We start from the raw sequence: 230686 nt of genomic DNA, 5'->3' as shown, positions 1-230686 counted from the left end.
GACGGTCTGTACGGCACCATCAAACACCTCAAAGCCTGCATGGACGCCGGTATCGATCCCATCGTCGGTGTGGACCTGGCTGTATTCGATGACGACGGCGACCACCGCACCCAGGTCGCGGGCCGCGTCGTCGTCCTCGCCCACGGAAACAACAACGGCGCCGGCTACCGGGCGCTCTGCCGCCTCATTTCCGACGCCCACGCACGCACCTCAGGCAAGGCCGGGGGAGCGATCCCCGCCGCAGTCACCCGTGGCGAACTGGCCTCAAGGACACTTGACCCCCACACCCTCAAACCCGTGCTGACAGTCATGATCGGACCGGACTCAGATGTGGGTCAGGCCATGGGAGGCAGAAAATACCTCCGGCCAAGAACACTCTTCAAACAATGGATCGACGCAATGCCGCCCGGCACCATCGTCACCGAAGTAGTCACCCACCTCAGCGCCCCTGGAGAACCGCTCAGCACCGCACACGCCGTGCGCATGCTCAAGCTCGCACTCGAATACAACATCCCAGCCGTCCTCAGCAACGCCGTGCGCTACTGTGCCCAGGACGGCGCAGCCACCGCGGACGTCCTGGACTCAGCCCGCACCCTCAAATCCCTCCCCGAACTCTCGGCAGCGCCCATGCTCCAACCAACAGGCCAAGGCTGGCTGAAAAACGCACACCACATGCACCAACTCGGCAAAGAAATCATGGCCGCGGCAGGGCAAGGAAAAGCGGACCTCCACAAACTGCTCGCCAACACCGAAGCGCTCGCTGACAAATGCCGCATCAACCCCATTCTGGACATGGGGTGGAAGAAACCCGTGGTTCCCGAAGCCTCCATCATCGGCATCGACTGCGACCCCATGGTGGAACTCACCCAGCGCTGCCAGTCCGGTATTACCAGAAGGTTCCCGGGCATCGCCGGACAAGCAGAAAAGCAGCTGCGCTCGCGGTTGGAGCATGAACTCGGCATCATCGCCCGGCTGGGTTTTGCCCCCTACTTCCTCACCGTTGCCGAGGTATCCAGGATGATCCTTGATATGGGCGTCAGGGTTGCTGCTAGGGGATCCGGTGCGTCCAGCCTGGTGAACTACCTGATCGATATCAGCCAGGTGGACCCGATCCGTCACGACCTCATCTTTGAACGATTCCTGTCAGGCCGCCGGTCCACCCTGCCCGACATTGATTTAGATGTTGAAAGCGCAGAAAGGCACAACGTCTATCGAAAGATTTTTGACCGCTTCGGAGCCGAGCGCGTCACCCTCATGAGCATGCAGAACGGATACAGGGCAAGGGGAGCTGTCCGGGACGCAGGCCTGGCGCTGGGAATGGATGATGGCGAGATCGGTGAAATTGCCAAACAGTTGTGGAGATTTTCAGCCCGCAAATTCCGTGAAGCACTGGTTGAGAAACCGGAACTACGCTCCTTTGCAGGCCGGGTTGAGCAAGGAGGCCTGGAAGAAAACCAGCAACTGGATCTCTTGGTGGACCTTACCGAAAGGTTGGACCGCTTGCCACGGCATATCTCCATGCATCCGTGTGGAGTGATTTTGGGAGATGCGACCCTCCTGGACCGCACCCCTGTGCAGCCCAGCGGATTGGGATTGCCCATGAGCCAGTTCGACAAACACGATATGGATCCCATGGGAATGCTCAAGCTCGATGTCCTGGGCGTGCGAATGCAAAGTGCCATGGCTTTTGCTGTCCGGGAAGTCATTCGCCTTCATCCCTCCAAAGCTGAAGTAGTGGCCGCCGGACGTCATCCTGTGGAACCTGGAGGAACAGGTCCGGACTATATTGCCGACGATGGCAGGATCGATCTCAATGCTGTCCCCTTCGACGACGAACCCACCTATGAGTTGATCCGCAGCACCCACACGCTGGGTTGTTTCCAGATTGAGTCCCCGGGACAGCGGGAGCTCATTGGAAAGATGGCACCCCGGGAATTCAACGACCTCATCATCGATATATCGCTCTTCAGGCCCGGGCCCATGAAATCAGATATGGTGCGGCCCTTCCTTGAGCACAGGCACGGGTTTGCTCCGGAGATCTATCCTCATCCGGACCTGAAGCCGGTTTTGCAGGAAACCCATGGGGTCACCGTGTTTCATGAGCAGATCCTGAAGACGTTTGATGTCATGACCGGATGCGGACTGGCAAGGGCGGATGAATTCCGCAGGGCTCTGGGAGATGAAGTACATGAGCCTGGAGTGGAGAGCTACTTCCGCCGGGAAGCCATCAGGAATTACCCGCCCGAGGTGGTAGACAAGGTCTGGGGAACCCTGAAGGCCTTCGGCAGTTTTGGCTTTTGCAAAGCACACGGTGCTGCCTTTGCCGTGCCCACCTACCAGTCGGCTTGGCTCAAGACCCATCATCCCGAGGCCTTCCTTGCAGGGTTGTGGGAACACGATCCCGGGATGTATCCCAAGCGACTCCTGGTAGCCGAAGCACGCAGGCTGGGTATCCCCATCCTCCCCTTGGACATCAACCGCAGCCATGCAGAATACCGTGTGGAGAAGATCCAGCAAGGTCCCCATCAAGGCAAACTTGGCATCCGCCTGAGCCTAACGGGAATTTATGGGCTGTCAGGGGCTGAGCTGAAAAGGATTGTGTCAGGCCAGCCCTACGATTCCCTGGCAGACCTGCGGGCCCGTGCGAGGGTGAGCAAGCCCAACATCAAGAGGCTTGCCCAACTTGGCGCATTTGATGCCCTCCATCAAGACTCCGGTGGAAAAGCCAACCGGGCAGACCTTGTGCAACACCTGCAGGCACTCCAAAGCAGTCCCACCAAAAAAGCCATCGACGTTATTGAGGGGCAGTTGTCCTTTGCCTTGGGTGATGTTGAGCTAAGGAACCTGGCACCTGAACTTCCTGAACCCTCCATGGTGGACAACGTCAGGGCAGAGCTTGACTTGATGGCCGTCGATGTCAGCGAGCACCTCATGGACAGCCACCGGCCCTTGTTGGACAAGCTGGGTGTCACTACCGCGGATCAGCTCCTCGGTCTCCGCAATGGCACAGAAGTGTTGGTGGCAGGGGTAAGGATCGCAACCCAGACCCCGCCAATGCGCGGCGGTAGGCGCGTGGTCTTCATCAGCATCGATGACGGCACTGGCTGCGTGGATTCTGTCTTCTTCCATGAGGCCCAGGAAGAATCCGGGCCCCTGCTGTTTGGGACACGGTTGCTGCTGATCCGTGGAACCACCAGGCGGACAGGTCCCAAAGGCATCAGCCTCAGCGCCACCAAAGCCTGGGACCTGAGCCGGCCTGAAACATTGCCCTTTACCGAGCTCCTGCCTGCCGGGGGCGATCCACCGGATGAATACACCCATCGAGGTGCTCTTCATGGCATCTCCAGGAACCTTGCCATCACTGGTTTGGGAAGCTGATGGACGGCTGCTTCAGGCGTCGGCGCGCTGCTTTGGCCGCCCCCGCGGAAGCAGATACGATTGACGGTGGCTGGCTGTGGTCCCCGTACGCCACAAGCTATGAAGCCTTAACCATGAATAGGAGACACCCGTGTCAGATGCCCAACAGATCACCCTCATCGTCGATGGCGAAGAGACCAAGGTGACGGAAGGGACGACCGGCGCGGAACTCTTCTTCGAGCGCCGCGACGTCGTTGTAGCCCGTGTCAATGGCGTTTTGAAGGACCTTGACCAGGTCCTCACTGAAGGCGCAGACGTCGAAGGCGTCACCATCGATTCCCCTGATGGACTCAACGTCCTCCGCCACTCCACCGCCCACGTTATGGCACAGGCAGTGCAGCAGTTGCGCCCCGACGCCAAGCTCGGCATCGGCCCGTACATCACTGACGGCTTCTACTTCGACTTCGACGTCGCTGAGCCGTTCACCCCGGAGGACCTGCGGACCCTGGAAAAGATGATGCAGAAGATCATCAACCAGAACCAGAAGTTCGTCCGCCGCGTGGTCACTGAAGAAGAAGCCCGCCAAGCGATGGCCAACGAGCCCTACAAACTGGAGCTGTTGGGCAAGAAGAACGACGCAACCGACGCCGCGGAAGGCGTCAACGTTGAGGTCGGCGCCGGCGACATCACCATTTACGACAATGTGGACCGTAAGAGTGGCGAGAGCATCTGGTGCGACCTTTGCCGCGGTCCCCACCTGCAGAACACCAAAATCATCTCCAATGCCTTCGCTCTGACGCGTTCTTCGGCGGCCTACTGGCTGGGCAACCAGAACAACCAGCAGCTCCAGCGCATCTACGGAACCGCCTGGCCCACCAAGGAAGCCCTCAAGGCCTACCAGGAGCGGATTGCCGAAGCCGAACGGCGCGACCACCGCAAGCTTGGCGTGGAACTTGACCTCTTCTCCTTCCCGGACGAGCTGGGATCCGGCCTTCCGGTGTTCCACCCCAAGGGCGGCATCATCCGCAAGGCCATGGAGGACTACTCCCGCCAGCGCCACGTGGATGCCGGCTACGAGTTCGTCTACACACCGCACATCACCAAGGGTCACCTTTACGAGGTCTCCGGACACCTTGACTGGTACAAGGACGGTATGTTCCCGGCCATGCAGGTGGACGCCGAATTCAACGAAGACGGCACCGTGCGCAAGCCGGCCCAGGATTACTACCTGAAGCCGATGAACTGCCCCATGCACAACCTGATCTTCCGCTCCCGCGGCCGGTCCTACCGCGAACTTCCGCTGCGCCTGTTCGAATTTGGATCGGTGTACCGCTACGAAAAGTCCGGCGTTGTGCACGGCCTGACGCGCGTCCGTGGCATGACACAGGACGATGCCCACATCTACTGCACCCGCGAGCAGATGAAGGACGAGCTCACAACTACGCTGAACTTTGTCCTGGGCCTCCTCAAGGACTACGGCCTGGATGACTTCTATTTGGAGCTATCCACCAAGAACGAAGAAAAGTTCGTTGGTGACGACGCTGCCTGGGAGGAAGCCACCCGCACGTTGTCCGAGGTTGCCGCTGCCTCAGGTTTGGAACTGGTGCCGGATCCGGGTGGAGCTGCCTTCTACGGTCCCAAGATCTCCGTCCAGGCGAAGGATGCCCTCGGCAGGACCTGGCAGATGTCCACCATCCAGCTGGACTTCAACCTGCCCGAGCGTTTCGAGCTCGAGTACCAGGCTGCGGACGGAACCCGCCAGCGGCCCGTCATGATCCACCGCGCACTGTTCGGATCCGTGGAACGCTTCATGGGCGTCCTCACCGAGCACTACGCCGGCGCTTTCCCGGCCTGGCTCGCTCCCGTCCAGGTGGTGGGCATTCCGGTGGCCGAGGCATTCAACGACTACATGTTCGACGTCGTGGGCCAGCTCAAGGCTGCCGGCATCCGGGCCGAAGTGGACATTTCCTCGGACCGCTTCCCCAAGAAGATCCGCACGGCCAGCAAGGACAAGATTCCCTTCGTCCTGATTGCCGGAGGTGAGGATGCCGAGGCGGGCGCAGTTTCATTCCGCTTCCGTGACGGCAGCCAGGACAACGGCGTGCCCGTGGCCGAGGCGGTCCGCAGGATTGTGGACGCCGTCAAGAACCGCGAGAGCTGACGGAACGGACGCAGAGACGGTGCAGGAGAACACAGGCGCGGCAGCTGGGATTCCGGACGACGCCGACGTAACCGATGATTTCGGACTGGCGGGCGTGCCGGACGCATTTCAGCGCCTGTGGACTCCGCACCGCATGGCCTACATCAAGGGCGGGCAGGATCAATTCAAGAACAAGGACGACTGCCCGTTCTGTGTGGGACCCGCGCGCTCGGACGAGGAATCCCTGATCGTGTACCGGGGGAGGACCTGCTATGTGGTCCTCAACCTTTTCCCGTACAACCCGGGGCACCTGTTGATTTGTCCCTACCGCCACGTGCCCGATTACACGGACATCACTGTGGAAGAGACTGCCGAATTCGCCGAACTCACACAGACCGCCATGAGGGTCTTGAGGAAAGTATCCAACCCCAGCGGCTTCAACCTGGGCATGAACCAGGGCGTTACCGGTGGCGCAGGAATCGCCGCGCATCTTCACCAGCACGTAGTCCCACGCTGGGGCGGGGATGGCAACTTCTTCCCGATCATCGCCCAGACCAAGGCCATCACGCAGACATTGGACGAAGTCCGCAAGCTCGTGGCCGAAGCCTGGCCGGGGGGAGTCGAATGCTGAATAGGCATGCGCGCGGCTTTTTCACATCACTTTTCACACCCCTTGCCCGTTGGCTCCTCAAGATCGGGGTTTCCCCTGACGCAGTGACCATGGCAGGTACGGCGGGCGTGATCCTGGGCGGCTTGGTGCTGTATCCGCTCGGCCACCTGTGGTGGGGCTCTGTAGTGGTGGCGTTCTTCGCCTTCTCCGACGTCGTTGATGGCATCATGGCGCGGCTCCAAGGCAGGAGTGGCGGCTGGGGCAATTTCCTGGATTCCACCCTGGACCGTCTGGCTGATGGCGCGATCTTTGCCGGCATCACCATCTGGTTCTTCACCCATGGCGAGGATCCCGCGATCGGAACTGCCGCCGTCGTCTGCCTTGTCCTTGGCATGGTTGTCTCCTATGCCAGGGCAAAGGCGGAGTCCTTGGGATATCAGGCCAGCGTTGGCATCGCTGAGCGGGCCGAGCGTTTGGCGTCCGTTCTGCTCATCACCGGCCTGACCGGATTGGGGCTTCCGCCCGTGGTGCTGTTCGGGACCTTGATCCTGCTGGCGCTGGCCAGCGTTGTCACCATCATCCAGCGGATGTCCACCGTGCACCGGCAGGCCATGGCCGAGGCCGACGGTACTGCTGCGGGCTAGCGGCTAACAAGCCGCCTGTCCGCAGGGAACTGGCATACGACCAAACTCGTCCCCCGCGGGTTGTGCACCTGTCCTACCACGGCGTCCTTTGTTGCCCGTCGGAGCGGTAATGAATGTACTCCCACCATGGAACGTGCGACTACTATTACTAGTACTTGGTCACCTTGACCTGAAAACCCGGTGTGCTCTGATTGCGGTCGTGTGGCTGCGCGTGCCTCCGGCAAATAGGTCGTTTATCTACCCATAGGGGTTTTTGTGTCTACACCAGATGTAAGCAACGAAGCCGGTTCGTCCGCGAACAGCGTCACGGGCAGCAGCCGCGTTAAGCGGGGCATGGCTGAGATGCTCAAGGGCGGCGTCATCATGGACGTCGTTAACGTCGAGCAGGCCCGCATCGCCGAGGATGCCGGTGCCGTCGCCGTCATGGCGCTCGAACGTGTCCCGGCCGATATCCGCGCCCAGGGCGGCGTGTCCCGCATGTCCGATCCCGACATGATCGATGCCATCATCGCCGCCGTGTCCATCCCGGTCATGGCCAAGGCCCGCATCGGCCACTTCGTCGAAGCCCAGGTCCTGCAGTCCCTCGGTGTTGACTACATCGACGAGTCCGAGGTCCTGACCCCGGCGGACTACATCAACCACATCGACAAGTGGAACTTCACCGTCCCCTTCGTCTGTGGTGCCACCAACCTCGGTGAGGCATTGCGCCGCATCAACGAGGGCGCGGCGATGATCCGTTCCAAGGGCGAAGCCGGTACCGGTGATGTTTCCAACGCCACCGGGCACATGCGCAAGATCCGTTCCGAGATCGCCAAGCTCGCCGCCCTTCCCGAGGACGAGCTGTACGTTGCGGCCAAGGAATTGCAGGCCCCGTACGAGCTGGTCAAGGAAGTTGCCGCCACCGGCAAGCTGCCCGTGGTGCTGTTCACCGCTGGTGGCATCGCTACCCCGGCTGATGCTGCGATGATGATGCAGCTCGGCGCCGACGGTGTGTTCGTTGGTTCCGGTATCTTCAAGTCGGGCAACCCGGCAGAGCGCGCCGCCGCCGTCGTAAAGGCCACCACGTTCCACGACGATCCGGATGTCATCGCCAAGGTCTCCCGCGGCCTGGGCGAAGCCATGGTGGGCATCAACGTCGACGACATTCCCCAGCCCCACCGCCTCGCAGAACGCGGCTGGTAAGAGTTAACCGTACGGCGGCGGCCGGTCACCTTCCGAGGTGACCGGCCGCCGTCGTTTCTATTCCAGTCCCCGTCGTTTCAGGAGGGGTTCCAGTTCTGCGTCGCGGCCCCGGAACGCCCGGAAGGACTCCAGGGGATCACGGCTGTTGCCCCGCGAGAGGAGTTCGGATCGGAAATGGGCGCCGTTGGCCCGTGTCAGGCCGCCGTTCTCCTTGAACCATTCCACAGTGTCCGCATCCAGTACTTCGCTCCAAATGTAGGAGTAGTAGCCGGCTGCGTAGCCCGCGCCGGCAAAGATGTGCTGGAAGTAGCCGGTCCGGTACCGCGGTGGAATCAGCGGATGGGCAACGCCGGCCCCGGCAAGGGCCTTGGCTTCGAACGCAATGACGTCCTCTGGAACGTCCGCCTCAGCCAGCACGTGCCAGGCCAGGTCCAACAGGGCAGCTGCAAGGTACTCGGTGGTGGCGAATCCTTCGCCCCACAGCAGTGAGTCATTGAGTTTGTCCACGGTGGCCTGGGGGAGGGGTTCCCCGGTGGAGTAATGACGGGCGTAGTTGGCCAGGACTTCGGGCCACATGATCCACATTTCGTTGACCTGCGACGGGTACTCCACAAAGTCCCGGGGAACGGATGTGCCGGAGAAGCGCGGGTAAGTGACCTCGGAAAACAGCCCGTGCAGTGCATGGCCGAACTCATGGAATACGGTGCGGACCTCGTCGAGGGTCAACAACGTGGGCTCGCCGGGAGCAGGTTTGGTGATGTTGAGGTTGTTGATCACCACCGGCTTTGTTCCCAGCAGGCTGGACTGTTCCACCAGGGAATTCATCCACGCGCCACCACGCTTTGAAGCACGGGTGTAGTAGTCGCCCAGGAACAGTCCGATTCCGTGCCCGTCCTCGTCACGCACTTCCCAGATGCGCACGTCCGGGTGGTAGCCATTAAGGTCGGACCGCTCGCGGAAGGTGATGCCGTACAACTGGGTGGCAGCATGGAAGACGCCGTCTGAGAGGACACTTTCCAAACTGAAATAGGGGCGCAGCGCTTGCTCGTCAACTTCGAACTTCTCCTTACGGACCCTGGCGGAGTAGTAGGCCCAGTCCCATGGCTCCAGGTCATGCCCGGCGGAAGCGGCCAAGGCCTCGGCCTCGGATTGCGCGTTCCGGACCGCGGCAGGGGCCAGCCGGCCAAGCATGGCCTCCACATCGCCGAAATGTGGTGCGGTCTGTTGGTCCACTACAAGCTCGGCATAATTCGTGAAACCCAGAAGGCGTGCCTTCTCCGCGCGCAGCCGGACAGTAGCAGACACGAGGTCCCGGACGTCCATGTCCCCACCGCTGATGCCGCGTGCCAGGGATGCTTCATACAAACGACGCCGGATGGCCCGGTTCTCCAGCGACGCGATAGCGGGCTGGTTGCTGGGCTGGATGAGTGTCAGCAGGTACTTGCCGTCGTGCCCTGCCGCTTTTGCTGCCTCGCTGGCCCCCGTGACGTCTTCGGCCGGCAGCCCGGCCAGGTCTCCGGCGTCGTCGAGCAGGAGCGCAGCGGACTTCATGCCGTCCTTGACCCGCTGGCCGAATTCGGTTCCCAACCGCGAGAGTTCTGCGTTGACATCCCGCAGGCGTTGTTGTCCAGGGGCATCAAGCTGGATCCCGGACTGCCGGAACTCCTTCAGGTATTCTTCGACCAACCGGGAGGATTCCGGGTCGAGATCGGAGACGTCGATAGCGGCGAACCGTTCATACAGGGCACGGTTCATGTACACGGCGTCCTGGTGCGCTGAGAACTTGGGTGACAACCCGGTCTCCAGGGCCTTGATGTCATCGGAGGCATCGGCCGAAACCACAGTGAAAAACGCTGCAGCAGCCCTGTCCAGAAGGAGCCCGGAGCGTTCCATGGCCACGGCCGTATTCTGGAAGGTTGCCGGTTCGGGGTTGTCCGTGATGGCTTGGATGTCCTGCAGGTGGCTGGCCAAACCGGCATCGACAGCTTCGGCGTAGTGCCCAGGGGTGAGGCTGGCGAACGCCGGAAGTCCATACGGCAGGGGGCTGGGGCTCAGGAGGGGATTGGTCATGAAGTGACTCTTTCACGTAAGAATCGTGTCCTCAAGAGCGGCACGCCCGGGCGTGCAGCTCATCCGCCGTAGGATGAAAACCATGGGGAACATCACATCTGCGGCAGAACGGATCCGTCGTTCACGGGCCATGCTCGTGACAATCACCGCGTTGGCTGCATTGTCACTGGGCGCCTGTGGCGTCATTGCCGAGACTGATAACCAGGACCGCAGCGCGGCGGCCTCTGCTCCCGCGTCGGAGTCCCCAAAGCCAACCCGCACTCCGGCGCCTAACCCCACTCCCGGCAAAGGCCCAGCGTGCCCCGCACTTCGTTGCACCTCCATCACCGTGACCGGCGACATGCTGGTCCACACCCAGTTATGGCAACAGGCAAGGGCCGACGCCGCGGCGGCCGGCCTTCCCGGGTACACATTCGTGCCCCTCCTTGAAGGACAGCGGCGCTATATCCGCAACAGCGACCTCGCCATCTGTCATCAGGAAACACCGGTGGCGACGCCCGAAGGGCCCTTCTCGGCCTATCCGTCCTTCAACGTCCCGCCGCAGATCATCACCGCCTCCAAGGAGGTTGGCTACCAGGCCTGCACCACGGCCAGCAACCACACCATTGACCGAGGGACCGACGGGCTTCTGCGGACACTCGATGCCCTGGACGCAGCCGGACTCAAGCACACAGGCTCCTACCGGACCGAAGCGGAGTCCAAGGAAATCCTGATGCTCCAAACGGAGGCTGCCAAGGTGGCAGTCATCATCGGTACCTACGGCCACAACGGCCAGATCCCCGAGTACCCGTGGCTGGTGGACGAGCTTGATCCCGCAGCCATGATCGCCAAGGCAACGCAAGCCAAGGCGTTGGGAGCGGACATCGTCCTGGGAGTAATGCACGCAGGCGACGAATATGCCAGCGAAGCCAATGCCCAGCAGCAGGACGTTGCGCACGCGTTGGTGGACAGCGGGCAGTTCACCATGATCTACGGGCACCACACACACTCTGTGCTGCCGATCGAAAACTACAAGGGCACGTGGATTGTGTACGGACTGGGCAACGGTGTCACCGAGCTGTCGCCCTGGTACGTACTCAATAACGAAGGGCTGCTGGTGAGGGCCCAGTTCAGCCAGAACGCCGCGGGTGCGTGGACCGCTTCGGACCTTGCATGGGCACCGTCGGTGATTGTCCGCGATCCCTACCGATGGTGCTCAGTGGCCAGCGACGCTCCACAAGGAGTCTGCGCATCACCGGCAGCCGACGCTGCCACTTACCAACGAACCAAAGAAGTGGTTGAGTCCATGGGCGCCGCGACGGCAGGCGCGCATGAACTGCTGATCACCAAGGAGAAGTAGCGCCTACCGCGGCCGGCGGGCGGCGTGTTCGCGCGCGAGGCGGGCGTAGTCGTCGTCGGGCTTGCCCGGTATGAAGGTGCCGTACTTGCGCTCGGCCGCCGTTCGGATGAGGAAGTCGGCTATCGCGGGGTTCTTCGGCAGCAATGAGCCATGCAGGTAACTGGCCACCACATTGTTGTAGCGCGCACCTTCGTGCCCGTCCTTGCTGTTGTTACCGGCACCTTTGGTGACGGTCCCAAGAGGTTCGACGCCGGGACCCAAGGTGGTCTGTCCGCTGTGGTTTTCGTAGCCCAGAATGTCGCCGAACTCGGTGGACTTCATGATCACGTTTCCAATAAGCCGCTCATCCGTGCCGTGGGTTTCGACGTCGAGGATGCCGATTCCGGGAATGATCGGTCCAGCGCTGGTTTTGAAGAACTTGCCGAAAAGCTGGTAGAGGCCGCAGATCACCAGCATGGGGGCACCGCCATCAGCCAGTTCCCGGAGGTGCTCCGCCCGTGCCTGCAGGTCGTCCTGGATGACAAGCTGTCCGCTGTCCTGTCCGCCTCCACCGACCACAATGTCAATGTCCTCGGGAAATTCGTCACCCACGTTGTACTCCAGCAGCTCCGGTGTGTAGCCGTGCCACTTGATGCGCTGCTGGAGGACCAGGGCGTTGCCCCAGTCGCCATAAATGTTCATCTCGCGGGGGTAGAGCTGGAGGACGCGGAGGGTCCCCTTCCCGGGCTGTGGCGATTCGGGCTGTGTCTGCGGCGTTGGCTGTACTTCCGAGGTCATGAGACCACCTCAACTATGGTGATTTTGGCGAGTTCGCGACGGATCGCGAGCATGGAGGTGTACGTGCAGAAAATTCGTTTGGGTTTGCCGCGGGAGCCGTTGATGAAGGTGCGCAGAGCGGCGGTGACGTCCGGTTCCACCACGCCGAAGGGCACTTCGTCGTACTGCAGCCGCAGCGCCATGTCGTAGGCGCGGACGCCCGTGAGGACTTCCACGCCATCCTCGCGCAATGACTCGAACTCCACGTCCCAAAGCCAGGACATGTCCCTGCCGTCCGCGTAGTTGTCATTGATGGCAATCATGGTGGCGTACCCACCGGCAGGGAAGGACTTGAGCCCGAGCCGGAATCCACTGGGGTTTTTCACCAGGACAAGTTCCAGGGGTTGACCATCCACGGTGAGGCTTTCGCCGCGGCCAAAGGCGGGAGCTACTTCACCCAGGGCTTTGACAAGTTTGGGAGTGTCCACGGGGCCGGTGCCGAGGACCGCGCGCGCCAGCGACAAGGCGGCAGCAGCGTTGAAGATGTTGTAGACCCCACGCAACTTCATCGCGGTACTGACGGTTTCGCCGTCGAACTCGAAATCGGCGTCCTGCGCGCCCACCCGGCGGAGCACGACGTCGGCGTCCGGCAGTTCTACCGGCTCGCCTTCCGCAGCGGCCACCGGAGTTCCCGACGGCGACGGGCCGGAGCCGGTGGTTCGCATTTCGTCGTCGTTCGGGAAAGTGCTGCGCAGCGATTCATCGAGGCCGAAGTACCGAACGGCGGGGTGGTGAAGTGCATCAACGTCGTGAAGGACCTTCGCGATCCGGGCCACGCGGGGATCTTCACGGTTCAGGATCACAGTATCCGTGGTTCTGGAGGCGATGTGCTCCAGTAAGCGGGCAGTCTTATCGATTTCGCCAAAGCGGTCCAATTGGTCACGCAGGACATTGAGCAGGAGGCTGAACCGGGGCTCAACCTTGTTGACGAAATGCACGGCATGCGCTTCGTCGAGTTCCAGGATGGCGATGTCGGCATCGAGCCGTCCGCGCCAGTCAACTTCGCCGAGGAGGGAGGCGGCCACGCCACGGGTGAAGTTGCTGCCGGAACGGTTGGTGAAGACCTTCAGGCCTTGGCTTTCGAGGAGTTCCACCACCATCTTGGTGGTGGTGGTCTTGCCGTTGGTGCCACTGACCACGGCCACGCCGTGGGGGAGTGAGGCCAGCGTTCGCTGCATGAAGCCGGGGTCGATTTTCTCAACCACCAGGCCGGGAAAAGCTGATCCTCCGCCCCGAAGCCGGGACAGTGTGCGGACCAGCTTGCCGAGGGGGACGCTGAAGGAAAGCATGCTCTGTAATATATCCCAGTCATGGCATGGAACCCGGACTGACGGGACTCCCCGGTGGTCGCAGAAGACGCCGCGGCAGGCGCAGCGCACTATGATGGATCAATGACCAACCCCCTTTCCGACGCTTCATCGCGCGTGGGTTCAGGACTCAGGATCGGCGTTCTGGCACTCCAGGGCGACTTCCGCGAGCACATCCACGCTGTGGAGGCCGCTGGAGCCGCCGGCGTGGGCATCCGCCGTCCGTCCGAGCTGGACGATGTTGACGGCCTGATCATCCCCGGCGGCGAATCCACCACCATCGACAAACTGTCACGGATTTTCGAACTGCGCGATCCGATTCAAAAGCGCATCGCAGACGGGCTTCCCGTGTACGGCTCCTGCGCCGGAATGATCCTGCTGGCCGATGAGATCGCCGATCCCGCCAAGGACCTTAACGGAAATCCCCAGCAGACTTTCGGCGGCCTGGACATCACTGTGCGCCGGAACGCTTTTGGGCGCCAGCGTGAATCCTTCGAAACGGATCTCGATTTCAAGGGCCTGGACTTCAGCGCCGGGGAGTCCGGCGTGGATCCCGTTCACGCTGTCTTCATCCGCGGTCCCTGGGTGGAACGGGTAGGTCCGGACGTCGAAATCCTGGCGCAGGTTGATCCCGACCACGCCAGCCACACAGCTGCTTTGCACGGAGTGGCTAGAATTGTTGCAGTGCGCTCCGGCCACCTGCTGGCCACCTCTTTCCATCCGGAAGTGACTGGGGAGAAGCGCGTGCATGAACTCTTTATTCGAATGATCAGAGGAGAAGCGTAAAGCATGTCAGGCCACTCCAAATGGGCGACCACCAAGCATAAGAAAGCCATTATTGATGGCAGGCGTGCAAAGTCGTTCGCAAAACTGATCAAGAACATTGAAGTTGCTGCCCGAATGGGAGGTCCGGACCTCGCCGGCAACCCCGGCCTGGAATTGGCGGTCACCAAGGCAAAGAAGACCTCGGTACCCAACGACAACATTGACCGCGCCATTAAGCGTGGTGCCGGCCTCACTGGTGAGGTAGTCGACTACACGGAAATCATGTACGAAGCACGCGGTCCGCAGGGCTCTGCTCTGCTGATCGAATGTCTGACGGACAACAAGAACCGGGCAGCTTCGGAAGTCCGCCTTGCCATTTCGCGCAACGGCGGCACCATTGCCGACCCCGGTTCGGTCAGTTACCTCTTTGCCCGCAAGGGTGTTGTGGTCCTGCCGAAGAACGGCCTCAGCGAAGACGACATCCTGATGGCTGTCCTGGAAGCTGGCGCTGAGGAAGTGAAGGACAGCGGCGAGAACTGGGAAATCCACTCCGAGCCCTCGGACCTCCAGGCCATCCGCGACGCCCTTAAAGACGCCGGCATCGACTACGAAACTGATGAGGCCGAATTCGTTCCGTCCATGCAGGTGGAACTCGATGTCGATGGTGCCAGGAAGTTCATGAAGCTCGTCGATGCACTGGAAGACCTGGACGACGTCCAGAACGTCTACAGCAATGCGGACTTCAGCGAGGAAGTGCAGGCTGCCCTCGACGCCGACTAGGCGGGGCAGCTACCAATGTTGATTTCAACCAGGAAGGCCCGGACTTGACTCTTCGCGTATTGGGAGTCGATCCGGGCCTTACCCGTTGCGGCATCGGCGTAGTCGATATTGAGCGGAACCGAAGGGCTACCATGGTGGCCGTCGGAGTGGTGGGGACCTCCGCCGACCAGACCCTGGACAAGCGCCTGCTGGTGATTGCCGAAGCGATCGATGAATGGCTGGACCGGCACGAGCCGGACGTCGTCGCCGTCGAACGCGTTTTCTCCCAGCTGAACGTCAGTACGGTAATGGGTGTCGCCCAGGCGTCAGGCGTGGTGATCGCTGCGGCCGCCCGCCGTGGTATCCCGGTGGCCCTGCACACTCCCTCTGAGGTCAAAGCGGCAGTGACCGGCAGTGGCACGGCCAACAAAGATGCTGTCACCAAACTCGTGACCAAGATCCTGCGCCTGGACGCTCCACCCAAGCCGGCGGATGCTGCAGACGCCCTTGCCCTCGCCCTGACCCACGCATGGCGGGCAGGCAACGGTATGGGCGCAGCGGGTGGATCCTCCAGTGCCGGTTCGCTGACTCCGGCGCAGAAGGCCTGGGCCGACGCGGAAGCCAAAGCGCGCCGCGCACGGTGATTCCCCGCCGTCCTTGCTAGGGTATTCGTAGATATGTTCGGATAGTCCGCTTGGGCCGCAATCATTCAGGAGCCGGGTCTTGATCAGTTTTCTCCGTGGAACCGTAGCCCACGTGGGTTTGTCCACCGCCGTCATTGACCTCAACGGGGCGGGTATGAGCGTCTTTGCCACCCCCCAAACCCTGAGCCACCTCAAAGTTGGAACCGAAGCCAAGCTCTTCACGTCCATGATCGTCCGTGAGGATTCCCTCACGTTGTTCGGTTTCGCGGATGATGACGAACGTGAAGTCTTCGACGTCTTGCTCAGCGTCAGCGGAGTGGGGCCGAGGCTGGCACTGGCCGTCCTGGCCGTGCACGAGCCTGAAGCAATCCGTGTGGCAGCGCACACCGGTGATGGCAAGGCGTTCACCAAGGTCCCCGGAATCGGGCCCAAGGTGGCCGGCCGGATCGTCCTGGAACTCGCGGGCAAACTGGTTCCGCATGGCACCGGCTCCGCAACCACTGCTGCCCAGACTGCCACCAACGCCGAGTGGAAGCCCCAGGTAGTCGCTGCCATGACCAGCCTGGGATGGTCCGAGAAGGACGCTACGGGCAGCATCGACAAAGCCATGGCCGACTCTCCGGAACTGGTGGAGGCCGGTAACGTGGCCCAGATCCTCCGCGCCACACTGCGGTGGCTGGGCCAGGACGGCGCACGCGCCGGCAACCGCGTAGGCAGCCGTGGCTGAGCAGTCACTGGTCAACGGGGGAGAGGAACCGGAAGAGCGGGTCATCGAGGCCGCACTCCGTCCTAAGAACCTGCATGATTTTGTCGGCCAGCATCGCGTCCGTAAGCAACTGGCCCTCGTCCTCGAGGCCTCAAAGATGCGCGGACGCAGTGCCGACCACGTCTTGATGTCCGGCCCACCGGGCCTGGGCAAGACAACTCTGGCCATGATCATTGCGGCAGAAATGAACGCGCCCCTGCGTATCAGCAGTGGTCCTGCCATCCAGCATGCCGGAGACCTCGCCGCCATCCTCTCCTCCCTGTCCGAGGGAGAGGTCCTGTTCCTGGATGAAATCCACCGGATGTCCAGGCCGGCAGAGGAAATGCTCTATATGGCCATGGAAGACTTCCGGGTGGACATTGTGGTGGGCAAGGGAGCCGGCGCTACGGCCATTCCCCTGGAGTTGCCCCCGTTTACGCTGGTAGGAGCCACCACCCGTGCCGGCCTCCTGCCTGGACCGTTGCGTGATCGCTTCGGTTTCACAGGTCACCTCGAGTTTTACTCGGTTGCTGAACTGGAGCTTGTCCTTCGCCGATCTGCAGGCCTGCTGGACCTGAAAGTGAACTCGGCCGGGTTTACGGAGATCGCCGGCCGGTCGCGTGGTACTCCACGAATCGCCAACCGTCTCCTTCGCCGGGTCCGTGACTGGGCCCTGGTTCACGGCATTGACCAGATTGACGCCCGGTCTGCTTCAGCGGCCTTGGACATGTATGAAGTGGATGCCCGGGGACTGGACCGGCTGGACCGCTCCGTGCTGGAAGCCCTCATTACCAAGTTCAATGGCGGCCCTGTGGGATTGTCCACCCTGGCGATTGCCGTTGGCGAGGAGCCGGAAACGGTGGAGACCGTAGCCGAGCCGTTTTTGGTGCGTGAAGGACTGCTGGGTCGCACGCCGCGCGGCCGTATCGCCATGGCTTCAGCGTGGACGCACCTCGGTTATGCCGTGCCGGCCGGAGTCTTCGGCCAGGAAGCACTGGCACTCTTCGGCGAGGATGAAAACCACGCCGAAAGCGTAGATACCGTCGGTTAACACGCCGTGTTCAGCTTTTCCCTCTAGACTGGTATGACGCTCGGCACGTTCGAGTCCTTGATCCATGCAGCCGCCCCGCGGATCTGCCAGGGACGTTGCCGTGAACCAAAACGTAAGTACAGAACGGAACTTCCCTGTGGATCCAATGACCATATTGCTGTTCGTCATGCTTGGACTCTTTGTCTTCATGATGTTCCGCCGCAACAAGAAGACCCAGCAGCAGCAGGCTGAAATGCAGTCCAAGTTCGCTCCGGGCGTCGACGTCATGACCAGCTTCGGTCTCTTTGGCCGCATCGTCTCCATCGACGAAGCCGAGAACAAGGTTGTCATCGAACTTTCCCCGGGTAACGAGGCCACGGTTCACCGCCAGGCCGTCACCAAGGTAGTCGAAGCGCCCGCTGAGGAAGCCCCGGTTGTACCGGACGACGCTTCTTCCCTGACTACCGCAGATGCTGAAGCTCCTGCCGCAGTTGAGACGCCCGAAGAAACCATTGCGCGCCTCAACAAAGAGGACAAGAAGGACAACTAGGATCGTCAGGCGCGGCACCCCCGCGCAAGGCAACTTCTACGGCAGCTGAGAGCCGCCGGCAGACGCTCACAAGCGTTGGCCGGCGGCTGTCCGGCGATAACAGGAAGATCGATAATGGCACGGACCGGCCCCAAAAATTCAGCCCGCAGGGTGCTGACCTGGCTTGGAGCAATATTCGTTGTACTCACAGCTGTCCTCGGTGGCGGAGTTTTGACTGGGAATGCCAGCTGGGCACCCAAGCTTGCCTTGGACCTCGAGGGCGGTACCCAGATGATCCTGGCGCCCAGGGTTGACGGATCCAGCGAGATCAACGAAGAGCAGCTCAACCAGGCAGTTGCCATCATCCGTCAGCGGGTTGATGGCTCGGGTGTTGCTGAAGCAGAGATCAGCACCCAGTCCGGCCGCAATGTTGTGGTCAGCCTCCCGGGTACACCGTCCAAGGAAACCCGCGACTTGATCCAGGCTTCGGCCGACATGAACTTCCGGCCTGTCATCACCTACGGCGATCCCGCGGCCGTCCCGGTGGAATCACGCACACCGGATGACCAGCTGAACAAGCCGACGGCGGAGCCGGCCAATGCGAGTGATGTCAATTGGATCACCCCCGAAGTCCAGAAGGAATTTGAAGCACTTGACTGCGTCAATCCTTCGACGGAAAGGCGTGAACGCTCCGATCCGGCCAAGCCCCTTGTCACCTGCGAAGCTGCCACAGCCAAGACTCCGGCCCTCAAGTACATCCTTGGACCGGTAGAAGTCCGGGGCCAGGACATCAGCGATTCCACTTTCTCCCAGGTGCAGGGCGCCCAGGGTTCGGTCACCAACTCCTGGGGTGTGAACATCGTCTTCAACGGGGATGCCACCGAGAAGTTCAAGGCCGTCACCGAGCGGCTCAACCAGTACTATGTGGCGGCCCAGGCGCAGGGAACTGAAGATCCCAAATCCCAGTTCGCCATTGTCCTGGACGACAAAGTCATTTCCGCACCGCGTTCCCTGGCAGTGATCACCGACGGACGCCCGCAGATCACGGGTGACTTCACGCAGGCTACTGCCAAAGCGCTGTCCGATCAGCTCCGTTACGGTGCCCTGCCCATCAGCTTCGAGATCCAGTCACAGGAACAGATTTCGGCCACCCTGGGTGGGGACCAGCTCCGGCTCGGGTTGTTGGCCGGCATGATCGGCTTGCTGCTGGTGGTGGTCTATTCCCTCTTCCAATACCGGGCCCTGGGCCTTGTCACCATCGCTTCCTTGGTGGTGGCCGGCGTCTTGACCTATCTGGCCATCGCGATCCTCGGCTGGACCGAGAACTATCGACTCTCCCTCGCCGGCGTGGCTGGCTTGATCGTGGCCATCGGCCAGACCGCTGACTCGTTCATCGTCTACTTCGAGCGTATCCGCGATGAACTGCGCGAAGGCCGCGGACTGGTATCCGCCGTCGAAAACGGCTGGAAGCGGGCCAAGCGAACTGTCCTTGCCTCCAAGGCGGTCAACCTCCTTGCTGCCTTGGTGCTTTACTTCGTGGCTGTCGGCAACGTGCGCGGCTTCGCCTTCACTTTGGGCCTGACAGCCCTCGCCGACCTCTTGGTCGTGTTCATGTTTACCCACCCCATGCTGCAGGTTCTGGCGCGCACCAAGTTCTTCGGGGAAGGCCACCGATTCTCGGGCCTTTCCCCGGACCGTCTTGGGGCAGTTCCCTTGTACCGTGGCGCGGGCCGGCTCCGTACACCTGACGAGAAGCCCCCGGCTGTCCGTGCGCGGAACACCGGCGCAGTGGCTGAAGCTGAACGTCGCATGACCATCGCCGAACGGCGCCTTGCCGAGAAGGGCCAGTTGACTGGTTCCTCCAAGGCAACCAAGGAGGAGAAGTAATGACTACGAGCTTCGCAACCTTCGGCCATGAGCTGTACACGGGCAAGCGCTCGTACAACTTCGTCAATTCGAAGAAGATCTGGTTCATCATTGCGGCCGTCGCGGTGGCCCTGTCCATCCTCATTCCGGTGGCCAAGGGCGGTTTCAACCTTGGCATCGAGTTCCGGGGCGGCTCGGAGTTCACCGTCTCCAACGTGAGCACCACGGACGCCAGCCTTGGCGAAAAAGCTGTGCACGACGTCGTACCCGGCGCCATCCCGCGCGTGGCAAACGTCGCGGGCAACACCATGCGGATCCAAACGGACCAGCTCACTGATGATGAGACCAACCGCATCAAGGACGGCCTTACCAGCGCCTATGGCGTTACCGAGAATGAAGTGACGTCCAACTTTGTGGGTCCCACCTGGGGTCAGGATGTCACGCGACAGGCGCTCATCGGCCTGGTGGTGTTCGTTGGTTTGGCGGCTGTCCTGATGGCGCTGTACTTCAGAACCTGGAAGATGTCGTTGTCGGCCCTCGTGGGCATGCTTGTCACAATGTTCACCACAGCGGGTGTCTACGCCTTGAGCGACTTCGAGGTGACGCCGTCGGCCATCATCGGCTTCTTGACGGTCCTGAGCTACTCGCTCTATGACACCGTCGTGGTCTTCGACAAGATCCGCGAGAACACGGCCGATATCTCGACTTCCACCCGCCGTACATTCGCCGAAGAGGTCAACCTGGCCGTCAACCAAACCCTGGTCCGCTCCATCAACACCATGATGGTGGCCGTGCTCCCGGTGGCAGCGATCCTCTTCATCGGCGCCGGTCTCTTGGGTGCGGGCACGCTGCGTGACCTCTCGCTGGCGTTGTTCGTCGGTATCCTCATCGGTACGGCAGCCACCATCTTCATCGCGGCGCCCCTGTACGCCTGGTTGCGCCAAGGTGAACCGGAACTCGTAAAGCAGGCCAAGAAGGTAGCCCACCGCCGGGCCGAGGTCACCGTCTAGGCCCTGGCAACTCCTCTGTTTGACCAAGGAGCCGGTCCCCGCAGTTACGCGGGGACCGGCTCTTTGACTTGCCCGTCCCGTGCGTCATGTGCTGCCCATTTGCAGAAGCATTCACTGACGGGAATAGACTTAGAGAATTATTCGGTTGTGAGGGGTACTTCTGTGGAAGAACGTGCGACGTCGGCACCACCGGCGGGCGGGGAAGACGGCCACAATGCTGTGGCGGTTCCAGCAACAAGCATGGCTGGACGGACTGCGGGAGCTGTGCCGGTGGATACCCCAGGCGCGCGTCCAACCTTCCCGGGCCGTCGGGAGCGTACACGTTCCCGTTTGGCCCGTCTGACCGGTCGTGGCGTGGCTCCGTATTCTCCGATCCTCGAACCTTTGCTGCGGACAGTGCGGGCCAACAACCCCAAAGAGGACTTTGACCTGATCCAGCGGGCCTTCGCCGTTGCGGAGCGAAGCCACCAGGGCCAGAAACGCAAGAGTGGTGATCCCTACATCACCCATCCGGTTGCCGTGGCCACCATCCTGGCTGAACTCGGAATGACAGGAACCACCCTGGCAGCGGCGTTGCTTCACGACACCGTGGAGGACACGCCCTACACACTCGCTGACCTGACGAGGGATTTTGGTCCCGAGGTTGCCATGCTGGTGGACGGCGTGACCAAGCTGGACAAGGTCAGCTTTGGCGAAGCCGCGCAATCAGAGACCGTCCGCAAGATGGTTGTGGCCATGGCCAAGGACATCCGGGTCCTGATGATCAAGTTGGCCGACCGCCTGCACAACGCCCGTACGTGGCGCTTTGTCTCCGCTGAGTCTTCCTCCCGCAAGGCTCGTGAAACGCTGGAGATCTTTGCCCCCCTGGCTCACCGACTGGGCATGAACACCATCAAGTGGGAGCTCGAAGACCTGTCCTTCGCTGCCCTGTATCCCAAGGTGTACGAGGAAATCGTGCGCATGGTGGGGGACCGCACGCCGGAGCGCGAGAAGAGCCTCAGTGTCATCCGCAACCAGATAGCTGATGATCTGCGCACGGCCCGGATCAAGGCGACCATCACCGGGCGTCCCAAGCACTACTACTCCATTTACCAGAAGATGATCGTCCGGGATAAGGACTTCGACGACATCAACGACCTCATGGGCGTGCGCGTCCTGGTGGACTCGGTCCGGGACTGTTACGCAGCTCTGGGTACCCTGCATTCGCGATGGAATCCCCTTCCGGGGCGGTTCAAGGACTACATCGCCATGCCCAAGTTCAACATGTACCAGTCGCTGCACACCACGGTGATCGGCCCGGGCGGCAAGCCCGTGGAGATTCAAATCCGAACCCATGAGATGCATCGCCGGGCCGAGTACGGTGTGGCAGCACACTGGAAATACAAGGACCAGCCAAACCGCACGGCGCAGGGCCCCGGCAGCCCCCGCGATGGGGACATGGGCTGGTTGCGGTCGTTGGTGGACTGGCAGCAGGAAACGTCGGACCCCGGCGAGTTCCTGGACTCGCTGCGTTATGAGATTAATGCACGCGAAGTTTTCGTCTTCACCCCCAAGGGTGAGGTCATGGCCTTGCCCGCGGGATCGACTCCCGTCGATTTTGCCTACGCCGTCCACACGGAGGTCGGCCACAGGACCATCGGGGCCCGCGTCAACGGCAAGCTGGTCCCGCTCAACAGTGAGCTGAACCATGGCGACTGGGTGGAGATCTTCACGTCCAAGGCCGAAGGGGCCGGTCCCAGCCAGGACTGGCAACATTTCGTCAAGTCGGCACGTGCACGCAACAAGATCCGCCAGTGGTTCACCAAGGAACGCCGCGAAGAAGCAATCGATCGCGGCAAGGACATGCTGACGCGGGCCATGCGGAAGCAGAACCTGCCCTTGCAGCGCCTTATGACGCACGACGCCTTGTCTGCGGTGGCCGAGGACTTCCACTACGTAGATATCTCCGGGCTCTACGCAGGGGTGGGCGATGGACATACCTCCGCCCAATCCGTGATGGAAAAACTCGTCGAGCACTTGGGCGGCCACGAGACTCCGGATGAAGACCTCGACGAAGTCAGCATTCCGACGCAGGTTGCCAAGTCCAAATTCTCGGACTCCGGAGTCATCGTCCGCGGTGTGGGAGACGTCTGGGTCAAACTGGCCCGTTGTTGCACACCCGTTCCGCCGGACCCCATCCTGGGATTCGTCACCCGTGGCTCGGGCGTCTCCGTCCACCGGACCGATTGCACCAACGTTTCGGGGCTCAGGGACCAACCGGACAGAATCGTGGAAGTGGAATGGGCTCCCACGCAGTCGAGTGTGTTCCTGGTGGAAATCCAGGTGGAGGCGTTGGACCGTAAATCCCTGTTGTCCGACGTGACGAGGATTCTGTCCGAAAATCACGTGAACATCCTCGCTGCCTCGGTCCACACCTCGAGCGACAGGGTTGCCATCTCGAAGTTCGCTTTCGAAATGGGCGACCCCAAGTACCTGCACCACGTCCTGAATGCCGTACGCCGCATTGATGGCGTCTTTGATGTCTACCGCACCACGGGTAACAGGCGGCGCAGCTAGCCGGAAGCAAGGTGTGCAAGGGTGGCCAGCGCACGCCGCTTGTGGGGAACGCGCGGTGTTGCCTCCACGGCCAGCGTGAGGAGTCTCAACCGGATTCCCAGGTCGTCCTTGGCCAGGAGACGCCTCAGGGCAGGCAGGGCGCGGTCACTTTCCACGTGCAAGGCGATGTCAGCTGCGGTGCGGAGCGGGCTGCTCACCAGCATCCCGCCCAGACTCACTACGTCCATTTGACCAAGCCGGACCTCGTGGAGGCTGCAGGCGGTGCTTCCGCGCAGACTTGAAATGCGGTGCTTCGCATCAACCAGGAGCGACAGGCGCTCCGGAGGGTTCGCGCAGCCGTAGATCCACGCGGCCGTGAGGCGGCCGGCAACTACTTTGGTCCGGATCCGTTCCGGAACTGTGAGGGCTGCTGCGCGGGCCCGGAGGCGATGGGTGACAGCGGTGCCCGGCGAGGCGTAACTCTTCCCGTAGAGCGGCAGCAGGATGCCGTCGAAGGCCATGCCCTGGAGTTCGTTCCACGTAAAGATCCGATGGGGGGAGTACAGCTCTGGGATGGCCGGCTCCGATAGGTGCGGGGCGGCGGCAGCGGGGTCCATCCACTGATCATTCCGCGCCGCCGCCCAAGCAGTACAGGCTCCGTTCCGGTTATGTGGATAACCGGAACGGAGCCTGCGGTAGTGCCTTGCCAGAAGCGCTAGGCGAGATCGCTTGCAGAGCGCTGAATCTGGTCCAGCCACGCCTGGCGGGCCTCCAAGGCCTCGCGGGCAGTCTTGATGCGGAGCTGGTCGCCTGCCTTTTCAGCCTTCTCGAGGTCATCCTTAAGGCCGGCGATGGCAGCTTCGAGTTGCGAGAGGGCGCTGTTGGTGCGCGCCTTGGTCTCCGGGTTGCTCCGGCGCCACTTCTCTTCTTCGGCTTCCTTGACGGCGTCTTCAACCTTGCGGAGTCCGGCCTCGATGCGACCCATGTCCCCTCGCGGAACCTTGCCGGCATCTTCCCAGCGGTCCCTGATGGACTGGAGGGCCTTCTTGGCTGCGTTTAGGTCCTTGATGGGAAGCAGGGCCTGCGCTTCAGCTACCAGCTGCTCCTTGACCACCAGGTTGGCGGTGTACTCCTGGTCGATCTGGTCGTTGGCTGCCTGGCGGTTGCTGAAGAAGACATCCTGGGCGGCGCGGAAGCGGCCCCACAGTGCGTCGTCATCCTTGCGGCTCGCCCGGGGGGTGGCTTTCCACTGGTCCATCAGCCTGCGGTATTCACCGGCGGCAAATCCCCAATCGGTGGAAGAGGAGAGGGCCTCGGCCTCGGCAATCAGCGCTTCCTTGGCGGACTTCGCTGCTGAATTGTTGCTGTCAAGTTGTGAGAAGTAGGCGCGGCGGTGACGGTCAAAGACTGTGCGGGCCGAACGGAACCGCTTCCACAATGCGTCCTCATTGCTGCGGCCCAGGCGTACGCCGCTCTTCTGCGCCGCCTTCCAGGTTTCAAACAACTCGTTCATGCGGGCGCTGGAGGTCTTCCATTGAATCTGGGCAGGATCCTGTCCGGCAATGGATTCGGCTTCGGACACTATTGCTTCACGTGCAGCGAGTTCGCCGGCCCGCACAGCCTCGTGTGCTGCCTTCTCCGACTTTTCCAGCTCCACGATCTGGGTGGAAAGGGCGTCCAGGCGTGCTTCCGCAGACCGGATATCGCCCACCATGGTGCGCTCTGCAAGTTGTTCGCGGAGATGAGTGACGGTCTTTTGCATGTCCGTGGCCGGGGCCTTGGACTCAACACGGTGTTCCAGCAGGACCACTTGGGCAATAATGTCGTCGAACTTCCGGGCGAAGTAACCCAGGGCTTCGTCGGGACTGACCCCCGGGTACTGGCCGACGGCGATCTCGTCACCATCCAGCGTCAGGAACACGTGGCCATCGCCTTCGGCGCGGCCCCACTTGGCTGCCTCGGCGAGCGACGCGGCGGACACGGCCGGGGCAGCGGGAACGACGGCGGCGGGAGCCTTGGGGCGGGCCGCAAGCGCTGCAGGTGTTGGGGCAGCGGACGGGGCAGGTCGCGGTGCGGCCGGCTCACTTGCGGCTGATTCGGCCTCGGGCGTCGCTGCAGGTTCCGGTTTGTCCCCGGCTGCTGCTTCGGCCCCGGCTGCTGCCTCATCAACAGGCGCTGGTTCTTGTGCAGCTGCCGGCGCGACGGAGGTTTCCACATGGTCGGGGCTGGTCGCCTCGACTGCTTCTTCTTCGTTGGCCACTACTGCTGTTTCGTCGGATTTCTGACTGTCTGTCACCGCTAAAAGTCTTTCGCTTGGAGGGACTGCTCAGGTAATGCACCCCGGGCCGGGGCCTGGAGCTGGTTACTTCAGAGAAAACGAGTCTATCGTGACAGGTGCCACAGGGGCGCCGTCACTGGTGCTTTCGCCGGTTTTCAGGCCTGCGGCGGCGATGTTGGTAACTACGTCCAGCCCGCTGGTTACCTTGCCCACTACGGTGTATCCACCGGCCGTGTCAGCAGGAATGGTGGTGTCCTTGTAGACGATGAAGAACTGGTGCCCGTTGCCATAGGCGTTGTTCCCGCTGCGGGCCACGGCTATCGTCCCCGCAGGGTACTTGTTGTCTGCGGGCGTGTTTTCCAGCGGACCCCATCGGTAGTTGGGGTCGTCCGCGCCGTCTTCGGACGGGGCGCCGCACTGCAGCAGCCCGAAGGTTTCCGAGGTCGTCAGGCGGTGGCAGAACTTCCCGTTGTAGTAGCTGGAGTCGCTGAGTGACTTGAACACTGCCGCGGCCTGGGGTGCAGCCGTTCCGTCCAGTTCAACGCCGACCACTCCGCTGTTCAACGCGAGCTCGCCGGTGAACGTTTTTCCAGCGGCTGTGTCCGGGCTGGGAATGTCCGAACTGTTAGACGCAGACGGCGAAGCGGACGGAGAGCTGAGCCCGGCTTCTGCTGCGGCGAACTCCGCTTCGGTGGGGTTGGAGCTGAAGACCGTCAGTTGCAGCACGACGGCCAGAACCACCGCTGCGGCGCCTGCGCCAACGGCGATGGTGTTGTCGCGTTTGCGCCGCTTGCCCTGTTCCTGCCGCAGGGCACGCTTGGCTTCCATCTGCCTGATGCGCCGTTTCGCTTCGCGGTCATCCCGCGACCTTGTTGCCAAGAGTCCTCCTGATTGTGTCCACTTCCGGGGCCGCCGACAGGAACCCGGGCATGCTGCATTAGATGTGCACGCGCGGAAAGCATAAACTGGCTGCCGCACATAGTTTATGCATGACCGGCTGGACGCCCGCCCTGTAAACGCCGTACGGGCGTTTTAAAGCTGTGGGTCCCATACCAGCGTCAGCTTTCTTCGAGGAGACATTTCCACCATGGCACGTACCGCCTCCCTGTCCGGATTCCCCGAGTGGCTTCCCCAGGAGCGGTTGGTGGAGCTCCACGTGCTGGATACGCTCCGCAAGACGTTCGAGTTGCATGGGTTTTCGTCCATCGAGACCAGGGCAGTGGAAACTGTGGGGCAGCTGCTCCGCAAAGGCGAGATCGACAAAGAGGTTTACGGGCTGAGCCGGCTCCAGGATGACGAGGGTGAGGCTGCGAAGTCAGATAAAGCGGATCCCAACGCCTTGGCCCTGCACTTCGACCTGACTGTTCCCTTCGCCCGTTACGTGGTGGAGAACGCCGGCTACCTGGCGTTCCCCTTCCGCCGCTACCAGATCCAGAAGGTGTGGCGTGGCGAGCGGCCGCAGGAAGGCCGCGCCCGTGAGTTCACCCAGGCGGACATCGATGTGGTGGGCGACGGCGAGCTTCCGTTCCGCTACGACGTCGAGATAGCCCTGGTCATTGCCGAGGCGCTGAGCGCGTTGCCGATTCCGGACTTCCGGCTCCGGATCAACAACCGGAAGCTGGCCGAGGGTTTCTATCGCGGGATCGGCCTGGCGGACACTGCCGGGGTCCTGCGCAGCATCGACAAACTGGAAAAGATCGGCGCTGCGAGGGTGGCAGAGCTGTTGAAGAGCGAGCTTGGTGCCACGGACGAGCAAGCCGGACTGGCCTTGGAACTGGCTCGTATCCGCACTGAGGACACCTCCTTCGTCCAGCAGGTCCGCGCCCTGGGCGTCACCGATGAGCTCCTTGAGGAAGGGCTCAACGAGCTGGAGCAGGTCATCCAGGCGGCCGTACAGCGTGCCCCGGGAAAGGTGGTTGCCGATTTGAGCATCGCCCGCGGCTTGGATTACTACACCGGAACTGTCGTCGAAACCGTGCTGGTGGGCCATGAGCAGCTCGGTTCCATTTGCTCCGGTGGCCGCTATGACGCCCTGGCCAGCAAGGGCAACCGCAAGTTCCCCGGCGTCGGCCTTTCCATCGGTGTGACGCGCCTCGTATCGCGCATCCTTAGCCAGGAACTGGCGACGGCATCGCGCTCGGTCCCCACAGCGGTCCTGGTTGCCTTGAATACGGACGACAGCTGGTCTTCCGCGCAGGATATCGCGGCACAACTGCGGGGGAGGGGCATCGCGACCGAAGTTGCTGCAAAAGCCGAGAAGTTCGGCAAACAGATCAAGTTCGCCGACCGGCGCGGTATCCCGTTTGTGTGGTTTACCGACGACGACGGCAAACACCAGGTCAAGGACATCCGCACCGGTGAGCAGGTTGACGCCGACCCCGCAGAATGGACGCCGGCGGAAGAGGACTTGCACGTCCGCGTCACCACCGCCTGATACCGGCATCGCTTGTTCCGCCGTTTGGCGGGAGCCGCGGCCGGGGCGGGTAAACTCGGACGGGACCGCCATTGCAGCGGTCCCTATAAATTTCATGCTGAAAGGAATGCTGTGCTGCGCACACATGACCTCGGATCACTTCGCTCCGAGCACATTGGACAAACCGTTACCCTGGCCGGCTGGGTGGGCCGCCGCCGTGATCACGGTGGCGTTGCATTCGTTGACCTGCGTGACGCGTCCGGTGTCGCCCAGGTGGTAGTCCGTGAGGAAGAGGTCTTCCATGGCCTGCGGAACGAGTACGTCCTGCAGGTGACGGGTACCGTCAACAAGCGTCCCGAAGGCAACGAAAACCCGGCTCTGGCGACGGGTGACATCGAGGTGATCGCTGACAAGGTGGTCATCCTCAACACCTCTGAGCCACTTCCGTTCCAGATCGACGAACACGTTGAAGTTGGCGAGGAAGCACGCCTTAAGCACCGTTACCTGGACCTTCGTCGTCCCGGCCCCGCCCGCAACATGCGTCTGCGTTCGGAGGCCAACCGTGTGGCCCGCGAACTGCTGCACCAGCGTGGCTACGTCGAAATTGAGACACCCACGCTGACGCGTTCGACGCCGGAAGGCGCCCGCGACTTCGTTGTCCCGGCACGCCTGGCGCCGGGTTCCTGGTACGCCCTGCCGCAGTCGCCGCAGCTTTTCAAGCAGCTGCTCCAGGTGGGTGGCTTTGAGAAGTACTACCAGATTGCCCGTTGCTACCGCGACGAGGATTTCCGTGCGGACCGCCAGCCGGAGTTCACCCAGCTCGACATCGAAGCCAGTTTCGTGGACCAGGACGATGTCATTGAGCTGGGCGAGGCAATCGTCAAGGCTCTGTGGCAGCTCATCGACGTCGAGATCCCCACCCCGATCCGCCGCATGACGTACCTGGATGCCATGGCCAAGTACGGCTCGGACAAGCCGGACCTGCGCTTCGGTGTGGAGCTGACTGAGCTTACGGAGTTCTTCAAGGACACCAACTTCGGCGTGTTCAAGGCACCGTACGTCGGCGCAGTGGTCATGCCCGGCGGAGCTTCGCAGCCCCGCCGTACGCTGGACGGCTGGCAGGAATTCGCCAAGCAGCGCGGACACAAGGGCCTCGCCTACGTGCTCTTCAAGGAGGACGGCGAGCTCGCCGGCCCCGTTGCCAAGAACCTCACGGAAGAAGAGCGTGCCGGACTGGCCGACGCCGTGGGCGCCAAGCCTGGTGACTGCATTTTCTTCGCCGCCGGTGAGAAGTCAGCGGCACGCGCCCTGCTCGGTGCTGCCCGCGTGGAAATTGGTCACCGTACCGGCCTGATCGACCCCAACGACTGGGCGTTTGTCTGGATCGTGGACGCTCCCATGTTCGAGCCCGCCGCCGCAGCTGTCGCTTCCGGTGACGTAGCTGTGGGTGGAGGGCAGTGGACGGCTGTGCACCACGCGTTCACCTCGCCCAAGCCGGAATTCCTGGACACCTTCGACCAGGACCCGGAATCCGCACTGTCGTATGCCTATGACATCGTTTGCAACGGCAACGAGATCGGTGGCGGTTCCATCCGTATCCACCAGCGCGAAGTGCAGGAACGGGTCTTCCAGCTCATGGGGCTTGACAAGGAAGACGCCGAAACCAAGTTCGGCTTCCTGCTGGAGGGCTTCAAGTACGGTGCACCTCCGCACGGCGGAATGGCCCTCGGCTGGGACCGCGTTGTTGCTTTGCTCGCCGGTGTGGAATCCATCCGCGATGTTATTGCGTTCCCGAAGTCGGGCAACGGCTACGACCCCCTGACTGCCGCTCCTGCACCGATCACTCCGCAGCAGCGCAAGGAGGCAGGCGTCGACTTCAAGCCGGAAGCCAAGCCTGCAGCCAAGCCGGAAACCACCACCGTCTAAACGGTCACCCAAAGGCTCTCCACTCCGGTGGAGGGCCTTTGGCGTTTCTCCCCAAGACTCCCTCAACGAAAGGTGCTGCCGGATGCTGGAGCAAACCGTGCTGGAAACGCTCATGGATAAGGCCTGGCCGGCCCTTGAGCGTGAAGACCTTGTTGGCGAAGGCACGGTGAAGTGGGTGCTTCGTGCTTCAAACGGGGTGACGCAACGGGCCAATTCTGTGTGGCCGGCCAACCCGGCAGACAGTGCAAAAAGTGCAGGCAGTGCAGAAAGTCATGCAGTGGCCACCGGCCTGGAGTCTGCCGCTGACCTTGAGCGATCCGTCACCGCCGCATCGGAGTGGTACCGGCGCCGCCGTCTGCCATTGATTTTCCAAGTGTTCGATGACTCCCGCAGTGCTGCCCTCAATGATCTCCTGGACCGCCGCCGCTTCACCCGGCAGTCCGAAACGAAGATCATGCTCCGCGGCCTGGACTCATTGCCGTCCTGCCAACCGACGGTGGAGATGCTCGAACTGCCTTCTGAGGAATGGCTCAGTCTCTGGTGGTCCGTCGATGGCCGCGGGGGTGAGGCCGAATTATCGGTCGCTCACAGGATCCTCACCGGCTGCCCGGCGCTGTACGCAACGGTGAGGGACGACGACGGCGTCCCCGCCGCCGTCGGGCGCCTCGCCCTGGTTGATGGCTGGGGTGGTATCTACGGTATGGCGACGTCTGCCAGGCACCGCCGGCGCGGATACGCCGCCCAGGTGCTGGCCGCGTTGCTGCATGCCGGTGCTGGGCGGGATCTCAAGGGGGTCTGGCTTTTGGTCACGGCCGCCAACCACGGGGCACAGGCGCTGTACACGCAGGCTGGATTCGTGGACCACGGCAGCTACCTGTACCGGCAGGCTCCACTGAAACGTGCCCTCAGCGGCTGCTAACCCGCCGCCCCCGGATCAGTCACAGTAATCCGGATCGAGCAGGCGTCTGCTGCCGCTTTCTGCAGGGCCGCGGATTTGATCTCCTGAATGTCCAGGAATGCCAGCCGTGTGCGGCCTGTGAAGGCCTTGAGGGCGGGCTGCGCAAGAACCTGATCCACCAAGGCCCTGTCTCCGCCGGGCACGATGTACTCCATCAGGTGCTCCGTGAAGATCCTGGCCGCATGTTCCGCCGTGGACCTGGCATCGATGAATCGGTTCCCGCTCTTGGAAGCGATGATGGTGGTGCCGCTGGCCGAGGCCACAGCGTAACCGCCGCGCCGGACCAGCACCAGGCCCAGCCCGCGTTCCTGGGCGGCCAATGAGGCGAGGCGGTGGAGTTCGCTGCTTCCCCGGCCGGGGCGTCCGTCGGATGGCCATGGCGCCTTTAGCAGCGCGGTGGCTCCGTCGGCTGCGCGCAGGAGGAGGCCGCCGTCGTAGAGGTCTTCCACCACGGGACCGTGGCCGGCCGCGAACCGTTCCACCCAGCCCGGCAACCTGGTGGCGGACACCAAAGCGGTCCGGATGGCCTGGTGGCGATGGGCAGATGCTCGGCGGTCCATGGTGGATGTCTCCTTTGCTGGAACTATGAGTAGCCTATCCATGTGGAAGATCTCTTTGGTGCCGGTGCTGACAACGACGACGGGTCGGAGGAACCGGCGGCCTCGCCGTATTCGCCCGGGGGGCCTTCCGACGCGCACTGGATGGCGTCCCAGCGCAGTCCCCTCGCAGTGCGGATGCGCCCCCGTACCTTGGACGACGTCGTGGGGCAGCAGCACCTGTTGGGCCATGGTTCGCCTCTCCGGCAGCTGGCAGCCGGGGCCGAAGCTGCCGGTCCTGCCGGACCGAGCTCCGTGATCCTTTGGGGGCCTCCGGGGACGGGAAAAACCACGCTGGCCCATGTGATCGCGCGGGGTCCCGGAAGGAAGTTCGTGGAATTGTCTGCGATCACCGCAGGCGTCAAGGATGTCCGGCGCGTCATGGATGAGGCCTTGACGGCCCGCGACCTCTATAAGAAAACCACCGTCCTCTTCCTGGACGAGATCCATCGCTTTAACAAGGCCCAGCAGGACGCCCTGCTGCCGGGTGTCGAGAACCGCTGGGTGGTGCTCGTCGCCGCCACCACGGAAAACCCGTCATTCTCGGTGGTGTCGCCCCTGTTGTCGAGGTCCCTGTTGCTGACGCTGAAGCCGCTCACCGATGACGACATTGGGGGACTGCTGCAACGTGCCGTCGCCGATGCGCGCGGCCTTGCCGGACGTGTGGAGCTCAGCCCGGAGGCGCTGGACCATCTGGTGCGCCTCTCCGGCGGCGATGCCCGCAGGGCGTTGACCGCGCTGGAAGCCGCTGCCGGGGTCGCGTTCGGTGACAGCACCGCCGTCGGGCCCGAACCGGACGGTACCGATGCCGTGCCGGGGGAGGACGGCGACGCTGGACCAATCAACGACGACGGCGAGCCGGGGCTCGCCGGCGACGGCACCCCTGACGCTCCGGTGCTGGTGGAACTGCGCCATACCGAGCGTGCCTTGGACGCCGCGGCGGTTCGCTATGACCGTGCCGGGGACCAGCATTACGACGTCGCCAGTGCTTTCATCAAATCCATCCGTGGCTCGGATGTCGACGCCGCGCTGCATTACCTGGCCCGCATGCTTGAAGCGGGCGAAGATCCACGGTTCGTTGCACGACGCATCGTGATTTCCGCCGCTGAAGACATTGGAATGGCCGATCCCACAGCGCTGCAAACAGCAGTGGCGGCGGCCCAGGCGGTGCAGTTGATCGGCATGCCGGAGGGGCGGATCGTCCTCGCCGAAGCTGTGGTCCATTTGGCTACCGCGCCGAAATCCAATGCCGCGTATATGGGCTTGAACAAAGCGGTGGCTGATGTCCGGGCAGGGTTTGGCGGTGGCATCCCCATGCATTTGCGGGATGCGCATTACCCCGGGGCAAAACAATTGGGGCATGGCAAGAGCTACAAGTACGCGCATGACGAACCGCACGGTGTGGCAACCCAGCAGTACCCGCCCGACGATTTGGTAGGGAAGGACTACTACCAGCCCACCAATAACGGAGCCGAACGGGATATTGCCGGCAGGTTGGAACGGCTCCGCAAGATAGTGCGTGGGGAGTAGGCAAGGGCGCCCATTCCCCTCGAAGGCCCACAGGCGTCAACCACGTTGTGCATGGTACGATTGTTCCTTGTCTGGCATGGCCCGACGCACAATCCCACTGAAGATTCCTTCAACAGTGCTGTGCGCCCGGGCTAGTAGCAAGAGGCAGCGGTTGGCCGATGCTCTCCCTGATGGAGGCCAGTAACACTGACACACCGCAGTAATTGGAAGGACACAAGTGGCTAACAACACTCGTGCTCGCCGTACCGCACGCCTTTCGCGTGCACTCGGCATCGCTCTGACCCCCAAGGCCGCCAAGTACATGGAGCGCCGCCCGTACGGCCCCGGTGAGCATGGCCGTGCCCGCAAGAAGCAGGACTCCGACTACGCCGTACGTCTGCGCGAAAAGCAGCGTCTGCGCGCCCAGTACGGCATCCGCGAAGCCCAGATGACCCGTGCCTTCGAAGAAGCACGCCGCACCAAGGGCCTGACCGGTGAAAACCTGGTTGAGCTGCTCGAAATGCGTCTGGACGCCCTTGTGCTCCGTGCAGGCTTCGCCCGCACCATCGCACAGGCCCGCCAGCTGGTTGTGCACCGCCACATCATGGTTGACGGCATCCGCGTGGACCGCCCGTCCTTCCGCGTTGGCGAAGGCCAGCTCATCCACGTTCACAGCCGCTCCGAGGTCATGCCCCCGTTCCAGGTGGCAGCTGCAGGCGCACATGTTCTGAACAACGTGCCGCCGTACCTGGACGTCAAGATCGAGGCCCTGCAGGCACGCCTGGTTCGTCGCCCCAAGCGCTCTGAGGTCCCCGTGATCTGCGAAGAGCAGCTCGTCGTCGAATTCTACGCTCGCTAAATTCAAGCAGCGTATACAAAGAAGCCCGTGGCACATGCCGCGGGCTTCTTTGTATGTAAGGTACCGGTCCAAAGTGGGTAAGGTACTTGGGAGGCCTTGTCCAAAGCCGTTCAGCGGCTGGTGCAGGGCAATGCAACAACCCTAGGAGAAGAGTTCTATGTCTGGTGGCGACATCGCCGGCCTCATCGCAGCAGGAGTCTTCGCGCTCCTTGTGTTGTTGTTGGCTGTGCCAATCTTGAAGCTGGGTGGCGTTTTTGACGAGGTCCGCACCTCCATCCGGTCCATCAGCGACGGTGCAACCCCCTTGATGGATGAAGTGACCGCTACGGTTACCACCACCAACCAGCAGCTGAAGAAGGTTGACGGGATCGCCTCGAACGTCTCCGATGCCTCGGCCAACATCTCCGCGTTGTCCTCTCTGGTGGCGGCCACGGTGGGTTCTCCCTTGATCAAGGTGGCTGCCTTCAGCTATGGCGTACGTTCCGCCTTCGCCGGCCGCCGTGCACCTTCCTCCGGCCGCCGCAGCCGCTGACCTGCGCAGCAGCTGCCCTATACAGTCGCTGAATAAGAGGGAGAAAGAAACCCATGAAAAGAATTGTGTGGATGGGCATCGGCGTCGCCATCGGCGTCATTGCCTTCCGGAAGATCACTGAGGCCCAGGCGAACATCGGTCCTGAGGGCTTGAACCGTGCCGTGGGCCGGATGGCTGACGGCTTGTTCGATTTCGCCGACGCGGTCCGGACGGGCATGCACCAGCGGGAAGAGGACCTTCGGGCGGCGTTGGGGATTGACGACGCCGGAGCAGGCCGACGCTAGCGGAGCGGTTCGCTCCCACGCCCGCAACAGGGCAGAATGGAAAACTGCGGAACGGCACCAGCCGGTACCGCGCACATGACGTGCAGTGAATTGAGAAGGGTAAGTAATCAGCTAATGAAGTCGCAGGAGATCACCAAACGCTGGGTGGACTTTTTTGTCAGCAAGGGCCACACCGCCGTTCCCTCCGCGTCGCTCGTTTCCAGCGACCCGTCCCTTCTCTTCACCGTCGCCGGAATGGTGCCGTTCATTCCGTACCTGACTGCGCGCGAAGAACCCCCGTACAGCCGTGCCACGAGCGTCCAGAAATGCATCCGCACCGGAGACATCGAGGAAGTTGGGAAAACGGCCCGCCACGGGACGTTCTTCCAGATGTGCGGCAACTTCTCCTTTGGCGACTACTTCAAGGAAGACGCCATCAAGTTCGCGTTCGAGCTGCTCACCACCAGCGTTGACGACGGCGGCTACGGACTTCCCGCCGAGCGCCTCTGGGTGACTGTCTACGAAGAAGACGACGAAGCCAAGGAACTCTGGCTCAAGAACACCGGCATCCCGGCCGAGCGCATCCAGCGTATGGGCAAAGCCGACAACTACTGGTCCACCGGCCAGCCGGGTCCTGCCGGTCCCTGCTCGGAGATCTACTACGATCGCGGCCCCGCCTACGGCATCGAAGGCGGCCCGTTGGCCGATGAGACCCGGTACATCGAGATCTGGAACCTCGTGTTCATGCAGTACCAGATCGAGAATGTCCGTTCCAAGGTGGACTTCGACATCGTGGGAGAGCTCCCGCAGAAGAACATTGACACCGGCCTGGGCATGGAACGTCTCGCGATGATCCTCCAGGGCGTCGAGAACATGTACGAAACCGACCAGGTCCGCCCGGTCATCGACAAGGCTGCAGAACTGTCCGGCCGGGAGTACACCTCGGCCGAGTCTCCGGAGGACCCGCACCATACGGACGACGTCCGTATGCGCGTCGTCGGAGACCACATTCGTTCTGCCCTCATGCTGATTGCTGATGGTGTTTCGCCGTCCAACGAAGGCCGCGGCTATGTGCTGCGCCGCCTCATTCGACGCGCAGTCCGCGCCATGCGGCTGCTCGGCGTCGAAAAGGCCTGCCTGCCGGACCTTCTTCCCGCCTCCCGTGACGCCATGAAGGGCGTCTACCCCGTGGTGGAGACGGATTTCGCCCGGATCAGCCGCATTGCCTACGCCGAAGAAAAGGCGTTCCTGCGCACCATTGCTTCGGGCACGGCCCGCCTCGAGGATGCCGTGGCGGAATCGAAGGCCGCCGGTGTTCCGCTCTCCGGCGCCGACGCCTTTGCCCTGCACGACACCTATGGGTTCCCGATCGACCTGACACTGGAAATGGCGGAAGAGGCCGGCCTCAAGGTGGACGAAGCAGGATTCCGCTCGCTTATGCTCGAGCAGCGCCAGCGTGCACAGGCTGATGCCAAGGGTAAGAAGGGTGGCCACGCGGACCTCAGCGCCTACCAGGATCTCCTGGGCAAGGGCGAGACCGTCTTCACGGGCTATGACGAACTTGAGGGCGAATCCACGGTCCGCGGCATCGTCAGCGGTGGCCGTGCTGTAGGGCATGCCTCCACCGGCGACGAAATTGAGCTGGTCCTCAACGAAACCCCGTTCTATGCCGAAGCGGGCGGCCAGTCCGCTGACACCGGCCTCATCACCGGCGATGGCTTCGTGGTGGAGGTCCTGGACGTTCAGCGGCCCATCAAGGGCCTGAGCGTGCACAAGGCTATTGTCCGTGAAGGCGAGATTGCCTCAGATGCGTTGGTGCGCGCCGCCGTCGACCGTGAACGTCGCCACGCAGCCGAGCAGGCCCACACCGGCACGCACATTGTGCACGCCGCCCTGCATCAAATCCTGGGCCCGGAAGCTACCCAGCGTGGCTCCTACAACAAAGCCGGCTACCTGCGTTTCGACTTCGCCTGGGGTGAGGGTCTGAGCACAGCCACGCGGTCCGAGATCGAAGAAGTATCCAACATCGCCATCCGGAACAATTACCGGGTAGACACCAAGGTGATGGGGCTCGCTGAAGCCAAGGCGCTGGGTGCCATGGCACTGTTCGGCGAAAACTATGGCAGCGAAGTGCGCGTCGTGGAGATCGACGGCGCCTGGTCCCGCGAGCTGTGTGGTGGAACGCACGTGTCGAACACCTCGCTCATCGGCAGCCTTTCGCTGCTGGGAGAGCAGTCCGTTGGCTCCGGAAACCGCCGTGTTGAAGCCTTCGTTGGCCTGGACGCATTCCGTCATCTGGCCGCCGAGCGGGCCTTGGTGACTGAGCTCACAGAACTCCTGAAGGTTCCCTCCGGGCAACTCGCCGACCGCATTTCCAGCACGCTGAGCAAGCTGAAGGCAACGGAGAAGGAACTCGACCGCCTTCGCAAGGAGCAGCTGGCCGCGGCTGCCGCAAACCTGGTGGGCACTGCAAAGGACGCTGCGGGTGTGCGCGTAGTAGCCCACGACGCCGGTCAGGTCGGCGGTGCCGACGATCTCCGGAATCTCGCCTTGGACCTCCGCAGCCGCCTCGGCTCGGAGGCTGCCACGGTGGCTGTGGCAGGCGTCAGCAATGACCGCCCGGTGATCCTCATCGCCACCAATGAGGCCGCCCGCGAAGCAGGCGTCAAGGCCGGCGCGCTGGTTCGCCTTGCTGCCGGCATCCTTGGCGGTGGCGGTGGCGGTAAAGACGACGTCGCCCAAGGCGGCGGCGCCGACGCTGGGAAGGTCCCTGAGGCCCTCACAGCGGTGGTGGATGCGATAGCCAAGCGCTGACGGTGGCTGCAAGTACTCACGGTGACGTCTACCCCCGGGGCATCAAGCTGGGGGTAGACGTCGGCACCGTCCGTGTAGGCGTCGCCATCTGCGATCCCGACGGAATTCTGGCCACACCCTTCAAGACTGTTTTACGCGACGCCAAGAAGAACTCCGACGTCCGCTTCGTGGTCAAGCACGCCGCTGAACTGCCTGCGGTGCAGATCTTTGTGGGCCTTCCCCGCACCATGAAGGGTGAGGAACGTGCCTCGGCAGACATGGCCACCGCGTACGCCGAACTCCTCGCCAACGAACTGATGCGGGTTGGTTTGGACATCCCCGTGAGCCTTGTGGACGAGCGGCTTTCGACCGTCACGGCACACCGCAACCTGCATCAAGCTGGCATGAGCAGCAGGAACCACCGTAAAGTGGTTGATCAGGTTGCCGCTGCTGGAATACTGCAGCACGCAATTGACATGCAAAAAGCCAGAGGAACGGACGTTGGCCGCCGAGTGCAGGCACCGGCGCAATCCGATAAGCCCAGCAGTGCCCCAACGCTGCGGGCTGCCTCCGGCCGTGAACCCGATTCTTCTACGAGGGGACTGCAACTGTGAGCCCGGTCAACAACGACCCCTCCAGCGGTACCGCCGGCGGCGGTATGCCGCTGACCCGCAAAGAGCTGCGGGCGCGGGAACGATTCCTCGCCACGCAGAACCATAACGTCGTACCCGTTCCCGAAGCGACCCCCGGGGAAGCCGCTGCTGCGTCCGCGGACCGTGAGCCTGAATTGCCCAGTCCTGTTCCCGCGGTGCCCCCGGCTCCGGTTGCGCCACCTGTGCCGGCTGCTCCACCCGTTCCCGTGTCAAAGCCTGCTGCTCCTCCCGTTCCCGCCGCGCAACCAGTGTCTACAGCGCCGAGTCCTGCCGACGAGCCCACCCCGGCGTCCACTGACGAATCGCCGTCCGTTGAGACTCCGGAGGAAGCGCGCCCGGCTGAACCGGATCATGGCGGGAATCACCTGGAGGGCGCTGAAGCCCACGAGGTGGAAGGACATCACCACCCCGGGCATGAGGACTCCGACCCTACGCACGACGTCGCCGGGCATGGGCCCCACAGCGATTTTCATGATGAGCACCACGCGGATGGGGTTCACCACGATGAACACCACCCGGACGATCTTTACCACGATGAGCACCTCGTCGATGGTCTTCACCACGATGAACACCACCACGACCTCATCGCGCCTGTAGAGCAGACGGCTTCCTCCAAGGCAGCGGTCAAGAAGGCCCGCCGCCGTCGTCGCGTCCTTGCCCTGCTGATCACGCTGGGTGTCTTCGTTGCCGCAATAGCCATCGGGGCCCAGTTCCTGAAGCCCTTGCTGGGCATGGACAAGGTCACCGACTATCCGGGCCCAGGTACGGGCTCGGTCAACATCACTGTGCCCGAAGGCTCCGGACCGAAGGCGGTGGCCGTAGAACTCGTCGAGAACAAAGTGGTGGCCGACGCCGATGCCTTCGTCAAGGAATTCCTTAACGACGGCGGCGAATTGTCCCCGGGCGAGTTCACCTTCCGGACCGAGATGAAGAATTCCGACGCCGTGGATGTCCTGGTCAACAAGGACGCATCCAAGGTGATGTACTTCGCCCTCAGTGCGGGCCTTCGCATCAATGAGTCGCTGGAAGCCATTTCCAAGGGCTCGGGTATCTCCATGCAGGAACTCAACGCGCTCAACCAGGCCCCGGCACAGTTCGGCATTCCGTCCAAGGCCAAGAACCTCGAAGGCTTCCTGGCCCCGGGGGAGTACCGCTTTCCGCTCGGCACGCCGGCCAAGGACATCATCCAAAAGTTGGCCACTACCACGCTGGATGAGCTCAAGTCCCAGGGAATCACGGAACCGGGCAAGCAGTACGACACCGTGACCATCGCCAGTATTGTGCAGGCAGAAGGCGGTCAAGCGGACTATGGAAACGTGGCCGGCGCCATCTACAACAGGCTCAAGCCAAACAATGTGGAAACCAGCGGCCTGATCCAGTCTGACGCCACGGTGACCTACGGACTCGGCAAGAAATCCTTCCATCTCACGGAGGAAGAAAAGGCCGATAAGTCCAATACGTACAACACGTACGCCAATGTTGGGTTGCCGGCTGGACCCATCGGCTCACCGGGCAAGACTGCCATTGATGCTGCGGCCAAACCCACCCAGAACGACTACATGTACTGGGTCACCATCAACCTGGACAGCAAAGAAACCAAGTTCTCCAAGACGCTGGCTGAGCACAACGTCTACGTTGAGCAGTACAACGCGTGGTGCCAGGCCAATCCGGGACGGTGTGTGTGAGTCGTCGTGCCGCAGTCCTGGGGCATCCGATCTCGCATTCGAAGTCACCGGCCCTGCATACTGCTGCCTACGCCAAACTGGGCGTTGACATTGAATACTCCGCAATCGATGTCACCGTGGACGGCCTTCCAGCATTCATGGGCTCACTCTTCGGCGATGACTCCTGGTGCGGGCTCTCAGTGACCATGCCGTTGAAGTCGGCCATGGTCAAGGAGGTTGACGAGGTCCGCGGCGCGGGCGCCCAGTTGGGAGTCATCAACTCCGTGGTCTTTGAACACGACGGCGGAGCGGTGCGACGCGTTGGATACAACACCGATGTCGCCGGGATCGTTGAGGCGGTCCGGTATGCCGGGGTTGCTTCCACGCCCCACGCGGCCATCCTGGGTGGCGGCGGTACCTCCGCTGCGGCCGTTGCGGCTGTCAAGGAACTTGGTGGCAGCCACGTGGATGTCTTCGTCCGTGATGCAGGGCGTGCCGGTGAGGCGGAAGCCGCTGCAGCCGCCGTCGGAATTTCCCTCCGTGTCAGACCGTTGACTGAAGCAGCCACCGCTGTGGCGGGCACCGACCTGGTGATCTCCACATTCCCGCCGCGTGCCGCCGATTCCTTGGCGGATGAGTTGGCGGCGTTGCCGGGAACAGGGGCCGGTGTGCTTTTGGACGTTGCCTACGATCCCTGGCCCAGCCGCCTTGCTGAGGTGTGGCATGGTCACGGAGGCGCCGTAGTCCCGGGCCTTGAGATGCTGATGTACCAGGCGGCCGAGCAGATCAGGCGCTTCAGCGGCTGTGACGTGGATGCCGCCGTCATAGATGTGATGTGCGACTCAGTCGGGCTTCCCCGGCGAGTGTTCTAGAAGCCTTACATGGCAGGATTGGTTATATGTTGCGTTGGTTGACTGCCGGTGAATCCCATGGTCCGGCCCTGATCGGAATTGTTGAAGGCGTGCCCGCCGGTGTTGAACTCACCAGCGCGCAGATCCGTGATGCCCTGGCGCGTCGCCGCCTGGGCTATGGACGTGGTGCCCGCATGAAGTTCGAGCAAGACGAGGTCACCATCATGGGTGGCGTTCGTCATGGCCTGACGCAGGGCGGCCCCGTAGCCATCCAGGTGGGCAACACCGAGTGGCCCAAGTGGGAGCAGATCATGTCTGCTGACCCCGTAGATCCCGGAATCCTTGCCGATCAAGCCCGCAACGCACCCCTGACGCGGCCGCGCCCAGGGCATGCAGATTTCACGGGCATGCAGAAATACGGCTTCGACGAAGCCCGTCCCGTGCTTGAACGCGCCAGCGCCAGGGAAACCGCCACCCGCGTGGCCCTTGGCACCGTTGCCGCGCAGTTCCTTAAGCAGCTGGGCGTGGAATTGGTGAGCCACACTGTTTCCATCGCCAGCGTGACTGTTCCCGAGGGCCGCCCCTTGCCGCTGCCCCAGGATGTCCTGGCGCTCGACGCGGACCCCCTGCGCTGCTTTGACCGTCAGACCTCCGACGCCATGGTCGCTGAAGTGGACGCCGCCCATAAGGAAGGCGAAACCCTTGGCGGTGTTGTTGAGGTCCTGGCATACGGACTTCCGCCGGGACTGGGCAGCTACGTGCACTGGGACCGCCGCCTTGACTCCCGCCTGGCTGCTGCGCTGATGGGCATCCAGGCCATCAAGGGAGTGGAGGTCGGAGACGGGTTCCTTACTGCTGCGCGCCGTGGTTCCGCTGCCCACGATGAAATCGTGAAGGATGCTGACGGGAAAATTGTTCGGCAGACCAACCGCGCCGGCGGTATTGAGGGCGGCATGAGCATTGGCGAGGTATTGCGCGTGCGTGCAGCCATGAAGCCGATTGCTACCGTTCCCCGTGCCCTGCGCACCATCGATGTCAGCACAGGTGAACCCGCCAAGGCCCATCACCAGCGTTCAGACGTCTGTGCAGTGCCCGCGGCCGGTGTAGTCGCCGAAGCAATGGTTGCACTGGTCCTGGCCGAGGCCGTCGCCGAGAAGTTCGGCGGCGACTCCGTAGCCGAAACCCGCCGCAACCTGCAAAGCTACCTCGGCAACATACCGGCCACCCTGGACTCGGTCGGCCGGTAGTGGTTCGCCCGATCCTGGACGGCTGCACCGGCCGTCCCGTTGTCCTGGTGGGCCCTATGGCTGTTGGCAAGTCGGCCATTGGCCAGCAGTTGGCCCAGCAGTTGGGGCTCCCGTTCGTGGATACCGACGCTGTGGTGGTCGCTGCCCACGGCAGTATCGCGGATATTTTCGCGGGGCGCGGAGAGCACGCCTTCCGTGAAATTGAAGCCCGGGCAGTGGCGAAGTCCATCGAGAATGCCAGGGTTCAGCCCGCCATTATTTCCCTGGGCGGGGGAGCGGTCCTGGACTCCGGAACCCAGCAACTGCTGGAAGAATGCACGGTGGTCTACCTCGAATGTGACGCGGAGACCGTTGCCGATCGCATCGCGCGCAACACTGGCAGGCCATTGCTGAAGGGTGATGCGATGACGCGGTGGGAAGCATTGTTCGCTACGAGGCGTCCTGTCTATGAGCGTCTCGCGGACATCGTCATGGACGTCCGTTCAGGATCCGTGGCGGAAATCGGCCTCCAGTTGGAGGAGCGGCTGCGCCAGTATGCAGCCTTGAAAGAGGAAGTTGAAAAGTGAGTAACGAAGCAACTGTCATCAAGGTGACTGGCCAGTCCGCCAATGAAAACTACGATGTCGTAGTGGGGCGCGGTCTTTTGGGGACCCTTCCTGAAAAGCTGGGGGAGCGTGTCCGGCGTGTCCTGGTCATTCATCCCCGGGCCCTCCGCCTGACGGGGGACACGGTTCGCGACGAGCTGGAAACAGCCGGCTTCACCGCGCTGACTGCCGAAATCCCTGATGCGGAAGAAGGCAAGCACATTCAGGTTGCTGCTTTCTGCTGGCAGGTGCTGGGCCAAAACGACTTCACCCGCTCTGACGCCATCGTGGCGGTCGGAGGTGGCGCCGTGACGGACCTGGCCGGGTTCGTGGCAGCCACATGGCTTCGTGGTGTCAAGGTCATCCACATGCCCACCAGCCTTCTGGGCATGGTGGATGCTTCAGTGGGCGGAAAGACCGGCATCAACACGGCCGAGGGCAAGAACCTCGTGGGATCGTTCCACCCGCCGGCTGCCGTCCTGGCAGACCTCGACACGCTTCAGACGCTGCCCAAGAACGAGCTCATCTCCGGCATGGCCGAGGTCATCAAGTGTGGGTTCATTGCTGATCCCGCCATCCTGGACCTGATTGAGAAGAACACCGACGCAGTGATGGACCCGTCCTCGGACGTTGTCCGGGAACTCATCGAGCGGGCCATTACGGTTAAGGCAGATGTCGTGTCACAGGACCTCAAGGAATCCGGCCTCCGCGAAATCCTGAACTATGGCCACACGCTGGGACACGCCATTGAACTCGTGGAGCGCTACTCCTGGCGCCACGGTGCTGCTGTCTCAGTGGGCATGATGTTCGCCGCCGAGTTGTCGCGCAGCGTGGGGCGGTTGTCGGATGCCGATGCAGATCGTCACCGCACCATCCTGGAAAGCCTCGGACTGCCCATCACTTACCGGCGTGACCGCTGGCAGGGTTTGCTGGATGGCATGCGCAGGGACAAGAAGTCGCGGGGCGACCTTCTGCGGTTCGTTGTCCTTGACGGCGTTGCCAAGCCTGGCATCCTGGACGTTCCCGATACCTCCCTCCTGTTTGCGGCCTACCAGGAAATCGCATCATGAGTGTCGCCGTGCGGGAAGGCGTCAGCGACTGGCCAACAGCCGGCTTCCCGGGCGTCCGTACCAATCCCGATACCCTCCTGCCCGTGATAGTCAACGAGGAAGTCATGGAGACGGCACTTGCCGCCTCTGATGATCCCGCTGACCGCATCATGGCATTGCTGTTGGAAAATCAGCCCAACGAGGCAGCCGAACTGTTGGCCGAAGCCCGCTACAAGGATCCCGAGTCGTTCCGACTGAGGATCTTCGAGGCGGAAGTCCACCGTGCCACCAACCGGCTGGACCGCGCCATACAGTTGTTCCGCCACCTCTTGCACGACGTCCAGGGCAGCTCGAAGGAAGCGATCGTCCACCAGTACCTGGGGCGGGCATACTTCGTCAGCGGGAACGCCCTGGCTGCATCCGAGGAGTTCGCCAAAGCCTTGGACCTGCGCGTCGCCATGGCTGCTGATGCCGCGCTGATCTATTCCTCCGCCGTTGCCCTTCAAAGGGCCCGGAATGTGCTGGAACTGGCTTCCTGACGCACGCGGAAACACGCCCCGCAAGCCCCCGGCGTATTTGCCGGTAGAATGGTTCTTGGATTTTTGATAAATACGCGCTGGCGGGCCGATTGGTACGCCTGCTTGGCATAGATAGCTGGCAGCTAGAACCAGTGCGATAACCAGAGGATACGAGTGGCAACCACAAACGACATCAAGAACGGGACCGTACTGAAGCTCGAGGGCCAGCTCTGGAACATTATCGAGTTCCAGCACGTCAAGCCTGGCAAGGGTGGCGCCTTTGTCCGCACCAAGATGCGCAACGTCATGTCCGGCAAGGTGGTCGACAAGACCTTCAACGCCGGTCTGAAGATCGAAACCGCCACGGTTGACCGCCGTGATTACCAGTACCTGTACCAGGATGGCGAAGACTTCGTTTTCATGGATACCCAGGACTACGACCAGATCACCGTCTCCGGTGCAACGGTTGGCGACGCCACCAACTTCATGCTTGAAAACCAGATGGTCAACATTGCCATCCATGAGGGCACCCCGCTGTACATTGAACTGCCCCCGAGCGTTGTCCTCGAAATCACCTACACGGAGCCGGGCCTCCAGGGTGACCGCTCTTCGGCAGGCACCAAGCCGGCCACCGTTGAAACCGGCTACGAGATCCAGGTGCCGCTGTTCGTCGAGCAGGGCACCAAAGTCAAGGTCGACACCCGCGATGGCAGCTACTTGGGCCGGGTCAACGACTAGTGAGCGCACGCGGTAAAGCCCGTAGCAGGGCTCTTGAAGTACTTTTCGAGGCGGAGCAGCGCTCCGTCCCGGCATTCGACGCCATGACGGCGCGCCGGGAGAAGACTGACCTGGTCATCAACCCTTACACGGTGGAAATCGTCGAGGGTGTTGTTTCCATGCAGGCAACCATCGATGAGTTCCTGGAAACGTATGCCCAGGGCTGGACGCTGGAACGGATGCCGTCCGTGGACCGTATCATTCTGCGGATCGGCGCGTGGGAACTTCTCTACAATGACGAGGTTCCGGATGGTGTAGCTGTCAGCGAAGCCGTGGCCCTTGCCAAAACGATGTCCACGGACGAGTCCCCGGCGTTCATCAATGGACTCCTCGGCCGGCTCCAGAAGCTGAAGCCATCACTTCTCGCTTAAGTACACGCCTGGCCTGAATTCAAAGGACCCGCTTCACAGGAAACTGTGGGAGCGGGTCCTTTTCCCGTTATTGGAGAACTGCTGCCCGCAGACCGGGGATGTTGCGGAGATGCTCCAACTCGTCTTGCTGGTGAACGTGGACGTCCCGCCCGCTGAGTATCCGCTGCCTGGTGAACGCCAAAGCAGTGGCTCCCTTGATGAAGGACTTCATCTGGTTTCCACGGCCGCGCGTGGATGCCCAGCGCACCGCCTGGCGCCTGCCGCGCGAGGTGGCAAGCATCTCCACCTCGGCCGGAGTGAACCAACCGGCCCGGGCATACTCCAGGAGGCGTTGGCGCGTGAGTTTTCCTTCAGCGACCCGAAGCAGGATGATGCCCACTGCTGCCACCAGGAAGATGGGGACCTGGACCACGAAGTACTCCGCCAGGAAGTTCTGACCCATGCTGTTCCAACGGTTGTGGAGGAACATCGCGGGCAGTAACCCAATGAAGAATCCCAGTACGGCATAGCCGCTGTGCCACCTCCGCGCAGCAAAGCCCATGATCAGGCCCGTGGTGCCGGTGAACAGAGCGTGGGCGAAGGGTGACATGACGCCGCGGAGGATGAAGATACGGACCAAGTCCGTCCCGGGATCGGTGGAGGAGGCAATTTCGCGTCCAAAGTAGAGGATGTTTTCAGTGAAGGCGAAGCCGGCGGCAATGGTGAAGGCGAACACCACCCCATCCACGGGTCCGTCAAAGTACTTCCGGGCGGCCAGGATCAAGACCAGCAATCCGAGCGACTTGGTGAATTCCTCGACGATGGGTGCTTGGACCGTTGCCATGAAGTAGGTGAAAGCTTCTTCGCTGCTGGTGGGTGCGGCCAGGGCAAAGAGGGGCTGGATGAGCAGCGTCCCGGCGATGGACACTGCGGCACCCCAGGTGAAGGCGAACCACAGCAGCCTTTTTGGTTCCGGCTCCCAGCGATCGATGAGTCGTACCGTCAGCAGCACCACGGACAACGGAATCAACGAAGCAATAAAGCCGATCACGAAGCCTGTCACCCCGGTGTTGCCCAGCAGGAACGGCAGCACCAGCATCAGGCTGGCAAGGGCAAGGACCCCACCAACAATGACCAAGGGGAGTGTGCCCAGCGACCGGCGGGTGCGCGGAGCCTGTGGTGTGGCCCAGGTTTGCCGGGGGAGTGAGGCTGGATTCCCTGGAGCCGGTTGATAGTTTCCCGGCTGTACCCGTCCGATCCACGTGGGGTTGGCGCCAGGTTCCAGATAGGGTCGCGGATAGGGCTGTCCGCCGGGTTGGCCGTGGTGGTTCATGGTCATGGGCAAGAGCCTATTCCACGGCACGCAGTGTGAGCTTAAACTCACGCTTGGGTTGGTCGGGCGGTGCGGTGGCGAAGGGCCCCTGTGGTAGTTTTGAAAAGCAAATATTCCTTTTTTAATTCCGTCCCGTGAGGCGGGGAAAGGGGAGACGAGCGATGACTGAAGTCACTTCAGCGCACGTGCCGTCGCGGGTTGTCCTTAACCAGGCGGACATTGACCGTGCGCTCACTCGTATCGCCCATGAGATCCTCGAAGCCAATAAAGGCTCCCAGGACCTGGTCCTGCTGGGCATTCCCAGCCGCGGCTATCCGTTGGCCGTACGGCTCGCCCAAAAGATCGCAGCTGCCGACCCCTCGGTCAACGCTGAAACGATTGTCGGCCAATTGGATGTCACCATGTTCCGTGACGATCTCTCCCATCAGCCCACCCGGCCCCCGCGCCACACACGCCTGCCGTTGTCAGGAATCGACAACAAAGTGGTTGTCCTGATCGACGACGTCCTGTACTCGGGCCGTACCATCCGTGCTGCACTGGACGCGCTGGTGGACCTTGGCCGCCCCCGGATTGTCCGCTTGGCCGTTCTGGTGGACCGGGGCCACCGGGAACTGCCCATCCGCGCGGACCACGTGGGCAAGAACCTGCCTACTTCCTCTTCTGAAAAGGTCCGTGTCCACCTCGAGGAAATCGACTCCGTGGACGGTGTGCCCGTCAACGAGGTAGTTATCGAGGCCGGCAAGTGAAGCACCTCCTTTCCACCGAGAACCTGAGTGCTTTCGACGCCATCCGAATCCTTGACACGGCAGAAGAGATGTCCGCCGTTGGTGAGCGTGAAGTGAAAAAGCTGCCCGCGTTGCGCGGCCGGACAGTGGTGAACCTCTTCTTCGAAGACTCAACCCGCACCCGCATCTCCTTCGAGGCTGCCGCAAAGCGACTCTCTGCCGACGTCATCAACTTCGCCGCCAAGGGATCCTCGGTGTCCAAGGGGGAGTCCCTCAAGGACACGGCACAGACCCTGGCCGCCATGGGCGCAGACGCCGTGGTCATCCGTCACTGGGCATCCGGGGCCCCGCACCGGCTTGCCGCGACAGACTGGATTGACGCCGCCGTTATCAATGCCGGCGACGGCACCCACGAGCATCCGACGCAGGCGCTCCTGGATGCGTTCACCATGCGCCGGCACTGGTCCAAGGTCAACGGCAGCGAATCCACCGGTGCTGACCTTAAGGGCATGCGGGTAGCGATCGCCGGCGATGTCCTGCACTCCCGCGTTGCCCGGTCCAACGTCTGGTTGTTGAAGACCCTCGGCGCTGAAGTCACCTTGGTGGCGCCACCGACCCTGCTGCCCATCGGCGTCGAGCACTGGCCTTGCAAAGTCAGCTACAACCTGGACGAGACGCTCGAAGCCGGCATTGACGCCATGATGATGCTGCGCGTCCAGGGTGAGCGCATGAACGCGTCGTTCTTCCCCTCAACCCGGGAGTACTCGCGTCGCTGGGGTTTCGACGACGCCAGGCTCCGTGCTCTGGATGACCTCGGCATGAAAGACACCATCATCATGCACCCCGGGCCCATGAACCGGGGCTTGGAAATATCCTCCGCCGCCGCGGATTCGCCGCGCTCCACCGTGCTTGCCCAGGTGCGCAACGGTGTTTCGGTCCGCATGGCCGCCCTTTACCTGCTGCTCTCCGGAGACTCCCGCGAAGCCGCCCACACCTTAAGCCAGTCCGGCAAGGAGACCAAATGATGGCCGAGAATACCTACCTGCTTCGTGGGGCCGCCATCCTCGGTGGCGAAGCTGAAGACCTGCTGATCCGCAATGGCATCATCGAAGCGCGCGGCCAGGGCCTCGCCGCTGACGGCGCTGCGGTGATTGACGCCGCAGGCCTCATCGCCCTGCCCGGCATGGTTGACGTGCACACCCACTTGCGCGAACCCGGCCGCGAAGACGCCGAAACGGTTGAAACCGGTACCCGGGCCGCTGCCTTGGGCGGTTTCACGGCCGTCCACGCGATGGCCAACAGCAACCCGGTGGCTGACACTGCGGGCGTGGTGGAGCAGGTTCACAGCCTGGGCCGCGCGTCGGGTTGGGTGGACGTTCGTCCCGTAGGAGCAGTCACTGTGGGTCTGGCCGGCGAACAGCTCGCCGAGCTGGGGGCCATGGCCGATTCCCGTGCCCAGGTGCGCATGTTCTCCGACGACGGTATCTGCGTCCATGATCCGGTCCTGATGCGTCGCGCCCTGGAGTACGTGAAAGCGTTCGACGGCGTGGTGGCCCAGCACGCGCAGGAACCGCGCCTTACCGCCGGGGCACAAATGAACGAAGGCACTGTCTCAGCGGTCCTCGGACTGACCGGGTGGCCGGCCGTTGCCGAAGAAAGCATCATCGCCCGGGATGTCCTGCTGGCCCAGCATGTTGGGTCCCGCCTCCACGTCTGCCACGTCTCCACCGCTGGATCCGTGGAAATCGTGCGCTGGGCCAAGGCGCGGGGGATCAACGTCACGGCCGAGGTCACGCCGCACCACCTGCTCCTCACTGATGAACTGGTCCGCAGCTATGACCCCGTCTACAAGGTCAATCCGCCGTTGCGTACCGATGCTGACGTGCAAGCTTTGCGTGAAGGCCTGGCAGACGGCACCATCGACGTCGTGGGCACCGACCACGCACCGCACCCCAGCGAACATAAGGAATGTGAGTGGGCGCAGGCCGCAATGGGCATGACCGGACTGGAGACAGCTCTGTCGGTGGTCCAGGAGACCATGATCGAGACTGGCCTGATGTCCTGGGCCGACTTCGCCAGGGTGACGTCCTTCACTCCGGCGGTCATCGGCCGTGTCGCTGACCAGGGCCGTCCGCTGGAGGTTGGCGAACCGGCCAACGTCATCCTGGTGGACCCGGCTGCGCGATGGACCGTTGACCCCCATAAAATGGCAACCATGGGCCGCAATTCACCGTTCAAGGGCAAGGAGCTGCCCGGATCCGTTGTGGCAACCTTCTTCAAAGGCCATCCCACGGTCCTCGACGGCCGGCTCAACACGCCGTACCGGTACCCGGAAGTCAGCAGCAATTAATGGATAACCAGACACTGACCGTGCTCATCACGGTGCCGTTGATCGTCGTCGTCCTGGCGATGATCTGGCTGGGGTGGCGTAACAGGCTGCGGCGACAAGCCGACGTCGAACGCCTACCAGCGGTGCCGGAGCAGCTGACGCCGGCCACCGTCGTCGCAGATGGCCAGTACGTTGCCACCACCACGGCGGGCGACTGGCTGGACCGGATCGCGGTTCAGGGCCTGGGTATCCGGACCAACGCGGAACTGAGCATCCACGCCGAAGGCGTGCTGTTCGACCGCTCCGGTGCCGCCCCGGTCTTCATCCCCCGCTCCGCACTGGCCGACAGCCGTGAGTCCAGCGGAATGGCAGGGAAGTTCGTCGAAAAAGACGGGCTCCTGGTCATCAGCTGGAAACTCGGTGGCCGGGAACTGGATACCGGATTCCGGTCCAGGCGCGCAGCCGACAAGCAGCTCCTCCTCGAAGCCCTCCAGGAATTGATCTCCGCAGCCCCTCAGGCAGATGCCGATAGTGGAAAGTAATAAAGTGACGGATAGTAAAGCAGCCACCACACCCGCCCCCTCAGCAGCAGTGCTGGTGCTCGAAGACGGCCGCATGTTCCGCGGCCGCAGCTACGGCGCGCAGGGAACTGCGCTCGGTGAAGCGGTGTTCGCCACCGGCATGACCGGTTACCAGGAGACCATCACGGATCCCTCCTACGCGCGCCAGCTGGTAGTCCAGACTGCGCCGCACATCGGTAACACCGGCGTCAACAGCGAAGACGCTGAGTCCCGCCGGATCTGGGTGGCAGGCTACGTCGTACGCGACGCCGCACGCCGTCCCTCCAACTGGCGTTCGGAACGAAGCCTCGATGACGAACTGGTGGAACAGGGCATCGTTGGCATCCAGGGCGTAGACACCCGTGCCATCACCCGCCACCTCCGCGAGCACAAAACCATGCGCGCAGGCATCTTCTCCGGCGAGGCTGCCCAGGCCACCGACAAGGAACTGTTGGACGCCGTGCTTGCCAGCGCTCCCATGGAAGGCGCAGCCCTGGCGGAGGAAGTCTCCATCGATGAGGCCTATGTCGTTGAGCCCAAGGACCACGGCTGGGAAGGCGAACCGCGGTTCTCCATCGCCGCCGTCGACCTCGGCATCAAGGCCATGACGCCCGTGCGTTTCGCAGAGCGCGGTGTCCGCGTCCACGTGCTGCCGGCAACCTCCACTCTGGAAGACGTCAACGCAGTCAACCCTGACGGCTTCTTTATGTCCAACGGTCCCGGCGACCCCGCCACGGCGGACCACCAGGTCTCCCTGCTGCGTTCAGTCCTGGACGAGAAGCTGCCGTACTTCGGCATCTGCTTCGGCAACCAGATCCTGGGCCGTGCCCTTGGGTTTGGCACCTACAAGCTCCGCTACGGCCACCGCGGCATCAACCAGCCCGTCATGGACCGCCGCACCGGCAAGGTGGAAATCACCTCGCAGAACCACGGCTTTGCCGTTGACGCCCCGCTGAACGGTTCCACCGTGGCGCCTGAAGAGCGATACGGACGGGTTGAAGTCAGCCACGTTTCGTTGAACGACGACGTCGTTGAAGGACTCGCCTGCCTCGACATCCCCGCCTTCTCGGTTCAGTACCACCCCGAAGCTGCCGCTGGTCCGCACGATGCCGCCTACCTCTTCGACCGCTTCATCGACCTCATGGCCGACACCAAGTCCAAGGCCACAGACGAAAACTCCACCGAATCCAAGACTGAGGACAAGAAGTAATGCCCAAACGTACAGATCTCAAGAGCGTCCTTGTCATTGGTTCGGGCCCGATCGTCATCGGCCAGGCAGCCGAGTTCGACTACTCAGGCACCCAGGCACTGCGCGTCCTCAAGGAGGAGGGCCTGCGGGTCATCCTCGTGAACTCCAACCCGGCCACCATCATGACGGACCCCGAGTTCGCCGATGCCACCTATGTTGAGCCCATCACCCCGGAGGTGGTGGAGAAGATCATCGCCAAGGAGCGCCCGGACGCCATCCTGCCCACCCTGGGTGGCCAGACGGCTTTGAATACGGCCATCGCCCTGGACAAGAACGGTGTACTGGAGAAGTACAACGTGGAACTCATTGGCGCGAACATTGCCGCCATCGAGCTTGGCGAAGACCGCGAGAAGTTCAAGGGCGTCGTGGAGCGCTGCGGTGCAGAATCCGCACGCAGCCACATTATCCACACCATGGAAGAGGCCTTCGCCGCTGCCGAGGACCTCGGCTACCCGATGGTGGTCCGTCCGTCCTTCACCATGGGTGGACTGGGATCGGGCCTGGCGTACAACGAGGACGACCTTCGCCGGATCGTGGGCCAGGGCCTTCAGTACAGCCCCACCACCGAGGTCCTGCTTGAAGAGAGCATCCTCGGCTGGAAGGAATACGAGCTCGAGATGATGCGCGACAAGAACGACAACGTCGTTGTTGTGTGCTCCATCGAGAACTTCGATCCCGTAGGCGTCCACACTGGTGACTCCATCACTGTTGCGCCGGCGCTGACCCTGACGGACCGCGAGTACCAGAAGCTGCGCGACGTCTCCATTGCCGTCATCCGCGAGGTTGGCGTGGACACCGGTGGCTGCAACATCCAGTTCGCCATCGACCCCGCCACTGGCCGCGTCGTGGTCATCGAAATGAACCCCCGCGTTTCGCGTTCCTCAGCACTGGCGTCCAAGGCAACCGGCTTCGCCATTGCCAAGATCGCCACCAAGCTCTCCCTGGGTTACACCCTGGACGAAATCCCGAACGACATCACGCAGAAGACCCCGGCTTCCTTCGAGCCGACCCTGGACTACGTTGTGGTCAAGGTCCCGCGTTTCGCGTTCGAGAAGTTCCCGGCAGCAGACAACACGCTGACCACCACCATGAAGTCCGTTGGCGAAGCCATGGCCATGGGCCGTAACTTCACCGAAGCCCTGCAAAAGGCCCTCCGCTCGCTTGAGCAGAAGGGTTCCCAGCTGGACTTCAGCTCCGTGCCGGAATACGAAGTCGCAGAGCTCATCGAGAAGGCCAAGCGACCCACGACGGACCGCCTGCACCAGGTGCAGCGCGCCATGCTCGGCGGCGCCACCGTGGAAGAACTCTTCGAGGCCACCAAGATCGACCCTTGGTTCCTGGACCAGTTGCAGCTGCTCAACGAGACAGCCCAGGAGATCCGCAAGGCCGGCGTGCTCACGGAGGAAATGATGCGCAACGCCAAGCGCCACGGTTTCTCCGACGAGCAGATCGGTGCCCTGACGCACAACAACGAGGCCGTGGTCCGCGGAGTCCGTCAGGCTTTGGGTATCCGTCCGGTCTACAAGACGGTGGACACCTGTGCCGCGGAGTTCGCCGCTTACACCCCCTACCACTACTCTTCCTACGACGAAGAGGACGAGGTAGGCCTGCACGCCAAGCCGTCAGTGATCATCCTCGGCTCCGGCCCCAACCGCATCGGCCAGGGCATTGAGTTCGACTACTCCTGCGTCCACGCCTCCATGGCGCTGCGCAAGGCCGGCTACGAGACCGTCATGGTCAACTGCAACCCTGAGACCGTCTCCACGGACTATGACGTCTCCACGCGTCTCTACTTCGAGCCGCTGACCCTTGAGGACGTCCTTGAGGTCATCGCAGCCGAGGAACGCACAGGCGGCGTGATGGGCGTCTTCGTGCAGCTCGGTGGGCAGACTCCGCTGAAGCTGGCACAGCAGCTCGCCGACGCCGGCGTGCCCATCCTGGGTACCTCGCCGGAAGCGATCGACCTCGCCGAACACCGTGGTGCTTTCGCCCGCGTGCTGGACGAAGCCGGACTGACCTCCCCGAAGAACGGCACCGCGGTGTCCTTCGAGGACGCCAAGAAGATTGCCGACGAAATCGGCTATCCGGTGCTGGTTCGGCCGTCCTACGTCCTGGGCGGCCGTGGCATGGAGATCGTCTATGACGAAGCGAACCTCTCCCGCTACATCGCCAACGCCACGGAAATTACGCCGGACCACCCGGTACTGATCGACCGCTTCCTCGAGGACGCCGTGGAGATCGACGTCGACGCACTCTTCGACGGCACCGACATGTACCTCGGCGGCATCATGGAACACATCGAAGAAGCCGGTATCCACTCCGGTGACTCCGCCTGCGTGCTTCCTCCGATCACCCTGGGCAATAACGTGATCGAGCGCGTGCGCACGGCAACCCGTGCCATCGCTGAAGGTGTGGGCGTCCGCGGCCTCATCAACATCCAGTTCGCGCTGGCCTCAGACGTCCTGTACGTTCTCGAAGCCAACCCGCGCGCCTCGCGCACGGTTCCGTTTGTCTCCAAGGCAACGGGCGTGCAGATGGCCAAAGCAGCAGCCCTCATCGGTACCGGGGTCACCATCAACCAGCTCCGCGGCGCCTACAAGATGCTGCCGGAAACCGGTGATGGTTCCACGCTGCCCCTGGACGCGCCGGTTGCCGTGAAGGAAGCCGTGCTTCCGTTCAGCCGCTTCCGCACTCCCGAAGGCAAGGTTGTTGACTCCCTGCTCGGCCCGGAGATGCGCTCCACCGGTGAAGTCATGGGCATCGACAAGCACTTCGACACCGCTTTCGCCAAGAGCCAGGCCGCTGCCAACAACGCACTGCCCACCGAGGGTAAGATCTTCGTTTCCGTGGCCAACCGCGATAAGCGCTCGGTCATCATGGGTGTCAAGCGCCTCTCGGACCTCGGCTTCGAGATCGTCTCCACCGGTGGCACGGCGGACGTCCTGCGTCGTAACGGCATCCACGCGACTCCGGTCCGCAAGGTGGCCGAGGGCAGCAGCGCTGAAGGTGAAGGAACCATTGCTGACCTCGTCATCGCTGGCGAGATCGATATGGTCTTCAACACCCCGTCCGGCGGCGAAGCCCGCAGCGACGGCTACGAACTCCGCGCCGCAGCAACGTCCATCGGGATTCCCTGCATCACCACCGTCGCCGAATTCAACGCGGCTGTGCAGGCCATCGAGGCCCTGCGTACCTACGAGTGGTCCGTGACCAGCTTGCAGGAGCACGCGGCCAACCTGGCAGCAGCAGTGGAAGCAGCCAATGCCTGAGTCTGCCCAATTGCAGCAGGCGCAGCCGCCGGTCCGGGAGTCTTTTGGCTCCCGGCTGGCGGCCGCCATGGCCTCCCGCGGTCCGCTGTGCGTCGGAATCGATCCCCACCCGCAGCTTTTGGTTGATTGGGGATTGAACGACGACGCCGCCGGCCTGGAACGCTTCTCGCTGACAGTGGTGGAGGCGGTCGCTTCCCTCGCTGCCGCGGTCAAGCCGCAGGTGGCACTCTACGAGCGTCACGGCTCCGCCGGCATGGCCGTCCTGGAGCGCACGCTTGCCGCTTCCTCGGAAGCAGGCGTGCTCAGCATCGCCGATGCCAAGCGTGGCGACATCGGCTCAACCATGGCGGCGTACGCGGACGCCTGGTTGCGTGACGGTTCGTCCTTGGCCGCAGACTCCGTGACCCTCAGCCCCTACCTGGGCTTTGAGTCGCTGCGTCCGGCGCTGGACCTCGCTGCGCAATATGGCAGGGGAGTGTTTGTCCTGGCCCTGACGTCCAACCCGGAAGGGAAGTCGGTCCAGCACGTTGGTGGCGATGATTCGGTGGCGCGCAGGATCGTGGCCGCTGCTGCAGCGGAGAACCAGCGGTACGAGGGGACCCTTGGTTCTGTTGGTTTGGTTGTGGGCGCCACCATTGGGTCGGCGCTTGGGGACCTGGACATCGATCTGGGCCAGGTCCGCGGCGCGATCCTCGCACCGGGGCTCGGCGCCCAGGGTGCAACCCCTGCTGACCTTCGTGCGACGTTCGGTGCTGCCTATCCTTCGGTCCTGGCTACCTCCAGCCGGGGCATCCTGGCCGCAGGTCCCTCCGTGGTGGGCCTTCGTGCCGCAACCGAAGAGACATTGGGCGGGCTTCGGTCGGAGTAAGTTGCCTGACCGCATTGCGCAACAGCGCCCCTGCCGGTAGGTTCAGGATCAGTCCGCGTGATCTGGATCACAATCGCGATCTGACAGGGGTTTGGCAGTGGGCCTTAAAGAGCTGACACCACAGGAGCGTTCCGATGCGCTGGAGAAGGCCGCCAAGGCGAGGGCAGTCCGTGCCGCCGCCAAGGAACGGCTCAAGCGCGGCGAGGTCAGTGTTGCGGAGCTGATCTCTTCCGGGGCAACGGACGAGGCGATTGCGCGCATGCGTGTGGTGGAACTCCTGGAGGCCCTGCCGGGCATTGGCCCCGTCAGGGCGGCCGGGATCATGGCGGAGATAGGCATCGCCGGATCCCGGCGCATCAGGGGCCTGGGAATTCACCAGGCCCGGGCGCTGGTAGATTTTATGGACACCCAGCAAAGCGTTTGACGCATCTCCCCGAAGGAATCCGTGAGCAAGAAACCCGGACTGACTGTCCTTGCAGGCCCCACTGCCGTTGGCAAGGGAACCGTATCCACCTACATCAGGGACAACTATCCAGAGGTCTGGCTCTCAGTCTCGGCAACCACCCGGGCCGCCCGTCCGGGTGAGCAGGATGGCGTTCACTACTTCTTCAAGTCTGCCGAGGAGTTCGACTCCCTGGTGGCGGATGGTGAATTGCTGGAGTGGGCTGTGGTGCATGGACAGAACCGCTACGGGACGCTCCGCAGTACTGTCAACGCCGCCATCGCCGAAGGAAAGTCCGTCCTCCTGGAGATTGACCTCCAGGGCGCACGCCAAGTCAAGAAGGCTGTTCCGGACGCGAATTTTGTGTTCCTGGCACCGCCGACGTGGGACGAAATGGTCCGCCGCCTGGTGGGCCGCGGCACTGAAACTCCCGAGGAACAGCAGCGCAGGCTGGAAACCGCTAAACTGGAACTTGCTGCTGAACCGGAGTTTGACCACACCGTCATCAATGACGACGTTCGCCGGGCAGCGGACGAGCTTGTTTCACTCATGGGGCTTACCCCGCACCAGCGCTAAGCGCTTGCATTTGTTGGCCCGCTAAAATTTGGAGAATTCGTGTCCACGAACCTTGAAGGCATCATCAACCCGCCGATCGATTCGCTGCTTGAGGCTGCTGATTCCAAGTACGGCCTGGTCATCTTCGGCGCCAAGCGTGCCCGCCAGATCAACGCCTACTACGCCCAGCTCCACGAGGGCCTGTTTGAGTACGTCGGCCCGCTGGTTGACACCAAGCTGAACGAGAAGTCGCTGTCCATCGCCCTGCGCGAGATCAACGAAGGCCTTTTGGTTTCCACGCCGATCGAGCCTGCAGAATAAGTACAGACTGCCTGTTGACGGAGGTCACGTGCGCATAGTCCTCGGAGTCGGGGGAGGGATTGCAGCCTACAAGGTTGCATCGCTCCTCCGGCTTTTTACTGAAGCCGGCCACAAGGTCACGGTCATCCCCACGGAAGCGGCCACACGGTTTGTTGGAGTCGCGACGTGGGAGGCCCTCTCGGGCAACCCTGTGAGCAACAGCGTCTTTGACGACGTCGAGAAGGTCAACCATGTGCGCCTGGGCCATGAAGCCGACCTGATTGTGGTTGCACCCGCCACGGCGGACCTCCTGGCCAAGGCTGCAACAGGACAAGCGGGCGACCTCCTTACCAATACGCTGCTCATGGCCCACGGTCCAGTGCTCTTTGCTCCGGCCATGCACACTGAGATGTGGCAGCACGCCGCAACCCAGGCGAACGTGGAGACGTTGCGCAGCCGCGGTGTGACAGTACTCGAGCCAGCCTCCGGTCGCCTCACCGGGTCCGACTCGGGCCCTGGCCGCCTGCCGGAGCCGGAAGCAATCTTCACGGCTGCGATGGCTTTGACTGAGGTGGCGGATGGCGCCAAGGCTTCACCCGCCGCGGAGCAGCCGTTGGCAGGCCGGATCGTAACGATCTCAGCCGGTGGCACCAGGGAGGCGCTGGACCCGGTCCGCTTCCTGGGCAACCGCTCGTCCGGCAAGCAGGGTGCTGCCTTGGCCGCCGCAGCCTTGGCTGGCGGGGCAACTGTTCGGTTCCTTGCCGCACATATGGACGTCGAACCGCCCGCCGGCGTCGAGCTTGTCCGTGTTGAGTCGGCGTTGGAACTGCGCGAGGCCGCGCTGAAGGCGGCAGTGGATTCCGACGTCGTCATCATGGCCGCCGCCGTGGCGGACTTCCGTCCGGCCGAGGTCTCGGACACCAAGATCAAAAAGGTCGACGGCGAGGATGCGCCCGTGGTGCGGTTGATCCGGAATCCTGACATCCTGCATGAGCTCGTGGAACGCCGCAACGCCGAGGGTGGCCGGCAACTGATTGTCGGTTTCGCGGCCGAAACAGGCGACGCCCAGGGAGACGTCCTGGAACACGCAACGGCCAAGCTCAAGCGCAAGGGCTGCGACCTCCTGGTAGTTAATCAGGTGGGCATTGGGCGCGTGTTCGGCCAGGATGACAATTCCGTGGTGATCCTCTCCGGTCACGGAGCCGACCCGCAGTCGGCCGCCGGTTCCAAGGCCGATGTCGCCGCTGCAGTGGTTGATCGGGTGGGCGCCGAGCTCACACGGGTCTTCCCGGCGTTGTAACTGAGCCCACACCCGAATTCTTAGCACAGGGACACACGGCAGATGCCGCCGTCCCGCAACCCAGTAAGGTGGTCGAGTGACTTTACCGCTGCACCATGAACACCATGGCACCCCGTCCAAGCTCCGGCTCTTCACTTCCGAGTCGGTCACTGAAGGGCACCCGGACAAAATCTGCGACCAGATCAGCGATGCCATCCTTGACGCTCTGCTGGCCGCTGATCCTGAGTCCCGCGTGGCCGTTGAAACCATGGCCACCACCGGCCTGGTGCACGTGGCTGGTGAGGTCACTACCGACGCTTACGTAGAGATACCGCAGATAGTCCGTGAGACTATCCTCGGCATCGGATATGACTCTTCAGCCAACGGCTTCGACGGTGCCCGTTGTGGTGTTTCGGTGTCCATCGGCCAGCAGTCCAACGACATCGCAGGCGGGGTGTTCAACTCCCTCGAGGCCCGCGAAGGCCGCCAGGAGGATGACTACGATCTCCAGGGTGCAGGCGACCAAGGCATCATGTTCGGCTACGCCAGTGATGAAACAGCCTCCTACATGCCCACGCCCATCTGGCTTGCCCACCGCTTGTCCGAACGGCTCACCGAAGTGCGCAAGAACGGCGAATTGGCTTACCTCCGCCCGGACGGCAAGACGCAGGTTACCGTAGGGTACGACGGCGACCGCCCGGTTTCCGTTGAAACCGTGGTGATTTCCAGCCAGCACGCCGAGGAAGCTGGCCTTGAGCAGCTTCGGGCCGATCTCGCCAGTTACGTCATCGACCCCGTCCTCGCTGCGTCAAGCCTGGACCTCTCGCGCACGGCGAATATCCTGAACCCGGCCGGTGCCTTCGTCATCGGCGGTCCGGTAGGCGATGCAGGCCTCACGGGGCGCAAGATCATCGTCGACACTTATGGCGGGTTCTCCCGGCATGGCGGCGGCGCCTTCTCAGGCAAGGATCCGTCCAAGGTTGACCGTTCGGCTGCCTACGCCATGCGGTGGGTTGCCAAGAACGTGGTGGCCGCCGGACTGGCCAAGCGTGCCGAAATCCAGATTGCCTACGCGATTGGCCAGGCCCGCCCGGTCGGGACGTACGTTGAGACGTTCGGCACGGAGACCGTGGACCCGGCCCGCATCAGCGAGGCCATCGACGAACTCTTCGACCTGCGTCCGCGCGCCATCATCGATGCCCTGGACCTCAAGCGGCCCATCTACGCCAAGACGGCAGCCCACGGACACTTTGGCCGCGACGAGCCCGATTTCACCTGGGAGCGTCTGGACCGGGTTGCTGACCTGAAGGAATATTTCAACGCCTGATCGCTTTGTCGATTTTGCCGGTGCCATCCGGGGTTACTACTTTGTCGGTGGCCCGTGATTGGCTGGTGCCAGTGAGATGCCCGCAGCGGGTTCCATCCTGCTGCGGGCATCTGCGTTGGTGACGCGCAGCGGTTTTCCGCTTGATGAGTTGGAGGTGAAGTGCATGGCAGGACCCGAGGCCCAGCCGTCCCTGCTTCAACCCTCGCTGCTGCAAGGTTTCCCGGACCGCCTGCCCGTCAACGGCCCGCCCCTGGCAGAAACGGACCCCGTTGCCCGCGTGGTTCTGGAGTCCTCCCTGCCCCACCTGGACCGGCCCTTCGATTACAGTGTTCCAGCTGTGCTGGCCGAAGCGGCTGCCCCCGGGGTCAGGGTCAAGGTCAAGTTCAACGGCCAGGAACTGAACGGCTACATCACAGAGCGGCGCGCGACCTCCGACGCGGCTCACCCGTTGACGGCCCTGCACAAAGTCGTCTCGCCGGTAGCTGTCCTTACCCCGGCCATTGCAGAGCTCGCGGCCAGGGTTGCTGCCAGATACGCCGGAACACTGAGCGATGTCCTTCGGACTGCTGTTCCTCCCCGTATCGCTAAGGTGGAGAAGGAGTTGCTGTCCGGAGATTCAGATGAGGCCGTGGTGGATCCGGCGCCGGACAGTGATGCCCACGCATGGGCTTCGTACTCCAACGGGGCCCCTTTTTTGCAGCACCTCGCCAGTGGCGGCTCGCCGAAGGCTGTCCTCACGGCGCTTCAGGGTTTCGGTCCGGACGGGTGGCCCGCACTTGTTGCTTCCGCCGTTGCTGCGGTGCGGTCCTCGGGACGGGGCGCCGTGGTGGTCGTGCCTGACTACCGGGACTTGGAGCAACTGGAAGCCGCACTGGAGAGGGTCCTGCCGAAGTCCGACGTCGCACGGCTCACCGCGGACGACGGGCAGACCCCCCGTTACCGGAACTTCCTTCGGCTGCTGAATGGATCCGCCGGGGTAGCCATCGGCACACGTTCGGCTGCCTATGCGCCCGTACGCGACCTTGGCCTGGTGGTGTGCTGGGATGACGGTGACGATCTCCACATTGAGCAACGGGCACCGTACGCGCACACCCGGGAAGTTTTGCTGCTGCGTGCCGAGCAGGAGAACGCCGCGTGCCTCATGGCTTCCCATAGCCGCAGCACCGAGCTCCATCGTCTGGTCGAGATGCAGTGGGCCGTACCCATTGAAGCGCCACGAAACGTGGTGCGTTCGACTGTTCCGCGGGTCTTGAACACCGCCGACAGTTTCGAGCAGGAACGGGATCCCCTGGCACGGATCGCCCGTTTGCCGGGCTCGGCGTGGCGTGCGGCCAAGGAAGGCTTGGAGCGCGGGCCTGTCCTGGTCCAGGTGGCACGCTCCGGATATGCGCCGTCGCTGGTCTGCGAGACGTGCCGGGAACTGGCCCGCTGCAACGCCTGCCAAGGGCCGCTGGCGGTTTCCAGCGGCTCAGCCATACCTGCGTGCAGGTGGTGCTCCACACCGGCGCCCCAGTGGAGATGCACCCACTGCAGCGGAACCCGGCTGCGTCGTGGCGCAGTCGGCGTCATGCGCACCGCAGAGGAATTGGGCCGTGCGTTCCCTGGCAAGGCTGTGGTGACTTCCTCCGGTGAACACATCAAAGCAACAGTTCCCGATACTGCTGCCCTTGTGGTGGCAACCGTGGGAGCCGAGCCGGTGGCTCCAGGGGGCTATGCTGCCGCTCTGCTGTTGGACGGCAACTCGCTGCTCCGGAGGGAAAACCTCCGGGCGGGGGAGGACACTGTCAGGCGTTGGTTCAATGCTGCCGCCCTGGTCAAACCTGCCCACGAGGGGGGCCTCGTGGTGATCACGGCTGACGATACCGTCGCCACGGGTGCGCTGCTGCGCTGGGACGCGCCGGGCTTCGCATCACGGGAACTGGCGCTGAGGAAAGAACTCCATTTGCCCCCAGCGGTGCGGGTGGCGTCAATTACCGGTACCAGGGCCGACGTCGGGCATTTCGCGGATGCCTTTGAAGCTACCGCGACGTTGCCGTCGGGCAACAAGCTCCGGAAGGCCGGTCCTGCGCCGGTTCAGCTTTACCCAGGGGCCTCGCAGGGCGCCTCCAGCGAGGCAGATGAGGACGTCCGGACGTTGTATTTCCTGCCGTACGGCGACGCTGCGGAAGCCACGCGTGCCCTGCGGGCCGTGAAGGCTGCCAGCGCCGCCAAGCGCACGTCGGGTCCAGTACAACTTCGCCTGGACGGCGTGGACGTCCTCTAGGGGATCCCTAGGCCCGGCGTTTGCGCAGTGCCACGACTTCCTCGGCTGCAGCAAGCAGTTGCCGCGCCGACTCGTCCCAGGTGAATTCGGATGCCCGCTTAACGGACTGGCGGGAGCGCTGCTGCCAGAGAGCGTCGTCACCGAGCGCAGCCACAGCGCCGGCGAACTCCGTAGGTGATCCGGGGTCCACATAGCTGACAGCGTCTCCGCCCACTTCACGGAAGATCGGAATGTCGCTGGCAATGACAGGGGTTCCCAGTGCCATGGCCTCCACCAACGGCAAGCCATACCCCTCAGCGCGGGAGAGACTGACCAGGGCAGTTGCCCTCAGCAGCAGTTCGTCGTACTGGGCGTCGGTGACGCCGTTGTGGAACTGGACCTTGGCTCCGGTGGGAACCATAGCCTCAAGTTCAGACTGACGTTGCGGGGTGATGCGGCTGAGCAAGTGCAGGGTGTAATCGTGCAATCCGGCCATTCCCCGAATCATCGTCTCTACGTTCTTGTACGGCATGAACGAACCCATGTAGAGAAGAGTTTTATCTGCGCCGGAGCCAGGGTCGCGCGGCGACTGACCTGGCTGAGGGGCATTGCCGACTATCCGGACGGGCCGTTTGGTCAGTTTGTATTTGGCCATCAACGCTTCAGTGGTTCGGCTGATGGTGGCCACGATATCTGCTCGGTTCAGCAGGAGACGCTGCGGCCAGTAGGCCTTGTGGTACAGCCTCCACAGCAAACGCACGGGTGCGGGCAGGAAGCCAGGGGGTGTCGGGTGCTGGTAGTAAATGAGGTCGTGGAGTGTGAGCACCAGTCCGTACCGGCGGCCGAAGGTGCCCATGGTCTGCATGGGGCACACCACCACATCGGCGTTGAGGGGATTGACCTTGCGGGCTACGAAGAGTTCGACGGGTGACAATGGGCTGTTGACGAGCACGTAGGGGACGTCCGGCAGCAGGGCAAGTTGGCGCTTATCGCTGATCAGCATGGTGACGTCGGCGATTCTGGATGTTGCGGCTATGAGGCTTGAACCGTAGCGGCTGATGCCATCGTGGTGGTCCGTCCTGGTAAAGCGGGCGTCGATGACAATTTTCACGCGGGATGTTCCTCCAGGAAGGTGCGGATGGCTTCTGCCGCCGGGACCGGCGTCTCATAGTGGATTAAGTGCCCGACGCCGGGAATGACTTCCAGCCTCGCGTCCGGAAGGCGCTCCATGAGTTTGTACTGGTTGGGAAGGGTGGCGATCTCATCTTTTTCACCGGCCACAAGGAGCACCGGGAGGGTGAGTTGTTCGGCAACCTCGGCCACGTGTCCTGAGACGGAGGCTTTGAAGGATTCCAGCAGGCTCTTCCTGTCGGCGAAGGCGCTGAAGTGGGCGTCGTGCTGGCCGTGGATGAAACGGCGCAGGGCTTTGTCCTTGGTTTTGGCCATGGTGATGCTCATGATGCGCACGATCGCCCGGTTGCGAAGGATTGCGAGTCCCAGGGGGCGCGGAAGCCTGGCCGACGCCTGGTAGTACAGCACAGCGAGCTTGGTCATGATGCCCTTTAGACCCTCCAGCGCGGGCGCGGCAATGGGGTTGATCAGGATCAGCGGGTAGATGGCGTGTGGGTGCGTCGCTGCGAAGTGGCTGGCGACGATCGAGCCGAAGGAGTGGCCCAGCAACACGGTCTTTGGCCCGAGGCCGAGCGCTGACATGAAGCTGGAAATGAACTGACCGTAGCGTTCAACAGTGTGCTCATCATCAACGAACGGATCGGAGCTTCCGAAGGCCGGCAGGTCCGGCATGATGATCCGCATTTCCGGGAGCTGGTCGGCCACCCGGAGCAACCCGTGGTGGTCTCCCCGGAATCCGTGGATCACCAGGATGGTACGGGTTTTGGGGGTGACGGTGACCGGTTCGTACGTCCAATACGCCACGTTGCTGCCGTCAACATCAATGTCCGAAGCTACAGTCCGCCCTGGAAGGGCCTCGCTGAAGAATGTGCCAGGGGCCTGTGTTCCTTCGGGGGAGTTGGCGGTGTCCACTTTTTCCATGCAGCTGTTCCTAATTCACGTTGTCCGGATGCGATCCGGTTCGATGGTGCCGCTCAAGCCCTGCGATGCCGTCCATGTCCGTGGCGTCGAGTTCGAAATCAAAAACGGCGAAGTTCTCTTTGATACGGCCTGCAGAGCTTGCTTTCGGGATGACCAGGTTCCCCAGTTGGAGATGCCAGCGGAGAACAACCTGCGCAGGAGTCCTGCCGTACTTCTCCGCCAGGCGGATGATGGCCGGATCCGCCAGTACCTGCCCTCTGCCCAGTGGGCTCCACGCCTCAGTGCGTATACCGAGTTGTTCGTGCAAGGTGCGCAACCTGGTCTGCTGCAACCAGGGGTGCAGCTCGATTTGGTTGACGGCCGGGACTACTTCGGCCTTCTGCATCAAATCGTCCAGGTGGCCGGGTTGGAAGTTGGAAACACCAATGGCCCGGATTTTGCCTTCCCTGTACAAGGTCTCCATGGCTTTCCACGTCTCCACCAACAGTCCACGTCGGGGACAGGGCCAGTGAATGAGGTAAAGATCCACGTAGTCGAGCCCAAGGTTTGAGATGGACGTGTCGAAGGCGCGAAGGGTGGCGTCGTAGCCGTGGTCATCGTTCCAGACCTTGGTGGTGACGAAGAGGTCCTCCCGTGCAAGGGTGTGAACGGATTCTCCGGAACCGCCCGTTCCCCTGTTGGCTTCCGCGGCATCTCCGACTGCGCCGCCGATGGCTCGTCCGACGCCGACTTCGTTGCCGTACATCGCGGCCGTATCAAAGCGCCGATACCCCTCACCCAGGGCTGTGGCTACCAGGGCTTCGGCGTCCTTCGGGGGCACTTTATAGAGTCCGTATCCCAGGCTGTCCATCTGTACGCCGTTGTTCAATGTCTGCCGGGACGGGAATCTCATAGCAAAGACTCTACCCATTCCTTGCACGAATGCTTCAGGAGTGGCCATTGAAACTGACAAGTCGCCGGGCCGAGGCTTCGTCCAAAATGAGGTCCGTGGCCAGCCCGGCGGCCAGTGCTCCCTGGAGTCCATTGATCTTGGAGGCACCGGACACCACGCAAATGCGGCGCCTGACTTGCCGCAATTGCTCATGGCTGGGGCCCGTGGACCGTTCGTTGAGGGTGATGCCGTCCGACGATCCATCGCTGCGGAAAAATACCGTGGCGACGTCGCCCACCACGTCATCGGCGGCCAGCATGGTGAGGTCGCGTTCATCGAGGTAACCGCCGGCATAGACGTGGCTGGGATAGTCCGAATCCACCGAACCCACGCCGAATATAGCGATGCTCATGCGTGCCTGCAGATCAAGAATGCGTTGAACGCTGCGCTCATTCCACATGGCCGTCTTGGTGGATGCATGATCAAAGAATGCCGGAACAGGAAACTGCTCCACCCGTGCACCGTAGGCGCTGCCGAAGCGGCGCATGATGTCGCTGGCGTAGGTAATGCCGGTGGTTTGCATGTTTCCAGCACCGTTGAGCTGGACCACAATGCTGTCGTGCGTCACCTTCCGCGTGAGATGCCGGCTGACCGCACTCAGCGTCGCACCCCAGGCCACGCCGATGATGGCGTTCGAGTCCACCAGGGGGCCTATTGTTCGCGCGGCCTGCATGGCAACGCGGTCCAGGGTCTCTGCTTCGTTGAGCGTGTCCAACACGGGAACCACATGGACGTCCACTCCATATTGGTTGCGGATCTGGCTCTCCAGTTCGGGTCCGGTGTCAAAAGGGCTCCTGATCTGTACCTGCACAAGGCCGGTTTCGCGTGCCGATGACAGCAGCCGGGACACCGTGGACCGGGACGTTCTCAGCTCCCGGGCGATGGCGTCCATGGTCAGGTCCTGGAGGTAATACATCTGTGCAGCCCGGAGCGCATCCGAGTGACGTGATCGTGCCATCTCATTTCCTTCCTGCACGTTTGTGCAAATAGCTTGACTCCATTTTCCACCTTCGCAAGATTAGTGGTGAACGGTGCAGCAGCGAGTGGCGCGGCGCACGAACCAAGCCCAAGGGAGCAGTTTTGGGACACAACAGGATTTCCGGTACCTCACGGCACACAGAGCGCGACTCCGTCGTTGCGCTGCAGGAGCGGCCCTCGGCCAAGGTACTTATCATTGGCGGCGGCATCAACGGTGTAGGAACGTTCCGCGACCTGGCCCTGCAAGGTGTGGATGTGGCGCTTGTTGAACGCGGCGACTACTGCCAAGGTGCCAGTGGTGCTTCCTCGCACATGATCCACGGTGGCATCCGCTATCTCGAAAATGGCGAGTTCCGCCTGGTCCAGGAATCCGTGGTGGAGCGCAACCGGCTCCTGCGCATTGCACCGCACTACGTCAAGCCGCTCCAGACCACCATCCCCATCTTCAGCACCTTCTCCGGAATCCTTTCCGCACCCATGCGTTTCCTCACCCACAAGCAGGGCAAGCCCAAGGAACGCGGCGCATTCCTCATCAAGGTTGGCCTGAGCATGTATGACTTCTTCTCCCGTGACGGAGGAAGTGTGCCCCGCCACCAGTTCCGTGGAAGGACCCGGGCCCTGGCCGAGCTTCCCAAGCTGCACTCGGGGGTCAAGTACGCGGCAACCTACTTTGATGCCTCGGTCCACAACCCCGAACGCCTGACCCTCGATGTCCTTCAGGATGGCGAGAAGGCAGGCCTGGGCGGCGGACTTCCAGGTGGAAGCGCCCGAGCCAGCAACTATGTGTCACTCGTTTCCATGGGCGCGGACGGGGTTCTCCTCCGCGATGAACTGACCGGCAAGGAATTTGAATTCCAGGCAGACGTGATCGTCAACACCACAGGCGCCTGGGTGGATCTCACCAACCAGGCCATGGGTGCCGTCAGCAAGTTCATGGGCGGAACCAAGGGCTCCCACATTGTCCTTGACCACCCGGAACTTCTTGCCGCCTGCAACGGCAGGGAGATCTTCTTCGAACACACCGACGGCCGCATCGTCCTCATCTACCCGATGGGCGACCGCGTCCTGGTGGGCACCACCGACGTCGACGCGGACATGTCCGAAGACGCCGTGTGCACCGAAGAAGAGATCGACTACTTCTTCGACCTGGTAGGACACGTGTTCCCCACCATCAAGGTGGAGCGGGACCAGATTGTCTACAGCTTCGCCGGCGTCCGTCCGTTGCCCCGTCACGACGAAACCCAGCCCGGCTTCGTTTCCAGGGACTACCGGATCGAGCGCAGCGTCCGCACCGGCGATGGTGCGGTAGCCACGCCAGGCGGTAAGGCCGCCGTCGTACTCAGCTTGGTAGGCGGCAAGTGGACAACGTTCCGCGCCCTGGCCGAGCACATGACCAACGACGTCCTGCGTGAACTCGGCATGGAACGCAAAGTCTCGACGGCGAAACTCGCCATCGGCGGCGGCGCCGGCTTCCCTGCCACTGAACAGGGCGAACAGGAATGGATCAAGAAGCACATGGGTCCGGGCCTGGACGCTGACCGGGTTGCCGGGCTGCTGACCCGCTACGGTACGCGGGCTGACGCGGTGATCGCGTACCTCAACGCAGGCCATGACCAGCCATTGCGGTCAACGCGTGAACTCAGCGTCCGTGAGTTGGAGTTCATGGCCGAGCATGAGCAGATCGGGCACTTGGTGGACGTCCTTATCCGCAGGACGTCCCTGGCGTTCCGTGGCTTGGTCACCGGTGAGCTGCTGAACGAAATTGCCGCCGCCTTGGCCGAACCGCTCGGCTGGGATGCTGCCGCCCGTGAAGCAGAAATCCGCCACGCCCAGGAAGTACTGCAGCGGTTCCACAAGGTTGACGTGCACAGTCTCGTAGCCTGAGCCCAAGCAGCGGAAACAGCTTGACCGTCCCAACGTGCGGCAGGGGCGGAATGGGGTAGGTGGGCCCGACAGGGGACCACCACACCGGGACGGTTCCGGAGAGCGGAACCGTCCCAAACGGCCTCTTCACCCGCGAGGGGGCTGATAACAGAAAAATGAGGAGTCAAAGATGTCTCTTGGAATTGTTTTCCTTTCCGAAGTATTCGGAACCATGATGCTGACCCTGTTGGGTTGCGGCGTCGTGGCAAACGTTGCGCTCAAAGGCACCAAGGGCAACAACGCTGGATTCTTGATGGTGACGTGGGGCTGGGGTATTGCGGTCTTCGCGGGCGTTTTCGTGGCTGCAAAGTCCGGTGCGCACCTGAACCCGGCCGTGACGTTGGGCCTGCTGGTCAACGGCAAGGCAGAGTATGCCCCGGACGTAGCCGTCACCTTCGCGTCCACCCTGACGTACTTCGGCGCTGAACTGCTGGGTGCCTTCCTGGGTGCGGTTGTCTGCTGGCTCGCATACAAGCAGCACTTCGATGAAGAACCCCTGGCAGCCAACAAGCTGGGTACTTTCTCCACCGGTCCCGCCATCCGTTCCACCCCGTGGAACCTCGTCACAGAGATCATCGGCACTTTCGTCCTGGTCTTCGTCATCCTGACCTTCGGCGGTACCCCCTCAGGACTCGGCCCGCTGGCCGTGGCACTGCTCGTTGTCGGTATCGGCGTTTCCCTCGGTGGCCCCACCGGTTACGCCATCAACCCTGCACGTGACCTCGGCCCCCGCATCGCGCACGCCCTCCTTCCCATCAAGGGCAAGGGCAGCAGCGACTGGGCCTACTCCTGGATCCCCATTGTTGGACCGCTGGTTGGCGGCGCACTTGCGGGCGTCGTAGCTCTGTGGGTTCCCGACATCATGCCTGCGGTCGCCGGCTGATCCTGCCCGTACCAACCGCACACACCCTCAATCACCACTGAGTAACCAGCAACGACCATCACTAAGACAAGGACGTCACCATGAATCAATACGTCATCGCCATTGATCAGGGCACCACCAGCTCCCGCGCCATCGTGTTCGACCACTCCGGCAACATCGTCTCCACCGGCCAGATGGAACACGAGCAGATCTTCCCGCAGGCTGGCTGGGTTGAGCACAACCCCGCCGAAATCTGGAACAACACCCGGGAAGTTATTGCCTCCGCCCTGTCCAAGGCGAACCTGACGCGGCACGACATCGCCGCCGTCGGAATCACCAACCAGCGTGAAACTGCGGTTGTCTGGGACAAGAACACCGGTGAGGCTGTCTATAACGCCATCGTCTGGCAGGACACCCGCACCCAGCCGATCGTGGACCAGTTAGCCCAGGACGGCGGGCTCGAACGCTTCAAGCAAAAGGTGGGCCTGCCACTGGCCACCTACTTCTCCGGCACCAAGATCAAGTGGATCCTGGACAACGTCGACGGTGCCCGCGAACGTGCGGAAGCCGGCGACCTCCTGTTCGGCAACACCGACGCCTGGGTTCTGTGGAACCTGACCGGAGGTGTGGACGGCGGCGTCCATGTCACCGATGTCACCAACGCATCCCGCACCCTCTTCATGGACCTCGAGACGCTCCAATGGGACCAGGAAATCCTGGACGTCTTTGGCGTTCCTGCCTCCATGATGCCGGCCATCAAGTCCTCCTCCGAGGTCTACGGCCAGGTCCACACCTCCCAGCTCCTTCGGGAAACTCCGGTAGCAGGCATCCTGGGCGACCAGCAGGCGGCCACCTTCGGCCAGGCAGCCTTCCAGGCCGGCGAAGCGAAGAACACCTACGGCACAGGCTGCTTCCTGATCTTCAACACTGGCGAGGAAATTGTTCACTCCAAGAACGGCCTCCTCACCACGTTGGGATACAAGCTGGGCGACGCCAAGCCGCACTACGCCCTGGAAGGTTCCATCGCGGTCACCGGTTCCTTGATCCAGTGGCTCCGCGACAACCTGGGCATGATCAGCTCCGCTCCGGAAGTTGAGGACTTGGCTGCGGGTGTCAAGGACAACGGTGGCGTGTACATCGTCCCCGCCTTCTCCGGCCTCTTCGCGCCGTACTGGCGCGCGGACGCCCGCGGCGCCATCGTCGGCCTGACCCGTTTCGCCAACAAGGGCCACATTGCCCGCGCCGCGCTGGAAGCAACTGCCTTCCAGACCCGCGAGGTGCTGGACGCCGTCAACGCGGACTCGGGTGTTCCGCTCACCGAGTTGAAGGTCGACGGCGGCATGGTCGCCAACGAGGCACTCATGCAGTTCCAGGCAGACATCCTGGGCGTACCGGTGGTCCGTCCCAAGGTGGTGGAAACCACGGCCCTCGGCGCTGCCTACGCGGCGGGTCTCGCCGTCGGATTCTGGAAGGACCTGGGTGAGCTCAGCGCCAACTGGAACGAAGACACGCGCTGGGAACCGCAGCTGCCGGCAGAAGAGCAGGAGCGTCAGCTGCGGCTCTGGAAGAAGGCAGTGACCAAATCAATGGACTGGGTCGACGAGGACGTTAAGTAGTCTGACCTCGACAGAGGTTCCGGGGACTCCCGCCCGCCCGCTTCGCGGTGCCCGCCACACCATGGCGCGGAGTCCCCGGAACCTCTTGGGCGTACGGACGTCTTGCACCCGGCCCACGGGTTTGGTGGGGTAAGGTATTTGTATGCGTGAGATCCTTCTGCTTAGCTAGCCGCCCGGCTTTTATCAGCCGTGCGGCCGCCCCTCCATTGTTGAGGGGCTTTTGTGTGTCCGGGGCAATCCGGGACCGCAGCAGGAGGCAAAACCGCCATCGAAGAACAGAAGAGGGCAGCAGTGAGCGTTCAGCCGGAGACAGAGACCGGAACAGCACAGACAGCCGCAGCTGAAGCGCCTGAAGAGGGCGTCTACAGCTTCGCGGCGATGGAAGCCAAGTGGCCGCAAGTCTGGGAAGACCTCAAGGTCTTCACGCCTGCCGACGACGGTTCGCGGGAACGGCGCTACGTGCTGGACATGTTCCCCTACCCTTCCGGTGACCTGCACATGGGCCACGCCGAAGCATTCGCGATGGGCGACGTGGTGGCGCGATACCTGCGCCAGAAGGGCTTCGACGTCCTGCACCCCATCGGTTGGGACTCTTTCGGCCTCCCCGCGGAGAACGCCGCGATCAAGCGCAACGCGCACCCCAGCGAGTGGACCTACGCGAACATCGACACCCAGGCGGCGTCGTTCAAGCGATACGCCATCTCCGCCGACTGGTCCCGGCGCATCCACACCTCGGATCCCGAGTACTACCGGTGGACGCAGTGGCTGTTCAAGCGCTTCTACGAGCGCGGATTGGCCTACCGCAAGGATTCGCCGGTCAACTGGTGCCCCAAGGACCTCACCGTCCTGGCGAACGAACAGGTTGTCAACGGCGCCTGTGAACGCTGCGGCACACCCGTCACCAAGAAGTCGCTGAACCAGTGGTACTTCAAGATCACCGACTACGCTGACCGCTTGCTGGAGGACATGGACCAGCTGCAAGGCCACTGGCCCGAGCGTGTCCTGGCCATGCAGCGCAACTGGATCGGCCGCTCTGAAGGCGCGCACGTGCGGTTCGTCATCGAAGCCACGGAAGAGCGTGCCGAGCGCGAAGTAGCGGTCTTCACTACCCGTCCTGACACTCTCTATGGCGCAACGTTCTTTGTTGTTGCAGCAGATGCGCATCTGGCGCTGGACCTGGTGACTCCGGAACAGCACGACGAACTCATGGCGTACCGCGAAAAGGTCAAGGCGCTCTCCGAAATTGAGCGCCAGTCCACCGAGCGCGAGAAGACCGGCGTCTTCACCGGCCGTTACGCCATCAACCCGCTCAACGGCGAGAAGCTCCCGGTATGGGCCGCTGATTACGTGTTGGCCGACTACGGTACGGGTGCCATCATGGCCGTGCCTGCGCATGACCAGCGCGACCTCGACTTCGCCAAGGCCTTCAACCTGCCCGTCCGGGCAGTGGTGGAAACAGGCGCCGAAGATCCCGCAGAGACCGGCGTGGCCACTGCCGGCGAAGGCACACTGAAGAACTCCGGCGACTTGGACGGCTTGTCCAAGTCCGAGGGCATTCCGGCAGCGATCGAGATCCTCGAGAAGCTGGGAACCGGCGAAAAATTCGTCAACTTCCGTTTGCGTGACTGGCTGCTGAGCCGTCAGCGTTTCTGGGGTACGCCCATCCCCATCATCCACTGCGGCGAATGTGGCGAAGTTCCCGTCCCCGATGACCAGTTGCCCGTCAGGTTGCCCGATAACCTGCGGGGTGAGGCGCTCTCGCCCAAGGGGACCTCCCCGTTGGCCGCCGCCGTCGAGTGGGTCAATGTTGAGTGCCCCAACTGCGGCCGCGCTGCGCAGCGCGATACCGACACCATGGATACGTTCGTTGACTCGTCCTGGTACTTCCTGCGCTTCGTGTCCCCGGACTACACCGAGGGCCCGTTCGATCCTGAAAAGATCAACAACTGGATGCCGGTCGGGCAGTACGTAGGTGGCGTTGAGCACGCCATCCTGCACCTGCTGTACGCCCGCTTCTTCACCAAGGTCATCAAGGACATCGGCCTGATCGAAACCAATGAACCGTTCTCGGCGCTGCTCAACCAGGGCCAGGTGCTCAACGGCGGCAAGGCCATGAGCAAGTCCCTCGGCAACGGTGTGGACCTCGGCGAGCAGTTGGACAAGTTCGGCGTCGACGCCGTGCGCCTCACCATGGTCTTCGCCTCCCCGCCGGAAGACGACGTCGACTGGGCCGACGTTTCGCCGTCGGGTTCTGCCAAGTTCCTGGCCCGGGCCTGGCGGCTTGGCCAGGACGTCAGCAGCGAGCCGGGTGTGGATCCGGCTGCTGGCGACCGCGTACTGCGCACTGTCACGCACAAGACCATCGCCGATGCCGCGGAACTGTTGGACAACAACAAGTTCAACGTCGTGGTGGCCCGCCTGATGGAGTTGGTGAACGCGACCCGCAAGACCATTGATTCCGGCGCAGGTGCCGCAGACCCCGCCGTACGCGAAGCGGTGGAAGCCGTAGCGGTCATCCTGAGCCTGTTTGCTCCGTACACAGCCGAGGACCTGTGGAACACCCTGGGCCACCCTGCTTCCGTAGCGAATGCAGGCTGGCCGAAGCACGACGAAGCATTGCTGGTGCAGGATACCGTCACCGCTGTGGTTCAGGTGCAGGGCAAGGTTCGCGATCGCCTGGAAGTGTCGCCTGACATCACTGAGGACGCCTTGCGGGAACTTGCCCTGGCTTCGGAAAACGTCCAGCGTGCCATGGACGGTCGCGGCATCCGGACCGTGATCGTCCGGGCACCTAAACTGGTGAACATCGTCCCCGCCTAGCAGGGACAATGCGGCCGCCGGCAGTCTGCCGGCGGCCGGCCATCATCTTTGGAGGTTGCGTGCCTGAGCGAGAACCACCCGCATGGATATGGCTCAAGGAAAGAGTGGCGCGCCTTAGGCAGCCCACTGCGCCGGTCCCAGCAGATGACGTACCGTTGGCCGCCGTCGTCAAGACAGCAGTCGTCACGGATTCGGCGGCTGCGCTTCCCTCGGACTGGGTCTCGGCGTTTACCGCCGACGGACGGCTCGCTGTTGTTCCCATGCCCGTCATGGTGGGGAACGAAATTTATGGCGAGGGCGAAGACGACATCACCCAGACTTTATCGCTGGCCCTGGCCTCGGGTGCCTCGGTGAAAACGTCCCGGCCATCACCCGGACAATTCGAGCAGGCCTACCTCGCTGCCCAGCGTCGCGGTTTCGAGTCAGTGGTGTCCATCCACATTTCGTCCGAGCTCTCCGGAACCGCCGATGCTGCCCGACTGGCTGCGGCCCGCGTCAGCATTCCGGTGGAAGTGGTGGACTCCCGCACGGTGGGCATGGCGCAGGGCATGGGGGTCCAAAGTGCCGTGGTTGCTGCTGCCGATGGGCAAGAGGCTGCCGAAGTCCGTGGTTTCGCCGAGCGGCGCATGGAGCGCACCAAGGTCTACTTCTACGTGCCCAGCCTGGAACAGCTACGCCGTGGTGGGCGGATCGGTGCCGCAGCGTCCCTGTTGGGTACGGTCCTCGCCATCAAGCCCATCCTGGCCGTCGACGGCGGCAAGATCGTTCCGCTGGAAAAGGTCAGGTCCGCCGTGCGCGCCGTGGCTCGCTTGGAGGAGATCGTTGCAGCGGATGTTGCTTCCCGCCCGGCCGGACAGCAGCGCCTGGCAGTACACCACTTTGGCAACCAGATGGAGGCCGAAGCCCTGGCCGCCCGGCTGAACGAGAAATGCCCCGACTGCCCGCCGCCACAAATCAGTGCCTTGCCTGCCGTCCTGGCGGCTCATGCCGGCCTGGGGGTTCTGGCCGTCATTGTGGGGGAGAGCAGCACTCCAACGGAATGATCATCCGGCTGTTTATCCACATAGCCCATGTGGGGCGGACTGACCCTGCGGCGCCGGCCATAAGCTCATTTCATGCCACGCTGGAACCGGGATTCGTCCCTAGATGCCGCAGCGACGGCAGCACGGCAGCGCTTTACCTCCCGATTGGCCGGAGAGACCCTGGCTTCTCCGCTGTTGGAGTTGCCGGACAATTATCCTTCTGTTCCAGTTGGCGACGAGGAAGACCCCGGAGACCTCCTTCGCAGATCCCGTCTTCGATGGCGTGCCCCTTGGCGCGCAGCGGTACTCCTGGCGGTGGTAGGGGCAGGCCTCATCGCGTGGCATTTATGGCAGTCTTCCCTGGGCCAGCCAACATCAGAACCGTTGGATTCTTCCACGTCTGTTGGTCCCGTTGTGCCGGGTTCGTCAGAATCGCCGCAACCAGTGGGTTCGGAGTCCCAGGGGAGCCTGATTGTTCACGTGGCGGGGGCCGTGCAGCAGCCCGGCGTCGTCACTTTGCCGCTGGGTAGCCGCGTCTTCCAGGCCATTGAGGCCGCCGGGGGTGCAGCGCCAAACGCCGAACTCGGCGGGCTGAACCTTGCCGAGGTGCTCAGCGATGGAGCCAAGGTTGCCGTTCCAGTAGCGGGGGAAGCCCCGCGGGGCGCCCCGTCTGCGATTGCTGGCAGTACTGGCACTGGCAGTTCCAGCGGCGGGGCCACGAAGGTCAACATTAACACTGCCACTTTGGAGGAGTTGGGGACATTGCCCCGGGTGGGGCCCGTCACTGCCCAGCGGATTCTGGACTGGCGGAAAGACCATGGACCGTTCGCCTCGGTGGACGAACTGGATGCCATTGATGGGATTGGGCCCAAGCTCATGGAGTCCCTCAAAGACCTTGTGACGGTGGAGGGTGGCTGAGTCCGTGGGAGGTCCGGAAGTGGGAAAACGCATAGACCTGAGGCTCGTGCCGGTGGTGGTGGTGACGTGGTCTGCAGCGCTGGCAGGTGGCCGCATGGATGCGGTCTGGTCGGCTGTGGTGGCGGTTGCACTGGGCTTGTTTGGCGGAGTGTTCCTGGTGGTGGGGCATCGCCAGGGGCCGTCCGGAGTGCGGCCCCGAACACTGTGGGCCACCCTGGCCCTCGCGTGTGTCCTGGGCGCCGCTGTTGCGGTTCATTGTGCTGTCATCGCCGACAACCGTGAGAACGGACCACTGGCCCCGGCGATGTCCGCCGATGAGGGGGTCGTCGTTCACCTTCTCATTACGGGCAGCCCCACACCGGCGCCTGCACCTGCGCCTTCAAGTGACGACAGGTGGATGGTGGATGCGGGTCTGGTTCATCTCACGTCCAAGGGAAACGTGATACGTGGAACTGCCGGCATCGTTGTGTCGGGCGGTGCTGCCTGGCGGAATGTACGGGCGGGGCAGAGAGTCAGAACAACCGGAACGCTGAAACAGGTGCGGGAAGGGCAATCCGAAGCTGCGCTTCTCAGCGCGTCCTCTGACCCCGTCGTTACCGGATCCGGGTTCGATGCCCGACAGGCAGCGGCCGACGTGCGGAAAGGGTTTGTCTCCGCTGCTGACTGGCTGCCTCCGGACGCGTCCGGGCTGCTCCCTGGAATGGTGACGGGCGATACCAGCGCGCTGCCGGAAAGCCTGGAGGCGGCAATGAAGACTACGGGAATGACTCACTTGACGGCGGTCTCGGGTGCCAAAGTGTTCTATGGGGTAATGGGTGTGTTCATTGGCCCGCGGGCCACCTTTCCCTTGGCTGACCACGTTCTTGGCCTAGGCATGACACACCCCTGTTAGTAACAATGATTGGTTGTTTGGGCGTCTGAGCAACCTTTCCCCGCACCCGGCCCGCCCCTCTGGCCGGCTCCAGCAGCGGCTGAGAATGGCAAGGCCTGCTGAGCAGCGGTTTTGACTTCGACCTGATGGGTCTCAATGAAGTCTCGCCGCACGCAACGGAGTGCGACCATTGATCCTTAAGCGAATCGAGAAGGCCAGCTACATGGTTATCGCTTTACTGCTGCCGTGGCGAAGATCTGGCCGGTCAGGCTCTAGGAGCTTGACGATCCAAGTGCAATGCGGGTTGATCTGGATGCTTTGTCCGGGTCATGTGTACCTGCTGTGGCTGTCGGCCGTGGTCAAGCAGCTGTTGGAAGGCACAAGATAGGCAGGGCCTGAAATTCAGACCCTGCCTATCTTCGTCAGTGGTTAGGCCACCTTGCGGAAGTGGTCAACTTCGACGTCACTCTCGTTGACACCAAAGCCGGCAAACATGCGCAGGTGGTGCTTGCCAAGGTAGATGTCCTTCTTCTCTTCGAAGAAGTCCATGTCATACCAGACAACTCCGAAGTCAACCTTGCCGCCTTCGACACCCTGTCGGGTCTCAGCCTCAACGAACGTCCAGTCGTAGGCCGCCGGCGTCTCTGCCAGACGGTCATCGGACGCAGCCAGCTCAGCCAGGCACTTCTCCATGGCGGCATCTGATGGGACTGTGATGGAAATCTTGGAGTGGGCGACAGCCTTGCGGCCACGGATGCGGCTGGGTACTGATCCGCCCATAGCCACGATCTCGCGCTTCACATTGGTGTAGTCCATTACGTCTGTCATGTGCGTTCCTAACGGTTGATGAAAGTGAGCCAACCGGCCCCCCAGAGGAAGGCTAGGAGACAGAACTCAAGTTAGTCAAAGAAATTGACTAACTTTCGATATGACAATTTCGTTTCTGAAAAAGCATGTAGAGTTCGGCTCGATGGTCATCCATTGAGAGAGTTGAGATTGAGTGAAAACCCTGAAATCCCGGACCGGCAGCGGTGTGAAGTTGAACCTCCTGGCATTCAGCCAGGGCCTGTCCAGCGTGGGCGCGTCCATGACGACTGTGGCGCTGATGCTGGCCTTCCAGAGCGCTGGTGCATCGACCTGGACTGTGACATTGCTGTTGGTGTTGAGCCTTCTTCCCAGCGTGGTGTTGGGGCCTCTTGTCGCGCCGTGGCTTGACCGCATCGAGACCACGAAGATCCTCTCAACGACGCTGACGCTGCGTGGTTGCATTGGCATAGCGATTGCGTTTACCTCCGATGTCACTGGGTTGCTGGTACTTCTTGGGGTGGCCTCGGTTGTCTCTGTGATCGATGGTCCGGCCATGACCCTCCTCGTTCCAAAGGTCCAAAAACCAGGTGCTGAGCCGATGACGGCTTTTGCGCGAATGGAGACGTTCCGCAGCATGGGCATCGTCTTGGGTCCGTTGTTGGCCGGTGTTCTCGTGGACCAACTTGGTAGCCGCATCGTGCTGCTGATCGACGCGGGTTCATTCCTGCTTGTCGCCGCGGTCATCGTGCTGCTCGGAGTGCGTAGGTATCCGCCCGAGAACAAGCGTCCGACACAGCCCTCATGGTTCAAGCAAGTTGCCGCAGGCCCGCAATCTGTGGGCAAAGACGCTCTCGTGAGAACAGCGACGCTCTCTCTTGCCGGCGCGATCATCTTCACTGCGCTCTTGACGGTGGCTCAAATCTACTTCGTCCGCACTGATCTCCAGGCCTCGGCCACCATTTACGGCGGCATAGTTGCTGTTCATGCGCTGGGCAGGTTCCTGGCGGCGACGTTCGTTGCCCCGAAGGTTCCGGTGGCTCAACAGCCCAGGATGTTGTTCTGGTCCGGCATGCTCATGGGAGCGGCTCTGCTCACGGTGGCACTGGGACACAGCATCGTCCTGGCCTTTGTGGGCTTCTTGCTCACCGGCGCTGCCAACTCGTTGCAGGCCCTGGCAATCAGGAGCATCGTCCATGACCGGCTTGACCATTCCATACTTGGTCGGGCGTTTTCCTCGATCGGTGCCCTGAATAACGGAGCTACGCTTCTCGGGGCCACAGCAGGTGCTCCACTTGTGGCGCTGTTGGGAGGTGCCGGGACTCTGGCTGTGGCCGGGATCGGCACGATGGCAGCAACCCTTGCCGCTGCGCCGGGATTGATCCGCAAAGCTGCGCCGAAGGACGCAGCGGCAGATGTCGGGAAGAAGCAGCCCGTCGCTTAGGAACCTATAAGCCGTCGGCCGGCACCGGCTGGCTTTTGGCAAGCAGGGAATAACGCTCACATGCCACCTGAATCATCTCCGCAGCTGAGGTCATCACGAGCGCCAGATTCGCGTAGCTGAGGGTAATTCTGTATTCAGCGCCAAGGTCGGTAGCTGATCTTGCGATCTCGGTGAGTTCATTGCTCATCAGGGTGGCCCACTGCTTTCCGTGGGCATGTCCGCTGCAGAGCTGCCAGGCGCCCAGCCACGAGATGCCTGGTTCTTTGTGAAGGCGCTCCAGGCTTTTCAGCATCGATGTTGTTGGTGGCATCTTGTTCCTGGTGACGTCGAAGGTTCCAATGCCTGCTTTATCGGCCACATCCTGCATTCGCGCCCTGTAGTTCCGGTTCCACTGATGGGCAGGGAGGTTCAGTTCCTGGCGGAACTGAAAAGCCAGATGAATCTCGCTCATCTGGGCCATGATGCGGCGCTTGACTCTCAATTTGAGTTGGCAGGCTCAAGCAGCCACAGCGCGCAGGCGGCCGAATCGAGGGCGTTGCGGATCAAGGTGTAAGGGCCGTAGGGTCCCGAGGTGACGTGGATGTTCTCTTCATCCTCGTCCACCATCATCTGACGCAGGCTCTGGAGGCAACCGAAGGCTACGACGAGCTGGGCGTACGCGAATTGAGAGTTGGGAAACGACTGCAGGGCGGCATCGTCGCAGCTGAGCGGCGAGTTGGCCTGAACAGTGCTGTATTGGCTCAACGTGGCTTCCCATTCGCGGAAGCTGGCGAATGCATTCAGGACTCTGCTGACTGCGGCCTTCTCTGCTTCATCGGTCACAGCTTCGGGGTCGGTGAATGAGGTCATAGGGAGAATCTAGTGCAGGTTGGGCTTTGTACTGTTGATGGGACCTCAGGCCCGTCGGCTTCGTGGAATTTTCCAGTGATGGTGTAGGTTGCAGTCGAAGATCCCAAAGGTAGAGGAGAAAACGAACATAGTGGCAGCTGATTACGACGAGGTCAGGTCCGACGTCAAGGAGTCTCAGGAGAGCTCGCTCGATGACGTGAAGTCAGCCAATGCGCCTGATGCGCGCAGTGTTGTGCTGGAGCTCGATCAGGCTGATGGTCTCGACCAGGAAGGCCCCGGCGGCGAGATCATTGCTGAAGAGCTGGTGGTCCAGGTGATTCCGCCGGCGGCTGATGAATTTACCTGCTTCTCGTGTTTCCTGGTCCGGCACCGTTCGCAGATCGCACGCGAGAAGGACGGCCACGCGTACTGCGTGGAGTGCGAAGGCTAAGAAAGTCCTGAGCGTGACTCCCGTGCAAAACAGTTTCCGGCAGTTAGTATGACGGTGTTCAAGCACTTCGCCGGTACGTTCGCTCTATGGGAGCGACATTGTTGCCGGAGGATCACGCATGGCAGGAAAGTACGAAATCTATACTGACAAATCCCAGGGCTTTCGTTTTCGACTGAAGGCTGGAAACGGCGAAGTCATCGCCACCAGCGAGTCGTACACAACGAAAGCGGCTGCCCAGAAGGGCATTGATTCCGTCAAGACCAACGCACAGTCAGTCGTAGTGGATCTGACTGACAAATAGAGCTCGAAACTGAGCCATCATTTCTGATTACCCCGGGGCCTCCGATGCTCCGGGGTAATTTTTTCGTTGGCTCAGGCGCAGTGTGACCGAGAGCGTTAGCCGTGCCTCTCCGACGCTCATGGGGCAGTGAAAAAGAATGAACTTGCTTCCTTTGTCGCTGAGAACCTCACTGACACTGCCCCAGGGGCGGGTACCGTCCAGACGTCATCAGTGCCAAGCAGTTCGAATGCCATGTCGTCGGGTATTTTGCTCATCTCTCCGTAGGGCTCCTGGCAGTAATAAAGCCCGACAAGTTCCATGGACAGCAGATGAGCGACGATCTTTGCTGCCTCGATCTTCAGGTCCTCGTCGCTGGCTGAAGGTCTGATAGCTCTCAGTTCCCACGGGCACTCCCAGAGTCCCGAGTAGTCTTCAACTGCTTGCCACAGAAGGACGCGCTGGGCTGGGGACAGGTCATTCATTGATCTCGGGCTTCCTTCCAGGAAATGCGATCTGACCGGGGGAGAGATGGTCACTCTCATGCCAGGGTTACGCCAGGCATCAGAGCGGGGTTGCCGGGTCCTCGTCCACACGTGCCAGGTACACCCACCAAATACCCCCACTGGCACCTGGATGGACTTTGCATTCCTTTCGAATTTCATAGGTATACTCCACCTCTACGTTCTGACCAACATTGGCCTCCAGTTCGCTGAGTATGTCGTCCATGTCCGTCTGATCGTCAGCGGATACCTCAGTGAGCTGGAACAGCAGCTTGATCTTGACACCGCGGATCTCCACACCGACGGCGAGTGCATGTTCGGGGATGAGGCCGAGAGTTGCGCGCACCGTCTGGGTGACGATGTAGGTCTCCCATTGGGGTGCTCGTTGCAGATTCTCCGGTGACGGCATGCTCACAGTGTGGATCCTCGGCTCTCCATGGCTGTGCGTAATCCATCCAACAGCCAGATTGCCGCCGGGCGTTGTTCTTCCTGCAGCATCGTGAATTGGACCAGCTCCATGTCTGCCTCTGCCGTTCGGGCGAGCTCAGACAGGCCTGTGCCGTCGTTCTCAAACAATGAGGCTGCTGAGCCCAGCGCGGCTTGGACCTCGTCCAAGGAGATCAGACCGTCTTCGAAGTCTTGGATCGCCTTGGAAACACGGGACACAACCTTGGTGTTGTAGGAGTTCATTTCGTCGCCAGTTTCCTGAGTTCGCTGAACGACTGTGCTGCTCTGCTTCTTAGTTCGTTCTCATCGACGTCGTTGTCACGAAGAAGCGGATCCCGGTTGTAGTCATCGACCGCGTAGAACAGCTGATCGAGAACCCTGTAGGTTTCCTGAGGCCACTTGGTGGAGTCGTTCTTGTAGACCGGCAGGAAGAGCACTTCAAATTCATCTGCGCTGATGCGGTTCCGGGCCAGCAACTGCAGCAACACCGCGTACGGCGCGACGTTGGGATCCCAGTCCCACCACCAAGGTGTCTCGGTTTCAGTAATTGCCACGGTTGATCAGCTTCCCCCTCTTGTCCTGGTGCCAATATAGGGCAATCAACCAGCTGCGGAACCCTTAGATCCCGTCGCGGATATCGACTCCGTCGATGCGGGTTCCCGGAGCAAGTCCCTGTGTAGCTATCCGGAGCTGGCCCATAAGGGACCAATAGACTTCCAAGTCGCTGAGTTCAAGGTTGTCCAGGGAGTCTTCGCCTCCGAGAAACAGTGGGACCTTGTAGCCGACACACTCGTTGAAAGCGAGATCCGCGGGGTTCGCTCTCCTCCATTCGCCGAAGAAGCCCGGAAGGATGCTCGGCTCGGGATCCCGAACAAGTTCATCGTCGTGATAACTGGAAAACTTCCGTGGTATCTCCAGTGCGTACCCGGTTCCGGGTTCCAGCATCATGATCTCTGGGTCTGTATCTTTGGTTCGCAGGTCGAGAATGAACTGCCGACCGAGCCAGTCGAAGCCGAAAGGAATCAACGGGAAGCTGAATTCAGGAAACGCTTCAGCGAGCATCGTGCACGCCCTCCGTGACGAATCCGCGGTGTGTACGCGGTAGAGACCGCCGTTGAAGGTACATCCCCCATATCGGGCAAACAGATACGACACCGTGTCGCTGGTGACTTCCGGCGAACCGGGCGTGCCATCGGTAACTGAATAGGTGCTGCCAAAGTTCTCAAGCATAGGACTATCTAAAACTGTCCGGCCGGTTTATCCGGGACATTCAAAAGCATTAGCGAGCCGCCGGCCGTTTCCCAGCGCTGTGAAGCTACTGCTGCAGCCTTGGGGTCTGCTTGCAGCACCACATGAAACGGAATCGGCGGCCTGTCCCAGACTTCGCCCAGCTCAACAGCCTCCGCGAATGTCGAGATGGCATTCCTGAGAAGGCTCACGAAGATCTGTAGCTGGTCTGGGTTCTCGTCAGCGAGCACCTGTTCGGCGTCCTGGATGAGGAGCGCCAGCGAAGTCACCGGTAGCATCCAATCCAGATCGCTAAGACATTCATCGAGGGCGTCCCAGTTCTCGCCAAAGTAGCTTGGGAACTGAAGCGCCGCACCAACTTCGTCCATGAGACTCTGTCTCTCACGCATCTTTCGACCGCGCAGCGTCCTGACGACAACGCCAGCGGAAGTCAGGCTGCACAGCAAGTCTGCAGACGCGGCTGCGCTGGCGGCGAGCAGCATGAAAGAAGTGTCCGTGGGCAATTCAAGGAACGTTTCGGGGTCCATCATTTGATTCTCACAGACTCCTCGGAAGGCGCATGCCGGCTCATGTTTCCAAAGCCGGTGAACCGGCACGCAACGTCGATGTCTAGCCGATCTTGGTCCAGGTGCCGCAGCGCGATGACTCGAATCCTTCACCCGCGTAGACGGTGACAGTAACCCCGTCGGGAGCAAAGCCCACGAAGTTGTTATCGATGATGTCGCCGCCGCCCGTGGTCCGTGACCAATAGCAGTCTTTGGCGCCGGGCTTGGTCTTCCAGGTTCCAGGCTCCATGGTCTGACCTACGATCTTGGCCCCGTCGCTGACTTTTACGGCTGTGATCTCAGCTTGGAGAATTGCGGCGTGCGGAGCGTCGGGGCATACAGTCAGGGCTGCTGCTGCTTCCGACTTTCGCCATTCGGGACGGGCAACAATCTGGTCAGCATAGTCAGGATCCAGTTTTGCGCAGAGAACCATGATGTGGCCAACGGTGGCTGACGGGACGCTGACATCGCCGCCCTTGGAGGCCACCAGATCAACGAGTTTCTGTTCGGACGGCAACAACGGGACTGACCCGTAGGAATCCCTGCCGTCTATCTCGATGTAGCAGGTACCGCCATTTTTGTAATCACTGCTGGCCCAGACTTCTTTATACGACTTGTATTTGGGTTTCGTTGCGCTGTAGGAACCGCAGTTATAGGTGTAGCGGGTAGCAAGTTTCGCGTGTTCAGCAGCGACCTTGGCCGTTTCCGCTTTTGCCGCGGAGGCAGCTTTGAACTCTGCTTCTGTCATGTTCACGGTGATGTATATGGTGTCGGTATCTGGTGTTTCACCGGCCGCAGGCTTCATGGAGACTGCCAGAACTGAATCGTCCGGAACGATATTTGTCGTCCATTCCTTGCCGTCCTTGCCAACGACACGTGAGAAGTAATCATCGTTATTGAGAGCAGTTCGAGCCGCCAGATACGTCTTGCCGACGACGTCCGGAACAGGCTTGGCTGTAGGGGAGGAGCTCGCGGAAGGCGTTGGTGTCGGCGCTGACTCCACGGGTGCAGGGCCGGCGCAGGCAGAAAGGCTCAGAGCCAGCGCTGCGGCTAAAAATATGGAATGACGGAATTTCATTGAGTCCCCAGAGTGCAGTGAGTGAACGGTGTTGCACCTGCTTGGGTAGAGCAGGTTCTGGGTTGAGAATAGTGTGCGAAGAGCTATTGCTTGATGTATTACGGGAAGACCGGTTTCAACACGTGAGAACACCCACGCAGACGTGGCTCCGCTAACAGCCTGATTTCAACGCCATGATCAATTTCTGTGGGTCGAAGGTGTGTGGCATCAGTGCGTTTTTGTAGTGTGGGCACGGCCGGGGCTGCAGGGGGGAGGACCGCGGTCTTCCCCTTAGGCCAGGCTATTTGCTACCCCGCGGATCAGGAACGCAGCGGCTGAAGCCATCTACGGACGTGTTGAGGTCACCGGTGTAGAGCTGGATAACCAAGCCATCTGGTCCAAAACCATTGGTCATGATGAGCTTGTTTGTGGTTGTTGATTGATCGAAGGTCTTCACGCTGTACCCGCGGGATTCATAAAACTGCTCGACTTTTTGCCTGAGTGCCTCGCGCTCGGTGGTGCTGAGGGATCCCATGGTCCGCGCACCAGCAAACTTTTTGCCGTTTCCGGTTCCCTGGTAGTTGCAGTAGCCACCCGCCGGTACGTCCTCGTTCACCCAGTCACCTGGTGACAAGGCCTGAATCTCATCGAGGAGTCCGATGAACTCCGTTCTGGCCTCTTCCGGTGTCATATTCAACCCATTCCCACCATCGGGAAGCATGTTGCTTGCGGCGGTTTGAGAGGGTGGGAGACCTCCATCAGCACTCCTGCCCGAAGACCCAGCGGCGCATCCGGACACGAGCAGCAGCAGGACGGCACTGGTGGAAAGTACGCGTCTGTAAAGGGGGCGGTGCATGGTTGTCATCGTTTTCTAGCGAAATTTGCCTTCCGGGTCGGGAACGCAGCGGGTGTTTCCGCCAAGGTTTATTTCGTACTTTCCGGTGGTGAGCCCCATGACGAATTTGTCGGGCCCGAACACGTCGGTGTGTCTGACGAAGTTCGGGCCGCCATCGGATTCTTGCTTCACAGTGAACCCCGTGGACACGAAGACAGTTTTTACCTTGTCGTGCAGAGCGTCCATTTCTTCCCGGCTCAGCGGACTTCGACTGGTATCGATTGAGAATTGGGTACCGTCAGAGCCGTCCGGGAGCCGGCAGACATCCCCTTGATATTCGGAGGGCGGCGCGACATCCCAGTCGCCGGGGGCGAGGGCCTGAATCTTGTTGAAGAGGTTGAAGTACTCTGTGCGGGCTTGTTCTGGGTCCATGGTTTGCTCCGCGGTGCTGGTAGGTGGGTTGGTCCCAGGGGTTGTTCCGCACCCTGCAAGGGTGATTAGAAGGATGGCTGCGGCGGGAAGGATGCGCCTGTTAAGGGGGCGGTGCATGGTTGTCATCGTGTCGCATTCGTGAGTTGGTCATTCAAGCCGAGGGCGATTCTGGCTTGGTTATAGCTTGACTGGGTTCTCCTGTCGAAGTACCCGTAGATGCCGTCCTTGCCGCCTGTTTGTCCGTCGTGGGTTTTCGTTGGGAGTTCTGTGGCACCATCCGGTCCCGTGATGCCGTCCGTGCCGAAGGTGACGGCGCCGAATCCGGGGTCTGCGGTGCTTTTACGCTGCCAGCCGAGCCCATGCCCGACTTCAGCTACGTGGTCCCAGTCGTAGGTTCCCCGGTATACGGTGCCGCCGGGGTTTAGGTGGAGATCGTTCACGGAGGTCACGTTATCAGGGGCCCCAACGTCCCCGACGAGAACGAGGTTATCGACAGGCAGCTCGGTTTTTGCTGCCTCCATGGCCCCGAGGGAACCCATGGAGTGCCCGACTGCGGTTGTCATGGCTGCGTTGTCGAGGTTTTGGTGAACGGCGTTGACCCCTGTCGCGTAGTTGCGAAGGGCAGGACCCACGACTTTTGCTTGGTCGTTGCTGAACACACCCAGACCCTGGGCCGGCTCGACACCAATCCAGGCAACGACAGCAATCCGGTTCTTATCCAGCCCGTTGGAACCGGCGAGTTTGCGTTGATCAAGCCGCTGATCATTGGCCTGTTTGGTCTTGGATGCCATGTCCTTGCCGATGGTGGTGTCCAGCCCGGGGAGCTGGTAGGTGACGTGCTTGGCGGCGTCGAGGTCTCCCACGGAAATAGATGCACCGAACCCGGTCTCCGATCCTGTCCCGAGACTAAAGGGAGCGAAGCTGATTAGTTGCCGGATGTCGGATGGATCCTGAGGATTGGTTTTCGGCCTGCCCTGGCTGTCGTAGAGCGATTCCCAGACTTTGTTGACCATGCCTTCCTGGGAGCCTTCATCAACTTTTCCGCCGTGCTCGTCGCGGTACTTCTTCCAGTAGTCGTGCATCTGCAGCAACTTTTTGCGGTTGGCGAGGTCTCGGGCGGTCGCGGTGACACCGTTCAGGTTTCCGATAACATCTGGAAGAGCTTCGATCAGAAGGTGCTGTTCTTCACCGACGGTGACTTTCCCGGTGGCAGGCTCGACGGTGTGGCCGAGACCAGACCACCACGTGGCTGTGGCTACGGGGTCCAGTCCTGGTTGGGTCAGGAGTTCCCGCAGCCGGGCGGTGCCACCATTACCGAGCCAAACCTTCAGTTGCGCTGCACTCATGGTTCCGATGTCGTTCAAGCCCACTTGGTTTGGTGCTGCGTATTGGATGAAGAGTCCGTTGAGCATGCTGTCGGCTAATGCGCCGCTACCGGCTGTTTCGAATGCGGTGGCGACCTGCTCTATCCAATCGGCGTCTGCTGCGTTGCTGGCGAGTAGCTGCTCAAAACCAGCAACAAACGATTCAGTCTCGATGTTCACCCAGGAACATGATGCTGTGAAGCTGCTCCAGGCGTTCCGGACTGCGGCAAAGTGTGAGTTCAGGGTGTTCGTGGCAGTCCGGGACACCGACGCGAAGCCGCGCAACTTGCCCGGATCAGCCGAGGTGATTCCGGTTCCCGGCCCGCCGGCGAACCGGGGCCGTTCCCGCGCCGAAAACGCAGCTGAAACTGTAGGCGCAGCAACCGGCGTACTCTCGGGCATCGGGTCCAGGACCATGGTGGCGACTGTTGCGGATGCTTCGGCGATGTTCCCGGAGAGCAGTTGCTGTTTGCGGATGTTGTCGCGTTGCTGCCAGGCGTCCATGTTCTTTTGCCGGGCTTTCTCTTGCTGTGCCCTGTGCTTGGCCTCGCCGACGTCCTCGGCCAGAGCCGCGAGGACACCTGCAAGCTTGCCGCGATCATCGGACCTGATGCCGCAGGCGTCCTTGAACAGGCGCCCGTAGCCGCCGTTGAAGTCCTGCACTGCCTGCTCCACGGCCCCGTTCAGGAAGCCTCCCTCGGCACGCAGAACCTCGTCGGCGGAGTTCGCGGCAGTGATCAGCGCGTCGGCCGCGCCGTCATCAAAAGCAATTTCCATGCTAGCCCCCAAACCAGAACAATAAATCCAACGATTAGCATAACCGGTGTTTGCGCAGTTGCCAGTTCATTGCGCCGGCCGACTTTAGGATGGGTGTATGCCAGAGGATGCCAAGAAGCACCGGTTCCTGACCACGGAACAGGTGGCCGAGGAACTGAATGTGTCAGTGAACCAGATCAGGGCCTTGCTCAAGTCAGGCGATCTGCGGGGTATCCAGGTTGGAGGCCGGAACGTCTGGCGCATTGCTGCCACCGATGTGGAAAGCTACATCGCTGAGGCGTACAGGGTAACTGCAGAGCGGATCGCCGCCGGCGAACTTCCGGAGTGAAAGTCGTACTGATGCCATGCGCGAAAGCCCGGGTTCAATGACACCCGCAGAGTCCACACAAGATATCTGGCTCCGGGTCCTTCGGCTGGACACTGTTTCCTGGCTTGGACTCCTCGGCGAGGTTCTGCATGTGGGAGACGAACGACGTCCCAAGAGACAGCTGGACCTGGTCGTCCCGACGGGGCTGCTGCCGTGTCTTGAACGCCCATATGATGCAGTCACAACGGAGCTGCACAACCGTGAACTGGAACTGTCTCTCGCGCCGGGCACCCTGAGCAGGCTCATTCCACTCTCAGCCCTTCCCGTTGCTGCGGTGGAAACGCGGATGGACTACTGGGCGGCTTTGGCACTTGATTGGGCTGACCCACTTTACCTTGTGGATCGGAACGACACCGTGCTCAGTACCATCGCCGAGTCCTCGTGGGCGAGCCAGAGGACCAGGCACCGCGCCCGGAAAATGCTTCGCAGTAAAAGCTGACCTTCACTGGCCCTTTTGGCGGAATGAGGATGGTCCTTGCCTGACACATCCTCCCGACGCGAAGTCACCAGATGTCCCACACCACGCCGGCGAACCAGTCGGCTGTCCCGGACATGGCATCCGCGTCGCCCAAAGGCTCCATTATGCACAACAACGCAAGGGCGAACTTTGTCTCGGGGTTGTCCAAGTGCGTGTGAGTCTCGAACGCATCCAAATAGTCCCGGCAGCTTGCTGTGGCTGATTCCAAGGTGTCTGGTGTTCCCTTGCCCAAGGTCCAATATGCGTCAGCTGTTTCCAGTATCGGCTGTAGCTTCATTGGCACAGTAAGTTCCTTGATGAAGTGCAGCAGCACCAGCATCAGGCCTTTCCACGGGTCTGTTGCTCGTATGGTAGCCAGCTGCTCAGCCGCAGACCGGAGTTCCATCGCGGTCATCGGTGCGCTGAGATCAGACAGTCCGGGTTCTCGTCGCGTGCCCATCATTTTGCCCAGTTCAGTCTTGACAGTCTCGGCGGCTGCGGGGTCACCGTCGTAGTAGTCCTCCCAGAAGCCAGGCACGAGCCAGCTGGCCGGTGCGAAGTCCAGAGTTCCGCCTTCTCGGATGCGGGCCTCCCAGCTATCAGGCACGGTTCCATCCACGGTGATGAAGGTCCTGGAGTCGAACCAAGCAAGGCTGTGCTCGTCGTCGATGACAAGATGAAGCAGTACGGGCCCGGCAGGGTAGGCAAGCAACGAGACCACCTGGTATTCAGCGTCGAGACTGAGCCCTGGACTGGATTCCAGTGTTCCCTGGCCGTCGTTGGTGAGGAGCGGCGTACACATGACTTTCATGGTCGTTCGCCGTCCAGGGCGGCGAGCCATGCCACTAGTCGTTCCTCTTCGTCTCTGGGTAAAGGTAGAGTCGCTAGCTCCGTCCAGAGCACGGTTCCCATTCCGCATACCCGAAGTCCCTCGTACATTCGCAGCTCATCGCCGGGTCGTACCTCGAACCAGCTGGGCACCTTGTCAGGGAAGAGCGGCACTATGACTGTGTGAGCTGACTCGCCGGGCTGGATATTCTCCCTGGAGAAGCCCAACACAGGAGCTGCAGTCTGCTCGCCAGCGGGCCAGCCGGGAAGGCCCCAGTTCGGGCGGTAAGCGAACCTGAGTTCTGGTGACTTGCCACCTTGGAGAGGGCTTTGTCGCCCTCCGTCGGCGAGAAGGCGCAACTCAATGCCAAGCGCCAAGGTAGGGGTTGGACTCATGGGCACAGCCTATCGAAGCGTTTGCTCGCCATCGGGCTCTGTGGAGCGGAAGGCCAGTATGTCGACGAGGTGCAGCGATGAAGAACAACCCCTTGTGTTCAACGGCGACTTCCGTACGTCTTGTGCCAGTACTCGGCGCTCTTGCTGCTTGAACGCAGGATGGCGTCCGGCTGCGGCGAAGCTGGCCACATCTCCAGCAGGTAGTAATCGATAACCTCTTCGGAGAACTCTCCGTCTTCTCCTGCATCGCGGCCTTTGGCACTGGTCCGCAGCCGGTAGCTGCCGGGTGGCACGTCCCGTAGTTCGCCGGTCGTCTCGGCGGCCCACGAGGCCCACCGCATGTGTTGGCCCTCGGGGAGTGTGAACGAGACCTCGACGATGTCCTCCCACGAGGAATCGCTGTTCATTCCAGGTGGCTCGTCCAGGAGGATAATGCGCACGTCAGACCCTCCTGACCGTCGGCCGAAGTGGACATAAATCCCATCCGGATTGGACGCCCCGACCAGGCCGTTGACCTGGCCCCCGAAGAAGCGTTCAAAGATTCCGTCGAAGCCATAGCCGGCCCAATAAAGGTTGAACTGGCCGTAGTCGGTCATGATGAGTTGATCGAGCAGCACTCTTTCCACGGGATCAGCTTACGGGGGACCGGCCGGGTTATTCAGCTATGTCCGTGAAGTACCCCGCGACGTCGTAATTGCCGATCAGCCGCGCCAGCCCCATGGGGGTCTTGCAACTTCCGTTGACGCAGAGTGGATCAGCTCCGTACGGTAGAGGATCCTCAACCGGGCGACCCTATCGCATGATGCGCTCGAATCATCCGGTACGTATGTAAGGCTGATCAAATGAAGCTTCAACCGACCCCTGCCCAGGCCATGGCCCTGTTGACCTCCGGGCTGTTGGACGTCAGTGAATTTCCTGACATTGCCGCCCAGTGGTTGGCAGATGGCATGGATTCGGCGAACCTTCGCATGCTTGCCGGCGCCGACAACGAGGATCCGAACGACATCCGCGACTTATGGACGGCAACCCTGAAGGACCTAGAGATCCAGGCCATTCCATTTGAAATGCGGTGGCCTCAGATCTGGACATACGAATTAGCCACATGGAAAGCTGGCCAGCGAACCAGGGGGCAAGTCCTCCGAGACGCCGTTCAATACCTTCGAGCAGTCGACTATGCCGACCGAGACGCCGAGGAAGCGTATGCCCTATGGCAGCTTTGGGACGAGCTCACCAGCAACTACATCCCTCCAAGGACCGAAGCTGAAGTCTGGGCGGACGTAGACAGGTACCTCCACAACTTCGATTGATTCACTTGCGCAACTCTGCGCTTCGAACAAAAGCCGTACAAGACAGCCGGTATGGAACGGTATGGCGCCCGGATAGGGATCCTTCACCGGACGCATGCTAGAGGTCAGCAGCGGCGCCGTGCGAAGTTAGGATCGTGCCGTCCGATACCAGTGCCACGCGGATGGATGCAGCGTGGAGATCGATTATGCCGAGGTCCCCTTCAACGGTGTAGTGGTCTCCCTCGATGATGAGCGAGTCGATATTGCCGTAGTCAACTGAACCGTCCGGGTCACGCGAAGGCCGGGAACTGAGCTGACCCGTCCAGGTCAAATCTGTTACACCATCGAACACCAGCACCCCCTTGCGGTAACAGTATTGCTCTCCGGGGCGTGCCGGGGCATAAGAGGGGTGTTCCTCGGTCAGTACGAACTCCGCGGTGATGACAAGCTGTCCTCGGCTTGCATTGATGCCCAATACCCAGCTGTCTTCCAGGTAAAAGCCCCGAAGAACTTCATGCTCAAAGTACTTTCCCAACCTCGGCCTCCCTGCCTGCCATGTACCGATGAATCGCACGGCCTCTCAACTGTAGCGCTGAGTGCAAAGCAGAGCCCACGTAAGGCGATCCCTCACCGGGCACTTGCCTGCTCCTGAAAAGGCCGGCGTCTGTCCGGCGTGTAGTCTGAGATCTTCGATTTGGGGGAACATAATGCTTCGGACGTCCATAGCTCAGTCTTTACTTTTTGGAGCAATCCTCGGACTTGTTGGGTGGGTTCTGGCCGTTCCGCTTGGTGGACGCGCCGCTCACCAGGAGTATCGCAATGACGAAGACTTCTACACCCTGCTTACGCTGGCCGGGGGCTTCCTCATACTCCTAGGGTTTAGCCTCTTGCTCCTTGGGCTCGTCCTCATGAGCGTGAGCATTTTCAAGAGAATACGCAAGCAATTTGAGCGAACCCCGAGACCAGAGAAATCCATGGTTGCCCCGAAATGACTCGTCAGCGCGTAGGACGTCTCACGATGCTCGCTCTTGGGATCTTTCTGATCGCGTGGGTCGGCTCCATCCTCTGGACCGCCATTGATGAAGGGGCGGTTCCCTCAGACTCGGCTTTCCAGGTTATCCCTCGGCCAAGCGAAGCGGGGAAGATCTCCACGGGGTGTGGATCGGGCGGCTGTTGGCGGGAAATGTCTGTAGATGTCAGACCCCCTCATACATCACGGTCGCTGGCAGCCGAGATGGGGCTGGCAAAAGAGCGATGCGAGCCCACGAACCTCTGGACATTGCGAAAGACCTGTACCGGGATCTCTAGTGACGCTGGGGGCCTCAAGGTCTACGTGCGCTACTCCGGCATACTTTCCAAGTACTAAGAGTGCCGCTCGGGCAGCCCACTTACCCGTAAGCGGATCCTTCAACGGACGCTCTGGCAGCGGTCAGCAGCGGCGCGGTGTGAAGTGAGGATCGTGCCGTTCGAGGATAAAACAGGTGGCTGGTTCCTACTCGCCCAGGAGCCTTGTGAGTTTGTTTTCGACATAGCCAGCTCCCATGAGGCCGTCGGGTACGCCCCCTACTATTTCTGTAGGGGGAACCTGGACTTCCTCCAGCAGAAGACTCGGGTCGGCATCATCGTAGCGAAGCCGAAACGAGCGACCCATAATCGGTTCAGTACGAAAGAACTCCGGCATGGGCCACAGTTCTTGGCTCCAGTCTGGTAGTGGTCCAATGATCGGCCACTTGCCTTGCTTCAAATGCAGGTCACCAAAACGACCAACGAGGACTGCATCCTGTCCGTTCAGTTGCTCTACCTGGCTGACTTCAGACGGCTGGGTCCTTATTGAGCCGAAGAAATATCCAAACAAGACTCCTTGCTGGTTGGCTCGCGCTATGAACCAAGACCGTAGCCGCCGACGTTCAGAGGGACCGCAAAAAGAACACCAGGCCCGTATTTCAGCTTTCCCACACTAACCTCCGGTCCGGCTTAGGAAGTCCACAGCTGCTTGCCTGTATCTCGGTCCCTGCCGTTTAAGCTTCACGAGTAGTCCTCGGGCATAAGGGCTAAGGGGATCCGAAGTGTATCTAGCTCGAAAGGTGGTTCTCCTTTGAATAGCAAGGAGAAGACAACTTCATTTCCCTCGACACTATAACCGTGTGTGAGGACCGTGATTTGCGAGCCGTTACGTAGATCAACAGCCCACAGCTCGGGTTCCATCGCAAGCTCCAGAGCATTCCGAACGACTCGCACGCTAGATGACAAGTCTTCGAACTTCACTCGAATCCCAGATGCTCCCTCAAGGCTGTTCTCATGGGAACCGGACATCGTCTATTCCTCCTCCCACGCGAAGCTTCGGATGTGCCACTCTCCGCCGACCTCTGAACGGTCGGCCAGCGTTCCAGGAGCCAACTTCGCCATCTCAGCAAGCGTCCGGTCAAGCCGTATGACGTGAGTGATGTGTGCAGCAACTGCTCCATCAGGGGTGTTTGGGTCATCCACTCCATCAGCAAAGCCCCACCCATTATCAGGGTCATGAAGAACTTGAAGAACAGGTCGCTCACCAGAAAGAACGGACTTCATGACCACGGCACCTAGACCTTCGGGAAAGCGGTCATCCGGAAACGGCCACGGCATCTCTCGGTGCATCTCAGCATTTTGCGACATGGAGATATTCTCCCCGATCATCAGATGCACGGACGTCCCAACTATCTGCCCGTAAGCCGGTCCTCCACCGGCCACCGTGCTGCCCCACATTCTGCTCATGAAAATATGCGCCATTACGGGGAACCGGAATTCCCGTAAGACCCGCCCGCAAAACTGCCCGGTGAAGGTACCCTAAACGCCACACTCGGCATCATGCTTATCGGCTACGCCCGTGTCTCCACCAACACACAGGATCTGACAGCCCAGCGGGATGCTCTGGCGGCTGCCGGCGTGGACCCTGACGCGATCTATGTCGATCACGGCTTCACAGGCACCCAACGCGAACGGCCCGGACTTGGCAAAGCCCTCGCCGCCTGCCGGAACGGGGACACACTCGTGGTGACCAAACTCGATCGCCTCGCGCGGTCGTTGCCTGACGCCAGAGATATAGCTGATGAGTTCACCCGTAAAGGCGTCGCTTTGAACTTGGGTGGCAGCGTCTACGATCCCCAGGATCCCGTGGGGAAGCTACTGTTCAACGTCCTGGGCATGGTGGCCGAATTCGAAGCAGACCTCATCCGTGCCAGAACCCGCGAAGGAATGGCAGTGGCCAAGGCCAGAGGCCGGCTTCGGGGAAAGCAACCGAAACTCTCCAAGGCCCAGGAAACCCACCTGGTCAGTCTGCATCGGGATGGGGAACACACCACTACCGAAATCGCGGAGCTCTTCGGCGTCGCCCGTTCCATCGTCTACCGGGCGATTCAGCGCGCCGCGTCATCCTCGTGACTTCGTCGTCCGCGGGGATCTCTTCGTGCGCGGCGCGTGTTGTGTGAGGGCGTTGCGCTTCTAGGATGGTGACACGAAGAGAGCATTGGCGGGGGAGGGAAGCATGGCGTTGGGTCTGGTCTTCATCGCCATTGGTGTGATGTGGCTGCTGTTTAGGAGACCAATCGCGCGCCGGCAGCACTGGATCAGCTCACAAATGATTGGCCGGAGAGGGGAGCACTCTGAATCCGAACCTCCCCTTGAAGCCGACACGGAAGCAGATGAGGAGCGGGTCAGGGGTTTCGAGATGCTCGGAGTGTTCTTCTGCGCAGTGCTGATCGTCGGGGGTCTGCTGATTGTGGTGCTGACGCTCATTTTCAGGCCCCCATGGGCAGGGAAGTAGATGGGCGATCCATTCTTGGGGCTCGTCGGCGCCTTCCTCATACTCAGCGGCCTGGTGCTGTATCTGATGCGCAACCTGATGGCACGATCCGGCGTTGATGGTTGGGCCTGGCTGCCCGAGGGGACGCAGTTCAAGACGTACGAGTACCAACTCATTCTGTCGAAGGTAGCGGCTGCTATTCCGGCAATGGCAGGGTTGGTCTTCTTGGGCGTTTTCCTGTGGCCAAGGTAGTGCATCAGTTGGACGGAGAACACCTTGACTGAGCCGGACGGGTTCAGGCCCCGTGTTGAAGACGCGGACCTGCGCGAGGAGATCGATGAAGGCGTTAAGCGCTGGCATGACCGCGCTGTTGCCGCGGGCGAGGAGCGGGTCCTTGCACGGACCAAGGACGGTAACCTCTACAGCTACCACTGGGACGAAATCACGTTCGGCGGTAAGTACGTGCCAATAGTTGAGTCAGTTTGGTCCATGACAATTTTCGCAGGTGTGATGGCCGCCATGACTCTTTCAGCGCTGGTGGTCTACGTTCTGTTCTCAGCTTCGGACGGTCAATGGAGTCGGTTGTTCGTGCCGGTAAGCTTTGGTCTCTTCGTTTGGCTTCTGGTCTTTTGGGCACGTCAGGACTGGGCTGCCCGGGCGCGGCGGGAGGAACGTGGTGTTCCTGAGCCAAAGACGGGCAAGAGGTCGGTGCAGGTTGACTTCGGCTGGCCGCCACCACCGATGCGGGGACGGGGAGACGCTTCTCGTCTGTGAGCGTCAGCGAGTGATGCGGTTGCCGATCAAGGATTATCGGCACAAGCGCACAGGTGGAACACTGCCAGAGGGGTCAAGACGGGCGTTCATCGTGCTGTTGTGAAGACGGTCCAGAGCGAGCTGGCAACGAACATGGCTCCCATCAGCATGTACATGAATCCCATGCCTTTGATGGTCGGTACGTCAGCAATCGTGAAACCGTCCGGGGCGATGTTCTTGCTTTCCCTATAGAGACGGGACCATGTTGTGGCGGTGTTCCTGACGTCCCTGAAGATGCAGAATCCCAGAGAAAACACTGACACTCCGGCCAAGGCGATGGGGAGCAAAACGGCCCAGAACGGCAACTTCAAGGCCGCCAGGATGAACGACAGAATGAAGAACGCAGGAAAACAGAGCATCAGGGCTTTGGACGGCTGGGGCCACTCGACGTAGATCCGCCGCATGAGTCGAAGGTTTCTGATGATCACTCCTTAGTTCGTTGCCAGGAACTTGGGCAGGCTTGCCGGAGTCAGTACCAGCGCGGGGAAGAAGACCAGCATCCCGGAAGCTACGCCTGTTTGGGCTCCGGAAGTTTCGTTCTGCCCGTTTCATAGTGAAGTTCGTCGTTGTTCTGCAGAGTAAACAGCTTGTCGGCCACGACCTGCGACAAAGCTTCGTTGCAGGACACAGCGAAGAACCGCGGAGACATGACATCAAGGATGCATCCGAGCTGGGCGAGTTCAGTGGCCAGCGGTTGCCAAGCATCTGGGGCGTCCGTTTTCAGCATGATACGAAAGGTGAAGTTCGATGCGTCGTGATTGAGTCCCGTGGCAACGACGGCGTCCTCTGCCGAGCGCATGACCTCCACCCTGTCACCAAAGTTGATGTCATAGAGAAAAGCCGGCACCGCCAGGACAGTGGCTGTGCCGTCTGCTTCAACTCGGCCGCGAAGTCCTTCCCACATTTGCTCGGTGTCCGGTTCCGGAGGCAGCGCAAACCAGATGGTGTCAGGCGCGTCCAGGGCTTCGGGTAGCGGCTGGAATGCGCCGTCGTGCCAATGCGCCACGACGCTGGGGTGTTGCCGATAGTCAGTCACCCGCTGAGACTACCGAACAAAGGCAAGCGATCAGCAAGCGACGCGGGCGCCCTGTCGAGGAACGAATACACTGGGGCGAACTGGCCAGGGACCTCCTCGCTGAAATCCAGCGCCAGCAGGTAGTTGTATCCCGCATCTAGAACAGGCAACGATCAATGACAATTGTCGACTGCGTTTCCCCACCAACTCAGCTCCATCAGCGGGGTGCCCGCAAATGAGGCCGCCCGCACGCGAAACCTTGACAGTGTTCTGGGACTCCGACGGCGGACAAGAGGAGATGCCGGGATTCATCGTTTATGGGCTGGTCGATCCGAAGTGTTGGGTTGAAAGGTCCTTCCCGCTGGGCTTGTGGCCTGCCGGAACGGATGCAGCAGAATCCCCTCTTTACGGTGAGTCCTGGGAAGTGAAACTGTGGGATGTACGGGTCCAGGAGTTTTTGAGTGGGAAAGCCTGGACAACGGCCGTTCGTGGGACGTTGCAGACGATCATCGACGCCGGATGCAGAGTGGCCTGGGTCAGCAGCGAGGGCTTTCCTTTTGTCGATCCGCCCTTCCTGTTTCTGCCGGAGCATATGTCCGGGAGTGTTCTGTCTGCCCTCACTTCTGATGGCGACTTCTTCTGCCCTCTGGACCCGGACCAGCCGATTCGTGCAATCTCAGATGATCAGTTGGTGAGATTACGTGTTCACGCGGATGGTCTGGCTGATGCCATCACCTGATGCTCCACGTAGACCAGTGCTCTTTTGGGTGGCTGTAGGGATGGCCTCCGGGATGCCTGATGGTAGGTTCTGCTCATGAATACCGAGGATGCTGTCCTGCCTCCGGGGTGGCGCATGTCTGAGCAGCCTGGAAGCCCGTTGCCTGCCGGTTGGTCAATCAAAGGGTTTGAGGAAGAACTGTCGTGGCTGGGAGAAGACGTCGTCAACGCAGCGGAGACGGCCGTCCTTCCACCTGGTTGCGAGGACAGTGTCTGGATTCTCCACAATCAATATGTGTGTCCCCCGGGTGTTGATCCGGGTCTGCTCGCTGAGGAGGATAAAGGCCCCATCTACCTTGTGGCCCCGCCGTCTGAGTTTGTCAGGATCAGGTGGAGCGAAGTGGCCGATATCAAAGGCGTTCCGCTACGGGGAGCGTTCTGGGATGGGTTGGAAGTCCCTCCATGTTTTCGCTGGGACGCCATGCTGGGGTGGGATGAAGCCGGGCTTGTTCTGCCTGGTGCTGAATTTGTGTACCAACCCATGAGCGGGACCATCGGTCAGGTGGAGCTAGAAGCACTTCTACCCCTGCTGCAATGCGCGACACAAACTCATCGGGCGGAAGGAATGTTCGCCTATGCAGATCGATACGCGGACGACATTTTGGGTCTTGTGGTCGGTGCCGATGGGATCATGCGACGGCAGGTCGTCTCCTTCGAACTCGACGCACTCCTGCCGGCGCTGCTGGAACCAACTCTTCCCAACCACACGCCTGAGTTTTGGTGGCCGGAGGACCGGGCGTGGGCTGTTTGGACTGACTGGGATCTGCTGGGATCCAAGGTCTTCGGCGGTAAGGAACTGATCGAGTCCCTCCGCAGCCATCCCGACCTCGAAACACTGGACTGGTTTCCGGTTCGAGCAGACCATCAAACACCCCTGGATCCTCTCAAGGAACAGCAAAACTGAGTCGGGCTCGTGGACTGATCGGGCCGCTCGCAAAGGTCCACGGATGGTAGAACTGGCAAGCAAAGTCGTCCGTTAGATAGAGCGGATTCGGCGGTAATGAACTGTTGTCGATCTGGCCGCCTGACCATGTCGGAGCTGCCGAGCATTCAATTTCTTGGCACACTCTTAGGAGGAAAGCAGGCGTTCCTTCTGGGCTTGGAACTCGGCGTCCGTCAGGATCCCCTTGGCATGCAGTTCGGCAAGGCGTTCGAGTTGCCCAATGACATCAACGGCCGGCGCGGTTGATGCTTGCTCGGGTTTGGGGGCGTTTTGAGTTGCCCGGATCGCCCGAATCAGGGAATCGCCCTGTCCATGGCCGAGTGTGGTGATAGAGGCCTTGGTTCCGGAGTGATTAATGGTCAGCGTTTCGCCGCCCAGTGCTTTCTTCAGGTCTATCGCCTGAATTGCTCCGAGGGAGAATGACGTGAGGTCTTCGGAGCCGATGCTCTTTTCCAGGAAGAGCAGTCGATGGTTCGTAGCCGCTGCGATGCCTGCTTTGTTCTCGAACCGTCCAACCCCGATGGCGTTGACAGTCTCGTTGCGATCCAAAACGTTGGCCAGGTGGGCGATTTCCTTGCGGCCGAAAATGCGAAGAGCGACCTTGCTCGCTGCTTCCTGGATTCCATGGTCATCCAGGAGTCCTTCGGGGAGCCCCTCTGAGATCTTGATGAGGTGCTTGTAGTGCTTGTTGCCCAGCCCGTCGACTCGCCATTCGATGTGAGTCTTGTCTGCCTCGGCAGTGATGGTTCCGTGAATTTTGGCGGCCCACTGGTTATTCCGGAGCGACCGTGGAACGTCAACAGCAATTTCGGTCGGAGTCAGGGAAGTGACAGCGAACTGGGCCTGCTCAACCGCCGGTGGAAGGATCGCAAGAGTCTCATTGACATTGGTGAGCAGGGTCCACTGGACGGTGCGGGAAATGGTAGCCATGCCAGAACTGTACCCAGTAGGGCGGTACTGCAATCGAACGACTCAAGCCGGGCCCGATTAATTTCCTTCTATGATATGAGAGCCCCGCAGCGGCACCGTCGCCGTCGTCATCCAGTCACCTCTGCGGGTTTCCTCGTTCCATCACACAGCGGATAGCCCGTACATCCAAAGAACTGCCCGTATGGTCCCTTGCGTTCCTTCATGGTGCGCTTCTTACACTTCGGGCAGACTGCCGGGGTAACGTCATCACCCTTGCGGGACCGGATCTTGACGCCTTGGTCCCTGACGAGCTCGATGAGGAACATTGATTCCATGCCGCTGCGGGTGAGAAGCAGCGCCGAACGCCGGGCGCGTGTCAGGGCGACGTAGAACAGGCGTCGCTCCTCAGCGTGGGGGTAGGGATCCGGTGCTGCCATGGCCAGCTGCAGGAGGGGATCGTCCTCAATGGTGTTGGGAAAACCGCGTCGCTCCAGACCGAGGACGACTATGTAGTCGGCTTCCTTGCCCTTGGAGGCGTGGACGGTGTTGAACTGAACTCTCAAGTTTGTGTACCTGGCCTCCAAGGCTGCGAGAACATCATCCCTGGACCGGGTGTAACGGCCCAGCAGCAGGACTGTGGCTGGCTCTGTGAGTTCTTTGTCAATCTCCGTCAGATGTTCCCGGACAGCTGATGCGTAGTCGCCGCGGTCCGGGACGCTGACAGCGAGAACAGTGTTGCCGGTATCCGGTGCCGATGACTGAACTTTTTTGGAGATCTGGGCAGGGTTCTTCATGACGAACTCCCCGGCAATGTCGCACAAGGACTGCGGGGAACGGAAAGTCCGGTCCAGCCAGATCGTTGAACTTGACCCGAACCAGTCATCGAAGCCGGTCATGACACCGATATCCGAGCCTGCGAACCGATTGATGGACTGCCAGTCATCGCCCACTGCGTATAAGTACGTGCCTGGGGTTTTAGTCAGTGCCCTTACCAGGGCTGCGCGTGCGGCGCTGGTGTCCTGCATTTCATCGACCATGACTACCTTGTAGGGGCTCGTCCAACGGCCCGATTCGACGTGATCGGTAGCGAGGTTCAGCATGTCTTCGAAATCAATCCGGTGAGCAGCCCGGAGCTGCCGGTCCCATTCGGTGACTACTGCGCCATACAGGCGTGTGAAGAGCTTGCTGCGCAGGTTCCTGCCGGCCCGCTCTCTCAGGACATCGGGGGAGAGGCGGTTGCCTTTGGCATGTGACATGAACGAACGCATCAGCGACACCATCGCCTGGTCGCTGATCGGAGGCTCTCCCGGAGCCTCGCGGTAGGGGTCTTCCTGGAGCTCGATTCCGTGCTGGCGGAGTTCCTGCTCAAGGTGTTCGAAGCCGGACCCGTCCCGGATAGTAGCGGAGGTCGTCTCGATCAGGCCGGTGCCGAAGCGTGAGTGGGTATCACGTCGCCACTGCATGCTTTCGGCATAACCTTCGAACTGTGGCGGTGGCGTGCCGTCGGTTCCTAGCGCCCAGTGCTCATGCCAAGTATCGATGTCCGGGTAGTAGAAATCAGGTTGGTACTGCCGGTGGTGCGCGTCCGCAACATCGTGCACGTACGGCCGCTCGTACTCGTAGCGGACGCCGTTCAAGAACAGCCAGTTGGCAATCATCACTTCTTCCTGGCTCTTCACGACCTCCCCGGCGAGGGTCTCGAAACCGGTGGTCTTGCTGCGCCGGTCCGACTTTTCGGGATCTGCTTCATCGCCGAGCTCCGGCAGGTGCCGACCGAACACGAGCCGGAACAGGTCCCAGTCCCGGCGGAAGGCAGGGTCTTGGTCGCGGAGTACATCGACGATTCTGGCAAGGCGGCCGACGCCGTTGTCCGTAGTCAGGTCATCGGGCAGCGAGGGCTTTCTGCCGGTGGCCTCGCCAACAATGCGTAATCCGAAGGCATGGAAGGTGCTTGATGCTACTCCGGCACCGTCGTCACCAAGCCGGGAGACAAGCCGTTCGGAGAGCTCTCCGGCGGCTTTCTTGTTGAAAGCTAGAGCGAGAATTTCAACAGGCTGGGCAATGCCGCGCATGATCGCATAGCCGGCACGCGCCACCATGGTCGAGGTCTTCCCTGAACCAGCTGCAGCGATGACGCGCACCCGGTTGTCGAAGCACACTGTGGCCTTGGTCTGGTCTTCGGTCAACGGTGACTTCTCCACCGTCCGGAAGAAGTCGGCCAGCCCGGTCTTCTCGCGTTCAAGGAAAGCTTCGTTCCGCTGGATGGCCCACGAAGGCAGGTCAGCATTTCGACAGGCAGTAACCGCGGCGCGCTGGTTCTCGCGGCTGTTCCAGGAAAACCCCGAAAGTCTCGGGTCATTATCTGCTGCAGTCCATGCAGAGGTGTCCGGGCGGGTGCTCTGGAGTGCTGCAATGGTGTCCTGGTCCGCCCAGCGGGGACGGTCGCTTACTTGCTGTACTTCGGAACACCAACGGCGGGCGGCTTCACCTTGCTTCTCGGCTTCCGAGAGCAGAGCAGCCAGAAGGCGCCGCTCATCTAACTCCGAGCGGTAGGCAGCCACGACTTCACTCAGCGTGCGACGGAAGAGTCCGGTGAGCACTGTGTCTTGTCGATGAGCAAGGGTGATAACGATCCGCTTCGGGGCTTCCTCTGCATGCAATCCCAGAACATCAAGCACATCGGCGTCCACCGGTACTGGTACGCCGCTTAGCTGCAGCCGGCCCTCGTGTATCGACAGCGTCCATGAGCCCGCGCCCAGGAACATTCGCGCCCACCAGCTTGGCTTCCATTCAGTCATGTTCCCCGCCCCCAATAACCTCAACAACAGACATATGTCGTCGTCTCACGGTATCAGCGGCGAAATGACCCTATGTTTTCTCGGTCCAGCCCGGGCACTGCAGAGGAACCCGCCTCGGGCACTAACTGTTTCTATAGCTGGCGGTCGTCGACGTCGGGGTTCCAGATCGCGTCTTCCTGATCCTGCATGACCTTCCGGATCTTCCAGGCGCAGGAGTTGTTCCTTTCGTCGTGCTCGTGGGTTTTCTCCGTCGGTGATCCAGTGGCGGACCGGGTTTCCCAGTCGACAAGTTCCTGGGTGATCCTGAGCTCAGTAACAGAACGAACCATTTTGTCGATGGCCAGTGTTCTGTAGACCTGGGCCGGGGTTACGTCGAAGGGGTACATCCCTTGTTCTTCGTACAGACTGCGGATGATCGTCATCTGCGTCCGGTTCGGGTAGAACTCGGAGGCGGACCTTCCGTTGGCTTGCCGCCACTGTAGGACCGCGTACGCAGCTGTGTATTCCCGGGCTTCCGGTGGCGCTTCAAGCAGCGTTGGCGTGACACTGACGTTGATGCTCTCGCTACCTGTCCCACCCGTGGCGAAAGTCGGTGAGGCGAGAATGCCGTATTCCTCAAGGCCTTCACTCAGCGACGCCGATGCCGGGTAGCTGCTGTAACGTTGAACGCTCTCTTCGAACCCTTTCAGGGCTTCGTCCCAGGGTGTGGCCTTACGGAACGGTTTATGGCCCGTAGCCGGATAAACAGCGTCGGGGTGCGGGTTTGCCGAACCCAAGGGATAGAGAGCATTACCGACCGCGGGGTCATCAACCCTGGGTTTATCGAGGTCTTCGTGACCGGCTCTGGCCTCGGCCAGCGTGAACCGTGTCGCCCCTGGCTCGTCCCCTGATGGTTCGTGGAGGGATTCGATAATGAACGCCCGCCCGTTGGGTACGTAGAAGTCCTCCTCGAAGGGGCTCAGGCCCAGGTTCCTGCAGATCTCGACCAACGTTTCGTGGGGAAAGCAGTCCAATGGCCGCGGCAACAGGTACTGTTCCGTGTTCTCGAAATCGTACGGTTCCCCGTTCTGGGTGAATTTCCAGGGCTCGGAGTTGTAGAGACTTAGAAACCTGCGCAGGCCCGTCTTTTCATAAGTAGTGAGGGTCCGGCCGCCCCAGCGTCCCCTGGCCGGTTCATCCGGCATGCGCTTGATGTTCTTTGGTTCATCCTCCACTTGAACCGTGGGAATTCCCCGGACTGACGCGAAGTGTCCGCGCAAGGGCCAAAGATGAGCAGTGTCGCGGGTGTTTTCCATGACAGCTGTCCACTCCGGGTTCGTGGTCTCCAGGAGAAGCCAGCGTTGACCGTAGCCCAGCGGCAGCAGCTTTCCCAGCAGCTCAGCCAGAGTGCCACGGTGCTCGGTGACCCCGAAACCTGCCGGCGGCTGGTGAAAACTCTCTTGAGCCCACTGCCTCCACTCAACAGTGGCTTCATCCAGAGACCGTTGCATGAAACCGATCGTGTTGGTGACCGGCGCCCATTCCCCGCCAAGCAGCAGCTTGGCTGCCAGTTTCTGGGCTGGGCTCTGACGTGGTGGCATTCGCGGGCTCCTCAGCTGGACCATGGTTGCAGGCAAATCGCAGCTGACACTGAGAGCCTGATCCCGTATAGCCTCGCACGTCCGATCCGGATCATCGAACGCGGACAAGGTGTGCTTGCATTAGTCATGACATCCGTGGCAAATCCCGCCCCAACATGAATCACCAAGAGTTGGCTAATTTTATCGATCATTTCAGGATTCACTGAGGCAAGATCCTGAAAGCTGGGAGAATGACGACCTCGAAAGCTTCCTGGAGGCGTTATCGGCTTGGACACGCGATAATGATGGCTACTTTATGAACCGCGGGGAACCTGTCCCCGATGTACCTTCGTGGCAGCTTGTCGCCCAGATGCTACTCGCCGCCAAGGTATATGAATAAGTAGATAGACCGGTATTGTGCTGTCTAAGGTCCGCTGTCACCATTCGAAACTGTAGCGAACGCCGACCTGAGGATCCTTATCTGCTCGGGTTTGAGTGGTGGAGCCTCTGCGGCCATGCGTTGGGCCCATGCTTTGAGGTCGCTGGCGTTGCTGAGCTGCCCGCGGTCCTCGGAGAGGGCTTTGTCGAGGTCGTCTGCTGTGACGTAGAGCTTTCGACCGTCTCTTACGGCGGGGAGGCGACCGGCCTTTATGTATCTGCGGATGGTGTCGACAGAGCGGTTGCTGCGGTCGGCAGCAGCCTTGAGGTCGAGCATTTGGGTGTTCTGGCTGGAGAAAATGAAGGGAAGCACGATGTGGGTGAGTCAAACCTGTGGATCGGCCCTGGTGCTTCGGGGCAGCAGCCAGGGGAGTGGTGCCGAAAACGGTGGACTCCGGCAGTGGGGCTCTCCGAAGTCTCCAGATCCACGCTATCTTGCAGCTCTATTGAGTCAAATCTTGAAACCGACCAGATCAAGGTGGAGCAGGACGGGGCCTGCCAAGCGACGCACGCTTTGCAGACCCGACTCAAGGCTGCCGGTTACGGATTGGACATAGTCTCTGTAAGTTCGGACCCGGTCACGCTGAAAGAACGCTCTACCAAGGAGACTTGCGACGGTGTCGCCACCACCGCCAGATGCCGGTTGACGGTTCAGCCCTCCTCGGCCTCTACGATGGAGCAGTGGCTGATGAACCCAAAAAGCACCGGTTCCTGACCATTGAGCAGGTCGCCGAAGAGTTGAACGTCTCCATAGCCCAGGTGCGGGCGCTCCTGAAGGCCGGCGACCTCCGTGGTATCCAGGTCGGTGGAAGGAACGTGCTCCGTATCGGAGCCAATAATGTGGACGCCTACATTGCCGAAGCGTACAAGCGCACCGCTGAACGGATCGTCGCCGGTGACCTCCCCGACTGACGGCGTGCCCACGGAACACTTCGGCGAGAAGCTTCGGGGCTCGAAGTTCGGGCACAAGATGACCCGGGACATGTACGCGTACCCGAGCCGTGCCCACAAGCAGCGGCCGAACCGCGAACTGCTGGGGGAGCAGCTGTGGAAAGACACGGCCTGGTGTTATCGGGATGAGGAACATACCCAGCATTCGGATCTGTACCTCTTGTGGCAACGCGATGGGGCACTACGAAACTTCGACCTGTCCATGGAGTACTTCAACTCCCTGGATGCCGATGAGTTTGAAACGGCGCTGCAGCATGTCCTCGACAAGGGCCGCACCTTCAAACCGGTGGAGTCCCTGGCGGCGCTGGATGGCAAAGAGGGCGCGTACATCATGATCTTCGACGAGTACAAGCAGTTCTACATCGGCCAGTCGTGGGACGTTCGGAAACGGATTAAGCAACATTGGGGTGCCCGGAAACCCTTCGATCGGCTGATCTACGGACGGAGCATGTATGAATCGATCTTCCCGGTGGACGAGCTGCGAGCCTTGGACAACACCCGGATCTATGCCGCCCGCAGCCGCAACCCCTTTGCCGTGGAAGAACGAGCAGAGGCCGCCACCGACCAACGGTTCTGTTTGAACCGGATGATGGGAGGAGAACCGACACCCATCGCCCGAATGCTGTCTGGGCTCAGCCCCCGGTCCCGTACCCATGGGGTGGCCTCGGCATCGCTGACCTACGAAGAATTCGAAGGGGAGCGGGACAAACTCGATGACGCCATAGCCTTGGAGCGGTCAGCTGCGGAGCCCGGACTGCCCAGCTTACTCGCACAGATGGACATGGACATTCATTCAGTCCAGCGCGAAGACGGCACTCAGTTCCCATGGTCCCGCCGGGACAGCATCGCCGCAGCAGCCAGGCATGGTGACCTTAGCGTGTTGGAGTACGCAGCCTTCCTCACGGCCATGGGCGAAAAGGTTGTCTGGCCGGAAGACTAAAGGTGCTTGAGGGCGCGACTAAGGCTATTCTCGGTGTCCGGTGAAACGCGTTTTCAGAACCTGCCACTGTTCGGGGGGGGTAGCCTACAGATATGGACGATGAGTTGATCGACCATCTGGTGGATGAAGCACCTGCGACTTGCTTCCGCGACTGAAGAGGCCGGGGAGCCCATGATGGCCACGGCTTCTCCCGAGGGCGGATAACTGCCTGATCACTTCCAGAAACACGGGGGAGACTCGGAACGATCGGGAGCTTGTCCTGAACTAGGTCATGAGCTTCGCCGTTATGTCGGATCCGGCGGTGAAGAATACAGTTACCTCATCAACATCCAATAGCGAAAGGCCGGTGCCCGTTGCAAAACGACTCTTCCGGCGCCGCCCGTGGACTCCTGTCCAGTGCCTTCGATCGGCGGTTGTGGGGCCATGCCCTCAAGAGCGGGGTTCCCGCTTCGTTGGTTGATGCTCACGGCATCCTTGGCTTGGAGCGCGGGGAGCAGTTGGCCTTCGAAACTGTCATGTGCGACGGCGACCCTGTCACCGAGTTATTCGGTGACGGCGGATACCCGGTGCTCTCCAACGGTGCCAGCAGCATCATCAGGATCTTCGACGACGAAGGCGATTACGTAGTCGCCAGCTGGGCGACGAATCAGCCTGGGGTTTTCCACGTCAGCGGATCCGTGCCAACGAGCGACCGCCGCTGGGGCAAAGTCAACCGCGCCATATCTGCGGCGCCTGAGGTGATGCGATGTTTCCTCAACGAGGATAAGTTCCGTGAACTTGCCCGGCGTCTGGACTCCATCGGACGCCCGGAAGTTGTCCGTATGGCGGCGTGGCGACAGTCGGACTCCTCGTCGCTGAACAGAGGGTGGCCGGCAAAGGTCGATTCTTACCGCTACACCCCGGATGACGTGTTCGACCTTGCTGCCATGGAAGGTGCCTCGGTCCGGTCGTTGACGGTGACGATAGGAACGTTCCTCCACTGCCACCTTCGTCGTACAAGTGGGGCAACCTTCTACTCCGGGCAGTTTCTGGCCTTTGCCACGAACATTCTCGACGCCTTCGCCTACTACTCGGCCGAGCGGCTCGAGCTGTTGTCGAACAGGCAACGGGTAGTGGATGAACCCCTTGGCCTGCCCTTGACGATGCATCTTCCCGAGCAAGTTTTTGAAACTGCAAGCGACACTGACCGACTGCGTAGACTTATGGAAGATGCGCCCAGCGTTTCAGTGGCAGTCCTGCACGACAACCCTTATCTTCACCTGATGATCGCCGACCACGCCGATGGGTCGACCTTCGATGTCGTGGTGACGTCCTCCGATGCCGTGGATATTTACCCCAGCTTCCGGTCGAGTGCCACCTCATTGGCCCGCCTCGTGCAGCGAATTGGTGAGCACTTCTCCGCTGAGGAAATTGCGGAGGCCGCTCCGCGTCAGCGGGTGTCCCTTGACGATTTGGTGGGCGCCTAGTGGTTCGTAGCCCCGAGAGCCTGGCGTTGCTGCGTGACGGCTACCGTCGATATGACGAGTACGTGGATGTTGTCTCCTGCTTTGAGTGGTTGTTTGACGAGACTCAGGACCTCCCCGAGACCGTCAAGCACTTTGAACGGTTCCCCAAATGCCTGGTGCCAGGCAAAGGCCGTGGTAAGTCCGCCCGAACCGTTACGCCGGATTTTCTCGTTGTGTTCGAGGACGATTCGGTACTGGTAGGTGAAATAGCATCCATCGCACGCCACGAGAATTCGGTGGACAAGCTCTGCAGCCAATTGTTGGCCTACGAAGCCATCGCTGAGGTTTCGGTGGGGGACGGCACCAAGATCAGCCCCAGCAGGATCGACGTGATGTGGCTTGTGTCGGTGGAACTGTCCAATGATGCGTGCACGCGAGTCCTGGATGACCGGTTCCACAACGCGGACCACGAGTTCAAACCTCAGAAAGCTCCCTGTATCGTCCAATACGCCAGGTTGGCAGATAAGTACACTTTTGCACGTATACCCCGGCCCGATAACGGTGTGTTCTTGAGCGGATTACCCAGTACCAATATCGGTGGGTACTTGGACAAGAACTTGAACATCAGACCCGAACGTTTCGTCCACATCAAAACGGCCAAAGGGTTTATGAATGATCCTGCGGAGCCGCTTTACCTTGCCACGTATCTATACGTCCGTGTGTGGCCGCTGATGTTCGGCCGCGGGACCGCGGAGGAACGCATCACCAGCCAAGCCGTGTCAGCCGAGCTACAGCGCACCTACAGTTACGGCCGCCATAAGGAAGTCGTGGCCGCACTGGAACTATTGGCCGACGCCGGGCTCGCCGCCAAACAATCCAACGGCACATGGACCGTCAAACGTAAGGTCTTGGGCAGCAAGGGTGATCGTGAGGTGCACACCAAGATACTTGAGCTGGTGGAAATCACTCAGCAACGCCCAGCGCCGTCCCGGCGGGCCACACGCAACCTCATGCATGCTCAGCTCAGTCTTTTTGATGACATTGACAGTAGCCCGTCATAGCCTTCGGCGACGGCGAGGTCGTGACGGGACGAGCTCTTGCCGCCTCAGGGACCGCGAAGATTCATCGCATTGAAATTTTGATCCGCCGTCGTGTCACGAGTTGTTCGCCCTGCAGAAGAACAGATACGTTCATTAGATGAACTCGCGGGCCTTTCGTCATGCAGAGCTGCTCGACAGCTATGGTCTCAAACGAGGCCGCGCGGCGATGTTGAGCGTTGCAGCTGATTCGTTGACCCTTCTGAGTGGCTCCAAGATCGCATTTGAGCGTTCAGGAGTGACTGCGATAGCCGGCGCGAACAACTGCGGCAAATCGACCCTTCTACGACAGCTGCAAATGAAGTTGACTGGCACGGGCGCATTACACGAGCCAATGCTGGTGACCGAGGTCGAGTCCGCCGTCTCCGGAACGATGCACGACCTCGTTGATTGGTTGTGTCAGAACGCCGTCTTAGTCGCGGAAGCGTCGTCATCGAGTCAGCCAGCCTTTCATTACATGGGAACGGCCATGCCCCTGGACACTCTCCGCATGTATGTAGACAACAGTCCATCCGAATTCCAACTGTCAATTGCGCCACAGTTGTTCGTTCAGCATATGACCGCAACTCAACGCGACGTCAGCGGCGCAGGCAGGAAGAACAACGTTTTAGACCCAGCAACCCACCCACTTCACCGCTTGGCCGAAGACCAGGAGCTGATGGAGGAACTGAATCGTCTTACCAAGAAGATTCTCGGTAAGACGCTGGTCTTGGATAAGGAGAACCATGTAATCCTCCTCCGAGTCAACGACAGTGGGACGACCCTTCCTCCGGCGGATGGGGACCCCATCGAATACCAGATTGAGTTGAATAAGCTGCCTCGGCTTGAAGAACAAGGCGACGGAATGCGAAGTCTTCTCGGAGTGCTGATCCCGGTGGTCACGGCGACTTATCCGGTGGTTATCGTAGATGAGCCGGAGGCTTTCCTGCACCCACCACAGTCGTTTGCACTGGGACAGGAACTTGGTCGCATCGCCGCGCAGAAGGGTGTGCAAGTCATACTCGCGACCCACGATCGGAATCTACTCGCGGGCTTGCTGAATTCTCAGTCTTCGCTTTCCGTTGTGAGGCTGGTCCGAGACGAAGGCGGCACTGTGGCTCACCAGTTGAAATCCAGCGAGCTAAAAGCAATCTGGGATGACCCCGTTTTGAAATACACGAACGTTCTGGATGGCCTGTTCCATGAATTAGTTGTTCTCGCTGAGAACGAGCGAGACTGCCGGTTCTATGAGGCGGCACTAGATGTCAGGGATCCTGAACAGCACAGCGACGAAGTTTCTGAACTGCCAGCTACCGACGTCCTTTTTGTGCCAACATCAGGTACGGGGGGCATATCAAAGATTGCGGGTGCGCTGCGTGCCCTGAAAGTCCCAGTAGTTGTCTCGCCGGACTTAGACGTTCTCGACAACGATGTGGTCCTGAAGAAGATTGTCGAGTCTCTCGGGGGCTCCTGGGATGAACTTGCTGAGGATTGGAAGTCGGTGAGCTCAGCCGTCAACGATGCCAACTACCCGCAGCTCGTCACATCGGTAAATCAACAGCTATCGGGTGTCATGGACTCAATTCTCGCTGAGGATGCTATGGCCCCTTATAACAACGAGAACCGCCGGCGGATCAAGGAAGCCTTGGGAGCTACGTTGAGGCCATGGGAGGCAGTAAAGAAGTTTGGTGTGGAAGGGCTGATGGTGACCTCAAATCTTCCGGACGCGGTGACTCGCCTTGTGTCGGGCTTGCGTGCCCGCGGAGTGGTTGTCGTTCACAAAGGGGAACTGGAGAGCTTCGGGCATAGTCTAGGTGTTCCCAAAGGCAGGGGTTGGCTGCCAGCTGCTCTCGAAAGGGGCTTGCATTCGGGGTCAGAAGTGCAGGAGCACATTACGCAACTGCTGGCGGCCGGAAACGTGAGCTTGAAGAACTAGGACCACTCGATGATGCGCGTCGGATTCTCGTCTTCGTCACCTCATAGGGCGGGGGTTTCCAGATGAAGTGGCGCAAGAATCGCCAAACAACCGCAGAAATTCCATTCATACCTGTTGCGACATTTAGCAGGAGCCAACTGCAGCCTCATTCTGGGTGGCTTCATTTTGTTGGCACGGTGCTTCCGGTTGGCGCGCCCGGCAGCAGGGGCTTTTGCTGCGTGCGGGCTGGTGGCATTCGTCACCATGGTGGGGCCGGATCCCAGCGTCCTACGGGCCGCAGTCATGGGGACAGTGGGGCTGGCTGCCCTGGCGGGTGGGCTGCGCGGACGGTCCTTGTCCTTCCTCTGCCTCGCCACAACCATCCTGCTGCTGTTGGACCCGGCCATGGCGGCCAACGTGGGGTTTCTCCTCTCGGTTCTGGCGACGTTCGGAATTGTGCTGCTGGCGGCGAGAATTGCGTCGTGGATCCCTTCCTGGGTGCCACGGTGGTTGGCTGCCGGGGTTGCCGTGCCGTTGTCTGCCCAGCTGCTGTGTGGCCCGGTGATCGTGGCACTTCAGCCACAGTTCACCACATTCGCGCTGATTGCCAACGTGGTAGCAGGCCCGTTGGTGGCTCCGGTGACGATTTTCGGCACAATTGCCGTACCTTTGGCCACACTTCTTCCCTGGCTCGCGGTGGTGCCCATCGCTGTCTCCGGGACCTGTGCTGGGTTGGTTGCGGCAGTGGCGCGGCTTTTTGCCGGCCTGCCAGGGGCTGCCCTGCCGTGGGCAGAGGGGCCGGTTGGAATAGTGGCCATGGTGCTCTCATCCTTGGTGACCGTCCTGGTTGTTTGGATGGTGCTGCGCCCTGCGCAGGTGATGGGTCACGTCATGGGACTTCATGGCGCTGTAGTGGCGCTCCTTGATCGCTTGGTGATCGTCCGGGGGCGTAGGGGCGGGCTGCCGACGGAGACGCCGCAAGGATCTGTGCGCTGGCGTTGGAGAGGGCCTTCCTGGAGACCAAGGCTGACTGGGCAGAAGCATAAAACCAACTCAGAGGTGAAGAATTGGCGACGCACCTAATCTGCAGCCCTCGGCCGCCTGCACCGAGCCGCCCCCAAGGGGCGAGAAGCGGTTGTACGCCGCCAGGGTGTCAGGCACCCCCGAACACCAAATCCCACCCCCTGCAAAACATGGCAGACTTGAATCCTGCAAAGAAACGTCCGGAAGGAACCACCTGTGGCTGCTGCCCAAAATACCCGGGCCAAGAGCGTCGCGGCGAACACCGTCAGCTGGCGGGATGCGGCACCGGCCGCCGTCGTCCTGGTCATGGGACCAGAAGAATATCTCGGTATCCGGGCCGTGGACGGCATCCGGGCCCAGGTGCGAACCACCACCCCTGATGTCGAACTGAGCAGACTCAACGCGGGCTCCTACGAGGCCGGATCCCTGGCGATGACCGTCACGCCATCCCTCTTCGGTGAGGGGAAGCTCATTGAGGTCGATGGCCTCGAGGCCATGAATGATGCTTTTCTGGCGGACGGACTGGCCTACCTCCAGCACCCGGACCAGGACGTTGTCCTGGTCTTGCGTCATGCCGGGGGCGTTCGTGGCAAGAAGCTGCTCGATGCCGTGAAGTCCGCTGGCTGGCCCGTCATTGATTGCCAACCGTTGAAGAAGGACTCTGACAAAACCGCGTTCGTCGTCTCCGAGTTCAGGGCCGGAGGGCGACGCATTGAGGGCGATGCTGTCCAGGCCCTGGTGAACGCAGTGGGCGCAAACCTTTCCGAACTTGCAGCAGCGTGCAACCAGTTGATCGCCGACGCCACTACCGCCGTGACGGCGGAGACCGTTGAACGCTACTACGGCGGCCGGGTTGAGGCGACGGCCTTCAAGGTTGCGGATGCTGCGATGGCTGGTAATGGGCCGGTGGCACTGTCCACGTTGAGGCATGCCTTGGCCACCGGGGTGGATCCGGTTCCCTTGGTTGCGGCACTGGCGGCCAAGCTGCGGACGCTGGCCAAAGTTGCAGGGGCCAATGGTTCTCCAGCCACCATCGCCAGGAATCTGGGAATGCAGCCGTGGCTTGTTGAGCAGGCGCAGCGGGATGTCCGGCGATGGACTCCCGAGGGCCTGATCCGTTCCATCCAGGTCATCGCAGAAGCGGACGCGCAGGTGAAGGGTGAGTCGCGGGACCCTGTCTACGCAGTGGAGCACGCGGTGACTGTAATTGCCATGTCGGCCAGCCGACGTTGATGCCAGTCAGCGGCGGCATCGCCGCCACTGATACAGCCGCTTAAACCCAAAGGCCGGCACCCAACGGGTGCCGGCCTTTTGATCAGCTCAGTCGAACTGGAAAAACCTTAGAGTGCGTTGACCTTCTTGGAGATCGCAGACTTGCGGTTTGCAGCGTTGTTCTTGTGAATAACGCCCTTGCTGACAGCCTTGTCCAGCTTGCGGCTGGCAGCAGCAAGTGCAGTTCCAGCAGCATCCTTGTCAGCAGACTCAACGGCGGTGTTGACGGCGCGGATGGCCGTCTTCAGCTCGGACTTGACTGCGTTGTTGCGCAGGCGAGCCTTCTCGTTGGTGAGGATGCGCTTCTTCTGGGACTTGATATTAGCCACGTATGAACTCTCTTTTTAATGCGGAAATGGTCTAGAGGGTTTTCAGGTTGGCCATCGACTGAGCGGCGTGGGGATGCCTATGGCAGCCAACCATGTATGGCCGTCGACCTGCACGGACACACAGCTATAAAGGATAGCAGAAAGTCCGGGCTCTTCGGGAACTGGGCCCCCGGTCCGGCTATTGCCGTTCTTGGAGGGCCCGTGCGACCTCCCGGAATTGCGGTTTTCCCAAAACGGCGCCTTCGCGCCGGATCGCACCAGGATCGAGGCGGATAATGCGCCCAACGTTGATTTCGCTGGGCCTGCCCTGCCGATCCCAAGGGCCGGTTCCTATATCAACATAGTCGTCCGCGCGTGCGCCATTGTCGTGGTCCTTGGAGGTCAGCATAAGACCTAACAGCCATTCGCGATCCCGGCCCACCAGGAGTACGGGCCGGTCCTTGCCTTGTGTGTGGTCCTCTTCGTAGGGAACCCAACTCCAGACAATCTCGCCGGGATCCGGCTGACCATCTGGCTTGGGGGAGTAGCTGACCTTGAGGGAACCGCGAAAATCGCCCGGGTAAGAACCTGGCTGGCGTACGACGTTGGACTGCCGGGTTTGTGTCCTGCGGGCAGCTGCCGGTGTGGCTGCTTTAGTGCTGTTGCCACCGAGGGCTTTGAATGATCGCAGGATGAGTTTGCCCAGAGGGCGCAAGTCGAAAGCCATGTGACAACGCTACAGCTGCGTGGAGCTGACACCTGGGCAGGCAATGTACGGCGAAGCGCAGGTTCATGGGAGACTAGAGGATCAGATGCGCGGCGTGTTCCGGCTGGCCTATGCCCAGCTCCGGGAATTGCCGTGTGAGTGTCGACAGTAAGGATCCTGCGTGTCTCCCATGGCCCGCACCGCACCGGTGCCCGCCGCAACAGATCCGGCCATCATCCGGAACTTCTGCATCATTGCCCACATTGACCACGGTAAGTCCACCTTGGCCGACCGCATGCTGCAGTACACCGGCGTCGTTAAGCAACGCGACATGAAGGCCCAGTATCTGGACCGCATGGATATCGAACGTGAGCGTGGCATCACCATCAAGTCCCAGGCTGTTCGCATGCCGTGGGAACTTGATGGCAACAGCTATGCACTGAACATGATCGATACTCCCGGCCACGTCGACTTCACCTATGAGGTTTCCCGCTCGCTCGCCGCTTGCGAGGGCGCAGTGCTGCTGGTGGACGCGGCCCAGGGCATCGAGGCCCAAACCCTTGCCAACCTGTATCTGGCAATGGAGAACAACCTCACCATCATTCCTGTGCTGAACAAGATCGATCTTCCGGCTGCCCAGCCCGAGAAGTACGCGGCAGAGCTTGCCAACCTCATTGGCGGTGACCCCGAGGACGTCCTCAAGGTCTCCGGCAAAACCGGTGTGGGTGTTGAGGCGCTGTTGGACAAAATTGTCCGCGACCTTCCTGCTCCCGTTGGCGATCCCAATGCGCCGGCCCGCGCCATGATTTTCGACTCCGTCTATGACACGTACCGCGGCGTCGTGACGTACGTCCGCGTGGTGGACGGCATGCTCCACCCGCGCGAACGCATTCAGATGATGTCCACCCGGGCAACCCACGAGCTCCTGGAGATTGGTGTCAGCTCTCCGGAGCCCACGCCATCCAAGGGCCTGGGGGTCGGCGAGGTGGGATACCTGATCACCGGCGTGAAGGACGTCCGCCAGTCGAAGGTTGGCGATACTGTCACCAACCTGGCCAAGCCTGCCTCGGAGTCGCTCAGCGGCTACGCCGACGCCAAACCGATGGTCTTCTCAGGTCTCTACCCGCTGGACGGGACGGACTACCCTGTCCTCCGCGACGCCCTCGAAAAACTGATGCTTAACGACGCCGCACTGGTTTACGAACCCGAGACGTCCGCAGCGCTGGGCTTCGGTTTCCGCGTCGGGTTCCTCGGTTTGCTGCACCTGGAAATTACCCGTGAGCGCCTTGAACGTGAGTACAACCTGGACCTCATCTCCACGGCTCCCAACGTGGAATACGAGGTGACACTGGAGGACAAGAAGGTCATCCATGTCACCAACCCCAGCGAGTACCCCACGGGCAAGATCTCCGAGGTTCGCGAGCCTATGGTTTCCGCCACCATCCTGGCTCCGAACGAGTTTGTTGGTTCCATCATGGAACTCTGCCAAAGCCGCCGCGGCCAAATGCGCGGCATGGATTACCTGTCCGAGGACCGAGTGGAACTCCGCTACTGGATTCCGCTGGCCGAGATCGTGTTCGACTTCTTCGACCTCCTGAAGTCCAAAACCCGTGGTTACGCCTCGCTGGACTGGAAAGCCGACGGCGAGCAGGTTGCAGACCTCGTCAAGGTGGACATCCTGCTGCAGGGCGAACAAGTGGATGCCTTCAGTGCCATCACCCACCGCGACAAGGCCTACGCCTACGGTGTCATGATGACCGGCAAGCTCCGTGAGCTCATCCCGAGGCAGCAGTTCGAGGTGCCCATCCAGGCAGCCATCGGATCGCGAATCATCGCCCGTGAGAGCATCCGGGCCATCCGCAAGGACGTTCTTGCCAAGTGCTACGGCGGTGACATCACCCGTAAGCGCAAACTGCTGGAAAAGCAGAAGGAAGGCAAGAAGCGCATGAAGATGGTGGGTCGCGTGGAGGTTCCCCAGGAAGCATTCATCGCAGCACTGACCACCGACGAGTCCAAGGACAAGGCCAAGAAGTAGATGCCCAGCGTCCTACCTTTGGGCGATCCGGCGCCTGCGGACGGAGTACTTCCCCCGCAGGTGCTGGATGGCGTCGAGCACCGCAACTTCGGGCTCTACGTCCATATCCCGTTTTGCGCCGTTCGCTGCGGCTACTGTGACTTCAATACCTATACGGCCACCGAGCTTGGCGGCGGGGCCTCCCAGGATGCCTACGCCACAACCGCGGTGTCCGAACTCGACTTCGCGGCTCTGGCACTGGAGGCCTCAGGGGTGCCCCGGCGGCGCATGAGCACAGTCTTCTTTGGAGGCGGTACGCCCACGCTCCTCCCCGCGGAAGACCTTGCACGAATCCTGCGGGCCGCCGTCGACCATTGGGGGCTTGAGCCCGGTGCCGAGGTAACCACCGAAGCCAATCCGGATTCCGTAACCCCTGAGTCCCTGAAGGTGCTGGCCGATGCCGGATTCACCAGGGTTTCGTTTGGCATGCAGTCGGCTGTGCCGCACGTGTTGAAGGTCCTTGACCGGACCCATACCCCCAGTCGTGTGCCGCTCGTGGTCCAGTGGGCCCGTGAGGCCGGACTCGCGGTGAGCCTGGACCTTATTTACGGTACGCCGGGGGAGTCCATGGCGGACTGGCGGTTGTCCCTTGAAACAGCACTGTCCTACGAGCCTGACCACGTCAGCGCCTACGCATTGATCGTGGAGGACGGCACCAAGTTGGCGGCCCAGATCCGCCGCGGCGAAGTGCCCGGAATTGACGACGACGATCATGCAGCCAAATATGAGTTGGCTGATTCGTTGATCTCCGCAGCTGGTTTGAACTGGTACGAGGTCAGCAACTGGTCCCGGACACCCGATCAAGCGTGCCGGCACAATCTGGCCTACTGGCGCGGCGATGACTGGTGGGGCATCGGCCCCGGTGCGCACTCCCACGTAGGAGGTGTCCGGTGGTGGAACGTTAAGCACCCCACAGCGTACGCAGGACGGTTGGGTGCGGGAAGCTCACCGGCGGCAGGCCGGGAGACCCTCGACGCCGAAACCCGGGAAGTCGAACGCATCATGCTGGAAGCACGGCTCGGTACAGGGCTTGAAGTAGATGCCTTGGACGCGGTTGGCCGCCATGCAATGGCAGGGCTGATCGCCGACGAGCTGGTTGATCCCGTGCAAGCGTTCAAAGGCCGGTTGACCCTTACGCTGAAGGGCCGGCTGCTGGCTGACGCCGTAGTCCGGAGGATTCTCCCCGACTAACCCCCAGCCGCTTGAATGGCTGGCTGGGGGAGGGCTACTTGACCCAGCGCAGGTTGAGCTTGTAACGGTGCGGCTGGCCGTGGTTGACGCGGATTCCGGCTGAGACGGAGAAGCATGTCAGGGCTACCCAGATGCCAGTGGCGATCACAGCAAAGATGTTGCCTACTACCGGCAACAGCACCAGGATGTTGGCCAGAACCGCAGCGATGGTGGGAGGCAGCGTGAAGTTCAACGCCTCCTTGGATTCCTGTGCCGTGAACGGTCCGCGGTCACGGAAGATCAAGTAGATCAGGAGAGATGGCAGGCATCCGAGAATACCGCCAAAGTGTGCCAAGGTAGCCCACTGCCTGTCCTCGCTGGCGGTCAGTGGCAGCGCATTTGCAGGCGCGCCATGGTACTGGGGCTGGCCTGCGGCGCTGCCCGGTTCTTCAGGAGCGTTCTCTGCCACGGTGTGTTCCCTTTGCTGTAAAGATAGTGCGGTGTTGCTGTCCCAGAATACCGGCCCCGGCAGGCTTCCCGGGACAAACGCCACGATGACACGTCAGTTGCCGCTGCTTTGAGGCCAAAGGTCAGGGAACTGTGAGGAAATCGATGACTTCCTCCACGCGGCCCAGCAGCGAGGCCTCAAGGTCGGCGTAGCTGCGAACCGCACCAAGAAGACGTTGCCAGCCCAGTCCTACATCCTCAGCGGTCTCGTGAGGCCACCCGAAGGCGGTGAGAATCCCGGTCTTCCAGTCGGTTCCGCGGGGTACGGACGGCCAGGCCTCAATTCCCAGAACTTTGGGCCTGATGGCCTGCCAGACATCGATGTAGGGATGGCCGACAATCAGGACGTTTCCTGCGGCGCCGGGCACAGTCATGGCGTCAGCTGCGATGCGGGACTCTTTGGAGCCGGCCACGAGGTGGTCCACCAGGATGCCGAGGCGCCGGCCGGGCCCGGGGTTAAAGGCGGAGATTGCCGACTTGAGGTCATCGACTCCGTGCAGGGGCTCCACCACAATGCCCTCGACGCGAAGATCGTCGCCCCAGACTTTCTCGACGAGTTCGGCGTCGTGTTTTCCCTCCACCCAAATGCGGCTGGCTTTGGCCACCTGGGCGCGTTGTCCTTCAACCTTCACCGAACCCGACGCCGTGCGACCGGCCTGAACGGGCGGCGTCGATTGTCGGGGGGCCGGGGGCATCAAGCGGATGGGCTGCCCCTCGAGCAGGAAGCCAAATCCGAGCTGGAACGACTTCGTCTTCCCCCGCCTGTCCTCGAGGGACACGATGTGCATGCCGCCGGTCTTCTCCACCCGGGTGACTTCGCCCACCCAGCCTGATTGGACATCTTCGAGGACCATCCCGCGTTGTACAGCTACCTCCGGCAGTTGCCGTTTGGCGGGAGCTGACAGATCCTGCGGACCCCACGTGTCGAAAGCCAAGGAGTTCCTACCTTTTGTGCTGGGTTGAATTGTTCAGTGTTGGTTTGTGCTGGCTTGGGAAAGGAAAGTTCAATGCTAGCAACGGGTTGGCTCATACTAGACTGGTTAGCACTTGGGCATGTTGAGTGCTAAGTGGAACCGGTCTCAGAGACCACGGCAGTCGTCAGGAGGTGGAGCAATGAGTGAGCCACGCAAATTGGAAGTGCTGCGTGCCATCGTTGAAGATTACGTGCATTCACGGGAGCCTGTTGGATCGAAGGCCCTTGTTGAACGGCACCATCTTGGAGTTTCAAGCGCCACCATCCGTAACGACATGGCCGTTCTGGAAGAAGAAGGCCTCATTGCAGCGCCCCACACCAGTGCCGGTCGCATTCCCACCGACAAGGGCTACCGCCTTTTCGTCGATCGCATCTCCCAAGTCAAGCCCCTTTCGGCCGCCGAGCGGAGGGCCATCCACTCGCTGCTTGAAGGCCCTGATGATGTAGACGACATCCTGGAGCGCACCGTAAGGCTCCTGTCCCAACTGACCAACCAGGTCGCCGTCGTGCAGTATCCGCACTCCAACCGCGCCTTGGTACGGCATGTTGAGTTCGTCCTGTTGGCACCACAACAAGTGTTGGTGGTGCTGATTGCCGATACCGGCAGCGTCAGCCAGAAGGTCATCGACGCTGGTTCGGACGTGGGCGACGACGCTTTGATGCGATTGAGATCCCGCTTCCTGGGCAGCATCGCAGGGACGCAACTGGCCCTGTTGCCGCAGGTGCTTCCGTCGGTGATTGCCCTGTGTCCGCCGGAGCTTCGGGGGCTGGCCCAGACGTTGGCCAACGGACTGCAGGCCTTGAGCGACAACAGCCGCGAAGAACGCATCCTGATGGCCGGTACGGCCAACCTCGCCAGGTCCAACGTGGACTTCCCCTTGAGCATCGGTCCGGTGCTGGAAGCCCTTGAGGAACAAGTTGTCATGCTTCGGTTGTTGTCAGACATGGGGGATGACCCCAGGGGCGTCACCGTGAGTATCGGCCGGGAGAATCCCTACGACGGATTGGCTGAGGCTTCCGTTGTGGCCACCGGATACGGTTCCGGTGCCAAGGTGGGGATCCTGGGCCCAACCCGCATGGATTACCCCACTACCATGGCCGCAGTCCGGGCCGTGGCCCGTTACCTTTCACGCATTCTTGGCGGCTGAACGCCGTCCCGAAGAAACATCCGCAGTACAACAAGGAAGAGATACCGACTTTGAGCAGCCACTATGACGTTTTGGGAGTCTCGCCGGAAGCCACCGGGGAAGAGATCAAAAAGGCGTACCGCAAGTTGGCGCGGAAACTCCACCCGGACGTAAACCCAGGTGAGGATGTCGCGGAGCAGTTTAAGGCCGTGACCCATGCTTATGAGGTGCTGTCCGATCCCCAGAAGCGCCGCGTCTACGACGCCACCGGCAATGAGAATGGAACGGACAACGGGTTTGGCGGCGGATATTCCGGCCAGGGCTTCGCGTTCCAGGACATCTTCGATACGTTCTTTGGTGGCGGCGGTCACGGCGGGCCGGCCTCCCGTGTCCGACGCGGCCAGGACGCACTTATCAGTGTCCGCATTGACCTGAAGGACGCCGTTTTCGGCGTCAACAAGAAGCTCGAAGTGGACACGGCCGTGACCTGCCCCACCTGTGACGGCAGCTGCTGCCGACCGGGCACCCACCCGGAACGTTGTGACATCTGTGGCGGCAGCGGCCAGGTCCAGCGCGCTGTCCGGTCCATCCTTGGCCAGGTCATGACCGCTGCCCCCTGCGGTTCCTGCGAGGGCTTCGGAACGGTCATCAAAGACCCCTGCAATGAGTGCAACGGCCAAGGCCGCATCCGCAGTCGCCGTTCCCTGACCATCAAGGTTCCTGCCGGTGTTGCCACCGGTACGCGCATCCAGTTGTCCGGCCAAGGCGAAGCAGGACCCGCAGGCGGCCCGTCCGGCGACCTCTACGTGGAGATCCGCGTCAACAACGATTCCATGTTCATGCGCGAAGGCGACGACCTCCATGCCACCCTCAGCGTGCCCATGACGGCCGCAGCGCTGGGTACGGAGTTGCAGTTGGATACTTTCGACGGCGCACAGGACATTGATGTGAAGGCCGGAACCCAGTCAGGGGAGATCATCACCCTTCGGGGCCTGGGCGTCACGCACCTGCGTGGTTATGGCCGTGGCGACCTCAAGGTACACCTCCACGTTGAAACGCCGAGCAAGCTGGATCCTGCGCAGGAAGAATTGCTGCAGCAGCTCGCCAAGCTTCGCGGGGAGCAGTTCACTGAAGGAAAGCTTGTGGCCAGCGGCGGAATGTTCGCCAAGCTTCGGGACAAGCTCGGTAACCTGTAGCGGTGAGCAACCCCGTTTTCTTCACGTCGGCCGGCAGCCTCAGCGATGTCATAGCCGGCGGCACGTTCGTGCTGGAAGGTCCAGAGGCACGGCACGCGGTTACGGTCAAGCGACTTGGTGTGGGAGAGCCCGTTGACATAGCCGATGGTGCCGGCGCGCGGTTGACCGGCACGGTCGCCGCGGCCGGGCCCGCCGGCCTCGTCGTCACTGCCTCCGACATGGCCTTTGAAGAACAGCCGGACGTCCGGCTGGTACTGGTCCAGGCCCTGGCCAAGGGCGATCGCGACGAACTTGCCATCGAAACGGCCACGGAGCTCGGAATCGACGCTGTGCTCCCGTGGCAGTCAGAGCGTTCCATTGTTCGATGGAAAGGCGATCGCGCAGCAAAGGCCCATGCGAAGTGGGAATCAGTGGTTGCTGCCGCCGCCAAGCAGGCCCGGCGGGCATGGATCCCCGAGGTGCGGACCATGGTGGACACCGGGTCCCTGGCGAAAGCCGTTGCCCAGTCTGACCTTGCCATCATCCTGCATGAAGACGCCAAGAATCCTTTGCGGACCATTCTTGAAGAGCTGGCGGCAACCAAGGCCACCTCACCCCGCGAGGTGCTGTTGATAGTGGGGCCCGAGGGTGGGATCTCGCCCCGCGAAGTGACGCGGCTCAGTGATGCCGGCGCCGTGACGGCTCTCTTGGGGCATCATGTCTTGAGGTCGTCGACGGCGGGACCTGCCGCCGTCGTGCTTGCGAGCGACATCCTGGACCGCTGGTAGCGGTGCAGCCGGGCGGCTTTGGTCCGCTTCAGGCTCCGGGCAGCTGCCGACCGTGAACAGCTACCCGACCCTGAACAGCCGCGTGTCGGTGCTTGTCGCGATGGTGTCTCCGGCGCTGTCCACCTGGGAAACACGTACCTCATACTGGCCGGCCTTCAATGTCGCGCCAAAAGTGAACAACCCATACTGCCCGGGTTCGCCGGTGGCTTGCGTTTGGCCCGTGAGAAGGCTGGTCTTTTCGCCCTTGCCATTGTCCTGCAGTACCTGCCAGGCGATGGGCTTGGAGCTGTCAGTGCTCCGCCCGTTGAACTTGACCAGTCCTGTGGGCAGGGTGGTCTCTTCCTGCGGATCGATGATCCAGAGCGGGGCAACCAAGGAGGCGTCGCGGGTCATCGGCTCACCCAGCTGCACTTGCCCGAACGCCATGTAGTCCTTGTGGCCATCAACCAGGATGACCACTTGGATCTGCTGGCCTGAATTGATGAGCCCTGAAGACGAAGCTGCGGCCGTTGCCGTGTAGACGAGTTGCTGCACTGCACGCTGCGCCATGCCGGCGTCCAGGTTTGAGTTGAAAGCATCGCGGGAAATATCGACTGTAATGACGTTTTTGCCGGAAATGGACGTGGCCAGGTTGGCGGGTTCCTGCCAGGGAGTGAAGAAGTCATGATCCAACGGCTTTTCCGCCATCATGATTTTCAGGGCGGTGGTTACAGGATTTCCGTCGCCGGAGATGTCCCGGAACTCGCGGTAAAGGTAGACCTCTTCCTTGCTCCGCCCGATCCAGTAGACCGGGATCTTTGTGGAGGCCTGGGTGGTTTCCAGCGGGGCGTTGCTGGCCGGGGCTTCCTGGACGGTCAGCGGCGGCGGGGTGGAGGTGGCTTGGGTGCCGCCACCGTTGGCGATGCAACCGGTCAGCAGGAGGACAGCGAGCATCGCCGGCACGGCAACAGCGGACTTGGTCCGCTTATTCGCGCCATGATCGTTGCTGGCTGTTTTCTTGATGGGTTTCCTGTCCTGCCCTGCATGGTTTGGCAGCCATTTGTCGGCTGGGGTGCGGGGTCGTGTTTTCACCCGCAATGCCAGCTTGGCACATCGTCGACGGCGGTCGGCCGGGTTTCCGGGGGAGGGCGCCAACTGAAACATGATTGATACCGGCTTGATGCCGAGTTGAGACAAAATGTCCGCATCAGCCCCAGGGTGCCGAATGAGGCTGCCGGGGGAGGTTCATCGCGGGCGGGCTGGCGTAGGATTGGAGACATTCCGGCATCAACGCGGGCAACGAAAGTCCGCCGAGAATGTCGAATCGATGGCGTTATTACAGACCAACCGGAGGAGAAAAGGCCCGCGGGCCAGCACTATGAGTGAATCTTTGAACGGGCGGCTCAGGACCGGAAACGGCAACCAGCCGCCCAACGAGTTCCCGCACACATTACCGGGCACACGCACGGAAGTCGTCACCTTCGACAACTCCGACCAGATGGTTCACTCGCTGGGCAGCCATGACGAAGCCCTGAGGTACATCGAGGAACAATTCCAGGATGTCAGCTTCCATGTCCGCGGCAACGAGCTCTCCATGACCGGCCCCTCCACCGTCATTCCCCGCGTCATGCGCCTCCTGGAGGAAGTCCGTGGGCTTGTGGCGAAAGGGACCGTGGTGAGCCCGGACATCCTTCAGCAGCTGGTGTCCCTGTTGAGGGCCCAGTCGGTGCAGAACCCGGCTGATGTGCTGACCCACAACATCCTTTCCAGCCGCGGCAAGACCATCCGTCCAAAGACACTGAACCAGAAGAACTACGTGGATGCCATCGACGCAAACACGGTGATTTTTGGTATCGGTCCAGCTGGCACGGGCAAGACGTACCTGGCCATGGCCAAGGCCGTGCAGGCGTTGCAGATGAAGGAAGTCAGCAGGATAATCCTGACGCGGCCTGCGGTGGAGGCGGGGGAGCGGCTCGGTTTCCTGCCAGGTACATTGAGCGACAAGATCGATCCGTACCTGCGCCCGCTGTATGACGCCCTCCACGACATGATGGATCCGGAATCCATCCCACGGTTGATGGCTGCAGGCACCATTGAGGTGGCACCGTTGGCGTACATGCGCGGACGTACGCTCAATGACGCCTTCATCATTCTTGATGAAGCGCAGAACACCACACCGGAACAGATGAAGATGTTCCTGACCCGCCTCGGCTTCGGTTCAAAAATGGTAGTCACCGGCGACGTCACCCAGATCGACCTTCCGCTGGGCGCAACGTCAGGCCTTCGGATCGTCCGGGAGATCCTGACAGGCATAAACGACGTCAATTTCTCCATTCTTGAGGCGGCCGACGTAGTCCGGCATCGCCTGGTGGCCGACATCGTGTCCGCCTACAGCACCTGGGATGACGCGCACCGCAAAGACGCGTCAGGCACACATTACAAACGTGGAGAACGTCAATGAGCATTGAAGTCAACAACGAGTCCGGTGTGACGGTGGACGAAGCCCAGCTGGTGACGTTGTCCCGCTTCATCTTCGAACGGCTCTACATCCATCCGCAAGCGGAGCTTTCCATTCTCCTGGTGGATGAACCCGCCATGGAGAAGCTTCACATCGAACTGATGGATGAACCCGGGGCCACCGACGTCCTGTCTGTGCCCATGGACGAGCTCACTCCAGGCACCCCGGATAAGCCAACCCCGCAGGGAATGCTGGGCGACATCGCCATCTGCCCCCAGGTGGCCGAGGTACAGGCCCGCAATGCCGGTCACGCCACCCAGGATGAGATGCTGCTCCTGACAACCCATGGCATCCTCCACCTTCTGGGATTCGACCACGCCGAACCCGAGGAAAAAGAAGAGATGTTCGGTTTGCAGCGCGAACTGCTGTCTGAATTCCTGGGCAAGGATGCCCCCATGGAGACCATGCAGTGACCTGGATCATCCTGGTCGGCATGGCGCTGGTTTTCCTCAGCTTTGTCGCCCTGTTGACGGCTGCTGAAGCCGCGTTCAATTTCCTTCCCCGGCATGAGGCCGAACAATCAATTGTGCGCAGCAAGGGCAAGGCCCTGAGCGGAATCCTCAAAGCTCCCATTGCCCACATGAGGGCCCTGCGTTTCTGGCGTGTGTGGTTCGAGATGGCCGCTGCAGTAGCTGTGGCGGTAGTGCTGCACAGTTTGCTCGACAACGTCTGGCTTGCCGGGCTTGCTGCTACCGGCATCATGGCCGTCATCGGATTCGTGCTGGTGGGGGTGTCGCCGAGGCAGCTGGGGAGGGCCCATTCCGGTCCCGTTGTTCGCTTCACGGCTCCGCTGATCCGCTTCCTCTGCTGGGTTCTCGGCCCCATTCCCGGGTGGCTCGTGGCCCTGGGCCAGGCAGTGGCTCCTGGCGCGCCCAGCGGTGATGACGCATTCGTCAGCGAAGAAGAGTTCCGCGAATTCGTGGACCGCGCCGCAGAATCGGACATGATCGAGGACAACGAGGCTGAACTCATCCATTCGGTCTTCGACTTCGGCGACACGTTGGTCCGTTCCGTCATGGTTCCCCGCACAGACATTGTCAGCATCGGTACCGGATCGGACCTCGAGACAGCCATGGGCCTCTTCTTGCGGTCGGGCTATTCCAGGATTCCGGTCATCGGTGAGAATACCGACCAGATCCGCGGAATCCTTTATTTGAAGGACGTCGCCGCGGCCATGTATCGCGGCGAACCCGGACTGCAGGCGCACGACGTCGACTCCCTCGCCCGGGACGTCCGCTACGTTCCTGAATCCAAGCCCGTGAGTGACCTTCTCAGGGAACTGCAGCAGGAATCCACCCACGTGGCGATCGTGATCGATGAGTATGGCGGTACCGCCGGACTGGTGACCCTTGAGGACCTCATCGAGGAAATCGTGGGTGAAATCGTGGATGAATACGATGCCGCGGCAGAAGAAGCAGTGGACCTCGGTGACGGTACGTTCCGGGTCAGCGCCCGCATGAGCATCGACGACCTCGGTGAACTGTTCGACATTGACCTCGACGACGACGAGGTGGACACCGTAGGCGGCCTCCTTGCCAAGGCCCTGGGGCAGGTCCCGATTGTCGGCAGTTCAGTTGATGTGGATGGAATATCGCTCAGGGCGGATAGGCTTGAGGGTCGCCGAAACAGGGTCAGCCACATCATTGCGGCAGCCATGCCAAAGGAAGACACTGACTTTGAAGACCTACTCGATGACGCCGACTCAACGCAACAGGGAGTTCCACGTGAGCAAGCAAAATAAGAAATTCGATGCCGATAATGACTTCGGTGGCTTCCACGCAGGCTTCTCTGTGCTGGTGGGCCGGCCCAACGCCGGCAAATCGACACTGACCAATGCCTTGGTTGGCCAGAAGGTGGCCATCACCTCGGCCAAGCCGCAGACCACGCGGCACACCATCCGCGGTATTGTCCACCGCGAGGATGCGCAGCTGATCCTGGTGGACACCCCTGGCCTGCACAGGCCGCGCACGCTCCTGGGTAAGCGGCTCAATGATCTTGTGGCCGATACCCTGGCCGAAGTGGATGCCATTGGATTCTGCCTGCCGGCGAACGAGAAGATCGGCCCCGGCGATAAGTACATCGCAGCTCAGTTGGCGGCCGTGGGGAGGAAGCCGATCGTTGCCCTTGTCACCAAAACCGACCTTGTTGACCGCCAGGCCTTGACCGAGCAATTGCTCGCTGTCGCTGCTTTGGGACGCGATGTCCTGGGGGAGCAAGGTTGGGCAGACATCGTCCCCGTTTCAGCGGCCGACGGATTCCAGGTCTCCACTGTCGCGGACGTATTGATCAGCCACATGCCGTCATCGCCCCCGCTGTACCCCGACGGTGAACTGACGGACGAGCCCGAAGCAGTCATGATTGCGGAACTTATTCGAGAGGCTGCCCTGGAAGGTGTCCGCGACGAACTTCCCCACTCGCTGGCCGTAGTGGTGGAGGAAATCGTTCCCCGTGAAGGTCGAACCGAGGACAACCCGCTCCTGGACGTTCGGGTCAACCTCTATGTTGAGCGGCCCTCCCAGAAGGCCATCATCATCGGCAAGGGTGGCAGCCGGCTGCGTGAAGTCGGTACCAACGCCCGGAAGGGCATCGAGACACTTCTGGGCACCCGAATCTACCTGGATCTGCATGTTAAGGTGGCCAAGGACTGGCAGCGGGATCCCAAGCAACTGGTCAAACTCGGGTTCTAGCGGGCAAGACACGTCCCGGCATTGTAGAGGCGCGATAAGGAACTTCCCAGAATCGGCAACTATGATGGCGGGAATCCACGTGTTTGAGGAAAGGTAAACCGAATAGTGCGACGTCGTGACGCCCGCCCACAGGGCACCGGCACCGCTGACCCCGTTGCGGCTCGCCACGGTGAGGATGCCGAGGGCACTCCCCGCCACATGAAGGCCCGCAAGGGACTTCCGTTGTGGTTGAAGATTGTTACTGGCGTGGTCTCTGTGGCCCTGGTGGCAGGCGTGGCTTTTGCTGCCTTTTGGTTCATCCGGTTGCAGAGCAACATCACCAAGGCTCCGCTGAGTGCAGGGGAGACCCGCGACAGCGGTGAAACCCTGGCCAATGACAAATCGGACCGCCTGCAAATCCTTATTCTTGGTTCTGATACCCGTGACGGGAAAAACTCGGAGTACGGAAGCACGGAAGACTCCACCGGCTACGGTCATTCGGACGTCATGATGCTGCTGGATATCTCAGCAGACAACAAGCGCGTCAGCGTCATGAGCTTCCCGCGTGACCTGCTGGTGGACGTGCCGCAATGCACCGATCGGACAAACAACCAGACGTTCCCTGCCCGCAGCGGTGTGATGATCAACGAGGCCATGGCCGAGGCGGGCATCGGCTGCGCTGTTGACACCGTCAATAAATTGACCGGTTTGGAAATCGACCACTTCATGATGGCGGACTTTAACGCCGTCAAGGAGTTGTCCCACGCTATTGGCGGCGTGAATGTCTGTGTCAGCGACCCCGTCTTTGACCCGGACTCCCGCCTTCGCCTGCCCAAAGGTGATTCCCTGGTTGAGGGCGAACAAGCCCTGGCTTTCCTGCGGACCCGCCACGCTTTTGGCGATGGAGGCGACCTCGGTCGTATCAAGGGACAGCAGGCTTTCCTCTCGTCCTTGACCAGGAAGCTCAAAGACGAAGGAACGTTGGGTAACCCGCAGAGGCTCCTTCAGATTGCCGACGTGGTCACCCAGAACCTCACCGTCGATGAGGGCCTTGCATCCGTTCCGTCGCTGCTGACCATCGGAGGGCGGTTGAAGGACATTGATGTTTCCAAGGTTGCGTTCGTGGCTGTCCCGACCCAGGCAGCAGCAGTTGATCCGAACAGGCTGGAGCTTGTGGAACCGCAGTCATCCCAGCTCTTTTCAGCGTTGCGTGCCGACCTTGACCTGACCACACCCGGTGCCACCTCGTCGCCCGCTGCCAGTGAAACTCCCGCACCGCAGCCCACGGCATCGACTCCTGCGGTCCCCGCCTACGACAAAGCGATCCAGCCGGTGGCAGTGGCCAACGGCAGCGGAGCAGCCGCGCGGGCCCAGGAGATCATGTCGGTTCTGACAGGCGGTGGCTTTACCCAGGCGGTTTCCTATTTGGCAAACCCTGTGGACCAGACAGTGATTTACTACGGGGCAGGCTTCGCCGATGTCGCTGCAGACGTGGCTGCGCTCTACGGTATTCCGGCGGCCCAAGTGCAGGAGGCTCCCGGCGTGGCCGGGGTTCAGCTTTATGTGGGTACGGACTTCGCCGCCGGCACTACCTACGGAGCAACCTCCGTGCCATCGGACGTGGTCAACCAGACCGCGAGCGATGCCGTCTGCCAACAAGTGAACCCGTTGTACATCGACCAATAGTCAGTACATGGACCAGTAGCGGGCTGCGAGGCAGCCATAGACTGAAGAGGCCGGGCCAGTTCTTTACGAACTGGCCCGGCCTCATTTTTCCCTTCTTACCAGATGCTGACGCGGTCTCCGGATTCCAACCACATGCCGTCTGCTGCGCCGACACCAAATGCTTCATGGAACGCATCGAGGTTGCGGGCGATGGCGTTGGTGCGGAACTCGTTGGGGGAGTGCGGATCGGTGGCAAGCCGTCGGATCGCCTCTTCACGGCGGATTACCTGGCGCCAGCCTGCTGCCCACGACATGAAGAAGCGTTGCTGGCCAGTGAAGCCGTCGATCTCCTCAGGCTCTTTGCCTTCCAGGCTGAGGAGGTAGGCCTTGTAGGCAATGGTCAGGCCGCCGAGGTCGCCGATGTTCTCGCCGAGGGTGAGCTTGCCGTTGACCTTGTGTTCTGGCGCCGCGTAGGGGGAGAGGGCGTCGTATTGAGCCACCAATTTGGCCGTGAGGGCTTCGAACGCGGTCCGGTCCTCATCAGTCCACCAGTTGCGCAGTGCACCGCTGCCGTCGAACTGCGATCCTTGGTCGTCGAAGCCGTGGCCGATCTCGTGGCCTATGACGGCACCGATTCCGCCATAGTTCACGGCGTCATCAGCATCTGCCGTGAAGAAGGGCGGCTGGAGAATTGCGGCCGGGAAGACGATCTCATTCAGCATGGGGTGGTAGTAGGCATTGACCGTCTGCGGAGTCATCAGCCACTTATTAAGGTCAACAGGCTTGCCGATCTCGTCCAGGTGACGGTCGACGTCAGCATCATGTGCGCGCTCCACGTTGCCCAACAGGTCGGATGGATCGATGACCACGGCTGAGTAGTCGATCCATTTTTCCGGGAAGCCAATCTTGGGGCGGAATGCCTCCAGCTTCTTGAGCGCTTCCTTCTTGGTTTCCTCACCCATCCATGCCAGGGAGGAGATGCTGTCACGGTAAGCCTCGATCAGATTGGCAACGAGCGTCTCCATCCTCGCTTTGTGGCCCGGGGGGAAGTGCCGCTCCACGTATATCTGTCCGACGGCTTCGCCAAGCGCAGCTTCGACAACGGCAACTCCACGCTTCCAGCGTTCCTTGTTCTGGGGCGTGCCGCTGAGTGTAGTGCCGTAGAACTCGAAGTTGGTGTCCACGAATTCGGACGAGAGGTACGGGGCCGCCGAACTCAGCACCCTCAGTGTCAACCATTCCTTCCACGTTTCCAACGGCTCGGACTCCAGCAAGCCTGCTGCGCCGGCGAAGAAGTCCGGGGTGCTGACAACGATCTCGTTTCGCTTGGCTGCGTCGACACGGGCTGCCTGGAACCAGGTCTCCAGCAAGGGGAACAGTTCCGTTGCTTCTTCTGCCGTCTTGAGGTTGTAGGTCTTCTGGGGATTCCGCAACGTGACGTTGTCCCAGTGGTGCGCAGCCAAGGCAGTTTCGAGGGCGACGATGCGCACTGACGCTGCTTCGGCGTCCTTGATTCCGGCGAGGGCGAGCATCTTGGCAACGTACCCGGTGTAGGCCGAAACGATATCGGCAAACTTTTCTTCCCGGTAGTAGGACTCGTCCGGTAGTCCAAGGCCGCCCTGCCCGATATACAGGAGGATGCGCTCGGGGTTGCCGGCGTCAGGGGCCGGGTAGATTGAGAAAAGCCCGGAGACGTCGGAACGGAAGAGGCGGCCGATCAGGCCGGCCAGTTCCTGGGTTGATCCCACGGCGTTGACGTCCTCGAGCCGGCCCCGGATGGGGTCAAGGCCTTTGGCCTCTGCTGCGGCCTCATCCATGAAGCTCGCGTAGAGTCCACCCACCTGCTGCTCGACGCCGGTTGCCGACTCTCCTTTGCCTGCAGCTTCTTCGATAATTGCTTTGACGGCCAACTCGGCTCCGTCCCGCAAAGCGGTGAACGTGCCTTCCAGCGGCCTGTCGTCAGGGATGGTTGTGTTGTTGAGCCACGCGCCGTTGACGTGTTGGTAGAGGTCGTCCTGGGGCCGGACGCTGTGATCGATGTTCGAAAGAGTGATCCCCGACTGTGGCACTGTGGCTCCTTGTGTGGACACAGCAGCCGGCGTTGCCACCGTCGCTGCGTCTGCATAGTGGACGTTGCATGAGGTGTTGCACTGTCATCATACGCATCGTGTTACTGTGATTTTGTGCGTACGGCGATGCTTCTTCTTAGCTGCCGCGGCGGGGCCTGAAAGCTATCTGAAGCTGGGCCATCCTCGCCGCGGAGTTCCGTTGTGTCCGGCTAAGCTTTCATTTAGTTCTTAGAGAAAAGGCCACACGTCATGCGTAATGCACAAAAGCCCTCCGGTATGCCGATTCACCGCTACCTGCCATTCCAGGACCAGATCACCGTAGAGGTTCCTGACCGCACGTGGCCGGACAAGGTCATCACCAAGGCCCCGCGCTGGTGCGCGGTTGACCTGCGCGATGGTAACCAGGCACTGATCGACCCCATGAGCCCGGCCCGCAAGCTGAAGATGTTCCAGCTGCTCGTCAAGATGGGCTACAAGGAGATTGAGGTCGGCTTCCCCTCGGCATCGCAGACCGACTTCGACTTCGTACGCCAGCTCATCGAGGGCGGCCATATCCCGGATGACGTCACCATCCAGGTTTTGACCCAGGCGCGTGAACACCTGATCGAGAGAACCTATGAGTCGCTGGTGGGCGCCAAACAGGCGATCGTCCACTTGTACAACTCCACGTCCGTACTGCAGCGGCGCGTCGTGTTCAACCAGGACGAGGATGGCATTCTTGACATCGCCCTGCAGGGTGCCCGACTGTGCAAGAAGTACGAAGAAACCCTCGAAGATACGCACATCACCTATGAATACTCGCCGGAGTCCTTCACGGGAACCGAGCTGGAGTACGCTGCCCGGGTCTGCAACGCCATTGCCGACGTCTTCGAGGCTTCGGCCGACAACCAGGTCATCATCAACCTTCCGGCCACTGTGGAGATGGCAACCCCGAATGTCTATGCCGACTCCATTGAGTGGATGCACCGTAACCTGCACCCCCGTGAAGGCATCATCATTTCCCTGCACCCGCACAATGACCGCGGTACGGGCGTGGCCGCTGCCGAACTGGGTTACCTGGCGGGTGCCGATCGGATTGAAGGCTGCTTGTTCGGCAATGGTGAGCGCACCGGCAACGTGGACCTCGTCACGCTGGGGTTGAACATGTTCGTGCAGGGCGTCGACCCCATGATCGACTTCTCCGACATCGATGAAGTCCGCCGCACCGTTGAGTACTGCAACCAGCTGCCTGTCCCGGAACGTTCTCCGTACGGTGGTGACCTCGTCTTCACGGCGTTCTCAGGGTCGCACCAGGACGCCATCAAAAAGGGTTTCGAAGCGCTGGAGAAGGACGCTGCGGCGGCGGGTAAGCCGGTGGATGACTTCACCTGGCAAGTTCCGTACCTGCCGGTTGACCCGAAGGACCTCGGCCGCAGCTATGAAGCCGTGATCCGGGTTAACTCGCAGTCGGGTAAGGGCGGTGTCGCCTACCTGCTGAAGAACGAGCACAACCTGGACCTGCCCCGGCGCGCCCAGATTGAATTCTCCGGAGTCATCCAGCGGCGCACGGATGCAGTGGGTGGCGAGGTCAGTGGTGCACAGCTGTGGCAGGTCTTCCAGGATGAGTACCTGCCGTCCGACGAAGAGCAGGCACAGTGGGGTCGCTATGCGCTGGGAAGTGTCAGCACTGAGACCGACGAGTCCGGCGCCATGACCATGAACGCAACCCTGCGGATCGACGGCGTGGAGGTTCGGCGGACCGGCCACGGCAACGGACCCATCGCTGCTCTGTTGGACATCCTGCACCACGACGGCGTAGACGTCCGCGTGCTTGATTACAGCGAGCATGCCCTGTCCGAGGGCGGCAGCGCCAGTGCAGCAGCCTACGTCGAATGTGCCGTCGGCGAGCGGGTCCTGTGGGGCGTGGGCATTGACCCCAGCACCACCACGTCATCCCTCAAGGCCCTGATTTCGGCCGTGAACCGCGCCGTGCGGGACTCCCGGGCCTAGGGTACCCAGCGTGTGGTGACGGGAAATACCGTCACCACACGGTCCGGTGGTCGCCGAGCGGGCCGGTCATAGTGCGAAGATTAGTTGTGGCCAATCCGTCGTTTGCAGCACGGTCCTACAGGGACGATGCCGTGGTGCTCCGTACCCACAAGCTGGGTGAAGCGGATCGCATCATCACTCTCTTGACCAAGCATCATGGCCAAGTCCGCGCCGTCGCCAAGGGTGTGCGCAGGACCAGCAGCCGTTTCGGCGCTCGTCTGGAGCCGTTCATGGTGGCGGACTTGCAGCTTGTCTCCGGGCGGACGTTGGACATTGTGACGCAGGCGGTGGCCAAGGGCGCCTATGGAAGCAGTATCGCCGCAGACTATGGCAGGTTCACGGTGGCCGCTGCCATGACGGAGACCGCCGAAAAACTCACGGATGCCGACACGGAGTCCGGGACCGCCCACTACAACCTGCTGGTGGGAGCCTTGGCTGCCTTGAGCCGTTCAGACCATCCACCCGAACTTATCCTGGACTCCTATCTGCTGCGCGCTTTGGCCACGGGAGGGTGGGCGCCGAGTTTCACCGATTGTGCCCGTTGTGGCCGGCCGGGACCTCATACGGCCTTTGCCGCCCCGGTTGGCGGTATGGTGTGCAGCGACTGCCGCCCTCCTGGTTCACCGGCGCCGGCAGCGGAGACAGTGGTGTTGCTTGGTGCATTGCTGACAGGCAACTGGGGCGTGGCTGATGCATCGGATCCCCGGCGTCGGCGTGAAGCCGCAGGACTGGTTGCCACGTATCTGCAATGGCATTTGGAACGGGCGCTGAAATCACTCAAACACGTGGAGCGAAGCTGACAGTGGCACTTGGTAAGAAGAGCAAGACAACAACGGCCAGGACGGCACCGGTCGTTGCGCCGTACGGGCACCCCTCCGGTGCAGTGCCGCCGGGTATTCCCAGTGAACTTATTCCGCAGCACGTGGCGATCGTCATGGACGGCAATGGGCGGTGGGCAAACCAGCGTGGACTTCCCCGCATCGAGGGTCACAAGGCCGGTGAGCCTGCCTTGCTTGATGTGATGGCAGGGGCCATCGAACTGGGAATCAAGTACGTCAGCGTGTACGCCTTTTCAACCGAGAACTGGCGGCGATCGCCCGAAGAAATCCGCTTCCTTATGGGATTTAACAAGGATGTACTACGACGCCAGCGGAACCAGCTTGACGAATGGGGCGTGCGCATCCGATGGGCCGGAAGACGCCCGCGGCTTTGGGGTTCTGTCATCAAGGAACTTGAAGAAGCCGAGGAATACACGAAGGCCAACGACACGTGCACGTTGACCATGTGTGTTAATTACGGCGGCCGCGCCGAGATTGCCGACGCCGTCTCTGCCATTGCCCACGATGTCGCCGAAGGGCGTTTGAAACCCGGATCTGTATCCGAGAAAACCATCCAGAAATACCTGGACGAACCCGACCTCCCGGATGTAGACCTTTTTCTTCGCAGTTCGGGGGAGCAGCGCCTCTCTAATTTCCTCCTGTGGCAGTCTGCCTATGCGGAGTTCGTCTTCATGGACACGCTGTGGCCGGACGTCGACAGGCGGACGCTGTGGGACGCCGTCGAGATTTATGCCAAGCGCGACAGGCGCTACGGAGGGGCCGTGGACGCGGCGTCTGCCGGCGATAGCACGCCCCCGCTACATCAGTAGGGGTACGCAGCGAGCCATACAGCCACGTCGCGGTATGCCTGCTGACGGACGGTACGTCGTGAGAGAAAAACATCATGAAGCGCACCTGGATACCGGAAGATGGCGGTGCGGCGGGCAAGTCCAAGAGCCCTCCGTGAGGTTTCCTCTACGTCGATGACCGCATCGGCCCGCATCAGGTCAGCTGTCCACTCCGCTTGGATCCTTGTCCTTCCGGACAGCAGGACCAGGACGGGAGAATCGATGGCGAGCTTTCGTTCCACCGCGGCGTGCCCGGCCAGGACGGCTTTGGTCCACCCTGCGCGGATAGGGAACGAGGTCCGTGGACGCCACAGGGGATCCAGTATCCACTCACCATGTGCTTCATTGCTGACGCTCTCCCAGTAGGCAGGCATCTCAGGAAAGCGGAAGGGGCGCTTGGGGTCCGTACGTGCAAAGGGTTCCACCAGGTGCATGGCAATGCTGCGGACCAGACTGCTGCCCTGAAGCTCCAGCCACGGCGAGTTCAGGACCAAGGTGCCCAGCCGGCCTGGGTTGCGATCGGCCCAGAGTGCCCCGATCAAACCTCCCAGGGAATGGGCCAGCATGTGGATGGTTGGCGTGGTGGTGTCGCCAGTCCGTTCAGCCACGTCCCGTTCAATTTCCACCAGCGCTGCTGCCAGGTCCTCGTCATAGGCGCTGAGGTCCGTAATGTATCCGGGCGTCTGTCCAGGCAGCAGGCTGCGGCCGAATTTTCGGAGGTCCACTGCGTAGAAGTAAAAACCCGACGCCGTGAGGTACTCAGCCAATTCGGTTTGCAGAAAGTAGTCGGCCCAACCATGCAGGTAAAGAACAACCCTTGGCGCTCCACCTGGATCGGCCGGGACTGGACGGCGTCTTCTCTTTGTGAAGGACGACAGGAAGTCAAGGACGCCATTCTGGGTGGCTTGCGGCGCAGGTGGAGCATACCGGATGAGTGTGGCGTGGACGGGACCTTCCTCGTCAGGCTTCAGTGGCAGGTCCATGCATTCGTAGCCATGGCCCAGGACGTCCCGCCGCCACCTGGTTGCCCGGGCCTCCGTGGTGTTCATTGGTCCCCTTCCTGCCGCTCTGCCGTCACATCGTTCTGCATGAATCCCTTGATCCACCGCGCAAGCCGCGCATAGGCGTCTTTCCGCACTGCTGGTGCGGAGAGGAAGACGTCGTGGAGGCCGCCGTCGATGCGTTCCAGAGTGACGCTCCGGCCCAGCGCCATGGCTCTGAGCGCAATAACCCCAACATCCAGCACGGCATCCGAACGGCGCATTGACTCCTGCCACACCATGCCATTGGCGCTGGCCGAAGACGTTAGGACGAGGACAGGCACCTCGAGGTTCAGCCCGCGGGCAACTTGGGAATGCCCGGCAAATACGGCACTGAGCCACCCGGCCCGGACCGGGAAAGCCAACGGTGGACGATAATTTTCGTCCAGCGCCCATTCACCCTCCGCGGTACTGCTGATGCTGCGGAAGTAGAAACCCCGCTCCGGCAGCTTCAGGACGGTTTCCGGCCTTAACTTTGCTATGGGAGCCACCATGGCCTGCGCAGCCCTCCGCACCAATGAACTGCCGTGCATTTCCAACCACGGGCTGTCGAGAATCAGGAACTGAATGGATTCCGGGTGGCGGCTTGCCCACAATGCGGCCACCAACCCGCCGGTCGAGTGGCCCATCAGGGTCACGCTGCCTTCCGGTGTCGAGGCTGTGTGATGACGGATGATGTCCAGTGCCTGGTTGATTTCGGCGTCATAGTCCATCAGGTTTGCCACGTAGCCCCCCGGCATGTCCGTCGTCAGGCTCCGGCCATGGTTGTGCATGTCAAGGGCGTAAAAGTCGTAGCCCTGCCCGGCCCAGAACCTGGCAAGTTCGGTATTGAAGAAGTAGTCGCTCCACCCGTGCAGAAACAGGACGGCGCCGTAGCGCCTCGGTGCATCCCCGGATTCGCTTTGCTCTGCCCGGTGGCGGATCAGGGTGGCGTGGCGGGTCACGCCGTCAGGTCCTGTGGCATCAACGCCACAGGATTGGAAGTCTGTACCCAGGATGTCAGCCGTCCACTCCATGGCTTTAGCTTAGACACTGGCGGAGGCGTCCCGCCCGGTGGCAGGTCGGCAACGAAAGTCGAATAACTTCCATGATCCGCGTCACTGTTTGCCCGCGGGATGCGTATATGCCGACGGCATCGGCGGTCACGGGTTTGGCGAGTCGTCCGTAAACCGGAAAACTAGGAGCATGCGTGTTTACCCCACATTCTTCAAGCTGGCCTTCTCCTGGATGGATGCCGAAAAGGCACACAAGATCGGCTTCCAGGGGATCCGGGCGGCACATAGCTCGGGCGCCGGCCGGGTCCTGGCCCGGCTGACCGCCCCTGACGCTTCGCTCCGGACTGAGGCGTTGGGCCTGACCTTCCCATCGCCGTTCGGCCTGGCGGCCGGTTTCGACAAGGAAGGCCACGGCATAGAAGCCCTGGCCGAACTCGGCTTTGGCCACGTAGAGGTGGGTACCATCACCGGCCAGGCGCAGCCAGGCAATGAGAAGCCCCGGTTGTTCCGCCTGATTGAGGATCGTGCGGTGGTTAACCGGATGGGATTCAACAACGACGGCGCAGCAGCCGTTGCGCCCCGGCTCAAGTCTGCGCGGGCTGCTCTGCAAAGGAAGCACCCGGACGTCCGGCCCGTCATCGGCGTCAACATCGGCAAGTCCAAAGTGGTTGAGCTCGAGGACGCCACTGAGGATTACCTCGTGAGTGCACGCAGCCTGGCGCCCGCGGCAGATTACCTGGTGGTCAATGTCAGCTCTCCCAACACACCCGGCCTTCGTTTGCTGCAGAACGTGGAGTCCCTGCGGCCGCTGCTGAGGGCAGTAGGCGACGCCGCCGATGAAGCCGCCGGACGGCATATTCCGCTGCTGGTCAAGATTGCGCCTGACCTGTCCAATGACGACATCGACGACGTCGCCCGGCTGGCGCTGGACCTGAAGCTGGACGGCATCATCGCCACCAACACCACCATTTCCCGGAAGGGGCTCGTTTCGGACGCCGCCAAGGTGGAGTCTCTGGGTGCCGGTGGATTGTCGGGAGCACCCCTCAAGACGCGGTCGCTTGAAGTACTGCGGAGGCTCAAGGACGCCGTGGGTGACCAGCTCGTGCTCATCGCGGTAGGAGGAGTGGAGACCGCCTCGGACGTTCAAGAGCGCCTGGAAGCGGGCGCAACACTGGTCCAGGGCTACACAGCGTTCCTGTATGAGGGTCCATTCTGGGCTTCCAGCATCAACAGGGGCCTCGTTAAGATCCGTAAGAAGGCGCGTTAGGCCCAACGGTCCTGGTGCCGTGCGCCTATAAGGAAGACCCTGCGCCCATAAGGAAGACCCCGGACCATTGGTCCGGGGTCTTCCTGTTGATGAAGGGTGGGGGCGTTTAGGCCGGGTACTGCCCGCGCTTCACCTGCGGCTTCGGCAGGCGGAGCTTGCGGAACTGAAGGGCGCGCATGCAGCCGTACCAGACGGAACCGCGTTCCACCTCGCCGAATTTCTCGGTGAGGCGCCTCCTGAGCTTGCGGGACAGGATAAAAACATCCACGAAGACGGCAAGGAACATGATCCAGAAGCCAACGAGGACGTAGCTGATGCCGGCGCTTGTGGGCGGAATGATCAGGGAGATCACCACGAACAGCAAGGCGCCGAACATGAGGTATTCACCCAGACTGAACCGTGCGTCCACGTAGTCACGCGTGTAGCGCTTCTGGGGACCCTTGTCACGGAGGGGCAGGTATTTTTCGTCACCCGTATCCAACGCCTGCCGCATTTTCTGCCGCTGATCCTGGATGGCGACCCGTTCCGCAGCCTTGGAGGCCTTGCGGTCATTGGGAACCAGTGGGCGCTTACGGGCTGCTTCCTGGTCTTTCCGCTTGGGAGTGGGGGTGCCCTTTCCGGCACCGGGCTCCGTGGCGGTGGCGTAGGCCTGGTCTACTACTGATTGAGCGCTGGGCTCTTCCTTTTTGCGTCCGAACACCCCTACAGAATACCCCTCGTGGAGGTGGCGTAGGTTACGTGGACGGCCGTCCGGGGCCGGCGGCGGGTGGCCGTGCCTGCTGTGGACGCCCAAATCACGGCGGTAAAGTGTGGCCATGACTTCAGCACATGCGGAGATCCCGCAGAACAAGCAAGGGCCCGCCGGCAATACTCCAGTGGAGGAACTGTCCCGGGCGGTCAACGATTCCTTCGACACCACCCTGGCGTCCCTCAAGCACCTCGTGAGCATTCCGGGCATTGCGTGGGCAAGTTTCGACCCGAACGAACTGGACCGCAGCGCCGATGCAGTCGCTGCCTTGGTCAAGGCCGCGGGCATGGAAGACGTCCGGGTATTGCGGTGCGACAAAGCCGACGGCACCCCCGGTGGCCCTGCCGTCGTCGCGCGCCGTCCTGCCGCGGACGGCAAGCCGACCATCCTGCTGTACGCCCACCATGATGTTCAGCCACCGGGGGACCGGAGCCTCTGGAACTCCGAGCCCTTTGTGGCTGAGGAGCGCGAGGGCCGGCTGTACGGCCGCGGTTCGGCTGACGATAAAGCAGGAATCATGGCGCACCTGGCCGCCTACAGCGCCGTGACCCAAGTTCTGGGTGACGGGTTCGGGCTCGGCGTGACCTTCTTCTTCGAAGGCGAGGAAGAGGCAGGCTCGCCCACGTTCCGTACTTTCCTGGAGGAACATCAGGAGCTCCTGCGGGCCGATGTCATTGTTGTAGCTGATTCCAGCAACTGGAAAGTCGGCGTTCCGGCCCTCACCACCAGCCTTCGGGGACTCGTGGACGGGACTTTCGAGGTGCGTGTCCTGGACCATGCAGTCCACTCCGGCATGTTTGGTGGACCTGTGCTGGATGCTCCCACCCTCCTTTCACGGCTCATCGCCACTCTGCATGACGACGAGGGCAACGTCGCGGTTGCGGGCCTGGTGGCCCGTGACGACGTAGCCGTGGACCTTGCCGAAGAGGACTACCGCACTGATGCTTCAGTGCTCGACGGCGTGAAACTCGCCGGCAGCGGGACCATCGCCTCCCGACTCTGGACCAAGCCCGCGCTGTCTATCATCGGTATGGACGTCCCGTCCGTTGATGTTGCGTCCAACACACTGATTCCGGCCGCCCGGGCAAAGTTCAGCATGCGGTTGGCCCCAGGGCAGGACCCAGGGTCCGCGATGGATGCCCTGAAGACCCACGTCGAATCACATGCACCGTTTGGTGCCAAAGTGACGTTTACGCCGGGGGAGCGCGGCAACGCCTTTTCCACCGACACATCTTCAGCGGCTGCAAGGGTAGCCCTTTGGGCGCTGGGCGAATCGTGGGGTGTACAACCAGTGGAAATGGGAATTGGCGGTTCCATTCCGTTCATTGCGGACCTCATGGATGTGTATCCGGACGTGCAGATCCTTGTGACGGGAGTAGAGGACCCTGATTCCCGCGCACATAGCGCCAACGAATCCCTGCACATCGGCGATTTCCGGCATGCCGTGCTGGCTGAAGCCCTGATGCTGGCCAGGCTGAATGCTGAAGGACTCAGGGGCTAGTGTCGGATTAGTCCTTGGCGGCGCGCCGGGAACAACCAAATGCTGTCTGTGGTTACGTCAGGAGTTATAGCTAAGCGTCTGCGCGACGTAGCATTAGGTATAACCCGTAGGTAATTTGGGTAAGGGCAGGCAGCGTTCCGGCGCCGCCGCCAGGAGCTTCATAAGAAGGTAGGCCAATGAGCACTGCAACCAACGAAAACACCACCGGAGAACAGCTCGTCGCCAACGACGGGTTGGCCACGCACGAGGTCAATCTGACCGACGTCGCCGCAGGCAAGGTCCGCAGCCTTCTGGAACAGGAAGGGCGCACCGACCTTCGGCTGCGCGTTGCAGTCCAGCCTGGAGGTTGCTCCGGACTGATCTACCAGCTCTACTTCGACGAGCGACTGCTTGATGGGGATGCCGTACGGGACTACGACGGCGTTGAAGTTGTTGTCGACAAGATGAGCGTTCCGTACCTCAGCGGTGCCAGCATCGACTTCGAGGACACCATTTCGAAGCAGGGCTTCACCATCGACAACCCGAACGCCGGCGGGTCTTGCGCCTGCGGCGATTCGTTCCACTGATGTGAGCCATCGCCGCATGTCGGCGCCTCTCCGGGTGGGTTTAAAACCATTCGGAGCCACGGCGCTGACATGTGCGCGAAAACCGCTTGATAGCGGTAAGCTCTACATCGGGTAGTAAAACTTTTAGTGTGCCCGGTGGGCCTTCGGCCTGCCGGGAGACAGCAACAAGAGGAAGGGCCGTCTGTGAGTTCGCAGAACCGAACCGGCAGCCGACGCATAAAGATCACATCGATCACTGGCTTGGCACTAGCCGGCGCGTTGGTTTTGACCGGATGTTCACCAGAGGTAGAGAAGGGTTGGCTGCCTACAGAGCGCGGCACGACCAACCACACTGACCGGATCATGGACCTCTGGGTCAACTCATGGATCGCCGCCTTGGCAGTCGGTATTATCACGTGGGGCCTTCTGGTCTGGTGCATCATCGCTTACCGTCGCCGCAAGGGCACCACGGGATTCCCCAAGCAGCTCAGCTACAACCTGCCGCTTGAGGTCTTCTACTTGACCATTCCGCTCTTCATGGTGCTGGTGTTCTTCTACTTCACCGACCAGGACCAGCGCGCGATCGATGACCGCTCGCAGCCGGCCGACGTCGTTGTTGACGTCCGCGGCAAGCAGTGGGCCTGGGACTTCAACTACAAAAAGGGTGAGGTCATCAATGAAGACCTCCACGAGGCCGGCGTCCAGGCCCACCTGACCGGCAATGAGGTCAACAAGGAACTGCTCCCCACCCTGTACTTGCCGGTAGGCAAGTCCGTGGACCTGGAGCTGAACTCCCGCGACGTCATCCACTCATTCTGGGTTCCCGCCTTCCTTCAGAAGCGCGACATGATCCCCGGCAAGACGAACTACATCAGGTTCACCCCCACAAAGGAGGGCACCTTCGATGGTAAGTGTGCCGAACTCTGCGGTGAATACCACTCCGAAATGCTCTTCCGCGTCAAGGTTGTCTCCGAGTCTGAGTTCCAGGCCCACATGGACAAGCTTCGCCAGGAAGGCAACACGGGCCTCCTCGGTGCGGAATACGACCGCAACCCGAACCTGAACGAAACCAAGTAAGGGGAGCGACGTGGCTACGTACACTCAATCCGCACCGGGGGTCCTAGAAGCCCCCGTAGTTCCTAAGTCCAAGGGGCGCATCGTCGTCAACTGGATTACCTCCACGGACCACAAGACCATCGGGTACATGTATCTGATCGCGTCCTTCGTGTTCTTCTGCCTCGGTGGCGTCATGGCGTTGCTGATCCGCGCTGAACTGTTTGAACCCGGTATGCAGATCCTGCAGACCAAAGAGCAGTACAACCAGATGTTCACGATGCACGGCACCGTCATGCTCCTGATGTTCGCAACGCCGCTGTTTGCCGGCTTCGCGAACGTCATTATGCCGTTGCAGATCGGCGCCCCCGATGTCGCCTTCCCGCGTCTGAACGCGCTGGCTTTCTGGTTCTTCCTCTTCGGTTCGACCATCGCAGTCTCGGGCTTCATCACCCCCCAGGGAGCGGCTTCCTTCGGCTGGTTCGCTTATGCGCCGTTGTCGAACACCACCTTCAGCCCTGGCGTAGGTGGTGACCTGTGGGTCTTCGGCCTGGCCCTTTCCGGGTTCGGAACCATCCTTGGTGCCGTCAACTTCATCACCACCATCATCTGCATGCGTGCCCCGGGCATGACCATGTGGCGTATGCCGATCTTCACCTGGAACACGCTGGTCACGGCAATCCTGGTCCTGATGGCCTTCCCGCCGCTGGCAGCTGCCTTGTTCGCCCTTGGCGCCGACCGACGCTTCGGTGCCCACATCTTCGACCCCGAGAATGGCGGTGCAGTCCTCTGGCAGCACCTGTTCTGGTTCTTCGGGCACCCCGAGGTGTACATCATCGCGCTGCCGTTCTTCGGCATCGTTTCGGAGATCTTCCCGGTCTTCAGCCGCAAGCCGATCTTCGGCTACAAGGGTCTTGTCTACGCAACCATCGCCATTGCGGCGCTGTCCGTCACCGTGTGGGCACACCACATGTACGTGACCGGTTCTGTGCTGCTGCCGTTCTTCGCCTTCATGACCATGTTGATCGCAGTGCCCACCGGCGTGAAGTTCTTCAACTGGATCGGCACCTTGTGGCAGGGTTCCATCACGTTTGAAACGCCCATGCTTTGGAGCATCGGCTTCCTGGTGACATTCCTCTTCGGTGGTCTCACCGGCATCATCCTGGCCTCGCCGCCGCTTGACTTCCACGTTTCCGACTCCTACTTCGTGGTGGCCCACTTCCACTACGTGGTGTTCGGTACGGTCGTGTTCGCCATGTTCGCAGGGTTCTACTTCTGGTGGCCCAAGTGGACAGGCAAGATGCTCAACGAGCGCCTTGGCAAGATTCACTTCTGGCTCCTGTTCCTCGGCTTCCACGGCACGTTCCTGATCCAGCACTGGTTGGGTGTTGAGGGTATGCCGCGTCGTTACGCCGACTACATGCCGCAGGATAACTTCACCTGGATGAACCAGTTCTCCACCATCTCCTCCTTCGTCCTGGGTGCTTCGCTCCTGCCGTTCTTCTGGAACGTCTACATCACGTGGCGCAGCAACAAGAAGGTAGAAGTGGATGATCCGTGGGGCTTCGGCGCTTCGCTGGAGTGGGCAACGTCCTGCCCGCCGCCGCGTCACAACTTCACTTCCTTGCCGCGTATCCGTTCGGAGCGCCCGGCGCTGGACCTGCACCACCCTGAGTTGGCACAGGTCCACACTGCCGAGGCCCCGTCGCCTGCAGCAGCTGTTTTGGGTAATGCCGACCAGAAGGACGTTAGTAAGTGAAAATCGAATCGTGGCTCTTTGGAGCCGGAGTCTTCTTCTTCGTCCCCGTGGCTATCGCCTACGGATTCCTGACTGAATGGTCCGAGTGGGTTGGTGTCCTGGGCATCCTCCTTGTCGGTGGCCTGGCGGGCATGATCGGTGCATATCTTGGTTTCACCGGTAAGCGGATCGGTCTTCGACCCGAAGACCGTCCCGACGCCGAGATCCACGAAGGCGCCGGCGAGCAGGGGCACTTCAGCCCTTGGAGCTGGTGGCCGCTGGTTCTGGGCCTCGCTTGTGCCGGTGGATTCCTTGGCCTCGCCATTGGCTTCTGGGTGACATACGTCGCCGGCGGCCTCGCCCTCGTGGCATTGGTTGGCTGGGTCTTCGAATACAGCCGCGGCGACCACGCGCACTAGCAACCAGCTACGAGCACACAGAAATGGGCCCCACCGGAAGGTGGGGCCCATTTCTTATTCCTGAATAGGGGCTCAGCGCGCCTCTGTGGCCCCAAGGACGGCCGAAAGAGCGGTCAAAGCACTCTCAACTTCAGGAACGGTTTGTCCGATGAGGAGCGCGTCTGGAGCGACTTCCAGAAGTACTTCGCAGCCGTGTCCGAAGTCCTCCGTCATCACTTCGAGCAGTGAGCGTGCATCAACAGGTTGCCCGTCGTGCTTGCGTATGGTGACCGGCAGACCGGTGTCAGTAACTGCGCGGACGAATACAGCTGCAGCACGTGCGTGCAACCCGATTTCCGCGGCAACGATAGCCTTCTGCTCCGGCAACCCAGCTCCCTTGGTAGCCGACGGATCATCCGTCGGAAAATTGTCCATACAAGCGTAGCTCCCTGGGCCCCGCCGCTCCACATGCGCCGTAAGTGGTCTAGACCTGAAGTGTCACTGAATTATCCTTGAGGCATGACTCAATTGCTGGACCGCCGCGGTGCCTGAAGCAGCAAGCATCGCCGGCGAGATCGACCGCACCAGTGGCACGCCGATTTACGTGCAGCTCCGGGAGATTCTGCGGGCCTTTATTGCCCAATCCTGCCCGCCAGGTTCTGCGCTTCCCTCGGAACGGGATCTGTCAGAGCGCTTTGGTCTGGCCCGGATGACGGTGCGACAGGCTATTGATGCCTTGGTTGGTGAGGAAGTCATTGAGCGTGTTGTGGGCCTGGGGACTTTCGTGAGGAAGCCCAAGCTGGACCTTCAAGTGAAACTGACGTCCTATAGCGAAGAGATGCAACGTCGAGGTATGGTCCCGGCCGCGAAGGTACTCAGCTTCGAACAGATCGCAGCCAGTGCATTCCTCGCGCGGGAGCTCCAACTGGAGGAAGGCACACCTCTGGTGCGGTTCAGGCGGCTGCTGCTCGCTGACAATGAACCCATGAGCGTTGATGAGAACTTCATACCGGCCCATCGCGTCCCAGGCCTTTTGGATGAAGCGCCGCCCACATCCCTGTACAACGTCCTGAGCGAACGGTTTGGCTTGGTGATGGAGTGGGGCGAGGACATGATTGAGGCCACGGCAGCGTCGCCCTCCACAGCCCGGCTTCTCAACGTCGATGTCGGTGCCCCTTTGCTGAAGATTCAACGGCACGCTTTCGTAGCCCGCGCCATGGTGGACTACTCCGTTTCTTACTATAGGGCTGACCGCTACAAGCTCTGGGTCCCCCTGCAACGCCCAGGAGTGAGGCCTACGCGCAACTACTCATCGGGGTACCGCACTCAGCCCTAGCGCCCGCCAGGACGGGCGCGCCCATACAGGTATGGCGGCAGTGCGGAAGTACAGCCGCACAGAGCCCGGGGAAAAGGGTTTACGGGGGTAAAGCTGGTGCACAAAAAGTAGGGGCCCGGTCCATTGGACCGGGCCCCTACTTTTAAGCGAGTTCCAAGCGTTAGTGGCTCAGGCTCTTCTGGTCTTCGCCTGCTTCAATGGCTTCATGGTGGCCATGTGCGTGGGCGGCTTCGAGTTCGGCGGGTGTTGCCGGGGCAACACGGTCCTCGAAGAACCACTTGGAAAGTGCCGCGCGGCGCTTTTCCTTGCTGGTGACAACACCGTGTTCGTTCGGCTCAGCCGGCAGGGGAGCCGGTGATTCGAATCCAACAAGCTTGTAGCGCTTGTACTCATCAAGTGGAGCGTGGACCTCGATGAATTCACCGTGCGGGAGACGGACGATGCGTCCTGTTTCCCGGCCATGCAGGGCAATCTCGCGGTCCTTGCGCTGGAGGGCGAGTGCGATGCGCTTGGTCACGATGAAGGCGATGACCGGGCCGATGAAGAACAGTGTTCGCAGCCAGTAGGTGACGTCGTTCAGGGAAACGTGGAAGTGGGTTGCGATGAGGTCGGAACCAGCGGCTGCCCACATCACGCAGTACCAGGTAAAGCCTGCAACACCGATCGCTGTGCGGGTAGGCACGTTGCGGGGACGGTCGAGAACGTGGTGTTCGCGGTTGTCCTTGGTGATCCAGCGTTCGATCCACGGGTACATGAACAGAACCGTGAAGATGATTCCAGCAGGAACCAAGGCCGGAAGCAGCACGTTCAGGGTCAGGGTGCGTCCGAAGATGACCCATTCGAAGTGGAAGTCATTGATGACACCCGGCATGAGGCGCAGGGCGCCGTCCACGAACCCGATGTACCAGTCAGGCTGGGTACCTGCGGAAACTGGGGACGGGTCATACGGACCGTAGTTCCAGATCGGGTTGATCGTGAATGCAGCGGCCATGAGTGCCAGGACACCGAAGACGATGAAGAAGAATCCACCGGCTTTGGCAGCGTAAACCGGGCCGAGGGGGTAGCCGACAACGTTCCCGTCGTTACGGCCCGGGCCGGGGTACTGGGTGTGCTTGTGCACAACCACCATGAAGAGGTGGATCACGATCATCAGCAGGATGAGTGCGGGGACCAGGAGGATGTGCAGGACGTACAGGCGGCCGATGATGGCCGTACCCGGGAATTCTCCACCGAAGAGGAAGAAGGAGATGTACGTGCCAATCACCGGGATGGACTTGATAACGCCATCGATGATGCGCAGGCCGTTGCCGGAGAGCAGGTCATCGGGGAGCGAGTAACCGGTGAAGCCGGCTGCCATCGCCAGGATGAGCAGCACGCCGCCCACCACCCAGTTCATTTCGCGCGGCTTGCGGAAAGCCCCGGTGAAGAAGACGCGCAGCATGTGGACACCCAAGGAGGCCACAAAAAGCAGTGCTGCCCAGTGGTGTACCTGACGCATGAACAGACCGCCACGTACATCAAAGGAGATGTTCAGCGACGAGCTGTAGGCAACGGACATTTCTACGTTGTACAGCGGAGTGTACGAACCCTGGTAATGGGTTTCCGCCATGGACGGATCGAAGAAGAAGGTCAGGAAGGTACCTGACATCAGCAGGATGACGAAGGAGTACAGCGCCACCTCACCGAACATGAACGACCAGTGGTCGGGGAAGACCTTCCGGCCGAACTCACGCAGGATGCCGGAGCCACCCACGCGCTCGTCAACGAAGTTGGTGAAACTACCAACCTTGGTCTTCGGAACGAAGGGGGCTTCAGCTGTTGATGAGGCGCTCATGCTCGTCACGCTCCCAGTAACTCGGTCCTACAGGTTCTCTGAAGTCGCTTGTGGCGACGAGGTAGCCTTCTGCGTCAACTGCAATAGGCAGCTGGGGGAGCGGACGGCTGGCCGGTCCAAAGATGACCTTGCATTCCTGCGTGAGGTCAAACGTGGACTGGTGGCACGGGCACAGAAGGTGGTGCGTCTGCTGCTCGTAAAGAGCAACGGGGCATCCGACGTGCGTGCAGATCTTGGAGTAAGCAACGATTCCGTTGTAGCTCCAGTTTTCACGGCCCTCTGAGGGGTGCAATGAATTCGGATCCAGGCGCATCAGCAGGACGACGGCTTTCGCCTTTTCGTTCAACTTGCCTTCGTGGAGCTCATTGAGGCCTTCGGGAATGACGTGGAAGGCAGAGCCAATGGTGACGTCCGAGGCCTTGATGGGAGTGCCATCGGGGTCGCGGGTCAGGCGCTTGAGCTTGCCGCCTTCAGGAGCCCACATGGTGTGTGCCAGAGCATCGTCAGGACGCGGGCCCAAGTCGCCGAAGATGGCGAGAGCAGGCAGCGGGGCAAGCGCAACTGCACCAAGAAGGGTGTTGCGGATCAGCGGGCGGCGCTTGATGCCGGTCTCTTCGACGATGTCGTCGACGATCCGGACAGCTGCCTGGCGATCCTCTTCGGTACGGATGGCGTGGCGCTCTTCAGACACTTCGTGATCGGGCATCAGGGCCTTGGCCCAGTGCACGATACCGGTGCCGATGCCGAGCATTGCGAAGGCCGTGCCTAGCCCCAGAAGGAGGTTTTGGTTACGGATGGTCGCAATGGTGGTGTCGTCGCCCAGATCGATGGCGAAGTACGCCACCAGGAAGACCAGCGTGCCAATGACGGAGGTGCCAAACAGAATGGCTACCTGACGCTCGGCTCGCTTTGCGGCTACCGGGTCCGTGTCAGCCAGGCGCAAACGATGCGGAGGGAGTCCAGGATCCTGGAACTTCTCCACCTCATTCTGACCAGCCGTAGCTACGGTGCCCGAGTGGTTCGGACTGCCGTCACTATGGTTGCCCATAATTCGCCTCATCCTTCTCTCGTTGTCTCGGCCGGGGCCGAGTTATTTTCAGTTTCAAACTGCTGACTGTGCAGCAGAAGTTTTGTCGTGTCCGGATCAGGACGTGCGGGACGTCAACCAGATGGTGAATGCGATGATGACACCCAAACCGGCAACCCAGACGAAGAGGCCTTCAGACACCGGGCCCAGTGCTCCCAGGTCCGCGCCACCGGGGGAACCGTTGGCTTCGATGGTCTTCAGGAAGGTGATGATGTCGCGCTTGTCTTCAGGAGTGACATTGGAATCACTGAACACAGGCATGTTCTGCGGTCCGGTCACCATGGCCTCGTAGATGTGCTCTGCGCTGACGCCGGCCAGTGCAGGAGCAAACTTGCCGCGGGTCAGTGCACCGCCGGCAGCGGCTGCGTTGTGGCACATGGCGCAGTTGACGCGGAAGAGTTCGCCACCATTGGCGGCATCCCCCTTACCGTCGAGGAGGTGTTCCTCGGGAATGGCCGGGCCTGCTCCGAGGGAAGCAACGTAAGCGGACAGCTGCTTGGTCTGCTCTGCGTTGAACTGGGCGGGCTTCTGCTGGGCCTGCGGTCCGCTCATCTGCATGGGCATACGTCCGGTGCCAACCTGGAAGTCAACAGCTGCAGCACCCACGCCGACCAGCGAGGGGCCGTCCTGGGTTCCGGACGCACCCATGCCGTGGCAGGTGGCGCAGTTGGCGGCGAAGAGCTTGCCGCCTTCTTCTACGTCACTGGCGCTGTAGCTGGTGGTGTCGGCCTTGGCTTGGTTGACAGTTGTGGCAACGGCGTACAGCCCACCAGTGAGGAGGAGGCCCATCAACAGCAGCGCAATGGCTGCCAGTGGGTGACGTCGCTTCTGCGATAGTGCCTTCACGTGGTGGTTCCTTTATTCGATCCTGCGTCGGCTCCGCGAGCCGCTTCTTGAAATTCTGCCTCTTGTAGAAAAAGAGTCAAAGCCGGGCTTACTTGAGGACGTAGATGACCAGGAAGAGGCCGATCCACACAACGTCGACAAAGTGCCAGTAGTACGAGGTGACGATCGCCGACGTCGCTTCAAAGTGTCCGAACTTCTTGGCTGCAAAAGCGCGGCCAATGATGAACAGGAAGGCGATCAGGCCGCCAATGACGTGCAGGCCGTGGAAGCCCGTTGTCATGTAGAAGGCGGAGCCGTAGGCGTTGGAGGACAAGGACACATGCTCGGAGACGAGCATGGCGTATTCCGTGGTCTGTCCGGCTACGAAGAAGGCACCCATGATGAAGGTGAGGACAAACCATTCAGACATGCCCCAGCGGGTGATTTGGAGCGGGCGGCCGGTACGGCGCGGTTCGAGCCGCTCGGCGGCAAAAACGCCCATCTGGCAAGTAAACGAACTTGCCACAAGGACGATCGTGTTGACGAGCGCAAACGGGAAGTTGAGCTTGGCCGTCTCCTCGGCCCACATCAGTCCGGATGTGGAGCGCAGGGTGAAGTACATGGCAAAGAGGCCGGCGAAGAACATCAACTCACTGGACAGCCAAACAACGGTTCCAACAGAAACCAGGTTGGGGCGGTTCAGCGTCGGGTGCGCCGGGGTACTGGGGGCATGGGTCGCAGATGTCACAAGGACATTATGTCTGTAAAAGTCCAGAGTTCCCAATGCAAACCACCGATTCGGGAGACTTTTTCTACAAAGACGCGAAATCGCGCGGAAAAGTTCCCGACCGCGTTCACATTGGTCATCGGCGTGGCAGGGTCGATAGCATCAGTGGGTGACTTCTCCGGCATCGGCACCTGCAGCCAGCAATACCTGGCCTGGGCTCATCTCAGCACTGATCAACGGCGACGACCTTGCAGTGGGCAATACAGAGTGGGCCATGAACACGATCATGTCCGGTGAAGCGACTCCTGCGCAGATTGCCGGGTTCCTTGTTGCCCTCCGTGCCAAGGGAGAGACCGTGGAGGAGCTGGCGGGCCTGGTTCAAGCCATGGTCCAGCACGCCAACCCGATTGAAATCACCGGTGAGAAGCTCGACATCGTAGGGACAGGTGGTGACCGGCTCAATACCGTGAACATCTCCACCATGGCAGCGCTCGTTGCTGCCGGCGCCGGCGCCAAGGTGGTCAAGCACGGCAACAGGGCAGCTTCGTCGACTTCCGGTTCGGCAGACGTGTTGGAGGCCTTGGGTGTTCGGCTGGACCTCTCGATCGAGCAAGTGGCCCGGAATGCTGAAGAGGCAGGAATCACCTTCTGTTTCGCGCAGGTTTTCCATCCTTCATTCCGGCATACGGCTGTGCCCCGCCGCGAATTGGCGGTTCCCACTGCCTTCAATTTCCTGGGCCCCCTGACCAACCCGGCCCACGTACAGGCCTCTGCTGTGGGTGTTGCCAATGTCCGGATGGCTCCGCTGGTGGCTGGCGTGCTGGCCCGCCGCGGCAGCCGTGGACTGGTCTTCCGTGGGGATGACGGACTCGATGAGCTCACGCCTACGGGACCATCCACAGTCTGGGAAATCAGGAACGGCACAGTCACCGAGCAGGTGTTCTCTCCGGCGGAACTTGGTATCGGCCCCTCTACGGTGGCGGATCTGCGTGGGGGTGACGCTGCTGCAAACGCGGGAGTTGTACGCGACATCCTCGAGGGTAAGGCGGGCCCGGTGCGGGACGCCGTCCTCCTCAATGCAGCCGCGGGTCTGGTGTCTTATGCCCCGGACGCTGAGGGAACCCTGACTGAGCGCATGCGCAAGGCATTCGCCCGGGCGGCCGAGTCGGTGGACTCAGGCAAGGCTGCCGGCGTCCTCGCGAAGTGGACGGAACTCAGCCGGAGTGATCTTTAGGGCAGGGAGTCTCTTACTCGAAGCCGAGCGCGAACGCCGCGTCAAGGTCGTGCTGCGAGTAGGCCCTGAAGGCAATGTGGGTGGTGGTATGAACCACAGAATCCACCTTCGATAACTTGTCGGCGATGACGTCGGCCAACTCTTCGTGCTTGGTCACCCTGGCTACGGCTATGAGATCCCATTCACCCGTGACCGAATAGACCTCGCTGATGCCCTGTATGGCAGAGATTTGCTCTGCTGTCTCCGGGATGCGTGAGGCATCTGTCTTGATCAGGACGAAAGCGGTGATCACGTGGGGCCTTTCCGGAAAAGCAGCGTTGCGGACTGTTTCAGCCTAGTGCATCGGCTGGGGACAGGTCCTGTTCAAACGCGGCGTTGCCGCCTCCGGGAGACGCGCAGCCAGAGTGCGGCCAGGGCCCGGTAGCTGAGCAGGAAAATCCCGAGGGAGATGAGTGCGACGATCACGAAAGGCAGGACCACCGTTTGGCCTGTAACAGCCCGGAGCAGCATTCCCACCAGTACTGCGCTGATCCAGACGAGGACGCCTGTTGGCCAGACAGCCAAAGGACTGCGCCAGGCGCGCGCTGCCAGCCACGCAAGGGCTGCTCCGGTCAGGAAGGGCCACGCCGTGGCGAAGGCGCCGGAAACTATGTCTCCGCGGGCGTGCGCGTCCCTGCCAATGGCTGCGAAGACAAGAATCAACAGAACGTCCGCGATGGCTGCGGGGATCCACAGTCGTGAAGGTGAAGGCATGCCCACGACACTATCCGGGGTGTCACCCGTACGCGAAGTCGCGTTTGCTTGAGTGGAGCGTTGTGTGGAGCAACTCACAGGACTAGCGTCTGTCTGGGGAGCAGGGCTTCCCCCGGATCGCTGAGGAGTGCTTCATGCAGAAGATTTCCACCTGTCTATGGTTCGACGGCCAAGCGGCCGAAGCGGCAGAGTTCTACACATCGATTTTTGATGGATCCTCCATGGGACGCATCACGCCCGGGCCCGATGGCCAAGCCCTGACCGTTGAATTCGAGATTGATGGCCGGCAGTTCATGGGCCTCAATGGTGGACCGGCCCACAAGTTCAATGAGGCCGTCTCCTTGATGGTGAACTGCGATTCCCAGGAGGAGGTGGACCGTTACTGGGATGCTCTCCTCGCCGGGGGTGAGGAGAGCATGTGCGGGTGGCTGAAGGACAGGTTTGGTTTGTCATGGCAGATTGTCCCCACGGCCATGTCCGCCCTTTTGGGTGGCTCTGATCCTGACGGGTCGCGGCGTGCCATGGAGGCCATGATGAAGATGCGGAAGCTGGACATCGACGCCCTGCAAAAGGCGTACGACGGCGGCTGAGGACTTGCGGAAAGGGCGCCACCTGGCGCAGTCGGCATTGCCGCACTGTAACGAACGCTGCTCTGTAACCAACCAAAAATCAACCAGAAGGAGACCGACCAATGACAACCCGTCTGAACCCTTACATCTCGTTCCGTGACAACGCCCGCGATGCCATCACCTTCTATCAATCGGTTTTCGGCGGTGAGCTGAATATCAGCACTTTCGGCGACTACCAGGCGAGTGAGGACCCGGCTGAGGCCGGCAAGGTCATGCATGCCATGCTGGAAGCGCCGGGTGGATTGACGCTCATGGCTGCTGATACTCCCAACGGCATGCCGTACAACCCCGGCGATAACATCTCTGTCTCGCTCAGCGGCGAAGCCACGGACGAAAGTGAACTCCGTGGTTTCTGGGACAAGCTGGTGGAGGACGGTACCGTCACCGTACCGCTGGAAACGGCACCTTGGGGTGACACCTTCGGGATGTGCGTCGACAGGTTCGGCATTGGGTGGCTGGTGAACATCGCGGGTGCGCATCAGGGAGGCCGGGCCGCCGAATAGCGTCGCAGCCGATGAAGAATGCCCCGCCCTTTCATTAGGGGTGGGGCATTCGCTGGTTAAGTCACCTCATCCGCATCCGGGCGGGGTCAAACCGATGTGCCAAGAGTCTCGGCGTGGGCAAGGCCGGGCTCCTGTAGGGATCCCTTGATCCTTCAGTACTCCTGATTCCAGCGTTCCTCGTCCGTCCTTGCATCCCCCATTCACGATTTGTTAGTATGTCAGGACAAACTTACTAGGGGGTCAAGATGCCGCTTGTTCGAATTGACGTAAATGCCGGCAGGGGTCCGGAGGAGCTGGCCGCCATCAGCCGAAGCATCCATGACGCGATCCTCGCTGAGTATGGCATCCCTGAGCGCGACTACTTCCATATCGTCACGGAGCACCCCGAGGGCCAGATCTACGCCCAGGATGCCGGGTTGGGTTTTGAGCGGACGTCAAACGTCGTCATGATCCAAATATTCACCCAGGAGGGGCGGAGTGGGGAAGCAAAGCAGTCCTTGTTCGCGGCGATTGCCGACCGACTGGGTGGGGTTGGGGTCGCGGGTGAGGATGTGTTCCTTGGGTATGTCGAAAACACGGCAAGCGACTGGTCCTTTGGCTTTGGCCGCGCCCAGTACGTGACGGGCGAATTGGCGGTTCCGGGCAAGTAGCCTCCGCTGCCGGGCCAAGAGGTGTCGCCGCCGGCGGTCCGCGGAGTGTGTTCTTCCGGAGTGTGCGGGGTCCATACGTTTCGTTGTAAATATGTCAGTACAAACCTTTGACAGGACATTGATTCTGGTGCAGAGTAGTCATGTGGCCCCGCTCACTGAGGGGTGGCAAGGCATTGGGGCCCAGCGCTCAAAGGTTCAGAGTTCACAAAAGAAAGGTCAACGATCACCGTGACCCACGAACTGCTTACGATCGGGCGCATCAGCGTTGATATCTACCCGAACGACATTGGGGTGGACCTGGAAGACGTGACGTCCTTCGGCAAATACCTTGGAGGTTCACCCTCCAACGTGGCCGTTGCTGCCGCACGTCATGGTCGACGTACGGGAATCATCACCCGCACCGGTGACGACGCGTTCGGTAATTACCTTCACCGGGAACTGCAAAAGTTCAATGTGGACGATTCTTTCGTCTTGCCGGTCAAGGAGTACCCCACTGCCGTGACCTTCTGCGCGATCAAACCGCCGGAAGACTTCCCTCTGTACTTCTACGGCCGGTTTCCCACCGCCCCCGACCTGCAGATCAAGGCTGAAGACCTCGATCTTGACGCCATCCGGGACGCCGGGATTTTTTGGTCCACTGTCACCGGCCTCTGCCAGGAACCCAGCCGCAAAGCCCATATCACAGCACACGAGGCCCGCCCCCGCACCGGACTCAAGGAGGGCCAGTTCACCATTCTGGATCTGGATTACCGCCCCATGTTCTGGGCCTCGGAAGCCGAAGCCCGCGCCGAGGTTGCGAAGGTTCTCCCGCACGTGACTGTGGCGATCGGTAACGACAAGGAATGCGCTGTTGCCGTGGGGGAGGGAACGCCTGATGAGCAGGCGGACCGCCTGCTGGCTGCCGGCGTCGAAATCGCCGTCGTAAAACTCGGGCCCGAAGGTGTTATGGCCAAGACCCGTACCGAACGCGTGGTGTCGGCTCCGGTCCCCGTGGAAACCGTCAATGGCCTGGGTGCCGGCGATTCCTTTGGTGGCGCCTTCTGCCACGGGCTGCTGTCCGGCTGGCCGCTGTCAGAGGTCTTGGACTACGCCAACGCTTCCGGTGCGATCGTCGCCTCCCGCCTTTCCTGTGCGGATGCGATGCCGACGCCGGACGAGGTCACCTCGCTGCTGGCAGAGCGTGGCCGGTCCATCCCTGGTGCCACCCTTGCAGCCTCCTCCACTTTTGCAGAAGGAGCAGTGCGTTGAACCTCAACGATGATCCACGCCGTTATGAACACCTGAGCCGGATCAGGCTCGAAGACCCTGAGGCTGTTGCCCGCGCTGCGGCCACCCGCCGCAAGCACCCGGGCCTTCAGCACGATACCCAGAACTTCATCGTCGCTGCCGACCACCCGGCCCGCGGCGCACTGTCCGTAGGTTCGCGGCCGATGGCCATGGCTGATCGCAGGGATCTTCTGGACCGTTTGCAGATCGCTTTGGCGAACCCTGCCGTTGATGGCATTCTCGCCTCTCCGGACATCATGGACGATCTGCTTTTGCTGGGAGCCTTGGAAGGCAAGCTCGTTTTCGGATCCATGAACCGCGGTGGGCTGGCAGGCCTGGTGAACGAGTTCGATGACCGTTTCACCGGCCATACCGCTGCCGCGTTGGAGGCGCTCGGTGCCGACGGCGGCAAAATGCTGACACGGATCTGTCTCGGCGACCCGGACACTGTGGCCACCCTTGAATCCACTGCCAAGGCGATCGATTCTCTGGCCGAACGCAAGCTCATCGCCATGGTGGAGCCGTTCCTTTCAGTACGGGATGCGCACGGAAAGGTCCGCAACGACCTTCGCGCTGACGCCGTGATCAAATCTGTCGGCATCGCCGAAGGCCTTGGCTCCACCAGTGCGTATACCTGGATGAAACTGCCGGTGGTGGCAGAGATGGAACGTGTCATGGCTTCCACCACCATGCCTACCGTGCTGTTGGGTGGCGATCCGGACGGAAGCCAGGAGGAGGTGTTCGCCAGTTGGCAGGCAGCCCTGGCATTGCCCGGCGTTCGGGGCCTCACTGTGGGCAGGACGCTGCTTTACCCGCACGACGGCGATGTGGCCGGTGCCGTTGCGACTGCCGCGTCGTTGCTGAAAACTTCGCCTGTGGTCGCCGCCGCGGATGAGCAGACCATGTCAGACCGTATTCCAGTGAAAGTATCGGAGTAGCTAGCAATGGGTACAGCAACCCGTCGGATGACCGTGGCGCAGGCCGTGGTCGAATTTCTTTCCAAGCAATACACCGTGGACTCCATCAACGGTGTGGACTACCGCGAGCGGCTGATTCCGGGCACGTTCGGCATCTTCGGGCACGGCAACGTTGCCGGTGTTGGCCAGGCGTTGAAGCAGTACCAGGCCGCGGACCCGTCCATCATGCCGTACTACCAAGGCCGGAATGAGCAGGCCCAGGTACATCAGGCTGTTGGCTACGCGCGGCACACCCGTCGCCGGCAGACATTCGCGATCAGCACCTCCATTGGCCCGGGTTCCTCGAACTTGCTGACCGGTGCAGCGTTGGCCACCACCAACCGCCTGCCGGTGCTGCTGCTGCCCAGTGACACTTTCGCCACCCGCGCGGCTGACCCGGTGTTGCAGCAGCTGGAACTCCCGTACGCCTACGACATCACGGTCAATGATGCTTTCCGTCCGTTGTCGAAGTTCTTCGACCGCGTTTCGCGTCCGGAGCAGCTGTTCTCCGCGTTCCACCATGGCCTGCGGGTCCTGACGGACCCGGCGGAGACCGGCGCGGTGACCATTTCGCTGCCGCAGGATGTCCAGGCTGAGGCCTTCGACGTCCCGGAAGAGTTCCTGGCCGCGCGTGAATGGCGGATCCGCCGTCCTGAGGCCGAGGATGACGACATCCGCCGCGCCGTGGAGGCCATCCGCGCCGCCAAGCGCCCGCTGATCATTGCCGGCGGGGGCGTCCTCTACGCTTACGCCAACGACGAACTCGCCAGGTTCGCCGAACTGACAGGCATTCCAGTAGGGAACACCCAGGCCGGCGTCGGCGTCCTGCCGTGGGACCACGCGTCCTCCCTCGGTGCCATCGGTTCAACCGGTACGACGGCGGCCAACGCCTTTGCTGCCGAAGCGGACCTGATCATTGGGATCGGGACACGCTACGAGGACTTCACCACTGCGTCCCGCACGGCGTTCCAGAACCCGGACGTGAAGTTCGTGAACATCAACGTCGCCCCGATCGACGCGTACAAACACGGCACCACGCTGCCGATTGTCGCTGACGCACGCAAGGCACTGGTGAAGCTCAACCAGGCCCTGGGCGGTTACCGCGTCGGTGCCGACCTGGAACAGAAGGTCGCTGCCGAAAAGAAGCGCTGGAACGCGATCGTAGATGAGGCTTTCGAGACCCGTTACACGCCGCTGCCTGCCCAGAACGAGATCATCGGAGCCACCAACAAGGCCATGGATGACCAGGACGTGGTCATTTGCGCCGCCGGTTCCCTGCCGGGGGACCTGCACAAGATGTGGCGGGTCCGGGATCCATTCGGCTACCACGTGGAATACGCGTACTCCTGCATGGGCTACGAAATCCCCGGCGGTTTGGGCGTAAAGCGCGCCGCACTGGCCGAAGCCGCAGCAGGCGGGCCTGAGCGCGACGTCGTCGTCATGGTGGGGGACGGTTCCTACCTGATGATGCACACCGAACTGGTCACCGCCGTCGCCGAACGCATCAAACTGATTGTGGTCCTCATCCAGAACCACGGCTACGCCTCCATCGGTTCCCTCTCCGAGTCGCTCGGATCCCAGCGCTTCGGCACGCAGTACCGCGTCCTGGACAAGGAACAGCACAGCTTCGACGCCGGCGAGAACCTTCCCATCGACCTCGCCACCAACGCCGAATCGCTGGGCGCAAGGGTCATCCGGATCGAACCGGGGGAGAACGTCATCGAAGCCCTCGGCGCTGCCATCAAGGAAGCCAAGGCCGCCCCGGAAACCGGGCCGATCGTGATCCACGTCGAGTCCGATCCTTTGCTGGACGCCCCGAGCTCCGAGTCCTGGTGGGACGTTCCGGTCTCGCAGGTCTCTGATCTCGAATCCACCCAGCAGGCCTACAAGACGTACACCGACCACAAGAACCGCCAGCGCAAACTGCTCGGCTAGTCACAGCCCCGCCTAAAAGCCACAGACTACAAGGAAGTCCGCACATGTCGACGACGACCACACTGACCACCATTCACCACTTCATCAACGGCGCTGAAACCACAGGCGAAGGGGACCGCACCCAGCCGGTCTACAACCCGGCTACCGGCCAGGTTTCGGCTGAACTGCGCCTGGCCAACGAGGCTGACCTGAACACCACAGTTGCCGCGGCCCGCAAGGCCGCGGATTCGTGGGGCGACATTTCCCTGGCCAAGCGCACCGCGGTGTTGTTCAAGTTCCGCGAGCTCGTCGCCGCCCACGTGGACGAACTTGCCGAGCTGATCACCGCCGAGCACGGCAAGGTCCTCTCCGATGCGAAGGGCGAGATCGGCCGCGGCCTGGAAGTCATCGAGTTCGCCTGTGGCATCCCGCAGCTGCTCAAGGGCGACTACTCGGACCAGGTCTCCACCGGCATCGATGTCTTCTCCTTCCGCGAACCCTTGGGCGTGGTTGCAGGTATTACGCCTTTCAACTTCCCCGTCATGGTGCCGTTGTGGATGGCTCCGATGGCCATCGCCACCGGAAATGCCTTCATCCTTAAGCCCTCCGAGCGTGACCCGTCAGCGTCCATGCTGCTGGCCAAACTCTGGAAGCAGGCCGGCCTGCCCGATGGCGTGTTCCAGGTCCTGCACGGCGGCAAGGAAACCGTGGACGGCCTCCTGACCCACCCGGACGTGGACGGCATTTCCTTCGTCGGCTCCACTCCGATCGCCCAGTACGTCCACGAGACCGCCACCAAGCACGGCAAGCGCGTCCAGGCGCTCGGCGGGGCGAAGAACCACGCCATTGTCATGCCCGACGCCGACCTGGACAACGCAGCAGACCACCTCGCTGCTGCCGCTTTCGGTTCTGCGGGGGAGCGCTGCATGGCCATCTCCGTCGCCGTTGCCGTCGGGGACGCCGCGGACCTGATCGTGAAGAAGGTCGAAGAACGCGCTCTGGCCGTGAAGGTCAAGAACGGCACCGAACCCGACGCCGAAATGGGCCCGGTGATTACCCCGGCGTCCAAGGAACGCATCGTCAAGATCGTCACGGAAGCCGAAACCGCCGGCGCTGCCATGGTGGTGGACGGCCGCGATCTGGTGGTCCCCGGCCACGAAGACGGTTTCTGGGTGGGTCCCACCGTGATTGACCACGTCAAGACCGAAATGACCGCCTACACCGAGGAAATCTTCGGCCCCGTCCTGGTCGTAGTCCGCGTCGCAGACCTCGAAGAGGGCATCGCGCTGATCAATTCCAACCCCTACGGCAACGGGACCGCGATCTTCACCTCTTCGGGTGCACATGCCCGCAAGTTCCAGCGCTCCGTGACCGTAGGCATGGTCGGCATCAACGTGCCCCTTCCCGTCCCCGTGGCCTACCACTCCTTCGGCGGCTGGAAGAACTCCCTCTTCGGCGACAAGCACATCTACGGCCCCGAGGGCGTCTCCTTCTACACCCGTGGCAAAGTCATCACCTCACGCTGGCCCGAACCCACCCACGCCTCCGGCGCCTCGTACAACTTCCCCTCCAACTGAACCTATCCCCACCGCCGCGAAGGAAGACAACGCCGTCATGACTGATGTCGAGAACAAGCTGATCATCGGTACCGCCCCCGATTCCTGGGGCGTATGGTTCGCAGATGACCCCCAGCAAACGCCATGGGAGCGATTCCTGGATGAAGTAGCGGAGTCCGGCTACAAGTGGATTGAATTGGGTCCGTATGGCTATTTGCCCGACGACCCCACCCGGCTGGCTGAGGAACTGAAGCAGCGCGACCTCAAAGTCACGGCGGGCACGGTCTTCACGGCGTTCCACCGCGGTGCGGCGCAGTACGACCAGGCGTGGGAACCGGCCCGCAAGGTGGCCGAACTCACGGCCGCCCTGGGCGGTGAACACATCGTGGTCATCCCCGCGATGTGGCGCGACGACGTCACCGGCGAAGCTGTGGAGAACGGCGAACTGACAGATGAGCAATGGGCTGACCTGTTCGCAGGCCACAACCGTATGGGCAAGGTCCTCCTGGAGGACTTCGGGCTGCATCAACAGTTCCACTCCCACGCCGACTCCCACGTTGGAGCCCAGCAGGACATCGAGACCCTTCTGGCTGCCACGGATCCGCGGTACCTGAACCTCTGCCTGGACACTGGGCACGCGGAGTACTGCGGCGCGTCCAGCCTGGAACTCATCAAGAACTATCCTGACCGCATTGGATACCTGCATCTGAAGCAGATCAATGCTGAGGTCCTCGCCGAGGTCAACGAAAAGAACATGACCTGGGCAGCCGCCAACCTGGCCGGTGTGATGACCGAGCCGCCGAACGGCCTCCCCGATTTGCGCGCCGTCATCGAAGCGGTCGAGGCACTCAACCGGCCGATCTTCGGCATCGTGGAACAGGACATGTACCCGGTAGCCTTCGACGTACCCATGCCGATCGCCAAGCGAACCCGCAATTACCTGCTGTCCTGCGGATCCCGTACCAGGGTCCAGTAACACTGCCAGCAACAGCCAGCCAGAAGAACTTCACGAAGGACAAATACAGTGACCAAGACTCTCCGCGTTGCCGTCATCGGTGCGGGCCGCATGGGTGCGGACCACATCAAGCGCCTCAGCACCCGCATCCACGGCGCTGAAGTTGCCGCCGTCGTCGACGTCGACCTTGCCCGGGCGCAGGCCGCCGTCGAGGGCATCAGTGGCGCCGTCGCGCTGTCCAGCGCCGATGAGGCCCTGAACAACGGCGACGTGAATGCCGTCCTGATCGCGACCCCCGGCTTCCTTCACGAGGAAATCCTGTACAAGGCTTTGGAGAAAGACTTCCCGATTCTCTGCGAGAAGCCCCTGACGCCGGACGCCGAAAGTGCGTGGAAGATTGTCCAGGCTGAACAGGCGTTGGGCCACAAACGTATCCAAGTGGGTTTCATGCGCCGCTTCGATGCCGAGTACTCGGCGTTGGGTGCGATCATTCGCAACAACGAATTGGGGGAGCTGTTGATGTTGCACCACCAGCACCGCAACCCGAGTACGCCCGAGGGCTTCACCAACGAGATGCTGATCAACGACTCCGTGGTCCACGAGTTCGACGCGATCCGCTACTTCACCGGTGAGGAAGTCACCTCCGTGCAGGTCCGTCTGGGTAAGGCGACACGCAATGCACCGAACGGCCAGCATGACCCCCAGCACGTACTGCTGGAGACGGAGTCAGGTGTGTTGGCCGACGTCGAAATCTATGTCAACGCAAAGTTCGGTTACCAGGTGGCCACGCAGGCGTCCTTCGAAGACGGGATCGTCAGCATCGGTGGCGACAACGGCCCCTACGTTCAAAGCGCCGGCAAGTGGGGCGGCAACGTCACGCCCGGCTTCGAGGACCGTTTCGGAGCAGCGTACGACGTCGAGGTGCAGGCTTGGGTGGACGCCGCCCTTCGCGGCGACATCGGCGGTCCAACCGCCTGGGACGGTTATGCCACCGCTGCTTGCTGCGAAGCAGGCGTCGAGGCCCAGAAGTCCGGCGAAAAGGTCAAAGTCCGGCTGAACACCAAACCGGATCTTTACAAGTAGGGGATGGGCCATGAAAATCGCACTTGATCCCACGCCGTTCCACCACAGCCACAGCTTGTTGGAGTTTCCCCGGGTAGCTGCAGACCTTGGCTACAAGTACCTGCAGATGACACCGCACGCGGACCTCATCCCATTCTTCAACCACCCCAAGGCAGACGACGAACTGGTGGCCAAGCTGAAAGCAGCGTGTAAGGACGCCGGCGTTGAAATCGCGTCTGTCCTGCCCGTTCTTCGCTGGTCGGGGCCGGACGAGGATGCCCGGGAGGCAGCCGTTCGCTACTGGAAGCGTGCCATCCAGATCGCGGTTGACTTGGGCGTCCAGACCATGAACACCGAGTTCAGCGGCCGTCCTGAGAGGGCCGAGGAATCCGAGCGCGCGTTCTACCGCTCCATGGAAGAGCTGTTGCCGATCATTGAACGCGAGGACATGGACGTGCTCATCGATCCGCACCCTGATGACTTTGTGGAAGACGGGCTGGCAGCCCTGCGCGTCATTCGGGGCGTCAACTCGCCGAACATCGGGATGGTTTACGTTGCCTCGCACACGTTCCACATGGGAAACAAGCCGTTGGAGATCATGCGGGCGGCGGGGGACAAGCTTCGCTTGGTGCACGTCTCCGACACCATGAACCACCACGCCTCCCACGGCCTCCGCTACATCACCAACCCGCCCGGCAATGCCGTCCGCGTTCACCAGCACCTCAAGATCGGCGATGGTGACGTGAACTGGGACGAGTTCTTTGGCGGTCTGAAGGAGATCGGGTTCCTGGACAAGGAGAACACCGTAATGGTCTCCTCGGTCTTCGCCGAGGATGAGAACGGGGAAGATGTTTCCCGCTACCAGCTCAAGACAATGGTGGACTATGTTGCCCGGACAAACTGAGGAGCGGTAGCGAGGAAAGGAAACCATGACCAAGTCTTCTTCCATCGAGACCGACACTGGTCGGACAGCTGCCCCTCCCGCCACTTCCGGGAAGACCGGCAAGCCGTCTGATCCAAAGAAATTCCTCCGCAAGGTAGCGCTGTTCTCCACGTTCGGTGGACTGCTGTTCGGCTATGACACCGGCGTGATCAATGGTGCTTTGCCGTTCATGCAGAAAGACCTCGGCCTGACACCGCTGACCGAGGGCCTTGTCACCTCAACGCTGCTGTTCGGCGCGGCATTTGGCGCGATCAGCGCGGGCCGGTTGTCTGACCGGTTTGGAAGGCGCAGGACGATCATGGGCCTGGCCCTGGTCTTCGCCTTTGCCACCGTGGGTTGCTCGCTGGCGCCAAGCACGGAGCTCCTGGTCCTTGCCCGTACAGTCCTGGGTCTCGCCGTCGGCGGTGCATCGGTCATCGTTCCCGTGTATCTGGCCGAAATGTCGCCGGCTGCCCAGCGCGGCAGGATCGTCACGCAGAACGAGCTCATGATCGTCACCGGCCAGTTCCTGGCCTTTACTTCCAACGCGGTGCTGGGAAACCTGTTCCCTGAAGAGATGCACGTGTGGCGCTGGATGCTGGTGATTGCCACGCTTCCCGCCGTGATTCTATGGTTCGGCATGCTCGTCCTGCCGGAGAGCCCACGCTGGCTGGCGTCAGCCGGTCGATTCGGCGAAGTCCTGGAAGTTCTGCGCTCGACAAGGAGTGCAGGGGATGTCGGGGCTGAGTTCGACGAAGTGCGCCAGGCGGCCAGGGAGGACTATCAGTCCAAGCTCGGCACGTTCAAGGATCTCGCCGTCCCCTGGATACGCAGGATCTTCGTGGTCGGTCTTGGCATGGCCATCATCAACCAGATCAGCGGCGTCAATGCCATCATGTATTACGGGACCACCATCTTGTCCTCATCCGGTTTTGGGGACCAAGGGGCCCTGATTGCCAACGTCCTCAACGGCATGACGTCCGTAGCAGCCGTCATCGTAGGCATGTATTTGATGACGCGGGTGCGCCGGAAGCCCATGCTCATTGTGGGGTTGATGGGGACGGCGTCATCACTGACTGCCATTGCGCTTATCTCCCTTGCCTTGCCGGAAAGTACGTTGCGTGGCTACTTGGTGTTGCTGTTCATGGTGACATTCCTTGCTTCCATGCAGGGATGTATTGGAACCGTGACGTGGCTGACCATGTCCGAGATCTTCCCGATGCACGTCCGTGGCATCGGTATGGGTATCTGCGTCTTTGTCTTGTGGATGATCAACTTCCTGATCGGCTTCTTTTTCCCTCAGTTGGTCTCGTTGATGGGAGTCTCCGCGACATTCTTTATCTTCGTGGCGCTGCAGTTGTGCGCCATTGTGTGGGTCAAGCGCACTGTTCCGGAGACCAAAGGCAAGTCCCTTGAGGAACTGGAGCACCTTTTCAAAGAGAAAGCCGGCGTAAGCGGCTGACTGGCAGCATTGCTGTCCTCCGAGGCTGTGCTTGTTGCCAGCCAGGCGGAAAACGCCCGACGCCGGCAGGCATCGGGCGTTTTCTGCGCTTGGAGCAGGGCCTCTTCAGAGTGCAACCACAACATTCTCCAGCGCGCTACGGGCGGGCCGCGTCAAGGACTTCGAGGGTATGGATCCCTTCTGACGCCGGAACTGGTTGGGGTGCCTTCGCCACGGATTGCCCCTGCGAATTCTGTGTAGAAGCCGGCGTAGTTTTCCTGCGCAGACGGGACGAGCCCATGCTGGCCCTGCGCGCGCCATAGCTCACCCGGCTCGCCTGATGCCAACACCGTGGCGAGCGTCAGGATGTCCGCATCCCAGCGGCGGTTATGGAAGTTGCCGCTTCCCCCTGTTCCGCAGCCGACAATGCCAATGCGCATATCTTTCCTCCTGTCGGTGTCCCAGGGGAAAAGATGAGGGGGACGGCGCGTTGGCGCTGTCCCCCTCAGGGTCGGGATGTCATGCCCGACAGTTCAAAGCCGTCTAGCCTTGGGCAGGCTTCAAGGAAGCTGAAAGAGCCGAATCTGCGTCCAGCAGAACTTGGGCTGCCACCTGCAATCCTTCGATCCGGCCGAGGGAGACGTCTTCATGCTCGATGTTGACCAGCATCTCAGGGTCCACCTCATGCAGTGCGCGGAGGAACTCTGTCCAGAACCCCGTATCGTGTCCCCGGCCCAGGGCCACGAAGTCCCACGCGGAATTTTTCGGCCATTCGTTGGCCCATTCGTCCCCGCCGAGGTTGGTGCGGTTCTCCTCTGGGGAAAGCCGACGGAAGCTGTTGTCCAGTACGCCGTAGAGTGCAGCATTCTCCGTGTTGACGCGGACATCCTTGGCGGCTGCCTGGAACACCAGCGGCCCCAGTTCGCGGACTACAGCGACCGGGTCCATCTGCTGCCAAAACAGGTGGGAAGCGTCCAGCTCGACCCCGACGTGCGTGGCGCCCGTGAGCTCAATCAGTTTGTGGACGTCCGCGGTGTTGAAGACGATGTTCTGCGGGTGCAGTTCCAAGGCCACTTTTACCCCATGGTCCGCAGCAAGGCGGTCGGTTTCCTTCCAGAATTCCGCGGCGACGCCCCACTGATAGTCGAGTACATCCAGTGCTGCGGAATTCCAAGCGTTGACCACCCAGTTGACCGTTGTGGCTCCGGGCTCACCGCCGGGCAGACCGGACATCGTCACCACGCGGTTCTGTCCCAGGCGTTCGGCCAAACGGATCGAGCGGCGGATGTCTTCGGCATGCTTCTCACCGATTTCGCGCTTGGGGTGCAGCGGGTTGCCGTTGCAGTTCAACCCTGCAATGGAAACCCCGGTTCCCTCGAAAATTCCGAGGTAATCGTCACGGGCGGCATCACTCTGAAGGATCTCGTCAAAAGTTGGGACGTGCACGGCAGGCAGGAAACCGCCGGTGTTGATTTCAATTCCCGTAAGTCCCAGATCCGCAATGACCTTCAAAGCCTCCGGCAGGGGACGGTCATGGAGAATCGCGTTGTAGACGCCGAGCTTCATAGCTGGATCTTCTTTCCGTTGTTCAGGGCGGATTCGGTAACGGCGCCGAGAAGTTCCATGTTGCGTACGCCGTCTTCGAACGTGGCGCAGCGGGGCAGTGATGCTTCATCGCTGAGCCCTGCCACTTCTTCAAGGAACGCGCGGGCCTGGTAACCGAACGCATCGTTCTGGCCGAAGCCGACCTCCGGAGCGTCCATGGCCAGCCCGCCAGTGATGTAGGGGTGGCCTGGGCCGAGGATGACTTGGCGGTAGCCATTCTCGTTGCCGGACCCGTCGGTGAGGAACAGCTGGATTTCGCTGGGGCGGCGCTGGTCGAACTTTGCTGCGCCGTTTTCGCAGAAGACCTCAAACTGGAGGCTGTTGGCGTGTCCTGCGGCGACGCGGGAGACCTCGAAGCTGCCGGCGCCGTTGGCGAACTCTGCGTTGAAGGCTGCATAGTCGTCGTTCTCGACGGCCTCGAAGGTGTCGCTGACGGCAACGTGGTCATGACCCATGACGGCGCTCAGCGGCAGGGGCCGCTTGTCGATCGCGGTGGTCAGGCGGCCGCCGCTGATGGATTTGATGTCGCCGCAGAGGAATTCGGCAACATAGGTCAGGTGGCTTCCGACGTCGGCCAGCGCGCCGGAACCGGGGCCGCCCTTATAGCGCCAGCTCATGGGGGCGGAGGGGCTGAAGCCGTAGTCGGTCCAGTACCGGCCGCTGAAGTGCAGGACGTTGCCAAGAACACCGTTCTGAATGAGGTCCCGGATATAGGCAATGCCCGGGGTGCGGCGGAAGGTGAAGCCGATTCGGGCCAGGTTTCCGCGGCTCTCGGCAGCCCGCGCAGCTTCGGCCATGGCGCGAGCGTCCTCCAACGAATCGCTGAGGGGCTTCTCACACAGCACGTGCTTGCCGGCGGCCAGGAGGCCTTCAACTACCTCGCGATGGAGCGAGTTGGCAATGACCACGCTGACGACGTCAATATCGTCTGCTTCGGCGATGGCCTGCCACGAGGTGTCATGGCGCTCGTAGCCAAAGCGGCGGGCAGCAAGTGAGCCGAATTCGGCGTTGACGTCACCTATGGAAACCAATCGGATCTGCGGCAACACCGGGCTGTAGAGGGTAGACGCTGTCCGGTAGGCCGCCGCGTGGGCCTTACCGGCCATACCTGCGCCGATAACCGCGACACCAAGGCTGTCAGCCATGATTTCTCCTTTGAAATTCAGCCGTGGCGGGAGGCTCAACGGCATTTTGTAGCGCTACAATTTTGTATGCTGACTTTGAGCGTAACTATGTCTATATGTCCTGTCAATCATTGCCTGTGCCGTGACCAGGCCCGTGGGGGATATGCCTCATGACTCCACGCATACCCCAGGCTCGACGACCAACCATTTACGATGTCGCAAAGTCGGCCGGCGTCTCGCCGTCGCTCGTTTCGCTGGTCCTGCAGAACCCTGATCGGGTCAGTGACAAGCGCCGCGAGGCGGTCCGGAATGCCATTGCGGAGCTGGGATACCGTCCCAGTCGGGCGGCGACCACGCTCGCGAGCAACCGGACTAAAAGTATCGGGCTCGTCATCGACGACTACCGCAACCTATGGTTTGTTGACCTGCTGCGCGGGATGGAATCCGTCCTGACGGAACCGGGCTTCCAGGTCATGCTCGCTGACTCGCGTCCGGGTGAAAACCGCATCAAGGAGGCCGCGGATGGCTTGCTGGCGATGCACGTTGATGGGTTGGTCATTGCGGCGGAACCTGGGGGCACTGCGCTGGGCGGCGCCGAGGTTCCCACCGTCGTGGCTGGGTGGCGTCATGGCGTGCCGGAGGCGGTAAGCCTGATAACCAACGATGACGATGGTGGCGGCGCCATGGCCGCGGACCACCTGATGCGCCTTGGGCATCGCAGCATCGGACACCTTTCGGGAACTGGTGGCGCCGCTGCCCACAGAAGGGATGGTTTTCAGTGGCGTACCCGCCAGGCCGGCATGGATCCGGTGATTGTGGGGGAGGAGGGAGGTACCTCGGAAGAGGACGGCTACGCCTCCGCTTGCTGGCTTTTGGACCATCATCCCGGCATTACAGCGATTTTCGCTGCCAATGACACCATGGCGCTGGGCGCCCTCGGCGCCATAAAGTCCCGCGGCCTGACGGTGCCGGAGGATATTTCGTTGGTCGGTTATGACAATTCGTCCTTGGCGAAGTCGCGCTTTTTGGAGCTGACGTCCGTGGACAACCGCAGCGACATGGTGGGCATGGCGGTGGCGCGGGCGCTGCTGGATCGAATCCAAGGCAACCCGGCGGGTTCCCACAGGAAGTTGATCGAGCCAGCTTTGGTTATCCGGGGAACAACCGCTGTCCCCGCGGCGGGCAGGCAATAAAACCAGCGGCGGCTACGTCCAAACATACTAATGTCAGGACAAACTATTGACATTCGTGAGCCAAATCACCATGATCAAACGTAGACGGTGCTCCGGAGGCTGCAAGGTGGCGGCCCGGGCCTGGGATCAAAGGAGATTATGGTGACTGGTTTTTCGTGGCGCAAAGCAGCACTGGTTGCGGCAGTTGTGCCGATGGTGGCTCTGAGTGCTTGTTCGAGTACCGGCGGGAGGGCTCCCGAGGCTGGCTCCGCCGGTGGGGGAGGCCAGGTGGCCACTACGGAGCGGATGAAGATTGCGTTGATTGCCCACGCACCCGCGGGTGACACCTTCTGGGACACCGTACGGAAAGGTGCTGAGGAAGCCGCGGCGAAGGACAATGTGGAGCTCCTGTACACCTCCGATCCGGAGGCCGGCCGGCAGGCGCAGCTCATTGAGCAGGCTGTGGATCAGAAGGTTGACGGCATCGCCGTAACGCTTGCCACCCCGGATGCATTAAAAGATGCCTTGAAGAAGGCAGCGGACGCCGGCATTCCGATCGTCAGCTTCAATGCGGGGGAGGCGGCCTCCGCGCAGCTTGGAGCGTTTACGCACTTTGGTTCAAATGAAAAGCTCGCCGGTGAGGCAGTGGGTTCGCGCCTGGCAGAGGGCGGATACAAGCACCCGGTATGCGTCATCCAGGCGCAAGGGCACGTAGGACTGGAAGCCCGGTGCGCAGGTGTTAAGGCAAAAGTCCCTGGGACGGAGATCCTCTACGTCAATGGAGCTGACATGACATCGGTGGAGTCAACGGCCACTGCAAAACTGCAGGCCTCCAAGGATGCCGACGTCATCATCGGCCTCGGTGCGCCCATCACCCTGACACTGTTGAAATCAGTCAGCACGGCCGGGAGTTCGGCAAAGGTCGCGAGCTTCGATCTCAATAAGGAACTCGCCCAAAAGGTTGCCGATGGCAGCGTCCTGTTCACTGTGGACCAGCAGCCGTGGCTCCAGGGTTACGGGGCCGTGGATGCGCTGTGGCAGAACAAGCGTGGCGGTTTCAAAGTCGGCGGCGGGCAGTCAGTGCTCACGGGACCTGCCATCGTTGATCAGTCCAACGCTGCCGACGTCCTGAAGTTCGCTGAACAGGGTATCCGCTAACAGCCAGCTGGCCGGGCCGGCCCAACGGCCGGCCCGGCAACAAGGAGAATTATCATGACCATCACTCAAAAGCTCACTCCTCCCGCCCTTGATGAGCGGGTCGCCCGCCGCAGCCCACTGCAGAAGATGCTCGGCCGGCCAGAGGTGGGTGCCCTCGTCGGTGCCATCGTACTTTTTATCTTCTTTGCTTTGGTCTCCCCGACGTTCACCCAACCCAACGCCCTCGCCACCGTGCTGTACGGAAGCTCAACCATCGGAATCATGGCCGTTGGTGTCTCACTTCTGATGATCGGTGGAGAGTTCGACCTTTCCACAGGCGTCGCTGTGATCTCGTCGGCCCTGACTGCCTCGATGTTCAGCTGGTACTTCAGCACCAATGTCTGGGTCGGTGTGATCCTGGCCTTGGTGGTGTCACTGGCCATAGGTTTCATCAACGGGTGGATCCTCATGAAGACCAAGCTCCCCAGCTTCATCGTCACCCTCGCAACGTTCCTGATGCTGACCGGCTTGAACCTGGGTTTGACCCGGTTGATCGGTGGCTCTGTCTCCTCACCGTCCATCTCGAACATGGACGGCTTCGACACCGCACGCGGGGTCTTCGCTTCGTCGGTGAACATCGCGGGCATCGACGTCAAGATCACAGTGTTCATCTGGATCGCCCTCGTAGCGGTCGCCACCTGGGTTCTCATGCGGACCCGGGTAGGGAACTGGATCTTCGCAGTCGGAGGCGACGCGAATGCCGCCCGGGCTGTCGGCGTTCCGGTCAAGGCCACCAAGATTGGGCTGTTCATGGGCGTTGGCTTCTGCGGGTGGATCCTGGGCATGCACAACCTCTTCGCTTTCGACACGGTGCAGTCCGGCGAAGGCGTGGGCAATGAGTTTCTCTACATCATCGCCGCAGTCATCGGTGGGTGCCTTCTGACGGGTGGCTACGGTTCAGCGGTCGGCGGTGCCATCGGCGCGTTTATCTTCGGCATGGCCAACAAGGGAATTGTGTACGCACAGTGGAACCCGGACTGGTTCAAGTTCTTCCTGGGCCTGATGCTGTTGCTCGCCACCATCGTCAACCTCATCGTCAAGCGCCGCGCGGAACTCAAGTAAGGGGCCAAGGAAATGAATGCAAAAGCAATCGACCAGGAAACACTGCTTAAGAACGAAAGCGACCCCCTGACCCATACACCTGTCCACCTTCTCTCCCTTGAGGGAGTGGGCAAACACTACGGCAACATCATCGCGCTGAGTGACGTCACCATGGCCGTGGACAACGGCCGAGTGACCTGTGTGCTGGGCGATAACGGCGCGGGCAAGTCAACGCTGATCAAAATCATCGCGGGCCTCCACCAGCACGATGAAGGCCTGCTCAACATCATGGGGGAGGAGCGAAAGTTCGGTTCACCCCGTGATGCCTTGGATGCGGGTATCGCAACTGTTTACCAAGACCTTGCAGTGGTTCCGTTGATGCCGATCTGGCGGAACTTCTTCCTCGGCTCGGAGCTAACCAAGGGCTTCGGACCGTTCAAGAGCATGGATGTTGAACAGATGAAGGCCATCACGCTCAAGGAACTGGCCGAGATGGGCATTGACTTGCGCGATGTGGAGCAGCCCATTGGGCAGCTTTCCGGCGGCGAACGCCAGTGTGTCGCGATTGCCCGTGCCGTGTACTTTGGCGCCAAAGTCCTCATTCTGGACGAACCCACGGCGGCGTTGGGCGTCAAACAGTCAGGTGTGGTTCTGCGCTACATCCTCCAGGCCCGCGACCGCGGCTTGGGCGTTATCTTCATCACCCATAACCCGCACCACGCCTTCCCCGTGGGTGATCGGTTCCTGCTGCTCAAACGCGGCAAATCGATTGGCTACTACGACAAGAAGGACATCACCCTGGACGAGCTGACAGCCCAGATGGCCGGCGGTGCAGAGCTTGCCGAACTCGCCCACGAGCTGGAGCAGTTGGGGGGCCATGGCGATGTGGTCGAAGCGGTCAAGGCCGAGGTTGCCGACGTCGACGACACTGTGAACGCGGGCGGTCCGAAACACGCCTGACGCGAGCAGGAGGCGGGGTGTTCCGGAGCTTGTTCCGGAGCACCCCGCGTCGCTGTGCACTCCATCCAGGCGGGACTCACGTCATACATCAGAAGGGAACACCATGCCGATCCGTGTAGGCGTCATTGGCGCCGGAATCATGGGCGCGGACCACATCAGGAACCTCTCCACCACCGTCGGCGGAGCCGAAGTCACTTTTGTGGCAGATCTCGACGCCGAACGCGCCGCCGCGGCGGCGCCGGCTTCAGCGCGCGTCACTACTGACCCGTCAGAACTGATCAATTCCAGTGTGGTGGACGCCGTGGTAGTCGCCTCGCACGATTCCACCCACGCCGGTTTGGTCTTGGAGTGCTTCGATGCGATGACTCCGGTGCTGTGCGAGAAGCCGCTGGCACCGACGCTTTTGGAAAGCCTGGAAGTGGTGGCTGCTGACGCCGACATGGTTGCCGCAACGGGAACCTCGCTTCTTTCCCTTGGTTTTATGAGGCGTTTTGACCCTGGCTACGTGGCACTCCGGAAAACCGTGCAGGAGAGGTCGCAAGGGGAGCCCTTGATGGTTCATTGCATCAGTCGCAATGCTTCCGCAGCACCCGGAACCACTTCGGAATCCGCCATTACCAATTCAGCGATTCACGAGCTGGATATCATTCCCTGGCTCTTGGACTCGCCCATTGCAGAAGTGTCGTGGCAGGCAGGAAAGTGCACCCGAAATGCAGGAGACGGGCTTCAGGATCCGTCGTTCATGACACTTCGTACCGCAGATGGAACACTCACTACTTTGGAGTTGTACCTCAATGCCCGGTACGGCTACACCACACGCTGTGAGGTGGTCTCCGAGCTGGGAACTACGGCATTGGGGGATACTTCCCTGCTCGGTATGGAACAGGACGGAACAAAGCAGCAGGCCATTCCGCCTGACTGGCGTCCCCGGTTCGCCGATGCGTACCGGATCCAGTTGCAGGCCTGGATCTCCGCACTTGCCACCGGAGGGAAGCCTCCGCTGGCCGGCGCGCAGGAAGGACTCAACGCAGCACTCGTTGCGCAGGCAATGATCCAGTCACTGCACCACGACGGTGCCTCTACGAAAGTCAGCTATTCATGAGGCCTGCTTTGCTGCCACAGTCCCGTGTCCCGGAATCCCGGGATGCTCCGGCCTTTCGCTGGGGCATCATGGGACCGGGGTGGATCGCCGAACGGTTCACGGAATCTGTCCAGGCGCATACCGGGCAGGTGATAACCGCCGTCGGATCCCGTTCGCTAAGCCGGTCAAAAGCCTTTGCGGAGGCATTCAACATACCAGCCGCCTATGGCAGCTATGAGGAACTTGCCGCAGCTCCGGACGTGGACATTATCTACGTCTGTACGCCCCACACCGTGCATCACGCGTCAGCGGTATTGGCGATCGACGCCGGCAAGCATGTACTGATCGAAAAGCCCCTGGGGCTCAATGCCCGCGAAGCGAAGGACATTGCTGCGCGGGCAGGGGCCGCGGGAGTGTTTGCCGCCGAAGCCATGTGGACCTTCTTCCTGCCGAAGTTCGATGTGATCAGGCAACTCCTGGAGGCCGGAACGCTGGGTACCATCACCACTGTTGTTGCCGAGTATGGTGAGCACTTCGATCCCGCGCACCGCATTTTTAATCCCGAACTGGCCGGAGGCCCACTTCTTGACCTCGGGACGTACCCGCTTGCACTGGTCACGGAGGTTTTGGGCAGTCCGCTCCGGCTTCACGCATTGGGGCAGCCCCACATGACAGGGGTCAATGCCCAATTATCAGCCATCATGTCGTTCGACGGCGGCGCGCAGGCAACCGTGAACACCCACCTGCACAATTTCACACCCACGGCAGCCACGATTGTGGGAACCCTGGCGACTCTGGTGATTGAAGGCCCCTTTAATATGCCGGGCGCGTTCGAAGTCAGATTTCCCGAGGGGCACCGGCTTCGTTACAACGAAGCACGAGGCGGACATTTCGAAGGCCTGCACTACGAGGCTGCAGCCGTGGCCCGCACCATTGCCGAGGGTGGCCTGCAGGCGGGCCAACGAATGCTCGCAGATTCCATTCGCACACTTGAAGTTGCTGACGGGATCCGCCGCCAGGTGGGAATCGTGTTCCCTGGCGAAGGCGACATGACGGCTCAGCCCACCCGATCCTTTAGCAGTACTTTCCCGGAAGGAACATCATGAAAGACATCATTCTCGGCTTGGTCGGCGTGGGACGCATCGGCGTCATGCACGCGAACAACATCACTGCCTTGAACGCGGACCTCAGTAACAAAGGTGTCAACGTGCGGCTTCGCCTCACTGACGTTGCATCTGACCACGCGAGGACGGTCGCGGCGGACCTCGGCGCTGAATTTGTGCCGACTGTCCCGGAACTCGTCGCGTCCGGACTGGACGGCCTGGTCATAGCCACTGGAACAGGGACACACGCCGAGCTCATTCGGGCGGGCGTGGACGCCGGCATTCCGGTCTTCTGCGAGAAGCCGGTGGCAATGAACGTGGCTGATGCGCTTCCGGTGCTGGACTACGTCAGGGACAAAAACGGCGTGGTGCAGATCGGCCATCAACGCCGGTTCGACGCGGGCTACCTCGAAGCTCAACGCGCCTACCAGGCCGGAGAACTGGGGTGGATCCATTCGTTGCGTGCCGTTACCTGCGATATGACCCCGCCGCCAGTGGAGTTCCTGGCGACATCCGGCGGTCTGTTCCGCGACTGCTCGGTTCACGATTTCGACATCCTCCGCTGGCTGACAGGGCGGGAAATCGTTGAGGTGTATGCCAAGGGTTCCAACAACGGTGATCCCGCCATTGGTGCTGTGGGCGATGTGGACACGGCACTTGCCGTGGTTACCTTCGACGACGGCACCATGGGAACAGTCTCGGCAAGCCGCTACAACGGGGCGGGCCACGACGTCCGCCTGGAGATCCAGGGTTCCAACAAATCAGTCATGGTGGGCTTGGACGCGAAGACTGCCATGGTTTCGGCTGAACCGGGTGTCAACTTCCCGGCGGGGAATCCGCACCAGACCTTTGCCGAGCGCTTCGAGGCGGCATACCGCACCGAAGTGGCGGCATTCGTTGAGTTGATTCTGGGGGAGCGGGAGAACCCGTGCACGCCTGAAGATGCCGTAGCAGCATCCCGGGTGGCAGACGCGGCCCAGGAATCGTTGGTCACCGGATCGCCGGTAAAGGTGGCCTTGACAGTCACGTTCTGACGAACGAAAAGCCTCCTCCAGGATCCAAAGGATTCTGGAGGAGGCTTTCTCTTTGCAGCGAAAGGCCATCGGCCGGATCAAACCCCGAACGGAAGCCGTGGGTCGATGTCCTGGCCGTCCCAGCTCTGCCGGACCCAGCCATGGTGGGGGTCGTCGCTGATGAGCCATTCCCGGACCGGTCCGGGACCAGCCATCACGTTGAGGTAATACATGTCATAGCCAGGTGCCGCCATGGCGGGGCCATGCCAGCCGTAGGGAACCAGGACTACGTCACCCGTGCGGACCTCTGCCGAAACATCAATGGGGCGCTCATCAGAGGCATATACCCGCTGGTAGCCAATGGCATCCGCGTCGGAAGGAGCGCCGGAGCCGGCGGCAACCTGGGTCTCGAAATAGTAGATTTCCTCGAGGTGCGTTTCTCCGTCCTTCTCCTCATCATGCTTATGCGGGGGATAGGAGGACCAGTTGCCGGCAGGGGTGATGACCTCGCAGACAATAAAACGGTCTGCTTCCAGGGCAGCCGGTGTCCCGAAATTGTGGACTTGCCGTGAGCAATTGCCGGCTCCACGCAATTCAACCGGCGTCTCAGCAGCTGTTACCAGTCGCGTTGGGTGGGAGGCTTGTGCCGGGGCAGTGGCGACAGCGACGCGACCGCCGTCGGACGAACTGATGGTGACTGCTTTGCCTATGCCTGAATACAAGACGTCAGTGGGACCGTTGAATACGGATGATCGTCCCCCAAGGGGGTGTTCGACGCCGTCCACTGTGACAGTGAATGATCCGTTGAGGGGAACCACAATCCGTTCCTCACTCACCGCTGGAAGTTCGACGGCGGCGCCCGCGGCGAGCGTCGCGACCTTCAGTCCCGTATGGGCCCAGCCGTCCACCACCGTTGCGGAGTCGGAGGTTCCGAGTGAAATATCCCAGTCGCCGTCTGCGGCGGTGCCCAGGGGGTAGACCCAATTGGTCATGGCAGGGGAGTCCTTTGCGTTTAGCGCTGTACGAGGGTCATTTCAAAGCTGTAGGAATCGGCGCGGTACACGTGATGGCCGGTTTCGACCCGTCGCCCGGTGTCGTCTACCGCGGTACGTTCCATGGTGACCAAAGCAGAGTTGACGTCGGTTTCAAGAAGGGGTGCCTGGTAGTCATTGGCGATCATTGCGCCGATCCGCTGCGTGGCCAAGCGGAAGTTCACACCACCCCTGCGCAGAATCGCATAGAGGCCCTCGGCCGCAAGCATGGCTTCGTCCATAGTGGCGATGTCGTCGCGAACCCAGTTCTCCATCAACGCCAATGGCTTACCGCCCACTTTGCGTAGGCGGGTGAAGTGGTAAACCTTGGAACCGGCCGGGAGTTGCAGAGTTGCCAGAGTTGGCGCGTCAGCCTCCATGTGGGAGAAACTCAGTACTTCCGTGGTGGGTTTCTTGCCGTTGTTGGTGAGGTCGTCAAACAGGCTTGAGAGCTCCAGCGGCCGACGAACCTGACTGGAGACCACCTGGGTTCCGACGCCGCGTTTGCGGACCAGAAGGCCGGAACGGACCAGTTCATCCATGGCTTTACGCATGGTGGGCCGGGACAGGTTGAGCTGTGCTGCGAGGTCAATCTCGTTATCCAGCCGACTTCCGGGCTCCAGGAGGCCGCTGTGGATCGCGGCTTCGATGCCTTGGACAACCTGATGGTAAAGGGGCACGGGGGAGGATCGGTCGATGTTCAGGCCAAGTTGATTCGCCACTGAATGTTCCCCGCGTTCCCGGCTCAACTCCGCTCCGCCACTACGTACGACGCGCCGAGTATGTCACCCTTTGTTCTTTTGATAGGACATGCTTTCGTTTTTTCGATACTAGCAGGAGTGCAGCAAGGGTCAAGTGCAGCGAAGACGGTTGGTTTCCCTGACTCGGCGCCGCAGAATGTCCTGACGTCAGCCCAATGCTGGCCGCACGAGTGCGAAGTTCGGCGTGAACGGGGAGGACCTCATTCACCTTACTTTACATAATGTAGATTATCGGCGTTCTAGAAAGGTATCAGGAAGGGGTGAGGGTCCTGCCTGAGATCTACCGCGGAAAAGCCCGCAACGGCACTGCTGGCCGGCGTAAATCTATCGGCCAGCAGTGCTTGGAGCCGTCAGGCACCTACGTAAGCCGCCAAGTGCTTGCCCGTCAGCGTTGATTTCCCGGCCACAAGCTCAGCCGGCGTTCCGGCGAAAACTATCGTTCCGCCGTCGTGTCCTGCGCCAGGTCCCAGGTCGATAATCCAGTCGGCGTGCGCCATCACTGCTTGGTGGTGCTCGATCACAATCACGGATTTGCCCGACTCCACCAGGCGGTCCAGCATTCCCAGCAAATTTTGGACATCGGCCAGGTGCAGGCCGGTGGTCGGCTCGTCCAGGATGTAGATGTCCCCCTTTTCGGACATCTGCGTGGCGAGCTTCAGGCGCTGGCGCTCACCGCCGGACAACGTGGTCAGCGGCTGGCCCAGGGTCAGATAGCCGAGGCCAACATCTGCCAAGCGGTCCAGAATTTTGTGCGCGGCCGGCGTTTTGGCTTCTCCTTCTTTGAAGAAGACTTCCGCCTCATCCACAGACATTGCAAGCACTTCTGCAATATTGCGGTCCCCCAGCGTGTATTCCAGAACTGATGCCTGAAAGCGCTTTCCATCGCATTCTTCACAAGTGGATTCCACGGTCGCCATGACTCCGAGATCAGTGTAAATGACACCGGCGCCATTACATGTAGGGCAGGCGCCTTCCGAGTTGGAGCTGAACAGGGCCGGCTTCACACCGTTTGCCTTCGCGAAGGCTTTACGGACGGGTTCCAGGAGTCCGGTGTAGGTCGCGGGGTTGCTCCTGCGCGAGCCGCGGATGGCGCCTTGGTCGATCACCAGCACGCCCTCACGCGTGGCCACCGAGCCATGGATCAGTGAGCTTTTGCCTGAGCCTGCCACGCCGGTCAGAACGCAGAGAACGCCCAAGGGGATGTCGACGTCGACGTTTTTGAGGTTGTTGGTTGAGGCTCCCCGGATCTCCAGCTGGCCGGTGGCGGAACGTACTGAATCCTTGATCGAAGCACGGTCGTCCAGGTGGCGCCCAGTGATGGTGTCGCTCCCCCGCAAACCCTCCAGATCTCCCTCGTAGCAGACAGAGCCCCCGCCGCTTCCTGCGCCGGGGCCAAGGTCAACCACGTGGTCTGCGATTGCGATCGTTTCGGGCTTGTGTTCCACCACGAGCACCGTGTTGCCCTTGTCCCGCAACTGCAGCAACAGTTGGTTCATTCGCTCGATGTCGTGCGGGTGGAGTCCGATGGTGGGTTCATCAAAAACGTACGTCACATCGGTGAGGGAGGATCCCAGGTGTCGGATCATCTTGGTACGCTGCGCCTCTCCCCCGGACAACGTGCCGGCAGGCCGGTCGAGCGACAGATAGCCAAGGCCGATCTCCGCGAAAGAATCCAAAAGGTGCTGGAGTCCTTTCAGGAGGGGCGCCACTGAGGGCTCATGGAGTTCGCGGATCCAGCCGGCGAGGTCGCTGATCTGCATGGTGCAGACATCGGCGATACTCTTGCCGTTAATCTTCGAAGACCGTGCTTCGGGGCTTAACCTGGTGCCCTCGCACTCCGGGCATGTGGTGAACGTGATGGCCCGCTCAACGAATGCGCGGATGTGGGGCTGCAAGGCGTCCACGTCCTTGCTGAGCATCGACTTCTGGATCTTGGGGATGACGCCTTCGTAGGTGAGGTTGATTCCCTCCACCTTGATTTTGGTGGGCTCACGGTACAGGAGATCGTGGAGTTCCTTCTTGGTGAACTTGGCTATGGGCTTGTCCATATTGAAGAACCCGGAACCGCTGAAGATCCGCCCATACCAACCATCCATGGTGTACCCGGGAATGGTGAGCGCGCCTTCGCTGAGCGACTTGGTGTCGTCGTAGAGTGCCGTGAGATCGAAGTCATTGACGGATCCCATGCCTTCGCAGCGTGAACACATGCCGCCCAAGCGGTTGAACGTGGCTTTCTCTGTCTTCGTTTTTCCCTCGCCGCGCTCTACTGTGATGGCTCCACTGGCCTTCACTGTGGGGACGTTGAAGGAGTAGGCGTTGGGTGAACCAATGTGGGGTTGGCCGAGACGGCTGAAGAGGATCCGGAGCATGGCGTTGGCGTCCGTGGCGGTGCCAACTGTTGAACGGGGGTTGGAGCCCATGCGCTCCTGGTCAACGATGATGGCCGTCGTCAGGCCTTCCAACACGTCCACGTCGGGGCGGGCCAGCGAGGGCATGAACCCTTGGACAAAAGCGCTGTACGTTTCGTTGATCATGCGCTGCGACTCTGCAGCGATCGTGGCGAAAACCAGGGAGCTCTTTCCTGAGCCGGAGACGCCCGTGAACACCGTCAGCCGGCGCTTCGGAATCTCGATGCTGACGTCCTTCAGGTTGTTCTCGCGCGCACCCTGGACCCTGATGAGATCGTGGGTGTCTGCGACATGCGGCTCGGGAAACTCTGTGTCAGTGCTCGCGGCAATAGTCATCATTTCTCCATCTGTGGGGCGACGCTGCCCAACAGTCCCCCGTCGGCGTCGCCTGGCTTTCCGTGACCAGCCTCGGTCAGTAAGTTCGATTCTGCCATTGTCTTCCTCCGTTTACTCGCTAAGAATGAAGCATGCCGGTATACGTGAGGTCCCTTGAAACCGCAGTTCCGCCAACAATCCTCGTGCAGCAGCAGGCCCGTGAAGTCTTCGCCTCCCAACCAGGCCTGACACGACTGGGGACGCGCCTGGTCACCACCTGTTTCGACTCGGCGGCAATCGACACCCGCTACACGGCCGTTGCCGAGCTCAGCCTTGACGCCCATCCGGAGAATCCCAAGTTCTTCGACCCCGAAACCAACAGGGTCCTTAGCCCCAGCACCAAAGTACGCAACGAAATTTTCGCTACCGAAGCCACCAAGCTGTTTGTGGAGGCCGGAAAGACGGCGGTTGCCCAAGCTTCCGGTATCGACCTCGACGACATCACCCACGTCATCACCGTGTCCTGTACGGGCTTCTTCAACCCGGGCCCCGATTACAAGGTTGTCAGGGCCTTGGGCCTGAACCCTGCCGTCCAGCGCTACCACCTGGGTTTCATGGGCTGCTACGCCGCGTTCCCCGCCCTCAAAGCCGCCAAACAGTTCTGCGTGGCTGATCCGGAGGCCGTGGTCCTGGTCATCTGTGTTGAACTCTGCTCCCTTCACGTCCGCACCTCCAACGATCCCGACACCATCATGGGTTCGGCCATCTTCGGTGACGGCGCGGCGGCAGCCATCGTGACGGCCCGGGAACCCGAAGGACCGGAACCAGTCATCAGGCTGGACCACTTCGAAACGGTTCTCACGCCTGTGGGCGAGGAAGCCATGGCCTGGAACATCGGCGACGAAGGATTCGAAATGGTGCTGGGCTCCTACGTACCCCACATCATCGAGGAACACATCACAGGCGCATTGGAACCACTCCTCGCCAAGGAACCCAATCTCACTGGGCTCCCTTACCGGGATATCATCCACTGGGCCATCCACCCGGGCGGCCGCAGCATCCTAGACAAGGTCGAGTCCAAGCTGGAGCTGACCCAGGAACAATTGATTCCGGCCCGGGAGACACTGCGTGAATACGGCAACATGAGCAGCGCTACGGTGCTCTTCGTCCTGAAGTACATGTTGGGCCAGGCCGCTACCGAACGCGAAGAACGTATCTGTTCCATGGCGTTCGGTCCAGGCCTGACGGTGGAGACGGGCCTCTTCACGCTGGTCTCCCCCGATCTGTGAGTCCTTGGGGGTCCCTTCGGGACAGGGATCTGTCGTCTGTGGAGGAGATGGACAGAGCTGACTGCGACCCCGACCGCCTCACCCGGACCTATGCCAGGTTTCCGGTGGTCAACAGTCTTCTTTCGGGGTGGCGCGGTACCTATCGCCGCAGGATCCGCCCGGTGTTGGCTGCCAAGGGCGCAGCGTCGCTGTTGGACATCGGGTGCGGCAGCGGTGACGTGGCACGGAGCCTTGCTGGGTGGGCCCGGAAGGATGGCTTCCGTCTCACTGTGACTGCGATCGATCCGGATGCCAGGGCTTTTGCCTTTGCCGCGAAGCTTCCCGCGATGGAGGGTGTCACCTACCGTCAAGCACACAGTTCCGAGCTCGTCGCAGAAGGGCTGGTGTTCGATTTCGTCATCTCCAACCACATCCTTCACCACCTCGACGCCGGGCAGATCGCCGGTGTCCTGCGCGACTCGGAGGCGCTCAGCCGCGGCCTCGTCCTCCACAACGACCTCAAACGCAGCAACGTCTCCTACCTGCTGTTCATGGCCTTTTTCTGGCCCTTGGGCCTGGGCTCCTTTATCTGGGGCGACGGCCTTGTATCCATCAAGCGCAGCTACACCGCCGCGGAACTGGCATCCACCGTTCCGGCGAGTTGGAGGGTCCAGGCAAACGGTCTTTGGCATCACCTGCTGGTCCACGAGGAGCGCCCGGATTCGGAAACAAGGGAAGAGAATGTTTGACGTAGTGATTGTCGGTGCCGGGCCCGTGGGACTGTTCATGGGAGCCCTGTTGCTTCAGCAAGGGCATCAGGTGCGGATACTGGAACGGAGGGCCAGCCACAGTGACAGTTCGCGGGCCATCGGTATCCATCCACCGGCGTTGGCGGAGCTGGCCAGCGCCGGGGTTGCCGGGGAGTTGATTGCGGCCGGCGTTCATATCCACCGTGGAGTTGCCTACAGCCAGGGGCGCATGGTTGCCCGGCTGGCGTTCGACGGCGACCCCCACTTCCCGTTCATCCTTGCGGTACCGCAGACGGTTACCGAAAAGGTCCTGGAAAGGACTGTCATGGATCTGGACTCCGCGGCGATCGTCCGCGGTGCGGATGTCCAGGAAGTGGTGGATGACTTCAGGTCCGTGCGCGTCTTGGCGGATTCAGCCGTTGGAGGCCTGGAGTTCCGCGCCCGGTTGGTGGTAGCCGCCGACGGGGCGCACTCAGCGATCCGCCAAAGGATCCTGCCGCACTTGCCGTCACGGAGCTATCCGGACTGCTACATCATGGGTGATTTCGCTGATGCCACTCGCCATGGCACGGATGCCGTCCTCTATCTGGAACCGGCCGGGATTGTGGAGTCGTTTCCGCTGCCGGACGGAGTACGCCGATGGGTGGTGAGGCTGGGGTCACCGGACAAGGGCACGACGGCGGCCGGGCTGGCTGAGCTGATCGGCGCCAGAACGGGCGAAGTTCCGGACGCCCGCAGCAACACCATGCTGAGTGCCTTCGAGGTGCGGTCCCGGCTTGCGGCGCGAATGGTCCACGGCCGGGTGGTGTTGCTCGGCGACGCCGCCCACGAAATCAGTCCGATCGGTGGTCAAGGCATGAATCTGGGCTGGTTGGACGCTGCGGCACTTGCACCGATCATGGATGCTTCATTTGGTGGGGCCGACGTGGGGCGGCTGCTGGAGCATTTCGAACGGTCCCGCAAAAAGGCGGCCCAACGGGCTTCGCGTCAGGCCGGACTTAACATGGCGCTGGGCAGGCCGTTGCCACCGTCGGTCATGGACGCCCGGAACAGGTTCTTCGCCGGCGTGCTCGGGCTTCCATCAATAGCAGGGGTGGTGGAACGGCGTTTCACCATGCGTTAGCTACTCCGGCGTCGTGTAATAGCAGTCGTACGTATCCTGGCTGACTATCAGCCCGTCCCGCAGCTCAAAGACCGCTGTGCTCCTGGCCCTGATGGTATCGCCGCGGTCCCAGTGCGGGAGGTCAAGGAGCAGCGTGGCCGACCAGTTCATCTCGAGTACCACGCGGTCGCCTTCGCTGGTGGTGCGGACCACCTCGAAACGCTGATCGGCAACAATGTCCTTGCTGTGGTCGGCGCCGGCCAGAGTGTCCTGCAGGTTCCTGGTGGAACCTGTTTTGGACAACGCATGGGGCCACTCCGTGAGTTGGAAGTCCTCTGCAAGGTAGGGCCGCAGCTCAGCAGCTCCGCCGCCGGCTTCAACAGTACTGACGAACCCCAATACGTGGTCCAAAGAAGATGAATCGGTCATTCATCGAGCCTAGCCCAACGCAACAGACTGGCATGGCGATAGGCTCGTGCCATGAACCATCAACCTCATCACGAGGCCGCGAGCCCAGCCACGGACTACAACCCCACCCAGATCCGGGACGCTGTCCGCAGGTTGCTTGATGCGGAAGAACTTCCCATGATCGTCCAGGCTGGACACCCCGTGCTGCGTCAACTCGCCGCCCCCTTCGATGGCCAGCTGGACGACGTCGAACTGATGGCGTTGGTGGAGCGGATGCGCGAGGTGATGCACGACGCTCCCGGCGTCGGGTTGGCTGCACCCCAGCTGGGCATCCCCCTGCAGTTGGCCGTGCTGGAGGACCAGTACGATCTTGACCCCGCCTCCGCCGCGGTACGGCATCGGGAGCATATGGAGTTTTTCGCCATCGTGAACCCGCAGTGCCGTCCGCTGGGGGTGGAGACGGCCTCCTTCTATGAGGGCTGCCTCTCCGTCAACGGTTACCAGGCTGTGGTGACCCGTCACCGGAATGTAGAACTGAGCTACGTTACGCCCGCGGGTGAGCCAGTGGAGGAATGGTTCTCAGGCTGGCAGGCGCGCATAGTGCAACATGAGACGGACCATCTCCTCGGCACGCTGTACCTGGACCGTGCCGAAATCAGGTCGTTATCCAGTAACGCGGAGCACTCGGCCCGCTGGGCAACGCCGGAGATCGAGGATGCACGCCGGAGCCTGGGCTTCCTGCGCTGACGGCCAGGGTCAGGTCAAGCGGCCCGCTGGGTTAGTGCACGTGGCCCTCCGCTTGATTCGAGGCAGTAGGCAAATGCCGTGCCCACCAGTCAAGGATGTGGTCAAAGCGCTGCTTGCGGTGGTGCGGCGTCCCGGACCTGGACAACTCGTGGTCCTCGCCGGGGAAAACCAACAAAGCGGTCTCAACGCCCTGGGCCTTCAGGTGTGAGTAGTAGCGCTGCCCTTGTTCGATGGGGCATCGAAGATCGTTTTCGCTGTGCACCACCAGCGTTGGAGTTTGAACGGCACCCACAACTGCCATGGGGCTCTGGGCCGTCATCTGCTCAGGAGTGCCACCCGTGTACTCACCGCCGAAAAACCAGCCGATATCCGAGGACCCCGCGAAGCTGACCGGGTCCAGGAATCCGCGTTCAACGATTGCTGCTTTGAAGCGGTGATCGTGGGCGATGGTCCAGGCGGTCAGGTAACCCCCGTAGGAACCACCCATGATGCCCACCCGGTCCTTGTCCAGCACCGCGCTATGGGCGGCCAAGGCCGCATCCAGAAATGCCAGCACGTCCTGCATGTCCAAGGTTCCCATGCGCCCTTTGATGGCGCGGCCGTGCGTTTGGCCGTAACCGGCTGAGCCACGGGGATTGCACATCACTACTGCGTATCCGGCGGCAGCGTAGACCTGCGCTTCATCGAAATAAGCTCCCGTGTACTGGGCGAATGGACCACCGTGGATGGACAGCAGCACCGGATGCGGTCCGGGCCCGTCCGGCAGGACCAGCCAACCATGCACCGGATGCCCATCAGAGGATTCGGTGTCGAAGTCCAAGGGCTCGCTGACGCGGGAATTGTTCCTGAGCGCGGCTGAGAAGTCGGTCAACAAGCGCAGTTCCCCACGAACCAGGGAAGCGACGTCGCCCATGGTTGAAGCGTCCGCGAGACTCACGGCGATCTCACCGTTGGCGGCAACCGTTGCGCCAATGACTACCCGGGCACCATGGACCAGCGGCATGATCTCGCCATCGGCGGGCACGTCGAGCAGTTCAACGCTGCCCAGGGCGGTATTCAGGACAAGCACGCTGGCAGGTCCGCTCGGTTCCAAGGGCCCTGAAACGTCCAGATGTTCTTCATCGGTCAGGGCCGTTGCTTCTCCCCCGTCCACCGGCATGACGTACAGGACACCGTTCCGGGCAACAAAGTCCTTGCCTGTAGTGCCCAGGCCCTGGGCGGTATAGAACAGCCAGCGTCCATCCAAGGAGGCCCGGACTCCGGTGACGGTTTGAAGGCCTGCATTGGATGGTTCGACGACGGACGGCTGGCTTCCGCCGGCCTCCACCCTGTAAACCGAGGTGACAAGATCGTCGTCGTGCCCTTCATGCAGCGCCGCCACGAAGTAGAGGTGCGCGCCGTCGGCTGAAAAGCACGGGGACTCGTGGTCTGAATCACCAAACGTCAGTTGCCTGGCCGCTGGAATCCCGGGCGCAGCAGGTGCTGGCTGTTCGTGGGCCGCGCGCCCACGGGGCGCTACCGCGGGCTCACCGCCTAATTCCGGTACTTCAACAACGAAGACCTGCTGGCGCTGATCGGAGGTGTACCCCACGCCGTTCATTCTGTACTGGTTCGCAGTGAGCAGTCGGGCATCCTCGCCGCCGGAGGTCACACCCTCCACCGTTCCGTAACGCCCTTGTTCCGGGACGCGCGCCAGGAAAGCAATCCGGTGCGAATCGGGCGCCCACACGAATCCTGCCACTCCGGTGTGCTGATCTGTGATCCGCTGCGGCTCGCCGCCGGCAGCTTCCACGACGAATATTTGCGGCTTGCCGGCCGGATCGTTTCTGAGGAAGGCCAGGACAAGGCCGTCGGGTGAGAAGGCAGGCGAACTGTCCCTGAAGCCGCGGGTAATGCGACGCGGGTGTTTGGTGGTGTCCAAGGGGACCGTCCACAGTTGGCCAACATAACTGTCTGCGTCAAAATCCGGCCTGGTGACAGAAACCACCGCCTTGGTCCCATCGGGGTGGATGGCAGGGGCGGACACGGAGTTCAGCAGTGGCAGTTGCTCGGGTTTCACGAGGGTGAGCCTAGCCCGGGAGCCCGGCGCCCGGCACCTGACACTCCGTCCAGCCGTAGGATTGAAGCCATGTTGTCCGAAGCCGTCGCTGCCCTCCGTTGTCCGCTGTGCCAAGGAGCGCTCCAGCTGAAGGAAGATCCGCAGAGGACGTTGGCTTGCGCGTCCGGGCACCTTTTCGACTCCGCCAAACAGGGGTACTTCAATCTGTTGACTGGCAAGGGAACAGTCTTTGAATCCGACACTGCAGCCATGGTGGCAGCACGTCACCGGTTCCTGGACGCAGGCCACTACGCTGCTTTAGCCGCCGCCGTCGCCGAAGAAGCGGCCGGCGCGCTCCGCCTTCCCGGTGCGGTGGTTCTGGATGCAGGCACCGGCACAGGTCACTACCTCCACGCGGTTGTCGAAGAATCCGGGGCTGCTGCGATCGGCCTGGACATCTCCAAGTTCGCGCTCCGCAGGGCGGCCCGGCTCAACCCCCAGGCGGCAAACCTCGTGTGGGACATTTGGCGTCCTTTACCGGTGGCTGACAATTCGGTGGACGTGGTCATGGTGGTCTTTGCCCCGCGCAACCCAGCCGAGTTCGCGAGGGTCACCCGCCCAGGCGGGAAACTGATCGTGGTGACACCCCGGCCGGGCCATCTCGCCGAGGTTGCTGCCAGGACAGGAATGCTGGGCATCGAAGAGGGCAAGGAGGAACGTCTGGCTGACACCATGAAGGAGTATTTCAGCCCCGCTGCGGTGTACGGACTGGATGTGCCCTTGGAGCTGACCGGACCGCAGATGGGCGACCTCGCCTACATGGGTCCTGCCGGCCACCATCTCCGGGATCAGGGACAGATGGGCGAGCCCACTGGTTCTGTGTCCACCACCGCGAAATTCCGGATCAACGTCTTTACCGTGCCCTGACGTGGGACAGCGCAGCGGGCTAGGATGGAAGAACAGCGACTGTGATCCCGCCTGCGGGGTCCGGGACCAAGGGGGAATGATGTTTGAATGGCTCGGCGAGAATTGGTGGGCCCTCTGGCTCACGGTCTTCCTCGCGTTCGCAGTGGTGGAAATGCTCACCTTGGACCTCTTCTTCATCATGCTGGGCGGAGGAGCCTTGGCGGGCTTGGTTGCCGACTTCGCCGGCGCGGATTTCTGGCTTCAGATTGTCATCTTCTGCGTGGTTTCCCTCCTGATGATCGCCTTCGTGCGGCCCGTAGCGCTCAAGCACCTTCACAAGGGTCCCGAAGAGCAGCGATCCAACATCGACCGGCTGATTGGCCAGCCCGCTCTCGTCATTGAAGCCGTGAGCGGCACCAGTGGGCTCGTCAAAATTGGCGGTGACGTCTGGAGCGCCCGCAGCACCGCCGGTGTCATCGACGCCGGCGCCACAGTCCAGGTCACCAAAATCGACGGCGCGACGGCGGTAGTCACCTCGCCGGCCGACAACAGCCCGCGCTGACCACGCGCCTTGAATTCACGCGGTTCGGCAGCCTGGCCGGACCGCCGCATCAAACCACGCAATTGGGGAACGAAGGAGATGTATGGACGGCTTAGGAGGAACAGCAGCAGCAATTGTGCTGATTGTTCTCGTTATTTTTGTCATCATAGTGTTGGTCCGCTCGGTCAGGATCATCCCGCAGGCCCGCGCCGGCGTCGTTGAACGGCTCGGTAAGTACCAGCGCACGCTGAACCCGGGCCTCACCATCCTGATCCCGTTTGTTGACCGGCTCCTGCCGCTCCTGGACCTCCGCGAACAAGTGGTGTCCTTCCCGCCGCAGCCTGTTATCACTGAGGACAACCTGGTGGTCTCGATCGACACCGTGGTCTATTTCCAGGTCACTGATCCCCGGGCGGCTACGTATGAGATCGCCAACTACATCCAGGCGGTCGAGCAGCTGACAACCACCACGCTCCGCAACGTGGTCGGTGGGCTGAACCTCGAAGAGGCGCTCACATCGCGCGACCAGATCAATGGTCAGTTGCGTGGCGTCCTGGACGAAGCCACGGGCCGTTGGGGAATCCGCGTGTCGCGCGTGGAGCTGAAAGCGATTGATCCGCCCCATTCGATCCAGGACTCGATGGAAAAGCAGATGCGCGCAGAGCGGGATCGCCGTGCGGCCATTCTGACCGCCGAAGGTACCAAGCAGTCGCAAATCCTCACCGCTGAAGGCCAGCGCCAAGCGGCCATTCTCGCCGCTGAGGGTGATGCCAAGGCGGCCATCCTCCGCGCCGACGGTGAAGCCCAGGCCATCCAGAAGGTCTTCGACGCCATCCACAAGGGCAACCCGGACCAGAAGCTTCTTGCTTACCAGTATTTGCAGACCCTCCCGAAGATCGCTGAAGGAAGCTCGAACAAACTCTGGATCATTCCCAGCGAAGTCGGAGAAGCCCTCAAGGGCATCGGCGGCGCCCTCGGAGGGAACAACGGGGACTCCCCCGTAGGTCTCTTCGGTGGCGGGGACGAAAGTAAGACGCCCGCTCCCGCAGCGTCCGCGGAGCATGCACGGCCTGCCGAATAACCAGAGGTTAAGGCTTTACGAGCGGTCAGCCATTCCGGCTGGCCGCTCGTTGCGTGTCGTGGCTTTTGAGTAGTAGGAGATGTTCCGCGTATAATGGGATATTTGTCCGGCTGGTTCAGCCTGGATGGAACATAAAAGCTTGGCCAGGCGTTGCAATTAGTGATGCAAGGTGTGCAGAAGTAGTCCGTAAGGATCGTGAAAACGGCTTACGGCCAGCGCGGGGTTCCTGCTCCGCGTACAGACAGAGGGAGTAATCATGAGCGATCGCAGCCTGCGGGGTATGCGTCTTGGCGCCCAAAGCATGGAAACCGAATCCGGCGTTGAACCGGCACCGCGCCAGCGGGTCGAGTACCGCTGCGAGGACGGCGAGCAGGTCTTCGTAACTTTCTCCTCCGAGGCAGAGATTCCCCCGGTCTGGGTTTCGAAGACCGGCAAGGAAGCTCTTCTGGTCGATGGCGAGCGTCCTGTGGATGCCAACGAGAAAGCCGTCCGCACCCACTGGGACATGCTGCTGGAACGCCGCAGCCTTCCTGAGCTGGAGCAGATCCTTGAGGATCGTTTGAACATTCTGCGTGAGCGCCGCGGAGAGCGCCGCTCGGCTTAGTCTGCAATCCAGACAAAAGCAGGCCCAGACCAAGAAAGGCCGGGTCCGGTTCCCAAGGGAACCGGACCCGGCCTCTTTTTTGGCAGGGCTACTTTGCCGTGGCGGGCGTCTTGCGGGTGAGCTTTGCCCAGCGGGCCGCCAATCCCCACTTGGTGACGTTGATCATGGCTTCCACCACAATGTTGCCGCTCATCTTCGACGCACCCAGCTCCCGCTCCACAAAGGTAATGGGGCGTTCCTCGATGCGGAGGCCCAGCTTGGCCACCCGCCAGGCGAGGTCCACCTGGAAGCCGTAGCCGACCGACTCGACCTCATCCAGGTTCAGCGCCTCCAGGGTGCTGCGCTTGAAGGCGCGGTAGCCTCCGGTGACGTCCTTGATCTTCACGCCGAGCATGATGCGGGCATAGGTGCTGCCGACACGTGAGATGGCCTGGCGGTAGAGCGGCCAGTTGACCACGCTGCCACCAGGGACCCAGCGTGAGCCCATGGCGAGGTCGGCTCCATCCTTAACGGCATCCAGGAGCAACGGCAACTGTTCCGGCTTGTGCGAACCGTCGGCGTCCATTTCCACCAGGACGTCATACCCGGCGGCGAGCCCCCACTTGAAACCGGCGATATAGGCCGCACCGAGGCCTTCCTTGCCCTTACGATGCAAGACATGAACCTGGTGGTCTTTGGCAGCAAACTCATCGGCCAGTTGTCCGGTACCATCAGGGCTGTTGTCGTCAACCACTAGAACATCGGACTCGGCAACTGCTGCGCGCAGCCGCCCCAGGGTCACCGGGAGCGATTCGAGCTCGTTGTAGGTGGGAATGATCGTCAGGACACGCAAGAAGAGGCCTTTCCTTGATGGAGCGGTCAGTGTGCCGGACCAGCCGTGGCGGCTGGCATTCTGGCGCAACTCTCCATTATAGGACGCCGCAGCGCGCTCCCTGGGCGGTAGTGGCGTGGGACACAGGCGGAGGTGCCGGAGGCGGCATGCCGCGGGCAGGTCCACAAGCCCAGGTCCAGTGGCGCCGGGCAACTGAGTCCCCGACGAACTGTTTTCTGGGTCGCTGCGGACCTGCCCACCTGTTTGCCGCCACCATGAACGTGCTCCGGCCGCGACCGAACCATCAAACCGTGGCTTTCGCCCGCGGGCTGATCATCCGTTGAGCCTCAATGCTACGGACTCACCCCACGCTGTCAACCGCCCGGTGACCTGCGGATCCTGGCATCGGCCCAGTTCAGCAGGCTACTGGCGGCTGGAAATTGATTCCCCTAAACCCGGAGCGACCCGTGGGCGAACAGCTCTTGTCCTTCACGGACGGTCTGCAGGCACCGGGGGTCGCTGCCGGTATCCAGTGCGGGCAACAGCGGTGTCCGCGCCCGCGGGTCCGTGCTCCATGACTGGACGCGGCTGTCTGCCACCTGGACCATCAGCTCCTCCACTTCCCACACCGCGAAACTGGCAGGTGCACCGGGCACCAGCTGGCCCATCAGGGGGTTGCGGTACTTCGCGGCGCGCCAGCCGGCGCGTGTATGGCCCAGGAAAGCGGCCCTGGCGGATATCCGTTGTTCCGGGTTGCTGTGTTCCAAGCACGCGCGCACGCTGGTCCACGGACGAAGAGGCGTGACAGGGCTGTCGCTGCCAAAGGCGATAGGGACACCACTCGCGTAGAAGGACGCGAAGGGGTTCATGGCCTTGCTTCGACCTCCCAGGCGCTGCTCGTACAACCCGCCTGGAGCGCCCCACGCGGCGTCGAAGCCAGGTTGCACGCTGACGGTGATGGAGTACTTGGCCAGTTTGTCGATGGCGGACTGATCGGCCAGTTCAACGTGCTCCAGCCGGTGGCCCGCGGCCCGGATCCGCTGCTCCCCTACCTCAGCTGCGGCAACGTCCAAGGCTTCCAGAACGGTGGCGAGGCCAGCGTCGCCAATGACGTGGAAGCCCGCTTGGACGCCAAGCTGGGAGGTTGCAGCAAGGTGCCGGGCTGCATCATCCACGGAGAGGTACAGGCTGCCGCGGTGCCCAGGCGCATCGGAATAGTCATCCAGGAGGGCAGCAGTTCGGGAACCAAGCGAACCGTCTACGTTAAGGTCTCCGGCGAGACCCAGGACCTTGGTCCCCAGGCCGCCCAGAATGTTCTCGGCGTGCTCCACAGACGAGGCCAGCTCGCCCCAGTACGGGAGCACTTCAGGGCTGCCACCGAGGTCGTTCCACGACGCTGCCAGTCGCAGGTCGTCCGGGCCGCAGATGTGGGGTGCCGACATTTCAGCCACTGCTACATAGCCTTGGGACGCCGCTTCCTTGAGGGCACGTTCCTGGAGTCCCCGCCGCACCGCTTCGGGAAACTGCCGGGCTGTGAGGCGCGCAGCGGTATGCGCTGCACGTACAACCCGTGGGCCGCCGGAGAACCCGTCCACGCCTTTCAGGCCGGCAGCTGCGGCCAACGATGAAGAAACCAAGGCGGAGTGGACATCAATGCGGGAGAGGTAGACCTGCCGTCCAGCCCCTGCCCGGTCAAGTTCTTCGATGGTGGGCAGCGAGGAGTCGTTCCACGCTGTCTCATCCCATCCGTGCCCGATAATGGTGCCGTCGCCGCCGGCAGTGGCAACGGCGTCGAGCAGTTCCTTGGCTGAGCGCACGGTGGCGAGGTCCACGCCGGAAAGGGCAAGGCCCGTTTCTGTGAGGTGCGCATGCGAGTCCACAAAGCCGGGCGCAAGGAGGGCGCCGCGGAGATCGATGATCTCCATGGATGAGTCAGCGATGGACGTGGCGGCTTGCTCGGAGCCCACCCAGGCGACGGTATCGCCGTCCACCACCATGGCCGTGGCAAAGGGATCAGCGGCCGTATAAATGGATCCGTTGCGGTACATGGTGACCTTGCGGCCCTCAGCGGTACGGTTGTGGCCGGCTGGCACGCCTGGCTGGTTCATGCGTTGTGCTCCTTGAGCGTTGGAAACGGTCAATCAGTGAAGGGTTGCGCTAGGCCACAGTGGAGTAGGCAACAACGCCGCGACGAACCAGCTCGATGGCCTCACGGCAGATCCTTGCCACTCTGGGGTCGAGTTGGGGGATCTTGGCCAATTGGTCAAGGAGGTCCACTACCTGCTTGGCCCAACGGACAAAGTCACCGGCGGCGAGGTCGGTTCCGCTCAGGACATCCTGCAGGTGGCGGCCCTTGGCCCACTTATACATGGGCCACATCAGTCCAAGTTCCGGCTCGCCCGTCAAAGGGAGCCTGTAATGTTCCTCGGTATCCTCCAGCTGGGACCATTCGCGGACGACAATATCCACGGCGGTCTCCAGCGAAACACTGGGCATCTTGGGCCGCAGGCCGCGGTCTTCGCGTTTGGCTTGGTAGACCAGCGTGCTGGCCAAGGACGCCAACTCGGCGGCATCGAGATCGTTCAATGCCCCGCGTCGGACCGACTGTGAAATGAGCAGATCCTTCTCGCCATAGATCCGGCGAAGCCGCTGCCCGTCGAAACTGATGCTGACGTGGCCGGCGTCGTTCGTCTCCAGGTAGCCATACGCGGAGAGCAGATCACACACGCGGTCGAAGGTTTTGGCGATGGTGTTGGTGCGGCTCTGGATCTGGCGGACCAGTCCGTCGGTTTCCTTCCGCAACTTCCACCAGCGCTCCGACCAGCGGGCGTGGTCTTCGCGTTCGCTGCAGCCGTGGCAGGGGTGGGCGCGCAGTGCACGCCTCAGATCGGCGATCTTCTTTTCCTGGTCGGGCAGGCGGGCCCCCAGGCCGAAGTCCTCGTGCCTGCTGTTGCGGCGGCTGTGCGGTGCATCTTCACTGATGGCGTGGCGCATGGAGGAGGCGAGGTCGCGGCGGGCCTTGGGCACCTTGGCATTGAACGATTTGGGTATGCGGATCCGCGTCACGGGCGAGACCGGTCCGTCGAGATCGTGCACGCCGATCCGGCGAAGCTGGTTATCCGAGGTCAGCACCGATGGCCGGGGCTCACGGGCATTCGGATCCACTTCGAGAACAACCGCATGGCCGGCCAGCCTGCCGCTGAAGATACTGATGACATCGCCGGGGATCAGCCGGGCCAGGGAATCGGCAACGTGGGACTTGCGGGCGCGCTGATGGTCGCGGGCCGCGAAATTCTCTGCGTCGCTCAGCTCCCGCCGGAGTTTTGCGTACTCGGTAAAGTCACCCAGATGGCACTGCATGGATTTGGCGTAGCCAGCCAGAGACTCTTCGCGCCCCCGCACCTGCCGGGCGATACCCACCACGGAGCGGTCTGCCTGGAACTGGGCAAAAGAGGACTCCAGGATTTCGCGGGCGCGAACACGGCCAAACTGGGCAATCAAGTTGATGCTCATGTTGTAGGTGGGCCGGAAGCTGGAGTTCAGGGGGTACGTCCGCCGTGAGGCCAGGCCTGCCACGGCTGCGGGGTCGGTCCCCGGCTGCCAGAGCACCACCGCATGGCCTTCGACGTCGATGCCCCGGCGTCCTGCCCGGCCCGTCAGCTGGGTGTACTCCCCCGCTGTGATATTGACATGGGCTTCACCGTTGAACTTTTCCAGTTTCTCCAGCACCACGCAGCGGGCCGGCATGTTGACGCCCAGAGCCAGCGTTTCGGTGGCGAAGACGGCCTTGACCAAGCCATCGGCAAAGAGTTTTTCCACCACTTCCTTGAAGGTGGGCAGCATGCCCGCGTGGTGGGCGGCAAAGCCCCTGAGGAGTCCGTCGCGCCAGCCCCAGAAACCGAGGACGTCGAGATCGTCTGCAGGAATTTCGTGACTGGCTTCGTCCACGCGCTGGGCGATGATTTGTTGTTCACGCTCCGTTGTCAGCCATAGCCCGGAGGCTGCACACTGTGCGACGGCTGCGTCACAGCCGGCCCTGGAGAAAATAAAGGTGATCGCAGGCAGCAGATCCTGGCGCCTGAGGCTCTCAATGACCTGGGGCCGGCTTGCCTTGCGAACCGGGCTGCGTTGCTCTGACTGCTGGCGTTCATCGCGGTGACGGTCCTGACGGCGGCGGCTGCGTCTCCCGTGGCCAAAACGGCCGCTCATGTTCATGCGGCTCTCGGAACGGGCCATGGCCAGCAGATCCGGATTGACCTCAAACTCAGGTCCAGTGACGGCCTGCTGGACTTTGGCGGCGGAGGAACGCTTGGCATGGACGTTTCGCCGGTCCGTGGGGGCGGGTTCGCTGGCTACCTCGGCGGCCTCGGAAATATCGGGCACCTCAGTCTCCGGCGCCCCGGTGGCCTGGGGTGCAATTTCATCGAAGGTGGTGTCGCCGGCGAAGAGATCAACTATTTCGCGGCCCACCATGACGTGCTGCCACAGCGGTACCGGCCGGTGTTCGGAGACGATGACGTCGGTATCACCCCGGACAGTATCCAGCCAGGCGCCAAACTCTTCTGCGTTGGAAACGGTGGCACTGAGCGAAGCCACCTGGACCTCGCTGGGCAAATGGATGATGACTTCTTCCCAGACTGCACCCCGGAAGCGATCAGCCAGGTAATGGACTTCGTCCATTACCACAAACCCCAGGTCGCCCAGGGTCTCGGAGTCTGCATACAGCATGTTCCGCAGGACTTCGGTGGTCATGACCACCACCGGGGCGTCGCCATTGATGGTGGTATCGCCTGTCAGCAGGCCTACGTTCGCAGCGCCGTATTTTGATGCCAGCTCCGAGAACTTCTGGTTGCTCAGCGCCTTGATGGGGGTGGTGTAGAAAGCCTTGAGGCCTCGTTCCAGAGCAAGGTAGATCGCGAACTCCCCCACGATCGTCTTACCCGCGCCCGTGGGTGCTGCCACCAGGACGCCACGGCCCTCCTGGAGGGACCTGCATGCCTCGCGTTGAAAGTCATCCAGGTCAAAATCCAAGGAACGGGCGAAGGCGCCCAGATAGGTTTTGGACTCAGAGGCCCGCTGCGCTGCAGCCTGGTAGCTCTCTGATGGTGATGGAGACCCGGAGATGGAGGACATGCATCAAGCCTAGTGGCCCACGGTCTAGAGATTCTCCAGATCCGATGCCGGGGTGGCGATGTCCGCCGTGGCTTCAGTCTCAGCTGCCCGCTTGATGGCACGGCGTTCACGGCGACGGTCGTTAAGGACGCAGACTCCAATGGCCGCAAAGAACAGGAGCAGCATGGGTGCTGCGAGATAGAACATGCTCATGGCGTCAGCGCCGGGAGCGGCCATCGCAGCGAACAAGCAGACCAGGAAGATGGTAATGCGCCAACTCTTGATGAGTTGCTTGCCTTTGACGATCCCGGCAAGGTTCAGCCCAACGAGCACCACGGGAACCAGGAAGGCGATGCCGAACGCCAGCAGGAGCCTCAGGACAAACGCCAGGTACACCTGGGCGGTGATGAAGTTGGAGGCACCCGACGGGGTGAAGTCCGTCAACACCCTGACGGCATTGGGGAGCACCAGCCAGGCAAGGAGTACCCCGCCGACGAAGAGGGGTACGGCCGCGGCCACGAAGGTCAACGCCAAGCGCCGTTCCTTCTTGTGCAGCCCAGGCACAATGAAGGCCCAGAGCTGGTAGATCCACACCGGGCAAGCAAGGAGCACGCCGAGGAACACCGAGACCTGCACCATGAGGTCAAAAGAGCTGGCCACTCCGTCAAAGTTCAGGGTGGCGGCGCGCCCCTCCTTCTCGTTAAGGTCCTTGATCGGTTTGATCAGGGCCTCCAGAAGCGGCTGGTAGACGATGAAGCCCACCACGGTGCCAAGGATGATGCCGATTGCAGCCTTGAAGAGCCGGTTCTTCAGCTCCTTGAGGTGGTCAAGGAGCGCCATCCGGGCTTCGGGGTTGGCCTTGCGCCCCTTCGTTTCCACCACTTCTCTCTAGACGCGGTTGGAGGGCGGAACGTCAGTCTCGCCGGTGTTCTTGGCCTTGGCGTCCGGGTGGCCTACTACCTTGCCTTCAACGGCGTCGGAAGCGTCCTGGGAGTCCTTCGCTTCGGAAGAACCGTCCTTCTTCATTTCGCGGACTTCAGACTTGAAAATGCGCATCGACTGCCCAATGCTGCGCGCCATGGACGGCAGCTTCGGCGCTGCGAAGAGCACCAGAGCCAGGACGATGATGATGATGAGATGCCAGCCTTCGAGCCTCATGTGGGGAGGTCCTTTCCTTTTGGATACATCCTACGTCTATCTGAATTCAATGTCGTGCAGGGATTGGGGCTGACCCCGCTCTGCTTTGCGCTTGACGCGCCTTTGGCGACGAACTTCCTGGCGGAAGGCTTTGGCCGTCAGGTAATCATGACGCATCTGATCCGGTGAGGCAAAAATTGCGGACCCGGGCCCGGGGCGGTTTTCCGAGGTTTCAACGTCGGAGGTTTCGACGACAGGTGGAAGGTTGCTGAAACGTTTACCCGCGTCGCCCAGTTCATGAACAGTTGACATGAATTTTCTGAACAAGCGATACCCCAGCGTCAGGTGAAGCAGCAACGACAGGGCTATGAGCGCGATCCACAACAGGATCCAGAACCACCAAGGCATCTGAGTAGTCTAGCCAGCCGCGCGGTCGGACGGAGAGTCGTACTGCTCCAGGGCCACGTTAAGCCATGTCCTGGTTTGATCGCGCAGGGCCACGGGTTCCAGGATTCGGACGGAGCCGCCGTGTTGGGAAACGAACATGGGCAGCCACTCCGCTGTGCCGAACCGCACCTCGGCAAGGAGGCCGCCGTCGGACAGTTGCGCAGTGCGCTCCGCGTAGTAGTCATCCGCCAGCCCCAAACCCTGCCTGGTCAGGTGCAGCACCACCAGGACGTCGTCGTCGCTGGGCGTAAACAAGCGGGCAGGGAAGTCCTGCTCTGCAGTGGCCGTCCCTGAGGCAGGGCGTCCGTTCGGTTCGACGATTTCCACCCTGTCCAGGCGGAAGTTCCTGATGCCTGCCTTGCTGTGGCAATACGCCTCGAAGTACCACGTATTATCCAGCGAATAGAGCCGCAGGGGGTCAACGTCCCGTTCGGTCAGCTCGTCCCGCTGCCGGGAAAGATACTTCAAGTGCAGTTGGCGGCCGTCCCTGATCGCCTGGGTAATGACGGCGAACGCCTGTGATTGCTCGGGCTCAACGGATTGGCCGGCTACTGCGCCAGCCAAGCGTCCCGCCTGCCCTGCAGCGCCAGTCAGCTTGATGGTGACGGATTCCAAGGCACTCCCTGGCTCGTCTTCGGAGACGCCCGCCAACGCCGGAAGGTCTCCCAGCATGGCCAGGCCGGTCAGCAAGGCAGCGGCTTCATCTTCGCTGAAGCGTACCGGGCGGTTCAGGTCCAGGTGCTCGGAGATGTACACATGGTCGTTCTCCCACTGGATGTCCAGGAGGTCATCCGGATATCCCTCAGGGAGTCCCGAACAGATGAGGATCTTCAGATCGTCTATCAGCGCCTTGCGGGTGATGCCGAAGTGGTCTGCCACTTCCTGGATGTGGAGACCCTGGTGATGGACCAGGAACGGGACCAGCTGCAGCATTCTGGCGAGTTGGTCCTCGGAGGTGCGCTTACGGGCACGCTGGGCCCGCGCGGCCTCCGGGAACACCACCGGTACGGGCGGTCCAGCATCGAAGTCCAGGGCACCTTGGAGGCGGCGCACGACGGCGGCACGCAGTTCAGCGGGGCCGTCCACCTTTACGTGCGGACCGTACGAGGCCAGCTCTTCGGCGAGAACCTCGGGATCCCGGAACTCCACCACGACGCGGTCCCGGGTGGAATCCACGGGGGATGTTACGACGGCCCTTTTGCGCAAGGCGAGCAGGCGGTCCTTGTCGACGGAGAGCGTGGCCCGCTGCACGGGCAGTTCATGGAGGGCATCCAGCTCGGCCCTGGCATTGAAACCAGCCGGCGGCTCGAAGCTGCTCCCCGGCACCAGGGCCACCGCGGTAGTCATCCGTGAAAGCCGGAAGAGCCTCTTTGCTCCCCTCCCCCGGTCGAAGCCCACGAGGTACCACTGGCCAAAGCGGCTGCCGAGTCCCCAAGGCTCAACCTCGCGGACTTCTTCACGCCCGGTACTGACGGCGAGGTAGCCGAAGCGGACCGGATGGTTGCCATGCATGGCTGCCACGACGTCGTCGAAGGCTTGTCCTGCGGGTTTGATCCGGGGCTGGACCCCGGCGGGGAGGTCCACATCCGTGAAACCTCCTGCGGCTTGCAGCTTGCGGACGGCGTTGGCTGCCGCGGACCCAAGCGCTGCCCGTTCCCACAGCTGCGCAGCGAGAAGCAACACGGTGCATTCCGCGGGCGTGAGGCTCACATCGGGCAGCCTGTTGGAGTCCTTGCCGATGCGATAGCGCGTTGACGCAGGGTCATCGACACCGAAGTGGCGTGGATCCGTGAGTGTCTCGATCTCAAAGCCAAACTGTTTCAAATCTACTTTGTCGCGCTCGAACATGCGCCCGAAGGCAACGTCATTCTCTGCGGAATCGTGGTAGACCTTCTCGCGCAGGACGGAGCGTGGCAGGCCCACCCGGGTATTGAGCAAAGCCAGGAGAAGGTTCAAGAGTCGTTCAGTGCGGGATGCGGACACGGTTGCTACGTTACTAAAGTCCGGCGGGAAAGCAGCAAGGCGCGTCACCAACCGGTAAAACCGGAAAGTAACGCGCCTTGCCCTGAGAGGTGTCCTAGCGGACGGCCACGAGGTCTACAACGAAGATCAGCGCTTCGTTGGGCTTGATGGCTCCACCGGCGCCACGGGAACCGTAGGCGAGCTCCGAAGGAATCTCCAGGCGGCGGCGGCCGCCGACCTTCATGCCCAGCAGGCCCTGGTCCCAGCCCTGGATGACCTGGCCGACGCCAACGCGGAAGTCCAGCGGAGCGCCGCGGCCCCAGGAAGCGTCGAATTCTTCGCCGGTGGACCAGGCGACGCCAACGTAGTGGGTGGAGACGGTGTCGCCGGCTTTGGCTTCGGGACCGGTGCCCTCAATGAGGTCCGTGATCACGAGGTCGGTGGGGACATCGCCTTCAGGGAAGTCGATTTCAGGCTTGGTGCGGTCAAAGTCACGCTGACCAAATGACATGGTTGCTCCTTGGTGTGGGGTCGGATTGGTGTCAGGAACCAGCCTAAGCCAGTGCCCGGCAGTCTTGTCGACGTTTCGGTGGTGGTTACTTGACGCCGAGGATGTCGACGACGAATACGAGGTCGCCCTTGGCTTCGCCCTGGCCGGTTTCACCGTAGGCCAGGTCCTGCGGGATGACCAGCAGCACGCGCGAGCCGACGGTCTTGCCTTCAAGGCCCTGCGTCCAGCCCTTGATGACGCCGGTGAGGGGGAAGCTGGTGGGCTCTCCCCGATCGAAGCTCGAATCGAACTTGGTGCCGCCTACGAGGTTTACACCGACGTAGTTGACGGTCAGGGTGTCAGTGGCCTTGACGGCAGCTCCGGAGCCTTTGATCAGGTCCTGGGCGATGAGTTCCTTGGGCGCGGCGACGCCATCCACGGAAATCTGCGGAATGCCCTTGTCGTCTTCCTTCACGGTGGGCAGGCCGGCCGGAGGAGTCACTTTTTCACCTTCGGGCTTCTCCAGGACCGGAGCGGCGTCCTTGGCGGAGACGATCTTGAAGACCACCAGCTGTGTGCCGGCAGGGGTGTCACCCGAGGAATTGCCGGGGGCGGCGATGGCAACGTGGCTGCCGACCTTGGCGCCGATTATGGCGTTGTAGATCAGTTCATTGCTGGACTTGATCTGATCCGTCAGATCGATCGGCTGGGGGCCGTTCGCGTAGCCGTCCTCGAGGGTCTTGCCATCGTTGCCGTCCACGGCGACGTAGGCCAGTTCAGCCGTCTGCCCCGCCTTCACGCGGGCTCCATCGCCTTCGCTGACGACGTCAACCGTGGGCTCAGCCACAGTGAGGGGCTTGGAGAATTCAATGCCCGGCGCTTTGTCGTTGCCGTTGTCCGTTACCTTGACGGAGTCGAGCTTGGAGACGTCGCCTACGGACTTGCTGGTGGGCTCGGCCGCCGGCGTGCTCTCGCCGCCACAGGCGGTGATGAGCAAAAGGGCGGGCAGGAGGATCGCTAGGAGTCGGCGCACAAAAAGACACTTTCGTCGGGGCAAGGGACACTCGGAAGGGCGCTTTGCGCCTCCAAGCAGGTTGGGTCCCGTGAAGAGACCACTATCCAGAATAGCCCGTGAAGCTGGGAGTCAGCTCATAGAGTCCAGGAGCGCATCCACCCGCTCGTCGACGCTCCGGAACGGGTCCTTGCAGAGGATTGTCTGGTGGGCGCGGTCGTTCAGCTTCAGGTGGACCCAATCCACGGTGTAGTCGCGTCCAAGCTCCTGGGCCCGGCGGACAAAGTCTCCACGCAGTTTCGCCCGCGTTGTTTGCGGCGGTGCGTCCACGGCGTCTTTGACCTCTGTTTCCGTGACCAACCGACGTGCTGCCCCCCGCGCCTGCAGCAGGAAGAAGATGCCGCGTTGCCGCGAGATGTCGTGGTAAGTGAGGTCAAGTTGGGCGATTCGTGGAGAGTCCAGGCTGAGGTCGTGCCGGTGCATGTACCCGTCCATCAACTTCTTCTTGATGGCCCAGTCCACTTCGGTATCAATGGTGGACGTGTCACCGCTTTCGATGGCGTCCAGCGTGCGCTTCCAGAGGTCCAGGATCAGCGGTACATGGGGATTGTGCGCCCCGTTGGTGGCGACAAATTCGGTGACCTTGGTGAGGTATTCGCGCTGGATATCGAGGGCGGTGAGCTGCCTGCCGTTGGCAAGCCTGACCAGGGCGCGGCCTGTCAGGTCATGGGAGATTTCGCGGATGCTGCGGATGGGGTTCTCCATGCGCATGTCGCGCATGATGACGCCCGACTCGATCATGCGGAGGATCAGGTCCACTGTTCCCACTTTGAGCAGTGCCGTGGTTTCGGACATATTGCTGTCCCCCACGATCACATGGAGGCGGCGGTAGAACTCGGCATCGGCATGGGGCTCGTCGCGGGTATTGATGATGGGGCGGGACCTGGTGGTTGCTGAGGACACGCCCTCCCAAATGTGGTCCGCCCGTTGGGAGAACGCGAAGGTGGCCCCATGGGGTGTTTTGAGGACCTTGCCTGCACCGGCGATCAGCTGGCGCGTCACCAGGAAGGGAATGAGGATTTCAGCAAGGCGGGAAAATTCGCCGCGGCGCGGGATCAGATAGTTCTCGTGGCTGCCGTAGGAGTTTCCCGCGGAGTCGGTGTTGTTCTTAAAGAGGTAAACAGTGCCGTTGAAGCCCTCTGCCGCCAGCCTTGCCTGGGCCTCATCCACGAGGTCGTCCAGGATGAGTTCGCCCGCCCTGTCATGGGCAATCAGCTGTGCGAGGTCGTCGCACTCGGCCGTGGCATACTCCGGATGCGAACCCACATCCAGGTACAGCCGCGAGCCGTTGGTCAGGAACACATTGGACGAACGGCCCCAACTGACCACCTTGCGGAAGAGGTAGCGGGCTACTTCCTCGGGAGCCAAGGGCCGTGAATCCGGGCTGGAATAAGAGATCCCGAATTCCGTTTCGATGCCAAATATTCTCTTGTCCATCTCAAGCCTCCTCTGTGAGCAACCGGGTCATGTCCTCCGGCAAAAGCCTCCGGAACGCCCTCCGGGAACCGCGGTGGCTTTCGGATGCGCGGTACAGTACTGCAGCTTCGACGGCGGTGGCCGGCAGGGCATCGGCGTCCTTGTCCGTGGACAGGGCGCGCAGGGCCAAGCGCATGGCGCCGGACAGGGTGAGCTCAGGATCCCAGGCGCCGCTGACGACGTCTGAAATTTGCTCGGCGAGTCCACCCATGACCACGAAGCCGTTCTCGTCGGCGATGGAGCCATCAAACGTCAGCCGGTAGAGGTGGTCCTGCTCCTGCGTCAAGCCGACCTCGGCTACGGCGAGTTCCACTTCGAAGGGTTTCTGTTCAGCCGTGAACACGGCACCGAGGCTCTGGGCATACACGCTGGCCAGTCCGCGGGCGGTGACGTCCTCGCGATCGTAGGAATAGCCCCGGACATCGGCGTAGCGGACGCCGGCCTGCCGGAGACTTTCGAACTCGTTGTACTTGCCTACAGCCGCGAACGCGATTTTGTCGTAGATTTCACCAATTTTATGCAAGGACGGCGAGGGGTTCTCTGCGATCAGCGCGATGCCGTCGGCGCAACTGATCACCACTACTGATCGGCCGCGTGCGATTCCTTTCCGCGCGAAGTCCGCACGGTCCTTCATGAGTTGCTCAGGAGAGACGTAGAACTGCTGGGTCATCTCAGGCCTCCCGTCCGGCGATGGCGCGGGATTCGACGATGGCGCCCGCTATGGCCGCCAAATCCCGTTCCGGAACACGGCGGGTCCCGGCGCGGTTGACGGTGTAGACCACGGGCCACAACTGGCGGACTGGATCGGGGCCGCCGGTAGCGGAGTCGTCGTCGGCGGCGTCGTAGAGGGCCTCAACAGCCACCGCGACGGCGGCTTCCTCGGAGAGGTTCGGCTTCCACAATTTCTTCAGGGCTCCGCGGGCAAACACTGAACCTGAACCCACCGAGTGGTGTTCCTGCTCTTCATAGCGGCCACCGGTGACGTCGTAGGAGAACAGCCTGCCCACGCCGGAGACGTGGTCAAACCCTGCAAACAGGGGAATGACCGCCATTCCCTGCATGGCCATTGGCAGGTTTCCACGGATCATGGCGCCAAGGCGGTTCGCCTTGCCCACGAGGCTGAGCAAAGTGCCCTCGATCTTCTCGTAATGCTCCAGTTCAACCTGGAAAAGACGGGTGATGTCGATGGCCAGGCCAGCCGTTCCGGCAATACCCAAGACGGAGTACTCATCCGCAGGGAACACTTTCTCGATGTGCCTGCTGGCGATGACATTGCCCATGGTGGCGCGACGGTCCCCCGCCATCAGCACGCCGCCCGGATACGTTAAGGCAACGATCGTGGTGGCGTGCGGTGAGGACGGGACAGTGCCGGCCGGTAAGGACTGATTGAACGGGAGGAGTTCGGGACGCGAGCGTTGGAGATGCTCCGTGAAAGAAGATGTTGCCTGGGTGGCCAGGGGGCCGGTTGATGGGTCCTGCATTGCTGCACTCCTTCGACTCTGCGTTCCGATGCCCGGCGGCCTCACGCCTGCCGGGCAGTACATCCTGTAGCGGGTCCGCTTACTGGCCACCCTTTTGGACAAACGCCCTGACGAATTCCTCAGCGTTGGATTCGAGAACGCCGTCGATTTCGTCGAGAAGGTCATCCACGCCCTGCGTTGCGTCCGAAGCCTGTGCCGCAGGTGCTGCGGGCGGGGCCTCAGGGACATCCACCTCAGTTTCGGTGTCCCGTGACTGTGGTTGTTGCTGCTCCTGTGCTGCCATTTTCTTTCTCCCTACTGTCAGTCTCCTGATGACGGAGACTTCCTACTGCCATATTGCCACGCTGCGGGCTGCTGCGTACGGCTTTGACCAGGCCCGGATCTTCCCGTGGCGGAGCGCCGTCAGCTCTTCGCCGGGGGGCCATTCCGGCCCATCAACTCAGACAGGAAGGCGCCTGCATCCTGATGGCGCTCAAACAGCGCTCCGGTCAACGCCTCCGTGCCCCGGAGGGGTTCGCGGGTGGGGACCCGCTGCAGCTTGCCCAACCCGGGGACATCGAAAATAACCGAGTCCCAGCTTGCCCCGACCACGTCCTTGCCGAACTTCGAAACACAACGGCCGCGGAAGTATGCGCGGGTGTCCGACGGCGGTTCGGTCACCGCCCGGGCGATGTCGGCGTCGTCGACGATCCTCAGCATGCGGTCCTTGGACAGCAGCCTGTAGTAAAGACCCTTTTCCGGCCGGATATCGGACCACTGAAGATCAACCAGCCCCAGCCGGGCGTCATCCCAGGACAGTCCGTCGCGCTTCCGGTACCCTTCCAGGAGCGACCTCTTGGCCACCCATTCAACAGAGGATGCGGCGGCATCGAGGTCGCTGCCCAGCGTTGTCAACGTTGATTCCCACCGCGTCAAGACACCATGGGTGTGGCCGTCTCCGGTCACGGAATCCGCCACTCCCGTTTCCTGGGAGAGTTTTGCTGCCGCCTCGTAGAACATCCACTGGATATCCAGGGCAGTCACCCTTCGGCCGTCAAGCAACCTCACTGTTGCCGTCAGCGTTGTGTCATGGCTGACGGACTGAAGTGCCTGGACGGGTTCGTGGACCTCGATCCTGGGCGCCTGGCCGGCCTCGATAAGGCTCAGGACCATGGCAGTGGTGCCGAATTTGAGGTAGTTCGAGGCCTGGCTGAGGTTGGCGTCGCCAATGATGACGTGAAGGCGGCGGTACTTGTCAGCTGTTGCGTGCGGCTCATCCCGGGTGTTGATGATGGGGCGCCGGATGGTTGTTTCCAGCCCCACCTCTGCTTCGAAGAAGTCGGCACGTTGGCTGATCTGGTAACCGGGGGTCGAACTGTCCTGCCCCAGTCCAACGCGTCCGGCCCCACACATGACCTGGCGGGACACAAAGAACGGTGTCAGGCCGCGAATGATGTCGCCGAAGGGAACCGAACGGGGCATGAGGTAGTTTTCATGCGAACCATAGGACACTGACTTGTTGTCCGTGTTGTTTTTGTAGAGGTTGATGGGAGGGAGGCCGGCATCGGCCGCCACCTTCCGGACCGTGGCCAACGCAACCAAGTCCCCAGCCGCATCCCAAGCAACAACATCCCGGGGGTTGGTGACCTCAGGGCTCGAATACTCGGGGTGCGCATGGTCCACATAAAGGCGTGCACCGTTACCCAGGACCATGTTCATCAGCAAGGAACCGGACTCATCCGCGCCGTCAAGTTCCAACTCCTGGCGGCCATAGGCCAACGCGACTGCCTCGGCGTCGAGCACTGGTGGCTGGTCCGTCAGTTGGCTGGGGTCCGCCGCTGCCCGGTCCACGGTCCAGCCGCGGGCATCGTGCAACGGTTCCTCGTCGGTGTAGTCCCAGCGCGTTTCGGCTCCCCCGGCTGCCCGTTGCCGGGTGACTGCGGCATACGCCTGGATGATCCTTGCGGACATCATGGTGGCGTTCGCCCCGGGAGCCGATGGTGCATGGATGCCGTATTCAGTTTCGGAGCCCATGACGCGCATGGCACCGCCGGCGGGCAACTTCTCAGCGGGCGTACCTTCGGGTCTTGCTGTCACAGGTACTGGCCCGTGTTGGCAGTGGTTTCAATGGACTTGCCCGGTTCCTGGCCGGCTTTGCCCTGGACGATGGTGCGGATGTAGGTAATCCGTTCGCCCTTCTTGCCCGAGATCCGTGCCCAGTCGTCCGGGTTGGTGGTGTTGGGCATATCCTCGTGCTCACGGAACTCGTCCACCACGGCCCGCAGAAGGTGCTCGATGCGGAGTCCCTTTTGATTGTTGGTCAGGAGGTCCTTGATGGCGTACTTCTTCGCGCGGTCCACCACATTCTGCACCACGGCACCGGAGTTGAAGTCCTTGAAGTACAGCATCTCGGTATCGCCGTTGGCGTAGGTCACCTCAAGGTACTCGTTGGACTTCTCCGTTGAATACATGGCTTCCACGGTGCGCTGGACCATGGCATCGACGGTGGCCTGGACGTCGCCGCCATATTCGGCCAGGTCCTGCGCGTGGAAGGGCAGGTCGGTGGTGATGTACTTCGCGAAAATGTCAGCCGCTGCCTCGGCGTCGGGACGCTGTATCTTGACCTTCACGTCAAGGCGGCCCGGCCTGAGGATGGCGGGATCGATCATGTCCTCGCGGTTGGAGGCGCCAATGACAATCACATTGTCCAAGCGTTCCACGCCATCGATCTCACTGAGCAGCTGCGGAACAATGGTGGTCTCCACATCCGAGGAAACGCCGGTGCCGCGGGTCCGGAACAGCGAGTCCATTTCATCGAAGAAAACAACGACCGGGCTGCCATCGGACGCCTTTTCCCGTGCGCGGGAGAAGATCAACCTGATGTGCCGCTCAGTCTCGCCCACGTATTTGTCCAGCAATTCCGGACCCTTGATGTTCAGGAAGTAGCTCTTCAGGTCGGTGTTGCCGGCACGTTCCGCCGCACGCGCTGCCAGTGAATTCGCCACGGCTTTGGCGATGAGGGTTTTGCCGCAACCCGGAGGGCCGTAGAGGAGAATGCCTTTGGGGGCTTTCAGCCCGTGCTCACGGTAGAGGTCCGGGTGCAGGAACGGCAACTCCACGGCGTCGCGGATCTGTTCGATCTGGGGGCCGAGGCCACCGATGTCCTGATAGGTGATATCCGGGACTTCTTCGAGGACGAGGTTCTCCACTTCGGCCCGCGGCACCTTCTCAAGGGCGTAACCGGTGCGGGAATCCAATGACAGGGCGTCGCCGACCTTCAAGTGAACACTTTGCAGTGCGCCCGAAAGCCGGACCACCCGTTCCTCGTCGGCCCGGCCCACCACCAGTGCGCGGTCCTTGCCGAGCATTTCCTTGAGCGTCACCAGTTCGCCGGCGCGTTCGTAGCCGAGGCCGGCCACCACCAGCAATGCCTCGTTCAGGAGGACTTCCTGGCCCACTGCGAGCTGGTTCACATTGACCAGTGGGCTGACACCCACCCGCATTTTCCGGCCGGAATTGAAGATGTCCACGGACTCTTCGGTGGCGGCCTGGCTGGAACTGCCGGCAGCCGGTTGCTTCCGCGGATTGATCTGCACCACGGTTCCGAAGCTGTAGGGGGGTTGGCCCTCCTGCTCCAGCGCGCCCTTCAACCGGAGGATCTCGGCCTTCGCGGTCTCCAGCATGCCCACGAGCTTGCTGTTGTTCTGGGTAGCGGCTGCCAACTGGCGGTCAATGTGGCGAAGCTTGTCCCGGAGGATATTGATTTGCCGTTCGGCGACGGTCAGATCACTCGAGGGCTCGGGCGGTTGGACAGCGGAAAGCCCCCGGCTTGCTGCTTCTTCCGCTGCGGCGTGTGCTTCCTCCGGCGTTGGCCGTCCAAGGTCGTTGTTTGACGTATCCACGATTCATCAGCCCCTTCCTGCGCTTAACAAGACCTTAGTCCCGAAAAGCTCAGGGTGCTGGGTGACATTCGGAATGCGGACCCTATTGTGACCTTTGTCAGTTTGTGACTGCGGGATCGTCCTGGACGTTGGTGCCGGCGATGGCGTCACGGGCAGCCCGGCGGAGTTTCTTGTCGGATACTGACCGCTCCCCCACTGCGCCAGGGGTCCACGCGTTGAGGTCCTCTTCGCTGAACTCAGTCTTGGACGGGCGGCGCTTGACGGAAATTCCGGTGACACCGTCGGCGAGGCGGCGGGTCACCAGGAGGAAGCCGGTGTGGGCCACCATGCGGTGATCCGGACGGACGGCAAGGCCCTCGAGGTGCCAACCGCGGACCATCGATTCCCAAGCGTCAGGCTCGGTAAAGCGTCCGTCAGCACGGATGGCCTCGGCCGTGCGGGACAACTGGGTGACGGTTGCCACGTAGTTGATCCAGACACCGCCAGGCGCCAGGACGGTGGCCACGGCATCAAGGCACTCCCACGGAGCGAGCATGTCCAGGACCACACGGTCCACGGAGCCTGGAGCTTCAGCCTTGACCACTTCTTCCTGGAAGTCGCCCAGGGAGATCTGCCATGCCGGGTGTGGTCCACCGAAAATGGTCTCCACGTTGCCACGGGCGATGTCGGCGAATTCCTCGCGGCGCTCAAACGAGTGGAGGTAACCACCGTCACCCACGGCGCGCAGCAGGGAGATGGACAGGGCACCGGAGCCGACGCCGGCTTCAACGACGCGTGCGCCCGGGAAGATGTCGGCCATGGTGACAATCTGGCCCGCGTCCTTCGGGTAGACCACAGCGGCGCCGCGGGGCATGGACAGGACGAAGTCGGAGAGCAGGGGACGCAGCGTCTGGTACTGCTGGCCAACGTTGTTGCTGACCACGGAGCCATCCACCTTGCCGATGATTTCGTCATGGTTCAGGAAGCCGCGGTGGGTGTGGAAAGCACCACCAACCTCCAGGGTGATGGTGTTCATGCGGCCGCGCTCGTCAGTGAGCTGGACCCGCTCACCGACGCGGAAAGGGCCGCGGCGGCGGGCAGCGCCCGTCGGCTGCACGGCCTGGCCGGTCATCGCCTGGCTCGCGGATGCCTCGTCGATGCCGGCGTTTGCTTCGGGGGCGGCGGTTTCGCTGCTCATGTACTGTTCCTCGCTCCTGTACGGCTTGGCCGCAACATCGTGCTGGCGGATGGGCGCCAAAAATCAATGGGTTCTTCGGTAAAACCGCCGGCATGCAACTCTACCGGCAAGGATGTCAGGGGCGCCCGCTCCTGCGGGCTTCCTTGCCTGTTATGGCCGTCACAACTGCCTGCTGGCGCAGAAGCCCTGTCACGATTCCGTTGTGGTCCACCACAGCGTATTCGCCGCCCTCCAGCCGTGCCAAGTACTGGATCAGCTCCTGGCCTTTGGACCATTCCGGGACGTACGCCCCGGCGCCGAGGGCGTGGGCCACTGCGGTGACCGGCGTCGTCGCAGTCGACTGGGGAGGCACGGCGGCCGCTGCGCCGAAGTCCACTACGCCCTGCGGCTTGCCATCCGGTCCACAGATCACGACGGCGGGACTTCCGGACGGTGATATGTCCAGGACGTCGGCCACGGTGGCTGAGTTCGGTACGCCCACGGCGCGCTCTGCCAGGCCCGCGGCGCTCACCAGGTAAAGGCGGCTGCGGAGCTTCGCGTGTTGAATTGAACTGGAAGCGCCCATCCACAAGAATCCGCAGACGAGGACAGTGATCAGCATGAGGTTGATGTCCAGGGGTGTACCGCTGAGGAGCGGCAGGCCGATGAACCAGATGACCAAGGCGGCAACGATTATGCGGCCGGACCAGCCGGCGGCGATGGTGCCTTTGTCCTGGCTGCCCGTTGCTTTCCACACAGCCGATTCCACCAAACGCCCGCCATCCAGGGGAAGGCCGGGGAGGACATTGAAGAGGCCGATGAGGAGGTTGGCCCACATCAGGATGTTGGCCAGGATGTCGGATACGCCGCTGAGGACGCCAGTAGAGAGTACGGCCCACATCCCGGCCGCCAAGACGAAGTTGGAGGCAGGGCCGGCCAGGGCGACCACTACTGAACGTCCGGGCGAAGCCGTGAAGTTCTCGAATTGGGTGTGGCCACCCCAGAGGTTCAGCACAATCTTCTCCGTGGGCCAGTTGAACACTTTGGCGCTCAAGGCGTGCGCCAGCTCATGGACCAAGACAGAGACGGCCAGCAGCAAGGCGTATCCCAAGGCAACGAAGTAGGCTCCGATGCCGAGATCCGGCATCCGTACCAGGAGCGCGGGTCCGTACACGATGACCGTGAAGCCGGCGATCACGAACCACGAGTAGGCGAGAAAGACAGGTATGCCGGCAATCCTTCCAAGGGGTATGCCGTCCTTCTTACTGGTTGCATGATGCGGGGTGGAGGAGCTTGTCACCTAGTTGGCCCCTTCGAGGAGGTTTGCTGCCTGAAAACGGTCAACGACCAATTGCTGGACATCGGATGAGGTCCTGCCCACCAAGGTGTCCCACATGACCATCCGGTGATCCTCGGGCAGCGGTACCTGATGCGGAATACCCACGGTGATCACGCCCGAAGCGATGGCCGCGGTTGCGCCCGGAACGGAATCCTCCAAGGCGACGCAATGATGAATGGTGAGGGACGGGTCGTCCAGCCGGAGCCGTTCAACGGCCGTAAGGTACGCCTCGGGGTGCGGTTTTCCGTTGGCGACGGTATCCCCGGTAACCATGAACTCGAAGTAGGGCTTGGGCAGGCTTTCCACTACAACGCCGGCCAGCGGGCCCTCGGACATCGTCACCAGGGCGCAGCGGATGCCGGCCTGCTGGAGCTCATCCAACAGTTCGCGCGCACCGGGGCGCCACGGAACTTCCTTGCGGACCTGCTCAATGACCTGGGCACTGAGGGTATCCACGATCTTGCGGGCTTCAAGCCCAACTCCGGCGGCTTGCAGGACAGCAGCAGAATGCAGCAAAGACTGCCCCACCAACTGCATGGCTTGCTGGTGCGACCAGCTGCCTCCATGTGCCTCAACCAGCGCGCGCTCGGCAGCGATCCAGTAGGGTTCGGTGTCCACGAGTGTGCCATCCATATCCCAGAGCACGGCTTTGAGGTGGGGCTGGCTGGGTGAGGAATGCATGGTTTCCAGTCTACGTGGAACCTGGACAAGGGCTGTCCGTGCTTTGCGCTGTGGGCGAATCGGTGACACGCATTGACATCAAATGCCATGCATCCACGAGGGTCTTGGACGTAGGGTGAGTGGATGAACAGTGTGGACGGGACCCCCGAAGGACAGGACATCACCGCGGAGCCCGAGCGTTTCCTCAAGGAACCCGCGGAAGGCCAGCGTGTCACCGTAATGCTCGCCGCGTTTGAGGGCTGGAACGATGCCGGTGAGGCGGCCAGCGATGCGCTGCACTATTTGAACAAGCTGTGGGATGGCAAGAAGGTTGCCACTGTGGACGCCGAGGAGTACTACGACTTCCAGTTCACACGGCCCACCGTGAGGCGAACTTCTTCCGGTGCCCGCAAGGTCAAATGGCCATCAACCCGGATCTACAAGGCATCAGTACCGGACAGCAACGTGGACGTGGTTTTCGTCCTTGGAACGGAACCTTCGTACCGTTGGCGTGCCTACACCACGGAATTGCTGGTCCATGCCGAAGCACTCAAGGTTGACTCCGTGGTCCTGATTGGCGCATTGCTGGCTGACGTGCCCCACAGCCGTCCCATTCCGGTGAGCACCACCACCGAGGACAGCTCATTGCGGGAGCGGCTTAATCTTGAGGCTTCCCAGTACGAGGGGCCGGTAGGCATCGTCGGTGTGCTTGCTGAATTCGCCATGCTTGCGGGCCTGCCGACTGTCTCCCTGTGGGCAGCAGTCCCCCACTACGTGGCCCAGCCGCCCTCTCCCAAAGCCCAGCTCGCCATTCTGCACAAGGTCGAGGATCTGCTGCAGGTTCCGTTGGACAGTCTGGCCTTGGCTGAAGAATCGGAAGCCTGGGAGCGCGGAGTGGACGAACTCGCTACCGAGGACCCGGAAATTGCGGCGTATGTGCGTCAACTGGAGGAGGCCAAAGACACGGCCGATCTTCCGGAAGCGTCCGGGGAGTCCATTGCCCGCGAATTCGAGCGGTACCTCAAGCGGCGCGGCAAGGACCGGCCCTGACCCCTGCTGCCGTCATAAACCGGCAACGGCCCCGACGAAGCGTCGGGGCCGTTGCTGCTTCCTACGGGTTTTGGGCGTGTTTCTGCGGGCTTTGCGGCCTCAGAGTTCAACGCCCAGCAGCGCATTAATGGCGTCAGATATCACGGCACGGTCCTGCTCGGATGCCGGAGCATTGCCCCGCAGGGTGTCTTCTGCCCATCGATCGATTGCGGAGATGGCACCGGGAGCGTTGAGGTCGTTGGCCAGCTCCTTGCGCATCGCGGCCACCAGCGGTCCCGCCGAACCGGCCTGGGCATGCTCCGTTGCTTCACGCCACTGCGCCAGCCGTTTCTTGGCTGCCGCAAACTCCTCATCGGTCCAGGACCAGTCCGAACGGTAGTGGTTGGCCAGAATCGCCAGCCGGATGGCCGGCGGTTCTTCTCCAGCCGCGCGGAGCTTGGAGACAAGAACAAGGTTGCCCTTGGACTTGCTCATCTTTTCTCCGTCCAGACCCACCATGCCTGCGTGCGAATAGTGCCGTGCCAACGGCACTCCGGACAGAGAGTAAGCATGGCCTGCTCCCATTTCGTGGTGCGGGAACACGAGGTCCGAGCCTCCGCCCTGGACGGTAAAGGGTGCCGGAAGATACTTCTGTGCAATGACCGTGCATTCGATGTGCCACCCGGGCCGGCCGTCTCCGAGGGTTCCGCCAGGCCAACGCGGTTCGCCTTCACGGGCCACGCGCCAGAGCAGCGGATCAAGTGCATGGCGTTTTCCAGCCCTTGCGGGATCTCCGCCGCGTTCGGCGAACAGCGACAGCATCTCTGTTTCGCCGAGTCCCGACACATCCCCCAGTGTCCAGGCGTCTGTCGCGTCCGAGCGCTTGCCGGCCATTTCGACGTCGTAATAGACATCGCCGTCAGGCTCGCCGTCAGAACCAGGAACGCGGTAGGCAACGCCGTCGGCAATGAGGCGCTCGATGGCGGGAACGATGTCCGGGATGGCCTCAACGGCGCCGATGTAGTGATTGGGTGCAAGGACATTAAGTGCGTCCATGTCGGTCTGGAAAAGCTCGATCTGGCTCTGGGCCAGTTCGCGCCAGTCCACTCCCGTGGCGGTGGCGCGCTCCAGCAGGGGGTCATCGATATCCGTGACATTTTGGACGTAGGAGACGCGGAGGCCAGCGTCTCGCCAAGCCCGGTTCAATAGGTCAAAGGCCACGTAGCTTGCCGCGTGACCCATGTGTGTCGCGTCGTACGGCGTGATGCCGCAGACATACATGGACTGTTCCGGTTGCCGTTCAACCTCCACTACGCGGCCTAGGGCTGTGTCGAACAGCCGTAATTGCGGCATGCTGCCGGGCAGCTCAGGAACAGGGCGGGAGGTCCACGATTTCACGGTTCAACCTTAGTGCTAGGCGCTGATGACATTGAAATACAGCAAGACATACAAGGCCAGGCCCAAGAGGATCCGATACCAGACGAACAACCGGTAACTGCGGGTGGAGACGAACTTCAGGAACCAGCCAATAATGATGTAGCCCACCACGAAAGCAATGACCGTAGCCATCGCAGTCTCCGCCAGACCGTATGGACCGGCCAGACCATCGTTCGAAACCGTCTTGTACAACTGGTACAGGCCACTGCCGAATACGGCGGGGATGGCCAGCAGGAACGAATACCTGGCAGCGGCTTCACGGGTGTAGCCCATGAGCAGTCCGGCGGTGATGGTTCCACCGGAGCGGGAGACACCCGGAATCAAGGCCATGGCCTGGGCGAACCCGTACAGGATGCCGTGCTTGTACGTCAGTTGTGTGAGATCCCTCTCCTGCCGCCCGATCGCGTCCGCAACAGCCAGGATCATGCCGAAAACGATCAGCATGGTGGCGACGATCCACATGCTGCGCAACACCGACTCGATCTGGTCCTGGAACAGCAGGCCCAGGACGATGATCGGGAGGCTGCCCAGAATGACCAGCCAGCCCATACGGGCATCGGGATTGCTGCGTTCCACTTTGCCGATGAGGGACCCGAACCAGGCACGGACGATCCTCACGATGTCGCGCCAGAAGTAGACGATGACGGCGGTTTCGGTTCCCAACTGCGTGATGGCAGTAAACGCGGCGCCGGGATCGGAAGCATTCGGGAGGAATGAGCCGACGATCCGCAGGTGTGCGCTCGAGGAGATCGGGAGGAATTCGGTGAGGCCCTGCACCAGGCCCAGCAAGGCTGCTTCTATCCAGTTCACGTGAATAGACCCTACGTCATGAAGACTGGGAACTCCCCGTAAGCTAGCAGCTATGCAGCAGCGTTATGTCGGGAACAGTGGGTTCCGCGTGTCCTCCTTGTCACTTGGAACCATGTCCTGGGCACAGGAGACCGATGAGCAGGACGCTGCCGAAGTCCTCCACGCATTTGTCGCTGCCGGCGGCACCGTGGTTGATACGGCGGCCTCCTACGCCCATGGGCAGGCCGAGGCCATGCTGGGTTCCATGTTGGGCGACGTCGTGGCCCGCTCCGAACTGGTCATCTCCACCAAAGCCGGCGTGTCGTCGTCGGACTCACGGCGCAGCATTAATGCTTCACGCGGCGCCATGCTGTCCGCGCTCGATGCCAGCCTCGCACGGTTGGGAACCGACTATATCGACATCTGGTTCGCCCACGAATGGGACCCGAACGTGCCCCTCGATGAGACCCTTTCAGCGCTGGAACTTGCCCAGAGGACCGGACGTGCCCGGTATGTGGGAATTTCCAACTACAACGGCTGGCAGACCGCCAAAGCCGCTGCTGTGGCAGGATTCACCCTGGTGGCCAACCAGTCGGAGTATTCCCTGGTCCAGCGCAAGGCCGAAGAGGAACTGATCCCTGCCGTGGAGGACGCCGGATTGGGCCTGATGGCGTGGGCGCCCTTGGGCAGGGGTGTCCTCAGCGGCAAATACCGTGGCCAGATTCCAGCGGATTCCCGTGCTGCGCAGAACCGGCTGGCTGCCTATATTGAGCCGTACCTGGAACCGAGGGCTTCCCGTGTGGTGGAAGCGGTGGCCATGGCTGCCCGCGGGCTGGGTCGCACCCCTATGGATGTCTCCCTGAGTTGGCTGCTCTCCCGTCCCGGCGTGGCAACGGCAATCGTCGGGCCGAGGAACGCCGTCCAGCTCAAGGAACTGCTGGACGCGCAATTGACGGTTTTGCCTGCGGAGATAGGACGTGCCCTGGAGGACGTTTCTGCCCAGTAAGCCGGTCTATTGCCGGTCCAGGATGTCCAGCAAATAGCTGCCGTACCCGCTCTTGGCCAGCTTTGCCGCCTGCTGTCGGAGTCCGTCGTCGTCCAGGTAGCCCATCCGCCAGGCAACTTCTTCAGGGGCGCCGATCTTTAAGCCCTGTCGGTTCTCAGTGGTGCGAACGTAATTCGAAGCATCGTTCAGGTCGCTGAAGGTTCCCGTATCCAACCATGCGGTGCCGCGGGGGAACTTCTGTACGTGCAGCCGGCCGAGGTCCATGTACATCCTGTTGATGTCCGTGATCTCCAGTTCCCCGCGCGGGGAGGGTTTGAGGTCCTTGGCCATGGCAACTACGGAATTGTCGTAAAAGTACAAGCCGGGGACGGCGTAATTGCTTTTGGGCATGGACGGCTTCTCTTCAATGGATACCGCCAGGCCTTCGTCGTCGAACTCCACCACCCCGTAGGCGGACGGGTCCTTGACCCAATATCCGAAGATGGCACCGCCGTCGACATCCACGTAGTGGCGTAACTGGTTGCCCATGCCGGGTCCATTAAAAATGTTGTCCCCGAGGATGAGGGCCACTTTGCCGGTCCCGATGTGCCGCTCCCCCAGGATGAACGCCTGGGCCAACCCGTCCGGCGTCGGCTGTTCTGCGTACGTCAGGTTGATGCCGAACTGTGAACCATCGCCCAGGAGCCGCTGGAACTGGGTGGCGTCGCCGGGGGTGGTGATGATGAGGACATCGCGGATACCGGCGAGCATCAGTGTGCACAACGGGTAATAGATCATGGGCTTGTCGAACACGGGGACCAGCTGTTTACTGATTCCGAGCGTGATGGGATGGAGCCTGGAACCCGTTCCACCTGCAAGAATAATTCCTCGCAAACCTGCCGTCCTCACCTGTGCCCTGTCCCGCCGCGGACGGCTACTCTAGGGCCATGCAGAGAATCCTTGTCACCGGCGGGGCCGGATTCATCGGATGCAACTTTGTCCACTACATCATGGGGCACACCGGCTTCCATGTCACGGTCCTGGATAAATTGACCTATGCAGGCAATATCAAATCGCTTGCCGGGTTGCCGCCGGAACGCTTCGAATTTGTCCAGGGTGACATTTGTGATGCCGCAGTGGTGGATGCGCTGACTGCCGCCGCGGATGCCGTGGTGCACTTCGCCGCCGAGTCCCACAATGACAACTCCCTGGAAGAGCCCCGGCCTTTCCTCGACACCAACCTGCTGGGAACATTCACCCTGATCGAAGCCGCGCGAAAGCATGGCACCCGGTTCCATCACATCTCCACGGACGAGGTGTACGGCGACCTTGCCCTGGATGAACCGGGCCGGTTCACCGAAGAATCCGTTTATCGGCCCACCAGCCCCTACTCCGCCACGAAAGCCGGCTCGGACCTGCTGGTGCGGGCATGGGTCAGGTCCTTCGGCCTCAAGGCGACCATCAGCAATTGCTCCAACAACTACGGTCCCTACCAGCACGTTGAGAAGTTCATCCCCCGGCAGATCACCAACATCCTGGAAGGCACGCGGCCGCGCCTCTACGGCAATGGCCGCAACGTGCGCGATTGGATTCACGTCGAAGACCATTCCTCGGCAGTGGTGGCCATTCTTGAGGGTGGCCGAGTGGGCGAAACCTACCTGATTGGAGCCGACGGAGAACGGTCCAACAAGGAGGTGGTGGAAAAGCTGCTGTCCCTCGCCAACCAGCCCAGTGACGCCTACGATCTGGTGACCGACCGTCCAGGCCATGACCTGCGCTACGCCATCGATTCAAGCAAGCTCCGCCGGGAACTTGGGTGGTCGCCCCGGTTTTCGGATTTCGACGGCGGCCTGGCTGCCACCGTTCAGTGGTACCGGGACAACGAAGCCTGGTGGCGGCCCCAGAAAGCCTCAACGGAATCCAAATACGCCGGCCAGGGCCACTAAGCCGTGGAGCCGGTACAGCAGTTGCGTTCACGCACCACGCCGATCCCAGGGCTGGTGCTTTTCGAGTTGCCGGTTCACGGGGATGACCGTGGATGGTTCAAGGAAAACTGGCATCGCAAGAAGATGCTGGACCTGGGGCTCCCGGACTTCGGGCCGGTGCAAAACAACATCTCCTTCAACGCTGCGCGCGGAACCACCCGGGGAATCCATGCCGAACCGTGGGACAAGTTCATTTCGGTTGCCGCAGGGAGGATCTTCGGCGCATGGGTGGACCTGCGCGAAGGGCCCGGCTTCGGCACCATGTTCTGCGCGGAAATGACGGCCAAGGACGCGGTGTACGTTCCCCGTGGTGTTGGAAACGCCTTCCAGACCCTGGCAGACGACACGGCCTACACGTACTTGGTTAATGACCACTGGAGTGCTGAGGCGCAGAAAGACTACACCTTCCTCAATGCAGCCGACGACCACGTAGCCGTTCCCTGGCCCATTCCGTTGGACCGTGCTGTTCTGTCGACCCAGGACAAGAGCCATCCACGCTTGCCGGACGTAAAGCCCATGCAGCCACGGCGAACGCTGGTCCTCGGAGCGGACGGGCAACTGGGCAAGGCCCTGCGGGGGGAGTATGCCGGGGATGCCAGCGTGGACTTCGCCGGCCGGGCAGACTTCGATCTCACATCGTGGGAATCGTATGCGGCACGGGACTGGCGGAAGTACTCCACCATCATCAATGCGGCGGCTTTTACGGGTGTTGACGCCGCCGAAACCGCAGAGGGCCGTGCGGCTGCCTGGGCCATCAACGCAACCGCAGTAGCCCGCTTGGCGAGGACCGCCGTCGAGCATTCACTGACGCTGGTTCATGTTTCCAGCGACTACGTCTTCGACGGAACTGCCGACGTTCACCGGGAGGACGAGAACCCGACGCCCCTGGGGGTCTACGGCCAGAGCAAAGCAGCTGGAGAGACAGCCGTGGCGACGGTCCCGCGGCACTACATCGTGCGGACCAGTTGGGTAGTAGGTGAAGGTCGAAACTTTGTTCGAACCATGGCTGCCTTGGCCGCCCAAGGAGTTTCGCCGTCCGTGGTTGATGACCAATGGGGCAGGCTGAGCTTCGCCGTCGACGTCGCTGCTGCCATCCGTCACCTGGTGGACCATCGGGCCCCGTACGGCACGTACAACGTCAGCAACAGCGGCGAGCGGGCATCCTGGGCCGGCGTTGCCCGGGATGTGTTCCGGCACTGCGGGGCCGATCCCGTCCGGGTGAACCCCGTCAGCACTGCGGACTATGCCAAGCCCGGTACCGCGCCGCGCCCCCGCAGCAGCGTCCTGGACCTGTCGAAGATCCGGGCTGCCGGATTTGACCCGGCTCCAGCGCCCGTGCGCCTGGCGGAGTATTTGGACGGCCTGGAACCCTAGCGGCGTCCGGAAAAAGGGCCTACAGTGGCCGTACGGCAGCCCGCCTGAGGCAGGCCGGGAGACAACTCAAGTGAACACGTTGGAAGGGCAGCCTTGGCTGTCCGCGGCGATCCAGGCAGTGCAGCAGCATGGATCGCCGGCTCAATTGTTGTGTCCTGAGCTGGACCCGGAAGCCTGGAGAGCCGAGCATGCTGCTGCCGAAGATCGCACCCCGACAAGGCGCACTCCCCCACCCTCCATCAGGCCCGGAGGTGAACGGCAGCGCACTGCTGCTGACTCCCCACGGACGCCGGTCCAGGGCGGCCTCCAGCCGGGGCGCCGCCACGACCGTCCACGCCGGCCCGGGTCGCCCCGCGACAGACCAGCCCAGCGCAGGGCAGCGGGTGAACCTGGGCGGCGCCCTGGTGAACCTGATGGACTTCGAGCGGGCTGTGGAGCTCATCATGGACCGTGCACAGTCCGGCGGTGCGAAGCCTTTGGGAGTCTGTTCGGCCAATCTGGACCACCTCCGTCATTTCGGTTCGGGGAGCCGGTGGCACGGCACGTTGGACCAACCTTCACCAGTGGAATGGCTGACTTTGCTGGACGGTGCGCCGTTGGTGGCCGAAGCGGCCAGGGTCACGGGCCGGGCCTGGCCACGGCTGGCCGGCAGTGATGTGGTGGAACCCCTGCTGGACGAGGCCGAGCGTCTGGGTCTTCGCGTGGGTTTTCTGGGTGGAAGCCCGCAGGCGCAGGAACTCATCCGGAAGAGGTTTGCCCGGGAACGTCCCGGTTTGACGGTGGCGGGCTGGTGGGCCCCTGAGCGTCCCGTGCTTGTCGATGTGAACGCCTCCAGGCTCTTGGCGGCGGAAATCGCCGGCGCTGCCGTGGACGTCCTGGTGGTGGGTTTGGGAAAGCCCAGGCAGGAGCTCTGGATCGCCGAATATGGGCAGTTGGCGGGAGCCAAGGTGCTGCTGGCCTTTGGTGCGGTTGTTGATTTCCTCGCCGGCAGGATCAGGCGCGCTCCGGTGTGGGTGAGCACCCATGGACTGGAATGGGCGTGGCGGCTGATGCTGGAACCGCGACGGTTGGCCCGGCGGTACCTGGTGGACGGCCCGGGGGCATACCTGACGCTGCGGATGTCCAGTAGCAGTGCAGCCCAGCCTGAACCGGTGGCCCCGGCAGCGGGCGGCCTGTCCCCTGCCGTTTCCAGCACCCCGGAGGACGGGCCCAGCCGTGCTCCGGGGCAGTTCGTCCCGGCAAGGGCAAGGGCCGACGTCGCAGTGCTGGTGGTGACGTACAACAACGCCGAGGACGTCGCGGCGTTGGTTGCAAGCCTGCGGGAGGAAACCGCGGCGCAGTCCATCAAAGTTGTGGTGGCGGACAACTCCCCCGATGACCGCACCATGGCCGAGGTGCTGAAGCACCCCGACATCACTGCCGTGCGCACGGGCGGGAACCTCGGGTACGCCGGGGGTATCAATGCCGCAATGCGTGTGGCCGGAGACGCGGACGCGTATCTCATCCTGAATCCGGACCTGCGGGTGGAGCCTGGCGCGGTAGCTGCTTTGCGTCGAAGGATGGCACTGTCCGGCGCAGGGATGGTGGTTCCTGTCCTTTTGGATGACGACGGCAGTGTGTACCCATCGCTGCGGCGGGAGCCGGGCATTCTGCGAGCGCTGGGTGATGCGGCTTTGGGCTCCCGGGTGAAGGGGAGGCCGGGGTGGTTGTCTGAGATGGACTTTGATCCGGAGAGTTACCTCCATGCGCACCGTGTTGATTGGGCAACCGGTGCTGCGCTGTTGATCAGTGCTGATACCGCCAGGGACGTGGGCGGGTGGGATGAGCAGTTCTTCCTGTATTCGGAGGAAACGGATTATTGCCGGAGGGTGCGTGATTCGGGCCGTTCGATCTGGTGTGAGCCGTTGGCCCGGATGTGGCATGAGCGTGGGGGTTCGGGTACTTCACCGCAGCTGAATGCGTTGATGTCCGTGAATCGTGTCCGGTACGCGGCGAAGTATTGCGACCCGCACTGGGTGGCGGCGTTCAGGGCGGTGGTGCTGGTTTCGGAGCTTGTCCGGCTCCATAAGCCCGGGCATCGCGAGGCTGCTTTGGCTGTGGTGGACCGCAGACGGTGGAAGGCGTTGCCTCATGCTTCCTTTGGTGAACGGTCCCCCGCGCAAATGTCCCCCGAGCAAACGTCCCCCGCGCACGGCGTGGCGCCACCATCCGGTGCTGTGATCATCCCTGCCCATAACGAAGCCTCCGTCATCGCGAGGACCCTGCAATCGCTGGAGGGCGTGATTGCTTGGGGCACCGTGGAGGTCATTGTCGCGTGCAACGGGTGCACCGATGGGACGGAGACCGTTGCGTCCGCGTTCCACGGGGTACGGGTCATCCAAGTGGAGGCGGCGTCCAAGGCCGCTGCGTTGAACGCCGCTGATCAGGCGGCGGAGCGTTGGCCCCGGCTTTACCTCGACGCGGATATCGAGGTCAGTACGGAGGCCGTCCACGCTGTCCTGACCTCACTGGGGGACGGTCCTCTCTTGGCGGCCCGTCCGGCTTTCCGTTATGACACGGAGGGCGCTTCGGCGCTGGTGCGGTCCTACTACCGGGCGCGGGCCAGGATACCGTCCAACGCCCAGGGGCTGTGGGGTGCGGGTGCGTACGCCCTGGGCAGGGCTGGTCATGATCGTCTGGGTGGGTTTCCGGTCCTGACGGGTGATGACTATTACGTGGATCGCCTGTTCAGTGGGGTGGAGAAGGCGGTGCTGCCCACCATGCCTGTGGTGGTGCGGACGCCACGGACCCGCTCAGCCCTGCTGGCTGTCCTTCGCCGGTCCTACCGTGGCAACGCGGAGCAGAACCAGCAGGAGGCCGGGGCTACGACGTCCCGGACGGTGCAGGAGCTACTGGCCTCCGTCAAGGGGCTGTTGTCGGCGGTTGACGCCGTAGTTTACGTGGCTTTCGCCGTGGCTGGCCGCCGTCCTCCGCTGTTGGGGCGTTCTGTGGCAGCCGGCTGGGAGCGGGACGACAGCAGCCGATAGTCAGAAGCCGCAGCTCCCGCCGCCGTCGATGCGGTAGAGGTGGACTGCGTTTCCGTCAGCGAACGTATCGGTGAAAGTGCCGTCCACCACCGGGATGGTGCGGTCTTCGTCAATCACGACGGCGGTGCTGCCGCCGCAGCGGACGCGGAAGCTTGCCTTCCCGCCGGCGTTCTTGTTTGCCCCGGCGAAAATATGGACCGTTCCGTTGTGGAGTTTGGTGGTGAAATCCACGGGACCTGTGGCGGTAGTGGCGCCGTCGAGGAACGGGGCGTTGAGGACGGGGGCGAGCGCGGTGATTTGGTGGTTGAGCGCGGTAACTGTGGGGCGGACCTGTACCCCGCAGTCGCGGAGGACGTGCTGGGAGATGCAGTCGCCGCCGAAGTTGTGGTTGAAGTAGATCACTCCCCTGGCGCCGTGGATCAGGCTGCTCCATACTGCTGCCCGGATCTGGGGCGCTGTGATGGTGGTGGCGTTGACTGAATCCTTGAAGGGGTGCCCTGCTTCGACGAAGGCCCAAATGGGTATGGCAGGGCGGCCTGCTTGCAGTGTCCGGACCCGCTCGATGGTCCAACCATAGTTGGCCGCCAACCGGCATTCATCCTGTGTCAGGTCCCGGGCGTAGTCAACAAGCGCACCACCTTCACCCTTGGAGCAGATGCCGGGGTCGGTGAACCAGTAGGTGTCTGCGGACACGACGTCCTGGATTCCTTTGAAGAATTCCACGGACTCTTCGTCGGAGAGCCAAAAGGCGACGCCTTTGCCGTAGTTGGAGTACAGCATGGCCCCCGGGGGCGCTGCTGCGCGCCGTTCGTTTTGGACTGTGTACCCGCATTTGCTGTTTTCCGGCACGCATAGGGGGCCTTCGCCGGGGTACTTTCCTGTCCAGGGGGCATTGCCGGGCCCGGCCCACATGTCTACTTCGTCGCTGAGGGCGAAGCCGGCGGCGTCCGGGGACTCGAAGGTAGGAATGGCGTACATGCCCGAAGCCTTCACCAGGCTCAGGTCGGAGTTGGCGGTCAGCTCCACGTAGGTGTTGAGCCCGGCTTCCGTGTCGAGGGCAATGTTTCCTTTGTCCAGGACGCTTTCGAACCAGACTGCGATGGGGAAGAACCCGGGATCTCCGGGCAGGCCACCTTTGAATCGTGCGTAATAGTCCGCGCCACCGTCAATGGGGCGCAGCGTCACACCGTCATAGTCTTCTGCCATCGTTGTCGAGGGGGTAGCAGGCCCTGGACTGGGCGTGCCCGCCCCGGCGAAGGGCACTACTCCGCTGGCTGCCGCAACAGCAACGGCAACGGCAAGACCGGTGAGAACAGTCGCGCTGAGGACCCCTGCTGTCCTTGGTTTCACGGGCTACCTCTCAGGCAGATGTTTCCTTGATGGGTGACTTCCCGTTGCTGGTCGACAGCAGGGGTTCGCTCAGCGGGCTGTTGGCTGTAAATGGACGCTCTGCCCTGCGGCCTGCCTGGGCGGGTGTCAAAATCTCCTGGATGGTGAGCTCGTCAAGGCCGGGACCGCCGGCTGCCGGCCCGTTTGGGTCAGGGTCGTGATGGTTTTTGCGGCGGGACTTCTTGTTCCGCTCCCCTGCAGGGGATGCCGTCCTGGCCCGCACCCGCGATGTTTCAAGGCCGCGGGCTATGGATACGGCCCCAAAGGTCAGCACGATTCCGGCCACCAGGACAACGATCAGTGAGCGGAGGCGGCTGGAGAATTGTTCGGTGGCGTTGTCCGGCGACGCAACCATCAGGGATGTGTACAAGAAGCGCTCATCAGCCCCGTTGATCGATTGGATGGCCAGCAGGTCCGTTTCCAGCCGGGACCCCAAGGCTTTGACTGTGGCAACGGCCTTGTCCTTGCTCTCGGAAGCCGCGGCAATCTCGATCAGGAAAGAAGCCGGGGGACGTTGGACCGTGTAGTCCGTGCTGAGTCCCTCCCTGAGGAGGGCATCTCCGGTGGTGTCGTCGTTCAGCCTGGTGCCCACTACCTGGGCGATCAGCGAGGAATCCGCCGAACGAAGGTAGGGGTTGTCCGAGTTGAGCAGGTTCAGTGCCGGGTTCTTCTCCAGCTCGGCGGCGGTGGGGATTTTTGGATTGACAATCGCGTACGTTGCCTTGGCTTCGTAGGAGCGTGGGGCAAAGGAGTACACGTAGACGGCTGCCAGCACCGTCACCAGCAGGACAGGCAACACGACGAACTTGTGATGCCACAACGTCTTGATGACTGCTACCGGGTCCATGTGATCGCCTCGACATTCGGGGTTGAAGGGTTGCGGAGGTGTCCGTCCTGGGGCGGACCGTTCTTTAACAGGTCAGGTGCTGTGGTTTCCCTGAGTTCGATTTCACGGCGGATCATGATCCAAGCGCCTCCTCCGAGGCCGATGATGAAGGGGTACACCAGGGCAAACACGGGGAAAGCCATGGAATCGAAGGTCAGTGAGCAGCCTGCTGCGACAGCGCCGGCAGCCGCTGCCGCCCCTGCCAGGCAGCGCAGGGCGGGGATCCGGGATGCACGCGCGGCGATGAAACATGACACGGCAGGCAGGACCAGAAATGCCACCATGCCGATGAAGCCCACCAGACCCAGGGTAACCAGCGAGTTAAGGTATTGGTTGTCCAGGATGTAAAGGGCGTTCTCCGGCATGTAGTTCCCGGGTCCAAGCCCAAGGAAGGGCAGTTCACCGAACATCTCGGCCACGCGGGGATAGTTGTTGGTGCGGGTTGTGAGCGAGGGGTCGCTGTTTCCCGCGGTGAAGGAGGACGTCAGTGTCCCCACCAGGCCGGGGATGGCTACGAACAGTGCCGCCATGGCTGCCGGCGCCGCCACCACCGCCCAGCGTCGGGCTGGGCGTGGGAGGAAGGGAATGAACACAAGCATTCCCAGGAACAGTCCGAGGACGCCGGACCGGGAGACCGTGGAGGCAATGGCGACGATCAGCAAGGCTGTACCCGTCCAGTGCAACCATTTATAGCCCGTCCGGTCGTAGATGGCCCGCCAGATGGACAAGGGCAGGAGCATGGCGCAGACCACGGCAAGTTCAATGGAATGGAACGTGCTTCCCGCAACACGCGTCATGAGGCCGCGCACTTGGAAGGCCGTGTTTCCTCCGTTGTCCGTGAATCCCGGCATGGCCTCCTGGATCCAGAGCATCGGGTTGACCCGGAAGAGAAACTGGACCAGGGCCACAAGGCAGCAGAAGAAGGCGCCGGCAAGGATGGCGCGGACCAATGACATGGCGTTGTCCAGTGTGCGGACGGCTTCGCTCGCCACCAACGCGATCCCGGCGCAGGCCAGAATCAGGATCAGCCAACGGTCGGCCGCAGCTTGGGCCGAAACGTTGGTATTGCCCGTGAAGCCGGAGAACAGTGCCACATAGGACGCACACGTTCCCACCCACAGCAGTCCCAGCCCCAGCCGTCCCGGATACCTAGTCCGCAGTGGATGGTGCAGGCCAAAGAATGCCGAGCAGAGCCAAAAGGTCAGCAGCAGGAGGGCCAGCATGATGGGAACGGTCCCCACGGCTCCGATGGGTTTGACCACCATGTTCGAAGGGAAGAAAAACACGGCAAAGGCCGTGAATTTGAGCAGGAGGCCCACGTGGCCGGCGGTGCCCGACGTTCCGTCCAGATCGCCCACCTCGATTTCGCGGGCCGGAGGGAAAGAGAGGATCTTCTTCATCCGCTTCATGCGCGGCCTCCGGGCAGGGAATCTTCGAAGGTCTCTTGTGGGAGCCGGGCACAGGAGGCTTCCACGAAGTGGGCGAACGCCGCGCGTGAATCTGCCCAATCCAGCCGTTTCCTGCCGGCAACGGCTGCGGCACGGTCCTCGATGTCCGGTGCATTGACAACGTCCGCGAGCGCAGCGGCCAAGCCGGCGGGAGTTCCCGGCGCCCACACGGCGTCGGGATCGTTGAGCAGTCCCGAAGCGAAGGGCGCGTGGTTCAGTACAGGAATGTTACCGGCTGCGAGGAGTTCGCCGGGGACCAGGGAAATGTTGGTGAAGGAAATGGCCAGTCCGGCGATCGTTTGGTTGTACAGGCTGTTCAGTTCTGTGGGGGTGAGGTTGCCGTGGTTGGTGACGGGGATGTTCCACCCGGTGACGTTGTCTCCGTAGATATGGATTTCCTGCTCAGGCTGGAGGGTATGGAAACGCTCCAGGGCCAGCTTGGCCAGGAGGTAGCCGCGTCGGTCGACTTTCTTCTTGGCGTAGTAGACCACGCCGGACCGCGGAGGATGCCCGGCGGACGCGGAAAGCCTGTAGGTACGGGTATCGCATCCGAAGGGAACCACGGCTTGGGGTTTTTCGCCGAGTTCTTCCTGCATGACCTCGGCGATCATGCCGCCCAGCGCGACGTTGGTGAGCCCCAGGCGGTAACTTTCCTCTGCCAGTGCGTACAGGAATCCGCGGGGGTAGAAGTAAGGCTCGTAATCCTGGATGAAATAGAAGAGGTGGACGCTGCCAGGTGCCCGCCCCGCGGCAACGTGTGCCGTAGGCCAGGAACTGGCAATAAGTGCATCCACCCCTTCCATCCCATATGTGGCGCTGCGAACCCCGGCACGCAGCGCCGGCCAGTGGCTGTGGATGGTCTCTTCGTGACGGCTGGTGTCGTCGTCTTTGGTGTCGTAGAGGAACAAAGTGCACTGATGGCCTCTCTCTTCCATCTCCTCGACCATCCGGAAGAAGGTGGTGTGTCCCCCGGAGCCTGGCGCAGGGGGTGTGCAGAGCCAGCCGATCCTGAGGCGTCCGGTGGCGGGGGCGGGGACAGGACGGGCGGTAGACCGGGAGTCCATGATGTCTTCCTCCCGCAGGGGAATGGCCGGTTCTGCCAGATGCCAGGCGTCCACAGCGGAGGTGACCAGCTTTGCCGCCACCACCCGGGCAACAGGCCGCCAGCCATCCCGGCGGACACGCTGGGCTGCCAGGCGGGCGGTGGACAGTGTTATGGGCTTCATGGCTGGACCGGGCTTCCAGGAATACCGGCAGGGGACGGCCCGGACGCCGTGGACCTGAGCAGCCCGCGGATCTCAGCCACGAGTTCTTTGCCCTGGCGGAAGGTCAGAAGGCCGTACAGGACCGAACCGATCAGCAGGCCGCAGGCCAGGGCCATGGCAGGGTTGGCTATCCCCTGGGTGGCCATCCAAACACAAGCCCCTGCCACGGCGGCAGCCGCCAGGGGGCGGACACTTCCGCGCAGGAGTTGCCAGGCGCTGGTATGCAGGACCGATGTCAAGGACGTGACGTAGAGGGGAATGACCACCAGGCACGCCACTGCCGCGTGGGCGATCCCTGCCCCGGCAATCCCCCACCACGTGATGCCGGCCAGAAGGGCCGGCGTCAGGGCGGCAAGCCAGGCTACCTGGACCCAAAAGAGCCATCCGGTCTTGCCTGCACCCACGCTCAGGTCAGCGAAGAGCTCCACCAGGATCCGTGTAGCGCCGAAGACCCCCAGCGTGGCAAGTGCCATGCCCGCCGGCGCCCATGCCCCGCCATAGGCGGTGACGATCAAGGGATGTGCCAGCGCAATCACCATGGCGGAGATAGGAAATGCGCCATAGGAAACCCCGGTCACGAACCGGGCGGCCAGCACCCCCAAGGTTCCTTCGGAGAAGAGCCTGCCAAAGGTCGGCACCGCAGTGGCCCGGATGACCGCAGTGATCACCGAACTGGGCAGCCCGGCCAGGTTGAACGCCAGGAGGTACAGGCCCAATGCCGTCGGATCAAGCATCCGGCCTATCAGGAGATAGTCCACGTTCAAGGTCACGAACACCACCAGGTTCGCCATGGCCAACGGCATTCCCAGGCGCAGGATCTCCGCGGCCACCGTCCGGTCAAAGCCCGGGGCGTACCGCTTGGGAGTGATGATCCAATAGCCGGCCAGGGCCACCAACTGTCCACCCACCCTGGACCAGGCGAGCGCCATCGCTCCCCAGCCGTCCAATGCCATCGGCACCACCAGTACCAGCACGGTGACCAGGCTGCAGAGGTCGACGACGACCCGCGGCTTTTGCAGGAACTCCCGCCACACCATGGTGGAAGGGACGGCGCCGGCTCCCTGGAGGAGGATGGTGAGCGAGAGCACCTGGATCACGGGCGTCGCGGCGGGGTCATCAAACGCTGTTGCCAAGGCTGGTGCAAGGGCGATTGCTGCCGCCGTCATGACTCCGCTGGTGACCAGTGCAATGGAGAAGACGGTAGGGGCGATCTTGTCCGGATCCCCGGTGCCGCGTGCCAAGGCTGCGGTCGCACCGAGCTCGGCCATGTTGGTGGCGATGGTCTGCACCACTATGGCTACGGCGAGCGCGCCGAAGTGCTCCGGGGCAATCATCCTGGCCACGATGATGGTGGTGGCAAACTGGACGATCCTGCCCAAGGCCATGTTGACACCGCCCCACAGCGTGGCGCTCGCAGCCCGGTTGCCCAGTGTGCGGTCTTGGCCGCTGACGGCGGTCATGAGATTCCCGTCATGGCCCATAGCCTCCAACGGACCCGGTCCAGCTGGCTGCGCACAAAAGCAGCGGCGAGCCTTTCTGCCCTTGGTTTCCGGCCGCGGGCTGCCCGGGCGATCCTGGCTTGCAACGCGTTGGCCCGGTGGATGTTTCCGGGAACCTCGTGCAGGCCCTCGATGAATTTCCGGAGCTCGACTGCGGCCTCCACCGATCCGCCCTGGTTGATTTCCCTGAACCCCATCTGCGCGGCTTCCTTGCTGAGGGCGCACTTGGCCCGCTGCACCTGCCGTGCCCGGTTCTTCGGATTGCCCGGAAACCGGGAGTCTTCAAGGACCCGGAAAGCCTCCAGACGGTGCTTCAGGTCCACAGCGGCCGCTGCGAACTCCGTCTGATGCATGTTGGCCCCATGGACCCGGTAGAACGCCTGCACCGGCCCGTTGATCCTGCCCACATCCCAGGAGCCTGCGGCCCTAAGCCAGTACTCCAGGTCCCCGGAGTGCGGCAGCGTGGTGCTGTAAGCACCCACGCTGAGCACTGCCGCGGTCCTCATGACTACCTCGGGTGAGAGGATGAAGTTCCTCCCGCGGGCGCACGCCAGGGAAATCCATGCCCGGCCTTCCCACACAGTCCATGTGCTGTGGTCATGGGAGGAAGGGGTGGGAGGCTTGTCAGTGAAGTCCCGCGGCAGGCCGTACACCATTCCCACCCGGGGGTTGGCTTCCATCAGCGCGGCAGCCCGGGCCAACGCGCCGGGGGCTATGACATCATCTGCGGACAGAAGCGTTACGTACCGGCCCCGCGCCCTGGAGAGTCCGTCGTTGTAGGTGGCAATGTGCCCCTTGTTGCTGTCGTGGAGGACAACGCTGATGCGTTGATCCTCGGAGGCCAGCCGCCAGGCCACGGCGGCGCTGCCATCCGTGGACGCATCATCGACCACGATGACCTCAACGTCCACGCCCTCCTGCGTCAAAGCGCTGGCAACAGCCTCAGGCAGGAAGTGTCCGTAGTTGTAGCACGGCACTACCACCGAAACACTCACCGGGTGCCGGAGGGGAACGGGACGCATCAGTTTCATTGGATGCCCTCCAGCGCAGGGGAATTTCCCCGCTTGATCACCCGTGCCGGGACCCCGGCCCAGGTTTCCTCTGCCGGTACGTCCGTGAGGACCGCCGCGCCCATCCCGATCGTGGCATTTGCGCCGATGGACGTGCGCTCGCGGACACTGGCATTCATCCCGACATAGGCTGCACGCCCGATGTGAACGTTGCCCCCGAGCGAAACCCCTGAGGCGAAAGTCGCAAAGTCACTGATGTCGTCGTCGTGGGTGAAGGTCACGCCGGGCATGGCTACTACGTGGTTGCCGATCGTCACGGACGCTGTCATGCTCACGTGGGCTAGGAGGATGCTGCCCCTGCCGATCATGCAGCCTTCGGGGACCTGCACGGAGGGGTCTATGGCCGTGGCATATCGGCCTTCATCCAGTCCCAGGGTCCTGAGCCGCATGACGACGGCTTCCCGCCCCGATCCTGATCCGATGCACACCAGCAACAATGCATGGGGGAAATTCAAGGCATCCCGGATGGGGCCCAGGACGTGGGCGCCGTCAACCACCCGCCCGAGTTTGTCTTCGTCGTCGTCGAGGATCCCGATAACGTCAAAGGGCCCGTTGCTGCGGACCATGGCCAGGACCTCCCTGGCCAGGCCGCTGGCTGCTATGAGGAGAAGTTCACTCATGTCAGTCGACCTGCTGCCCGATACACGGAATCGATGACCCGGACCTGATCGTGCAGGGAAAGCTGGTGGTACAGGGGCAGGATGAGGGTGTGGTCAGTCAGCCATTCAGTGACATCCAGGGCTGCCTTCCCGGTGTCTTTGCCGGCGTAGGCCGGTTGGCGGTGGGCTGCCATGATGCCCCGCCGCGCAGAAATTCCATCCTCGGCCAAAACAGACATCAACCCGTCGCGTCCCAGGGGAAACCCTGGCCCGACTTCAAGCCAGCAGGACTGGAAGTTGCTGATTCCATAGTCCGGGTCGCTGACCAGGCGCAAGCCCTCGATTTCTGCGAAAGCGTCCGCGTAGGTAGCTGCCAGTTTCCGCCGCCGCTGGATGACCTCCCGGAGCCGGCCCAGTTGGACGATTCCGACGGCGGCCTGAAGATCAGTCATGCGGTAGTTGAACCCGATTTCGAGGTACTCCTCCGGGGGCGCGAGAATGCTGGCGTGCCGGTCGGCGGCAGAGACGCTCATGGCGTGTTCACGAAGGCGCCTTGATGTATCAGCAAAGTCCTGCCGCGAGGTGGACAGCATGCCTCCTTCCCCGGTGGTGAGGATCTTGCGTGGGTGGAAGGACCAGGCGGCGACTTCCGCTCCAGCCCCCACAGCCCGGCCGTGGTAGCGGGAACCGATGGCGCAGGCAGCATCTTCCACCACGGTGATGCCCAGCGGATCGCACATCGCCCGGATGGGAGCCAGATCAACGGGCACTCCGCCCTGGTCCACGGCGATGACTGCCTTGGTGGCCGGAGTCAGGGCGGCACGCAGTGTCTCTGCAGTGACACAACCGGTTGTGACGTCAACGTCGGCGAACACCGGACGAGCCCCCACGTACGTTGCTGCGTTGGCTGTGGCAATGAACGAGAAGGACGGGACTACTACGTCATCGCCCGGGCCCACGCCGGCCACCACAAGGGCCAGGTGCAGGGCTGTAGTGCAGTTGGAGGTCGCGACGGCGAAGCCTGCCTGTTGCAGCAGGCAGAACGCCTCTTCGAACTGGCGGACTTTGGGACCTTGTGCCACCCACCCGGAGGCGATCACCTCGGCCACTGCCTGGGCCTCGTCCTCGCCCAGCCACGGCTTCATGACGTCGATGCGTGCCAGGTGGAGACCGGAGGCGGTCATCTCGCACCAGCTACCGGAGCGTCAGGTCGGGTGGTGGTGCGTGCTGCGGCAATCTCTTCGCGCAGTGGCCGCCACCAGGCAACCAGCGAGCGCAGTCCATCTTCCAAGCCGACGGCAGCCTCGAACCCGAGGTCCTCCCGCGCGGCCGAGGTATCGGCCAGGCGGCGCGCCACACCGTTGACGGCTCTTTCCGGTCCGTGCTCAAGGTGCAGCGGTGACTCCATGACGTCCAGCAGCGTTTGGGCCAGCCCGGCGAGGCTGGTTTCGGTCCCGCTGGCCACGTTGTAGACACCATCGGTGACGTCACTGACTGCTGCCAGGACGTTGGCCCGGGCCACATCGGCGGTATGGAGGAAATCCATGGTTTGCTGACCGCTGCCGAAGATCAGTGGCGGACGGCCATCGACGATCCGCTCCATCCAACGGACCAGCACCTCGGTGTACAGCCCGTGGACGTCCATCCGCGGACCATAAACGTTGAAGTACCTTAAGGCCACGTAGTTCAGGCCGGTCATCGCCCGGAAGCTCCTCGCCATTCCCTCGTTGAAGGACTTGGCTGCGCCGTAGAACGTGTCGTTGTTGTGATGGTGGTGGCGTTCGGTGGTGGGGAATTCTTCGGCCATGCCGTACACAGAAGCGCTGGAGGCCAGGATGAGCTTGTCCACGGCGTGTTGGGCGGTGGCCTCGATCACGTTGAACGTTCCGTCCACCAGCACTTCGAGTGCCAACCGTGGTTCCTCGGCGCATTGGGTGATGCGGATGGCGGCCTGGTGGAACACCAGGTCCTTGCCCCGGGTGAGGTCATGCACCAGGTCGCGGTCCCGCAGGTCACCTTCCACCAGGTCCACCCGTTCACTGGCCAATGCGGCGTCCAGGTTTGCCAGGCGTCCCCGCACCAGGTTATCCAGGACGTCCACGTGCGCGGCACCGGCGTCGAGCAGTTGGTCAACCAGCGTGGACCCTATGGTTCCGGCGCCACCGGTGACCAGGACGTTGGCGCCGAGGAGCCTTTTCACCGTGCAACCTGGAGATTGACCTCGTTGCCGGCCACCACTGTGGACTGCCCGTCGGTGCTCAGGCTTTGGGTGACGGCCTCCAGGACAGACAGGACACGGAGCCCGGACTCTCCACTGGTACGGGGCATGGTGTGGTTACGGATGGACGCAGCGAGTTCGGCCACCACCTGGCCCAAGGGCTCGCGTTCCTGCAGTGCAGGCGACCACGTGTCGCCGAGGCGGTAGGAAATGGCGGAGGTCCGTTTGTCCGCCGCTGACCGGGGTTGGTGTTCAAGGCTGACCCCACGATCGTAGACGCTGAGGCGTTGTTGCGGGTTCAGGTCATCCCACACGAGGGTCCTCTTCGATCCCCCGATGATCATCTGCCGGATCTTTGTGGGGCTGAGCCAGTTCACGTGGATGTGCACCATGGCGTCGTTGGGAAGGCCAAACGTTAAATGTCCTACGCAGTCACGGCCGGTACCCAGCGGATCTGCCCCATGGGCCGCGATCTCTGTGGGGTGCAGGCCGCCCGGCAGGACGAAGTCAAGGATGGAAAGGTCATGGGGAGCCAGGTCCCAGAAAACGTTGACGTCCGGTTGGACCAGGCCCAGGTTGATACGGACCGAGTCGACGTAGAGGATATCGCCCAACGCCCCGGTGGCTACAAGCTCCTGGATCTTCAAGACTGCCGGGGTGAAGCAGTAGGTATGGTCCGCCATCAGCACCAAACCCCTGGCTTTGGCTTCTTCCACCATCTCCAGGCCTTTTGCCCGGCTGTCCGCCAAGGGTTTTTCCACCAGCACATGCTTCCCGGCGCGCAGCGCCGTCATCACCACTCCGTGATGGGTGTGTGCCGGTGTCGCCACCGCAACGGCATCAAGGTTGTATGTGTCCAGCAGTTCGTCCAAGGACTCGACGACGGCCACGCCACCTACCGTTTCGGCAAGCCTGAGCCCGCGTTCTACGTCCAGGTCGCAAATGGCCACCAGGTCCCAGTCAGGGCTGGCTTTAAGGTTCCTGGCGAGATTGGGACCCCAATAGCCTGCCCCGACGACTGCAATCTGAAGCTTGGGCCGAACTGCGTGGCCATTCAGTTGTCCCGATGGAATTGTTCGTATGCTCATTTCCCACTCGACTTCTGTGTTGAAAGCGCGGTTCTTATCAGGTACTGCGTAACGTTCACTAATAGGCGCCCGATGGCCGGGTCATCGCCCGGAAGGTCCGCCACATGATCATGAGGTCCCCCGCTATTGACCAGTTCTCCACGTAGTAGAGATCCAGCCGGACTGCCTCGTCCCACGGAAGGTCAGAGCGTCCGTTGATTTGCCACAACCCCGTGATTCCGGGTTTGATCAACAGCCGGCGGTGAGTATGGCGCTCGTAGCCGCTGACTTCCCGTGACAGTGGCGGCCTGGGCCCCACCAGGCTCATGTTTCCCACCAGGACATTCCAGAACTGCGGCAGTTCATCCAGGGAGTACTTGCGCATCCACCGGCCGCACCGGGTAACGCGGGGGTCTCCGCGGATCTTGAACAGGACTCCGGCTCCCTCATCCTGGCTGCCAAGGGCTTCAAGGTGTGCTTCGGCATCCACCACCATGGAACGGAACTTCAGCATCTGGAAGGTCGTGCCCCGCTTTCCGATCCTCTCCTGCTTGAACAGGACAGGCCCGGGGCTGTCGGCCCGGACGATTGCGGCCAGGACGAGCAAGACAGGAGCCAGGACGAGCAAAGCCGCTGCAGAGACTGTGATGTCCATCAGCCGCTTGAGCGTGTGCTTGCCACCGGAGTAATGCGGAATGTCAACGTGCATGAGTGGAAGTCCCTCAACGGGCCGCCAGTGGATGCGTGGACCTGCAACGTTGGTCAAGGTAGCGGCCAGAACCAACTCAGCGGCATTTTCCTCCAGCCGCCATCCAAGTTCCTGGATGAACTGGTTTCCGCCAGGAACCGGGCCTGCCACGATCACCGCGTTGGCACCGGTCTGCCGGACGGTATGCGCCACGCCGTAAATGGAGGAAAGGACCGGTACGCGCAGGTGGTCCACGGCCAGGACGGTACCGCGGCGGGCACCTGGGAGGCAGGCACCCAGGATGTCGTAGGCGGCGCCGGACTTACGGTTGATCTGCTTGATGACGTACCTGACGTCCTGGGGTTCGCCCACAACGATCGCGCGGGAAAGGCAACGGCCCCTCGACTTCTCATGGCTCAACCATCGGCGGAAGCCCCATCTGCTTCCGGTCAGGGCCACCAGGCCGAGCGGCAAGGAGATCAGGACAAAGGAACTGACAGCCTCCAGACGGAATACCACCGCAACGATGGCCAGGAATCCGAAAACCCGGAAGCTGGCGGAAAGTACCCGTTTGTACTCCTCCGGGCCTACTCCGAGGACTTTGGGATCGCGCGTCCTGTACACCTCCAGGGCCGCCAACCAGACCACTCCCAGGACCAACC

Annotated in this window: 214 protein-coding genes (2 of these 214 running past the window's edge); 122 read left to right on the top strand and 92 right to left on the bottom strand. The window is 61.8% G+C overall.

The annotated features are described in order from the left end of the window. The 5 genes from ABQM86_RS12060 to pdxS all read left to right on the top strand — a co-directional run. A protein-coding gene (locus tag ABQM86_RS12060; protein ID WP_369744522.1) for a DNA polymerase III subunit alpha crosses the window boundary here: on the top strand, positions 1-3378 show its 3' portion. The gene continues 123 nt to the left of window position 1, outside the view; the window shows 3378 of its 3501 coding nt (coding positions 124-3501); the start codon falls outside the window, past its left edge; its stop codon occupies positions 3376-3378. Between the two features lie 130 nt (positions 3379-3508). Further along, the gene (gene thrS / locus ABQM86_RS12055) at positions 3509-5518 is read left to right on the top strand and encodes a threonine--tRNA ligase (RefSeq protein ID WP_207593698.1); all 2010 of its coding nucleotides are present in this window, start codon (positions 3509-3511) and stop codon (positions 5516-5518) included. A gap of 19 nt (positions 5519-5537) precedes the next feature. After that, on the top strand, positions 5538-6128 hold the full coding sequence (locus tag ABQM86_RS12050) for an HIT domain-containing protein (protein ID WP_369744521.1): 591 nt from the start codon (positions 5538-5540) through the stop codon (positions 6126-6128). Then, positions 6122-6751 (top strand): phosphatidylinositol phosphate synthase, encoded by a 630-nt coding sequence (gene pgsA / locus ABQM86_RS12045; protein WP_207593696.1) that lies wholly within the window; start codon positions 6122-6124, stop codon positions 6749-6751. Before ABQM86_RS12050 ends, pgsA begins: the two co-directional genes overlap by 7 nt. A gap of 255 nt (positions 6752-7006) precedes the next feature. After that, a complete protein-coding gene (gene pdxS, locus ABQM86_RS12040; protein WP_017197521.1) occupies positions 7007-7933 on the top strand; it encodes a pyridoxal 5'-phosphate synthase lyase subunit PdxS in 927 nt (308 codons plus the stop codon). A gap of 57 nt (positions 7934-7990) precedes the next feature. On the opposite strand, the gene ABQM86_RS12035 is transcribed toward pdxS, so the two are convergent. Next, complete coding sequence (locus tag ABQM86_RS12035; RefSeq protein ID WP_369744520.1) at positions 7991-10003, bottom strand: M3 family metallopeptidase; 2013 nt, start codon at positions 10001-10003, stop codon at positions 7991-7993. A gap of 82 nt (positions 10004-10085) precedes the next feature. Here ABQM86_RS12035 and ABQM86_RS12030 point away from each other — a divergent pair, with 82 nt between their 5' ends. After that, entirely contained in the window at positions 10086-11342 is a 1257-nt protein-coding gene (locus ABQM86_RS12030; protein ID WP_369744519.1) for a CapA family protein, read from the top strand. Positions 11343-11345: 3 nt separating this feature from the next. Here ABQM86_RS12030 and ABQM86_RS12025 read toward each other — a convergent pair whose 3' ends face one another. Together ABQM86_RS12025 and ABQM86_RS12020 are read right to left on the bottom strand one after the other, a co-directional pair. After that, positions 11346-12119 (bottom strand): type 1 glutamine amidotransferase, encoded by a 774-nt coding sequence (locus ABQM86_RS12025; RefSeq protein WP_369744518.1) that lies wholly within the window; start codon positions 12117-12119, stop codon positions 11346-11348. Next, a complete protein-coding gene (locus ABQM86_RS12020) occupies positions 12116-13447 on the bottom strand; it encodes a MurT ligase domain-containing protein (RefSeq protein ID WP_369744517.1) in 1332 nt (443 codons plus the stop codon). The genes ABQM86_RS12025 and ABQM86_RS12020 overlap by 4 nt, the downstream gene beginning before the upstream one ends. Before the next feature lie 102 nt (positions 13448-13549). On the opposite strand from ABQM86_RS12020, the gene pdxT reads away from it, so the two are divergent. The 9 genes from pdxT (at position 13550) to ABQM86_RS11975 (ending at position 23369) form a co-directional block, all read left to right on the top strand. Next, positions 13550-14251 (top strand): pyridoxal 5'-phosphate synthase glutaminase subunit PdxT, encoded by a 702-nt coding sequence (gene pdxT, locus ABQM86_RS12015; protein ID WP_207593691.1) that lies wholly within the window; start codon positions 13550-13552, stop codon positions 14249-14251. A gap of 3 nt (positions 14252-14254) precedes the next feature. Next, positions 14255-15010, top strand: coding sequence for a YebC/PmpR family DNA-binding transcriptional regulator (locus ABQM86_RS12010; protein ID WP_089595251.1), 756 nt, complete (start codon positions 14255-14257; stop codon positions 15008-15010). A 44-nt stretch (positions 15011-15054) separates the two neighbouring features. Next, complete coding sequence (gene ruvC, locus ABQM86_RS12005; protein ID WP_207593690.1) at positions 15055-15633, top strand: crossover junction endodeoxyribonuclease RuvC; 579 nt, start codon at positions 15055-15057, stop codon at positions 15631-15633. Positions 15634-15712: 79 nt separating this feature from the next. After that, positions 15713-16360, top strand: coding sequence for a Holliday junction branch migration protein RuvA (gene ruvA / locus ABQM86_RS12000; protein WP_207593689.1), 648 nt, complete (start codon positions 15713-15715; stop codon positions 16358-16360). Continuing rightward, a complete protein-coding gene (gene ruvB / locus ABQM86_RS11995; RefSeq protein ID WP_089595248.1) occupies positions 16353-17429 on the top strand; it encodes a Holliday junction branch migration DNA helicase RuvB in 1077 nt (358 codons plus the stop codon). Before ruvA ends, ruvB begins: the two co-directional genes overlap by 8 nt. A 145-nt stretch (positions 17430-17574) precedes the next feature. Then, positions 17575-17958 (top strand): preprotein translocase subunit YajC, encoded by a 384-nt coding sequence (gene yajC / locus ABQM86_RS11990; protein ID WP_198318222.1) that lies wholly within the window; start codon positions 17575-17577, stop codon positions 17956-17958. A gap of 114 nt (positions 17959-18072) precedes the next feature. Further along, positions 18073-19824, top strand: coding sequence for a protein translocase subunit SecD (gene secD / locus ABQM86_RS11985; RefSeq protein WP_207593688.1), 1752 nt, complete (start codon positions 18073-18075; stop codon positions 19822-19824). Continuing rightward, positions 19824-20813: a protein translocase subunit SecF gene (gene secF / locus ABQM86_RS11980; RefSeq protein WP_207593687.1), complete on the top strand. Its 990-nt coding sequence runs from the start codon at positions 19824-19826 to the stop codon at positions 20811-20813. Before secD ends, secF begins: the two co-directional genes overlap by 1 nt. Positions 20814-20975: 162 nt before the next feature. Beyond that, positions 20976-23369 carry a bifunctional (p)ppGpp synthetase/guanosine-3',5'-bis(diphosphate) 3'-pyrophosphohydrolase gene (locus ABQM86_RS11975; RefSeq protein ID WP_207593686.1) on the top strand — a complete coding sequence of 798 codons (2394 nt, stop codon included), beginning with the start codon at positions 20976-20978 and terminating at the stop codon, positions 23367-23369. Here the strand turns inward: ABQM86_RS11975 and ABQM86_RS11970 are convergent. From ABQM86_RS11970 to ABQM86_RS11960, 3 genes are all read right to left on the bottom strand, one after another. Continuing rightward, positions 23366-23965, bottom strand: coding sequence for a hypothetical protein (locus ABQM86_RS11970; RefSeq protein ID WP_207593685.1), 600 nt, complete (start codon positions 23963-23965; stop codon positions 23366-23368). The genes ABQM86_RS11975 and ABQM86_RS11970 overlap by 4 nt on opposite strands. A 98-nt stretch (positions 23966-24063) precedes the next feature. Further along, positions 24064-25644 carry a DUF349 domain-containing protein gene (locus ABQM86_RS11965; protein ID WP_369744516.1) on the bottom strand — a complete coding sequence of 527 codons (1581 nt, stop codon included), beginning with the start codon at positions 25642-25644 and terminating at the stop codon, positions 24064-24066. Positions 25645-25710: 66 nt separating this feature from the next. Next, the gene (locus ABQM86_RS11960; protein ID WP_369744515.1) at positions 25711-26505 is read right to left on the bottom strand and encodes a peptidylprolyl isomerase; all 795 of its coding nucleotides are present in this window, start codon (positions 26503-26505) and stop codon (positions 25711-25713) included. A 208-nt stretch (positions 26506-26713) separates the two neighbouring features. Here ABQM86_RS11960 and hisS point away from each other — a divergent pair, with 208 nt between their 5' ends. From hisS to ABQM86_RS11945, 3 genes are all read left to right on the top strand, one after another. Then, a complete protein-coding gene (gene hisS, locus ABQM86_RS11955; protein ID WP_207593682.1) occupies positions 26714-28060 on the top strand; it encodes a histidine--tRNA ligase in 1347 nt (448 codons plus the stop codon). Positions 28061-28171: 111 nt separating this feature from the next. Continuing rightward, complete coding sequence (gene aspS / locus ABQM86_RS11950; protein ID WP_207593681.1) at positions 28172-29965, top strand: aspartate--tRNA ligase; 1794 nt, start codon at positions 28172-28174, stop codon at positions 29963-29965. Between the two features lie 82 nt (positions 29966-30047). Further along, positions 30048-30884 carry a GNAT family N-acetyltransferase gene (locus ABQM86_RS11945; RefSeq protein ID WP_369744514.1) on the top strand — a complete coding sequence of 279 codons (837 nt, stop codon included), beginning with the start codon at positions 30048-30050 and terminating at the stop codon, positions 30882-30884. On the opposite strand, the gene ABQM86_RS11940 is transcribed toward ABQM86_RS11945, so the two are convergent. Continuing rightward, entirely contained in the window at positions 30881-31483 is a 603-nt protein-coding gene (locus tag ABQM86_RS11940) for a Vms1/Ankzf1 family peptidyl-tRNA hydrolase (RefSeq protein WP_369744513.1), read from the bottom strand. The genes ABQM86_RS11945 and ABQM86_RS11940 overlap by 4 nt on opposite strands. A gap of 42 nt (positions 31484-31525) precedes the next feature. Here ABQM86_RS11940 and ABQM86_RS11935 point away from each other — a divergent pair, with 42 nt between their 5' ends. The 14 genes from ABQM86_RS11935 (at position 31526) to nusB (ending at position 45189) form a co-directional block, all read left to right on the top strand. Beyond that, entirely contained in the window at positions 31526-33049 is a 1524-nt protein-coding gene (locus ABQM86_RS11935) for a replication-associated recombination protein A (protein WP_369744512.1), read from the top strand. A gap of 217 nt (positions 33050-33266) precedes the next feature. Continuing rightward, positions 33267-33887 (top strand): 30S ribosomal protein S4, encoded by a 621-nt coding sequence (gene rpsD / locus ABQM86_RS11930; RefSeq protein ID WP_207593677.1) that lies wholly within the window; start codon positions 33267-33269, stop codon positions 33885-33887. Between the two features lie 157 nt (positions 33888-34044). After that, complete coding sequence (locus ABQM86_RS11925; protein ID WP_011774967.1) at positions 34045-34419, top strand: DUF948 domain-containing protein; 375 nt, start codon at positions 34045-34047, stop codon at positions 34417-34419. A gap of 53 nt (positions 34420-34472) precedes the next feature. Further along, the gene (locus ABQM86_RS11920; protein ID WP_280622932.1) at positions 34473-34703 is read left to right on the top strand and encodes a hypothetical protein; all 231 of its coding nucleotides are present in this window, start codon (positions 34473-34475) and stop codon (positions 34701-34703) included. Positions 34704-34817: 114 nt separating this feature from the next. Then, positions 34818-37496, top strand: coding sequence for an alanine--tRNA ligase (gene alaS, locus ABQM86_RS11915; protein ID WP_207593675.1), 2679 nt, complete (start codon positions 34818-34820; stop codon positions 37494-37496). A 2-nt stretch (positions 37497-37498) separates the two neighbouring features. Next, a complete protein-coding gene (gene ruvX, locus ABQM86_RS11910) occupies positions 37499-38089 on the top strand; it encodes a Holliday junction resolvase RuvX (protein ID WP_207593674.1) in 591 nt (196 codons plus the stop codon). Next, entirely contained in the window at positions 38086-39813 is a 1728-nt protein-coding gene (gene mltG, locus ABQM86_RS11905; RefSeq protein WP_369744511.1) for an endolytic transglycosylase MltG, read from the top strand. The genes ruvX and mltG overlap by 4 nt, the downstream gene beginning before the upstream one ends. Continuing rightward, positions 39810-40664, top strand: a complete 855-nt coding sequence (locus ABQM86_RS11900) for a shikimate dehydrogenase (protein WP_369744510.1) — start codon at positions 39810-39812, stop codon at positions 40662-40664. Before mltG ends, ABQM86_RS11900 begins: the two co-directional genes overlap by 4 nt. Positions 40665-40690: 26 nt before the next feature. Continuing rightward, on the top strand, positions 40691-41890 hold the full coding sequence (aroC, locus tag ABQM86_RS11895) for a chorismate synthase (protein ID WP_207593671.1): 1200 nt from the start codon (positions 40691-40693) through the stop codon (positions 41888-41890). Further along, positions 41890-42456, top strand: a complete 567-nt coding sequence (locus ABQM86_RS11890; protein WP_369744509.1) for a shikimate kinase — start codon at positions 41890-41892, stop codon at positions 42454-42456. The genes aroC and ABQM86_RS11890 overlap by 1 nt, the downstream gene beginning before the upstream one ends. Next, positions 42453-43544 carry a 3-dehydroquinate synthase gene (aroB, locus tag ABQM86_RS11885; RefSeq protein WP_207593669.1) on the top strand — a complete coding sequence of 364 codons (1092 nt, stop codon included), beginning with the start codon at positions 42453-42455 and terminating at the stop codon, positions 43542-43544. Before ABQM86_RS11890 ends, aroB begins: the two co-directional genes overlap by 4 nt. Next, a complete protein-coding gene (locus ABQM86_RS11880; protein WP_369744508.1) occupies positions 43541-44062 on the top strand; it encodes a tetratricopeptide repeat protein in 522 nt (173 codons plus the stop codon). The genes aroB and ABQM86_RS11880 overlap by 4 nt, the downstream gene beginning before the upstream one ends. Positions 44063-44215: 153 nt before the next feature. After that, complete coding sequence (gene efp / locus ABQM86_RS11875) at positions 44216-44779, top strand: elongation factor P (RefSeq protein WP_011774957.1); 564 nt, start codon at positions 44216-44218, stop codon at positions 44777-44779. Then, positions 44779-45189, top strand: coding sequence for a transcription antitermination factor NusB (gene nusB / locus ABQM86_RS11870; RefSeq protein ID WP_207593668.1), 411 nt, complete (start codon positions 44779-44781; stop codon positions 45187-45189). Before efp ends, nusB begins: the two co-directional genes overlap by 1 nt. A gap of 67 nt (positions 45190-45256) precedes the next feature. Here the strand turns inward: nusB and ABQM86_RS11865 are convergent, their stop codons facing one another. After that, a complete protein-coding gene (locus ABQM86_RS11865) occupies positions 45257-46507 on the bottom strand; it encodes a PrsW family intramembrane metalloprotease (RefSeq protein WP_369744507.1) in 1251 nt (416 codons plus the stop codon). A 155-nt stretch (positions 46508-46662) separates the two neighbouring features. Here ABQM86_RS11865 and pyrR point away from each other — a divergent pair, with 155 nt between their 5' ends. The 13 genes from pyrR (at position 46663) to ABQM86_RS11800 (ending at position 61667) form a co-directional block, all read left to right on the top strand. Next, positions 46663-47247 (top strand): bifunctional pyr operon transcriptional regulator/uracil phosphoribosyltransferase PyrR, encoded by a 585-nt coding sequence (pyrR, locus tag ABQM86_RS11860; protein WP_207593666.1) that lies wholly within the window; start codon positions 46663-46665, stop codon positions 47245-47247. Then, entirely contained in the window at positions 47244-48251 is a 1008-nt protein-coding gene (locus tag ABQM86_RS11855) for an aspartate carbamoyltransferase catalytic subunit (protein WP_369744506.1), read from the top strand. The genes pyrR and ABQM86_RS11855 overlap by 4 nt, the downstream gene beginning before the upstream one ends. Further along, positions 48251-49576, top strand: coding sequence for a dihydroorotase (locus tag ABQM86_RS11850; protein WP_369746663.1), 1326 nt, complete (start codon positions 48251-48253; stop codon positions 49574-49576). Before ABQM86_RS11855 ends, ABQM86_RS11850 begins: the two co-directional genes overlap by 1 nt. Beyond that, positions 49576-50097, top strand: coding sequence for a hypothetical protein (locus ABQM86_RS11845; protein ID WP_369744505.1), 522 nt, complete (start codon positions 49576-49578; stop codon positions 50095-50097). Before ABQM86_RS11850 ends, ABQM86_RS11845 begins: the two co-directional genes overlap by 1 nt. Further along, positions 50078-51325, top strand: a complete 1248-nt coding sequence (gene carA / locus ABQM86_RS11840) for a glutamine-hydrolyzing carbamoyl-phosphate synthase small subunit (RefSeq protein WP_337340264.1) — start codon at positions 50078-50080, stop codon at positions 51323-51325. The genes ABQM86_RS11845 and carA overlap by 20 nt, the downstream gene beginning before the upstream one ends. Next, the gene (gene carB / locus ABQM86_RS11835) at positions 51325-54633 is read left to right on the top strand and encodes a carbamoyl-phosphate synthase large subunit (RefSeq protein ID WP_369744504.1); all 3309 of its coding nucleotides are present in this window, start codon (positions 51325-51327) and stop codon (positions 54631-54633) included. Before carA ends, carB begins: the two co-directional genes overlap by 1 nt. Further along, the gene (pyrF, locus tag ABQM86_RS11830; RefSeq protein ID WP_369744503.1) at positions 54626-55501 is read left to right on the top strand and encodes an orotidine-5'-phosphate decarboxylase; all 876 of its coding nucleotides are present in this window, start codon (positions 54626-54628) and stop codon (positions 55499-55501) included. Before carB ends, pyrF begins: the two co-directional genes overlap by 8 nt. A gap of 97 nt (positions 55502-55598) precedes the next feature. Beyond that, the gene (gene mihF, locus ABQM86_RS11825) at positions 55599-55925 is read left to right on the top strand and encodes an integration host factor, actinobacterial type (protein WP_207593660.1); all 327 of its coding nucleotides are present in this window, start codon (positions 55599-55601) and stop codon (positions 55923-55925) included. A 21-nt stretch (positions 55926-55946) separates the two neighbouring features. Further along, entirely contained in the window at positions 55947-56519 is a 573-nt protein-coding gene (gmk, locus tag ABQM86_RS11820) for a guanylate kinase (protein ID WP_207593659.1), read from the top strand. Positions 56520-56558: 39 nt separating this feature from the next. Next, entirely contained in the window at positions 56559-56819 is a 261-nt protein-coding gene (gene rpoZ / locus ABQM86_RS11815; protein ID WP_017197559.1) for a DNA-directed RNA polymerase subunit omega, read from the top strand. A gap of 28 nt (positions 56820-56847) precedes the next feature. Continuing rightward, complete coding sequence (gene coaBC, locus ABQM86_RS11810; RefSeq protein WP_280622921.1) at positions 56848-58098, top strand: bifunctional phosphopantothenoylcysteine decarboxylase/phosphopantothenate--cysteine ligase CoaBC; 1251 nt, start codon at positions 56848-56850, stop codon at positions 58096-58098. Positions 58099-58174: 76 nt separating this feature from the next. Beyond that, on the top strand, positions 58175-59404 hold the full coding sequence (gene metK / locus ABQM86_RS11805) for a methionine adenosyltransferase (RefSeq protein ID WP_089595220.1): 1230 nt from the start codon (positions 58175-58177) through the stop codon (positions 59402-59404). Positions 59405-59567: 163 nt separating this feature from the next. Continuing rightward, the gene (locus ABQM86_RS11800; protein ID WP_369744502.1) at positions 59568-61667 is read left to right on the top strand and encodes a primosomal protein N'; all 2100 of its coding nucleotides are present in this window, start codon (positions 59568-59570) and stop codon (positions 61665-61667) included. Positions 61668-61674: 7 nt separating this feature from the next. Here ABQM86_RS11800 and ABQM86_RS11795 read toward each other — a convergent pair whose 3' ends face one another. The 4 genes from ABQM86_RS11795 to ABQM86_RS11780 are packed head-to-tail and all read right to left on the bottom strand — an operon-like array spanning position 61675 to position 65587. Further along, a complete protein-coding gene (locus ABQM86_RS11795; protein ID WP_369744501.1) occupies positions 61675-62757 on the bottom strand; it encodes a glycosyltransferase family 4 protein in 1083 nt (360 codons plus the stop codon). Then, positions 62754-63698, bottom strand: coding sequence for an alpha/beta fold hydrolase (locus tag ABQM86_RS11790; protein ID WP_369744500.1), 945 nt, complete (start codon positions 63696-63698; stop codon positions 62754-62756). Before ABQM86_RS11790 ends, ABQM86_RS11795 begins: the two co-directional genes overlap by 4 nt. A 10-nt stretch (positions 63699-63708) precedes the next feature. Next, positions 63709-64590 carry an aldo/keto reductase gene (locus ABQM86_RS11785; protein ID WP_207593654.1) on the bottom strand — a complete coding sequence of 294 codons (882 nt, stop codon included), beginning with the start codon at positions 64588-64590 and terminating at the stop codon, positions 63709-63711. A 34-nt stretch (positions 64591-64624) separates the two neighbouring features. Continuing rightward, positions 64625-65587, bottom strand: coding sequence for a sugar-binding transcriptional regulator (locus ABQM86_RS11780; protein ID WP_207593653.1), 963 nt, complete (start codon positions 65585-65587; stop codon positions 64625-64627). Between the two features lie 122 nt (positions 65588-65709). Between ABQM86_RS11780 and ABQM86_RS11775 the strand changes: the two genes are divergently transcribed. The 7 genes from ABQM86_RS11775 (at position 65710) to ABQM86_RS11745 (ending at position 75660) form a co-directional block, all read left to right on the top strand. Beyond that, the gene (locus tag ABQM86_RS11775; protein ID WP_369744499.1) at positions 65710-67491 is read left to right on the top strand and encodes a glycerol-3-phosphate dehydrogenase/oxidase; all 1782 of its coding nucleotides are present in this window, start codon (positions 65710-65712) and stop codon (positions 67489-67491) included. 169 nt (positions 67492-67660) lie between these two features. Then, positions 67661-68413 carry an MIP/aquaporin family protein gene (locus ABQM86_RS11770; RefSeq protein ID WP_207593651.1) on the top strand — a complete coding sequence of 251 codons (753 nt, stop codon included), beginning with the start codon at positions 67661-67663 and terminating at the stop codon, positions 68411-68413. Positions 68414-68493: 80 nt separating this feature from the next. Next, the gene (glpK, locus tag ABQM86_RS11765; protein WP_369744498.1) at positions 68494-70008 is read left to right on the top strand and encodes a glycerol kinase GlpK; all 1515 of its coding nucleotides are present in this window, start codon (positions 68494-68496) and stop codon (positions 70006-70008) included. Between the two features lie 291 nt (positions 70009-70299). Next, positions 70300-72828 carry a leucine--tRNA ligase gene (gene leuS, locus ABQM86_RS11760; protein ID WP_369744497.1) on the top strand — a complete coding sequence of 843 codons (2529 nt, stop codon included), beginning with the start codon at positions 70300-70302 and terminating at the stop codon, positions 72826-72828. 8 nt (positions 72829-72836) lie between these two features. Continuing rightward, positions 72837-73871, top strand: a complete 1035-nt coding sequence (locus ABQM86_RS11755; RefSeq protein ID WP_369744496.1) for a DegV family protein — start codon at positions 72837-72839, stop codon at positions 73869-73871. A gap of 72 nt (positions 73872-73943) precedes the next feature. After that, positions 73944-74768, top strand: coding sequence for a helix-hairpin-helix domain-containing protein (locus tag ABQM86_RS11750; protein WP_369744495.1), 825 nt, complete (start codon positions 73944-73946; stop codon positions 74766-74768). A gap of 19 nt (positions 74769-74787) precedes the next feature. Continuing rightward, positions 74788-75660, top strand: coding sequence for a ComEC/Rec2 family competence protein (locus ABQM86_RS11745; RefSeq protein WP_369744494.1), 873 nt, complete (start codon positions 74788-74790; stop codon positions 75658-75660). 408 nt (positions 75661-76068) lie between these two features. On the opposite strand, the gene ABQM86_RS11740 is transcribed toward ABQM86_RS11745, so the two are convergent. Further along, a complete protein-coding gene (locus ABQM86_RS11740; protein WP_369744493.1) occupies positions 76069-76467 on the bottom strand; it encodes a hypothetical protein in 399 nt (132 codons plus the stop codon). A 172-nt stretch (positions 76468-76639) separates the two neighbouring features. Between ABQM86_RS11740 and ABQM86_RS11735 the strand changes: the two genes are divergently transcribed. Beyond that, positions 76640-77887 (top strand): MFS transporter, encoded by a 1248-nt coding sequence (locus ABQM86_RS11735; RefSeq protein WP_369744492.1) that lies wholly within the window; start codon positions 76640-76642, stop codon positions 77885-77887. 4 nt (positions 77888-77891) lie between these two features. Here the strand turns inward: ABQM86_RS11735 and ABQM86_RS11730 are convergent, their stop codons facing one another. Together ABQM86_RS11730 and ABQM86_RS11725 are read right to left on the bottom strand one after the other, a co-directional pair. Continuing rightward, entirely contained in the window at positions 77892-78347 is a 456-nt protein-coding gene (locus ABQM86_RS11730; RefSeq protein WP_369744491.1) for a hypothetical protein, read from the bottom strand. Between the two features lie 17 nt (positions 78348-78364). Next, positions 78365-78736, bottom strand: a complete 372-nt coding sequence (locus tag ABQM86_RS11725; RefSeq protein WP_369744490.1) for a hypothetical protein — start codon at positions 78734-78736, stop codon at positions 78365-78367. A gap of 130 nt (positions 78737-78866) precedes the next feature. On the opposite strand from ABQM86_RS11725, the gene ABQM86_RS11720 reads away from it, so the two are divergent. Together ABQM86_RS11720 and ABQM86_RS11715 are read left to right on the top strand one after the other, a co-directional pair. Further along, positions 78867-79166, top strand: a complete 300-nt coding sequence (locus ABQM86_RS11720; protein ID WP_369744489.1) for a DUF4193 domain-containing protein — start codon at positions 78867-78869, stop codon at positions 79164-79166. Positions 79167-79284: 118 nt separating this feature from the next. Continuing rightward, a complete protein-coding gene (locus tag ABQM86_RS11715; protein WP_089594583.1) occupies positions 79285-79467 on the top strand; it encodes a DUF1508 domain-containing protein in 183 nt (60 codons plus the stop codon). A gap of 116 nt (positions 79468-79583) precedes the next feature. Here the strand turns inward: ABQM86_RS11715 and ABQM86_RS11710 are convergent, their stop codons facing one another. The 10 genes from ABQM86_RS11710 to ABQM86_RS11665 form a co-directional block, all read right to left on the bottom strand. Further along, positions 79584-79928, bottom strand: coding sequence for a hypothetical protein (locus ABQM86_RS11710; protein ID WP_369744488.1), 345 nt, complete (start codon positions 79926-79928; stop codon positions 79584-79586). Positions 79929-80007: 79 nt separating this feature from the next. Beyond that, a complete protein-coding gene (locus ABQM86_RS11705) occupies positions 80008-80355 on the bottom strand; it encodes a hypothetical protein (RefSeq protein ID WP_369744487.1) in 348 nt (115 codons plus the stop codon). 2 nt (positions 80356-80357) lie between these two features. Continuing rightward, the gene (locus ABQM86_RS11700) at positions 80358-80636 is read right to left on the bottom strand and encodes a hypothetical protein (RefSeq protein ID WP_369744486.1); all 279 of its coding nucleotides are present in this window, start codon (positions 80634-80636) and stop codon (positions 80358-80360) included. Next, positions 80633-80947, bottom strand: coding sequence for a colicin immunity domain-containing protein (locus ABQM86_RS11695; RefSeq protein ID WP_369744485.1), 315 nt, complete (start codon positions 80945-80947; stop codon positions 80633-80635). Before ABQM86_RS11695 ends, ABQM86_RS11700 begins: the two co-directional genes overlap by 4 nt. Positions 80948-81011: 64 nt before the next feature. Further along, positions 81012-81623 (bottom strand): T6SS immunity protein Tdi1 domain-containing protein, encoded by a 612-nt coding sequence (locus ABQM86_RS11690; RefSeq protein ID WP_369744484.1) that lies wholly within the window; start codon positions 81621-81623, stop codon positions 81012-81014. 8 nt (positions 81624-81631) lie between these two features. After that, entirely contained in the window at positions 81632-82171 is a 540-nt protein-coding gene (locus ABQM86_RS11685; protein WP_369744483.1) for a barstar family protein, read from the bottom strand. Between the two features lie 79 nt (positions 82172-82250). Next, positions 82251-83264, bottom strand: coding sequence for a PASTA domain-containing protein (locus ABQM86_RS11680; protein WP_369744482.1), 1014 nt, complete (start codon positions 83262-83264; stop codon positions 82251-82253). A gap of 280 nt (positions 83265-83544) precedes the next feature. After that, a complete protein-coding gene (locus tag ABQM86_RS11675; RefSeq protein ID WP_369744481.1) occupies positions 83545-83934 on the bottom strand; it encodes a hypothetical protein in 390 nt (129 codons plus the stop codon). 180 nt (positions 83935-84114) lie between these two features. Beyond that, a complete protein-coding gene (locus ABQM86_RS11670) occupies positions 84115-84510 on the bottom strand; it encodes a hypothetical protein (RefSeq protein ID WP_157731655.1) in 396 nt (131 codons plus the stop codon). Between the two features lie 122 nt (positions 84511-84632). Continuing rightward, positions 84633-86651 carry an alpha/beta hydrolase gene (locus ABQM86_RS11665; protein WP_369744480.1) on the bottom strand — a complete coding sequence of 673 codons (2019 nt, stop codon included), beginning with the start codon at positions 86649-86651 and terminating at the stop codon, positions 84633-84635. Positions 86652-86748: 97 nt separating this feature from the next. Here ABQM86_RS11665 and ABQM86_RS11660 point away from each other — a divergent pair, with 97 nt between their 5' ends. Then, positions 86749-86979, top strand: a complete 231-nt coding sequence (locus ABQM86_RS11660) for a helix-turn-helix domain-containing protein (RefSeq protein ID WP_337339402.1) — start codon at positions 86749-86751, stop codon at positions 86977-86979. 542 nt (positions 86980-87521) lie between these two features. Here the strand turns inward: ABQM86_RS11660 and ABQM86_RS11655 are convergent. Together ABQM86_RS11655 and ABQM86_RS11650 are read right to left on the bottom strand one after the other, a co-directional pair. Beyond that, complete coding sequence (locus tag ABQM86_RS11655) at positions 87522-88277, bottom strand: hypothetical protein (protein WP_369744479.1); 756 nt, start codon at positions 88275-88277, stop codon at positions 87522-87524. 520 nt (positions 88278-88797) lie between these two features. Beyond that, complete coding sequence (locus tag ABQM86_RS11650) at positions 88798-89325, bottom strand: hypothetical protein (protein ID WP_369744478.1); 528 nt, start codon at positions 89323-89325, stop codon at positions 88798-88800. Positions 89326-89541: 216 nt separating this feature from the next. On the opposite strand from ABQM86_RS11650, the gene ABQM86_RS11645 reads away from it, so the two are divergent. After that, complete coding sequence (locus tag ABQM86_RS11645) at positions 89542-90006, top strand: hypothetical protein (RefSeq protein WP_369744477.1); 465 nt, start codon at positions 89542-89544, stop codon at positions 90004-90006. A gap of 97 nt (positions 90007-90103) precedes the next feature. On the opposite strand, the gene ABQM86_RS11640 is transcribed toward ABQM86_RS11645, so the two are convergent. The 3 genes from ABQM86_RS11640 to ABQM86_RS11630 all read right to left on the bottom strand — a co-directional run bounded on the left by ABQM86_RS11640 (position 90104) and on the right by ABQM86_RS11630 (position 92667). After that, a complete protein-coding gene (locus tag ABQM86_RS11640; RefSeq protein WP_369744476.1) occupies positions 90104-90520 on the bottom strand; it encodes a hypothetical protein in 417 nt (138 codons plus the stop codon). A 957-nt stretch (positions 90521-91477) separates the two neighbouring features. Beyond that, positions 91478-91840, bottom strand: coding sequence for an Imm26 family immunity protein (locus ABQM86_RS11635; RefSeq protein ID WP_369744475.1), 363 nt, complete (start codon positions 91838-91840; stop codon positions 91478-91480). A 461-nt stretch (positions 91841-92301) separates the two neighbouring features. Next, positions 92302-92667 (bottom strand): hypothetical protein, encoded by a 366-nt coding sequence (locus ABQM86_RS11630; protein ID WP_369744474.1) that lies wholly within the window; start codon positions 92665-92667, stop codon positions 92302-92304. Between the two features lie 162 nt (positions 92668-92829). Here ABQM86_RS11630 and ABQM86_RS11625 point away from each other — a divergent pair, with 162 nt between their 5' ends. From ABQM86_RS11625 to ABQM86_RS11610, 4 genes are all read left to right on the top strand, one after another. After that, positions 92830-93402: a recombinase family protein gene (locus ABQM86_RS11625; protein WP_369744473.1), complete on the top strand. Its 573-nt coding sequence runs from the start codon at positions 92830-92832 to the stop codon at positions 93400-93402. 103 nt (positions 93403-93505) lie between these two features. Continuing rightward, positions 93506-93784, top strand: coding sequence for a hypothetical protein (locus ABQM86_RS11620; protein WP_369744472.1), 279 nt, complete (start codon positions 93506-93508; stop codon positions 93782-93784). Beyond that, on the top strand, positions 93785-94015 hold the full coding sequence (locus ABQM86_RS11615) for a hypothetical protein (protein ID WP_369744471.1): 231 nt from the start codon (positions 93785-93787) through the stop codon (positions 94013-94015). Between the two features lie 24 nt (positions 94016-94039). Next, entirely contained in the window at positions 94040-94537 is a 498-nt protein-coding gene (locus ABQM86_RS11610) for a hypothetical protein (RefSeq protein ID WP_369744470.1), read from the top strand. 86 nt (positions 94538-94623) lie between these two features. Here ABQM86_RS11610 and ABQM86_RS11605 read toward each other — a convergent pair whose 3' ends face one another. Both ABQM86_RS11605 and ABQM86_RS11600 read right to left on the bottom strand, forming a co-directional pair. After that, positions 94624-95004 carry a hypothetical protein gene (locus ABQM86_RS11605; protein WP_369744469.1) on the bottom strand — a complete coding sequence of 127 codons (381 nt, stop codon included), beginning with the start codon at positions 95002-95004 and terminating at the stop codon, positions 94624-94626. 80 nt (positions 95005-95084) lie between these two features. Continuing rightward, entirely contained in the window at positions 95085-95612 is a 528-nt protein-coding gene (locus ABQM86_RS11600) for a DUF4265 domain-containing protein (RefSeq protein WP_369744468.1), read from the bottom strand. Positions 95613-95826: 214 nt separating this feature from the next. Here ABQM86_RS11600 and ABQM86_RS11595 point away from each other — a divergent pair, with 214 nt between their 5' ends. Both ABQM86_RS11595 and ABQM86_RS11590 read left to right on the top strand, forming a co-directional pair. Next, the gene (locus ABQM86_RS11595) at positions 95827-96330 is read left to right on the top strand and encodes a hypothetical protein (protein ID WP_369744467.1); all 504 of its coding nucleotides are present in this window, start codon (positions 95827-95829) and stop codon (positions 96328-96330) included. A gap of 75 nt (positions 96331-96405) precedes the next feature. Beyond that, positions 96406-97272, top strand: a complete 867-nt coding sequence (locus ABQM86_RS11590) for a hypothetical protein (RefSeq protein ID WP_369744466.1) — start codon at positions 96406-96408, stop codon at positions 97270-97272. Between the two features lie 165 nt (positions 97273-97437). On the opposite strand, the gene ABQM86_RS11585 is transcribed toward ABQM86_RS11590, so the two are convergent. The 4 genes from ABQM86_RS11585 to ABQM86_RS11570 all read right to left on the bottom strand — a co-directional run bounded on the left by ABQM86_RS11585 (position 97438) and on the right by ABQM86_RS11570 (position 103328). Then, positions 97438-98241, bottom strand: a complete 804-nt coding sequence (locus ABQM86_RS11585) for a PH domain-containing protein (protein ID WP_369744465.1) — start codon at positions 98239-98241, stop codon at positions 97438-97440. Positions 98242-98348: 107 nt separating this feature from the next. Further along, positions 98349-101018, bottom strand: coding sequence for a UvrD-helicase domain-containing protein (locus ABQM86_RS11580; protein ID WP_369744464.1), 2670 nt, complete (start codon positions 101016-101018; stop codon positions 98349-98351). 131 nt (positions 101019-101149) lie between these two features. Continuing rightward, complete coding sequence (locus tag ABQM86_RS11575) at positions 101150-102598, bottom strand: hypothetical protein (protein WP_369744463.1); 1449 nt, start codon at positions 102596-102598, stop codon at positions 101150-101152. Between the two features lie 403 nt (positions 102599-103001). Then, the gene (locus ABQM86_RS11570) at positions 103002-103328 is read right to left on the bottom strand and encodes a helix-turn-helix domain-containing protein (RefSeq protein WP_369744462.1); all 327 of its coding nucleotides are present in this window, start codon (positions 103326-103328) and stop codon (positions 103002-103004) included. A gap of 368 nt (positions 103329-103696) precedes the next feature. On the opposite strand from ABQM86_RS11570, the gene ABQM86_RS11565 reads away from it, so the two are divergent. The 7 genes from ABQM86_RS11565 (at position 103697) to holA (ending at position 111598) form a co-directional block, all read left to right on the top strand. Continuing rightward, positions 103697-103927 carry a helix-turn-helix domain-containing protein gene (locus ABQM86_RS11565; RefSeq protein ID WP_369744461.1) on the top strand — a complete coding sequence of 77 codons (231 nt, stop codon included), beginning with the start codon at positions 103697-103699 and terminating at the stop codon, positions 103925-103927. Continuing rightward, the gene (locus ABQM86_RS11560; protein ID WP_369744460.1) at positions 103911-104906 is read left to right on the top strand and encodes a GIY-YIG nuclease family protein; all 996 of its coding nucleotides are present in this window, start codon (positions 103911-103913) and stop codon (positions 104904-104906) included. The genes ABQM86_RS11565 and ABQM86_RS11560 overlap by 17 nt, the downstream gene beginning before the upstream one ends. Before the next feature lie 353 nt (positions 104907-105259). Then, on the top strand, positions 105260-106372 hold the full coding sequence (locus ABQM86_RS11555) for a hypothetical protein (protein ID WP_369744459.1): 1113 nt from the start codon (positions 105260-105262) through the stop codon (positions 106370-106372). After that, positions 106372-107412, top strand: coding sequence for a hypothetical protein (locus ABQM86_RS11550; protein ID WP_369744458.1), 1041 nt, complete (start codon positions 106372-106374; stop codon positions 107410-107412). Before ABQM86_RS11555 ends, ABQM86_RS11550 begins: the two co-directional genes overlap by 1 nt. A 136-nt stretch (positions 107413-107548) precedes the next feature. Beyond that, positions 107549-109363, top strand: a complete 1815-nt coding sequence (locus tag ABQM86_RS11545) for an AAA family ATPase (protein ID WP_369744457.1) — start codon at positions 107549-107551, stop codon at positions 109361-109363. Between the two features lie 114 nt (positions 109364-109477). Continuing rightward, a complete protein-coding gene (locus ABQM86_RS11540; RefSeq protein ID WP_369744456.1) occupies positions 109478-110425 on the top strand; it encodes a ComEC/Rec2 family competence protein in 948 nt (315 codons plus the stop codon). A gap of 156 nt (positions 110426-110581) precedes the next feature. After that, positions 110582-111598 carry a DNA polymerase III subunit delta gene (holA, locus tag ABQM86_RS11535; protein ID WP_280622913.1) on the top strand — a complete coding sequence of 339 codons (1017 nt, stop codon included), beginning with the start codon at positions 110582-110584 and terminating at the stop codon, positions 111596-111598. 107 nt (positions 111599-111705) lie between these two features. Here holA and rpsT read toward each other — a convergent pair whose 3' ends face one another. Together rpsT and ABQM86_RS11525 are read right to left on the bottom strand one after the other, a co-directional pair. After that, on the bottom strand, positions 111706-111966 hold the full coding sequence (gene rpsT / locus ABQM86_RS11530; RefSeq protein ID WP_207593645.1) for a 30S ribosomal protein S20: 261 nt from the start codon (positions 111964-111966) through the stop codon (positions 111706-111708). Between the two features lie 178 nt (positions 111967-112144). Continuing rightward, the gene (locus ABQM86_RS11525; protein ID WP_369744455.1) at positions 112145-112672 is read right to left on the bottom strand and encodes a type II toxin-antitoxin system PemK/MazF family toxin; all 528 of its coding nucleotides are present in this window, start codon (positions 112670-112672) and stop codon (positions 112145-112147) included. A 160-nt stretch (positions 112673-112832) separates the two neighbouring features. Between ABQM86_RS11525 and lepA the strand changes: the two genes are divergently transcribed. Together lepA and hemW are read left to right on the top strand one after the other, a co-directional pair. Continuing rightward, the gene (gene lepA / locus ABQM86_RS11520; RefSeq protein ID WP_011774924.1) at positions 112833-114686 is read left to right on the top strand and encodes a translation elongation factor 4; all 1854 of its coding nucleotides are present in this window, start codon (positions 112833-112835) and stop codon (positions 114684-114686) included. Continuing rightward, a complete protein-coding gene (gene hemW, locus ABQM86_RS11515) occupies positions 114687-115916 on the top strand; it encodes a radical SAM family heme chaperone HemW (protein ID WP_369744454.1) in 1230 nt (409 codons plus the stop codon). 34 nt (positions 115917-115950) lie between these two features. On the opposite strand, the gene ABQM86_RS11510 is transcribed toward hemW, so the two are convergent. Further along, positions 115951-116364 (bottom strand): DUF4870 domain-containing protein, encoded by a 414-nt coding sequence (locus ABQM86_RS11510; RefSeq protein WP_207593641.1) that lies wholly within the window; start codon positions 116362-116364, stop codon positions 115951-115953. Positions 116365-116485: 121 nt separating this feature from the next. Beyond that, positions 116486-117337, bottom strand: a complete 852-nt coding sequence (locus ABQM86_RS11505; protein ID WP_337340277.1) for a DUF3097 domain-containing protein — start codon at positions 117335-117337, stop codon at positions 116486-116488. Between the two features lie 178 nt (positions 117338-117515). Here ABQM86_RS11505 and hrcA point away from each other — a divergent pair, with 178 nt between their 5' ends. The 3 genes from hrcA to ABQM86_RS11490 are packed head-to-tail and all read left to right on the top strand — an operon-like array spanning position 117516 to position 120465. After that, the gene (hrcA, locus tag ABQM86_RS11500; RefSeq protein ID WP_089595203.1) at positions 117516-118523 is read left to right on the top strand and encodes a heat-inducible transcriptional repressor HrcA; all 1008 of its coding nucleotides are present in this window, start codon (positions 117516-117518) and stop codon (positions 118521-118523) included. A 50-nt stretch (positions 118524-118573) separates the two neighbouring features. Next, complete coding sequence (gene dnaJ, locus ABQM86_RS11495) at positions 118574-119698, top strand: molecular chaperone DnaJ (protein WP_369744453.1); 1125 nt, start codon at positions 118574-118576, stop codon at positions 119696-119698. A 2-nt stretch (positions 119699-119700) separates the two neighbouring features. Beyond that, complete coding sequence (locus ABQM86_RS11490; protein ID WP_369744452.1) at positions 119701-120465, top strand: 16S rRNA (uracil(1498)-N(3))-methyltransferase; 765 nt, start codon at positions 119701-119703, stop codon at positions 120463-120465. A gap of 60 nt (positions 120466-120525) precedes the next feature. Here ABQM86_RS11490 and ABQM86_RS11485 read toward each other — a convergent pair whose 3' ends face one another. Further along, positions 120526-121398 carry a GerMN domain-containing protein gene (locus tag ABQM86_RS11485; protein ID WP_369746662.1) on the bottom strand — a complete coding sequence of 291 codons (873 nt, stop codon included), beginning with the start codon at positions 121396-121398 and terminating at the stop codon, positions 120526-120528. Between the two features lie 424 nt (positions 121399-121822). Here ABQM86_RS11485 and ABQM86_RS11480 point away from each other — a divergent pair, with 424 nt between their 5' ends. The 5 genes from ABQM86_RS11480 to ABQM86_RS11460 all read left to right on the top strand — a co-directional run bounded on the left by ABQM86_RS11480 (position 121823) and on the right by ABQM86_RS11460 (position 127314). After that, complete coding sequence (locus tag ABQM86_RS11480; RefSeq protein WP_207593636.1) at positions 121823-122905, top strand: PhoH family protein; 1083 nt, start codon at positions 121823-121825, stop codon at positions 122903-122905. Continuing rightward, a complete protein-coding gene (gene ybeY, locus ABQM86_RS11475) occupies positions 122902-123375 on the top strand; it encodes an rRNA maturation RNase YbeY (protein WP_207593635.1) in 474 nt (157 codons plus the stop codon). Before ABQM86_RS11480 ends, ybeY begins: the two co-directional genes overlap by 4 nt. Beyond that, positions 123372-124703 carry a hemolysin family protein gene (locus ABQM86_RS11470; RefSeq protein WP_280622911.1) on the top strand — a complete coding sequence of 444 codons (1332 nt, stop codon included), beginning with the start codon at positions 123372-123374 and terminating at the stop codon, positions 124701-124703. The genes ybeY and ABQM86_RS11470 overlap by 4 nt, the downstream gene beginning before the upstream one ends. Further along, the gene (gene era / locus ABQM86_RS11465; RefSeq protein WP_207593633.1) at positions 124687-125649 is read left to right on the top strand and encodes a GTPase Era; all 963 of its coding nucleotides are present in this window, start codon (positions 124687-124689) and stop codon (positions 125647-125649) included. Before ABQM86_RS11470 ends, era begins: the two co-directional genes overlap by 17 nt. A 105-nt stretch (positions 125650-125754) precedes the next feature. After that, complete coding sequence (locus ABQM86_RS11460; RefSeq protein WP_207593632.1) at positions 125755-127314, top strand: LCP family protein; 1560 nt, start codon at positions 125755-125757, stop codon at positions 127312-127314. A 95-nt stretch (positions 127315-127409) separates the two neighbouring features. Here the strand turns inward: ABQM86_RS11460 and ABQM86_RS11455 are convergent, their stop codons facing one another. Next, on the bottom strand, positions 127410-129362 hold the full coding sequence (locus tag ABQM86_RS11455; RefSeq protein WP_369744451.1) for a M13 family metallopeptidase: 1953 nt from the start codon (positions 129360-129362) through the stop codon (positions 127410-127412). 249 nt (positions 129363-129611) lie between these two features. On the opposite strand from ABQM86_RS11455, the gene leuA reads away from it, so the two are divergent. The 3 genes from leuA to ABQM86_RS11440 all read left to right on the top strand — a co-directional run bounded on the left by leuA (position 129612) and on the right by ABQM86_RS11440 (position 133038). Continuing rightward, on the top strand, positions 129612-131351 hold the full coding sequence (gene leuA / locus ABQM86_RS11450) for a 2-isopropylmalate synthase (protein ID WP_207593630.1): 1740 nt from the start codon (positions 129612-129614) through the stop codon (positions 131349-131351). A gap of 86 nt (positions 131352-131437) precedes the next feature. Beyond that, on the top strand, positions 131438-132190 hold the full coding sequence (recO, locus tag ABQM86_RS11445; protein ID WP_369744450.1) for a DNA repair protein RecO: 753 nt from the start codon (positions 131438-131440) through the stop codon (positions 132188-132190). A gap of 2 nt (positions 132191-132192) precedes the next feature. Continuing rightward, positions 132193-133038: an isoprenyl transferase gene (locus tag ABQM86_RS11440; RefSeq protein ID WP_369744449.1), complete on the top strand. Its 846-nt coding sequence runs from the start codon at positions 132193-132195 to the stop codon at positions 133036-133038. On the opposite strand, the gene ABQM86_RS11435 is transcribed toward ABQM86_RS11440, so the two are convergent. Together ABQM86_RS11435 and ABQM86_RS11430 are read right to left on the bottom strand one after the other, a co-directional pair. Next, complete coding sequence (locus tag ABQM86_RS11435) at positions 133032-134105, bottom strand: alpha/beta hydrolase (RefSeq protein WP_280622909.1); 1074 nt, start codon at positions 134103-134105, stop codon at positions 133032-133034. The genes ABQM86_RS11440 and ABQM86_RS11435 overlap by 7 nt on opposite strands. Further along, positions 134102-135112 (bottom strand): alpha/beta hydrolase, encoded by a 1011-nt coding sequence (locus ABQM86_RS11430; RefSeq protein ID WP_207593626.1) that lies wholly within the window; start codon positions 135110-135112, stop codon positions 134102-134104. The genes ABQM86_RS11435 and ABQM86_RS11430 overlap by 4 nt, the downstream gene beginning before the upstream one ends. Positions 135113-135281: 169 nt before the next feature. On the opposite strand from ABQM86_RS11430, the gene ABQM86_RS11425 reads away from it, so the two are divergent. Continuing rightward, complete coding sequence (locus tag ABQM86_RS11425) at positions 135282-136358, top strand: quinone-dependent dihydroorotate dehydrogenase (RefSeq protein WP_369744448.1); 1077 nt, start codon at positions 135282-135284, stop codon at positions 136356-136358. A gap of 106 nt (positions 136359-136464) precedes the next feature. Here the strand turns inward: ABQM86_RS11425 and ABQM86_RS11420 are convergent, their stop codons facing one another. Then, positions 136465-137058: a DUF3043 domain-containing protein gene (locus tag ABQM86_RS11420; RefSeq protein WP_369744447.1), complete on the bottom strand. Its 594-nt coding sequence runs from the start codon at positions 137056-137058 to the stop codon at positions 136465-136467. Positions 137059-137173: 115 nt separating this feature from the next. Here ABQM86_RS11420 and ABQM86_RS11415 point away from each other — a divergent pair, with 115 nt between their 5' ends. From ABQM86_RS11415 to ABQM86_RS11395, 5 genes are all read left to right on the top strand, one after another. Continuing rightward, positions 137174-138607 (top strand): dipeptidase, encoded by a 1434-nt coding sequence (locus ABQM86_RS11415; protein ID WP_369744446.1) that lies wholly within the window; start codon positions 137174-137176, stop codon positions 138605-138607. Between the two features lie 176 nt (positions 138608-138783). Further along, positions 138784-139173 (top strand): HesB/IscA family protein, encoded by a 390-nt coding sequence (locus ABQM86_RS11410; RefSeq protein WP_369744445.1) that lies wholly within the window; start codon positions 138784-138786, stop codon positions 139171-139173. Positions 139174-139356: 183 nt separating this feature from the next. Next, positions 139357-140229, top strand: a complete 873-nt coding sequence (gene coxB, locus ABQM86_RS11405) for a cytochrome c oxidase subunit II (RefSeq protein ID WP_089595186.1) — start codon at positions 139357-139359, stop codon at positions 140227-140229. Between the two features lie 10 nt (positions 140230-140239). After that, positions 140240-141964: a cytochrome c oxidase subunit I gene (gene ctaD / locus ABQM86_RS11400; protein ID WP_089595185.1), complete on the top strand. Its 1725-nt coding sequence runs from the start codon at positions 140240-140242 to the stop codon at positions 141962-141964. After that, on the top strand, positions 141961-142362 hold the full coding sequence (locus tag ABQM86_RS11395) for a cytochrome c oxidase subunit 4 (protein WP_089595184.1): 402 nt from the start codon (positions 141961-141963) through the stop codon (positions 142360-142362). Before ctaD ends, ABQM86_RS11395 begins: the two co-directional genes overlap by 4 nt. 72 nt (positions 142363-142434) lie before the next feature. On the opposite strand, the gene ABQM86_RS11390 is transcribed toward ABQM86_RS11395, so the two are convergent. Beyond that, positions 142435-142728, bottom strand: coding sequence for an HPr family phosphocarrier protein (locus ABQM86_RS11390; RefSeq protein ID WP_369746661.1), 294 nt, complete (start codon positions 142726-142728; stop codon positions 142435-142437). Between the two features lie 157 nt (positions 142729-142885). Here ABQM86_RS11390 and ABQM86_RS11385 point away from each other — a divergent pair, with 157 nt between their 5' ends. Then, positions 142886-143677: a GntR family transcriptional regulator gene (locus tag ABQM86_RS11385; RefSeq protein ID WP_207593622.1), complete on the top strand. Its 792-nt coding sequence runs from the start codon at positions 142886-142888 to the stop codon at positions 143675-143677. Positions 143678-143837: 160 nt separating this feature from the next. On the opposite strand, the gene ABQM86_RS11380 is transcribed toward ABQM86_RS11385, so the two are convergent. From ABQM86_RS11380 to ABQM86_RS11365, 4 genes are all read right to left on the bottom strand, one after another. Beyond that, positions 143838-145511 carry a cytochrome bc complex cytochrome b subunit gene (locus ABQM86_RS11380; RefSeq protein ID WP_089595181.1) on the bottom strand — a complete coding sequence of 558 codons (1674 nt, stop codon included), beginning with the start codon at positions 145509-145511 and terminating at the stop codon, positions 143838-143840. Next, positions 145489-146559 (bottom strand): ubiquinol-cytochrome c reductase iron-sulfur subunit, encoded by a 1071-nt coding sequence (locus ABQM86_RS11375; protein ID WP_089595180.1) that lies wholly within the window; start codon positions 146557-146559, stop codon positions 145489-145491. Before ABQM86_RS11375 ends, ABQM86_RS11380 begins: the two co-directional genes overlap by 23 nt. Before the next feature lie 96 nt (positions 146560-146655). After that, complete coding sequence (locus tag ABQM86_RS11370) at positions 146656-147444, bottom strand: c-type cytochrome (protein ID WP_089595179.1); 789 nt, start codon at positions 147442-147444, stop codon at positions 146656-146658. An 88-nt stretch (positions 147445-147532) separates the two neighbouring features. After that, on the bottom strand, positions 147533-148207 hold the full coding sequence (locus ABQM86_RS11365) for a heme-copper oxidase subunit III (protein ID WP_198318220.1): 675 nt from the start codon (positions 148205-148207) through the stop codon (positions 147533-147535). A gap of 112 nt (positions 148208-148319) precedes the next feature. On the opposite strand from ABQM86_RS11365, the gene trpD reads away from it, so the two are divergent. Beyond that, positions 148320-149384: an anthranilate phosphoribosyltransferase gene (trpD, locus tag ABQM86_RS11360; protein ID WP_207593621.1), complete on the top strand. Its 1065-nt coding sequence runs from the start codon at positions 148320-148322 to the stop codon at positions 149382-149384. 13 nt (positions 149385-149397) lie between these two features. On the opposite strand, the gene ABQM86_RS11355 is transcribed toward trpD, so the two are convergent. Next, positions 149398-149676 (bottom strand): Lrp/AsnC family transcriptional regulator, encoded by a 279-nt coding sequence (locus ABQM86_RS11355; RefSeq protein ID WP_207593620.1) that lies wholly within the window; start codon positions 149674-149676, stop codon positions 149398-149400. A gap of 71 nt (positions 149677-149747) precedes the next feature. Continuing rightward, positions 149748-150137 (bottom strand): DUF3054 domain-containing protein, encoded by a 390-nt coding sequence (locus tag ABQM86_RS11350; protein ID WP_280622905.1) that lies wholly within the window; start codon positions 150135-150137, stop codon positions 149748-149750. Between the two features lie 134 nt (positions 150138-150271). On the opposite strand from ABQM86_RS11350, the gene ABQM86_RS11345 reads away from it, so the two are divergent. The 11 genes from ABQM86_RS11345 (at position 150272) to ABQM86_RS11295 (ending at position 162012) form a co-directional block, all read left to right on the top strand. Continuing rightward, a complete protein-coding gene (locus tag ABQM86_RS11345; RefSeq protein ID WP_337340283.1) occupies positions 150272-150727 on the top strand; it encodes a VOC family protein in 456 nt (151 codons plus the stop codon). A 101-nt stretch (positions 150728-150828) separates the two neighbouring features. Further along, positions 150829-151269, top strand: a complete 441-nt coding sequence (locus tag ABQM86_RS11340) for a VOC family protein (protein ID WP_337340284.1) — start codon at positions 150829-150831, stop codon at positions 151267-151269. A 245-nt stretch (positions 151270-151514) separates the two neighbouring features. Continuing rightward, entirely contained in the window at positions 151515-151919 is a 405-nt protein-coding gene (locus ABQM86_RS11335; protein ID WP_369744444.1) for a tautomerase family protein, read from the top strand. A 228-nt stretch (positions 151920-152147) separates the two neighbouring features. Next, positions 152148-153167 (top strand): 5-dehydro-2-deoxygluconokinase, encoded by a 1020-nt coding sequence (iolC, locus tag ABQM86_RS11330; RefSeq protein ID WP_369744443.1) that lies wholly within the window; start codon positions 152148-152150, stop codon positions 153165-153167. Next, positions 153164-154123, top strand: a complete 960-nt coding sequence (locus ABQM86_RS11325; RefSeq protein WP_369744442.1) for a deoxyribose-phosphate aldolase — start codon at positions 153164-153166, stop codon at positions 154121-154123. The genes iolC and ABQM86_RS11325 overlap by 4 nt, the downstream gene beginning before the upstream one ends. A gap of 6 nt (positions 154124-154129) precedes the next feature. Then, positions 154130-156076: a 3D-(3,5/4)-trihydroxycyclohexane-1,2-dione acylhydrolase (decyclizing) gene (iolD, locus tag ABQM86_RS11320; protein ID WP_207593613.1), complete on the top strand. Its 1947-nt coding sequence runs from the start codon at positions 154130-154132 to the stop codon at positions 156074-156076. A gap of 44 nt (positions 156077-156120) precedes the next feature. Further along, positions 156121-157632, top strand: a complete 1512-nt coding sequence (locus ABQM86_RS11315) for a CoA-acylating methylmalonate-semialdehyde dehydrogenase (RefSeq protein ID WP_207593612.1) — start codon at positions 156121-156123, stop codon at positions 157630-157632. 37 nt (positions 157633-157669) lie between these two features. After that, the gene (locus ABQM86_RS11310) at positions 157670-158587 is read left to right on the top strand and encodes a sugar phosphate isomerase/epimerase family protein (protein ID WP_369744441.1); all 918 of its coding nucleotides are present in this window, start codon (positions 157670-157672) and stop codon (positions 158585-158587) included. A gap of 48 nt (positions 158588-158635) precedes the next feature. After that, positions 158636-159649, top strand: a complete 1014-nt coding sequence (locus ABQM86_RS11305) for a Gfo/Idh/MocA family protein (protein ID WP_369744440.1) — start codon at positions 158636-158638, stop codon at positions 159647-159649. Between the two features lie 10 nt (positions 159650-159659). After that, positions 159660-160532 carry a sugar phosphate isomerase/epimerase family protein gene (locus tag ABQM86_RS11300; protein WP_337340287.1) on the top strand — a complete coding sequence of 291 codons (873 nt, stop codon included), beginning with the start codon at positions 159660-159662 and terminating at the stop codon, positions 160530-160532. Positions 160533-160557: 25 nt separating this feature from the next. Next, positions 160558-162012 carry a sugar porter family MFS transporter gene (locus ABQM86_RS11295; RefSeq protein WP_369744439.1) on the top strand — a complete coding sequence of 485 codons (1455 nt, stop codon included), beginning with the start codon at positions 160558-160560 and terminating at the stop codon, positions 162010-162012. A 152-nt stretch (positions 162013-162164) separates the two neighbouring features. On the opposite strand, the gene ABQM86_RS11290 is transcribed toward ABQM86_RS11295, so the two are convergent. The 3 genes from ABQM86_RS11290 to ABQM86_RS11280 all read right to left on the bottom strand — a co-directional run bounded on the left by ABQM86_RS11290 (position 162165) and on the right by ABQM86_RS11280 (position 164741). Then, on the bottom strand, positions 162165-162431 hold the full coding sequence (locus ABQM86_RS11290; RefSeq protein WP_280622895.1) for a hypothetical protein: 267 nt from the start codon (positions 162429-162431) through the stop codon (positions 162165-162167). A 103-nt stretch (positions 162432-162534) separates the two neighbouring features. Beyond that, positions 162535-163557, bottom strand: a complete 1023-nt coding sequence (locus ABQM86_RS11285; protein WP_369744438.1) for a sugar phosphate isomerase/epimerase family protein — start codon at positions 163555-163557, stop codon at positions 162535-162537. Continuing rightward, positions 163554-164741 carry a Gfo/Idh/MocA family protein gene (locus tag ABQM86_RS11280; RefSeq protein ID WP_369744437.1) on the bottom strand — a complete coding sequence of 396 codons (1188 nt, stop codon included), beginning with the start codon at positions 164739-164741 and terminating at the stop codon, positions 163554-163556. The genes ABQM86_RS11285 and ABQM86_RS11280 overlap by 4 nt, the downstream gene beginning before the upstream one ends. A 149-nt stretch (positions 164742-164890) precedes the next feature. Here ABQM86_RS11280 and ABQM86_RS11275 point away from each other — a divergent pair, with 149 nt between their 5' ends. The 7 genes from ABQM86_RS11275 to ABQM86_RS11245 all read left to right on the top strand — a co-directional run bounded on the left by ABQM86_RS11275 (position 164891) and on the right by ABQM86_RS11245 (position 172308). Then, positions 164891-165913: a LacI family DNA-binding transcriptional regulator gene (locus ABQM86_RS11275; protein ID WP_369744436.1), complete on the top strand. Its 1023-nt coding sequence runs from the start codon at positions 164891-164893 to the stop codon at positions 165911-165913. 141 nt (positions 165914-166054) lie between these two features. Next, positions 166055-167050, top strand: a complete 996-nt coding sequence (locus ABQM86_RS11270) for a substrate-binding domain-containing protein (protein WP_207597561.1) — start codon at positions 166055-166057, stop codon at positions 167048-167050. A 54-nt stretch (positions 167051-167104) separates the two neighbouring features. Then, on the top strand, positions 167105-168151 hold the full coding sequence (locus tag ABQM86_RS11265) for an ABC transporter permease (RefSeq protein ID WP_354513376.1): 1047 nt from the start codon (positions 167105-167107) through the stop codon (positions 168149-168151). 12 nt (positions 168152-168163) lie between these two features. Next, positions 168164-169090: an ATP-binding cassette domain-containing protein gene (locus ABQM86_RS11260; protein ID WP_089595159.1), complete on the top strand. Its 927-nt coding sequence runs from the start codon at positions 168164-168166 to the stop codon at positions 169088-169090. A 103-nt stretch (positions 169091-169193) separates the two neighbouring features. Then, entirely contained in the window at positions 169194-170192 is a 999-nt protein-coding gene (locus ABQM86_RS11255; RefSeq protein WP_369744435.1) for a Gfo/Idh/MocA family oxidoreductase, read from the top strand. Then, entirely contained in the window at positions 170189-171277 is a 1089-nt protein-coding gene (locus ABQM86_RS11250) for a Gfo/Idh/MocA family protein (RefSeq protein ID WP_369744434.1), read from the top strand. The genes ABQM86_RS11255 and ABQM86_RS11250 overlap by 4 nt, the downstream gene beginning before the upstream one ends. Then, the gene (locus ABQM86_RS11245) at positions 171274-172308 is read left to right on the top strand and encodes a Gfo/Idh/MocA family oxidoreductase (RefSeq protein WP_369744433.1); all 1035 of its coding nucleotides are present in this window, start codon (positions 171274-171276) and stop codon (positions 172306-172308) included. The genes ABQM86_RS11250 and ABQM86_RS11245 overlap by 4 nt, the downstream gene beginning before the upstream one ends. A 77-nt stretch (positions 172309-172385) precedes the next feature. Here the strand turns inward: ABQM86_RS11245 and iolB are convergent, their stop codons facing one another. From iolB to ABQM86_RS11230, 3 genes are all read right to left on the bottom strand, one after another. Continuing rightward, positions 172386-173279: a 5-deoxy-glucuronate isomerase gene (gene iolB / locus ABQM86_RS11240; protein ID WP_207593602.1), complete on the bottom strand. Its 894-nt coding sequence runs from the start codon at positions 173277-173279 to the stop codon at positions 172386-172388. Between the two features lie 20 nt (positions 173280-173299). Next, complete coding sequence (locus ABQM86_RS11235; protein WP_207593601.1) at positions 173300-174040, bottom strand: GntR family transcriptional regulator; 741 nt, start codon at positions 174038-174040, stop codon at positions 173300-173302. Between the two features lie 389 nt (positions 174041-174429). Further along, positions 174430-176823, bottom strand: a complete 2394-nt coding sequence (locus ABQM86_RS11230; protein WP_369744432.1) for an ATP-binding cassette domain-containing protein — start codon at positions 176821-176823, stop codon at positions 174430-174432. A gap of 131 nt (positions 176824-176954) precedes the next feature. Between ABQM86_RS11230 and ABQM86_RS11225 the strand changes: the two genes are divergently transcribed. The 3 genes from ABQM86_RS11225 to ABQM86_RS11215 are packed head-to-tail and all read left to right on the top strand — an operon-like array spanning position 176955 to position 179942. Continuing rightward, positions 176955-178091 (top strand): type III polyketide synthase, encoded by a 1137-nt coding sequence (locus tag ABQM86_RS11225; RefSeq protein ID WP_369744431.1) that lies wholly within the window; start codon positions 176955-176957, stop codon positions 178089-178091. Between the two features lie 47 nt (positions 178092-178138). Beyond that, positions 178139-178819: a class I SAM-dependent methyltransferase gene (locus ABQM86_RS11220; RefSeq protein WP_369744430.1), complete on the top strand. Its 681-nt coding sequence runs from the start codon at positions 178139-178141 to the stop codon at positions 178817-178819. Beyond that, the gene (locus ABQM86_RS11215; protein WP_369744429.1) at positions 178812-179942 is read left to right on the top strand and encodes an FAD-dependent oxidoreductase; all 1131 of its coding nucleotides are present in this window, start codon (positions 178812-178814) and stop codon (positions 179940-179942) included. The genes ABQM86_RS11220 and ABQM86_RS11215 overlap by 8 nt, the downstream gene beginning before the upstream one ends. Here the strand turns inward: ABQM86_RS11215 and ABQM86_RS11210 are convergent, their stop codons facing one another. Beyond that, on the bottom strand, positions 179943-180350 hold the full coding sequence (locus tag ABQM86_RS11210) for a nuclear transport factor 2 family protein (RefSeq protein ID WP_369744428.1): 408 nt from the start codon (positions 180348-180350) through the stop codon (positions 179943-179945). 51 nt (positions 180351-180401) lie between these two features. Between ABQM86_RS11210 and ABQM86_RS11205 the strand changes: the two genes are divergently transcribed. Continuing rightward, positions 180402-181076: a peptide deformylase gene (locus ABQM86_RS11205; RefSeq protein WP_369744427.1), complete on the top strand. Its 675-nt coding sequence runs from the start codon at positions 180402-180404 to the stop codon at positions 181074-181076. Between the two features lie 31 nt (positions 181077-181107). Here the strand turns inward: ABQM86_RS11205 and ABQM86_RS11200 are convergent, their stop codons facing one another. Continuing rightward, entirely contained in the window at positions 181108-183135 is a 2028-nt protein-coding gene (locus ABQM86_RS11200; protein ID WP_369744426.1) for a prolyl oligopeptidase family serine peptidase, read from the bottom strand. Positions 183136-183204: 69 nt separating this feature from the next. Here ABQM86_RS11200 and ABQM86_RS11195 point away from each other — a divergent pair, with 69 nt between their 5' ends. From ABQM86_RS11195 to ABQM86_RS11180, 4 genes are all read left to right on the top strand, one after another. Beyond that, positions 183205-184041 (top strand): putative RNA methyltransferase, encoded by an 837-nt coding sequence (locus ABQM86_RS11195; protein ID WP_337340300.1) that lies wholly within the window; start codon positions 183205-183207, stop codon positions 184039-184041. 79 nt (positions 184042-184120) lie between these two features. Next, complete coding sequence (locus tag ABQM86_RS11190) at positions 184121-184582, top strand: NfeD family protein (RefSeq protein WP_207597560.1); 462 nt, start codon at positions 184121-184123, stop codon at positions 184580-184582. An 82-nt stretch (positions 184583-184664) separates the two neighbouring features. Further along, a complete protein-coding gene (locus ABQM86_RS11185; RefSeq protein ID WP_207593592.1) occupies positions 184665-185642 on the top strand; it encodes an SPFH domain-containing protein in 978 nt (325 codons plus the stop codon). A gap of 256 nt (positions 185643-185898) precedes the next feature. Beyond that, on the top strand, positions 185899-186246 hold the full coding sequence (locus ABQM86_RS11180) for an RNA polymerase-binding protein RbpA (protein WP_011774875.1): 348 nt from the start codon (positions 185899-185901) through the stop codon (positions 186244-186246). 88 nt (positions 186247-186334) lie between these two features. On the opposite strand, the gene ABQM86_RS11175 is transcribed toward ABQM86_RS11180, so the two are convergent. The 18 genes from ABQM86_RS11175 to ABQM86_RS11090 all read right to left on the bottom strand — a co-directional run bounded on the left by ABQM86_RS11175 (position 186335) and on the right by ABQM86_RS11090 (position 207291). Beyond that, on the bottom strand, positions 186335-187078 hold the full coding sequence (locus ABQM86_RS11175; protein WP_369744425.1) for a polyprenol monophosphomannose synthase: 744 nt from the start codon (positions 187076-187078) through the stop codon (positions 186335-186337). 428 nt (positions 187079-187506) lie between these two features. Continuing rightward, positions 187507-189165, bottom strand: coding sequence for an amidohydrolase (locus ABQM86_RS11170; protein ID WP_369744424.1), 1659 nt, complete (start codon positions 189163-189165; stop codon positions 187507-187509). Between the two features lie 49 nt (positions 189166-189214). Then, entirely contained in the window at positions 189215-192190 is a 2976-nt protein-coding gene (locus ABQM86_RS11165; RefSeq protein ID WP_369744423.1) for a DEAD/DEAH box helicase, read from the bottom strand. A gap of 24 nt (positions 192191-192214) precedes the next feature. Next, positions 192215-193051: a twin-arginine translocase subunit TatC gene (gene tatC / locus ABQM86_RS11160; protein WP_369744422.1), complete on the bottom strand. Its 837-nt coding sequence runs from the start codon at positions 193049-193051 to the stop codon at positions 192215-192217. 6 nt (positions 193052-193057) lie between these two features. Then, entirely contained in the window at positions 193058-193327 is a 270-nt protein-coding gene (gene tatA, locus ABQM86_RS11155; RefSeq protein ID WP_280622872.1) for a Sec-independent protein translocase subunit TatA, read from the bottom strand. A gap of 36 nt (positions 193328-193363) precedes the next feature. Continuing rightward, positions 193364-193714 (bottom strand): hypothetical protein, encoded by a 351-nt coding sequence (locus tag ABQM86_RS11150; RefSeq protein WP_207593586.1) that lies wholly within the window; start codon positions 193712-193714, stop codon positions 193364-193366. A gap of 9 nt (positions 193715-193723) precedes the next feature. Then, complete coding sequence (locus ABQM86_RS11145; protein ID WP_369744421.1) at positions 193724-195736, bottom strand: helix-turn-helix transcriptional regulator; 2013 nt, start codon at positions 195734-195736, stop codon at positions 193724-193726. A 94-nt stretch (positions 195737-195830) separates the two neighbouring features. Beyond that, positions 195831-196226 (bottom strand): FKBP-type peptidyl-prolyl cis-trans isomerase, encoded by a 396-nt coding sequence (locus ABQM86_RS11140; protein ID WP_017200957.1) that lies wholly within the window; start codon positions 196224-196226, stop codon positions 195831-195833. An 85-nt stretch (positions 196227-196311) separates the two neighbouring features. Next, positions 196312-197238, bottom strand: coding sequence for an FKBP-type peptidyl-prolyl cis-trans isomerase (locus tag ABQM86_RS11135; RefSeq protein ID WP_369744420.1), 927 nt, complete (start codon positions 197236-197238; stop codon positions 196312-196314). 111 nt (positions 197239-197349) lie between these two features. Further along, positions 197350-198714 (bottom strand): Pup--protein ligase, encoded by a 1365-nt coding sequence (pafA, locus tag ABQM86_RS11130; RefSeq protein ID WP_207593583.1) that lies wholly within the window; start codon positions 198712-198714, stop codon positions 197350-197352. Position 198715: 1 nt separating this feature from the next. Then, complete coding sequence (gene prcA / locus ABQM86_RS11125) at positions 198716-199423, bottom strand: proteasome subunit alpha (protein ID WP_207593582.1); 708 nt, start codon at positions 199421-199423, stop codon at positions 198716-198718. Position 199424: 1 nt separating this feature from the next. Further along, complete coding sequence (prcB, locus tag ABQM86_RS11120; protein ID WP_207593581.1) at positions 199425-200234, bottom strand: proteasome subunit beta; 810 nt, start codon at positions 200232-200234, stop codon at positions 199425-199427. Positions 200235-200313: 79 nt separating this feature from the next. Then, complete coding sequence (locus ABQM86_RS11115; protein WP_026540702.1) at positions 200314-200517, bottom strand: ubiquitin-like protein Pup; 204 nt, start codon at positions 200515-200517, stop codon at positions 200314-200316. Positions 200518-200636: 119 nt separating this feature from the next. Beyond that, on the bottom strand, positions 200637-202256 hold the full coding sequence (gene dop / locus ABQM86_RS11110) for a depupylase/deamidase Dop (protein WP_369746660.1): 1620 nt from the start codon (positions 202254-202256) through the stop codon (positions 200637-200639). A gap of 50 nt (positions 202257-202306) precedes the next feature. Beyond that, positions 202307-204115, bottom strand: a complete 1809-nt coding sequence (gene arc, locus ABQM86_RS11105) for a proteasome ATPase (protein ID WP_207593580.1) — start codon at positions 204113-204115, stop codon at positions 202307-202309. Between the two features lie 97 nt (positions 204116-204212). Beyond that, complete coding sequence (locus ABQM86_RS11100) at positions 204213-205292, bottom strand: tRNA (adenine-N1)-methyltransferase (protein ID WP_278251927.1); 1080 nt, start codon at positions 205290-205292, stop codon at positions 204213-204215. Between the two features lie 115 nt (positions 205293-205407). Next, on the bottom strand, positions 205408-206571 hold the full coding sequence (locus ABQM86_RS11095) for a site-2 protease family protein (RefSeq protein WP_369744419.1): 1164 nt from the start codon (positions 206569-206571) through the stop codon (positions 205408-205410). Beyond that, positions 206572-207291: an HAD family phosphatase gene (locus ABQM86_RS11090; RefSeq protein ID WP_280622865.1), complete on the bottom strand. Its 720-nt coding sequence runs from the start codon at positions 207289-207291 to the stop codon at positions 206572-206574. A 123-nt stretch (positions 207292-207414) separates the two neighbouring features. Between ABQM86_RS11090 and ABQM86_RS11085 the strand changes: the two genes are divergently transcribed. Next, positions 207415-208320 (top strand): PAC2 family protein, encoded by a 906-nt coding sequence (locus ABQM86_RS11085; protein WP_207593577.1) that lies wholly within the window; start codon positions 207415-207417, stop codon positions 208318-208320. 99 nt (positions 208321-208419) lie between these two features. Here ABQM86_RS11085 and mshC read toward each other — a convergent pair whose 3' ends face one another. Together mshC and ABQM86_RS11075 are read right to left on the bottom strand one after the other, a co-directional pair. Continuing rightward, the gene (mshC, locus tag ABQM86_RS11080) at positions 208420-209697 is read right to left on the bottom strand and encodes a cysteine--1-D-myo-inosityl 2-amino-2-deoxy-alpha-D-glucopyranoside ligase (protein ID WP_369744418.1); all 1278 of its coding nucleotides are present in this window, start codon (positions 209695-209697) and stop codon (positions 208420-208422) included. A gap of 15 nt (positions 209698-209712) precedes the next feature. Beyond that, the gene (locus ABQM86_RS11075) at positions 209713-210546 is read right to left on the bottom strand and encodes an undecaprenyl-diphosphate phosphatase (RefSeq protein ID WP_207593575.1); all 834 of its coding nucleotides are present in this window, start codon (positions 210544-210546) and stop codon (positions 209713-209715) included. 52 nt (positions 210547-210598) lie between these two features. Between ABQM86_RS11075 and ABQM86_RS11070 the strand changes: the two genes are divergently transcribed. After that, positions 210599-211531, top strand: a complete 933-nt coding sequence (locus ABQM86_RS11070; protein ID WP_337340306.1) for an aldo/keto reductase — start codon at positions 210599-210601, stop codon at positions 211529-211531. A 6-nt stretch (positions 211532-211537) separates the two neighbouring features. Here ABQM86_RS11070 and rfbA read toward each other — a convergent pair whose 3' ends face one another. Then, positions 211538-212404 carry a glucose-1-phosphate thymidylyltransferase RfbA gene (rfbA, locus tag ABQM86_RS11065; RefSeq protein WP_369744417.1) on the bottom strand — a complete coding sequence of 289 codons (867 nt, stop codon included), beginning with the start codon at positions 212402-212404 and terminating at the stop codon, positions 211538-211540. 53 nt (positions 212405-212457) lie between these two features. On the opposite strand from rfbA, the gene rfbB reads away from it, so the two are divergent. From rfbB to ABQM86_RS11050, 3 genes are all read left to right on the top strand, one after another. Next, positions 212458-213456, top strand: coding sequence for a dTDP-glucose 4,6-dehydratase (gene rfbB, locus ABQM86_RS11060; protein WP_369744416.1), 999 nt, complete (start codon positions 212458-212460; stop codon positions 213454-213456). Positions 213457-213459: 3 nt separating this feature from the next. After that, complete coding sequence (locus ABQM86_RS11055; RefSeq protein WP_369744415.1) at positions 213460-214869, top strand: sugar nucleotide-binding protein; 1410 nt, start codon at positions 213460-213462, stop codon at positions 214867-214869. A gap of 188 nt (positions 214870-215057) precedes the next feature. Then, positions 215058-217895, top strand: a complete 2838-nt coding sequence (locus ABQM86_RS11050; RefSeq protein ID WP_369744414.1) for a WecB/TagA/CpsF family glycosyltransferase — start codon at positions 215058-215060, stop codon at positions 217893-217895. Here the strand turns inward: ABQM86_RS11050 and ABQM86_RS11045 are convergent, their stop codons facing one another. The 11 genes in view from ABQM86_RS11045 to ABQM86_RS10995 are tightly spaced (at most 58 nt apart) and all read right to left on the bottom strand, a layout consistent with a single transcriptional unit that may run on beyond the window. Further along, the gene (locus tag ABQM86_RS11045; protein ID WP_280622859.1) at positions 217896-219245 is read right to left on the bottom strand and encodes a hypothetical protein; all 1350 of its coding nucleotides are present in this window, start codon (positions 219243-219245) and stop codon (positions 217896-217898) included. It lies immediately after the preceding gene. Between the two features lie 10 nt (positions 219246-219255). Beyond that, positions 219256-220131, bottom strand: coding sequence for a chain-length determining protein (locus tag ABQM86_RS11040; protein WP_280622858.1), 876 nt, complete (start codon positions 220129-220131; stop codon positions 219256-219258). Continuing rightward, complete coding sequence (locus ABQM86_RS11035; RefSeq protein WP_369744413.1) at positions 220119-221579, bottom strand: O-antigen ligase family protein; 1461 nt, start codon at positions 221577-221579, stop codon at positions 220119-220121. The genes ABQM86_RS11040 and ABQM86_RS11035 overlap by 13 nt, the downstream gene beginning before the upstream one ends. Further along, positions 221576-222844, bottom strand: a complete 1269-nt coding sequence (locus ABQM86_RS11030; protein WP_369744412.1) for a glycosyltransferase family 1 protein — start codon at positions 222842-222844, stop codon at positions 221576-221578. The genes ABQM86_RS11035 and ABQM86_RS11030 overlap by 4 nt, the downstream gene beginning before the upstream one ends. Beyond that, positions 222841-224343, bottom strand: coding sequence for an oligosaccharide flippase family protein (locus ABQM86_RS11025; RefSeq protein ID WP_369744411.1), 1503 nt, complete (start codon positions 224341-224343; stop codon positions 222841-222843). The genes ABQM86_RS11030 and ABQM86_RS11025 overlap by 4 nt, the downstream gene beginning before the upstream one ends. Then, on the bottom strand, positions 224340-225413 hold the full coding sequence (locus ABQM86_RS11020) for a glycosyltransferase family 2 protein (protein WP_369744410.1): 1074 nt from the start codon (positions 225411-225413) through the stop codon (positions 224340-224342). The genes ABQM86_RS11025 and ABQM86_RS11020 overlap by 4 nt, the downstream gene beginning before the upstream one ends. Next, positions 225410-226072: an acetyltransferase gene (locus tag ABQM86_RS11015; protein ID WP_207593564.1), complete on the bottom strand. Its 663-nt coding sequence runs from the start codon at positions 226070-226072 to the stop codon at positions 225410-225412. Before ABQM86_RS11015 ends, ABQM86_RS11020 begins: the two co-directional genes overlap by 4 nt. Beyond that, positions 226069-227235: a DegT/DnrJ/EryC1/StrS family aminotransferase gene (locus ABQM86_RS11010; RefSeq protein ID WP_369744409.1), complete on the bottom strand. Its 1167-nt coding sequence runs from the start codon at positions 227233-227235 to the stop codon at positions 226069-226071. The genes ABQM86_RS11015 and ABQM86_RS11010 overlap by 4 nt, the downstream gene beginning before the upstream one ends. Next, positions 227232-228251, bottom strand: a complete 1020-nt coding sequence (locus tag ABQM86_RS11005; RefSeq protein ID WP_369744408.1) for an NAD-dependent epimerase/dehydratase family protein — start codon at positions 228249-228251, stop codon at positions 227232-227234. The genes ABQM86_RS11010 and ABQM86_RS11005 overlap by 4 nt, the downstream gene beginning before the upstream one ends. Then, positions 228248-229357, bottom strand: a complete 1110-nt coding sequence (locus ABQM86_RS11000) for a Gfo/Idh/MocA family oxidoreductase (protein WP_280622851.1) — start codon at positions 229355-229357, stop codon at positions 228248-228250. The genes ABQM86_RS11005 and ABQM86_RS11000 overlap by 4 nt, the downstream gene beginning before the upstream one ends. Before the next feature lie 58 nt (positions 229358-229415). Continuing rightward, positions 229416-230686 carry the 3' portion of a sugar transferase gene (locus tag ABQM86_RS10995; protein WP_280622850.1) on the bottom strand. The gene runs 412 nt beyond the window's last position, so the window shows 1271 of its 1683 coding nt (coding positions 413-1683); the start codon falls outside the window, past its right edge; its stop codon occupies positions 229416-229418.

Origin of the sequence: Paenarthrobacter sp. AMU7, assembly GCF_041200195.1 — a bacterium.
Taxonomy (GTDB): domain Bacteria; phylum Actinomycetota; class Actinomycetes; order Actinomycetales; family Micrococcaceae; genus Arthrobacter.
Note: the sequence above shows the minus strand (reverse complement) of the source record. Positions and strands in the feature narration are given on the sequence as shown.

Excerpts from the sequence above, each read along its gene's own strand:
- ABQM86_RS11620 (WP_369744472.1), top strand. The coding sequence starts at position 93,506 with ATGGCGTTGGGTCTGGTCTTCATCGCCATTGGTGTGATGTGGCTGCTG.
- carB (WP_369744504.1), top strand. The coding sequence starts at position 51,325 with ATGCCCAAACGTACAGATCTCAAGAGCGTCCTTGTCATTGGTTCGGGC.
- ABQM86_RS11260 (WP_089595159.1), top strand. The coding sequence starts at position 168,164 with ATGAATGCAAAAGCAATCGACCAGGAAACACTGCTTAAGAACGAAAGC.
- ABQM86_RS11690 (WP_369744484.1), bottom strand. The coding sequence starts at position 81,623 with ATGCTTGAGAACTTTGGCAGCACCTATTCAGTTACCGATGGCACGCCC.
- aroC (WP_207593671.1), top strand. The coding sequence starts at position 40,691 with ATGTTGCGTTGGTTGACTGCCGGTGAATCCCATGGTCCGGCCCTGATC.
- ABQM86_RS11590 (WP_369744466.1), top strand. The coding sequence starts at position 96,406 with ATGAATACCGAGGATGCTGTCCTGCCTCCGGGGTGGCGCATGTCTGAG.
- ABQM86_RS11940 (WP_369744513.1), bottom strand. The coding sequence starts at position 31,483 with ATGGACCGCCGAGCATCTGCCCATCGCCACCAGGCCATCCGGACCGCT.
- ABQM86_RS11755 (WP_369744496.1), top strand. The coding sequence starts at position 72,837 with ATGCGGCCGCCGGCAGTCTGCCGGCGGCCGGCCATCATCTTTGGAGGT.
- ABQM86_RS11790 (WP_369744500.1), bottom strand. The coding sequence starts at position 63,698 with ATGGAAAAAGTGGACACCGCCAACTCCCCCGAAGGAACACAGGCCCCT.
- ABQM86_RS11025 (WP_369744411.1), bottom strand. The coding sequence starts at position 224,343 with ATGACCGCCGTCAGCGGCCAAGACCGCACACTGGGCAACCGGGCTGCG.
- ABQM86_RS11180 (WP_011774875.1), top strand. The coding sequence starts at position 185,899 with ATGAGCGATCGCAGCCTGCGGGGTATGCGTCTTGGCGCCCAAAGCATG.
- ABQM86_RS11880 (WP_369744508.1), top strand. The coding sequence starts at position 43,541 with ATGAGTGTCGCCGTGCGGGAAGGCGTCAGCGACTGGCCAACAGCCGGC.
- glpK (WP_369744498.1), top strand. The coding sequence starts at position 68,494 with ATGAATCAATACGTCATCGCCATTGATCAGGGCACCACCAGCTCCCGC.
- ABQM86_RS11115 (WP_026540702.1), bottom strand. The coding sequence starts at position 200,517 with ATGGCAGCACAGGAGCAGCAACAACCACAGTCACGGGACACCGAAACT.
- ABQM86_RS11140 (WP_017200957.1), bottom strand. The coding sequence starts at position 196,226 with ATGTCATTTGGTCAGCGTGACTTTGACCGCACCAAGCCTGAAATCGAC.
- ABQM86_RS11085 (WP_207593577.1), top strand. The coding sequence starts at position 207,415 with ATGAACAGTGTGGACGGGACCCCCGAAGGACAGGACATCACCGCGGAG.
- ABQM86_RS11375 (WP_089595180.1), bottom strand. The coding sequence starts at position 146,559 with ATGGGCAACCATAGTGACGGCAGTCCGAACCACTCGGGCACCGTAGCT.
- ABQM86_RS11070 (WP_337340306.1), top strand. The coding sequence starts at position 210,599 with ATGCAGCAGCGTTATGTCGGGAACAGTGGGTTCCGCGTGTCCTCCTTG.
- ABQM86_RS11740 (WP_369744493.1), bottom strand. The coding sequence starts at position 76,467 with ATGACAGACGTAATGGACTACACCAATGTGAAGCGCGAGATCGTGGCT.
- ABQM86_RS11225 (WP_369744431.1), top strand. The coding sequence starts at position 176,955 with ATGCCGGTATACGTGAGGTCCCTTGAAACCGCAGTTCCGCCAACAATC.
- ABQM86_RS11010 (WP_369744409.1), bottom strand. The coding sequence starts at position 227,235 with ATGACCGCCTCCGGTCTCCACCTGGCACGCATCGACGTCATGAAGCCG.
- ABQM86_RS11335 (WP_369744444.1), top strand. The coding sequence starts at position 151,515 with ATGCCGCTTGTTCGAATTGACGTAAATGCCGGCAGGGGTCCGGAGGAG.
- ABQM86_RS11345 (WP_337340283.1), top strand. The coding sequence starts at position 150,272 with ATGCAGAAGATTTCCACCTGTCTATGGTTCGACGGCCAAGCGGCCGAA.
- ABQM86_RS11165 (WP_369744423.1), bottom strand. The coding sequence starts at position 192,190 with ATGTCCTCCATCTCCGGGTCTCCATCACCATCAGAGAGCTACCAGGCT.
- ABQM86_RS11725 (WP_369744490.1), bottom strand. The coding sequence starts at position 78,736 with ATGACCTCATTCACCGACCCCGAAGCTGTGACCGATGAAGCAGAGAAG.
- ABQM86_RS11920 (WP_280622932.1), top strand. The coding sequence starts at position 34,473 with ATGAAAAGAATTGTGTGGATGGGCATCGGCGTCGCCATCGGCGTCATT.
- ybeY (WP_207593635.1), top strand. The coding sequence starts at position 122,902 with ATGAGCATTGAAGTCAACAACGAGTCCGGTGTGACGGTGGACGAAGCC.
- ABQM86_RS11285 (WP_369744438.1), bottom strand. The coding sequence starts at position 163,557 with ATGAAGCTCGGCGTCTACAACGCGATTCTCCATGACCGTCCCCTGCCG.
- ABQM86_RS11770 (WP_207593651.1), top strand. The coding sequence starts at position 67,661 with ATGTCTCTTGGAATTGTTTTCCTTTCCGAAGTATTCGGAACCATGATG.
- ABQM86_RS11480 (WP_207593636.1), top strand. The coding sequence starts at position 121,823 with ATGAGTGAATCTTTGAACGGGCGGCTCAGGACCGGAAACGGCAACCAG.
- ABQM86_RS12030 (WP_369744519.1), top strand. The coding sequence starts at position 10,086 with ATGGGGAACATCACATCTGCGGCAGAACGGATCCGTCGTTCACGGGCC.
- dop (WP_369746660.1), bottom strand. The coding sequence starts at position 202,256 with ATGCGCGTCATGGGCTCCGAAACTGAATACGGCATCCATGCACCATCG.
- ABQM86_RS11090 (WP_280622865.1), bottom strand. The coding sequence starts at position 207,291 with ATGCATTCCTCACCCAGCCAGCCCCACCTCAAAGCCGTGCTCTGGGAT.
- ABQM86_RS11150 (WP_207593586.1), bottom strand. The coding sequence starts at position 193,714 with ATGCCTTGGTGGTTCTGGATCCTGTTGTGGATCGCGCTCATAGCCCTG.
- ABQM86_RS11245 (WP_369744433.1), top strand. The coding sequence starts at position 171,274 with ATGAAAGACATCATTCTCGGCTTGGTCGGCGTGGGACGCATCGGCGTC.
- carA (WP_337340264.1), top strand. The coding sequence starts at position 50,078 with ATGCCGATAGTGGAAAGTAATAAAGTGACGGATAGTAAAGCAGCCACC.
- ABQM86_RS11195 (WP_337340300.1), top strand. The coding sequence starts at position 183,205 with ATGTTGTCCGAAGCCGTCGCTGCCCTCCGTTGTCCGCTGTGCCAAGGA.
- ABQM86_RS11715 (WP_089594583.1), top strand. The coding sequence starts at position 79,285 with ATGGCAGGAAAGTACGAAATCTATACTGACAAATCCCAGGGCTTTCGT.
- ABQM86_RS11865 (WP_369744507.1), bottom strand. The coding sequence starts at position 46,507 with ATGACCATGAACCACCACGGCCAACCCGGCGGACAGCCCTATCCGCGA.
- ABQM86_RS11730 (WP_369744491.1), bottom strand. The coding sequence starts at position 78,347 with ATGGCCCAGATGAGCGAGATTCATCTGGCTTTTCAGTTCCGCCAGGAA.
- ABQM86_RS11750 (WP_369744495.1), top strand. The coding sequence starts at position 73,944 with ATGCCACGCTGGAACCGGGATTCGTCCCTAGATGCCGCAGCGACGGCA.
- ABQM86_RS11410 (WP_369744445.1), top strand. The coding sequence starts at position 138,784 with ATGAGCACTGCAACCAACGAAAACACCACCGGAGAACAGCTCGTCGCC.
- ABQM86_RS11595 (WP_369744467.1), top strand. The coding sequence starts at position 95,827 with ATGAGGCCGCCCGCACGCGAAACCTTGACAGTGTTCTGGGACTCCGAC.
- ABQM86_RS11430 (WP_207593626.1), bottom strand. The coding sequence starts at position 135,112 with ATGGAGTGGACGGCTGACATCCTGGGTACAGACTTCCAATCCTGTGGC.
- ABQM86_RS11220 (WP_369744430.1), top strand. The coding sequence starts at position 178,139 with ATGGACAGAGCTGACTGCGACCCCGACCGCCTCACCCGGACCTATGCC.
- ABQM86_RS11205 (WP_369744427.1), top strand. The coding sequence starts at position 180,402 with ATGAACCATCAACCTCATCACGAGGCCGCGAGCCCAGCCACGGACTAC.
- ABQM86_RS12010 (WP_089595251.1), top strand. The coding sequence starts at position 14,255 with ATGTCAGGCCACTCCAAATGGGCGACCACCAAGCATAAGAAAGCCATT.
- ABQM86_RS11310 (WP_369744441.1), top strand. The coding sequence starts at position 157,670 with ATGACTGATGTCGAGAACAAGCTGATCATCGGTACCGCCCCCGATTCC.
- ABQM86_RS11680 (WP_369744482.1), bottom strand. The coding sequence starts at position 83,264 with ATGAAATTCCGTCATTCCATATTTTTAGCCGCAGCGCTGGCTCTGAGC.
- ABQM86_RS11925 (WP_011774967.1), top strand. The coding sequence starts at position 34,045 with ATGTCTGGTGGCGACATCGCCGGCCTCATCGCAGCAGGAGTCTTCGCG.
- ABQM86_RS11230 (WP_369744432.1), bottom strand. The coding sequence starts at position 176,823 with ATGACTATTGCCGCGAGCACTGACACAGAGTTTCCCGAGCCGCATGTC.
- ABQM86_RS11380 (WP_089595181.1), bottom strand. The coding sequence starts at position 145,511 with ATGAGCGCCTCATCAACAGCTGAAGCCCCCTTCGTTCCGAAGACCAAG.
- tatA (WP_280622872.1), bottom strand. The coding sequence starts at position 193,327 with ATGAGGCTCGAAGGCTGGCATCTCATCATCATCATCGTCCTGGCTCTG.
- ABQM86_RS11315 (WP_207593612.1), top strand. The coding sequence starts at position 156,121 with ATGTCGACGACGACCACACTGACCACCATTCACCACTTCATCAACGGC.
- ABQM86_RS11780 (WP_207593653.1), bottom strand. The coding sequence starts at position 65,587 with ATGGCACGATCACGTCACTCGGATGCGCTCCGGGCTGCACAGATGTAT.
- ABQM86_RS11525 (WP_369744455.1), bottom strand. The coding sequence starts at position 112,672 with ATGGCTTTCGACTTGCGCCCTCTGGGCAAACTCATCCTGCGATCATTC.
- ABQM86_RS11945 (WP_369744514.1), top strand. The coding sequence starts at position 30,048 with ATGCTGGAGCAAACCGTGCTGGAAACGCTCATGGATAAGGCCTGGCCG.
- ABQM86_RS11050 (WP_369744414.1), top strand. The coding sequence starts at position 215,058 with ATGCTGCTGCCGAAGATCGCACCCCGACAAGGCGCACTCCCCCACCCT.
- ABQM86_RS11340 (WP_337340284.1), top strand. The coding sequence starts at position 150,829 with ATGACAACCCGTCTGAACCCTTACATCTCGTTCCGTGACAACGCCCGC.
- prcB (WP_207593581.1), bottom strand. The coding sequence starts at position 200,234 with ATGCAGGACCCATCAACCGGCCCCCTGGCCACCCAGGCAACATCTTCT.
- ABQM86_RS11545 (WP_369744457.1), top strand. The coding sequence starts at position 107,549 with ATGAACTCGCGGGCCTTTCGTCATGCAGAGCTGCTCGACAGCTATGGT.
- ABQM86_RS11300 (WP_337340287.1), top strand. The coding sequence starts at position 159,660 with ATGAAAATCGCACTTGATCCCACGCCGTTCCACCACAGCCACAGCTTG.
- yajC (WP_198318222.1), top strand. The coding sequence starts at position 17,575 with ATGACCATATTGCTGTTCGTCATGCTTGGACTCTTTGTCTTCATGATG.
- ABQM86_RS11435 (WP_280622909.1), bottom strand. The coding sequence starts at position 134,105 with ATGAACACCACGGAGGCCCGGGCAACCAGGTGGCGGCGGGACGTCCTG.
- ABQM86_RS11685 (WP_369744483.1), bottom strand. The coding sequence starts at position 82,171 with ATGATGGACCCCGAAACGTTCCTTGAATTGCCCACGGACACTTCTTTC.
- ABQM86_RS11210 (WP_369744428.1), bottom strand. The coding sequence starts at position 180,350 with ATGACCGATTCATCTTCTTTGGACCACGTATTGGGGTTCGTCAGTACT.
- ABQM86_RS11485 (WP_369746662.1), bottom strand. The coding sequence starts at position 121,398 with ATGCTCGCTGTCCTCCTGCTGACCGGTTGCATCGCCAACGGTGGCGGC.
- ABQM86_RS11190 (WP_207597560.1), top strand. The coding sequence starts at position 184,121 with ATGTTTGAATGGCTCGGCGAGAATTGGTGGGCCCTCTGGCTCACGGTC.
- ABQM86_RS11655 (WP_369744479.1), bottom strand. The coding sequence starts at position 88,277 with ATGTGTACGCCGCTCCTCACCAACGACGGCCAGGGAACACTGGAATCC.
- hrcA (WP_089595203.1), top strand. The coding sequence starts at position 117,516 with ATGAGTGAGCCACGCAAATTGGAAGTGCTGCGTGCCATCGTTGAAGAT.
- ABQM86_RS11700 (WP_369744486.1), bottom strand. The coding sequence starts at position 80,636 with ATGAACTCCTACAACACCAAGGTTGTGTCCCGTGTTTCCAAGGCGATC.
- ABQM86_RS11580 (WP_369744464.1), bottom strand. The coding sequence starts at position 101,018 with ATGACTGAATGGAAGCCAAGCTGGTGGGCGCGAATGTTCCTGGGCGCG.
- ABQM86_RS11850 (WP_369746663.1), top strand. The coding sequence starts at position 48,251 with ATGGCCGAGAATACCTACCTGCTTCGTGGGGCCGCCATCCTCGGTGGC.
- ABQM86_RS11030 (WP_369744412.1), bottom strand. The coding sequence starts at position 222,844 with ATGAAGCCCATAACACTGTCCACCGCCCGCCTGGCAGCCCAGCGTGTC.
- ABQM86_RS11615 (WP_369744471.1), top strand. The coding sequence starts at position 93,785 with ATGGGCGATCCATTCTTGGGGCTCGTCGGCGCCTTCCTCATACTCAGC.
- pafA (WP_207593583.1), bottom strand. The coding sequence starts at position 198,714 with ATGGACAAGAGAATATTTGGCATCGAAACGGAATTCGGGATCTCTTAT.
- ABQM86_RS12025 (WP_369744518.1), bottom strand. The coding sequence starts at position 12,119 with ATGACCTCGGAAGTACAGCCAACGCCGCAGACACAGCCCGAATCGCCA.
- secD (WP_207593688.1), top strand. The coding sequence starts at position 18,073 with ATGGCACGGACCGGCCCCAAAAATTCAGCCCGCAGGGTGCTGACCTGG.
- ABQM86_RS11295 (WP_369744439.1), top strand. The coding sequence starts at position 160,558 with ATGACCAAGTCTTCTTCCATCGAGACCGACACTGGTCGGACAGCTGCC.
- ABQM86_RS12035 (WP_369744520.1), bottom strand. The coding sequence starts at position 10,003 with ATGACCAATCCCCTCCTGAGCCCCAGCCCCCTGCCGTATGGACTTCCG.
- ABQM86_RS11575 (WP_369744463.1), bottom strand. The coding sequence starts at position 102,598 with ATGCCACCACGTCAGAGCCCAGCCCAGAAACTGGCAGCCAAGCTGCTG.
- ABQM86_RS11185 (WP_207593592.1), top strand. The coding sequence starts at position 184,665 with ATGGACGGCTTAGGAGGAACAGCAGCAGCAATTGTGCTGATTGTTCTC.
- ABQM86_RS11625 (WP_369744473.1), top strand. The coding sequence starts at position 92,830 with ATGCTTATCGGCTACGCCCGTGTCTCCACCAACACACAGGATCTGACA.
- ABQM86_RS11290 (WP_280622895.1), bottom strand. The coding sequence starts at position 162,431 with ATGCGCATTGGCATTGTCGGCTGCGGAACAGGGGGAAGCGGCAACTTC.
- ABQM86_RS11705 (WP_369744487.1), bottom strand. The coding sequence starts at position 80,355 with ATGCCGTCACCGGAGAATCTGCAACGAGCACCCCAATGGGAGACCTAC.
- ABQM86_RS11660 (WP_337339402.1), top strand. The coding sequence starts at position 86,749 with ATGCCAGAGGATGCCAAGAAGCACCGGTTCCTGACCACGGAACAGGTG.
- ABQM86_RS11015 (WP_207593564.1), bottom strand. The coding sequence starts at position 226,072 with ATGAGTGAACTTCTCCTCATAGCAGCCAGCGGCCTGGCCAGGGAGGTC.
- secF (WP_207593687.1), top strand. The coding sequence starts at position 19,824 with ATGACTACGAGCTTCGCAACCTTCGGCCATGAGCTGTACACGGGCAAG.
- ABQM86_RS11250 (WP_369744434.1), top strand. The coding sequence starts at position 170,189 with ATGAGGCCTGCTTTGCTGCCACAGTCCCGTGTCCCGGAATCCCGGGAT.
- iolD (WP_207593613.1), top strand. The coding sequence starts at position 154,130 with ATGGGTACAGCAACCCGTCGGATGACCGTGGCGCAGGCCGTGGTCGAA.
- ABQM86_RS11670 (WP_157731655.1), bottom strand. The coding sequence starts at position 84,510 with ATGGACCCAGAACAAGCCCGCACAGAGTACTTCAACCTCTTCAACAAG.
- ABQM86_RS11275 (WP_369744436.1), top strand. The coding sequence starts at position 164,891 with ATGACTCCACGCATACCCCAGGCTCGACGACCAACCATTTACGATGTC.
- ABQM86_RS11415 (WP_369744446.1), top strand. The coding sequence starts at position 137,174 with ATGACTTCAGCACATGCGGAGATCCCGCAGAACAAGCAAGGGCCCGCC.
- ABQM86_RS11585 (WP_369744465.1), bottom strand. The coding sequence starts at position 98,241 with ATGGCTACCATTTCCCGCACCGTCCAGTGGACCCTGCTCACCAATGTC.
- ABQM86_RS11000 (WP_280622851.1), bottom strand. The coding sequence starts at position 229,357 with ATGAGCATACGAACAATTCCATCGGGACAACTGAATGGCCACGCAGTT.
- ABQM86_RS11255 (WP_369744435.1), top strand. The coding sequence starts at position 169,194 with ATGCCGATCCGTGTAGGCGTCATTGGCGCCGGAATCATGGGCGCGGAC.
- ABQM86_RS11170 (WP_369744424.1), bottom strand. The coding sequence starts at position 189,165 with ATGAACCAGCCAGGCGTGCCAGCCGGCCACAACCGTACCGCTGAGGGC.
- ABQM86_RS11280 (WP_369744437.1), bottom strand. The coding sequence starts at position 164,741 with ATGGCTGACAGCCTTGGTGTCGCGGTTATCGGCGCAGGTATGGCCGGT.
- ABQM86_RS11800 (WP_369744502.1), top strand. The coding sequence starts at position 59,568 with ATGGCAGGACCCGAGGCCCAGCCGTCCCTGCTTCAACCCTCGCTGCTG.
- hemW (WP_369744454.1), top strand. The coding sequence starts at position 114,687 with ATGCCCAGCGTCCTACCTTTGGGCGATCCGGCGCCTGCGGACGGAGTA.
- pdxT (WP_207593691.1), top strand. The coding sequence starts at position 13,550 with ATGACCAACCCCCTTTCCGACGCTTCATCGCGCGTGGGTTCAGGACTC.
- iolB (WP_207593602.1), bottom strand. The coding sequence starts at position 173,279 with ATGACCAATTGGGTCTACCCCCTGGGCACCGCCGCAGACGGCGACTGG.
- alaS (WP_207593675.1), top strand. The coding sequence starts at position 34,818 with ATGAAGTCGCAGGAGATCACCAAACGCTGGGTGGACTTTTTTGTCAGC.
- ABQM86_RS11040 (WP_280622858.1), bottom strand. The coding sequence starts at position 220,131 with ATGGACCCGGTAGCAGTCATCAAGACGTTGTGGCATCACAAGTTCGTC.
- ABQM86_RS11425 (WP_369744448.1), top strand. The coding sequence starts at position 135,282 with ATGCGTGTTTACCCCACATTCTTCAAGCTGGCCTTCTCCTGGATGGAT.
- rfbB (WP_369744416.1), top strand. The coding sequence starts at position 212,458 with ATGCAGAGAATCCTTGTCACCGGCGGGGCCGGATTCATCGGATGCAAC.
- ABQM86_RS11265 (WP_354513376.1), top strand. The coding sequence starts at position 167,105 with ATGACCATCACTCAAAAGCTCACTCCTCCCGCCCTTGATGAGCGGGTC.
- leuA (WP_207593630.1), top strand. The coding sequence starts at position 129,612 with ATGCGTAATGCACAAAAGCCCTCCGGTATGCCGATTCACCGCTACCTG.
- ABQM86_RS11785 (WP_207593654.1), bottom strand. The coding sequence starts at position 64,590 with ATGAGATTCCCGTCCCGGCAGACATTGAACAACGGCGTACAGATGGAC.
- ABQM86_RS11215 (WP_369744429.1), top strand. The coding sequence starts at position 178,812 with ATGTTTGACGTAGTGATTGTCGGTGCCGGGCCCGTGGGACTGTTCATG.
- ABQM86_RS11970 (WP_207593685.1), bottom strand. The coding sequence starts at position 23,965 with ATGGACCCCGCTGCCGCCGCCCCGCACCTATCGGAGCCGGCCATCCCA.
- ABQM86_RS11675 (WP_369744481.1), bottom strand. The coding sequence starts at position 83,934 with ATGACACCGGAAGAGGCCAGAACGGAGTTCATCGGACTCCTCGATGAG.
- pgsA (WP_207593696.1), top strand. The coding sequence starts at position 6,122 with ATGCTGAATAGGCATGCGCGCGGCTTTTTCACATCACTTTTCACACCC.
- ABQM86_RS11020 (WP_369744410.1), bottom strand. The coding sequence starts at position 225,413 with ATGAAACTGATGCGTCCCGTTCCCCTCCGGCACCCGGTGAGTGTTTCG.
- pyrF (WP_369744503.1), top strand. The coding sequence starts at position 54,626 with ATGCCTGAGTCTGCCCAATTGCAGCAGGCGCAGCCGCCGGTCCGGGAG.
- ABQM86_RS11035 (WP_369744413.1), bottom strand. The coding sequence starts at position 221,579 with ATGAAGCGGATGAAGAAGATCCTCTCTTTCCCTCCGGCCCGCGAAATC.
- ABQM86_RS11710 (WP_369744488.1), bottom strand. The coding sequence starts at position 79,928 with ATGAATGACCTGTCCCCAGCCCAGCGCGTCCTTCTGTGGCAAGCAGTT.
- ABQM86_RS11645 (WP_369744477.1), top strand. The coding sequence starts at position 89,542 with ATGAAGCTTCAACCGACCCCTGCCCAGGCCATGGCCCTGTTGACCTCC.
- prcA (WP_207593582.1), bottom strand. The coding sequence starts at position 199,423 with ATGACCCAGCAGTTCTACGTCTCTCCTGAGCAACTCATGAAGGACCGT.
- ABQM86_RS11665 (WP_369744480.1), bottom strand. The coding sequence starts at position 86,651 with ATGGAAATTGCTTTTGATGACGGCGCGGCCGACGCGCTGATCACTGCC.
- ABQM86_RS11350 (WP_280622905.1), bottom strand. The coding sequence starts at position 150,137 with ATGCCTTCACCTTCACGACTGTGGATCCCCGCAGCCATCGCGGACGTT.
- pyrR (WP_207593666.1), top strand. The coding sequence starts at position 46,663 with ATGACTGAAGTCACTTCAGCGCACGTGCCGTCGCGGGTTGTCCTTAAC.
- ABQM86_RS11845 (WP_369744505.1), top strand. The coding sequence starts at position 49,576 with ATGGATAACCAGACACTGACCGTGCTCATCACGGTGCCGTTGATCGTC.
- ABQM86_RS12020 (WP_369744517.1), bottom strand. The coding sequence starts at position 13,447 with ATGCTTTCCTTCAGCGTCCCCCTCGGCAAGCTGGTCCGCACACTGTCC.
- hisS (WP_207593682.1), top strand. The coding sequence starts at position 26,714 with ATGGCACGTACCGCCTCCCTGTCCGGATTCCCCGAGTGGCTTCCCCAG.
- ABQM86_RS11100 (WP_278251927.1), bottom strand. The coding sequence starts at position 205,292 with ATGAGCAGCGAAACCGCCGCCCCCGAAGCAAACGCCGGCATCGACGAG.